Source organism: Streptococcus sp. SN3, from assembly GCF_030439905.1.
Genome location: NZ_JAQFJF010000001.1, coordinates 346,030 through 576,715, shown reverse-complemented (window position 1 = coordinate 576,715; position 230,686 = coordinate 346,030). Strand labels below are relative to the sequence as shown.

The window sequence follows — 230,686 nt, the reverse complement described above, 5'->3', positions numbered from 1 at the left end:
CCAGGGGGCGTTTTTTCAAAGCACTAGAAAGAAGAGGTGGAGATTATGTAACCAGCGGATTAACAAGTGATAAAGGATAGAAATGAAAAAACACTTGTTAAAGGAGAAAATATGTTTAAAAGAAGTTATCGGAAAAATATCGGCCTTATGGCCGGAGTTGAATTTTTTGCCTTTCTAGGCATTACTAGTTTTTGGATTTTATTTCTAAGTCAAAACGGCATGTCCCTTTGGCAGATTGGCCTTTTGGAAAGTATCTTTCATGCCACTAGCGTCATTTGTGAGATTCCTTCAGGGATGTTGGCGGATCGTTTTTCCTACAAGACCAATCTTTATCTGAGCCGGATAGCCGGGATTGTGTCTTCTGTTCTCATGTTGGCTGGGCAGGGGAACTTTTGGATCTATGCACTGGCTATGGTGATTAGTGCTTGGTCCTATAATTTTGATTCGGGGACAAGCGCAGCCATGGTCTATGATTCATCTGTGGAGGCCGGACTCAAGGAACGTTACTTATCCATCTCCAGTTTTATGTCTGGGGTGGCTGAAGCGACTCGGTCTTTGGGAACGGTCTGGGCCGGATTTTTTGTCCATGGACAATTGCATCTGACCTACTATATCATGATTGGTACCTCTATCATCGTTCTTTTCTTGACCTGGATGCTGAAAGAACCTAGTGTCAAAGCAGAGAATGCGGAACGTCTGACTATGAAAAAGATTATCTGGGCTGTCAAAGAGGAGTTGCAGAGAAATCCTAGTCTTTTCATCTGGATGATTCTTTCCCAAATCATCGGAACGCTGATGTGTATGTTTTATTTTTACTATCAAAATCAATTGCCTGACTTAAAAGATTGGCAGATTTCAGTAGTTATGCTAATTGGCAGTGCTTTGAATATCTTAGCGGTCTATCTGGCGAGTGTGATTGGAAAGAGATGTTCTGCCCTAAAACTTTTCCCTTCAGTGGTACTTTTAACTGGAGCAAGCTACCTGCTCTCCTATTTTGGCACGCCAATCATCTATATTGTGATTTATCTAATCAGCAACGCCTTGTATGCACTCTTTCAGCCGATTTTTGACAACGATTTGCAAAAGCAGCTGCCAAGTGAAGTACGGGCGACCATGCTCAGTGTTTATTCTATGATGTTCAGCTTGAGCATGATTGTCATTTTCCCTGTGACAGGCTGGTTGATTGATTACTTTGGCTTTGACTGGACTTTTATAGCTTTAGGCGGCTTCTTATTTGCTGTAACGCCATTTTTGTATATGAGTCTAAAGAAAATAAGCCAGAACTTACAAGAAGTCTAATATCAATGTTCTCTTTCTGCTGGTCAGAAGGAGAATATTTTTTACCCTTTGAAAATTATGGTAAAATAAATACAGTTTAATGGAGAAGTAGGCGGTATGAAAGATTTATTGAAATATTTCAAGGGCTATATCAGAGAGTCTTTGCTGGGGCCCTTGTTCAAGCTCTTGGAGGCCAGTTTTGAACTCTTGGTTCCGGTTTTGATTGCGGGGATTGTGGACGAGACCATTCCTAGACACGACAGCTCCCATCTCTACTGGATGGTTTTTCTTTTGATGGGCTTGGCTGCGCTGGGCGTGGTGGTAGCAGTGGTAGCCCAGTATTATTCGTCAAAGGCGGCAGTGGGCTTTACCCGCCAGATGACAAGTGATCTCTACCAGAAGATTCTGCGCTTGCCCAAGGCTAGTCGGGATGAGCTGACGACTTCTAGCTTGGTGACTCGACTGACGAGTGACACCTACCAGATCCAGACGGGAATCAATCAATTTCTTCGTCTCTTCCTGCGGGCGCCTATCATCGTTTTTGGCTCCATCATCATGGCCTTTACTATCAGTCCGGTCATTACCTTGTGGTTCTTGCTCATGGTAGCAATTTTAACGGCTATTATCGTTTTCATGTCTCGTCTGATGAATCCTCTCTATGCCAAAATTCGTCAGCTGACTGACCAGCTAGTCAATCTGACGCGTGAGCAGCTGCAGGGCATGCGGGTTATACGAGCTTTCGGTCAGACCCAGCGCGAGGTTCAGACCTTTCGCAATCGCAATGAGCTCTATAAAACCTGGCAAATCAGGACGGGAGCTCTGGCTAGTCTGATTAGTCCTCTGACCTTTCTTACGGTTAATGGTACTCTGATTGCTGTGATTTGGCAGGGCAATACCTTTATCGGCAAGGATTTGCTGACCCAGGGGATGCTAGTGGCCTTGGTCAATTATTTATTGCAAATTTTGGTAGAATTGCTCAAGCTAGCTATGCTCGTCAACTCACTCAATCAAAGCTATATCAGTGCAGGTCGTATCAGTCAGGTCTTCGATCAAGCAGAAGAAGATGTCCTGCAGGAATTAGTGCAGGAAACAGATCTGCCGAATCAAGCTATTAAAGTCCAGCAGGTTAGTTTTTCTTATCCAAATGCAGCTAGTCCTGCTTTGACTGGTCTGACTTTTGATTTGAAAAAAGGTCAGGCTTTGGGGGTTATTGGCGGGACAGGATCAGGTAAGTCTACTCTAGTTCAGCTGCTAGCTCATCTCTATCCAGTTGCTACTGGACAGTTGACCATTTTTTCACAAGGCCGAAGTCCCAAAAATCTGAGTGAATGGCGATCTTGGATTAGTCTGGTGCCTCAGAAGGCTGAGCTTTTTCAAGGAACTGTTCGCTCCAATCTGACCTTGGGTATGTCAAGCAAGCCAACAGATGCAGACTTGTGGCAGGCTTTAGAGATTGCTCAGGCAGCGGACTTTGTCTCTCAGAAGGAAGGGGGCTTGGATGCGACTGTAGAGGCCTTTGGTCGGAATTTTTCTGGAGGTCAGCGTCAACGTTTAACCATTGCCAGAGCTGTCTTGCGGAGGGCGCTTTTCTTGGTTTTAGATGATGCGACCTCAGCTCTGGACTATTTGACAGAGGCTAGACTCCTGCAGGCTATTAAGAATGAATTGACAGAGACCAGTCTGGTCTTGATCTCTCAGCGAACCAATAGCTTGCGCTCGGCGGATCAAATTTTAGTACTAGATAAGGGAGAACAGGTGGCCCTTGGTCGCCATGAGGAACTCCTAGTCAGCTCTGCCATTTACCGAGAAATCCATCACTCACAGCATAGCCAAGGAGAGGAGGACAAGCATGAAGCATAAGACATCACCTAGCAGCTTGAGGCGTTTGACTCGAGATTTGCTGCAGGCGCGCTGGCTCTTTTTCCTAGCTAGTCTGGGAACGGTGGCTCAAGTGGCTCTGACTGTTCTTCTACCAGTTTTAATCGGGAATGCGGTCGATAGCGTTCTTCTGCCTCAAGCGGACCAGCATTTGGTGCCGATTTTGGGCCAGATGTTGTTGGTCATCTTAGCCAATACGCTGATTCAGTGGCTCAATCCCTTGCTCTATAATCAGCTGGTTTATCGCTACAGTCAGCAGCTCCGTCAAGGTGTTATCAAGAAAGTACACTATCTGCCTTTGGCTTATCTGGACCGGCAGGGAACCGGAGACTTGGTTAGTCGGGTGACGACGGATTTGGAGCAGCTCAGCAATGGCCTACTTATGGTTTTTAATCAATTTTTTGTAGGTTTGCTGACCATCTTAGTGACTATCATTAGCATGGCCAGATTGGACTTTTTCCTCTTGCTTTTGGTTCTGCTTTTGACGCCCCTTTCTCTTTTCTTAGCGCGCTTTATTGCCAGAAAGAGTTTTAGCTTTTTCCAACGGCAGACGCAGGCAAGAGGAGAGCAGACCCAGCTGATTGAGGAAAGCCTGACCCAGGAAAGTTTGATTCAGGCTTTTAATGCTCAGGAGCAGTTTGATACAGCTTTTACTCGCAGTAATCAAACCTATGCAGACTATTCGCAGGCGGCTATTTTCTATTCTTCGACGGTCAATCCTTCGACTCGTTTTATCAATGCCCTGATTTATGCTTTGATTGTAGGCTTTGGGGCTGTCCGCATCATTCAGGGAACAGGCTTTACGGTTGGACAGCTGGTAACTTTTCTCAACTACGTCAACCAGTACACCAAGCCTTTCAACGATATATCGTCAGTCATGTCGGAATTGCAGAGCGCTTTAGCTTGTGCGGAGAGGATTTACAGCGTTTTGGACCAAGAAGAAATAGCAGAGTCTGGTCAGGAAATCCTCCAGTCGGAAGATGTCAGAGGACAGATTAGCTTTGAGCGTGTGGCTTTTGGCTATGAGCCTGGCAAAGAGCTGATTCAGGCTTTGAATATAAGGATTCCAGCAGCTAGTAAGGTTGCTATTGTCGGGCCGACCGGTGCTGGCAAGTCAACCCTGATTAATCTCCTCATGCGCTTTTACAATGTAGATAGTGGTCTTATTTCGCTAGACGATGTTCCCATCACGCATTACACCAGATCCTCTTATCGTCAGCAGTTCGGTATGGTACTGCAAGAGACTTGGCTCAAGACGGCGACTATTCACGACAACATAGCTTTTGGCCGGCCAAATGCCAGCCGAGAAGAGGTCATTGCAGCTGCCAAATCGGCCAATGCGCATTTCTTTATCCAGCAACTGCCTCAGGGGTATGACACCTATCTGGCGGATGCTGGGGACTCCCTGTCTCAAGGTCAGCGGCAGCTATTAACCATCGCGCGTGTCTTCCTTGCTGTTCCTAAAATCCTAATCTTGGATGAGGCGACTTCCTCCATTGATACCCGGACAGAAGTCTTGATTCAGGAGGCTTTCAGCAAGCTCATGGTGGGTCGTACTAGCTTCATCATTGCCCATCGCCTGTCTACTATTCAAAATGCTGACATCATCCTCGTTATGGTAGATGGTGATATCGTCGAACATGGAAATCATCAGGAGCTCATGGCAGCCAGAGGTGTTTATTACCAAATGCAGACGGCGCAGGAGTAGAAGGGGAGCTTTATTAAAGTTCACAGATTGATGCTAAACAAAACTAAAAGAGTTGGATTTCCAACTCTTTTTGCTTATAATTCAACTTCTTCAAACCCTGTCTCCGTCAGTTTATAAATCTTCTGGCAGACTTCTTTGAGAAAGATTCGGTCGTGGGAGACAGCTATGATGGCGCCAGGATAGGTCGCCAAAAGCTGGCGAACCTGAGGCTGAGAGGTGGGAGAGAAGTTGCGGGTTGGCTCGTCTAGAAGGAGGACATTGGGGCGGTCTAGGACTAGTTTGAGCAGGAGGAGCTTGGCTTTTTGGCCGCCGGAAAGCTGCCCAATCGGGTGGCGGGCCTCGTCGCGCGTGAACTGGAGACTGGCTAGATGCGTCAGGATTTTTTCCTCCTGGGACTTATCGCCAGAGGGAGCCAGAAAGTCCAAAGGGCTGCTCTCATCAGCCAGCAAGTCGCCATAATGCTGGGGCATATAGCCTACTAGCATGTCTGTCCGCTCACGTAGGATCTTCCATATTTCCTTAAGCAGAGTAGATTTGCCTACACCATTAGCACCAATCAGTCCGATTTTTTCCTGGCCGCAGACCTCCAGAGTCAGGTTCTCCGCCAGTTGTCGTTCGTCTGTTTTCAGTTTCATTCCTTCTAATTTGAGGATTCTTTTGGTCAATGGCAGAGCTTCTATGTCTGAGAAGTGAAGGCTGATGATATCTTCCTGTGTCGGGATTTCGGTCATTTCAGCGCCTGCCTTTTCAAATCGTTTGCCCTGCGAGAGGACGTTTTTCATCTTCTTAGCCACCAGTCGACCTGCAGTAGCATCATGGGTGTTTCGTAAAGTATGCTCCACACTCTGCTTAACCCGTCGGTGTTTTTCCATGGTCTTGGCGTGTTCTTCTCGCTCTTTCCGTGCTAGTTGTCCCTGTTTTTCAAAGGCATCCTGACGCTGATGGCGGTAATTTTCATAGTCCAGACTCTTGATGCTGGTTCTAGCCTCCTGCTTCTTTTTGATTCGTTCCAGATGAACAATCTTGGTCGCAACTTGAGCGAGAAAGTGCTCGTCATGAGAGACGAAAAGGACCGTTCTCTGGCTGTGGCTGATAAAGCTTTCCATCCAAGTCAGAGTTTCGAGATCAAGGTCATTGGAGGGCTCATCAAGAAAGAGAATGTCCCAATCACTGGCTAGTTTCTTGATGAGTTGGACCTTGAGTTTTTCTCCTCCAGATAGGCTAGAGAGCCGCTGCTGACTGGCAAAACGCTGGCTGTCAAAGTTGAGCTCTCCAGCATAGCGGTAGAGCTTGGCATAGTCCAGTTCGGTCTCAAAATCAGCAAAGAAATAGTCATTGAGCGTCAGTTGGACATCTTCTGAAGGCAACTGCTGGGGCAGGTAGACAGCAGCAGTATAGGACTTATCAATCTGTCCGCTGTAGCTGACATAGGAGCTGACCAGTCGCTCGTCTAGCAAGAGCTTGAGCAGGGTGGACTTGCCATTGCCCTCCTCACCGATAATAGCGACCTTGTCTCCTTGATTGACTGTCAGTGACAAATCTTTGACTAACTCCTTCAGGTCTTTTAGGTGGGTGATCGTTAGATTTCTTATTTGAAGCATAGATGTCTCCTTCGTTTTATAACACAAAATACAGCCCTGCTTTATTTAGCAGAGCTGTTTTTAGTTGCACAAAGCAGACACAGGAGTGTCTAAGTAGGATTATTCGTCTATTAGGCTTCCAGCTTACACTGTCATAGGAGCGACAGGATTAATCTAAAGATAAGCAAATAAAAGCTAGAAAGCACCAAAAACGAACATCCCGCGGATATGCAGAAACATGACAAAATCTACTAAATAAAGTTTCCTTTAAAAAATAGACTTAATTTTTCATGTCTCCGTGTACCTCCGAAATAGTTCTGCTTTAAGTCTAACAGAAGAAAGTAAATTCGTCAAGCGCTTTCAAATAAATAAAAATTTTTAAAAGATTTTTGGAGCCCATTTTTATAAACCTTCTAAAAATATTGATTTCAAGGCTTTTAAGCTGATTTTTATATATAATTTTTTAATTATATAAAAATTTGACATATACCAGAAAAATATATATAATCTTATTGTATATAAAATTTATATATATAAAATGATTATACAAATAGGCCTAAAATTTGTAAAAGATAAGAAGAGCTGGAATGTGATAGATTTCAGTCCTCATTTTAAATTGTATCTAAGGAGTAAGAAACCATGCCAAAAACCTTATTTCTCTGGCTTTTGACAATCCTAAGCTTAGGACTAGTAAAAACGCCTCAAGCTAAGACGATGGAGCAATCTTTGAAGTCTAACACGGCGGCCATTCAGATTAGCCAAAAAATTCAGGACTATGTCAAGAAAGATGATGCGACAAGAGTGGCTGTAGAAGCAGTGACTTTTGATTAGATGATGCAAATCATTGCTTAAGAAAGGAGAAAGATATGCTAAGAATTTTTATCCGAATGGTATACAGAAGTATCGCCTATGCGATTGTCGAAGCTAAATAGAAAGGAAATATCATGAAAAAATCATTTATTCTAATTCTTTTAACGATTATAACTCTAGGACTCTTCCGGCCGGTTACAGCCTTGGCCGAGGAGCAGAAGCTGCCGTCTGGCACGGAGCGCAGCCAAATTGGTCAGAAAATCCAAGACTTTGTCAAGGAACATGAAAAAACAACAGCTGGTTTGGCGACGACGGTCTTTGATAAGGATGGCACCATCTACAAAGGAAACTTTGGCTATATGAACAAGGAAAAGAAAGTCAAAACGGATGATAGCAGCGTTTTTGAATGGGGATCGGTTACCAAGCTGACGGTTTGGGTCTCCGTCATGCAGCTCTGGGAAGAGGGAAAGATTGACCTAGAGGAAGACATCCGCACCTATTTGCCAGAGGGATTTTTAAAAAACCTTCGCTATGACAAGCCGATCACTATGATTGATCTCATGAACCATCAGGCGGGATTTAGCGAGTCAATTCAGGGCTATAAGGAAGAGACAGGATTGACAATTGAGGAAAGCTTAGCCACTAATCAGCCAACCCAGTCCTACGAACCCGGCACCATGACCAGCTACTCAAACTTCTCTGCCGGTTTGGCGGGCTATATCGTCGAGCGAATCTCCGGACAGGACTTCTCTACCTATGTCCATGAGCATATCTTCCAGCCATTAGAGATGAATGATACAGCTATGTCTTCAGATTTGAAGGATAATCTTAAGGTTTATAAGAAGCGAATGGAGGCCATGTCCTATAGTGCAGATGGTCAGACTTCGAAGGGGACTGCCTATTTATACTCAGCGCTCTATCCAATGGGAAATGCTGCCTCTACCATGGCTGACTTTCAGAAGTTTGCCCAAGCGCTTTTGAAGAAAGAGAAGCTCTTCCAGCGAGCTGAGACTTGGGCGACCCTTTATACGGCAACTTCGAATTATCCGGGAACGGATATGCCGCTCAATATGCACGGTTTCTGGGATGCAGAGTTTGGCATGACTGTTGTCGGCCATAGCGGTAATACCTTGGGGTATTCCTCTTACATCCTGCTAGACTTGAAAAATGGCATCGGTATGACTGTCATGACGAATCAAGAACACGAAAGCGTCTACAACCATGAGATGCCGGCTTTGGTCTTTGGAGCTAAGAAAAAAACGAGCCAAGCAACCTTTGATACATTTCAATCTGGTTATTACCGATCTGCTCGCTACTTTGCCAGTGGTCCTATGTCTATCTCTAGAAGCTTATTCCTTTATACTCGTTTTGTCAAGAAATCCGAGGACAATCCACTTTTGAGTCAGGATTTTTCAGTAATCAGTGGCAGCGGAGATAAGGCCAAGGTGACAGCTGCCTATGGAGGTTATTTCAGAGTCAAGGATAGCGAAATTTTGGCAGACTGGGCCATGCTTATTTCAGCGGCAGTCGGAATTGTTTTCGGTATCATTCTCTTTTTGGTACGGGGTGGTTTAGATCTTTTCCGATTGGTATTCAAAAAAGGCCAGCCTAAAACACCTAAGAAACTTCGGATTTGGACTTATCTGACCTCTTTAGCAGCAGTAGGAGTGGTTTTAAATTTCTATGGCCTTGTTGCAGCTTTTCTAGCAAGTAATCGTAGTTACCCCTATAGCATATGGCCTTATATAGTCTTTGCAGTTCTAGGTTTAATCTTAGCAGGATGTGCCATCTATCCGTTCTTGAGTAAGGCTCGAAAGGGTCTCGGAAAAGGTCGGCTCTTATTGACAATCATGACGAGTCTATCTGCTCTCGCTATCGTAGCTAACATTCTTTATTGGTCGCTCTACCAGTGGTGGGCGATGTGATAAGTTGCCTGTCTTCCTTCGGGAAGATGGGCTTTGTCTGCATAATTCTGCAAAGGAGAATCGCATGAAAAAAATATTTATTTTTACACTGCTAACTATTTTAACATTGGGGCTTTTTCGCCCAGCCACTGCGCTAGCTGAAGAACAGAAGCTGCCGTCTGGTACGGACCGCGACAAAATCGGTCAGAAAATCCAAGACTTTGTCAAGGAACATGAAAAGACAACAGCCGGTATGGCAACAACCGTTTTTGACAAGGACGGGACTATTTACCAAGGCAGTTTTGGATATATGAACAAGGAAAAAGGCATTAAAGCCGATGACAACAGCGTCTTTGAATGGGGGTCAGTAGGGAAACTAGCTATCTGGGTCTCCGTCATGCAGCTCTGGGAAGAGGGCAAGATTGACCTTGACGAAGACATTCGCACCTATCTGCCAGAGGGATTTATGAAGACTTTGCGCTACGACAAGCCAGTCACTATGACAGACCTCATGAACCATCAGGCCGGCTTTGGCGAGTCTACCCACGCCTACAAGGAAGATAAGGGCTTGTCTATTGAGGAGATTCTGGCAGTTAATCAGCCAGAACAGTCTTACGAACCAGGCACCATGACAGCCTACTCGAACTTTTCAGCTAGTCTGGCAGCCTATATCGTTGAGAGAATCTCCGGTCAGGACTTCTCGGCCTATGTCCATGAGCATATCTTTCAACCACTAGGGATGAAAGACACTGCTCTATCAGCCGACTTTAAGGAAAATCCAAAGATTTACCAGAAGCGGATGGAGCAGATCTCTTATCGGGCGGACGGGACATCTATGGGAACTAGCTATTTTCATTTAGGACTTTACCCGGCAGGGAATGCCGTCTCTACTCTGGCTGACTTCCAGAAGTTTGCCCAAGCGCTTTTGAAGAAAGAAAAGCTCTTCAAGAACGCTGAGACTTGGACAACCCTTTACACAGCAACATCGAATTATCCGGGAACGGATATGTCGCTCAATATGCACGGTTTTTGGACACGGGAGTACGGCACGACGCTTGTTGGCCATGGAGGAAACTCAACTGGCTACTCATCTTATATTCTGCTGGACTTGAAAAATGGTATAGGTATGACCATTATGACGAATCAAGATCATGAGTTGGTTTATAACTATGAAATGCCAGCCTTGGTTTTTGGACCTAAGAAAAAGACGGGCTCAGCCACCTTTGACAAATTCCAGTCTGGTAATTACCGATCTGCTCGCTACTTTGCCAGTGGCCCTATGTCTATCTCCAGAACCTTGCTTTACACTCAGTTTGTCGAGAAATCTAAGGACAATCCGCTTTTGACCCAGAATTTTTCTGTAGTCAGCGGTAGTGGAGACGAGACTAAGGTAACAGCTTCCTATGGCGATAACTTCAGAGTCAAGGATAGCGAGTTCTTTACAGACTGGGCTCTGCTTATTTCAGCGGCAGTCGGAATTGTTTTCAGTATTATTCTCTTTTTGGCACGGGGCGGACTGGATCTCTTCCGCTTGGTCTTCAAAAAAGGCCAATCTAAAACACCAAAACCTCTTCGTATCTGGACTTACCTAACTTCTTTAGCTGGAGTAGGTGTGGCTATAAATTTCCTCCTCCTCTTCAACACATTTGCTACCAGCGATCTGACCTTTTTAGCTAGCTGGCGCTACATTGTCTTTGCCGGTCTGGGATTGATTCTGGCTGGCTGTGCAGTCTTCCCACTTCTGACCAAAGCAAGAAAAGGACTGAGCAAGAGCCGACTCTACCTGACGGTCATGACTAGTCTATCTGCGTTGGCAATCGTGGTTAATATCCTCTACTGGTCGCTCTATCAGTGGTGGGCATTGTGATTATTTTCCCGCTTTCTTTTTGGGAATGGACTAGCTCATGAGGTAAATCGTTTGATTAATTCTTTTTACAATTTTAAGGTTAGTGATTTTTCAACAGGAGCTGAAGTACAATAGCTGTCTTTTATACAGAGCGCGGCTAAATGAGGCAAAAAAATCAAGGACTTTATCAGACTACAAAAAGCAAGCAGATAAAACCAAACCATTTCATTTAAAGGAGAAAATCAGATGACCAATGAAACAAGAAGCAAACCACAACCAAAACTAGTCTGGCCTTTCCTAGCCTGGAACTTCGGATGGACTTGGGGATTTATGTTGCTAGCTATCATTCTCAAAAATCTCTGGCCGGAAAATCCACCTGTACTCTATCTGGCTCTGGAAGGCCTCCTAACGAGTCTCAGTATGTTCGGACCGGTGATAGCAAGCCTAATAGTGCTGAAAATAAAAGGCTTCAAAGCCATTTGTTCCTTTATCTTCTCAAGCAAGAAAGGGACTTGGCTCTATCTCCTACTCTTCTGTGGAAGTCTGGCTGTGACTTTTGCATTAGCTTCCGGAGGCAAGCTAGTAGATGGAGCTCTGCTTTCATTTATTGGATCCTTTATCTACCTTATGACCTTGGCTGGTGGCATGGAAGAGCCTGGTTGGCGAGGGTTTCTGCAGCCGGCTTTGGAAAAGAAGTTCTCTATGCTTATCGCCTCCTCGATAACTGGACTAGCTTGGGCTTGCTGGCATATTCCTCTCTGGTTTTATGACCGCTTTTATGATCGAAGTCAGAATCCCTTTCTAGTCTATACCATTGTAACTATAGTCCAGTCCATCTGGTTTGCTGCGCTGCATAAGAAGACGAAGTCTGTCCTTGCCTGTATGATTTTCCATGCCCTGCTAGATATTCTGATAGCAACGTTTGTCGGCATCAACCTAGCTGATAAGTTTGATTTCTCTCAGGTTAACTCCCTCATTTACCTTGGCGGCATGGGCATTATGACCCTTTACAGTATTTATCTCTGGTATCGGGCGGATAAAGAAGAGAAAAACGCATGACTAAAAAATAAGAATAAGCTGATTCTAAAATTAAAAGGAGACTGTACAAATTATCTGACCTTAGCTCATGTGAATCTTTGAGTCGAACAGAAAGGAAATGCTATGAAAAAATCATTTATTCTGACACTTTTAACGATTATAACTCTAGGAATCTTCCGGCCGACAGCTGCTTTAGCTGACTCGCAGAAGCTGCCGTCTGGCACGGACCGTAGCCAAATCGGTCAGAAAATCCAAGACTTTGTCAAGGAACATGAAAAGACAACGGCCGGTATGGCAACAGCAGTCTTTGATAAAAACGGAACCATCTACAAGGGAAATTTTGGCTATGTGGATAAGGAAAACAAAGTCAAAGTTGACGATGATAGTGTTTTTGAATGGGCTTCAATCACTAAACTGACGGTTTGGGTATCGGTCATGCAGCTCTGGGAAGAGGGCAAAATCGACCTAGAAGCAGACATCAAAACTTATCTGCCAGAAGGCTTTCTCCGCAATCTTCGCTATGATAAGCCTATCACCATGCTGGATCTGATGAACCATCAGGCTGGCTTTGATGAAATGCCACTCTACAAAAAGGGAGACAAGAGCGACTTGGAAGAGCAGTTCCGTGATTACCAGCCTATTCAGTCCTTTGAGCCGGGTACGACGACATCATACTCTAACTTCAGCACGGCTTTGGCCTCTTATATCGTGGAGCGGATATCTGGGCAGAAGTATGCAGACTATGTCCATGAGCATGTTTTTGAGCCGCTGGACATGGATCGGACTGCTATCTTGCCTGACTTATCGGACAACGCTTATGTACAGGAAAAGCGCAAGGAGGATAAGGGCTATGATGACCAAGGTAAGCTCTTGGGTGATACACCATTTAAGCTCTGGATGTACCCAGTCGGAGGGGCTGTGGGGACTCTAGGAGACCTGCAGAAATTCGCCCAGGCCTTGCTGGAACGTAAGACGCTCTTTCATCGTCCAGAAACTTGGACCGAGCTTTACTCAACAACCTCTACCCACCCTGGTACGGATATTGTTCGTAATGCTCATGGCTTTTGGGCCAGTCACTACGGTGTTACCTTGCTGGGACACAGTGGTAATGCTGATGGCTTTTCTAGCTATCTCTACTTGGATCTAAAAAATGGCATCGGTCAAGTCATCTTAACCAATCAACTGTATGAACAAGTTTACAATGTTCAAATGCCGGAGTTGATATTTGGCAAGATGCAGACTGTCAGCGAAGCTACTAAAAAGCAGTTCAAGCCTGGCTCTTACCACTATCTGAGAAGCTATAATAGGGGGCCACTGTCCTTCATGCTCATGATTCCCGGGGCCATCCAAAAGATCAACAAAGTCTCAGATCAGCCGGATCTGCTGAGCACTTTCTGGACTATTGACCGAAGCCAAGGTGCTGACCGCCTCGAATTTGGTGTCCTTAATGCAGAAAGGATTTCCGATTCAGTTCTCTTTAGGCATTATCTAGTCGTGTTTCTCGGAGGTCTGGCACTCGTGTTTGCTCTGGGAAATGTCTTGATTAGTTTTCTGATTGGCTGTTTCCGTTTCATCCTGCGTAAAGCTAAAAGTTCGACTCCGCGCTCTTGGAAGGTCTGGAATTACCTGACTTCTCTAGGAATGCTGCTGTTTGCTGGCAATCTCATTTTGCTTTTACTGTCTGCCATGAATCAGGATTACTCAATTGTTCAATCTTGGCGTTATATGGTCTTTGCAGGTCTGGGACTGTTCTTAGCAGGCTGTGCGGTTTATCCGCTCTTTAGCAAGGATCGCAAGAATCTCGGAAAAGGTCGCCTCTTCTTGACGGCTCTGACTAGTCTATCCGCCCTGGCCATAGTCGTTAATATCCTCTACTGGTCGCTTTATCAGTGGTGGGTGATGTGATATAAGTTGCTTGCCTTCCTTTGGGAAGGCGGGCTTTGCCTGCATAATTCTGCAAAGGAGTATTTCGTGAAAAATTCTATTCTAATGATTTTAACTATATTAACACTTGGTTTGTTCCAGCCAGCCACTGCATTGGCTGACTCTCAGAAGCTGCCTTCGGGCACAGAGCGCAGCCAAATTGGTCAGAAGATCCAAGACTATGTCAAAGAGCACGAAAAGACAACAGCCGGCATGGCAACAGCTGTCTTTGACAGAGATGGCACTATCTATCAAGGAAACTTCGGCTATATGGATAAGGAAAAGGGAATCAAAGCCGATGATAACAGCGTTTTTGAATGGGGTTCCGTGACTAAGCTGACCGTCTGGATCTCTGTCATGCAGCTCTGGGAGCAAGGTAAGATTAACCTAGAAGAAGATATTCGCACCTATCTGCCAGAGGGCTTTCTCAAAAATCTCCGCTATGACAAGCCTATTACTATGCTAAATCTGATGAACCATCAGTCTGGCTTTGACGAAGCCCCTCTCTATATGCAAGGGGGCAAGAGTTTAGAGGATTTGCTGCTTCAATATCAGCCGGCACAGTCCTTTGAGCCGGGCACAACGATAGCTTATTCCAACTACAGTACGGGGTTAGCAGCCTATATTGTGGAGCGAATTTCTGGGCAATCCTTTGTTGATTATACACATGAGCATATCTTCCAGCCTCTGGACATGGAGAGAACGGCCATAGCTCAAGACTTGTCTGACAATGCTTATGTCCAAGCCAAGCGCAAGGAAGTAAAAGGATATGCGACAGATGGCAGTCTGTTAGGCGATGCACTTTATGAAGTCGGCCTGTATCCAGTTGGTCGAGCCACAGGAACATTGAGTGATTTTCAAAAATTTGCTCAGGCTCTGCTGAGTCGCAAAACTCTCTTTACTCGGTCGGAGACTTGGACGACTCTCTATTCAACGACAGCAACCTATCCTAATACAGACATCGTTCGTAATGCTCATGGCTTCTGGGCCAGTAAATTTGGCGTTACAGTGCTAGGGCACGGAGGGAATACGAATGGTTTTTCCAGCTATCTCCTGCTGGATCTGAAGGATGGTATCGGTCAGGTAATCATGACCAATCAAGGTGTGGAAGAAATTTATAATGATGGCATGCCAGAATTGATTTTCGGAAAACGTCCGACAGCCAGTGCAGAGAGTCAGAAAAAGTTTGAACCTGGCTATTATCAAATTCTTCGGAATTTTAACCAAGGTCCGCTTTCTTTGTATCAGCTCTTTCCAGGTAATATGCTTCATATGAAGAATCCGTCCTCAGAGCGAATGGATCGTTCGTTTTGGACTATTTATAAAAGTGGAAATGGCAAAACGCGAATCGCTACTCCGGTCAGTGATTTTGAGAGAGTTCCTGACTGGGAAATCTGGACTAAGTTTGGGTTGGTTGCTTTAGCAGCTCTTAGTGTCGTTTACGCTTTGGGCAATCTACTTGTGCGGCTTGTGCTAGTCCTTTATCGACTGGTCTTTGGCAAAGAAAAAAGCAAGCAAAATCGAGCTTGGAAATGGTGGCACATCTTGACAGCTGCAGGAGTAGTGGCCGTGGCTTGCAATTTACTCTTGCTGCTACTTAGCTCAAGTGCAACGGATCTCAGTATCATCGCTCAGTGGCGTTATATGGTCTTTGCAGGTTTGGGATTGTTCTTAGCAGGATGTGCAGTTTTTCCGCTCTTTAGCAAGGCTCGAAAGGATCTCGGAAAAGGCCGCCTCTTCTTGACAGTTCTAACTAGTCTATCTGCACTCGCTATCGTAGCCAATATTCTCTACTGGTCGCTTTACCAATGGTGGGTAATGTAGTTTAAAAATTTTGAAACAAGAAAAGAGCCGGCTTATAGCTGGCTCTTCGTTTGGTTTTATACATTCAGTACCTTGTCCAAGAAGTCCTTGAGACGTGGGTGCTGCGGATTGTCAAAGATTTGGTCAGGCTTGCCATCTTCTAGGAATTCACCATCAGCGGTAAAGATAACGCGGTTAGCTACTTGACGGGCAAAGCCCATCTCATGGGTCACAATCAGCATGGTCATACCTTGCTGGGCCAGATCCTTCATAACGTTTAGAACGTCGCCGACCATTTCAGGGTCAAGGGCAGAAGTAGGCTCGTCAAAGAGCATGATGTCTGGATTCATGGCCAGACCTCGAGCAATTGCCACCCGCTGCTTTTGACCGCCGGACAGGCTGTCTGGACTAGCATCTGCCTTATCAGCTAAGCCGACCTTTTCCAAGAGCTCCATCCCCAGCTTATTTGCTTCGTCTTGGGTCAAGCGCTTGTGCTCAACAGGAGCAAAGGTGATATTTTCCAGAACAGTCATGTGAGGGAAGAGGTTGAAGTGCTGGAAGACCATACCGATATTTTCTCGAACCAGATCCACATCAGTTTTCTTGTCTGTCAGATCAAAGCCATCAACCGTGATGGTTCCGCTGGTCACTTCCTCTAGCAGGTTGAGACTGCGCAGGAAAGTTGACTTACCAGAACCAGAAGGGCCGATGATGCAGACTACATCGCCCTCGTAGAATTTAGCAGTAATCCCCTTTAGGACTTCGTTTTCCCCGTAGTATTTATGAAGATCGTTCACATCGATTTTTAATTTTGCCATTACTTAATCCTCTTTTCTAAGCGTTTTGCCAAGCGGGTCAAGAGCGTGATAATGATGAGATAGAGCACGGCTAGGATAGCATACATCCGGAAACTCTGATAGTTACGGGCGATGATGTCTTTACCTGTTTTGAAGAGCTCGGCCAGTCCAATAGCTGAGACAATCGTTGTATCCTTGAGTGCGATGACAAACTGATTGACAAAGTTTGGCAACATAATCTTGGTTGCCTGTGGCAGGATAATTTTGCGCATGGTCTTGGAGTAGGAAATCCCTAAGCTGCGGCTAGCTTCCATCTGTCCAACTGGTACGGCCTGGATACCTCCACGGACAATTTCAGCGATATAGGCGCCGGCATTGAGAGAGAGAGCAATGGTTCCTGCAACGAAAGCGTTGATTGGACTTTGTTGTCCAGTCATGGATTCGATTAGGTTAGGAATCCCCCAAAAGATAAAGGCTGCCACAATCATCAGCGGAATACCGCGAATGACATCAACAAAGATTTCTGCAATCCAGCGCAGCGGTTTATAAGGGCTGACGCTGAACATACCAAAGATAATCCCAATGACCATAGCAATCGCAAATGAAATCAGGGCCAAGGCAATCGTCACCCCCAGACCTTTAAGAAGTTCTTGGTAGTTGTTTTGCAGCAAGCCCCAAATAGTTGACTCATCTACTGTGGATTCCTTTTCCTCGCTAGCCAGATACTTGTCTAAAATCTCTTGGTACTTGCCGCTTTCTTTGAGGTTGGCCAGTCCATTGTTAAACATCTCAATCAACTCAGGATTGCTGCCTTTTTTAACTGCGAAAGCGACTTTTCCGCTTGGTGTACCTTCAATAGGTGTTTTAAGTTTCTTGCCTTGTTTGATGGCGTATTTGACAACGGGCTCATCATCCATCACAGCTGCGACAGAGCCAGTATTAAGGCTGTCATACATGGAAGCTGCATCTGAGAATGTTTTAATAGAGTAGCCGTACTTGCTCTTGTTTTCCTCAAGGAAAGTCTGAGAAGCGGTACCGGTTTTGACACCGACTGTCTTGCCCTTGAGTTCCTCGTAGGACTTGATATTGCTGCTGTCCTTAACTGCCAAGATAGAGTTGGCTGTATAGTAAGGGTCAGAATAGTCAAAAGTTTTCTTGCGGGCATCGGTGACAGACATGCCGGCGATAATTCCATCAGCCTGACCGGTCTGAACGCTATTAATAGCTGCATCAAAGCCAGGGTTAGTTACTTCCACAGTAAAGCCTTGGTCCTTGGCAATAGCCTTAATCAGCTCCATGTCAATCCCAGTGTATTGGTTGCTGTCATCTTGGAAGACAAAAGGAGCAAAAGATGAGTCGCTGGCAATGATGTATTTGTCTTTTGTCGGAGTAGCTTTTTGACCGGCAGGAGTAGAAGTCTCTGGAACGGCGGAGTCAGAGCTGCCTTTAGAAGCAGTCCATTTATTAATGATTTCATCCAGACTGCCGTCTTCCTTCATCTGCGCCAAAGCTTCGTTAAACTCAGTAACTAAGTGCTCGTGTTTGCTGCCTTTTTTGACACCGAAAGCAAAGCTTCCAACAGCCTCACCCTTCATAGAAATTTTCAGGTTTTGGCCTTGATTGATGGCGTACTCAATGACAGGCTGATCGTCCATCACTGCATCGATATCACCAGCAGAAAGGCTGTTATACATTAAGTCGCCCGTGTCAAAGGTTTTGAGAGTGTAGCCATACTTATCCTTGTTCTTCTCAAGGAAACGTTGGGCAGCGGTTCCTGTTTTGACACCGACTTTCTTCCCTTTCAGCTGTTCATATTTGCTGATGGTGTTTGCCTTGGTCGTCGCGATAACGACCTTGGTGTCATAGTAGGTATCAGACATGGTAAAGACTTTTTCGCGCTCGCTTGTCTTGGTCATACCAGCCATGATGGCGTCCGCTTGACCAGCTTGGACGGCATTGACAGCTGCATCAAAGCCCGGGAAGCTCATGTCAATGTCCCAGCCCTTGATTTCAGCGACCTTGTTGATGATATCAACGTCAATCCCCTTGTAATTCTGATCAGAATCTTTAAATTCAAATGGTGCGTAAGCAGTATCGGATACGATTTTGACCGTATCTGCCTGGGCTGTCGCCCCTAACGCAAAAAATGGAAATAATGTTAGCAAGACTGCTAAGAATTTTTTCTTCATTTTCTTCCTCCTTTTTAGCATTCTAGCATTATAGCAAAAAAACACTGATTAGGCAAATTTCTCCTGTTTACATGTTAGGTTTTCTAACATATAAAACTCTCTGTTTTTGTAAGTTGAGCCGCAACTTTTCTTTGTTCTTAGAGCAAAGTCTGCTATACTGGAAATGAATGAAAGCAAGGATAGAATGAGGTTCTTATGAAAAAATCACGTATCTTAGACGGAGTCAATCAAGCTCGCTTTGTCCCTCCTTATATTTTGTCTCTTTTGCTGGCAGTTGTTTTCGTGCAAGGAGGACAGCAGTTGGCCTATCTGGCTTTGGAGCCAATTTCTGCTATCCTCAGTCTTATGCTAGGTTTTTTAGGGCAAGGAGGATTCTTTGAAATCTTTTTCAATTTTGCGCTTCCTTTTCTCTTATTTGGCTTTGTATTTATGATACTGGCTCTCTTTCTTTGGGTGCGCGGGGCTGAAGGACGACCGCTCGCGACTCTGGGCTTTGTTAAAAAAGGAAGCTTGGTGGAGCTGGTCAAAGGATTGGCAGCAGGTTTTCTCCTCTTTAGTCTAGTCGCTCTGCTTATGCTGTTGAGCGGAGCTGGCTCTTTTGAATGGGGACAGCTGACACTGGAACCTTTTCTCTATATCTTGATTTTGCTTCCGCTTTGGATGATTCAGGGTGGAGCAGAAGAGCTAGTGACACGCGCTTGGCTGCTGCCAGTTGCTGTCAAAAAGACCAATCTGCCCATCGGTTTGCTGACTTCGAGCTTGCTCTTTGCCCTCTTGCACCTAGGCAATCCAGATGTTGGTATTCTTCCCATTCTTAACATTGCTTTATTTGGCCTCTTTGCAAGTCTCTATTTGCTCCGGACGGACAATGTCTGGGGGATAATAGGACTTCATGCTGCTTGGAACTTTAGCCAAGGCAATATTTACGGTTTCAGCGTTAGTGGTACTGGTGTTGATGCAGCAGTCCTGAACTTTATCCCTAAGTCGGAATGGAGCTGGCTGACTGGTGGAGCTTTCGGCGCTGAAGCTTCTATTTTCAGCTCGTTCATTCTCTTGCTAGCCGTGCTTTACTTGCTTATCAAGATGAAAAAAGACGGTAGTTTGACTGAGTTAGTGGAAAAGAAGTAGAAACAGTACGAACGGCTCTCTTTTGCTCATCCTAAAATAATATGCTATAATAAAGTAAAACGAGGAAAGGAATAATTATATGTTTAAATCTCGTATGTTGGATGATATCAAGCAATCGCGTTATATTCCGCCGATTTGGTTGGCTATCTTGATTGCTATTGGTTTTGTTTATGTAGGTCGTTTTGCTGGAATGTTCGGAATGTTTCCGATTGGGCTTGTTATTGGTATTTTGTTCCGTGCGACAAACCCCGCTGGCGGCCAAGCAGCACTTATGGAATTTCTCCGTCACTATAGTCTATTTTTTGAACTATTTACTTTCTTTTTTATCGCTCTTACTGTCTTTCTCTGGGTTCGATATCGTGAGAAGCGTTCTTTTTCTAGTCTAGGACTCTATAAACAAGACTGGTTCAAAAATCTCCTCAAAGGCTTCCTTATTGGAGCAGTTCAGTTTTCAATGGTTGTGGTCTTGCTCTTGGTTACGGGGACAGGCAGTCTGAAATTAGGTCAGGTTAGCTTGCAGTCTTTGATTTTTGTTGTAGCTATCATTCCTTTCTGGATTCTCCAAGGTGGGACAGAAGAGCTAGTGACGCGTGGTTGGCTCTTTCCAGCAGTTAGCACTAAGTCAAATATCTTCATTGGTATCTTGATTTCCAGTGCTCTATTCGGGGCTCTGCACCTCTTTAACCCTGGTGTGAGCATTCTTTCTATTGTCAATATCATACTAGACGGTATCTTTGCTTGTTTCCTTATGCTCAAGTATGACAATATGTGGGTACTGGCTGGTATGCACGGCGCTTGGAATTTTGTGCAAGGAAATATCTATGGTATTCAGGTCAGTGGCCAAGGAGCATCTATCTCAATCTTGAACTATAGCTCACAATCTTCTGTGGATTTGCTATCTGGTGGGGCTTTTGGTGCTGAAGGATCTATTTTTGCCAGTATCGTCCTGATTGGCTGCATTGCCTATCTTTACTGGTCACTCAAGAAAGAAAATCGCCTGCCTCAGGCACTGATATTTAAGAAATAACCATTTCGCCCAGTTGAGCTGGGCGTTTTTATGTCTTTTAACGAGAGGTGTGACAAGAGACAGACGATGGTAGAAGCGCGGCTATTCTACCTACACCCAAATCCAGAGAAAATAGGGCAAATATGGTAAAATGATAGAAGCACAAGTTGAGGAATAAAAGATGATTAACAGAATAACAGATAATAAATTTGAATTGGTTTCCAAGTACGAGCCTTCTGGTGACCAGCCTCAAGCTATTGAGCAGCTGGTGGATAATATTGAGGGGGGCGAGAAGGCCCAGATTCTCATGGGGGCGACGGGTACTGGTAAGACCTATACCATGAGTCAGGTGATTTCTCGAGTCAACAAGCCGACTCTGGTTATTGCCCATAATAAAACGCTGGCCGGCCAGCTTTATGGTGAGTTCAAGGAGTTCTTCCCTAATAACGCGGTGGAATATTTCGTTTCCTACTATGATTATTACCAGCCGGAGGCCTATGTGCCCTCCAGCGATACTTATATCGAAAAGGATAGCTCGGTCAATGACGAGATTGATAAGCTCCGTCACTCAGCGACATCAGCCCTCTTGGAGCGTAACGATGTGATTGTCGTGGCTTCGGTCTCTTGTATCTATGGTCTAGGTTCGCCTAAGGAATACTCTGATAGCGTGGTTAGCCTGCGTCCTGGACTAGAAATTTCCCGTGACAAGCTGCTTAATGATTTGGTAGATATCCAGTTTGAGCGCAATGACATTGACTTTCAGCGGGGGAAATTCCGGGTTCGAGGCGATGTGGTTGAGATTTTTCCAGCTTCTCGGGATGAGCATGCCTTTCGGGTGGAGTTTTTCGGAGATGAGATTGACCGGATTCGTGAGGTTGAAGCCTTGACAGGTCGAGTCTTGGGTGAAGTGGACCATTTGGCCATCTTCCCAGCCACTCACTTCGTGACCAATGAAGACCACATGGAGGTAGCCATTGCTAAGATTCAGGCCGAGCTGGAGGAGCAGCTGGCTATCTTTGAGAAGGAAGGCAAGCTTCTGGAAGCCCAGCGCTTGAAGCAGCGCACGGAGTACGATATCGAAATGCTGCGTGAAATGGGCTATACCAACGGCGTTGAGAACTATTCTCGCCACATGGATGGTCGAAGCGAAGGAGAGCCACCCTATACCCTTCTGGACTTTTTCCCTGATGATTTCTTAATCATGATCGACGAGAGTCACATGACCATGGGACAGATTCGGGGTATGTACAATGGTGACCGCTCTCGTAAGGAGATGCTAGTTAATTATGGTTTCCGCCTGCCATCTGCCTTGGACAATCGTCCGCTGCGCCGGGAGGAGTTCGAGAGCCATGTTCACCAGATTGTCTATGTATCGGCTACGCCGGGCGACTATGAAAATGAACAGACTGATACTGTTATTGAGCAGATTATACGGCCGACAGGGCTTCTGGATCCAGAAGTGGAAGTCCGTCCAACCATGGGACAGATTGATGACCTTTTGGGAGAAATTAATGCCCGTGTCGAAAAGAATGAGCGAACCTTTATCACAACCCTGACCAAGAAGATGGCGGAAGACTTGACGGACTATTTTAAAGAAATGGGTGTCAAGGTCAAGTACATGCACTCAGACATCAAGACTTTGGAGCGGACTGAGATTATCCGTGATTTGCGCTTGGGTGTCTTTGACGTTCTGGTTGGGATTAACCTGCTGCGCGAGGGAATTGATGTACCTGAGGTTAGCCTGGTGGCAATTCTTGATGCAGACAAGGAAGGCTTCCTCCGCAACGAGCGTGGCCTAATCCAGACCATCGGCCGGGCAGCCCGCAACAGTGAGGGGCATGTGATTATGTATGCGGACACCATGACCCAATCCATGCAGCGCGCTATTGATGAAACTGCCCGCCGTCGGGCAATCCAGATGGCATATAACGAAGAGCATGGCATTGTACCGCAGACCATCAAGAAAGAAATCCGCGACCTGATAAGCGTGACCAAGGCAGCCCTGCCAGACAAGGAAGAAACTGTCGAAATCGAAAGCCTCAACAAACAAGAGCGCAAGGACATGATTAAGAAACTGGAAGGTCAGATGCAAGAAGCTGCCGGACTTCTGGACTTCGAGCTGGCTGCGCAAATCCGCGATATGATATTAGAAATAAAGGCAATGGATTAGAAAATATAGTTAGCACCAAAGTTGCAAGCTAAGCTCTTAATTGCTTCTCTAGTCAATGAGTCACTATGTGAAAAAAAGTTAGAGAAGTTTAAGTGGGGGAATTGAAGTGAAAAAGGATTTAATTAAACTAATATTTATTTTCTTTATTTCAATTTTTGTCATAGGCATGTTACCTATAGTTCAATTTATTTGGGCATTTATGCCGACAAAACTTGTTACAAAAGAGGAAAAGCAGCATATTGAATATGTTGTGAACACAGCTTTTGAAGATAATTTAGGATTGAAGGTTAAGAACATAGAGATTCCAACTTGGGTTAGTCATGTTACTTATCAATATTATGTAAAAGTTCAATTGACAGAAGAGGCGGACAAAATTTTAACAGATAAGTTAGAAGAAAGAACTTATTCCTATTACTCTAATAGCGATGATGAACCATCTTCGATACTAACAAATCTTATCTTTTCTTATGTCTTAGATACAAATTCCCATCCTATGTTAAATACCTTATATTTTGACAAAGAGTCTGTTCTAAAGCCAGTGAAATTTAAGGAGCTGAGAACAGATTTAGATTACGATGTAACTGATGACCAAAAAGGATTTTATCGTGATTTAGTTCAAATTAAAAAAGAACTAAAGTATAACCCCAAGACAGAAAAGTATGACGCATCAGCAGAGGAAATAAAGAAATTGAGAAAAGATATGATTCAATTGTCAGAAAAGTATGGAGCTCAATTGAGTTTGTATCTCAATCTGGAAGGTCGAATTCCTGATGGTGCGACTCTAACTGATTATGTTGATTTTGCTACCTTACCTAAAAATGTTCATGTAGTTGTTTGGGGAGAAAATGGGAAATTAGATAGCAATGGTTTTCAGGCGGAATAATTTAGATAGCGATATAATTTTTTGCATAGAACTAAAAACCATATAAAAAAGATTTATTCCTTAAAAATTGATAATTCGAATAAAGTTTAAATATCTATCTAGAAATAAACGAGGAGCACTATATGCGTTATGCACTTTTACTCCGTGGCATCAATGTCGGCGGGAAAAACAAGGTCGTGATGGCTGATTTGAAGAAGGATTTGGCTGGGTTGGGTTTTGAAAATCCGGTTTCCTACATCAATAGCGGCAATCTTTTCTTTGATAGCGAGGAGCAGGAGGAGAGGATTCGGGAGAGCTTGACTGCTTATTTCAGTCGGTCTTACGATTTTCCGCTGCCTTTTGTCCTTGTCAGCTCTGCCATGCTTGAAAAAGAAATAGCCAATCTTCCTGCTTGGTGGCAGGATGAAACAGCCTTTCGGCGCGATGTTCTCTTTTATCTGCCAGAGGTAGACAGGGAAAGCGTTCAAGACCTAGCAGGCAGTTGGGCGAATGACAAGGAGCAACTGCATTTTGGACAGGCGGCATTCTTTTATAGCAATGCTGACCAAGCGGATTATCTCAAGTCCAACTACCATAAGAAACTGCTCAAGTCCAGTTTCTACAAGCAACTGACTATCCGGAACGGCAAGACTTTCCAGAAGATTGTGGAGTTGGTGAATGAAAAGTAAAACCAAAAAGAAAAATAAAAGAAAAGTAAAAGTTCAGGAGAACAAGTTTATTCTTTGGTTGGAAAAACATTGGCTAGTAGAAGCTCTTTTAGGTTATATATTCTTTATAATGGTTGCGATTGGAGTGGGATTTTTAACATTTGGAAATAAGTCTATTCCGGGTCCGCTTCGAGAGTTTAAATATGTTAGCCTTTTGTATATAAATTTGGTTTTCTTGATTGCTCTTCCATATTATTCCTGGTTTGGAAGTCTAAGAGAAGAAGGCTTCAACACGTTGAAAGGTTTTTCAGAAGTTTTTCTTTATCTTAATGGTCTACTTTTTCTTTTGCATTATTTTATAGGAATAGAATTAGAAGACGGAGAGGGATTTCTGCCACCATTGTGGAACTTGAATCCTCGCTATGTTTGGTTTCCGATTGCTACCTATCTAATCTTTTTCTTCATTCCAGCGTTAACGATGTTGATTTTGAAATATAATGAAAAAAAGAGGAAAAATCATGACAAAAGAAAATCTGTCTAAATTATTTTCATTTAAAACACTCTATCTGGCCTTGCTAACCTTTGTCATTCTTCATTTGATTTTGTTACCTTTTGGTCTATCCTTTACTCCAGTTTTGTGGAATAGTTGGTTTCTTATTCTTTGTTTGACCTTCTTTATCCATCCTTGGATAGTCTTTTTTAGGACAAGAGATTTTCACTGGTATCACCTTATTTTTCAATTATTCAGTGGATTGGTGGCGCTTTATCTTTGGTTTTCGGCATTCTTTACTTTGTCAATTATCTCGGATCCAGCCATTCCCATTAATATAGACTATCATATACAAGATAAAGAAATCATCATTGTCAGAGGTTTTGTGGTCCATAGTACCTATGAACATCATGAATTGATCAATCCCTTTATCATGAAGTTAGAAGTAAAATACAACGAAGATATGTTTTAATAACTTAGAAAGTGAGAAAATTTATGTCACGTTCCCAAAAAACAATCCTAACAAACATCTGCCTTGTCGAAGATAAGGCACGAGGTAAAGTCCTAATGCAGTATCGCTCTCCTGAGCGCTATCCTTGGTCTGGATATGCTTTTCCGGGTGGTCATATTGAAAAGGACGAATCTTTGCACGATGCGGTTGTGCGTGAGATTTTAGAGGAAACGGGGTTAAATATTTCTCATCCGAAATTGGTTGGGGTTAAGAACTGGCATACGGATGAGGGGATTCGCTACATTGTCTTTTGTTACAAAGCGACTGAATATTCTGGTCAGATTCATTCGACAGAAGAGGGCGAGATCTCTTGGGTAGACAAGGAAACCCTGCCACAGCTGGACTTGGCCTACGATATGTTAGAACTTCTGCGTATGATGGAAGATGAGGAACTGTCAGAATATTACTATCATGAGCGTATCGAAGGTGGTTGGCGTAAAAGTATGTACTAAAAAGACTGACTAGGTTGGGGCCTAATCAGTCTTTTTCTTGCTTGTTATTTATCCTGTAAAAATCCTAGGTCTCTCAAGGCAGATTCTACATAGTCCAAATCCTGCTGAGAGTCGGCTTGTACCAGGTGATAGTGAACTCCATCTGTCAGCTCAGATAAGGGGCGAAAGGCACAGGATGTGACCTGTTGGAGAAAATGCTGGACATCGCGGCGGCAGGTTAGCTTTAGGTAAGTCTGGATTTCGCCGTAAACTGGATGCTCAATCAAAATAGTCTGTACGCGGCCGCCATTATCCACGATAGCCAGCAACTCAGCCTCCATATCCTCAGTCCCATGCTGAACCTTGAAGAGTTGATGAACAGCAGTGCTTTCTTGGCGGTCTTTATAAAGATAGCCACGGTTGGTTGAGAGGATGGGGGCACCATCAGCCCGCAAGAGGGCAATATCTTGCACGATAATCTGCCTGGTCACATGGAAATGTTCAGCCAGTGACTGACCGTTGAGGGTAGCAGATGATGTTTTCAAAAGGTTTAATAGTTCTTCTCGTCTTTGCTTGGTCATAGCTTCATTGTAAACCAAAAGTCAGGAATCTTCAAGCTCTAGCGAATCTTTTTCAGCGCTTGATAGATGAACTTAGCAATGACAAAGTCGACCATGCTATGGATGACCGTACCAAGTCCAACCAGACCAAATAAGATATAGAAAGCATTAGCAGGATAGGCAGAAGTCGTGTAAAAGAGGATGCAGACGACCACTTCACCAAAGGCATGAATCAAGGCCAGTAGGAAATTGAATACCCACGTCTTCTTCTGGCTGTCCAGTGTGTCCGGGTGCTTTTGCAGATAAAGAGCGCCGATGCTAGCAAAGAGCAAGTGGGACAGGGCTCTAAGAGTTATGATAAAAGGAAGTCCGGACATTCCAAACCCAATAGTAGAACCAATCACGACAATCACCGTCATGAGAGGGGAGATAAACATAGCCAAAAAGATAGCGACATGGCTGGCTAAGGTGAAGGAAGCGGGCGGAATGACAATTTTAATCGGCATAACCAGCGGGATAACAATGGCTAGTGCAGTCAAAAAAGCGGTCAGTGTCATAAACTGATTTTTAGATTTTGGTTTCATAGCGACTCCTTTTTATCTGTATATACACTAGTATAGTACACTGTTTTTGCAGAAAGGTCAAGAACTGTAGGAAATCCTAAAAGAGATTTGTCAAAATCCTTAAAATAGCTTATACTAGAAAGGTGTGGAAATAGGAGTAAACTAGATTTTTAGAGTTTAATTGACCTTCACATCGATTAGTGTTCTGCTGGACTTGAAAAATGAAAGAAGAGCTTAATCATATATAGATGGCTGGTATGGGAATTTAGCAGCCTTGACTAGAAATGGAGAAAAAAATGAACAACTTACCAAACTGCCCTAAATGTAATTCAGAGTATGTCTACGAAGATGGAGCGCTCTTGGTCTGCCCAGAGTGCGCCTATGAATGGAATCCAGCTGAGGTTCAAGAAGCAGAAGAAGGACCAGTAGCGATCGATGCTAATGGCAATAAGCTGGCTGATGGCGATACAGTTACCTTGATTAAGGATCTGAAAGTCAAAGGAGCACCTAAGGATCTCAAGCAAGGAACGCGCGTGAAAAATATCCGCATCGTAGAAGGCGACCATAATATCGACTGTAAGATTGACGGCTTCGGTGCGATGAAGCTAAAGTCAGAGTTTGTTAAGAAAATTTGAGGTCTTTATGAATCGTCGTTTTATCTTAATTTATCGAATTATTCTTTTTACCCTAGCCTTTCTAGGAGTGTATCTGGAAATCACTAAGTATGGCGTGGGCATGCTCATGTACTATACGGTTCTGTCCAATCTCTTGGTCCTGCTTTTTACGGGCTATCTGGTCTATCTGATGACGAGACCTAGCGATGCTTGGAAGGCGCCGAAAATCTTGAGAATCAAGGGCGGGGTGACCATGTCCATCATGATTACATGTGTCGTTTATCACCTCTTGTTGGCCCCGATTGCGACAGATTTTTACCGTCTAGAGAATTTTTTGTGTCATTATATAGTACCCTTGGCTTTTCTCCTGGATACATTAATCTTTGACAAATCGCGCCAGTACCGTTGGTTTGATCCGATTTCTTGGACAAGTGTACCTTTGGTCTACATGGCCTTTGCTCTTTTTAATGGCTTTTTCTTGAAAATAGATATTCCAAGATCCAAGGACAATCCATTTCCTTACTTTTTCCTCAATGTCTTTAAGAAAGGCTGGCCCTATGTCATCAAGATGTCTCTGATTATCTTTGCGGCCTATTTGGTTTTTGGTTTTGTCTTTTACGGGATAAAGTCCATCTCTTTCTCAAAGAAAAAAGCTTCAGAGTGACATGTGAATTTTAGATGAAAAACAGATTTGCTCTGTTTTTTATTTTGTTTCGATTTTTTCTTGCCATTATCAGATTTGTATGATATAGTTAACTAGTTAACGATTAACCAGTTAAACAAAAAGGAGGAAAGAATGAAACAGAATAAAAAACTGTTAGGATTAGCAGGGATCATTCTAGCTTGTAATCTTTGCTTGGCTGCTTGTCAATCTCAGACATCTCAACAGGAAAGCGGTCAAGAGAAGGTGAAGACCAAGCAAGAAGTGAAGAAGAAAAGTAAGGCGACCAAAAAAGGACAAGTTCCTGGTGTTGATAAGCCGACGGATGATGGTTTTCTTTTCGAAAGTGAGTCCCAGATTAAACCCAGAACCAGTGAAGGCCTGATTTTAGAGCATGATGGTCATACGCACTTTATTTTTTATTCTGATCTAAAGAATAGTAAATGGGCCTATCTGATACCAAAAGATGGGCAAATGCCTGCAGGATCGCCTCAGCTGGCAAATCAAATAAGCACTGCTGATGATGGCTATGTTTTTAATCCTAGAGACATTGTGTCGGAAGACCAATACGGCTATGTTGTGCGTCACGGGGATCATTTTCATTATATTTTGAAGCAGTCTGTGGGGAATCTTGCTCAAGCACCGAGTTATCGTCCAACGCCGCCTAGCAATACTACTGGACCTGTTTATCAGCCAACGCTTAGACCTTCTGTTCCCCAGCAGCAAGGGACAACTAAACGCCAGTTTGCTGGGATTGATTATCCTACAAGTGATGGATTCTTATTTAGAGGTACCGGAGTAACCGGCAAGTTGGCTACTGGCTTGCTGGCAGATCATAACGGTCATACTCATTTTATCCCCTATGAGCAGCTGATTGCTTCGCCTTGGGAGTCATTGATTCCAGCGGAACATAAGAAAGCTGCTGAAGATGCCTACTATGGCCGGCAAGGGCAAGCACAGCCTTCACCAGAACCGTCGCCTGCTCCTACACCTGAGCCTGCGCCAAGTCCATCAGACGAGGAAGAAGAAATTGCCAAGAAAAAGGCCTATTTGGCTCAGCAATTAGGAATCGATGAAAGTCTGATTCAGGTGAGCGATACAGATAAAGGAAAGGTATTTATCTATCCGCATGACGACCATAGTCATTCAACCTTGATTAGCGAGATTGATACGACCAAGCCTTTTGACCCTCATGGAAATCCACATGCTCATGACGCAGTTGGTATGGCAACATTGAAAGCTCTAGGATTTGATGATGAAATCATTGAAGATATTTTACATGCTTCAGCTGACACCCCATTCCAATCAGATGAGACGGATACGGAAAAGATGAAAGCCTGGCTGGCAACTGTGAGTATCTAAATATCGGCCAGCGCAAAGACCCTTTGCAGCGAAAAGGCTTAGAACTGATGCCAAATATTGAAGTTCTGGGAATTGGCTTTACTCCGATAAAGGACATCAGACCAGTGCTGCAATTTAAACATTTAAAACAGCTGTGGATGACAAAGACAGGCGTTACCAACTATGATTTCTTAAAAGAAATTCCGACCTTGGAAGGCTTGGACATTTCCCAGAATGGCATCACTGATTTATCTTTCTTGAAGCGTTATCCGAACCTCAAAACAGTGGCAGCAGCGGGAAATGACCTTACCGATATCTCACCGCTTGCGAAGTTGAAAAATCTGGAGTCATTGAACCTTGACTACAATAATATCTCTGATATTTCTGCTTTGACCAAGCTTGCAAAATTAAAAGCGGTAAGTTTAGAGCACAATCAACTGCACGATATTTCTGCTCTGAGCCAAAAAGAAGATTTAACAAGGCTTTTTTTATCCAACAATCCAAACTTAAATCTCAATACCCTCAAAGCTTCCCATCTGGAAGAATTAACAGCTGACAATTCCAATGTTGAGAGCTTGAATTTCCTGAAGTCTAATCCAAATCTGACAACTCTAAGCCTAAATGGCAATCGGCTGACTTCGCTGGCAGGAGTTGAAGCTGCTAAGAACTTAGTTACCTTATCCGCAAGTCAAAACAAGATTACATCTTTGAACATTCCAGCCGCTCAGTCTTCCTTGAAGAATTTAAACTTGGCTGAGAATGAGCTGAAAAACTTGGAAGGAATTAATCAGTTTAGGTCTTTAGACAATCTGGCTGTCAACAAGAATAAAATCACAACCTTAGCGCTGCAGGAACCAAATAAGACGGTGACTTATATCAATGTCAGCGACAATCACATCCCTAAAGAAGAGCTTGAATTGAACGAAAATAAAATTCCGAAAGCTTTGGCGCAGCATTTTCCAGATGTTCAGGGTGGCAGCATTGATAATAATAAGCCGGCTGATGCAAAGGACGAAAAGAAGGAAGAGCCTAAGCAAAGTGAGCCTAATAAGGCAGATGTCCAAGGGAAGCCAGCATCCGATAAGCCAGCCTCAGTTGAAGCAAGCGGCCAAGGAGCTTCAAACGATAATGAGTATCCAGCTGGAACTCCTGAAGAGGACTTAAATGAGCGAACGGTGGATTCAGAAAACTCTTCTAAACCATCATCAGAAGAAGTGCCAACTGCTGAAAATCCTGAATTAAAAGATGCGACAGCTCAAGCAAAAAACAAAGAAAATCAAACGGATCCAAAAGATAAGGAAAAGGCGGAGAAAGAGGCTAGTCACTAATCCTTACCCAGTCAAGCAGAAAAAATACAATTTTTTTCTTGAAATAGTTTTGAAATTGTGATATAGTATAAAAAATTAAATAATCCTTTAATTCTATCCAGAGAGATAGACAAGGAGCAAGTAAAAAGATGGGTGGAGTGTAAGCAAGTGCGTCTTGTTTTAGCTTGCCTGACTAGATTTTTCTGAAGTCTCCTTGTATAAGGAGACTTTTTCTGTTGTTTGAGGAGGAAAGAATGAAAACAAAAGAAGTTGTCGATGACATCACCATGAACCGTGCGATTACGCGGATTACCTATGAAATCATCGAGCGCAACAAGGACTTAAACCAAGTGGTCTTGGCTGGGATTAAGACCCGCGGGGTTCACTTGGCTTACCGGATTCAGAAGCGGTTGGCTCAGTTGGAGAATATCGATATTCCAGTCGCAGAAATAGACACCAAGCCTTTCCGAGATGATATCAAGGTTGAGGAAGATACGACAGTGATTCCAGTGGATATTACCGACCGTCAAGTAATCCTGATTGATGATGTTCTTTACACAGGACGAACCATTCGAGCGGCTATCGACAATCTGGTCAGTCATGGGCGGCCGTCTCGTGTTGGTCTGGCTGTCTTGGTTGACCGTGGTCACCGCGAGCTGCCGATACGGGCAGACTATGTCGGCAAGAATATTCCGACTAGCCAAACTGAGGAGATTGTTGTTGAGGTGACTGAGACAGACGGTCAAGATCGCGTGTTGATTATGGGGGAGTAATAAGCTAAATGAGTCAAGATGTTAAGTATGATGTGCATGATATGCCAAAGCCAGGTTTGCTTTTAGGGCTATCCTTTCAGCACTTGTTCGCCATGTTTGGGGCGACAGTCTTGGTACCGATTCTGGTGGGAATTGACCCAGCGGTAGCCCTCTTTTCAAGCGGTCTGGGGACACTCGCCCATCTGACTGTTACCAAGTACAAGATTCCAGCCTATATGGGGTCCAGCTTTGCTTATATCGCAGCCATGCAGATGCTGATGAAGACTGATGGTATCGGAGCGGTTGCTCAGGGAGCTATCACCGGTGGTTTGGTCTACTTTATCGTGGCACTGATTGTCAAGTTTGCTGGCAATGCTTGGATTGACAAGGTGCTGCCGCCAGTAGTGGTAGGGCCTATCATCATGGTTATCGGTCTTAGCTTGGCTGGAACAGCTGTTAGCGATGTGATGAACAAGACTGCAGCTAATGGCGAAAAGGTTTATGATTTGACCTACTTCATTATCGGTATGGTTACTCTCTTGGCAGTTATCCTCTTTAATATCTATGGTAAGAAGATTGTGGGAATTATCCCAGTCTTGCTAGGTTTGATAGTCGGCTACATCTTTAGCTTGATTCTAGGGGCTGTGACTGGGCAGGAAATCGTCTCTTTTGCCAAGGTTGGGCAAGCTTCTTGGTTCCACCTTCCGCCTATGAGTCTGCCTTTCTTGGACTACGATGTGAAATTTTATCCTAGTGCGATTTTAACTATGGCGCCTATCGCCTTTGTAACCATGACAGAACATTTCGGACATGTCATGGTACTGAATAGCTTGACAGGCAAGGATTTCTTCAAGGATCCAGGACTGGACAAGACCTTGACTGGTGATGGTCTGGCTCAGATTATTGCGGGGCTTTTCGGAGCACCACCAGTGACTAGCTACGGAGAGAATATCGGAGTTATGGCGCTTAATAAAATCTACAGCGTCTATGTCATTGCAGGTGCAGCAGTCCTGGCTATTGTCATGAGCTTTGTGGGCAAGGTCTCCGCCCTGCTCCAATCCATCCCGAGTCCTGTGCTGGGTGGTATTTCCATCGCCCTCTTTGGAGTAATTGCTTCGAGCGGTCTTAAAATTCTGATCGAAGCACAAACCAACTTTGACAATAAAAAGAACCTCTTGATTGCCAGTGTCATCTTGGTATCTGGTATCGGTGGTCTGACCTTGCAGCTGTCTGGTCTGCAAATCTCAGGAGTTGCCTTGTCAACTATTCTGGGAATTGTCCTCTATCTTGTCCTGCCTGAGCCCAAGTATTGAGCAAGGCACTAAATCATTAACTTTCGTTCAAAAATAGCTTGCTCTCAGAGCGACTTTACTTGCAGCACTCTGGAAGCCCTCATTCTTTCATAAAGGAGAATTACATCATGTCATCCAATCAAATCGCTCTTAAGAACCTTGTTTCTATGGAAACTCTGTCAAATGAAGAAGTTATGGCCTTGATTAAACGCGGAATCGAATTTAAAAATGGCGCTAAAGTCCATTATGATGAGCAGCATATCGTGTCTAACCTTTTCTTTGAGTCATCTACACGGACCCACAAGGCCTTTGAAGTAGCAGAGTTGAAGTTAGGTTGCGATCTTCTGGACTTTGATGTCAAGACCAGCTCAGTCAACAAAGGAGAAACCTTGTATGATACTATCCTGACAATGTCTGCCCTAGGCGTTGATGTCTGTGTCATTCGCCACCCAGAAGTAGATTATTACAAAGAGCTAGTTGAAAGTCCAACTATTACGACTTCCATTGTTAACGGAGGAGACGGTTCTGGTCAGCATCCTAGCCAGAGCTTGCTGGACCTGATGACTATTTACCAAGAGTTTGGTCGCTTTGAAGGCCTCAAGGTTGCGATTGCTGGTGACTTGGACCATTCGCGCGTGGCTAAGTCAAATATGCAGATTCTCAAGCGCTTGGGTGCAGAGCTCTACTTTGCTGGTCCGGAAGAATGGCGGAGCCAAGAATTTGCGGACTATGGTAAGTTTGTCACTATTGATGAGGTGATTGATCAAGTGGATGTCATGATGTTCCTGCGCGTGCAGCATGAGCGCCATGACTACGAGTCCATCTTTTCTAAAGAAAATTACCACAGATTGCATGGGCTGACTCAAGAGCGTTATGACCGCATGAAAGATACGGCGATTCTGATGCATCCGGCTCCAGTTAACCGTGATGTAGAAATTGCGGATCATCTGGTCGAAGCACCAAAATCACGTATCGTTGAACAAATGACCAACGGCGTCTTTGTCAGAATGGCTATTATCGAAGCAGTTCTGAAAGGCCGTCAATAATCTCGGACAGTAGGCCGGGAGTGGGTGAAGCTGTGTGAAGCAATCCCACTCCCTATTATTATATGTTGATGTGGAGGGTCGACAGGCAGTCTGCATCTTGGACAGGAGGGAAGAATGACAAAGAGACTTTTAATATTAGAAAACGGCATGATTTTCGAAGGGGAAGCTTTTGGAGCGGATCTTTTTGTGACAGGTGAAATCGTCTTTAACACAGGCATGACTGGCTATCAGGAATCGATTACGGACCAGTCTTACAATGGCCAGATTTTGACCTTTACCTATCCTTTGGTTGGAAATTATGGTGTCAATCGGGACGACTATGAGTCCATTTTACCGACTTGTAAGGGAGTAGTGGTCTATGAGTATGCACGTCGTGCCAGCAACTGGCGCCAGCAATTGTCTTTGGATGAGTTCCTCAAAGTCAAGAAGATACCAGGAATTTCGGGAATTGATACAAGGGCACTAACCAAGATTATCCGCCAGCATGGAACCATGCGAGCGACCATTGCCAATGCAGAGGATAGCATCGAGCATCTGCAAGACCAGCTGCAGGCGACTGTTTTGCCGACTGATAACATCAAGCAGGTGTCTACCAAGCAGTCCTATCCAGCTCCGGGAACGGGTCGCAGCGTGGTATTGGTGGACTTTGGTTTGAAGCATTCTATCCTGCGGGAGTTATCCAAGCGCAACTGTAGCGTGACAGTGGTACCTTATGATACCAGCGCTGAGGAAATTCTCCAGCTCAATCCTGACGGAGTCATGCTGTCCAATGGACCGGGTAATCCGGAAGATGTGCCGGAGGCTCTGGATATGATTCGTGGTGTTCAGGGCAAAATTCCAATTTTCGGGATCTGTATGGGACATCAGCTCTTCTCCATGGCTAACGGTGCTAAGACGCATAAGATGAAGTTTGGCCACCGTGGTTTCAACCATGCGGTACGCGAGATTGCGACCGGCCGGGTTGACTTTACCAGTCAAAATCACGGCTATGCCGTCAGCCGTGAGGATTTGCCGGAATGCCTGATTGTGACCCATGAAGAAATCAATGATAAGTCTGTCGAAGGTGTGCGCCATCGGGATTATCCTGCCTTTTCTGTGCAGTTCCACCCAGATGCTGCGCCGGGACCGCATGATGCAGACTATCTCTTTGATGAGTTTATGGAAATGATGGATGCCCATCAGGCTTACTAGGAAGCAAGATTGAGAGGTGCACTATGCCAAAACGTAAAGATATTCAGAAAATTATGGTCATCGGTTCTGGTCCGATTGTTATTGGTCAGGCTGCGGAGTTTGACTATGCTGGGACTCAGGCTTGCCTGTCCTTGAAAGAAGAGGGCTACAGTGTCGTCTTGGTTAATTCTAATCCAGCGACCATCATGACGGACAAGGAAATTGCGGACCGAGTTTATATCGAGCCTATCACGCTGGAGTTTGTTGCGCGGATTTTGCGTAAGGAGCGGCCAGATGCTCTTCTGCCTACTCTGGGCGGCCAGACCGGACTCAATATGGCTATGGAATTATCCAAGTCAGGGCTTTTAGAAGAGCTGGGAGTGGAACTCTTGGGAACCAAGCTGTCGGCCATTGACCAAGCGGAAGACCGGGATCTCTTCAAGCAGCTGATGGAAGAGCTAGGCCAGCCCATCCCTGAGTCAGAAATTGTCAATACAGTTGATGAAGCGCTGGAATTTGCGGCTGGCATCGGCTATCCAGTCATTGTCCGTCCGGCATTTACACTGGGAGGAACTGGCGGTGGTATTTGTAGCAATGAGGAAGAGCTGCAGGAAATCGCAGAAAACGGCCTCAAACTCTCTCCGGTTACCCAGTGTCTGATCGAGCGATCTATAGCGGGCTTTAAGGAAATCGAATACGAAGTCATGCGCGATGGTGCCGACAATGCGCTGGTCGTATGTAATATGGAAAACTTTGATCCCGTCGGCATCCACACAGGAGATTCAATCGTCTTTGCACCTAGTCAGACTATCTCAGACTATGAATACCAGATGCTACGGGACGCCAGTCTCAAGATTATTCGTGCGCTGAAGATTGAGGGTGGCTGTAATGTGCAGCTGGCTCTGGATCCGCATAGTTTCAGATACTATGTCATCGAGGTCAATCCGCGGGTTTCCCGCTCATCAGCCCTTGCCTCTAAAGCGACTGGCTATCCGATTGCCAAGCTGGCGGCGAAAATCGCAGTCGGTCTTACATTGGATGAAATCATCAATCCGGTGACAGGCTCTACCTATGCTATGTTTGAGCCGGCTCTGGACTATGTGGTCGCTAAGATTCCACGCTTTCCATTTGATAAGTTCGAGCAGGGTGAACGCCGTCTGGGAACTCAGATGAAGGCGACAGGGGAGGTCATGGCTATCGGGCGCAATATTGAGGAGAGTCTGCTCAAGGCCTGCCGCTCTTTAGAAGTTGGTGTGGACCACAATGAGCTGCCAGCTCTCAGCCAAGTAAGCGATGACGAGCTGATGAAGAAGATTGTCAAGGCGCAAGACGACCGGATTTTCTACATCTCAGAGGCTATTCGCCGTGGTTACAGTCCGGATGAAATTGCGGAGCTGACCAAGATTGATGTCTTTTTCCTGGATAAGCTGCTCCATATTTACGAAATTGAGCAGGAACTGGCCAGTCATATCGGAGATAGCTATGTGCTTAAGAAGGCCAAGCAAAATGGCTTTGCGGATACTAAGATTGCTGCCTTGTGGGACATGACAACTGAGCAGGTGCGTCGCATCCGGCAGGAGCAGAAGATTGTTCCGGTTTACAAGATGGTGGATACCTGTGCTGCTGAGTTCGAGTCTGCGACGCCTTATTTCTACTCCACCTATGGTTTTGAAAATGAATCTGTCAAATCCAGCAAGGAATCAGTTCTGGTACTGGGCTCTGGTCCTATCCGAATCGGGCAGGGAGTCGAGTTTGACTATGCGACCGTTCATTCTGTAAAGGCTATTCAGGCAGCTGGTTATGAAGCGATTATCATGAACAGTAATCCAGAGACTGTATCGACTGACTTTTCTGTCTCTGACAAGCTATACTTTGAGCCGCTGACCTTTGAAGATGTCATGAATGTCATTGAGCTGGAGCAGCCTAAAGGCGTTATCGTTCAGTTTGGCGGGCAGACAGCCATTAATCTGGCAGAGCCTTTGTCCAAGGCTGGTGTTAAGATTTTAGGTACCCAAGTAGCGGACTTGGATCGGGCTGAGGATCGGGATCTCTTTGAGCAGGCGCTGAAGGAGCTGGATATTCCGCAACCGCCGGGTCAGACGGCAACTAATGAAGAGGAAGCAGTAGAGGCTGCTCGTAGAATTGCCTTCCCCGTTCTGGTGCGGCCTTCCTATGTCTTGGGTGGCCGTGCCATGGAAATCGTAGAAAACGAAGCGGATCTACGCTCTTATATGCGGACAGCGGTTAAGGCTAGTCCAGACCATCCAGTTTTGGTTGATTCTTACATTGTTGGGGATGAGTGCGAGGTGGATGCCATTTCAGATGGTCGTCATGTCTTGATTCCTGGGATTATGGAGCATATCGAGCGGGCGGGGGTTCACTCAGGAGATTCCATGGCAGCCTATCCGCCACAAACTCTATCGCAGAAAGTCAAGGATACTATTGCAGACTATACCAAGCGTTTGGCTCTGGGACTGAACTGTATCGGCATGATGAATATTCAGTTCGTCATCAAAGATGAGCAGGTCTATGTCATTGAAGTCAATCCACGGGCCAGCCGGACCGTTCCTTTCTTGTCCAAGGTGACCGATATTCCGATGGCGCAAGTAGCGACTCGTTTGATCCTTGGAGAATGTCTGGCAGAGCTGGGCTATGAAGATGGCCTCCATCCAGAAAGTTCCATGGTTCATATCAAGGCGCCAGTCTTCTCCTTTACCAAGCTAGCGAAGGTTGACAGTCTCTTGGGACCAGAGATGAAGTCTACCGGCGAAGTTATGGGCAGCGACCGCACTTTGGAAAAAGCGCTCTACAAGGCTTTTGAGGCTTCCTATCTCCATCTGCCAAACTTTGGAAATGTCGTGTTTACTATAGCAGACGACAGCAAGGAAGAAGCCCTGCAGCTGGCTCAGCGTTTTGCCAATATTGGCTATGGTATCTGGGCAACCAAGGGAACAGCCTCCTATTTTGAAAATCACGGCCTACACGTCCGTCTGGTGGAAAAAATCGGCAGTGATGATAACAAGGATATCCCAGCCTATATTCGCAAGGGCAAGGTTCAGGCTATTATCAACACGGTCGGAACCAAGCGGACAGCAGATAAGCATGGTCGAATTATCCGTAGCTCAGCTATTGAGCACGGAGTGCCCCTTTTCACAGCCTTGGACACAGCTGATGCCATGCTGAAAGTGCTGGAAAGCCGCAGTTTCACTACAGAGGCGATATAGAGATGGAGTTTTCAATTCCAGATTGTCATTTGACTGTCTGTACGTCGGAAAAGTAATCTCATACAGTTAAGCTTGAGAAATGCATTTGTCCAAGCTTATTCTGTCCTTAAATAGTCATAATAAATAACCTTTCAATATATTGGAATTAAAAGCAAAGAGGAAGTGGGAAAGAATTCTACTTCCTTTTTCTTTATTTTTTTAAAATAACTTGACAAATAAGTTGACAAGTTGTATGATATTAACCAGTTAATAAACCGGTTAATAATGAGTTAAGGAGATATTGTGAAACGAGTTTTAAAAATCTCAGCATGCCTTAGCCTGCTGGCCCTGGCCTTGTGTCTCTGGGGGTGTCAGTCTCAAAAAGAATCCAGTCCCTCGCAAGGATTGAAAATTGTAACTAGCTTTTATCCTATTTACTCCATGGTTAAGGCTATATCAGGCGATCTGAATGACGTGCGCATGATTCAGTCTAGTAGCGGTATTCATGATTTTGAGCCTTCGGCCAATGACGTGGCAGCCATCTATGATGCAGATGTCTTTGTCTATCACTCACGGACCTTGGAGTCCTGGGCTGGCGAGCTGAATCCTAGTCTCAAGAATTCCAAGGTTCAAGTCCTTGAGGTTTCCCAGGGCATGGAGCTGGATCGAGTCGCCGGCTTGGAAGATGTCCAAGCTGGAGAGGGAGTGGATGAGAAGACGCTTTATGATCCCCATACCTGGCTGGATCCTCAGAAAGCTGCAGAGGAAGCTCAGATTATCGCCGACAGGCTGTCGGATCTGGATAGCGACCATCGGTATACTTATCAGGCCAATGCTCGAAAATTTCAAGAAGAGGCCAAGGAGCTGACAGAACGCTATCAGGAGATTTTCGATAAAGTGCCCAACAAAACCTTTGTCACCCAACATACAGCCTTTTCTTATCTAGCCAAGCGCTTCGGGCTGACCCAGCTGGGCATTGCTGGTATTTCACCAGAGCAGGAGCCTAGTCCGCGTCAGCTCACAGAGATAGAAGACTTTGTCAAGGAGCACCAGGTGAAGACCATTTTTGTGGAAAGCAATGTTTCTTCCAAAGTGGCTCAAACCTTGGTCAAGGCGACCGGTGTACAAATCAAGGAGCTGAATCCTCTGGAAGCAGACCCAGACAACCAACTATCTTATTTAGAAAATTTAGAAAAAAGTCTAGCTGTTTTAGCTAAAGATTTGAAAGGATAAAAGACAACCATGAAAAAGAAATATTTCCTTGCTTCAGCTGCTGTATTAGCTCTCGGCCTCGGAACTTACGGTCTTATCCAATGGCAAGCTCAGCCTCGAACTCAGACCAAAGATAATAAAGTAGCCTATATTGAGGACAAGACTTCGGGCGACAAGACGGATAAAAATTTGGTATCCGACCAAATCAATGATGAGGAAGGTATTGAAGCAGAGCAAATCGTCGTGAAAATCACAGATCGGGGCTATGTCACTTCCCATGGAGACCATTATCATTACTTTGATGGAAAGGTGCCTTTTGATGCCATTATCAGCGAAGAGTTGATTATCCGAGATCCTAACTACACGCTGCAGGAAGCAGATATTGTCAATGAGGTCAAGGATGGTTATATCATTAAGGTGGAGGGGAAGTATTATCTCTACCTCAAGGATTCCAAGCATACCAGCAATGTCCGCTCGGTGGATGAGATTGCGAGGCAGAAGAAGCTGCATAAGACCAAGGAAGAAGGCGATAGCGGCAAATCTTCCGCAACAAAATCAAGCAAGACTCAGGATTTCAGCCAGCCCAGCAAGTCCCTAGCTGCAGGAAAGACAGCCGCAGACCTTGCAGGAGTTTCATACCAAGGCCAAGGGGGATATAGGACGGATGATGGCTATACGTTCAGTCCGTCTGACGTCATCGAGGATACTGGCGATGCTTTTATCGTGCCGCATGGCGGGCATTTTCACTACATTCCTAAGAGCGACCTGTCGCCAGCAGAATTGGCTGCTGCTCAGAGCTACTGGAATAGCAGGCAGACCGGCGGAAGTGTGAATACGCCTGGCTACGGCAGGGCAATAACTTCTTCCAACACATGGAATCAAAATAGTGCTGGCAATCAGGGTGGGCCAGTCTCAAATCCGACTCCACAGCTGCCAAATCCTGGCTTAGCGGTTACTCAGCCAAGTCCGTCTAATCCGCTTCAGCCGTCTCAACCATCTCAGCCATCCTTGCCAAGTCTGCTGCAGCAACTCTATGCCCTGCCTCAGTCTCAGCGCTACCATGAAGGGGACGGCGTGGTGTTTGATCCGCTGAAAATCAGTCGTCGGACAGAAAATGGGGTCGTTATACCTCATGGAGACCACCATCATTTCATTCCTTATGACAAGCTGTCAGACTTGGAAGCGAAGATTGCCCGCTTGATTCCTATTGGCTATACTTACGAGCCGCTGGGCGATCCACTGCAAGCTTTGAAGCCTCAGCTACCGTCACAGCCTGAGCACGACCATGGTTTTCATGCGGAGGCTGTTATTGGCAAGGACGACCAAGGCTACATGGTATCGCACGGAGACCATGCGCATTACTTTTACAGGAAAGACTTGACTTCTGAACAGATTCAAGCAGCGGAGCGGGTCTTGGCTAAGCAGCAACCAGTAAAACGATCTGCAGCAGTCATTGATGCTGAACGCTATTCACGCGATGCCAGCGATGAGGAAAAAATCGCTTATATCTGTCAAACATATGGCGTTCCCAAGGAGGCGGTTCGCATCTCAAATGGCTTCTTTGTTTTTAATAACCCTGACCAAGCCTACGATCCAACTCATATCCACCCCTATGCTGTCCGCAAGGAGCATGTCCGCATTCCTCTGGTAACGGGCAATGCAGAGCTGGACTTCATGAATGAACTCTACACAACAGCCTTGCGCTCAGGTCTTTCGCCTTACAGTCTGCAGGTGGAAGATGGTCAATTTGTGATTCCTCATGGTGATCACAATCACTATATCAAGATCCAGTCCAAGGGCGCTGCAGAAGCCTTGAAAAATCGCCTGCCTCAGATTCAATCTAAGTATGAGCAGGGCGATTATGATGAGGCAGCTATTTTGCGAAAAGTAGAAAGCCTGAAAGCGGATAGTCAGCGTCTTTATGCCGATGATCCCCTTATGCAGCGGCGGATTGAGCTAGCTTTGGGACAGTTTGTGGAAACCATGAAGAAGCTGCCTAGCAACTCAACAGCTGGTTATCTGAATAGTCTGGATAACTTTGATAAGCAGTTTATCCATGTGGATCAAACGGTCAAGCCAATCCAAGAGACCGAGCTGGACAAGACCTATCAAGGACTTTTGGAGAGAATGAACCGACTTGACACGGATAGTTATGGAATGAAGAAAGCTGACTTGCTACAGCGTCTGCAAAATGCTTATGCTGGCCAGAATCAAGCTGAAATGGTAGAGCTAGGACAATTACTATCTGCTTTAGAAGATTATCATGATCGGACAGGCGTCACAGCGGTTGAGTATATTCGTTATTTCTACCAAGCTTTGGAGGATGGACGTTTGAGCCCTGAGCTGCGCAGAAAAGCAGCCGAGCTGACCTTGACTCTCTATAAGTCTCAAGCCTTTATAGAAGCGACTAATCTCCAGCAGCTTTTTCCTGCCCTCTATCAGACTAAGAAAGAAATTGCAGCAGCCCTTGCTAGCGGTCAGCCTTCTCCGTCCTCTGAAAAGACAGAACTAGATCAGGGCGAGCCCGATCAGCCAACCTACAAAGCCATGATTTATGACTTTTTGAAAGGTATTTATGATGATTTTGGAACGACAGATGATAGCGAAAAGAGCGCTCAAGCACTTGTCTTCCTTGGAAAAGCGCAGGAACTGCTTGGAGAAATAAAGGACCAAAACAGCCGAGCAGACTATGCAGCTAGAATCTTAGAACTAGGCAAGGAATTAAAGAGCAGCAGCTCAGATAAGCAAGCTTTACTGACAGCAAGTCAGAAGCTTTTGGATCAGATGAGCCGAATCATTGCTGGACAAAAGGAAGAGCCAGCTAATACGGAAAATCAGGAAGTTTATCAGCAGCTCTATAATCTGCTCATGTCTATCCATCAGTATTTGGAAAAAAATCAAGGAAGTGAGCAGCAATACCAGCAGCTAGACCAGCTTTTTGATAAGCTTGGACAGAGAGCTACAGACAAGAAAGAGTTGCTCAAGGAAATCTTGGCCTTCCAGCAGTCACTCGTCCATCCTGAGGGGGCAAGCGACTCTGATTCTCAGCATAGGAACGATGACGGCTATCACTTTAATCTGCAGGATATGGTCGGAGCGGATGAGCAAGGCTATCGGGTAGCCCATCTGGACCACGAGCACTATATCTACAAGAAAGACTTGTCAGAAGCTGAGCGCCAAGCAGCAGATGCCTATGCGGTGCAAAAAGGCTTCCTGAAAGCATCAGCTGAACAACCTGCTTCTGGTCAGGCAGCAAGCAGCAGTGCTCCAGAAACTGGCCAAACTGGCAATCTACCTTCCGAATCTACCACTGGAGAAGCAGCTCAATACCAATCTGACAAACCAGCAGAAGCTTCGACAGCAGCAAACCCAACTGGTCAATCAAGCTTAGCAGCGAGTTTTGGCATGACAGAGGAAGCCTTCAACCAGAAATTGCAGGAGCTTTCTCAGCTCTACGGTGTCAGCCTAGAGACTTTCAGCTATAATCCAGCAAGCAGAAGCATCAGCTTTACAGGAGCTGACGGCCAGCTGAAAACTGTTCAGATTAGCTAAGCTTACATTTTGATGTGAAACAAGAATAAAACGAATGATGAAGATCAAGCCAAGTCTAAGACCATCATTCGTTTTTGATTTTCACAACCCTATACTTATTTGATTGATATTGTGTTAGAATAAACAGAGAACAGTAGTATGCTAAAGCATGTTCAGGAGGAATTTCTTGAGGAGCTTCATAAACAACGTGAGGAAGAAAATCAGAATAATCAATAAAACTGGTAATATGCTGAGAATTCATTAACATAAAAGAAGGCGCTTTATGGCTTTAGAAAGAGGATATAAATGGAATTAAGAGATACATTTTCAGATAGAAATAATATAGATGGACTTATAAATATTTTTCAAAAAGCTATTCAGGATTCTGAAGAAAGAATTCAAGGAATTGAACAAGATGAGAAAGAAGGGGTTCAAAAATTTTCGTTAGATAATATGGTAGTAATCTCTAATATAAGATCATCGATTTTTAGATATCAAAAAGAAATTATGATTGCTACTTATACAGCTGGTTATTCTCTTGAAAAATTTAAGAGCGAGTATATTAAATATATAAAAAATATGAAGCTATCATGGCATAGTAACTCTGGTTACGAACAAATGGTTTGGGCTCTTTCAATTGGAATTATGTTAGATATAGATGAAGCAATATTTGACCAGATAGTTGATTTGGTAAAAAAGGATGATCCAGAGGATTATTTGATTGATTACTTGATTCAATCACGTCAACCAGATTGGAAGATTCGGATAAACTATAATTTTCCAAGACCCTATGGCTTTACACGGAAAATTATTGAAGAAGAGAATACTGAGCAGGCTCTCAAACTGCTGAAAGAATATTTGACTAAGAAATGGTACCAAGGGAGCAAAGATACGGGATGGCATGATTTGCATAAAACAAACAATAAAAGTTATTATAGCTATTGGTCCTTTGAATCAGGAGCTATTTGCAAAATCAAGGGCTTGGATTACAAGGAATTGGAAGGTGTTCCGTATTTCCCTTATGATTTGGTTGCTGAAGGAGCGAAAGACTAGTGTGTGCTAAGAGATATTTAAGTGATAGAATTAGTGGCTTACAGAAGTAATGGCCGTACCCTTTATAAAACGAACAAACAAAATTAAAATCAACAGAGGAATGAGAAAGGTAATAAAAAATGAAAACGATTTATTTAAGTCAAAAAGACATGTTGGAAATCTGTCAAGATGGTGATAAGTATTTCTTGCGTTATCCAACTTTTAATATTACAATGCAAGAAGTAGTTCAAGAAATCCCCAAAGAAGCTGCAGATAGTTACATGTCGGGAGAACATACTGGGAAAGAGTTGATGAATTATGCGCAGTATGGTTTTTGGAAATCTAAAAAACAGTATACACAAGATGAATCCGATAAGCTCTTCATCGAAGATCATCCTTCCTTTATTTTGAAAAATCCTGAAAATAGCCGTCGCCTTTTCACAGCAGAAGAATTTAGACAAATCGCCACTCAAGCCATCTCTTCAGAACTAAAGCCAACTGAACTTGATGCTATTGGTACAGTTGATAATCATTTGGAGCTTCTCTTAGTGGATCCAGTTGATTGGCAAGAGGAGATAGAAGCAGTCCATCTGGAAATTCTGCAGGAAAAAATTAACAATTACATCTACTTCCTCGAAAGTAAGCAATATGTGGAGAGATATGGCGATAGCTTTAATAAAAAAATCATCCACATCACATTTCAGTATTCTCCATCTGACAACGGTTTGGCCTTTCTCGCTGCTGTACAGAAAGTGTTACAACCCACAGATATGAGCTTGAAGGTAGAATTGCCAGAGTGAGAAAAAACCACAGAAATTCCTCTTGAACTTCTGTGGTTTCTTTTTTACTCTTGATAGGAAACAATGCCGATGATGGTATCGACAGCGCGTTCCATGGTTTCTAGGCTGACATATTCGAAGCGGCCGTGCATGTTTTCGCCGCCTGCAAAGAGGTTGGGAGTCGGGATGCCCATAAAGGAAATTTTAGATCCATCAGTTCCTCCACGGATAGGCTCGATGACAGGCTGGATATCCAGACTTTCCATGACTGCCTTGGCGATATGTATAGGTGTCATGTCCTTTTCAATGACCTGCTTCATGTTGTAATACTGGTCTTTGAGGTTTAAGATAACACGCTCGCTGCCTAGCTCTTGGTTCATCTTATCAGCAATAGCCTGCATGGCAGTTTTGCGATTTTCAAAAGCCTCTGTCTCAAAGTCACGGACAATGTAGCTAGCATGAGCTTCTTCGACAGTCCCGGTCAGGTTCATCAGGTGGTAGAAGCCTTGGTAGCCCTCAGTCTTCTCTGGTCGGTCGGCTTCTGGCAGCTGGTTGTGGAAGTCAATAGCTAGCTGGAGAGCATTAACCATCTGGTCTTTAGCAGTTCCCGGATGGACATTGCGGCCTTGGAAGGTCAGTTCTGCTCCAGCAGCGCTAAAGGTTTCATATTGTAACTCGCCTAGCGGTCCGCCGTCTACTGTGTAGGCAAAGTCCACATCGAAGTCCTCAGCGTCAAACTTATCAGCACCGATACCGATTTCTTCATCTGGACCGAAGCCAACTCGGATTTCTCCATGCTTGATTTCTGGATGGGCAGACAGGTATTCGATAGCCGCCATGATTTCAGCAATACCGGACTTGTCGTCTGCTCCCAAAAGAGTGGTTCCATCAGTTGTAATCAGGGTTTGGCCCTTGTATTTATGGAGACTGGCGAAGACCGCAGGATCTAAGTTAAAGCCAGATTGCCCCAGCGGAATCACACCGCCGTCATAATTCTCAATGACCTGCGGCTGGATGTTTTCTGCGTTGAAATCCGCCGTATCCATGTGGGAAATAAAGCCAATTTTGCGAGTAAAGCTAGGGTCGTTGGCTGGTAGAGTCCCAATTGCAAATCCGTTGGGCAGGTAGTAGACATTTTCCAAGCCGACCCGCTTCATCTCAGGAATGAGGACATTGTTGGCAAAGTCCACCTGACTTTGGGTGCTGGGTGTAGTAGTAGATGTCTCGTCTGAGCGCGTGTTGACCTTGACATAAGTCAGGAAACGCTCTAAAAGATTAGGATATTTCATAAATGCTCCTTTTTCATTTCATTTAAGTCTATTTTAGCATATTCAGGAGAGAGTGAGAAATGTTTTTCGTTTCTTGGATATAAAGGCAAAATCTAGCAATTAGTTTTATATCTTGTCAAAATCTGGTAAACTATATCTATGCAAATGGAAAAAACAATCAGCAAAGTTGTGATTTTGGGGGCTTCGGGAGGTATAGGTCGTCAGCTAGCTAAAGAATTGGCTCAAAGGACAGACCAGCTAGTCTTGGTCGGCAGAGATGAAGCTAAACTCACTCAACTGCAAGAGGATCTATCTGGAGTCAAGGCCAAGCTTTCCTTCAGAGTTTTGGATTTGCTGGATGCGGCTGCTGTTGACGATTTTGCCCTGCAGCTAGAGGCGGATTTACTGATTAATTGCTGTGGTCTGGCGAATTTTGGTCCAGCGCTATCTCTTTCAGAAGCAGATGAAAATGCCCTCTGGCAGGTTAATTACCAAGCACCGATTCGACTGATCAAGCAAGTCGCAGAGCGCAATCGCAAGATAAGTCTTGTCCAGCTTTCTTCTTTAGCTGCCCTTTGTCCCCATCCTTATTTGGCAGCTTATAGCGCCAGCAAGGCCGCTTTGCAGACTTACTGTCTAGCCTTGCAAGAAGAGCTGCAACTTAAAGGCTCTGAGGTGACGGTTTGTCTTTATATACTGGGACCGGTTCGGACTTCTATCTTTCCTCCAGAGCTGCAGGATGCTTTGGGTGGAAGTCAGTTGCAAATGAGCCCGGAGATAGCAGCACGACGCATCATCAGACTCCTTCAGCAAGACCGTTCCTATGCTATAGTGGGCAAGAGATATCGACTATTGTCTTGGCTCATGAGACTACTTCCGCAAAGATGGATTATCCGTTTGATTGGCGCATATCTACGAAAGGGGCTTTGAACATGAAACTTATTTTTTTCCTGCTGACATCTGCTTATCTGCTTCTCTTTATCTTGCGTTGGCTCTTGTCTTTGGCTTATTTGAAAAAAGGGCAGAGCTCCTCATCAGACTTTCAAGAGGAGCTTTATACGGTGGTTCAGCCCATCCTATCTGGTGATCCTCGTTTGGAAAATGATTTATTAGCCAATCTCCAACAGACTGAAGCAGTTGAGTTTTACTGGCTGATTGATCAGTCTGACCCAGAGGCGCAGCGAGTGGCTGACAAGATTTGTCAAAATCCTTCTTATGCCCAGCGCGTTCGCATTTTTCTCATGGAGGATGTCCCCCAGGGGATTAATCCTAAGAGTTATAAGATTGAGCAGATTATAGATGAGCTGACTCGACCTTATTTGATTGTTCTCGACGACGACAGCGTCATTGATTTTTCAAAAATGGGAGAATTGACAGCTCATCTAGGTGAGAATGTTATTTTGACCGGTATTCCCTATAATCAGGAGCGAAGTAATTTCTGGTCCAAGCTAGTGGCAGCTTTTGTCAATGGAAATTCTTTCATTACCTATTTTACCATGGCTGAAGTCAAAGCCAACCACTCGATTAATGGAATGTTCTACATCCTGCCACTTGAACTGGCTAGAGAGCAGAAGCTCTTCAGTGCTATAAAAGATTATTTGTGTGATGATTTGGCTGTAGCGGATTTTTTACGCAGCAAGGGAGTTGAGATTATCCAGACGCGGGTGACTTGTAATGTCCGGACCACTATCAAGGATGCCAAGCGATATCTGTTGCAGATGAAGCGTTGGCTGCTTTTTAGCTCTATCTATCTGAAGGAGCACTTGGACTGGAAGGTTATTATTTTAATTGCTCTGCCTAGTTTTCTGCCGCTTCCTGCCTTGCTCATTAGTTTCTTTCTTGGCTGGCCTTTTGTGCTGCTGGCTTTGCTTTTACTCTTGGTCAAGGCGGTTTGGATGCTGGCTTATCGTCGTCACATTCTATCCGGTCGGCCGCATCCTGATGAGGTGTTCTACGAGGTGCTGAATGACCTAGTCTTGCCTTGGCTTTTCCTCTATGTCTTGCTCAGTCCGCGGGTGATTAACTGGCGGGGAAGGAAGATTCGAGTGACGGATGGGAAAATCCGCTATGAGTAAGATGAAGCAGTACTTGGATAAGTTGGATGCTCTGTCGCTAGACCAAACCTTGATAGAATCTAGTAAAGTCTTGCTTTTTCTCAGTGGCAGCAGTCATTTGAACTGCGCTAGTCTGACCGCAGGACAGCTTGAGTTTCTTGAGCAGATTTGTCTACCGGGTTTCTCAGTGGTGGCTAGTAATTTTCCCTTTAATCAGGGATTTGAGCATGAGCGACAAACCCAAGTTTCCTTGTTGACAGCTTCCATTTCCAATATCCGTTACTATTGGCATACTCTCTACAATTCTCGCTTTCAGGAGGCTTTGCAGCGGCATTTATCTCCTTTACTGGATGTTGAGGAGGCTGTCATTATCTGCAAAAGCTCTGGACTCAATATGCTGACTCAGTGGCTGGAGGACTTGGGTGAGGAAAAGCTGCCCTTCAGACTGAGAGTGATTGCGCTAGGGCCTGTTTCACGGAGACTCCTAAATCGCAAGGATATTGACTTGCTGGTCATTAAGGGAAAGAAGGATATTTACAGTAGATTTCTAGATGGCCATCCAGCTGATGTGGTGGTGGATAGCAACCATTTTGATTATGAATACAGGGAAGATGTGAAAGGATTAGTTCATGACTGGATTAGAAAAAGTGATAAAGATTGATGTGATTAGTGTGCCATTTAGTGGGCATTTGCTGCCTACTTTGACCTTAGTCAAGCCTCTGCTGACGGATCCGCGTTTTCGGATTCGGGTCATCACTGGCTGCCAAAAGAAAGAGCTAGTAGAGGAAATTGGTTTTGACTGTCTGGCTCTCTTTCCAGAAAGACCGACAGTGATGGAAGACATCGCCAATACTCCGCAGCAAAGCAATCTTTTGATTGCCTATCAGCAGTTTCGGGCCAATTCCAGACTAATTCCAGAAGTTATAGATGAGTTAAATCGAATTTGGCAAGAGGGTGGTAAACCGGATTTGGTCATAGCGGATTTTGTTGCTTCCCCAGCAGGCCTGATTTCTGATTGCTTTGGCATCCCTTGGATAACCACGATTCCGAGTCCGGTTGCGATTGAGTGCCGGACGACAACGCCGACCTATTTGGGAGGATGGAAACCTCATCAGGGTGCCTTATACAAGTTCAGAGATGCCTTGGGCAGGCAAGCTATTCGCTGTGGAAAGAAAATGGCCTTTGCCTTGGTCCGGAAGAGTTTGGGAGACTATCAAGATTTTAAACTCTATCGGGAAGACGGCACAGAAGCTATTTATTCGCCTTACTCTATCTTGGCTTTGGGCATGAAAGAGCTGGAGTTTCGAGATGATTTTCCTAAGCATCTTCGCTGGGTTGGCTACAAATGCCTGTCCTTTGATCGTCTGCCTGAAGCACATGAGTCTTATTTTGAGACCGATAAGAAGCGGGTTTTAGTGACTTGCGGTACGCATTTGAAATGGGAGAAGGAGCGCATGGTGGAGCGGGCGAAAAAACTGAGCCTACTCTACCCAGATTACCTCTTTTACGTCACCTTGGGAGAAGCTAGTGGCTTGGGAAATGTTCCTCGCAAACTGGCGGAAAACCTGCTGCTCTTTGACTATCTGCCTTATACAGATATTCTGGATAAGATAGATTTTGCCATTCACCATGCGGGGACGGGTATCATGATGGCCTGTATTGAGCATGAGATTCCCAGTCTCATTTTGCCGCAGGATTATGATCAGTTTGATAATGCCGTTCGTGCTGAGCTAGCCCAAGTAGGGCTGGTAGCTCGTAGAAAGACCGATGCTGAAGTGCTGCGCATTTTTAAGGAATTGACAAATCGCCCGGACTGGTCTCAGTTGAAAACTCTTGCCCAGCAAAGCAAAGAATATCAGCCTACAGAAATTCTCTATCAAGAGCTGGGGCGGCTGCTTAAGGTTGATTTATAACTGGAAAACTCAACAAATCATTAAAGCATACTTCCAATATTAAAGTGTCTGAATTATTAAATTTTCCTATTCTTTTCAAGGAATAGGTTTTTTGGTCTATTCAAGTCTTTTTTAAGATGTTAAAATGAAAGTGATTACAAGAAAGTCGTTGGAAAGCCAGCTTGGCTTTCTCGGAGTGACTGAAGAGGAAAGATAATGAAGAAAGCAATTCTAATGATGACTTTTGGCTCGCCAGAGGAGATTAGCTTTGAGGGAGTGGCTGAATTTTTTACCAATATTCGCCGCGGTGTCAGGCCACAAGACAATGAGATTCAGACCCTCTATGATAACTATGTCCTCATTGGCGGAACGCCTCTGCAGCGTATCAGTCTAGAAGAGGTAGAAAAGGTTCGTCAGCGTTTGGCTGGCGAGTATGCAGTTTATTTTGCCAATAAATTCTCACGTTCCTTTATCACAGATGTGATTGAGCAGATGGAAGAAGATGGTATTGAGGAATGTATCTGTTTGATCCTAGAGCCGCATTTTTCTTACTATTCTGTCATGGGTTATGAGAAGTTTATCCAGAGTGATCGTATCCGCTTTAATATCATTAAGGAATGGTATCAGGAAGAAGCTATTCTTGATTATTGGGCAGAGGAGCTGAGAAAGATTCTTACAGAAGATGTTGGAGAAGAGACCTTCAAGATTTTCTTTTCAGCCCACAGTGTGCCTATTTTGGCATTGGATTTCGGAGATCCTTACATTGATCAGATCTATGACAATGCCCGTTTGATTGCTGAAAGGTTAGGTCTGACAGAAGAGGATTATCTCAATGTTTGGCAAAGTGAGAGTGACATCGGACTCCCTTGGATCAAGCCTGACGTGCTGGACTACATGCGTCAGCAAGAAACACATCCGCAGCATTATATTTTTGTGCCGATTAGCTTTATCAGTGAGCATATAGAGGTTCTTTTTGACAATGACGTGGAGTGCAAGGAACTTTGCGAAGATTTGGGTATTGCCTATCATAGACCGCCTATGCCCAATGCAGATGCCCGTCTAATTGATGCCCTGATTCAAAGTATCCGCCGCCATGAGCATGAACCCTTCAAAGAATGTTTTCCAGAAGAAGAAACCTTCGATGAATTGCAGCCGTCGGAGGAGAGCAGCCAGATTCTTGCAGAGGCTGAAGAGCTGAAAATGCCAGATTTCGTCAAGAAACTGATTGAGAAAAAAGGGCGCGAGAATGTTAAGATGCCATATTTTGTCAAGAAAATGCTGGAGAAAGCAGGAAAGCTGCCCAAGAGCTGATTGTCCATATTCGTTGATGATTTTATAAGATTATTCTAGAAGGAGAAAACCGTGAGACTTTGGCACCAAGATTTGATTGAAAAACTTCCGCGGCAGCAGCTTTTAGGCCAGCACCGAGAGTGTGCAGCCTTACGTGGACGAGGTTGGGGCAAGCCGCATGCGACGGTCAACTATGTTTTTGAGCACAGCCCTTATTGCCTCTATGCTTATCACCTGCTGATTATGGAGGAGATGCAACGACGGGGCTATCAGCCGGATACCCTTTGGCTGGATAAAGACTATCGTGGCAAGACTTGTCCAGCTTACCAGCAGTTGCCAGCTGAGGAGCTCGAACATCCCATTTATCCGGAGCATGACGCAGCCTATCTGAAAGAATGCTTGGAAAATCTCAAGGAGAAAGGAATAGAAATCTTCTGATTCCCAAGTGACAAGACGGCATAGTATTAAGGTTATAGAACAAAAAAGGAAGAGACATTGCTCTTCTTTTTTGACTTTTATGAATTCAAAATAAACTTCTCAATAGCTGCAGCAACCCCATTTTCTTCACAGCTGTCTGTGACGGCATCCGCTAGGCTTTTGACATAGTCTGAAGCATTTCCCATGGCAACACCGAGACCTGCGTATTCCAGCATTTCGATGTCGTTGTTGGCATCACCGATTGCCATGATTTCCTGAGGATTGACGTCCAATTGTTTAGCCAATCGCTCTAGGGCAAAGGCTTTGGTCACACCAGATGGCATGGCCTCGTAAATGACTGGCTGAGAGCGAACACCACTGAAACGCTGGCAGATTTCTTGGCCAAAGTCGGCTTCAAAAGCATCTACTTGCTCTTGGCTGCCTAAAAACATAGCTTGAAACATTCTGTGTTTACCGCTGCAAGCCTCTTCCAGACTAATCTCGGTTGGAGTGGTGAATACTAGGCTAGCATCATTCACGACATAGGAACTGGCTTTTTCTCCGACGACGAAATAATGATCCTCATCAAAGAGAGTCAGCTGGACAGGGCTATTTTCAGACAGGCTGTAGAGATAGCGAATATCCTGACCGCTCAGCTCTTGCCAGTCCACCAAACTCCAGTCGCTGGTCTGATGTGTAGCGCAGCCATTGTCCACGATGACATATTCGTTTTCTTGTGCAAGGCCCAGCTTGTTGTAATAAGGCTTGACGCCGACCAAGGGGCGACCTGTACAAAGAACCAATTTGACTCCTTTTTCAATAGCTTGGTGCAGAGCTTCGATGTGAGCCTGGGGAATTTCTTTTTTGCTGTTGAGCAAGGTGCCGTCCATATCAAGTGCAAGAATTTTAATCATAAAGTGTCTCCAAAATTATTCTGTGATAAGTATAGCATAATTTACAGAGAAAGTCCGAGTCTATAGGAAAAATCACTGGTCTTGTGTTATAATAAATAGAATACCCTAAAAGGATGAGAAAAATGAATTTAGAAGATTTGAAAAAACGTCAGGAGAAGATCCGCAATTTCTCCATCATTGCCCACATTGACCACGGAAAATCAACCTTGGCCGACCGGATTTTGGAGGCGACGGAGACGGTTTCCAGCCGGGAAATGCAGGCCCAACTTTTAGACAGCATGGACTTGGAGCGGGAGCGCGGTATCACCATTAAGCTTAATGCCATCGAGCTCAATTATACTGCCAAGGACGGTGAAACCTATATCTTTCACTTGATTGACACGCCGGGACACGTGGACTTTACCTATGAAGTATCGCGGTCATTAGCGGCCTGCGAAGGGGCTATTTTGGTCGTGGATGCGGCTCAGGGGATTGAAGCTCAGACCTTGGCTAATGTCTATCTAGCGTTGGATAATGACTTGGAAATCTTGCCAGTCATCAATAAGATTGACCTGCCAGCTGCGGATCCAGAGCGGGTGCGGGCAGAGATTGAAGACGTGATTGGACTGGATGCTAGCGAAGCCGTATTGGCTTCTGCAAAGGCTGGCATCGGAATTGAGGAAATTTTAGAGCAGATTGTGGAAAAAGTTCCAGCTCCGACTGGAAATGTAGAAGCACCGCTCAAGGCCTTGATTTTTGACTCGGTCTATGACGCCTATCGTGGGGTAATTCTGCAAGTGCGGGTTATGGACGGTGTGGTTAAGCCGGGGGATACCATTCAGCTCATGAGCAATGGCAAGACCTTTGATGTAACAGAGGTCGGTATCTTTACGCCCAAGGCTATTGGACGTGATTTCTTAGCGACAGGGGATGTTGGCTATATCGCAGCCTCTATCAAGACGGTACAGGATACTCGGGTCGGAGATACAGTGACCTTGGCGGATAATCCAGCTGCAGAGCCACTAGCCGGCTACAAGCAGATGAACCCGATGGTCTTCGCCGGTCTCTATCCGATTGAGTCCAATAAATACAACGATCTGCGTGAGGCGCTTGAAAAGCTCCAGCTAAACGATGCCAGTCTGCAGTTTGAGCCAGAAACATCTCAGGCATTAGGATTTGGTTTCCGTTGTGGCTTCCTGGGCTTGCTGCACATGGACGTCATTCAGGAGCGTTTGGAGCGTGAGTTTAATATTGATTTGATCATGACGGCGCCATCCGTTATCTATAAGGTCAATATGACGGATGGTGCTTCAATTGATGTGTCCAATCCGAGCGAGTTTCCGGATCCGACCAAGATTGATTCCATTGAGGAGCCTTATGTCAAGGCGCAGATTATGGTACCGCAGGAATTTGTCGGAGCGGTGATGGAGTTGGCTCAGCGTAAGCGCGGTGACTTTGTGACCATGGATTACATCGATGATAATCGGGTCAATGTCATTTATCAAATCCCACTTGCTGAAATCGTCTTTGACTTCTTTGACAAGCTCAAGTCCTCTACTCGTGGCTATGCTAGCTTTGACTATGAAATTTCTGAGTATCGCTCGTCCAAGCTGGTGAAGATGGATATTCTCCTCAATGGCGACAAGGTTGATGCTCTCAGCTTCATTGTTCACAAGGAATTTGCCTATGAGCGTGGTAAGCTGATTGTAGACAAGCTTAAGAAAATCATTCCTCGTCAGCAGTTTGAAGTACCCATCCAGGCAGCCATCGGACAGAAAATCGTGGCTCGGACAGACATCAAGGCCCTGCGTAAAAATGTCTTGGCCAAGTGTTATGGTGGTGATGTTTCTCGGAAGCGCAAACTCCTAGAAAAACAAAAAGCCGGTAAAAAACGGATGAAAGCTATCGGTTCTGTCGAAGTCCCACAAGAAGCCTTCCTCAGTGTCCTGAGTATGGATGAGGAATAAAGTCTTATATCTCTAGGTAATATATCCCAAAAGGAGAAAATCATGAAACGATCGTATCTGCTTGGAGCAGTTCTGGTATTAACTTCACTTACTCTTGCATCGTGTGCCAATTCTGGACAAAAGCCTGATCAATCTAGTTCTTCGACTAGTTTCAGTGCACAAGTGAAAAAGAATTCTTCAAATTCTTCTTCTAAAAGAAGCAAGAACAAAACCAATCAAGAAACAAAACGTGTTGGTTCTCCAGAGTTTGGTTATATCGATATCCCAAGTAAATGGATTAAATTTTTTGATGCAGAAGTTGAAGGACTTATCCAATATACCGACGGTTCTGCTTATAATATCGTTACCATGAATGCTGTTTCTAAGGCAGAAGCTGAAGTAGCAGATGGTGAGACTTTCAATGCAGAAACAATTGCTCAACATGTAGCCTATAATTGGAGTCAAAAAGATAATATTGAGAAGATGTGGGGCTCTAAAAGTACTGTCTCAGGAATAGAAGCCTTTCAAATAAACATCATTCTGAAATCGGGACAACTTGCTAATACATTAGTTTTCCAAAAAGATGACAAAGTCTATATACTATCCTTTGAAGGCGACGAAGAAACTCTTGATGATTTCATTACAAACATGAAAGATACTTGGAGCCTTGATGGCAAGGGAGCAGTCAGCGAATAATAGTTTAAAAAACAAGAGGCCTATTTATTAAGTCTCTTGTTTTTTTCAGTGTAGAAGCCAATTATGTTTCACAAAAAGATAGTGATAAATCAGAAAAAACGTTCGACTACTATCAAATCCAAGCAAAAAGGCTTACAAAAATTTGTAGGCCTTTTCTTGAAATCCGAACGTTAGGAAATCTTTTTTAGATTTTACTTGACATTTTCTGAAATAGGAATATGATAAAATGTGAACACTGTATAAGACAGACCTTATGCGTGTTCGAAAATAATAGAGCGTTGCATCCGTAAGTCAATTTGACACGGCTCTTAAAAAACAAAAGGAGAAAGAATGAATACTTATATCCAAAAGAAAATCGCAAACATGAAGCTGACGCTTTCTGAAATGTCTGGTGGCTACAAACGAATGGTGACTAGCATGAAGAAGCTCGGCTTTTCTGGTACCTTGAAGCTTATCTGGGACGATTTGTTTGCTCATCGCAGTCTAGGTCAATGGTTTTATCTCTTGATTCTAGGGAGTTTTCCGCTCTGGCTGGAGCTGATATATGAACATCGCATCGTGGATTGGACGGGGATGATTTGCAGTCTAACCGGGATTATCTGTGTGATCTTCGTTTCTGAAGGACGGGCTAGCAATTACCTCTTTGGTTTGATCAATTCTGTGATTTACTTGATTTTGGCTTTGCAGAAAGGCTTCTATGGCGAGGTCCTGACGACTCTTTACTTTACCATCATGCAGCCAATTGGACTCTTGGTGTGGATTTACCAAGGTCAGTTCAAAAAAGAAAAGCAAGAGTTTGTTGCTCGTAAGCTAGATACCAAAGGATGGACAAAATATCTATCACTCAGTGTGCTTTGGTGGTTGGTCTTTGGCTTGATTTATCAGTCCGTGGGTGCCAATCGTCCTTATCGTGATTCAATCACAGATGCGACAAATGGTGTAGGGCAAATCTTGATGACGGCTGTTTATCGCGAACAGTGGATTTTCTGGGCAGCGACCAATATTTTTTCTATCTACCTCTGGTGGGGCGAAAGTCTTCAAATTCAAGGGAAGTATTTGATCTATTTAATCAACAGTTTGGTAGGATGGTACCAGTGGAATAAGGCTGCTAAAAAAGCATAGTCCTACAAACAGAAAAGCAATCGGATGTGACAATGTCTCTCTTTCCTTTCGTTCTAAAAATATGGTAAACTAGTATTAGTAAAATTTATTAGATTTAGGAAGGAATGACCATGAAAAAGAAGTACTTTTTGCTCTCCCTGACAATCTTAGCCGGTCTGTCTCTGTCTTCCTGTAGCCTTATTAAGAGCTATAGCAGTCGGAAACCATCTGATTCTTCCAGTCGGGTTTCTCTGAGAGATGACAGCGATACAAGTAGTAGCAGTCGTAGAGAAAAAGATTCGTCAAAGACTACTGGTACGCAGCGGGTTGGCTCTGATGATTATGGCTATATCAGTATTCCTGATAATTGGATTAAGTTTACAGACGTAGATGGTGGCGACAGCGTCCAGTATACGGATGGAAGTGGCTATAATATTGTCACGATGAACGCTTATACAAAAGAAAAAGCCAATATCGGAGAAGGTGAAGAATTCAACGCCGAAACCATTGCCCAACGTATTGCCTACCACTGGAAGGATAATAAGGAAGTCGATGATTTTTGGGGAGCAAAGAGTACCGTAGCTGGAAATGAAGCCTTTCAGATTAATGTTGTTTTAAAATCCACTCAAAACCTAACGGTTTGGGTCTTCAAACAAGGCGATAAGGTCTATATGATGTCCTTTGAAGGCGATGAAGACACTCTGTATGAATTTATCCCTTATATCGAAGATACATGGAGCGTCAGCAAGGACGGTGGAAAAAGCATTTAGCGACAGCATTTGATGATTGCTCTCTAAGTTCATAAAAAGCAAATCTGGGACTCGTTCTCAGATTTTTTTGTTAGATGGGATATCTAATATTCTTTGAGTTTGATAAGATTTAAGAGGGCTCATTTTATGATATAATAAAAGCAATTTGAATACAGAAAGAAAAATATATGACCCAAGAAATCGACCTTGAAAAGTACCATCAGCTAGCTTTGCAGAAGCAGAAAGAGCATCGAAAATTTTTAGCCAGTCTCAAGAAAAAGCCACCAAAAAACCTAGATAAGATTGCCCAGCAAATCCATGATGAGGTTTTTGAGGAGATTGACTGTACAGCCTGTGCCAATTGCTGTAAGACGCTGGGACCAGACTTTAAGGAAGCCGATATTGTCCGTATTGCCAAGTATTTCAAGATGAAGCTGCCGGCTTTTGAAGAGGAATTTCTGCAGGTAGACGAAGACGGTGACAAGGTTTTCAAGGCCATGCCTTGTCCTTTTTTAGGTGGAGACAATCTCTGCTCGATCTACGATGTCCGTCCCAAGGCCTGCCGAGAGTTTCCTCATACAGACCGTAAGAAGATTCATCAGATTAATCATCTGACAATTAAAAATACCCTGACCTGCCCAGCGGCTTATCTCTTTGTGGAGAAGCTGCGGGATAGGTTGTAAAATCCCCCCTCTAAATCTTGTACAAAAATTCTAGGGTGAAAGTTTCTTATATCTGTTAGACTATAGTTAGAATTGAACATGGCCTAGAAGCTGTGTGAAAAAGATGAAATTTTCTCGGAGCAGGAGCCCCTCCGTCAATTTTCCAATTTCCACTTTGCTTTTAACGGCCTTAGTATCTTTTGTGAGGTAAAAAAGAATATGATGCATCAATTCAATCAAACCATGGAATATCTGGAAAGTAAGTTGGACGCAGAAGTAGATTTGCAGAAATTTCAGCAGCTATCGGGCTATTCTTATGCTCTCTTCAGCAGGCTCTTTTCTATCCTGGCAGATATGACTTTAGCAGAATACTTGCGCAATCGCAGGCTATCAGAAGCTGTGACGGACTTGCGGGAAAGCTCTGATAAGGTTATTGACATAGCGATGAAATACGGCTATGAGTCTGCCGATGCCTTTAGCGCAGCCTTTAAGAAATTCCATGGTGCGACTCCCTCAGAAGTTCGAAATGGAAAACCTTATCGCGTCTTTCCTAGACTTCAATTATCCTTAAAGATTACAGGAGGAAAGAACATGGATATCAAGATTCAAAAGAAACCTGCTTTTACCGTGGCAGGCGTCCTATTGGAAGCTATTGACAATAGCCAGTGCCCGTCTGCATGGGAGCAGCTCTATGCAAATCACAGCTTTGAAAGCCTAGAAAGTCTGGGCAGTGGCCATTCCTTTGGTGTCTGCTCGGATGTCAAAGAAGGCGAAATCATCAACTATATGGCCGCTTATGATGTGACGGATAAAGCTAAAGCAGAAGCACTAGGTCTGTCAATTAAAGAAATCGCAGAAGCCGAGTATGCCATCGTACCGGTCAAAGGGGCTATACCAGCCAGTATCCACCATGCTTGGAAATATGTCTTGGAAGTCTTTTTTCCAGAAACTGGCTATCGCCACACAGGAGCACCAGACTTTGAAGTTTACACCGAGGGAGACATGTCCTCGCCAGACTATCAAATGGAACTCTGGATACCAGTGGTGAAATAAAATGGTGATTGCAAGTCATTTTTTAGGCGTTGATTACAGAGGAGGATGATGCTATGCAGATGTATTTTGGGGACGTTTCTCTTTGTTATACATATTCACTTGCGATGGCGCTGCATTCGTATGGTTATGATGTTCGCCCTGAGTTTTTGGAAGCCATTATGGTGATGGGAAATGGCGCTAGTATTGTAAAGGAAGATGAAAAACACCCGCTAGTCTTCTTTGATAATGGGATGCCAGATAGTTCTATCAGCCATTCTTTAAACATTTTGGGCTTTACATACGATGAATACTATATAAAGGATTCAAACGATTTGAATCTTCCCTCTATCAGAGAGATCTTAAGTAAGTTCTTGCTAAGCGGCCCTGTTGTTCTTGGCCCTTTGGACATGGGTTATCTGACTTATAATCCCAATCATATCCATTTGTATGGGGTGGACCATTTTGTTTCAGTTTATGATCTAGATGATGAGTTTATCTATTTCCATGATCCAGCAGGCTTTGCTTGTATGAAAATGAGTTTGTCAGAATTTGCGAATGCCTGGGAAGCTAAAAATATCGACTATAAAAGAGGTTCTTTCTCCATGTGGGGAAACTTCAAAAAAATCAAATCTCCAACGTCCAAGGAGATTTATCAAAAAACATCTATGTTGATGAAGCAACAATATGAATGTGGCGAGGAGAATGTGATAGCAAGATATGCTAAGTCGGTAGCGGTCAATGGCTTGAATGAAGAACAAAAACATCTTCATCAATACTTTAGTTTCAAATTAGCTTCTATCAGAAATCTATACATGAGCAACTTCTTAAAAGAATACGATGCTGTCAGATCAGAACTAAAAGAAAATTTAGCAAGATTGTTCGGCCAAGCTCATCTATTTTGTATCAAGGAAGATTATCAGAAATTGTCAGAAGTCTTGTTTGATATTGCAGCGCTAGATAATAAATTTAGAGATTTGTGTGTTCACTATAAAGTAGAGTAGAAGAAGTGGGAAAAGCGAAGATGCTGTTTGGAAATGCAGCAGAATCGAAAGAAAGGACTCCAAACTATCAAATGGCTCTCTGGATACCAGTAGTGAAATAGATTAGAAACCAGCCGTTCGTTTTTGAGCGGCTGATTTTTTGGTGGCTTGTGGTATAATGAAGCTACTACAGTTACAGAAAGGATTTCAACCTTGTCATACAAATTTCTACTATTCGACCTTGACCATACGTTGCTGGATTTTGATACGGCTGAAGATATTGCCTTGACTCATTTTTTGGAGGAGCAAGGCGTAACGGAGATTCAGACCTACAAAGACTATTATATTCCCATGAACAAGGGGCTTTGGCGGGAACTGGAGCAGGGGAAAATTACCAAGTCGGAGCTAGTCAATACTCGTTTTTCTCGTCTTTTTGCCCATTTTGGCATTGGGAAGGATGGAGCCGAGCTAGCTCTTCTCTATCAGCAGCATATCGCTCAGCAAGGACAAACCTACGCTGGTGCTAGCGAGTTGTTGGACAGTCTGACAGCAGCTGATTATGAGATTTACGGAGCCACCAACGGTATCATGGCTATTCAGACCGGCCGTATGGCCCATTCCGACATTTCTCCTTATTTTAACCATATTTTCATCTCGGAAAAGATGGGGACTCAGAAGCCCGAAGCTTTGTTTTATGAAAAAATAGCAGAGCAGATACCAGATTTTGACCTGTCTCAGACTTTGATGATTGGAGACTCCTTGACAGCTGATATTGCTGGCGCTAATAATGCCGGATTGGACTCTCTCTGGTACAATCCCAAGCAGCTAGGAAATAAAAGTCTTTTTCAGCCGACCTATACCGCCTATTCTTATGATGACATTATCAGACTCTTGGTCCCATAAGGAGACTGCAAATGAAAAAAATCCTTGCCTTGTTTTCTCTTAAATATATTTATATCGAGTAAGCTAGTAAAAACGCATTGCGTTTTTAAGGTGAAAAGACATAGCTAAAAAATTTTTAACTCTGTCAAGAAAAAAACTTGACAGCTATTTTTAATCTGCTATAATAGAACATGTGCTTAATAGCTTTGCTATTTCACCAAAAGAAAAAAATAAAGAAAAGAGACCTTAATAATGGCAGTAAAAATCCGTTTGACTCGTATGGGTTCTAAGAAAAAACCTTTCTACCGTATCAATGTTGCAGACTCACGTTCACCTCGTGACGGACGTTTCATCGAAACAGTTGGTACTTACAACCCACTTGTAGCTGAAAACCAAGTTACTTTGAAGGAAGACCGTATCCTTGAGTGGTTGGGTAATGGTGCACAACCTTCTGATACTGTACGCAATATCCTTTCAAAAGAAGGTGTATTGAAGAAATTCCACGATTCAAAATACTCTAAATAATAGAAGCGTAGGTTGACATATGGACACGATTGAAAATCTAATTATTGCGATAGTGAAACCTTTGATTTCACAGCCAGATGCCTTAACTATCAAGATTGAGGATACACCTGAATTTTTAGAATATCACCTGGATCTTGATCAGAGTGATGTTGGACGTGTAATCGGTCGTAAAGGTCGTACTATCTCCGCTATAAGGACGATTGTTTACTCTGTCCCAACCGAGTACAAAAAGGTTCGCATCGTCATTGATGAGAAATAAGAAGCAGCGGGGCTATGTGTCCCGCTTTTTCTATGGCCCTTAATGAAACAAGCCTTTAGGCGTAGTTGAATTTAGGGCCATTGATGCAGTTCGAGCTATGCGAGAACTACGTTCCTTAATTTCCTTGCAGAAACAAGTTATTAGGCTCAGTTGAATTTAGGACCATTGATGCAGTTCGAGCTTCGTGAGAACTAGTACTTCATTTAAGATAAAAACGAAATGCAGGGGCGAGTTTAGAGAAATTCGAAACTGGAGGACATATGAAGTCAGAAGATTATGCTTGGAACACTCATGAGCGTAAGTGTTATGAGAATGATCAAGTGATTTTACCGAGCCCTTATAAGCTAAAAATTCTGGATGATAGTGAGAAGAGATTGGAATTGGAGCTTGTTTTGGAGGAACTTCCTCAGGGGCAACTGGCTCGATGGGCTATGAAAATGGCGTCAAGCTTTATAGCTCTGATAGATGCGGAAGATGAGTCTGAAAAGCAGAAGATTTTGACTCAGGTAAGAGCGATTTTTCGGGCTCGACTTGATGATAGGGCATCTGCCTATGAACTAAGGCAGGCTGGTTTCTTGGCTCAGCAGCTGTCGCAGCAAGCCCAATCACAAATCGGTAAATATGCTGCGCGTGTCTTTGCCCAAGCAGTCGCAACAGGCCACATGCGGGGCCATGCTATTGTCGCAGCGGATTATGCCATCAAAGTCAGAAACTTGCAGAGTCCAGATGATTTGCAGCGGGCTGTCAAGGAAAGAGAAGAGCAGATAGAGCTAGCCTCTGCTTTTATTAGATCAGGAAAGGAAACTTTATGAAGCATTTATTTTCGCGCTTGTCACCAGCGCAAAAGATCATCTTGTCTTTTCTTCTGGTGATATTCTGTGGCTCCTTGCTACTCAGTCTCCCTTGGGTGCAGACGGCTAGTTCCCAAGCGGGCTATCTGGATCATCTTTTTACAGCTGTCTCGATGGTCTGTGTGACAGGGCTTTTTACTCGATCGGTTGTGGATACATACAATGTCTGGGGACAGCTCCTTTGTATGCTGCTGATTCAGATTGGTGGTTTGGGAATCCTGACTTTTATCGGATTTTTCACCATGGAAAGTCGGAAAAAGCTCAGCCTCAAGGATCGCCGTATTCTGCGGGATAGTTTTAGTTATGGTCACAATCGTACCTTAGGTCAATTTGTCCGTTCGATTTTTATCACGACTTTTACTATCGAAGGACTGGGTGCGCTCCTTCTCATGATTCGCTTCATTCCCAAGTTTGGTCTGAGAAAAGGGATTTTTAATTCTATCTTTTTAGCCGTTTCTGCATTTTGTAATGCGGGCTTTGATAATTTTGGCAATGATAGCCTACTAGGCTTGCAGACAGATGTTTTGGTCAATATCACCTTGGCTCTCCTCATCATTACTGGAGGACTGGGCTTTATGGTCTGGTTTGACTTGGCGACTAAATTGGGAGGAAAACAGAAGGGGCTGCACTTTCATACTAAGGTAGTCTTGCTGCTGACTGCTGGTCTCCTCGTTTTTGGGACGGTCACGAGTCTCTGGACGGAGTACAATAATCCTGGAACGATTGGCAATCTTTCCTTTGGCGATAAGCTACTGGTCAGCTTTTTTCAGACAGTCAGTATGAGGACAGCTGGCTTTGCTTCCATTGATTATACGGCTGCTCGTCCAGTAACTCTGTTTATCTATCTGATCCAGATGTTTTTAGGAGGAGCTCCGGGTGGTACAGCGGGCGGTCTGAAAATTACGACCTTCTTAGTTCTTTTGCTTTTTGCCCGAAAGGAAATCCTGGGCTTGCCTCATACCAATATGGGACGGAGAACGCTGTCTCCTCAGCTAGTGCAGAAGGCTTTTGGTGTGACAGTGATTTTTCAGCTGACATTTCTGCTTGGTCTTTTGGCTCTTGGGCTAGTGACCGATAGCAGTCATCGTTTTATTTACCTGATATTTGAGACTGTGTCGGCATTGGCTACAGTTGGTGTCACGGCCAATATCACTACCAGCCTCAATACAGCTGGTATGATTGTGATTATGTTGCTAATGTTTATTGGACGGGTGGGGCCGCTGACTCTTATGGTCAGTCTCAACCATTATCAACCGAAGAAGGCTGCAACCTTGCATTACAGCAAGGCGGACATTATGATTGGATAGGAGAAAAGAAATGGCAAATCAAACAGTTGGAATCCTCGGCTTGGGGATTTTTGGACAGAGTATCATTGAGGCCTTGATTTCTCAAGATGTAGAAATCATTGCGATTGATAATCACGAAGAGACAATCAATCAGTATGAAGACATGATTGCCGTTGGTGTGATCGGGGACATTACTGATATGGAGCTTTTAGAGGCGGCAGACGTTGGGTCCTGTGATACGGTCATAGTAGCGACGGGAGAAAGTCTGGAATCCAGCGTCCTAGCGGTCATGCACTGCAAGGCATTGGGCGTTAAAAATGTCATTGCCAAGGTCAAGGATGAAGTAACTCAGCAGGTGCTGGAAAAGGTGGGAGCTGATCTGGTTATTCTGCCTGAAGTGGAGGCTGGTATTTCATTGGCCAAGACTATTCTCTTGAACCATTCGATTGAGGTCTTCCAGTTGGATGATGATGTAGTGGTGGCTGAGTTTGAGTTGCCTGCTAGCTGGGTCGGGAAAACGGTCCGTGAAGTAGATGCTCGCAGGCTTTATCATCTTAATATTATCGGCTACCGTCTGAAAAAAAATCAGCCTTTGGAAAGCCAGTTTACCCCAGACTTTGTCTGGCCAGCAGGCGTCAGCATTATGGCTGTGACTGATAATCAGCATTTGGATAATTTACGTGAAATAGTGAAGTAGCAGCTAGGAGTCCAATCGGGACCAACTATCGGTAGTTCTTAGGAACTCGGCACCTTTCTATTATATGAAGAAAAAATCGATACATAGGAGCTCTTTCAGGGCTCTTTTTTGAAACCAGTTGTAAAATTTGTTATACTACCACTAGAAAAGGAGTGATTTTATGAGCTTAACCAGCCAGATCATTACAGCAGATTTTCCGGATTTGGATAAGGTAGAAGCCTTGAATAATGAAGCTTTCCCAGAAGAGGAAAGGATACCGCTCAGTGAATTTTTACGATATGAGGAACAGGAAGATGCTAATTTTTTCGCCTTTTATCATGAAAAGGAGTTTGTTGGTTTTGCCTTTGCCATTTCCAACGCGCGAGCCTTTTATGTTAGTTTCTTTGAGATTATGCCCCACCTGCGCAGCCATGGCTATGGCGGTGAAATCATCGAAAAGCTGGTTAATTTCTATCAGCGAACCATGATTTTAGAAATCGAGCGCCTAGATGAGCCATGTGACAATCTTGCGCAGCGTCAGGCTCGCTGGGATTTCTATCACAGCAAAGGCTTCCGCTCAGCTAATGCCTTTCTGGAATATGAGGATCTTAGCTTTGAAATCCTTTATCGAGGGAATTCTTTTGACGAAGAAGCCTACCGAGACATTTTCCGCCGAATTCAGGAGGAGAATTATTTCGACTTTGAAATCAAACATAGACGTTTCAGCGATTATTAAAAGGAAATTCTCTGGAGCTCAATTGCGATTTTGAGCAATAAAAGATTGCTTTGTTTTTACTAAACGGAGGATAAAATGAGACTCTGGCATCAAGCACTGATTCCCAAGCTTCCCCGTCCGCAACTACTTGGTCAGCATCGGGAATGCTACGCTCTTCGTGGCAATGGCTGGGGCAAGAAACATGCGACCGTTGACTATGTTTTTACGCACTCTCCTTACTTGCTTTATCGCTACCATGAGCTGATTATGGAGGAGATGAGCAAGCGAGGTTATCGTGTGTCTCCAGAATGGCTGGAGCGGGACTATCGTGGCAAGACTTGTCCAGCTTATGTGCATCTGGAAGAAATGGCTGTGGCGAGCCCTATTTACTCCGAGCATGACGCAGCTTACTATGAGGAATGCCTGCAAAATCTCAAAGAAAAAGGCATTGACTTATAAGCTTTTCCGCTGTCTGAGCCAGCTGCCTATCTTGAGAAAAAGCCAGCAAAATGATACAATAAAACGAATAGTAAAAAGATTAACTGGAGTAAAAATGAATTATTTTAATGTTGGTAAAATCGTCAATACCCAAGGTTTGCAAGGGGAGATGCGGGTTTTGTCGGTGACAGATTTTGCGGAAGAGCGTTTTAAAAAAGGCAATAAACTGGCCCTTTTCGATAAGAAAGACCAGTTTGTTATGGATGTGGAGATTGCCAGCCACCGCAAGGCCAAGAACTTTGATATTATCAAGTTCAAGGGCATGTACCATATCAATGACATCGAGAAATTTCGTGACTTTAGTCTGAAAGTAGCCGAAGAAGACTTGGCTGATTTGGAAGATGGCGAATTTTACTACCATGAAATCATTGGCCTTGAAGTCTATGAAAATGATGTTCTGCTAGGTACGATTAAGGAGATTCTCCAGCCAGGAGCCAATGATGTCTGGGTGGTCAAGCGTAAAGGTAAGCGTGATTTGCTGCTGCCTTACATTCCGCCAGTGGTGCTGGGAATCAACATCGAGCAAGGTCGGGTTGATGTAGAGATACCGGAAGGATTGGACGATGAAAATTGATATTTTGACTCTCTTTCCGGAGATGTTTGCGCCCTTGGAGCACTCTATCGTCGGTAAAGCGCGAGAAAAAGGCCTCTTAGAAATCAACTACCATAATTTCCGAGAAAAGGCTGAAAAATCCCGTCATGTAGACGACGAGCCTTATGGTGGCGGTCAGGGGATGCTGCTACGGGCTCAGCCAATTTTTGATGCCTATGATGCTATTGAAAAGAAGCGGCCTCGCGTGATTTTGCTGGATCCTGCCGGACGTACCTTCGACCAAGCCTATGCTGAGGAGCTGGCTCAGGAAGAGGAATTGATCTTCATCTGTGGTCACTATGAGGGTTATGATGAGCGGATCAAGACCTTGGTGACGGACGAGATTTCGTTGGGTGACTATGTGCTGACTGGAGGAGAACTGGCAGCTATGACCATGATTGATGCGACAGTTCGCCTGATTCCAGAGGTTATTGGCAAGGAAGTCAGTCACACGGATGACAGCTTTTCGTCTGGACTCTTGGAGTATCCTCAGTATACTCGGCCCTATGACTACCGAGGTATGGTCGTTCCGGAAGTCCTCATGAGTGGCCATCATGAAAACATCCGCAAGTGGCGTCTCTATGAAAGTTTGAAAAAGACCTATCTAAGACGACCTGATTTGCTGGAACACTATGAAATGACGGCTGAAGAAGAAGCGATGCTAGAAGAAATTCGACAAGCTCAATCGGACTGACAAGCAAGGTTAACTCTTAGAAAGGATCTAGGAGTTTTTGCTTTATTTGATAAAGAAATGCTCATTTTTGTTGGAAAAACCAGCTTATTTTTCTAATAAAACATTTTTGTAACTAAAATGTAATAAAAAAACTATTAAAACTATAAGTTTGCTACTAGTTAATACTAGCGTTTTGTGATAGTATATTACTATGCGGGCTGCTATACCCAGGTTAATTATAGTATGTGAGATTATAAAAAGGAGATTGATTATGGAAAAGAAAATAGGCAAGTCTGTTGTAGCGACTGGTATCGCGGCTACAACTATTATTTCTGGTGGACTGACCCATCAAGTGCACGCGGATGAGTTGGTTGAATCAACTGTAACAGCTCCAAAAGCGACTGAAGTAACTGAGAAACCAGTGACAGCAGCAGATGTAGCTGTTGCCCAAGAAAATGCTGAAGCGGCCAAAGCTAAACTTGATGAGCAAAGATCGATAGTAGATACTGCTAAAACAGAAGCTGAAGATGCAAAAACTAGCGTGAAAGTGGCTGAAGCCGCTGTTGAGACTGCTAAAGAAGTGCAGGCAGAAGCAACAGAAGAAAATGTTGCTAAAGCGGAGACGGAAGCAAAAACAGCAGAGCAAGAGGTTGGCGCAAAAGACACTGCTGTTCGAGAAGCAGAGGCTAAGGCTGCCAAGGCAGACCAAGCTGTTAAAGATCAAGCGAATACTATTAAGGCGAGCCAATCTCTGGTAGACATTGCCGAGACTGAATTGAAACAAGCTAAAACACCGCTTAACTCAGAAGAGCAAGCTGTAGCAACTGCTAAGAGCCAGCAAAGTCAAGCACAGACCGCTTTAGACAATGCAAAGACTGAGTTGACAAAGGCGGAACAAGCAGCGTCTTCTGCTCCACAAGTGCAGGCTGAAATCCAGAATAAAATCAATCAGACAAAGGCATCTTTGAGCCAAACCAATCAAGCTATCAGCTCTCTTGAAGCGCAAATTCCTGCTGCTGAGAAAGCAGCAGCAACAGCTCCTGTTGACCTTCGCAATACGACTTATTCTCAATTTTTAGAAAATGTTCGTAACAATGCGGCTAATCAAGAAATTCGTGATGCTGCTAACAATGCACTTGCTGTTTACCAACGCGGACAAAATGAATTTGGTATCTCAGTTAATTCTGACCCAACTAGTCCAGCTAATCTGGAAAATAACCTGCAAGCTTTAGAGTTGGTCAAGGCTATTAATGCTTACCGTCGTAATGCCGGCTTACAAGAGTTGTTGGTTGATCCATATGCGAATGTGGCTAGCCAGATTCAGACTATCTACTTTGAGCGCAATAACTGGCACATGGGCAAGCTGATTGGTAACGAAAATGTAGCGATTAGCTTTGACCCACAAGGAGCTGTCAATTTCTGGCATAGTGAAAAAGAACTCTATCAACGGATTGCGGCGCAATATGGACTGCCTACTGATGAAACTCAGATTGATGCTAATGCTATCTATATGAGAGTTGGTGCTGATGTATTTGCTAAAATTGGCCACTATGTGCAGATGATGGACAATAAAGCCAATGCTATCTCGGCGGCTTATGATAAACATCCAAACCAATGGGGCACTCCTCATGGTACATCCGAGGTTGGTTTCCATCACATTAGCAACTTTAACCAGCGTGTTAATAACGGTACTCTATTGACTGTTGCTGCTATGGAGCAGTTGTTGCGTGCTGGTGGTGGTCGTTCTGCAGGTTCTAACGCTAATGTTACAGCACTTAAGAATCAATTAGCTGAACTTAAGGCTCAAAAAGTTGGTCAGGAATCAGCTATCAATATCCTAAATGCTCAATTAGCTGATGCTCAAAAGACAGCGGCAGCTCAAATTGCAGCAGTTGAAGCAGCTCGTCAGAAGGTAGCAACTGCTGAAAATAATCTAGCTTTGACTAAGCAGAATGTTGCTCTCAAGCAAGAAGCTCTTGACAGAGCAACAGCTAAGATTGCAGCAAGCTTGGCTCCTTACCAAACTAACTTGAGCAATGCTCAGGCAGTTCTAGCGGCAGCTAAGGATAAGTTGGCAGAACTTCAGTCTGCTCAAGAAGCTGCGAAAGCTAATTTGACAACTGCTCAAGAGGACTTGCTGTCTGCTCAAAAAACATTAGCTGCAGCTAAAAAGAAAGTTATTGACCTTCAAAATGCTCCTCAGTTACTTGCAGAAGCAGAGCGGGAGTTGGCAGAAGCGCAGCTTGATTTTGAAGCTAAACAAGCAATCTTAAATCAAGAGACTGCAACTTTAGCTGTCCTTGAGGAATCCTACAACAGTCTTCAAGCGAATTATGAAACTCTCTTGAATATCTTGAATCAAGCAGCTCTCCTGTATGGAAATGCTCTGAATAGTAACTATCGCTCAGGTGAAGATAAACAGACTCTAACTGCTGTAAAAGGCGGAGCTGCTGGTCCAGGTGCAGAGGATGAATCTAAGAAAGATTCAGATGCTAAGACTGCAGAAGTTCATGCGAACACTCGTGAAGTCAAAGGAGCCACTACGGGTGCCGTTCAAGCGGCAGGTGGTGGTGCGTTTACTGATTTTGTTGTAAATCCTGCAGCTCAACTTGCTAGCGTGGCTACGACAGCTGATAAGGCTCCAACAGTTCCTGCTATTCTGCCAAATACTGGCTCAGAAGCAGAACGCCTTGCAATTTTTGGTATGGCACTTGGTGCAGCTGCCTTTTTGGGAACGAACAAGCGCCGTCGCAGAGACGAAGATTATAATTAATGAAATAAAAAATGAGATTGGAACGATTTCCAGACTCATTTTTTTTGTCCAAGTTAATAAGCAATCTCATATAAAAGGGATGAGGAGTTAAGTTCCACATTTTCTAAGAAAGATAAAAACTTCCGATATTAATTGTCGGAAGTTTTTGATATACATAATAGATTCTATTTGACTGCTCCGCCTGTTACACCTTCTACGTAGTATTTCTGCATGAAGATGAAGAGAAGAGTGATTGGGATAGCGATGATAATTGCTCCAGATGTGAAAGGCAAGAACCATTTATTGATGGCGTCCTTATTAAGCATTTGGAAAAGTCCCAAAGCCACTGTATATTTTTCCTTGACATCGCCTAGAATCACAGAGGCAAAGATGAAGTCAACCCAAGGTCCCATGAAAGCCATAAGCGCTGTATAAACGATAATCGGTTTTGACAGCGGTAATGTAATAGTCCGGAAGATTTGGAAGCGAGTTGCTCCGTCAATCATAGCGGATTCGTCCAAGGAATATGGGATTGTATCAAAGAAACCTTTAGCAATATAGAAGCCTAGAGCCGCTCCAGCTGAATAAACCAGAATCAGTGATGTAAGGGTTTGTGTCAAATTGAGTGCTTTCAAGATGTAGTAAACCGCAATCATAGACATGAAGCCTGGGAACATGTTAAGTACCAGAGCCAGCTTGAGGAAACGATTTTTATGCTTGAATTTGATACGGCTGAGTGAGTAAGCCATACCCACAGTAATCAAAGTAGACAGGATACAGGTCGCTGTTGCAACAATCAGGGTATTCATAAACCACTGAACAAAAGGATATGTGTTGTTATTAAACAGTCTGATATAGTTGTCAAGAGTATAAGTCTTAGGGAAGAAGTAAGGGACTGCATTAGAGCCTTCACCACGGAAGCTGGTCAGAAAAATCCAGATAATCGGCGTTAGCCAGATAAACGCTAGAACAGCCAGTAAGACATAAATCCCTAATAAACTGAGTTTTTTTCTATTTTTCATTATTTAGCAGTTCCTTCCTTGAATGATGCGGATCTAGTATAGGCTAAGAGACTGAAGGCTGCAGAGATTGCAAAGATCAGGATACCGATAACAGATGCCAGATTGTAGTCCTTGGCTGAAACGGTCAGTTTATAGAGCCAGGTAACCAAGAGGTCAGTTGAGCCTGCCTGATAGTAGGAAGAGTTAGTAGGTCCACCGCCTGTCAGGAAGTAGATAACGTTGAAGTTGTTGATGTTTCCGATAAACTGCTGGATGAGTGATGGCGCCATAATCAAGAGAATTTGAGGGAAAGTAATGCTCTTGAAGATTTGAAGCTTGCTAGCTCCATCAATCTCAGCAGCCTCGATTTGCTCGCTAGGGAGGTTCATGATAATTCCAGTCGCTACCAGCATGGTAAATGGAATACCAATCCACATATTGACAAGGATGATTGAGAACTTAGCCCAAACAGGGTCACTCAAGAATGGAATTGGATGCTGAATGAGATGGAGGCTTTGCAATAATCCGTTCAAAGGTCCATTGTCATTCAGGAAATTACGCATCAAGAGCAGGGATACGAATTGTGGCACAGCAATAGTGATAACGAAGAGTGTGCGCCAAACTTTCTTGTACTTGAGGCCTTTTGTATTGAGCAAGAGAGCTAAAACGATTCCGAAGAAGAAAGTAGTAGCTGTCGCAGCAACCGCCCAAATCAAGGTCCAGCCTAAAAGTGGGAAGAAGGTGCTAGCCATACGACCTGAGAAGACATCACCGAAGCTGGAGAAGCCAACCCAGTCAAAGAGTGACTTAGGAGCTGGATGCTTATGGTCAAAGTTAGTAAAGGCCAAGCAGATCATGTAGATCAGAGGTAGGATGGTAAAAAGCAGTACTCCGATAAGAGGAATGCTCATTAAGCCCATGTGAAAGCGGCCGTCAGCCAACGTCTTAAAGTCCTCAACGAAGTTAGGAATCTTCTGACCAGACTGCTTGAGGGCCATCAAGTGACGAGCACTTTTCAGATTACACCAGTAGATGTAGGCGAAGACTGCACAGAAGATGAGAGAAGCAAGTCCAAAAATCAGCATCAGCATAGAGTTGTCACCGGCTACTTGAACTGTGATTTCCAAGCCGTTAACTTTTTTGATAGCCTCTCCCTGCTCTTGAGTCCCCAATGTAATCATGCCGCCAATAGCTGGTATGATTTGGACTGCAAAAGCAATCAGGAAAGCAATTTCTGAGAAGAGGAAGAGCAGCCCCTTGATAAATTGTTTGTTTACAAGGTTGCTCAGTCCCATTACCAGAAAAGAGAGTTTGACATCCCAGGTTCCCTCTTTAAAGACCTGAACCATGGATGCATTGTCATAGGATGACTGAGTCATAGTATTCTCCTTATATTTACAAAGAAAGAAGTGAGGAGGCTGCCCCCCTCACTTCAATGCTTATTTAAATTTGCTTGAGTATTATTTAGCTGCTGCTAAATCTTTATCAAACTGTTGTAATTTTGCGAGGTATTGATCTTCACCAAATTTACCGTTGTAAGCATCGCTGAGGATTGCAGCACTTTCAGTCCAGAAGACAGACATTTGGCTAAGTTTAGGCATAACTGTTGTGTAGGTATCAGAAGATCCCATTGTGATAACAGCTTGTGCCAAGGCATCTTTCTTCACATCTTCAGACTCTTGTACTTCTTTGTTAGCTGGGATGATGTGACGTCCTTCAAACTTGAATTGGTTTTCTTGGCTTTCTTTGCTAGTAAGCACTTGAGCCAGTTTGTAGCTTGCTGCGATACGGTCAGTGTCGCCGTTTGAAGGTGTTTGGTTAACTGCGTAAAGTTTTACACCGAGGAAGGCTTTTTGTTGAACGTCTTGTCCACCGATGTTAACAGTTGGGTAAACAGAGATACCAAGGTTGTCTTTGCCGACAGCTTTTTCAGCAGCTGCGTAGTCCCATGGACCTGATTGGAAAGCGTCAACTGAACCATCTTCAAATTTAGCAAGAAGGTTAGAAGCATCTACGTTTACAAAACCGCTGTTATTCTTTTGAGCTGCGATGAACTTCAGAACGTTCACACCGGCTTCGTTACCCCAGTTTGTTCCGTCTACTTGCTCACCATCTTTACCAAAGAGAGTGTCGCCAACAGAAAGGAAGAGTGGAGCAGTGATGTATCCATTAGCCTCTTTCAAGTTTCCACCAAATTTAGCTTTAGAAGTGATGGTTTCATAAGACTTAACATCATCAGCGGAAAGTTTTGATTTGTTATAGTAGGTTACTTGTGATTCGATACCGTATGGGAAAGCATAAGTTTTGCCTTTGTATTGAGCACCAATTGCTGCTTGTTCAGTATCGTTTTTCTTGACTTCTTCTGCCATTTTAGAAGGAACTTCTTGAATAGCTCCAGCTTCAACTAATTTACCAAGTTGGTCGTGTGGCAGAGAGAAAACATCGGCAGCAGTACTAGCATCTTTTGTCAGATTTTCCTGAGCGTTTGGATCTTCCATTTCGACTACGTCAACCTTGTAGCCTGATTCTTTCTCGAACTTGCTAACTGTATCAGAGTAAGAATCTTTAGAACCAGTTGGCACCCAAAGTTTCAAGGTCTTGCTATCGGCTTTAGAAGAAGAGCTCTCCTTGCTACTATTCGAGCTACAAGCTGCTAACAGTGTTCCTGCAGCCAGCAAGCTGACACTGCCCAATACTACTTTTTTCCATGTTTTCATTCCTATTTCCTCCCGGAATTTTTATTTACAATCCTATTATGCAACCGTTTGCAATTTTTGTCAAGCCTTTTTTTGAAATTTTTTTAAAAATATATTAATTTTTCTAAAATTTTTCTATTTTATTTCTGTTTATTTAATCAAAGCCTATTAAAATGGCTGTGCAATCGCTTGCTTGATTTTTGCATAGAAAACGCTTTATTATGGAGAGGATTTTGTCTCATTCGCAATATATTTTTGGTACTTGTATGAAGAGATGAAGAGAAGTTGTTGTTCAGAATTATCTATGAAAGGAATTCAACTTATGATTTTCTAATAATCTAGTGTCTACCTGTTGAATACTCCCCTTTTCTGCTATAATAGACCTATGAACAAGCTAATCCAATCAAAGCTGGAACTGTTGCCGACCAGTCCCGGCTGTTACATTCACAAAGACAAAAACGGTGCCATTATCTATGTCGGAAAAGCCAAGAATCTTCGTAATCGGGTTCGTTCTTATTTCCGTGGCAGTCATGACACCAAGACGGAGGCTCTGGTTTCCGAGATTGAGGATTTTGAGTTTATTGTCACCGAGTCTAATATTGAGGCTTTGCTTCTGGAGATTAATCTAATCAAGGAAAACAAGCCTAAGTACAATATCATGCTCAAGGACGATAAGTCCTATCCTTTTATTAAGATTACCAATGAGACCTATCCGCGCCTGATTATCACGCGCCAAGTCAAAAAGGATGGCGGACTTTATTTTGGTCCATATCCGGATGTTGGTGCTGCCAATGAAATCAAGCGACTTTTAGATCGGCTCTTTCCTTTTCGTAAGTGTACCAATCCACCTGAGAAGGTTTGTTTTTACTACCATCTGGGGCAGTGCAAGGCCCACAGTATTTGCCAGGTAGACAGCCAGTATTTCAAAGAGCTGACTCAGGAGGTTGCGGCTTTTCTCAAGGGCCAGGATGACCAGATTATTGAGGATTTGCGGGGGAAAATGGCTGTCGCAGCGCAAGCTATGGAGTTTGAAAAGGCAGCAGAGTACCGCGACTTGATTCAGTCCATTGGTACGCTGCGAACCAAGCAGCGGGTCATGGCCAAGGATTTGCAAAATCGTGATGTCTTTGGCTACTATGTGGATAAGGGCTGGATGTGTGTACAGGTCTTCTTTGTCCGCCAGGGCAAGTTAATCGAGCGTGACGTCAATCTTTTTCCCTATTACAATGATCCGGACGAAGATTTTCTGACCTATATTGGCCAGTTTTACCAAGAAAAGTCCCATCTCAAGCCCAATGAAATTTTGATTCCGGCAGATATTGACGAAGAAGCTGTCCGAGTCCTGGTGGATACCAAGGTGCTTAAGCCCCAGCGAGGCGAAAAGAAACAGCTGGTTAATCTGGCTACCAAAAATGCCCGAGTTAGTCTCCAGCAGAAATTTGACCTCTTGGAGAAATCTATTGAAAAGACCCAAGGTGCTATTGAGAATCTAGGGCAGCTCCTTAACATTCCAACGCCTGTTCGTATTGAGTCTTTTGATAACTCCAATATCATGGGGACCAGTCCTGTATCAGCTATGGTAGTCTTTGTCAATGGTAAAACTAGCAAGAAGGATTATCGCAAATATAAGATCAAGACTGTCGTAGGACCTGATGACTACGCAAGTATGCGTGAGGTCATCAAGCGGCGCTATAGTCGGGTGATTCGAGATGGACTGACTCCGCCTGATTTGATTGTCATTGACGGTGGACAGGGTCAGGTTAATGTCGCTAAAGAAGTTATTCAGGACCAGTTGGGATTGGACATTCCCATCGCTGGACTGCAAAAAAATGACAAGCACCAGACTCATGAATTGCTTTTTGGTGACCCTCTGCAGGTTGTGGAATTATCCCGCAATTCGCAGGAATTTTTCCTGCTTCAACGCATTCAAGATGAGGTCCACCGTTTCGCTATTACCTTCCACCGCCAGCTCCGGTCTAAAAATTCCTTCTCATCACAACTAGATGGCATTGAAGGCTTGGGACCAAAACGCAAGCAAAATCTTATGAAACACTTCAAATCTCTAACCAAGATTAAAGAAGCCAGTGTCGACCAAATTGTCGAAGTCGGTGTACCGCGAGCAGTGGCAGAAGCAGTGCGGGAGAAGTTAAATCTAGCAGACCAGCAGAAAACTTCCTTGCCTGAAGTAGCAGAGCCACAGGTGGATTTAGAATAGACAAATCTCATATAAGGACAGTGTATGCAGAATTTTTTTAATAATTAGGAAAAAATTAACAGAAATGGAGGGACTATTATAATGCCTATAATGTTTGACAATAAAATAATTTTGTATTATAATATGTCTATTCTTTATTAATAGGAGACAGTAATGAGAAAAATTATTACAGCTAGTGTAGCGCTTTTATCTGTTATAACTTTAGCAGCATGTTCTGGAAAAACAACATCAGATTCTTCTGAAAAAGCTTCAAGTTCTGTAGAAAAAACATCTACTTCAAAGAGTAAATCAAGTAGCTCTGAAACTTCATCAAAAACAGCTAGTTCAGATGCAGAAATCCCAGAAATTGTTCTTTTGACAGATGAAGAAATCGACAATGCTAAAACAATTGGTGACATGAAAGCCCTCTTTAGTAAGTTGATTGATAATTATAAAAAGTACATAAATGAAATCGGGGCTAAAGTACCTGAGGCTGGGAAAGAAGCATACAATCAACAAGTAGAACCAGCAATTCAGTCTATGGAAACTTCAAGAGAGACATTTAATGAAACCCTTTCAAGTGTTGGTTCAGATGATACAGAAGTTCCAGAACAAAATCGTGCTTTATTTGCTCAGCAATTGAAAACAGGACGTGATACCATGAAGAAGGCGATTGAGGGCGCTTATAAAGCTCTTGCTCCACTTACGTCAGCTCAGTAATATCTACAAAGTAGGTGACTATCACCTGCTTTTTTTATTACTAAAATTTAAAATCAATCGAAGGACGAGTATTTGAGAGAAAGCCTAAAATGTTCATAACAGTTACGGTGTAAAGTTTCTCCCAGTGAAAAACTTCTGCAAACTTTTACAAAATATGATAAAATGAAGCTAGTATATTTAGAAAAGGATGCGACTTATGAAATTTCTAGAACTCAATAAAAAGCGTCATGCGACCAAGCATTTCAATGACAAACCTGTGGATCCAAAGGATGTTCGCACAGCGATTGAGATTGCAACTTTGGCACCTAGCGCTCACAATAGCCAGCCGTGGAAGTTCGTTGTGGTGCGGGAGCGTAATCAGGCTCTAGCAGAGACAGCTTTCGGTGGAAATGTGGACCAGATTAAGGAAGCTCCAGTGACCATTGCACTCTTTACTGATACTGATTTAACCAAGCGGGCTCGCAAGATTGCGCGTGTTGCTGGAGTGAGAAATTTCTCTGACGAGCAGCTCCAATTTTACATGCAGAATCTGCCAGCTGAGTTTGCTCGCTATAGTGAACAGCAAAAGAGCGATTATTTATCTCTCAATGCTGGTCTGGTGGCCATGAATCTTATTCTGGCTCTGACTGACCAAGGTATCGGTTCTAACATCATCTTAGGTTTTGATAAATCTAAGGTTAATGAGGTTTTGGAAATTGATGAGCGTTTCCGTCCGGAACTCTTGATTACTGTTGGTTATACTGATGAAAAACTAGAACCTAGTTATCGTTTGCCAGTTGATGAAATCATTGAGAAACGTTGATATAGATAGGTTTATGATTTAATTCGTATATACATCGATTTAAATCGAATTGGAAGTTGGGGTGAAATAATGACAATTGATTTTAAAGCAGAAGTTGAAAAACGAAGAGAAGATCTCTTAGCTGACCTGTTCAGTCTTTTGGAAATCAACTCAGAGCGGGACGATTCCAAGGCGGATAAGGAACGTCCTTTTGGACCTGGACCTGTTCAAGCTCTGCATAAGTTTTTAGAAATTGCTGAACGCGATGGTTATGAAACGAAGAATGTGGACAATTATGCTGGTCACTTTACTTTTGGTGAGGGTCCGGAAGAACTTGGGATTTTTGCCCACATGGATGTAGTCCCTGCTGGAAGTGGCTGGAATACAGATCCTTACAAACCTGAAATTATTGATGGTAAGCTTTATGCGCGTGGTTCATCTGATGATAAAGGTCCAACTATGGCTTGTTACTATGGTTTGAAAATCATCAAAGACTCGGGCTTACCAGTATCTAAGCGCGTGCGCTTTGTGGTGGGGACAGACGAGGAATCCGGTTGGCAAGACATGGACTATTATTTCAAGCATGTTGGTCTACCTGAGCCAGACTTTGGTTTCTCACCAGATGCTGAGTTCCCAATCATTAACGGTGAAAAAGGGAATATCACAGAATATCTCCACTTTGGTAACAGTAATGATGGCAGCTTTAAACTCAAGAGCTTCACTGGCGGACTTCGTGAGAATATGGTGCCAGAATCAGCGACAGCTATTTTTACAGCAGCAGTTGATGCAGCGGAATTGGATGTCAAATTGCAAGACTTTGCTTCTGCCCACAAGGTTTCAGCTAGTCTGAAAGTAAATGGCGACGCTCTTGAAGTGACAGTTATTGGGAAATCAGCTCATGGTTCTACACCAGAGGACGGTATCAACGGAGCAACCTATCTGGCTCTTTTCCTCAATCAATTTGACTTTGCTGGTGATGCCAAGGATTATTTGGAAGTCGCAGCTCAAGTTCTGCACGAGGACTTTGCTGGTGAGAAATTAGGAATTGCTTATACTGATGCTAAAATGGGCGCTCTCAGCATGAATGCCGGTGTCTTCCATTTTGACAGCGCCAAGGCTGACAATACTATTGCTCTGAACATCCGTTATCCTCAAGGTACTGATCCGAAAAAGATTCAGACTGGTCTTGAAAAAGTTGCTGGTGTTGTGTCAGTAAGTCTGTCTGAGCATGGGCACACTCCGCACTATGTTCCAGCAGATGATGAATTGGTAGCAACTCTTTTGAGTGTTTACGAAAAACAAACAGGTCTTAAAGGGCATGAGCAAGTCATCGGTGGTGGAACCTTTGGCCGTCTTTTGAAGCGCGGTGTGGCTTTTGGTGCTATGTTCCCTGACTATGTCAACACCATGCACCAAGCCAATGAATTTACAGATGTAGAAGACCTTTTCCGTGCTGCGGCCATTTACGCGGAAGCTATCTACGAATTAATCAAATAAAAAAGAAGAACTCGTTTGGTCTTGCCAAATGAGTTTCTTTGCAAGGAGCTGCTATGCATACATTAGATGATATTACTAAGGCCATCATGGCCGACCCAGAAAATGAGGAATTTACGGAGAAAGGAATCAAACCGCTTTTTGCGGCACCAAAGAATGCTCGGATTAACATTGTTGGTCAAGCGCCAGGGTTGAAAACTCAAGAGGCAGGGCTTTACTGGAAAGATAAGAGTGGTGATCGACTGAGGGAATGGCTGGGGGTTGATGAAGACACGTTTTATAATTCTGGCTACTTTGCGGTTTTACCCATGGATTTTTATTTTCCGGGACATGGGAAGTCTGGAGATTTACCACCTCGTAAGGACTTTGCGGACAAATGGCATCAGCCGATTTTAGAGCTTTTGCCAGATATTGAGCTGACCATTTTGATTGGTCAGTATGCACAGAAATACTATCTGCATCAAAAAGGAAATATCAAACTGACTGAGACGGTCCAGCATTATCAAGACTACCTGCCTGATTTTTTCCCTTTGGTACACCCATCGCCCCGCAACCAAATCTGGATGGCTAAAAACCCTTGGTTTGCAGAGCAGGTTATTCCAGACTTACAAGCATTGGTACAAAAGATTATTCATCAATAAAGGAAAAAACTATGGATTCTTATCAACAAGTAGCTAATAAGTTGCAAGAGTTGGGGATTGCCTTTGATGTGGTAGAGCACCCACCTGCATTTACGACAGAGCAGGCAGATAGCTATATTGAAGGAATGGAAGGTGTTCGGACTAAGTCCATGTTTTTGACCAACAGGAAGAAAACTCAGTATTATCTTCTGATTATGGATGACAAGAAACGATTGGATATGGATGACTTTAAAGTTAAAGTGGGAGCCGATCGGATTCGCATGGCCTCATTGGCCTCCTTGGCAGAGAAAATGAACCTACCAGCAGGAACTGTATCACCTTTTGGTCTGCTTAACAACGAGGAAAAGGACATTCAAGTTTATTTTGATAAGGACATTGTATCTGAGGATATCATGACTTTCCATCCTAATACCAATGAAAAGACTATCTTTATCTCTACAACAGATTTGTTTAAATTCTTGCAAGATTTAGGTTATTCTTACCAAGTTCTTGAGCTTTAACTAACTGTTTTGCTGTGATAGAGGAGCAATATCTAGCTGCTCTTTCGGGTGGTCGAACCTAGCGTCTTGTCCCTCTATCTTGATTTTGGATGAAGGACATATCCAGCAACGTGCTTCCCCTCAGGAGATTCTCCAACAGCCGGCTGATGGATTTTGTAAAAGCACTATTAGAACTTGCAGGAGCAGCTGCCTGACTTTTTGATAAGTCTAAGCTTAGAATGCTAAACTTTGTAGAAAGCGAGGTGATTCTATGGAAACGATGAAAGCTATAGTCATTTACGAAGCAGGTGGTCCAGAAAAGCTTCTGCTGGAAGAAAGACCGATTCCACAACTTCAAGAAGGCTGGACCTTGGTCAAGGTCAGAGGGTTTGGGATTAACCGATCGGAGATTTTTACTCGTGAGGGTTTATCGCCTAGTGTCGCCTTTCCTCGGATTTTAGGTATTGAGTGTGTTGGCCAAGTGGCCAAGACGACTCGAGAAGATTTAGAGGTCGATCAAAAAGTGGTTTCCATCATGGGAGAAATGGGGCGAGCTTTTGATGGTTCTTATGCTGAGTATGTCCTCCTGCCAAACAATCAAATTTATACAGTCGAGACCAACCTGACCTGGACAGAGCTGGCAGCAGTGCCAGAGACCTATTATACTGCCCTAGGTTCTATGAAAAATCTGCGCATTGAGCCTAATGACAAGATTTTGGTTCGGGCTGCCACTAGCGGTGTCGGTTTGGCCTTTGCTCGTCTGGTCAAGGCACAGTTTCCAGACACACATATCGTTGGTTCGGTCAATAGTGGTTCCAAACAGTTTCTACTCAAACACCAAGCTTACGACGATATCATCATAGATCAGGATGGACGGCTGGAAACAGAGGAGAAGTTTGACAAAATCCTAGAGTTGGTCGGTCCGGCAACTGTCAAGAATTCTTTTGACCATATCGCAGAGGGCGGGATTATCTGTGTGACCGGCCTCTTAGGAGGTCAGTGGGAGCTGGATGATTTCAACCCAATTGAAGAAATTAAAAATAACAGTTTTCTGACAAGTTTTCACTCTGCTCATGTGAGTCAAGACTTGATGAATGAATTATTTGACTATATTGACCGCTATCAGGTCAATGTTACACCAAGGCGTGTCTTTTCCCTAGAGCAGGTGCCCAAAGCTCATGCATTTGTCGAGGGGACGGCAGGTTTTGGAAAAATCGTGATTATGAATGAATAGGAGAAAAATGATGCAAAAAATTAGTGCGAAAGATTTATATGACAAATTACAGGCAGAAGAACTGCGGTTGATTGACGTTCGCGAGGTGGATGAATTTACTGCTGGACATATCTCTGGGGCTCAGAATCTGCCTCTCAGCACCTTGCCTGAAAATTATGGAAAACTAGATAAACAAATCCCCTACCATATCATCTGTCAAAAAGGCGGACGCTCAGCGCGTGCCTGCGAATTTTTGGAAGCTAAGGGTTACCAAGTGATCAATGTCGAAGGAGGAGTGGAAGCTTTTCCTGCTAAATTGACGATATGACAAGCGATTAAGAAGAGCAAATGCCGGAATAGATTGAATTTCCGGCCCTTTTTTTGTATACTATAGTAGTATAATAATTTATAGATAGGAGATGTTTTATGTCAAAAGAAGATTGGCTTGAATATTTTGAAGCCGTTAATGGACGCTCGGCTACAGAGGAAGAAATTGCTCAAGCTTTGGCTGCTGGAGAATTTGTTGAGGCTGAACAGGTAAGTGCGGAGCAAGCTCCTAGTGACGCTAGCCCAGCTTCATCAAGTTTTGAACAGCCTCAACAAGAAGCTCAAACAGTTGAAACACAAGGTCAACCACAAAACTTTGCTCAGCCGCAAAACTTCCAACAACCTTTTGCTCAACAGTACCAGGAAGCTCCACAGCAACAAGCGAATCAAGCATATCAGCAACCAGGATTTCAGCAAGCGAGCCCCTTTGCTGGCCAGCCTCAGTCTTCTGGTCCGCAAGCTTATCAGAACAACCCGCAGCAAGGACAGTTCAATTCACAAGTACCTCAACAAGGACCGCAGGCTTATTACAGTCAACAACCTCCTCAACCCAGCGAGTTTTCTAAAACAATGAAAGGTTTCTGGGCTTGGCTCGTTTCAGCTTGGAAATCACCGACATCTGAAGTTGAGAGCAGCAAGGTGAATGGTTACCTTTCTCTAGGTTTGACAGCGTTCTTTTTTGCTATTGTTGCAAACTACAATATTTTCAGTACCATTGGTATCATGAGTTTTGGTATGTATAATGGACCGACTTTTAATTTCAAAGTCTTCTTTGTTTCTCTGATAGCAGCGGCTCTCTTCCTTTTCTCTATTATATTAGGTGGTTTTGTTGTGAAGCGTTTGGTCTACCAAGATAGAAGTTTTACCTTTAATAAGGCTTTTGATTGGTATGGCCGACTGTATGCTATTGTTCTTCCATTTATTGCTGTTTCTGCTCTGTTTGCTCTGTTGGGTATTATTCATTTATCTCTGTTTTTCACATGGATTGGTCTTTTGTTAGTCGGAGTTGGAGCGACCTTTGCTTTGATTTATTCTAAGACAAACAACTCTATGGATCCTTTTTATAAATACCTATTGGCCATTATTGTCAATGGTGTGATTACACTTTTCTTCTCTTTCATCGCTTTTTCTCTACTAACTAGTATCGCAATGATGTAATCTTGGAGGAGATTTATGGCAACAAAAGAAAAATGGGTTGATCTCTTTGAAAAAGTAATTGGTCGAAAACCAACTGCAAGTGAGTTCCAAGCCGGCAAACAATCTAACTTTGATCCAAAAAAGATTAAGGAGATTGCAGGTGAAGCAGAGGAAGAAACCACAGATACTTCGTCAGTAGAAAATACTACTGATGAAGCTTCTGATAATCAAAATATTGTTCAGGAGACACCTTCTGAAGATTCTGTCACAGAAGAATCGGTTCAACCATCTTCCCAAGATGAGAAGCAAGGCGCATTTGAATCTAGCCAATATGAAGAACTTCGCAAGAATTGGCTGCAAGCTTTTGAAAATAATATTGGTCGAAAACCTACCAAAGAAGAATTTGCAGAAGCTAAGAGTCAAGGGTTCTCTAACTTGCCTATTCGGTCTGAACTGCTCGATTCGCAATTACCACAGAAACCAGTAAAAAAGGCTAAAAAGAGAATATCAAAGAAGCAAGCAATCATGATTGGGGCTCCAACCGTTTTAGTTGCCACTTTGATTGGAGCTTTCTTCTATCTAAACTCTATAACCGGAGTTAAAGTAGTTACAGACCATTTTGCAAAAGCCGTCTCTAGTAAAGACTTTGATGAAGTGGCAAGTCTTCTCTCTACTCAATCCGATAAGTGGACACGTGCTGAAGCAAGAGCTTTAGTTGAGCACCTAGAGAGCCAGGAGATTAATCTCGAAACTGAGCTAGATAACATTGTTGAGTCAAATGGCAAATCTGCTTATATCGATGACAACAATAATAAGATTTTAGGTGTTACTGAAAAGAGTAAGAAATTTGGTATTTTCCAGGAATATCAAATGGTTTCCTATCCAGTCAAAGTTAAAGTCAATACAAATTTAGATAATGCTACCATTAAACCTGGTGAGAAAAAAACTATTACTCTTAAGAAAAATACAGACACTGAATTGGGTGAATATCACTTTATCAAACAAGACTTTACACTCAAAGGTAAGACAGATGTTGGAGATGTAGAGAGTAAAGTTCAGCTTGATTTAGCTACAGCTAAGGATAATGAAATCAAACTGGATCTCAAGTCTGAAAAGAAACAGCTAAAAATTACGATGCCTTCTGAAACTTCAAAAGCAACAGATATTAAAATTGTTGTTAATGGTAAAGAAAGTGGTAGCAGTTTGACCCCTGAGTTGCAGCTTGTTCCTTATCAAGAACTTGAAATTTATGCTAAGTTTACTATCTCTGATACTACCTTTACTACCAATAAAGAGACAGTGATTGTGGAAGATGATACCACGAATGTGAAATTATCTCTTCCTAAGGAAGTAGTTTCTAAGATTAGAGAAAAGAACGAAGAAGCGAAAAAGGTTGAGGCTCAAAAAGCAAAAGTCTCTACTTTCCTTAATGACTACCGCAGTGCTGTTTTCAGCTCAGTTTCTAACAGAAGCAACAACTATTCTCAATACTACGATACCTCTAGTGCAGTATATCGAGAAATGGTTGAGTGGACCACTGGTGGTGGTGTTAAGAAAGCGAAAATTAACTATTATGAGCCAGGAGCTTTGGATATCCGTGAAATCAAGGAAGAAAATGGTTCCTATATCGTGACAACATATGAGGACTATACAGTCCACTATGTCGATAACACTCCAAATAGTGTAAATCGTAAAAATAAGACTTACTACTTGAAACCTAGCGGAGATTCTTTTGTAATCTATAATCTTGAAGTTTCAGAAGGTTGATATTATGACAATGAAATACAGAAAACTAATTCTTCTTGCAGCATTTGTTCTTGTTCTAGGCGCGTGTTCGTCTGGTAAAGACACTACTGGAGATAGCTCTGATAAACAAGCGGCTAGCTCAACTGGTACAGTTAAGAAACAAGATGCTGAAAAAGATAAAAACTCTAGTCAAGATACGACAACATCTTCAGACAGCACTGATACTAAAAAGGAGCAAAATCACGAGGCCAAAACTCTTGATCAAAATGTTTCTTATAACGGCAGCTACTACAGTATCAAAGGGAAATATGATGAGATTCTCGTTGTCAACAAACACTATCCTTTGTCAGCTTCCTATAACCCAGGTGAGAATGCGACTGCTAAAGAAGAATTGCTCAAACTGATTGCAGACATGCAGGCACAAGGCTATGCCATTAGCGACCAATACAGTGGTTTCCGCAGCTATGATACTCAGACCGAGCTCTATCAAAATTATGTCAATCAGGATGGTAAGGCAGCTGCAGACCGCTATTCGGCTCGGCCAGGCTACAGCGAGCACCAGACTGGTTTGGCATTTGACTTGATTGACAAGAATGGCAATCTCGTACAAGAAGCTGGAGCAAGTCAGTGGCTTCTAAATAATGCCTATAAATACGGTTTTATCGTTCGCTATCTAGAGGGTAAGGAAGGTTCAACTGGCTATATGCCTGAAAGCTGGCATCTGCGCTATATTGGTCAAGAAGCCAAGGAAATTGTTCAATCAGGCAAATCTTTAGAAGAATATTTCGGCATTACTGGTGGAGGCTATGAAGATCAGTAGTCACATCATCCATTAGAAGGAGGAAGAAAATGAAATTTTTTGTTACCAATCCCAATAATGATTTTGCAGAAACACCTGTGCAAGAAGAAGGCAGAATCATCCATCATCTGCATCTTGCTAAAGGAAAAGAAGTACCAGAGCAAAGTGCTGATGCACTAGTAACAGTTGTTTGTTTGTCGGGAGATGTAAGCTTTTCTGCTGGCGAACAAACCGTTCGGTTAGTGGCAGGTTCCTTTTTGACGATGGAGCCCAATGAGCCACACAGCTTGGTCGGGGAGGAAGATAGCCACCTCTTGGTTATCAAACAACTCAAATATTAATAAATTCAAAATACTAGAAGCTGGAATAAATGCTTCTAGTATTTTTTACTACTTTTTAACACTTATTCATTTCTGTAAATAAAAACCCATAAGAAAGGGATTCATAAACAGATTCTTTGATTCTTAAAACAAACTTAAGATAAGCTTAAAAAAGGCTTAAGATAAGCTTAAAATAAACTTAAATAAAAAATAGAAATGAGAGGGTGAGAAGTTTTTATAAATAAACAATAAAAATAATTTACACTGTGTAAACCAAATTATAAACATTCTTCTATTGTTTTAGTTCGTCAAAAATAAGATTTTATAGATATTTAAAGCTAAAAAATAGAAAAATAAACAAAAAGACGAACTATAAAAAATTACCCATAAAAATAATTTACACCCTGTTAACTAAAATGCTTGCATTCAAAAATTTCTTGTGCTATAATTCGTCTTGAGGGTGAGATATGCATAAAAAAGTATTTTCAAGCATATTGGCTTCTTTCTTTCTAAATCAAATGTTATAAAAACATTTATGTGCAACCTTTAATCAGGTGGATTCACTAACTAGTGATTCGTTTTTTTGCGTTTGATAATGATGGGGTAGTCAACTGTCAGCTGGCAGTATTTTCGTGAAATTCTTTTTTATGAAGTTGTGCACAAAAAAATAAATCCCCCCCCACAAAAAAATAAAGTGATGTTGGTCACTTTGGAGGTTTAATTAATATGAACAATCGTTTCAGACTCTTATCAAGATCTGTTGTAGCGGCTGCGGCTATTATTCCAGCATTCGCTCTTGCGAATAATGCTCAGGCTCAAGATTATGGTTATAACTACTATCAACCAGGCTATAATTACTGGAATGGTGGTTACAACAATTATAACTATGGTTATAACAACTATAATTACCGTAACAACCGCAACTACCGTTACAATAACTACAACTATGGTTACAATAACTACAATTATGGCTATAACAACTATAACTACGGATATAACTACGGTTACAATGGCTATAATTACAACTATGGTTATAATAACTATTATCCAGGATATAACAACTGGAATTATAACTATAGCAACAATTACGGATACAATGGTTGGAATAATTACAACAATCTTGCAAACGATGAAAACTACATTTACTGGAATGGTAACCATTACTACCGTATGACGGATGGTTCTTACCGCATCTATCGTGATGGTGAGTGGAAACCATTGACAAATACTAACAATAACAGCACATCCAATAACAACTTGGAAAACGATCCGCATTATCGTTATGAAAATGGTTATCATTATTATGTATTAGATAATGGCGACTATTACTACTATCAAAATGGTAAGTGGGTGTTTGTTAAGGATTCTGCTGATAACTCAACTAATCCAACAACTCCAAGCCAGCCGGAAGAACCAAAACCAGAAGTTCCGACTCCGACTCCAGCGGAACCAGAGCAACCAACTCCAGCTCCAAATGATAGACCGGAACAACCAACAACTCCAGCAGAACCAAAACCTGAGGTACCAAGTGTTGATTTGCCAGAAAATCCTCCAATTGGCGGTGCAGAAGGTGAGTTTGATCCATTTGCTCCGAAACCAGAGCAACCAGCAGAACCAAAACCAGAAACTCCAACAACACCTGCTGTGCCAGAGACTCCTGGTTTGGTAACAACTGATAAACCAAGTGAAGATCAAATTCCACCATATGTTGAAAAACCAGCAGAAGGTCTTGAGCACTTGGCATGGGCACCGAATGGACGAGTTCCAAAATTGATTTACCCGTCTGGAAAACCAGGTGACAAAGCTCTTGAGAAAGATCCAAACTACTACTATGACGGAAGCACTCATTACTACTACGTGCCTTCTGATTCAGAACGTACAGGATATTCAGCGTATTGGAAATGGTTTGGTGACAAATGGAAACTGCAAGGCATGACTGATCCAAACGATCCAGCTCTTGATCCTAAACTTCACGAAAACACTGCAGATGATGAATACATGTACAGTGATAAAGACTCTAGCGTGAAATTGTACTCAACTAACCTAGTGACAACGGCTAAAGCTGGTCAGCCGCTGCCATTCAAGAACGTTGAAGAGTTCAAGAACTACGTTATCGAAAAGATGAATCCTAAGTTCCTTGATAACGCAGGATGGGATGCCAAAGTTGAATGGGAAATCGAAGATCCAGAAATCTTTGAAAAAACCAAAGAAAACCCATATGCTAAGGATTATGTCTTGATTGCAAACCTTAAGAGTGGTGTTGAGGATAAGAAATACAGTGATGTAGAATTTGGTTATGTTAAGTTTGTTTACCGTGTTGAAGCAACAAACGATACAAACTATGACTATGTTTCAAAAGCTAAAGAAGCTTTCGCTAAAATCAATGAAGAGCGTAAAGCTCAAGGCTTGAAAGAGTTGACATGGTCAGAAGACATTTATCAAAATCAAGCACTTCCAAAAGTAAATGAAATCTCACGTCAATACGATAGCTCAGGCTTTGTTGGACGTCGTGATGAAGATGCCTCTGTTGTCGTTAAGAAATGGGCTAACAGCGGTCTGAGAGAATTGCTTCTTGATCCTAATGTAACTGAAGGTGCAGTAGCGACAGTTGTAGATGGAAATGGTGTTTATTACTGGGCTTACAGCTATAAATAATAAGGAATTGTATTCTTAAATATCTGTGCTTTTAATCTTTGATTGCATATAAACCACACTCCAAAAGTTAGATTTTAATTGTCTGACTTTTGGAGTTTTTTTGTTGAATTAACTAGGAAGCAAAAGTGGCGGTTGTGAACAGATTTTAAAGTTCAAAAAAGGCGAAAAGAAATTTTTGAGTACAAAAAAAGCACCGATTGGTGCTTATGATTATTTGAGACCGTATTTTTTGTTGAAACGATCCACACGTCCATCTGCTTGAGTGAACTTTTGACGTCCAGTGTAGAATGGGTGTGAGTCTGATGAAATTTCTACACGAATCAATGGGTAAGTTTCCCCTTCGAATTCAACTGTTTCGTTTGAACGCTTAGTTGAACCACTAAGGAACTGGTAGCCGGTAGAAGTGTCCATGAAGACAACTGGGCGGTATTCTGGATGAATATCTTTTCTCATTTTACAAAAATTTCCTTTCTGCCATGGTCTCTTTGCGAGCCATAGATTAGTTACTTTGATAGTTTATCAAATTCTGATTGATTTGACAAGACTTTTAGACTAATTTCTTACTTTTTTGCCAATTCTTTCATCTCGGTGTAGATTTGCTCTATTTCTGCCTTTGAAAATGCATTGGCTCCGCTGGCTAAGGGGTGTCCACCGCCGTGATGATTTTTAGCAATACCGTTGATAGGAATAACCTTGCTGCGCATGCGGACACGATAGTGCCCGTCTGGTTGCTCAACAAAGATAGCCCACAGACCGACTTCTTCAATTCGTCCAGGTGCCCCGACGATGGCTGCTGTGTCAGCATCGGTCAGTTGATAGGCTTGTAAAACTTCCTGAGGCAGAATGACCCGCGCAGTACCATTTTCATCTATTTCCAATTGCTCATAGACATAGCCCTGCAGTTTAGCGACTTGGCGGCTAATAGAGTCCATTTTGCGGGACAAGGTTGATAAGTCGAAATCATATTGACGCAATTTGCCAGCTACTTCGAATGTGCGGGCGCTAGTAGAAGGATAAAGGAAGCGGCCAGTGTCACCGATGATACCAGCATAGAGGAGTTCTGCAGCTTCCTTGCTCAAGTCTAAGTCATTTTCAAAGGCAAAGAGAGCGATCATCTCACTGGCACTGCTAGAGCTTGTATCTACCAGAGAAATATCTCCGTAAACCTCATCATCAGGATGATGATCGATTTTGATGAGGAAGTCGCCTATCGTGTAGCGTTGGTCGTCAATGCGGGCTGTATTAGCAGTGTCACAGACGATGACTAGGGCCTCTTGGTATTCTTCGTCTGCGACTTGGTCCATTTGTGCCAACCACATGAGATTGGGCTCATCGTAGCCTGTCGCTTTGATTGTCTTTTCTGGGAAGTGGTACTGAAGCAGCTTTTGCAGTCCGACCTGACTACCAAGAGCATCAGGATCTGGCCGCATATGGCGATGGATGATAATAGTATCGTATTCTTTGATCTTACTTAAAATATCATGATAAAGAGTCATAAATAACCTCGTCAACTTTCTTTACCCATTGTAGCATAAGAGTTTTTATTTTTAAAATAAAAAAGATATGATATAATGAGAGCAGATTAGAATTTGGAGGAAACTATGACCTTAGCGAAAATTGTATTTGCCAGCATGACTGGAAACACCGAGGAAATTGCTGATATTGTGGCGGATAAGCTAAGAGATTTGGATGTAGAAGTTGAAGTGGACGAGTGCACCACTGTCGATGCAGAAGATTTCTTGGAAGCAGATATTGCGATTGTAGCGACCTATACTTATGGTGATGGTGAGCTGCCGGATGAAATGATGGACTTCTACGAAGACTTGTCTGGTTTGAATTTGTCTGGCAAGGTCTACGGAGTGGTCGGTTCGGGCGATACTTTCTATGATGAATTCTGCAAGGCTGTTGATGACTTCGATGCTGCCTTTGCTGCTACAGGAGCGGTTAAGGGTGCAGAAAGTGTTAAAGTAGACCTATCTGCGGAAGATGATGATATTGCACGTTTGGAAGCTTTTGCAGAAGGCTTGGTTAATAAAGTTTAAAGTGATAAATTGAGGAAACGGCTGCAGCCGTTTTTTTGTGCGAAAGTGTTATTTTCTGACAATTCTCATGATTAGGAGTATAATGTAAGCAAGCGCTATCCATCAGATAAAGGAGGAGCACCTATGAAAGAACGCGACTATGCCTTTGGCTTTCATGATGACGTCAAGCCGCTCTTTTCGACTGGTAAAGGTTTGACCGAAGAAGTAGTTCGAGAAATCTCAGAAATCAAGAATGAGCCCCAGTGGATGTTGGACTATCGTCTGCGCTCCTTGGAACTCTTTCATAAGCTGCCTATGCCCGACTTTGGCCCTGATTTGTCAGGGATTCGCTTTGATGATGTTATCTATTATCAGAAGTTAAGCGGAGATCGGGCTCGCAGTTGGGATGAAGTTCCAGAAGAGATTAAGAAAACCTTTGACCGCTTGGGAATTCCAGAAGCTGAGAAGCAGTTCCTATCTGGAGCTGTGGCTCAGTATGAATCTGAAGTGGTTTACCACAATATGAAGGAAGAGTTTGCCAAGCTGGGGATTATTTTCACCGATACGGATACGGCAGTCCAGGAATATCCGGACTTGGTCAAGCAGTATTTTGGTACTGTGATTTCAAATGCTGAGCATAAATTTTCTGCGCTTAATAGTGCAGTTTGGTCCGGCGGCACCTTTATCTATGTGCCCAAGAACGTCCAGTGTCAAGTTCCTGTTCAGACCTATTTTCGAATCAATGGTGAAAATGCCGGCCAGTTTGAGCGCTCCTTGATGATTATCGAGGAGGGTGGCTCCATCCAGTATATCGAGGGCTGCACAGCACCGACCTATACAAGCAATAGTCTTCATGCGGCAAATGTCGAAATCATTGTCAAAAAGGATGCCTTTTTCCGCTACACAACCATTCAAAACTGGTCGGACAATGTCTATAACCTCGTAACGGAGCGGGGGATTGTTGATGAAGGGGGCACCTTAGAGTGGATTGATGGGAACTTAGGCAGTAAGGTCAATATGAAATATCCCTGTAGTATTCTTAATGGCCGCAATGCACGGACTTCTGTTCTCTCCATGTCTTTTGCCAACTATGGCCAGCACTTAGATGCGGGTTGTAAGGTTTTTCATAATGCGCCCAAGACATCTAGTACCTTGATTTCTAAATCAGTGGCCAAGGATGGCGGTAAGACAGACTATCGTGGTCAGGTTCGCTTTGGTAAGAATAGTGCAGGCTCCAAATCTCATATCGAGTGCGACACCATTCTGATGGATGGTGAGTCTAGTTCTGATACCATTCCTTTTAATGAAATTCATAATTCCAATGTCGCGCTAGAGCATGAAGCCAAAGTTTCCAAGGTTTCTGAGGACCAGCTTTACTATCTGATGAGCCGCGGCATCAGTGAAGAAGAAGCCACAGCTATGATTATCAACGGATTTATGGAACCCATTACCAAAGAACTACCAATGGAATACGCCGTCGAACTCAACCAACTCATCAACATGAGTATGGAAGGCTCAGTTGGTTAAAAAGGTTCGGGGAACCTTTTTAATCTGCGGATAAAAACTCGCTTTTGCGAGTTCTCCTTAATCCAAGGTTCGGTGGACTTTTTTAATCTGCGGATGAGAACCGACGGTAGTCGGTTTACCCTGAGACAAGCCTAACGGGTATTTTTAGGTTGTGGCTAAGCACTCGGTTAAGCGAGTGCTCTTTAATAAGGTTCGGGGAACCTTTTTAATCTGTAGATAGGGGCTCGCCTTTGCGAGTTCCCTTTAATCTGAGGTCCGAGGGACTGTTTTAGGTTGCGGATAAGAACCGACGGTAGTCGGTTTACCCTGAGACAAGCCTAACGGGTATTTTTAGGTTGTGGCTAAGCACTCGGTTAAGCGAGTGCTCTTTAATAAGGTTCGGGGAACCTTTTTAATCTATAGATAGGAGCTGTTTTAGGTTGCAGATAAAAACTCGCCCTTACGAGTCCCCTTTAATCATGGTCCATTGGACCTTTTTATTTAGAATTTAACTAGAAAATTTTACTATTTTTTGATATGATAGATAGAATATAAGGAGGAAGTAGATGACGTTAGAAGAAATCAGACAGGAAATTGATCAAGTGGATGATGCAATCGTTGCCTTGTTGGAGCAACGCATGAATCTGGTCGACCAAGTCGTGGCTTTAAAAAAATTAACGGGTACGGCTGTATTGGATAGTAAGAGAGAAGGTGTGATTTTCACCAGAGTTGCGGATAAGGTTGAAAACAAAGACTACAAGGAAACTGTTGTTGCGACCTTTTCTGACATTTTAAAACGTTCGCGTGAATTTCAGAATAAAAATATCTAATGAAAGAAGTACAGAACTCGATAGCTGTGGCTTTATCTGCGATGGTAGGCGGATGGCTGCGTTATCAGATAGCTCTTTTATTAGTTGTTGCTGATTCATTTCCGCTGCCTACCTTACTGGTCAATTATTTGGGAACTTTTTTGCTGGTCTATATTATCAAGGGCTATCTTAGCAGTAAAGTTAAGTCTCAGCGCCTAATTCTAGCGCTTTCGACCGGCTTTTGCGGAGGTTTGACGACTTTTTCTGGTCTTCTGCTAGACAGTATCAAACTAGCAGATTCAGGGCGCTATATGGAGCTTCTTATCTATCTAGTTTTAAGTGTAGGTGGTGGCCTTGCAATCGCCCTATGGGCTGGAAAGCAGGTGAAGTCATGATGTGGGCGATGTTAATCTGCTGTGGCACTGGTGCTCTCGTTCGTTATGTTTTCTCCAAGGTCAATAGCAGAGCATCTCTGCCGATTGGGACTTTATTGGCAAACCTGCTAGGTGCTTTTCTCATTGGTTATTTTTATAATCATATAGAAGACAAGCAGCTTTATGTGATTTTAGCAACAGGCTTCTGTGGTGGACTGACGACTTTTTCTACAATGAACGCTGAGCTAGCAGAGCTCTTTTCAGAGAGAAAGAAATTTGTTTTCTATTTGGCTTCGACATACATACTCGGGTTTTTAGCGATTCTTTTAGGAATTTTCATTTAAACATCTTTACATTTTTAGAAATTTTGATATAATATACTTTGTGCCTAATGGAAGCACAAAAAACGGCTAATCCGCTGCGGTCATGAACCTTAAGATTAGTAAGATAGGAGTAGAAAAAATGAATCCATTAATCCAAAGCTTGACTGAAGGTCAACTTCGTACTGACATCCCTGCATTCCGTCCTGGTGACACTGTCCGCGTTCACGCGAAAGTTGTCGAAGGAAGTCGCGAACGTATCCAGATCTTTGAAGGTGTGGTTATCGCTCGTAAAGGTGCTGGTATTTCAGAAACATACACCGTTCGTAAAATCTCTAACGGTATCGGTGTTGAACGTACTTTCCCAATCCACACTCCACGTGTTGACAAGATTGAAGTCGTTCGTTACGGTAAAGTCCGTCGTGCTAAATTGTACTACCTTCGCGCATTGCAAGGTAAGGCAGCGCGTATCAAAGAAATTCGCCGTTAATCTTAGAAAGACTCTGTCGTTGGGCAGAGTTTTTCTCTAAGTCCCCTTAGTTCAATGGATATAACAACTCCCTCCTAAGGAGTAGTTGCTGGTTCGATTCCGGCAGGGGACATTCTAAAAGTCTGTCTAAGGCTTTTTTCAATGCTCTCAGGAGGAAAAGAGATGGCTTATTACTTTATTGGCGGTCTGGGATGCAATGTTTATTACCCACAAGACTTTTTAACAGCTCTAGAGCTCCCTATTGTATATCTGGATTTATATTGTCGAGAAATTCGCCAAGAAGCAGATTTGGAAGAGTGGTTTGCTCTGCAAGTTGATTTGACTCAAGAAATGACTCTGATTGCACATTCTCTAGGTGCTGATTTCGCGGTCTATCTAGCTTCTGTCTTTCCTTCTGTTAAGAAATTAATTCTGCTGGATGGTGGTTTCTTAGATTTAGAAAAAATCTGCAGTTTAGAAGAGGAAATTACAGATGCAAAACTTTATTTAGAAAACACCAGCTACGTTAGCATAGATGAAGCTATTTCTTCAGAAAGAAAGGAAGCCAAGCATTGGTCACAAAACTATGCTAAGGCAGTCAAAGAAAATTTTATATTTGATGAAAAAGATCAGGTCTGGAAGTTGGGGGTGTCAGAGCAAGTAGTGACGAACTTGCTCAGGCTTCGGAGGTGTATTTACGGACATTTGACCAATCTCGGTGACCGCCAAATTAATTTATTTATTCCTAAAGCAACTGAAGTTGCTCCGAATTGGAAAGATCAGGCTTTGAAAGAATTACCTGATTATGTTCAGTTAATTGAAGTTGAAGATTGTGGCCACAATATTTATGTAGACAATCCTTTGGGGCTGGCTAAGATGGTAAGGTCTGTTTTAGATTGAGGGTTGGAATACTCTTCTTGATTTAAAGCCATAATTAATGACTTTGAAGAATTAAAATATTGCATTCGAAAAGAGACCTAAATTTTAGGTCTCTTGTTCTCTATTTCCCAAAGCAAAGTTGGTTAGGTATGCTTTATTTTTACTCTAGTTGTTTGATGATTTGGCTTTTTCTATAATCGCGTCAATATCAGCAGTTCCAGAAACTCCAAATTTTGCATAGACGTCATTAACTGGACCAGGATCAACATCAATGCTATTGATATTTCTACCTTCTGATGTGATAGACATATATTGTCCATCAGTTCTAATCATTACCCAAAGGCCTTGCGAAGCGAATAGATAGCCATCATCTTTCTTTACAACCTTTCCGATTTCAGGAAAAGTGATAAAAGCACCTTCGGAAGTAATAGAAACTTCCTTGCCATCTACTATAGTAGAGCTTGAGCTACTGTTAGTGCTTGGAATGCTGCTGGAGTCAGAAGATGAACTGGATGACGAAGAGCTATCAGATTTACTAGATGATTTAGAACTGACCTTACTGCTAGAGGATGATTTTTTGGAAGTTTTAGCCTTATCACTTGATTGAGGTGGCTTCTTTGATTGAGATTGGGCACAAGCGGCCAAACTTAATAGACTAGCTGCAAGTAAGAATACTTGATAGGTTTTTTTCATGGAGAATCTCCTTTTTGATATGATAGAATTATTTTATATGAATTTGAAGATTTTAGCAATAGTTTTAATTAGAGTGCAATGGAACTTGATGGAACTAGGGACAGTAGTTCAAGTGTAAGTTTGGAAATGACAGGTATTTATTGTTTCTCTATTTCCCCAAGCAAAATTGGCTGAAGAGTTGGGTGATAAGCTCGTCTGGTGCGGCGTCACCAGTGATTTCGCCGAGGATTTCCCAAGTGCGGGTCATATCGACTTGGAGAAGGTCTACAGGCATACCCATTTCCAAGCCTTGGTTGACGGCTTGCAAGCTTTCCAGAGCTTTTTCAATCAAGGAGATATGGCGGGCGTTTGACAGGTAGGTGGCGTCTTGCTCGACGATACCAGCATTTTCAAAGAAGAGCTGATTGATGCGTTCTTCAATTTTATCGATATTTTGGTTGTGAAGGACAGAAATCTTTATAGCATCTGCTGGCAGCTGGTCTAGCTCAATCTTCTCTTCAAGGTCAGTCTTGTTAAGCAGGACGATGCGATTGCTGCCTTTGCTGATTTCAAGCAATTGTCTGTCCTGGTCTGTCAGAGGCTCGCTGGCATTGAGAACTAAGAGGACCAAGTCGGCTTCCTGCAGGGCTTTTTTAGAGCGCTCAACTCCAATCTGCTCCACAAGGTCATCGGTTTCCCGAATCCCTGCGGTATCGATGAGTTTGAGCGGCACGCCCTTGATATTGACATACTCCTCAATCACATCCCGAGTCGTACCCTCGATATCAGTCACAATGGCCTTGTCCTCGCACAGGAGATTGTTGAGCAGGCTGGACTTGCCAACATTCGGCCGGCCGATGATAGCAGTGGAAATACCTTCGCGTAAAATCTTACCTCGTCGTGCAGTATTGAGTAGATTGCTCAGCAGAGCCTCAAACTCAGCTGTTTTTTCTCGCATAAGCTGGGTTGTCATTTCTTCCACATCGTCGTACTCTGGATAGTCAATATTGACCTCGACCTGAGCTAAAGTGTTGAGAATTTCCTGACGAGTATTGTTGATAAGGTTGAAGAGGGAGCCATCTAGCTGCTTGACAGCATTGTTCATGGCTTTATCAGTTTTGGCGCGGATGATGTCCATAACGGCTTCAGCCTGAGTCAAATCTACGCGCCCATTGAGAAAGGCCCGCTTGGTGAACTCGCCAGGCTCAGCCATTCTAGCGCCCTCGCGGATAGCCAGCTGCAGGATTTCATTTGTGACCGCAATTCCGCCGTGGGTATTAATCTCAATGATATCCTCGCGCGTGAAGGTCTTGGGAGAGCGCATAGCACCAACCATGACCTCGTCCAGGATTTCCTGATTTTGAGGGTCAACGATATGGCCATAGTTGAGTGTGTGACTTTCTACTTTGCTTAGATTTTTCCCTTTGAAGATTTTTTGGGCAATAGCAAAGCTGTCAGTCCCGCTTAGTCTAACGATGCCGATAGCCCCTTCGCCAAGAGGCGTAGAAATCGCAGCGATTGTATCAAATTCTCTGGTAATCATACTGTATTTTTCCTTGTGTTTAAAATCAATTAATCTAATTGTAACGCAAAAATCAAGGAGGAGCAAGGCTTTCGATTATCAAGCGGAAGGAATGAAGTTTAAGTCTGGTAAAGAAAACACTTTCATGTTAGTGAGAATCATGATATAATAAAAGTAGTGTGATTTGAGGAGGTGCTATGGAAAATCTAAAGAAACTGGCAGGAATCAAGGCTGCTGAATTTGTTCAAAGCGGGATGATTGTTGGTCTCGGGACGGGTTCGACCGCTTATTATTTTGTCGAAGAAATTGGTCGGCGGATTAAGGAAGAAGGATTGCAGATAACAGCTGTTACGACTTCCAGTGTCACTAGCAAACAGGCGGAAGGTTTAGGTATTCCGCTCAAATCTATCGACGATGTGGATCAGGTGGATGTCACTGTTGATGGTGCTGATGAGGTTGACGCAGCCTTTAACGGTATCAAGGGCGGTGGTGGCGCACTTCTCATGGAGAAAGTCGTAGCGGTGCCTACCAAGCACTATATCTGGGTAGTTGATGATAGCAAGATGGTAGAGAATCTTGGTGCCTTCAAGCTACCAGTAGAAGTTGTTCAGTACGGTGCTGAACAGCTCTTTCGTCGCTTTGAGCGTTCGGGCTATAAGCCTGCTTTTCGTGAGAAAGATGGCCAACGTTTTGTTACGGATATGCAGAATTTCATTATTGACTTAGATTTAGGTGTGATTGAAAATCCAGTTGAGTTTGCACAAGAACTTGATCATGTTGTGGGAGTAGTGGAGCATGGATTGTTTAATCAAATGGTAGACAAGGTCATTGTTGCTGGAAAATCGGGTCTCCAAGTTTTAGAGGCCAATAAATAGAAAGAGGTATTTTATGCCAAAATTTAATCGTATTCACTTGGTAGTCATGGACTCAGTTGGTATCGGTGCTGCACCAGATGCCAATAACTTTGTCAATGCAGGGGTACCAGATGGTGCTTCAGATACTCTGGGACATATTTCCAAAACGGTAGGACTGAATGTACCAAACATGGCTAAGATTGGTCTGGGAAATATTGAGCGTCCTGCTCCTTTGAAGACAGTTCCTCAAGAAGAAAATCCTAGCGGCTACTATACCAAGCTGGAGGAAGTATCGCTTGGAAAAGACACGATGACAGGCCACTGGGAAATCATGGGTCTCAATATTACTGAGCCTTTTGATACTTTTTGGAATGGCTTCCCAGAAGAAATCCTGACTCAGATTGAAGAATTTTCTGGTCGCAAGGTCATTCGTGAGGCTAACAAGCCATACTCTGGTACAGCAGTTATTGATGACTTTGGTCCTCGTCAGATGGAAACAGGCGAGCTGATTATCTATACCTCTGCTGACCCAGTATTGCAAATTGCAGCACACGAAGAAGTGATTCCTTTGGAAGAGCTCTATCGTATCTGTGAATTCGCCCGCTCTATTACCTTGGAACGCCCTGCGCTTCTAGGACGTATTATCGCTCGCCCTTATGTAGGTGAGCCAGGCAACTTCACTCGTACAGCCAACCGTCACGACTATGCAGTTTCTCCTTTTGAGCCAACTGTGCTTGATAAGCTCAATGAAGCTGGAATTGATACCTATTCAGTTGGGAAGATTAATGACATCTTCAATGGAGCTGGAATCAACCATGATATGGGACACAATAAGTCTAACAATCATGGTGTAGATACTTTGGTCAAGGCTCTCAAAGACGAAAACTTCAAAGAAGGTTTCTCATTCACTAACCTAGTAGACTTTGATGCTCTTTATGGTCACCGCCGTGATCCACATGGCTACCGTGACTGCTTGGAAGAGTTTGATGCTCGCATCCCAGAAATCATTGAAAATATGCGTGAAGATGATCTGCTCATGATTACTGCTGACCATGGTAATGACCCGACCTATGCCGGAACCGACCACACTCGTGAGTACATTCCGCTCTTGGTCTTCGGAAAATCGCTGAACGGTCAAGGTCATATTCCTGTTGGCCACTTTGCAGACATATCAGCTACCATTGCTGAAAACTTCGGAGTAGACAATGCTATGATTGGTGAAAGCTTCTTGGACAAATTGGTATAAGCATTATATGAGAGTGAGGGAAATATTTTATGACAAGCTTATCAGAAAAAATCAAAGCAACAGCAGCTTTCCTGAAAGAAAAAGGTATGACAGAACCTGAATTTGGTCTGATCTTGGGATCTGGTTTGGGAGAATTGGCTTCTGAAATCGAAAATGCCGTTAGTCTAGACTATGCGGATATTCCAAACTGGGGCCGCTCGACTGTTGTTGGCCACGCTGGGAAATTAGTCTATGGAGACTTGGCAGGGCGTAAAGTCTTGGCACTGCAAGGCCGTTTCCATTTCTATGAAGGAAATCCTTTAGACATCGTTACTTTCCCAGTGCGTGTGATGAAGGCTCTTGGTGCGACAGGTGTTATTGTGACCAATGCTGCCGGCGGTATCGGCTATGGTCCTGGTACGCTTATGGCGATCACTGACCACATCAATATGACTGGTCAAAATCCTTTGATCGGTGAAAACTTGGATGAATTTGGTCCACGTTTCCCTGATATGTCTAAATCTTACACTCCAGAATACCGTGCCATCGCTCACAAAGTTGCTGATAAGCTTGGTATCAAGCTGGATGAGGGTGTCTATATCGGTGTAACTGGACCAACTTATGAAACACCTGCAGAAATTCGTGCTTACAAGAGTTTGGGTGCAGATGCAGTCGGCATGTCTACTGTTCCTGAAGTGATTGTAGCAGCACATTCTGGTTTGAAAGTCCTTGGAATTTCATGCATTACAAACTTTGCTGCTGGGTTCCAAGAAGAGCTTAATCATGAGGAAGTAGTTGAAGTAACAGAACGTGTCAAGGGGGATTTCAAACGACTGCTTAAAGAAACACTTGCTGAATTGTAAAAAAATGTTGAAAGGCGTAGTGTCTGGGTTGGTAATTAAACCCGGAACAGCCTTTCTATCTAGCCGATAAAATCATTAAACTAAAGAAAGCTAGAGTGTGTTCAGATTTGAACACGAGCGAAAAACTATCTTTCAAATAAACACAGAAAGGAAGGGCATCTGAGTTTGAATTGAACTCGGGCTAGTCTTTCTATGAAATATTAAAAATAAGAAAGAAAGGAATTGAACCCACCCTAAAAGTGGTGGGAAAAAGATAGATGGTCTTGCGAGCATCGCTCACTGCGGCCATCTCCTATTTTCCCTTTGCTTTTGACGGGTTTGGTATCTTAACTATGTCTATTCATATTTCTGCTAAGGCAGGTGAAATTGCTGATAAAATTCTTCTTCCGGGAGATCCGCTTCGCGCAAAATTTATTGCGGAGAATTTCCTAGAAGATGCTGTTTGCTTCAATGAAGTCCGCAATATGTTCGGCTACACTGGAACTTATAAAGGCCAGCGTGTTTCTGTTATGGGGACAGGGATGGGAATGCCCTCAATCTCTATCTACGCGCGTGAGTTGATTGTTGACTACGGTGTGAAAAAGCTGATTCGTGTCGGAACAGCTGGCTCGCTTAATGCTGATGTCCATGTCCGTGAATTAGTACTGGCGCAGGCGGCTGCAACTAACTCCAACATTATCCGCAATGACTGGCCACAGTATGATTTTCCACAAATCGCTAGCTTTGATTTACTAGATAAGGCCTATCATATCGCCAAAGATCTCGGTATGACAACCCATGTTGGGAATGTTTTGTCGTCAGATGTCTTTTACTCAAATTACTTTGAAAAGAACATTGAGCTTGGTAAATGGGGAGTTAAAGCTGTTGAAATGGAAGCTGCGGCACTTTACTATCTGGCTGCTCAGCACCATGTAGATGCTCTTGCTATTATGACCATTTCTGATAGTTTGGTTAATCCTGAAGAGGATACGACAGCAGAAGAACGCCAAAATACCTTCACCGATATGATGAAGGTTGGTTTGGAAACCTTGATTGCAGAAGCATGAAAGTAGATGTCAAAGAAACTATTCTCTTTGCTATTTCCCGCTATGACTATGCTTATGCGTATAAGCTGGCTGAGCGAGCAGGAAGCAGTGTCCAGTCTGACTTGGTCCGTTTTCTTGAGGCTTTAGCAGAGCGAAGAGAGCTCAACATCCAATCTATGATGAATCTAAAGTTGGAAATCACTGGGTCTGACCTAGCTGATTTTCAGCTTTTTTACCATGAAAATGAAGCGGATGAACAGCTGGTCAATTACCTGTATGATCTGGAAGCCAAGCTTAGAAATGAGCAGCTGATTGACTTTATCCGAGCTGTAAGTCCAGCTATTTATCGGATTTTTATGCGGCTGATTCGCATGCAAATACCAGATATTGAGAGCTATATTCATAATTCGCGAGGGGCTAGTTACGACCGTTGGAAGTTTGAAAAGATGCGACATTCTGATAATCCTGACCTGCAAAATTTTCATGCAGAAAGCACGGTCAATTCTTCTAGTTTGACGGAGCTGATTTTGCAGTTGAATTTACCCGAATCTGTCAAAGAATCAGCACAGCAGCTAAGAGAGTTAGAAAAGTCAGTCCGCAATCCACTGGCTCATCTTATCAAGCCTTTCGATGAGGAAGAATTGCACAGGACAACAGGTTTCTCATCTCAGCATTTTATGGCGCTTCTGGTTGATTTGGCGCAGGAGACAGGCATTGTTTATCAGAGTGAACCTTTTTACTTCGACCGAGCGAATGCGGTCATAGAAAGTCTCTTATAAGGAGTAGCAGGATGGATAAGATTGCAAGGCTGCAAGAATTAATAGACCAAAGTCAGAATATCGTCTTTTTTGGTGGGGCGGGTGTTTCGACGGAGTCTAATATTCCGGACTTCCGCAGTTCAGATGGGATATACAGTGTCAAGCTGGGACGGCATTTTACAGCAGAGCAGCTGGTTTCTCATACTATGTTTGAGCGCTATCCGCAGGAGTTTTTTGACTTTTACAAGAAGTACCTGCTCTATCCGGATGCCAAGCCCAATGCTGCTCATGTCTACTTGGCAGATTTGGAGAAGACGGGCAAGCTCAAGGCTGTGGTGACTCAAAATATCGATAGCTTGCATGAAATGGCCGGTTCGAAAAAGGTTCTCAAACTTCATGGGAGTGCGGATAGAAATTACTGTTTGAATTGTCAACGGTTCTATGATTTAGACGACTTTCTGGCTCTGCACGGTACCATTCCTCGCTGCCTTGACTGTGGCGGTATTATAAAGCCAGATGTGACCCTCTATGAAGAACCGCTAGATATGGAAGTTTTCCAGCAGGCAGCTCAAGCTATCCATCAAGCAGACCTGCTGATAATCGGCGGGACTTCCTTAGTCGTCTATCCCGCAGCCAGCCTCATCCAGTATTTTGCAGGTAAGCATTTGGTTGTCATCAACAAGACCAGCATCCCTCAAGACAGCCAGGCTGATTTAGTGATTGAAGGTAAAATAGGGGAAGTGTTGGGGAAGTTGAGAAGAGATGGCTAGAATCTATTTCTAAAAATAAGAAAGAAAGGACTCTTGTAGATTTTGCAAGGGTTTTTATTGACAACTTAAAATGGCTATATTAAAAAAAGAAAGTGTTTTAATATGGCCGATTTGTATATTCAGAACTCTTCATACAGCTTATCAATTAGTGATCGTAAGTTAATGATAAAGAACCAAGAACGCACTATGCTCAAGGCTATTTCATTAGGTCTAATTGATAACATTCTTATATTTGGTAATTCTCAGTTATCAACACAATTGCTGAAATCTTTATCTCGCCATGGGATTCCAGTCTTCTATTTTTCTAGCAAGGGTGAGTTTTTATTTTCGATGGATTCTTTTAAGGAAGCGGACTATGAAAAGCAGAGAGAGCAGGCCCAAGCTTCTTTTGATAAAAGTTTCTGTCTGAAGATGTCGCAGAGGATTGCTTCGGCAAAAATCATGAATCAATTAAATCTGCTAAAAGCATACGATGAGCAAGGGCTATTTGACGAAGAGGATTTTAAACGTTTTAAATCTGCTTGTGAGAGCCTTAAATCTGCCAAAAGCATATCAGAAATTATGGGGATTGAAGGTAGGATTGCTAAATCTTATTTCTACTATCTTAATCTACTGGTAGAAGAAGATTTTCAGTTTTATTGTCGCAATAGGAGGCCGTCCTTAGATCGTTTTAATGCGCTGCTAAATTTTGGGTATTCGATTTTGTATTCCTGTTTTATTGGCTTGATTCGGAAAAATGGTCTTAGTGCAGGCTTTGGAGTTACCCATCAGCCACATACCCATCATGCAGTACTAGCCAGCGACCTAATGGAAGAGTGGCGGCCAGTCATCGTAGATGATACTGTGATGAGTCTGATTAAGCATGGTGATATTAGGGGGGAGCATTTTGAGAAGATGGGGGATGAAATGCATTTGACTTCGGAAGGGATTGAAGTATTTTCTCGAGCTATGAGGGAGCGCATCTTAGAAATCCATCATTATGTCGAATTGGATAAGAATCGCTACACTTTTTTGTACATGGCAGATCAGCAAGTCAAGTCTTTGATTCGATGTTTTAAGTCAAGGAATGCTGACGACTATATCAGCAGTTATACAGGAGAGTGAAGATGACTTTTTATAATCTTGATAGTGTCAGCAAGGAATTTGCCAGGAAGAAAACAAAGTTTTGTCTGGTTATTTATGATATCGTAAGTAATAAAAGGCGTTTAAAACTAGCCAAGCTTTTGGAAGGCTATGGTACAAGGGTTCAGCGTTCTTGCTTCGAAGTCGATATAGAAAAGCTGAATTTTGAACTTTTGATAAAAGATATAAGAGACTTTTATCAAGCCGATGAAGGAGACAATATCATCGTATATGTCGGGCATAAAGAAGAAACTGTAGTCTTTAATCCCTATGTTGGCGCTGAGTTGCTGGAAGAGATATTATTCTTTTAATCTTTAAATTTTGTTGGCTTCATGGTATAATAAGGATAAGTTCCAACTGGGATGTCAAACTAGATCTAGTGGTTCGACGCGAAGACCCTATACAAGATATGGGGTAAGACACCCCAGTCACCTCGAGAGGGGACGGAAACTCTGATAATATTCCATCCTTAGTGGCAAAAGGAAACAGTAAGAACCCCCAGTCACCTCGGGAGGGGACGGAAACTTTTTAAGACATCTTTGTTATATGTGTCTATATTGGGTAATAATCCCTAGTCACCTCGAGAGGGGACGGAAACGCAATGAAATGTTTGAATTTCATAATTTCCTTCTTGTTAGAAACCCCAGTCATCTCGGGAGGGGACGGAAACTTCTGCGGGCAGTTGTTTACACAACAAAATACACTCGTAAGACACCCCAGTCACCTCGGGAGGGTACGGAAACTAAACAATTGATAAAGTAAATATCTTTTTCTGTTGGTAAGAACCCCCATTCACCTCAAGAGGGTACGGAAACAACTCTCTATTTTCAATTTTCGTATAGTCAGGCTCTCTGGTCGAAACCCCAGTCACCTCGAGAGGGCACGGGAACTATTTAAATTTCGAACCCACCATACCCCAGACTTTTGACGTAAGCCCCCCAATCACCTCGCGAAGGGCGGAAACTTCAGGGATTCCTGTCAGCTTGCTAACATCCCTATCAGGTAAGACCCCCCAGCCACCTCGTGAGGGGGCGGAAACAGGCCTTTCATTTCGTTGATGACTGCGATTGTCTTATCAGTAAGAAACCCCAGTCACCTCGAGAGGGGACGGAAACTCTCTACGAAAATTAAATAGACTTTCAAATTCTAATGTAAGAACCCCCAGTTACCTCGGGAGGGGACGGAAACTGTCTTCAAAACAGTGCGTTTAACTTGATCGCTGCTGTTTGTAAGAACCCCCAGTCACCTCGAGAGGGGACGGAAACTTCTTCTCCCAAATAACTATCTTTTAGTTTCAAGCGATGAAAGAACCCCCAGTTACCTCGAAAGGGGACGGAAACGCAACATTGTATAAATGTTTTCCAATGTGATTTCAGTAAGCCCCCCATTCACCTCGGGAGGGTACGGAAACGAGAGTTTGAAAAACTCTTCATTTGATTTCAGCACACCGTAAGAACCCCCAGTGTCACCTCGCGAGGGGACGGAAACATGCGTTCGCCTTCTCGTTGATAAGTTCCAAGTTGGTAAGACACCCCAGTCACCTCTGGAGGGGACGGAGACTGAATGAGTTTGTCATTTGCATAGATTTCACCTTTGGCAAGACCCCCCAGTTACCTCGAAAGGGGACGGAAACTCAGCGGTAGCAACTCAGTCAAACGAGTTGTGACCTTGTAAGACACCCCAGTCACCTCGAGAGGGGACGGAAACTGTCGCATCGATTGTCCTTCATTTCCTTTCAATTCTGTAAGGCTCCTCATTCATCTCGCTAGGGTGCGGAAACAATTCAATTTGAAGCTCAAACTAATACTATTTTTTGTAAGAACCACCATTCACCTCGCGAGGGTACGGAAACTCTAACTTGTAGGTGAATGTGCCGTGACTGTTCTACGTTAGAACCCCAAGTTACCTCGGTAGGGTACGGAAATACTAATTTTGTTGTTAGTTTATGCAAATAATCTCTATGTAAGAAAGCCCATTCACCTCGGAAGGAGACGGAAACTGGAAGTGCGCATACTTACGCATTAAATTCTTCTTTGGTAAGACCCCCCAGTCACCTCGAGAGGGTACGGAAACTCAAACTCAGCAAGCATACCGGCGTCGTAGACTTTGTAAGAACCTCCAGCTACCTCGAGAGAGGACGAAAACCTAGGCTCTGCCGTGCTTTTAGTAACCGTACCTTTAGTAAGACCCCCCAGTCACCTTGATAGGGTACGGAAACGTAGGCAGATATAATTGTTTCCAATAGGTTAGAATCATAGGTAAGACCCCCCAGTCACCTCGAGAGGGTACGGAAACAAGCGCTCTAATGTTAGCAACTGCTCTTTTGTTAAGTAATAACCCCCATTCACCTCGCGAGGGGACGGAAACATGACTAAGGAATATACTTTGTGCAGTCTATTTGGTAATAACCCCAGTCACCTCGAGAGGGGACTGCAAACTGGGGGGGATTATGATGCGATTTTTAAAATAGGATTAGATATTTAAAATAAGAAAAAACTTGACATCGCTTTCAAAATTTGATATAATAACAATCGTAAAAACAGTACTGATAATAACTAAAAAAGGGCGCCCTAGATTCGGTGAAAAATACTTTCACCGTTTTTAGGCGCTTTTTCTTATTATAGAAAGGAATGGAAATGTGAAGAAAATACGATTGCATCTTTCAAAGGCTTCTTTGAAGGATGATGACTTAGTCTGTAAACTGCAGGGTTTTCTCATGGAGAAGCTGTCGGATGACTTTGCCTCCTTCCTCCATCAGCAAGAGACCAATCCCTACTCGATGAATCTTCGTTCGGAGCGGGAGGAGTCTATTTGGACGGTAAACTTACTTTCGGAAGAAGCGGAGCAGCAGATATTGCCCCAGCTATTGAGTCTTGAAACGATAAAATTAGAGACTTATTCTGAGGAGATTCTGGTGAAGAATATCGAGATCCAGTCCCTTTCTTCCCAGTCCTTGCTGGAGGTTTTTCAGGGAGATGAGGCTTCGCACTTGATAAGCCTGAACTTCTATACTCCGACGACCTTTAAACGTCAGGGACAGTTTGTACTTTTTCCAGATACACGTCTAATCTTTCAGAGCCTCATGCAGAAGTACAGCAGGCTGGTAGAAGGCAAAGCAGAGATAGAGGAGGAAACGCTGGAGTTTTTAGCAGAGCATAGCCAAATCACCAGTTATCGTCTGAAGAGTCATTATTTCCCGATTCATGGACGAAAATACCCCGCCTTTGAGGGCAGGGTAATTATTCGGATCCAGGGAGCATCTACCTTAAAGGCCTATGCCCAGATGCTTCTGAGATTCGGGGAATATTCTGGAGTCGGAGCTAAATGCAGCTTAGGAATGGGAGGGATGAGAATTGAAGAAAGAAAAACTTGATTTGATTTACCAGGCCTTGTTTTATAACTTTGGCAGCCTTATCGCAAGAGCGGAGAATAGGGATAATTATAGTGAGGAACTGGTTAAGAACTGGTTCGAGCAAAACGCTCCGCACTGGTCGGACATAGACAGTCAACAGAAAGAGCGCAGTGAAAAAATCATTCTCTTAGCCAATCAAATGGCTAGTGGCTTAGATCTAGATGCTCCTGAAGTTTTATCGGATCATTTTAAGCCACTTGCTGATATTTTTAATGTTTTCAAAGAGAAAAGGAGTTACCTTTATAAGCCTTTGACTTTGTTAGAGGATGAACAAAGGCTACCAGAGTCAGCTAATCTAGAGGGTCTTCTAATTACTCAGCAGGACTATAAAAGGATTCTTGATAAATTGGCAGCTATTCTGAAAGAGCATTCTTTCAGCGTAGAAAGTATACCGGATCTCCTTCACGCACTGGAAGCTCTCTGTTCATTTGTACCTATAAGTCCAGGTCTGGAAGATTTTGAAGATATTAATGTATCTCAGCATAGTCTCTTAACGGCAGGATTTGCAGCTGCTATCTGGGATTATCTAGAGGAGCATGGAGATGACTGTCTGGATGCCTTTAGCCAAGAAAATGTCTTTCTACTTGCGAGTTTTGATGTATCCGGTATTCAGGATTTTATTTATAATATCTCAAGTGGCGGAGCAGCTAAACAGCTGAAAGCCCGAAGTTTGTACCTTGATTTGATGAGTGAACATATCGTTGATAGCTTGCTGGAAAAACTAGAGCTTTCAAGAACAAATCTACTCTACGTTGGAGGAGGTCATGCTTACTTCATCTTGGCAAATACAGAGAAAACAACCGCTCTTTTAAAGGAGTTTGAAGCTTCTTTTAATCAGTTCTTACTAGAGAACTTCCAGACAGGACTCTATGTCGCTTTTGGATGGACAGCATTTGCGGCAGGGGAGATTACGAGACAAGTCCAGTCTTCATCAATAGCTTCGCTTGCTGCATATCGAGCTATCTATCAAAAGACTAGCCGGATGATTTCTGATAAGAAGCTTTCACGATATGATGCAGAGACCTTAAAATTCTTAAACAAAGGTGGAAATAATTCTGAAAGAGAGTGTGAAATCTGCCATTCTGTAGAGAAGCTTAGAAAACAAGTTTATGAGGATGAAGAGCATTCTCTCTGCCATATTTGTGATGAACTGAGAAAATTCTCAAAAAGGATTTCAGATGATACCTTCCGAGTTTGCAGAGGTGGAGCAGCAGGTTTGCCAATCGGTCCCGATGCTGTACTGGTAACAGCTGAAGGTGATCAAGCCTTGCAAACAGACCGTTTCTATGTCAAGAATAAGTGGTCACTTGATCAGTCAGGAACTCATATTTTTGCGGGTGACTATCGCTATGCAGAGATTCATGAGTATGCTGATATGGCTCAGGACAAAGATACTGGTTTAGGAATTCGTCGTTTGGCTGTTGTTCGTTTGGATGTGGATGATTTAGGTGCAGCCTTTATGGCAGGGTTTTCTTATCAAAAAGATGGAATCTACAGTAGTTTTTCAAGATCAGCGATTTTCTCTCGTAATATGAGTCTGTTTTTTAAGTTCTATATTCAGCAGTTTGCGGATGGGAAAAAGATGACGATTATCTATGCTGGTGGGGATGATGTCTTTGCTATTGGTGCTTGGAAAGATGTGATTAATTTTACAGTGGAATTGAGGCAAGCCTTCTTAAAATGGTCTGATGGGAAGTTGACACTTTCTGCTGGTATTGGCTTGTTTGCTGATAAAACCCCTATCAGTCTTATGGCGTCTTATACTGGAGACTTGGAAGAGGCTGCAAAAGAAAATGACAAAGATAGTCTTAGTTTATTTGAGGAGAAATTCACATTTAAATTTGATGATTTTATCACTGAAATCTATCAAGGTAAGTTGATTAACATTCGCTCCTTCTTTAAGAGTCAAGATGAGCGAGGAAAGGTATTTATCTACCGTTTGATTGAGCTTTTGAGAGACTATACGAAAATCAATGTAGCTCGTTTGGCCTATTATTTAGTACGTCTTGAGAATAGTTCCAAAGACAAAGAAGCTTTTAGAGAGTTTAAAAATCTCTTTTTCAGCTGGTACAATGCTGGAGCAAAAGAACGAAAAGAGGCTGAGGCAGCTCTCTTACTCTATCTTTATGAAACTAGAAAGGATTAGGAAATGGCAATTTTAACGGATGAAAATTATGTTGATAAGGCAGAAAAGGCAATATTACAATTAAGGAAGAAAAATGATGAATTTTTTTTGACTACAAGTCAAATTAGGAATATTTTATCACTTACAAGTAGCATTTCAGATAAAAGTAATGTTAGAAATTTTGAAGAGTTAAATTCTGATTTGTCGTATTTAAGAGTTAGACTAGTCTATCAATCACGCCGGAATGAGATAAGATTTAGAGGTGAGAAAATCTATCCAGTTGAAGATTTATTATTACAAAGTGATTTGCTAGAAGCTTTAAAGGAAGTTAAAGACAAAGTATCTCTGCAACGTTTTTGTCGCTATATGGAAGCCTTAGTTGCTTATTTCAAGTTTTATGGAGGTAAAGATTAATGACATACGCAAAAGTAAAAATTTCAGCTAATATTCACTTGAAGACTGGCTTACATATCGGCGCTAGCAATGCTTTTGCAGCCATTGGTGCAACTGATTCTCCTGTCATTAAAGATCCGATTACTAACTATCCAATTATTCCTGGGTCTAGCATTAAAGGAAAAATGAGAAGTCTGTTAGCTAAGGTTTACAATGAGACACTGGCTTCTTCACCTGAAGATGATGGAGACATTTTAAGTCGCCTCTTTGGTAATCATAGTTCAAAAAAATTTAGAATTGGTAGATTGATTTTTCGAGATGCATTTTTGATAAATGCTGACGAATTAGATAAAAAGGGTGCTAGAGGATATACTGAGGTTAAGTTTGAGAATACTATTGACCGCATTACAGCTGAGGCAAACCCGCGTCAAATTGAAAGAGCTATTCGAGAAAGTGTCTTTAATTTTGAACTGATTTATGAAATTACAGATGAGTCAGCCGAACAGGCAGAAGAAGATTTAAAAGTTATTGTTGATGGTCTAAAACTTTTAGAGTTGGACTATCTTGGAGGTTCTGGAAGCCGTGGGTATGGAAAAGTTTCTTTCGAAGATTTGCAACTTGAGACAGTCTTCGGAACTTATGATACTAGCAACTTGAATGAGTTATTGAAAACGGAGGTCTAAAATGGCCTATAAAATGTATCTCTTGAGCTTTCAGACTGCTCATTTCGGTACTGGTAAATTAGATAGTACTGCTTTTACTTTTACAGCTGATCGTTTATTTTCGGCGCTGTTTATTGAAGCTATTAAGATGGGCAAAGAAGAGGATTTTCTATCTTTAGTCCGACAGGATGATTTTGTGCTATCAGATGCATTCCCTTTTGTTGATATGCCATTTTTACCAAAACCAATCGGCTATCCTAAAATGGATAAATTACCTCAAATGAATGACCTTGTTGAGCTGAGAAAGCAAGCGAAAAAAACAAAAAAATTAAGTTACATCCGTTTAGATGATTTTGAAGCTTTTTTGAATGGAAAAGTATTAGATAATAAGGAATTTGGAAAACTGAATATCGTTACCAAAAATCAGCCTTTTATGGATGGACATTTATTCCAGGTTAGAACAATTACTTATCAAGAGAATGTTTCTCTATACCTTATTGCTAAACAAAGTCAGCTTTTTGATGAGCTTATGACTGCACTGCAATTTTCTGGACTGGGCGGAAAAAGAAGTTCTGGCTATGGAAGCTTTGATCTTGAAATAAAGGATGTACCAGAGAAACTGTCTAAACACTTAGCTTTTGAAGCTGTATCAAATGTTATGACACTAACAACAGCACTGCCAAATGATGATGATTTAGAAGAAGCTATTTGCAATGGACAGTACTTGTTGGCTAAATCAAGTGGCTTTGCCTTTAGCAACAGCTATCAAAGTAATTTTAGGAAGCAAGATTTCTACAAATTTAAAGCTGGCTCAACTTTTTCAAAATCATTTCGAGGGCAGATTGCTGATATAAGGCCGGTCAATTTCTCCCATCCTGTCTGGAATTTTGCCAAACCGCTTTTTTATAAATTGGAGGACTAGTATGAAACATGAATACAGAACATTTAAGCTGACTCTTCGTACTATTGCGCCACTACATATCGGAAGCGGAGAGAAGTATACTAGTCGCGAGTTTATTTATGAAAATGGAGCTTACTATTTTCCTGATATGGGAAAGTTTTACTCATCTATGGTTGAGAAAGGGTTATCAGATAAGTTTGAGTCTTTTCTGATGGAGCATGGTAAAGCATCTAGAAATAATCGATTAATTTCATTTGTAGAGGGAAATAGAATCAGGGAGCGAAATTTCGGTGGTTATAAAATCCAAGAGACAGGTTTTGAAAAAGATAAATCTACCAAGGGAACTATAAATGAAGTTTCTAAATATATCCGAGATGGATTTGGAAAGCCTTATATTCCAGGTAGTTCGTTAAAAGGCGCTATTCGAACTGTTTTGCTCAATGCGCATTCTCAGTGGGAAAAGACAAATTTTGTTTCAGAAAAAAAACGAGAAAATAAAAGAGTAGTTCCTTGGGGAGCAAAGAAGAATGAAAAGTTTGATGACATCTTTAATGAAATCAGGATTAGTGACAGTCTCTCGTTGAAAATCAAGAACAGAGAATTTCAAAGTCAAGATTTGATACTAGCGCAGAAATGGGATTATTCTGCTATCACAAAAAATGCTAAACCAATTCCTTTATATCGAGAATCTCTTCCCCCTCTTACGATTGCTGAATTTGTTATTACTACTACATCTGATAGAGCGGCGAAGATGATTGAACAGCTTGGTAATTTATCGTTTAAATTTTATAATAACTATAAAGCTTTTTTCTTGGAGGAGTTTGACGAAAAATACTATCAAAAAAATGTTCAATATCCTCTTTATCTAGGGTCTGGAAGTGGTGCTTGGACAAAAACAGTATTTAAGCAGGCTGACAGAATTCTACAAAAACGATATAGTAGAATGAAAACTAAAATGGTTCGTAAGGGCGTATTGAAATTAACCAAAGCTCCCAATCTAAAGTTCTGTGTCAATGGTGATACTAGAACTCTTGTTAGAAACACAGATAATTTTTACGAAATGGGAAAAGTAAATTTTATTATTCAGGAGGTTTCTAAATGAGAATTTTGATCTCTTCGGTTGGTGATACAGATCCTATTCGAGGTTTTCGCGATGGTGCTCTTCTTCATATAGCTAGGAAGTACAGACCAGACAAAATCATTATCATTTATTCAGAAAGAACTGTTCTACGACATGATAGGATAGTAGCAGCTCTTCACTCTATTGAAGAATCTTATAGTCCTGAAATAGAGCAATACCCAACAATCATTAAGAATTCCGAAGTTTTTATTTTTGATAAGATGTATGAACAAATTGAGAGGTTTCTAAATCCAGCATTCTTTAATAATACTGATGAATTTATTTTAAATTTATCTAGCGGGACGCCTCAGATTAAGTCTGCTCTATTTATTATTAATAGATTGAATGATATTAATGTAAAAGCTGTTCAAGTTCCTAGTCCGACTGGTTCTTCTAACGAGAGGTTAGAACATGATAATGAAGAAGATATTGATGAATTAATTGAGACAAACGAGGATAATAGTCCTAATTTTGAGGATAGGACGATAGAAGATAAATCAGAGAAGTTCAGACAAGCACTTTTAAAACGAACCGCTAAAAATTTGATTGAAAAATATGATTACAGAGCTGCCTTAGATGTTTTGAATAGCTTGATTTCTGATGATAATCTAAGAAAAGTTAAAGAAGAATTAAAGAATCTCGTGGATGCTCTGGATAGACAGGATATTCCCCAGAGACTAAAAAAGCGGAAGCTGGACGAAACTACTAAGCGAGTTTTAAATGCTTATCTGATTATTGATATTCAGAAAAAAAGAAGCAATGTTGGTGAAAGTTTTATCCGAATGAGATCGCTTTTAGAATTTATTGCTGAAGACTATATTAATAAAAATTATCCTCAAGAATTGAGGAATATTGAAAATGATTTTGATAGGAATTATATACTTTTTGGTGACTATATAACAATTTTAAAGAACAATCAAGAGTGGGAAATATTGAAGGAAATGAAACCGATTAGAGAGTTGACTTCCTCTAGAAATGCAATAGCGCATACTTTGGATCCCTTAAGTCCGGAAGATGTTAAGAAATTAAGCAGGGCACTGAAAGCTTTGAAGAAATTAATCTTAACCTACTATTCTTTTGATAAAAGTTTATTAGATTTCTATGAAAACACAAATGATAGATTGTTAGAAAGTTTGAATGCAAAATGAAAATTTTAATATCTGCAGTTGGGACGACAGATCCCATTATGAAGAATCACGATGGAGCTTTGCTGCATCTAACTCGAATATATCGTCCAGAAAAAATTGTTTTAATTTATAGCGAGGAGATGTTAGCTAAGAAGGAATGGATAGAAACGGCTCTTCAGTCTATTGAAGGCTATTCGCCAATCATTGTTGTCGATTCGACTATTTTAAAAAACGATGAAGTCTATATTTTTGATAAGATGTATGAAGAAATCACTCAGATTATTAAGCGTTATAAAAATGATGAAGATGAACTAATCTTAAATCTTTCTTCTGCGACTCCTCAAATTATTTCTGCGATGTTTGCGACTAATCGAATCTATGATTATAATACTAGAGCTGTGCAAGTTGCGACTCCAGATAAATCAGCTAATCGACGTTTTGATCCAGCTTCCGGCCCTGATATTGAAGAATTAATTGATACAAATATAGATAATAGTAGTAGCTTTGAGAATCGTAGCTTAGAAGATAAATCTGAAAAGTTTAATCAGTCTTTGGTGAAACGCTACCTGAGACAACTTATCAAGCAGTATGATTATGCAGCAGCGCTTGCAATTCTGACGAAAAAAGATAACAAAATTCTGTCTAAAACAAAGCAAAAGAAAGTATGTGCTATTCTGGAAAATTTTGTTAATGTGTTTAGAAAACAATCACTGTTAGCAGATATTTCAAATCAAGATTTTAGTGCTCAAGAGGCTAAAGCGATCAACTACTTTTTAATGATTGATATTTTAAATCGTCGAGGACATATTGCTGATGTTTTGATAAAATCAAAATCTCTTGCCGAATTTCTTTTAGAAGAGCTTCTTCGTAAAGAGCATCCTAACCTCATTATCAGAACTGACAATTTACCTAGATTAAATCCAGAACACTCAGACTCTGATGAAATTATTACTTATATTGATTCTATTCTAAAGAAGGAGAGAAGTATTGAAAAAGAAGAGAGAATTTTTCAATACAATTCTGTTTTGAATCTGCTGTCATTTTATAATATTTTAGAGTTTTATAAAGAAGATGAGGATTTGATGGACAGTATCAAGGTTGTAAAAAGTTTCAATGGAGAGCGAAATAACCTCGCTCACGGTTTGATGGAGATTGATAGTCAGACTGTAAATAATAAAAGGATGCTGAAATTAATCAGAGCTTTGCAAGTAATGCTTCAGTATAATTACTCCTTTGATGTAGAATGGTTTAGTTATTTTGATAAGAAAAATGAATTTTTACTTGATCAGTTAAAATAAGCCAACTTGTAATCAATTATGGTTCTTTAAACTGTAAAAAAGCCCGTATCGAGATAACCGATGCGGGTTTAATCTATTATTATTTATCAAACTTCACTTCCTCAATCAGATACTCAATAAAGCGTTCTCCCATTTTGGATAAGCTGGCTTTTTCATGCTGGATGTAGACTAGCTCAATCGGATCATCAATGTCCAGTGGGATTGACACGATATTATCTCCGTTGAGGTTGCTGTTGAGGATACCGGTTGCAATCGTGTAGCCATCCAGACCGATCAAAAGGTTAAAGAGGGTCGCACGGTCGCTGACCACTATAGATTTTTTATGGTGTTCCTGAGAGAGAATTTCCTCTGAAAAGTAGAAGGAGTTGTGGGTACCCTGGTCATAGCTGAGGTAGGGGAAGTTTTCTAAATCAGATAATTGAACCAGCTTTTTCTTGGCCAGCGGATTGGATTTGCTGACAAAGATATGGGGTTGAGCTGTGAAGAGATGAGTGGCAATCAGATGATTGTCATCCAGCATCTTGGATAGGACATCGCGGTTGTAGCTATTAAGAAAGAGGACGCCGATTTCGCTGCGGAAGTTTTTTACGTCGTCAATAATTTCCCAAGTCCGAGTTTCCCGCAGGAAGAGCTCGTATTTCTCCATATCGCTTTTTTTAAGCAAGGACACGAAGGCATTGACCACAAAGGCATAGTGCTGGGCAGACACACTGAAAAGCTCGCGGTGGGCGACAGGGTTTTTGTATCTCTCCTCTAGAAGCTGAGTCTGCTCAACTACCTGACGGGCATAAGAAAGAAACTCCATGCCGTCCTTGGTCAAGGTAATTCCTTTGGGATTGCGAATGAAAATCTCGATACCCATTTCATTTTCCAAATCCCGTACAGCGTTAGATAGGCTAGGCTGGGTAATGAAAAGCTGCTTGGCAGCTTCGTTCATGCTGCCAGTCTCGACGATTTTGATAATATAGTGTAACTGTTGAATTCTCATAGGACTATTTTATCACAAACTGGGGATTTTTTCCCAATAAATCAATGAAAGCTAGTAAGGTTTTATGATTGAATTTATTAAAATGGACAGATGGTAAAAGAAATTCTATTGGATATAGTGACATTTTTAAAGTTTATTCTTATCGGAATTATAGAGCGATTTTATCAAGTCTTTTATAATGAAACAGGTTTTGCAATTTCAAGTTATTCGTGATATGATGATTTTTAGAGTGTAAAAGGAGTAGTTATGAAGAGAAAAGAAGATTCTTTTGAAGATATTGCTCTTGAGTTAGAGAAGGAGACATCTAAGTCTAAGTTCTTACCATTCGTTCTATTAGCCATTATTGGCTTTTCTATCGTTGGAGCAGTTTTTTTGATGCTTTCTATATCGCAAAAGACTAAATCTAAGCAACCGGTGAGCCAGTCAAGTCAGATTATTTCACCATCAAAAAAATTAGAGGATAAGAAGACTGAAGTAAAAAAATTCGCTGAAAGTCTTACAGTTTCTCCAGAAAAAAGCGGTCCCTTTCTTTGGACGGTTGACAAGGCAGTTTCTCTACCCATGGACAAAGATAAAGGCGGAGCCGTCTTGGAAGATGTTTTAAAAGAATTTGGAAAACCTGTCGAAGCTGGTTCGTGGATTGACTTTTCATCAAATAATGAAATTCAAAAGCATATTCGTCTTTTTTGGAAAGAGAAGAATGGTGCTCTTGGTTATGTTTCTTTAACATTTGCTGAATTTGATGGTGTCTATAAGCTTATTTCCAAGTACCATTCTAACCTTGCAAGTGATGAGATTAAGGTGGATAAAAATCCTAATAGAGACTTTTTATGGACACAAGAATATATAGATAGTCTTGTTATTGGTGCTAGAGAAGGTACTGACAAAGGTACGGCTTATGATGAGATTGTTTCAAATGTTGGTTTGCCGCTATATCAGACGATTTTGGGAGAGGATAATCAACTTAAGATGCAGACTACTTATAACAATCCAAGGGGATGGAGATTTCCAGATGAATTGAAAACTGTTAATTTAGAATTTTATAAGCAAGAAGATGGATCGTGGCGTTTAGTTTCTAAACAAAGCCAGTAAACTAAATAAAAAGGAGAAGACTAACTTGAGAAAGAATAGCATGAAAAAACACGATGCCAATTCATTTAGAGATATAAAAAAAGAACTTTATAAACAACAAAAGATAAAAAGAGAAGAACTTACCATGATGGCCATACAGGAGGAGAAAAAATCGATTAATTCGACCTTTATTCTTCTTTGTTTGAGCGTGTTATTTGCTTTGTTCTTTGGGGTCTATTATTTTTCTCAAAAGATTCCTAAAGCTAACCTTAAGTACAAATATAATAAGACAGTTTCGTCAGTTAGTAAAGAAAGCTCTACTACTCAGCAAGATGATGAATCAGAAATGTACAGAAAACAGGATGAACTTAGGATGAAAATTGTTGAGATAGTACAAAAAAAGTTTTCTTTTAACTGGACATTAGATAATTTTGTAGAACTAAAAATGGGAAAACCTGGAGAGTTGAGTTCTAATCCAACTTTAGAAGAAGTTGTTGCGAAATATGGTAAGGGTTCAGGCGTAAGTTTTACCGACAACGGATTGATTCTGACTTATAAGACAAGAATTGTAGATGTTCCGAGATATGGTTCGTCGGGACATCCTCAGGAGATAAGTTTAAGTTTTACTTCTCTTGATTCTAATGGGGAGAAGTACTATTTGACAAATAAAATGGCAATGTTTTTAAATGACAGTAATTATCTTTCAGCTACCAAAGATGAATTTGTTTTTAATTGGAAGCCAGAAGATATGGATACATTGATAGTAGGTGATAGAAATCATGGCAAAGGAGGAATGACTTATCAAGAAATTGTTGATCGATTTGGCCTACCTTCATATACTAATATTTCCGGAAATGATACAGATTATAGTCCCTTATCACTGCAAGCGAATTATTTGATTGCTCGTCGTTCTGAATCTGAACGAAAATTGGATAGGGTGTCTTTGATTTTCAAGAGGCAGGAGGATGGCAGCTTTCGTCTTGCGGATGCAAAGAGTGAATTTGACAAGGACTGGTAAAGCTGTGGTAGGTCGGAGATCTTAAAATTCTAATATTTTTTATGGCTTGACAATCCTTATCGCTAACGATATAATGTTTACAATTTAACCTTTAATCAAGTCCAGTGAGGCTGCAAGGTGGGGAAACGGTATAAGAGGCAATTGGCTGCCTTGTTTTTTGCGAAACCTTGCTGCGGCAAGGTTTTTTCTTGTAGAAAGTGAGGTTGTCATGGTTAGTGACAGTTGTAAAAAGAGATTTGGAAAGATTATGCTGGAGCAGATGGAGCTACTGGAGCAAGTAGAAATTGCACCTAATATTTTTTCTATGCTCCTAAAGGGGCAAATGGTCAGCCAGATGCAAGCTGGGCAGTTTTTACATATTCGGGTACCAGATGACAGCAAGCTTTTGCGCCGGCCGATCTCAATTGCAGAAATTGACAAAGATAATCTGACTTGTCGTATCATTTATCGGATAGAAGGTGGCGGGACGGCTATTTTTTCTCAACTGCCAGTTGGCTCGTTTCTTGATGTTATGGGGCCTCAGGGCAATGGCTTTGATTTGACCCCTGTAAGGTCAGGTGATCAAGTTTTGATTATAGGTGGTGGGATTGGTGTCCCTCCCTTGCTTGAGGTTGCTAAAGAATTGCATGATAGGGGTGCTCAGGTGACAGCTGTACTGGGATTCTCTGATAAATCCGCTGTCATTCTGGAAGCAGAAATGAAAAAATACGCCGAAGTCATTGTCACCACGGATAATGGTTCTTATGATCGTCAGGGCTATGTATCAGCGGTGGTAGATGAGATGACCCAAGACTATGTGGCTGTCTATTCCTGTGGAGCGCCAGCCATGCTCCAGTATGTGGATCGTAAGTTTCAGGACCATCCACATGCTTATCTATCCATGGAGTCTCGTATGGCTTGTGGCATGGGCGCCTGCTATGCCTGTGTAGTTCATATTGCAGGTCAGGATGACTCAGTCAATAAGCGGGTTTGTGAAGATGGTCCGGTCTTTGAGACGGGCACGATTATTGTCTAGGAGGGGAAAGAATGAGTGACCAACGTTTAAGAGTTTCCTTCCCAGGCTTGGACCTGAAAAATCCAATTATTCCGGCATCTGGCTGCTTTGGCTTCGGTCAAGAATATGCCAAATACTATGACCTAGACTTGCTGGGCTCCATCATGATAAAGGCTACGACTTTGGAGCCCCGCTTTGGCAATCCCACTCCGCGCGTGGCAGAAACGCCAGCTGGTATGCTCAATGCCATTGGCCTGCAAAATCCAGGTGTTGAGGTTGTTCTAGCTGAAAAACTACCCTGGCTGGAAAAGCATTATCCCGACCTACCAATCATCGCCAATGTAGCGGGATTTTCCAATCAAGAATATGCCACAGTGGCTGGGAAAATTTCTCAAGCCTCTAATGTAAAGGCTATTGAGCTCAATATCTCCTGTCCTAATGTTGACCATGGAAATGCTGGGCTTTTGATTGGTCAAGTTCCAGAGTTGGCTTACGAAGCAACTAAGGCAGCAGTAGAGACTTCTGCTGTACCAGTCTATGTCAAATTAACTCCGAGCGTAGCAGACATTACTCAGGTAGCCAAGGCTGTTGAAGACGCTGGTGCTACTGGTTTTACCATGATTAACACCTTAGTAGGTATGCGATTTAACTTGAAGTCGCGCAAGCCTATTATCGCTAATGGCACTGGTGGTATGTCAGGTCCGGCTGTCTTTCCGGTAGCGCTCAAGCTGATCCGTCAAGTGGCGCAAGCAAGCAAACTTCCCATTATTGGTATGGGGGGAGTTGATTCGGCGGAGGCTGCTCTGGAGATGTTTATAGCTGGCGCTTCAGCTATTGGAGTGGGAACTGCTAATTTCACGGATCCATATGCCTGCCCGACCATCATTGAGAACCTACCCAAGGCTATGGATAAATACGGCATCGAAAGTCTTGAAAGTTTACGAAAAGAAGTTCGAGAGAATTTGCTTTAAAGTTACATTTTTGCTTGACAATCCTGCTGTGAAATTATAGAATGAACTAAATACAACCTTTAAAGAAGTCCAGAGAGGCTACTAAGGTACATACGTTTGAATGGCAGATACTGCCACATTTTCGTGTAACCTTGCTCTCGGGCAAGGTTTTTCTATGTCTCTGAACCTAGCGTGAAGGTCAATTTGAATATAGGAGTGCCTAGCAGAGTTCTTTAAAGTTAAAAATTAAAAGGAGATTTTTCCCTCATGCGTGAAGAACGGCCTATTATCGCCCTCGACTTTCCATCTTTTGACGATGTCAAAGATTTCTTGGAGCATTTTCCGGAAGATGAAAAACTCTATGTCAAAATCGGTATGGAATTCTTCTATGCCATCGGTCCAGAAATCGTTCATTATCTGAAAGGTCTTGGACACAGCATTTTTCTGGATCTGAAACTGCACGATATTCCCAATACGGTGCGCTCAGCCATGTCTGTCTTAGGAACTTTTGGTATCGACATGGTGACGGTCCATGCAGCAGGCGGTGTAGAGATGATGAGCGAAGCCAAGAAGGTCTTGGGGGATAAGGCTAAGTTGGTTGCGGTGACCCAGCTGACCTCGACCAGTGAGGAAGATATGCGTGATTGTCAAAACATCCAAACTACGGTTCAGGAGTCTGTTGTCAATTATGCTCGGAAGGCTAAAGAAGCTGGCTTGGATGGCGTAGTTTGTTCGGCTCAAGAAGTGGAACTGATTAAGGCAGCAACTGCGGATGATTTCCTCTGCGTGACGCCGGGTATTCGGCCAGCTGGATCAGAAATCGGCGATCAAAAACGGGTCATGACTCCGCAGGAAGCCCATCAAATAGGCAGTGATTATATTGTAGTTGGCCGTCCGATTATCCAAGCTGAAAATCCTTGGGATGCTTACCACGAGATTAAGAAGCAGTGGAATAGCTAAGTAAAACAATGTATTCGATTTAAATTGTCGTACGAAATTGACAGCATCAAAAACATTCAAATTTATAAGGAGCAAAAAATGACTTTAGCAAAAGAGATTGCGCGTGATTTATTGAAAATCAAAGCTGTGTATTTGAAGCCAGAAGAGCCTTTTACGTGGGCGTCGGGCATCAAGTCACCTATATATACGGACAACCGTGTGACCTTGGCTTATCCAGAGACTCGGACCTTGATTGAAGATGGTTTTGTCGAAAAGATTCAGGCGGAATTTCCTGATGTAGAAGTCATTGCTGGAACTGCGACAGCAGGTATTCCTCACGGAGCCATTATCGCTGATAAGATGAACCTTCCATTTGCCTATATCCGTAGCAAACCAAAAGATCACGGAGCAGGTAATCAAATCGAAGGTCGCGTAGCGCCTGGACAGAAGATGGTTGTCATTGAAGACTTAATCTCGACTGGCGGTTCGGTCTTGGATGCTATAGCTGCCGCTAAACGTGAAGGTGCGGATGTGATTGGCGCAGCAGCTATCTTTACCTATGAGCTACCAAAAGCAGAAAAGAACTTTAATGATGCGGGTGTGAAATTGGTGACTTTATCAAACTATACAGAGTTGATTCACTTAGCTGAGCAAGAAGGCTATATCAATGCTGAAGGATTAGCCTTGTTGAAACGATTTAAGGAAGACCAAGAAAATTGGCAGGCCTAGACCGAATACAAATAAAATGATCTGACCTTTATTCAGGTCATTTTTCAGTAAAACGTCCTTGTCTTGCCTTTAAAAATGGCTTAAAGTCTCTGTGTTTGGTATAATAGAGCTATGTCTAAGATTTATCATCTATCCTTTTCGATATTACAGAAAGTTATGCTGATTACGGCTGTTCATTGGTTTCTGATTGCCATCTGGCATGTTGCAGAGCTGAATAGTATAGCTATTATTGCTTTTACTGGCTTGGCTTATCTGGCCTATCGCTATCGGAATTTTCTAGAAAAAGCTTATCATTGGCTAATGCAGCATAAATTTCTTATTATGCTAGCTGCCTTTATTTTTCAGCTGATTATGCTCTTTTCAGCAGAACTTTTGATTAGGCGGGATGCAGCAGTTGTCTTTACAGGGGCTTTCAAAACTCTGAAAGAAAGCTCCATTTCCAGCTATCTGACTCGCAACCCTAACAATGTCTCACTTTTCCTCTACGAGCGTTTTTTCTTTAATATATTTGGGGAATCTGGTCTATGGGTCATGCAGGCCTTGAATATTGTTTATACTAACGTAACGGCGTTGATTCTCTATAAGGGCTGCCAAAAGTATTTTTCCAAAAAAACTGCAGATGCTGTCTTTAGTTTATATATGCTCTTACTGGGCTTTTCTCCTTATTTCTTTTCAATGTATACGGATATTCCGCCCCTGCCTTTCATCAGTTTGCAGATTTTCCTAGTTCTGGGATTGCTGAAGGGAGAGGAAACTAGTAGACAGCTGGTTTGGCGCAGTATTTTGCTTGGGCTAATGACTAGTCTGGCTTTCTTTTTTAGACCAACAGTAATGATTCTGCTGATAGCTGTCTTCGGAGTCCTCTTTTTCAAAAAGAATTGGAAGAAGTTCTTTTTGGCACTAGTCGTTTTTACTTGCAGTTTTGCGATGAGCTATGCACCGCTGCACTACTGGTCCAAGCACCAGACGGAAGTGCCGATTATGGAGGGAGAGGGATTGGCAAAAGGCCCCTTGCTCTTTATTAATCTAGGTCTGACCTTCAATGGCCACAATCAAGAAGATATGAAAGAAGGGCTCTTGCAGTATATTGAGCCTGATAAGCAATATGACTATAACAATGGCATGTTTGCCAAGGAATATGTTATCAAGGAAATCAAGCGTCGCTTAAGTGAATATAATCCTTTGACTTTAGCTCATCATCTCTTCCATAAGCAGTCTCTGACTGTGGCAGAGGGAGATTTGGGCTGGCTCTACCGCAGTGTTGAAAATGAAAAGACGCCTTATATATCGCCTTTTTACCAAGATACGAAGGATAATCCTTTAACTCAGTTTGTCCGTGACTTCTTCCTGAACACTGACAAGTCAGAATTTGTCTATTTCTCGCTGTCCAAGCAGGTGGTTTGGATTGTCATGGCAGCAGGACTTGTCTTTGCCCTTTGGGAATATCGCTCCAGTGATGAGCTGAATTTTCTAACCCTAGCTGTTTTTGGCGGCCTGCTCTTTTTGCAGATTTTCGAGGGAGGAAAGACGAGATACCTGATTCAGTTTTTGCCACAAATTTTGATTCTATCCACCCTAGGATTAGCCCAGTATCCTCAAGCTCTAGGGAAGTTTCGCTTTTGGACTAGAAAGCAGGAGTATTTAGAATGAAAAGACCTGTTCCTATCTATGAACCGCTTTATACCTTGAAACCTATTGCCGAGAATATCTGGATTGTCGACGGTGATTTGATTGAGATGGATGCGGTTCTGACACAGTTGCCCTTTTCCACCCGCATGACTGTCATCAAGTTAGCAAATGGCCACCTCTTGTGTCATTCACCAATCCAACCAAATCAAGCCTTGTTTGACCAGTTGGACGCTTTGGGACCAGTTGCGCATCTTGTTTCACCTAATAAGATTCACTATGCCTATATAGCTGACTGGAAGAAGCGTTATCCTGAGGCAATTGCTTGGTCTAGCCCAGGAGTGGAAGAGAGAGCAGCCAAGCAGAAAATACCAGTCTCTTTTGATGAAAAGCTGACAGATGAGGCTCCAGAAGCTTGGGCAGGTCAGATAGATCAGTTGATTTTCAAGGGAAGTACTCATATTGAGGAAGTTGTCTTTTTTCATAAGGACAGTCAGACCTTGATTTTGACAGATTTGATTGAGAATTTTGAAACAGAGCATTTTCCAAGTCAGATTCGCGGCAAGGCTTATAAATTAGTTCGTGTTGCAGCTCCGGATGGACAGACGTCTATTGACTACCGTATGACCTTTATCGGTCATCAAAAAGAAGCCAAAGAATGTCTAGAGCAGATGCTGGCTTGGCAACCGGAGAAAATCATACTAGCTCATGGTCGTTGTTTTCTGGAAAATGGCACAGCAGAACTCAGAAGAGCGCTTAGGTGGATAAGGTAAGAGAATTTTATCGTAGGAAATGAGAGGAGACATGTATGCAGCATTCAGCTTGGCATGCTTTGATTAAGGAGCAGCTGCCGGAAGGTTATTTTGCAAAAATCAATCATTTTTTAGACGAAGTGTATGCTTCAGGGACTATTTATCCACCTCGGGAAAAGGTGTTTAATGCGATTCAGACGACAGATTTAGCGGATGTTAAGGTAGTTATTTTAGGGCAGGATCCCTACCACGGACCGAGACAGGCACAGGGCTTGAGTTTTTCGGTACCTGATGATATTCCAGCTCCGCCTTCTTTGCAGAATATTCTCAAAGAACTGGCTGATGATATCGGAGTGAAAGAGTCGCATGATTTGACTTCTTGGGCTCAGCAGGGTGTTCTCTTGCTCAATGCTGGGCTGACAGTGCCTGCTGGTCAGGCCAATGCGCATGCCGGTTTAATCTGGGAGCCTTTTACGGATGCTATTATCAAGGTAGTCAATGAAAAGTCTGATCCAGTTGTCTTTATTCTCTGGGGTTCTTACGCCCGCAAGAAAAAAGCCTTGATAAGCAATCCTCAACATTTGATAATCGAGTCAGCTCACCCAAGTCCGCTGTCCGCTTATCGTGGTTTCTTTGGTAGCAAACCCTTTTCACGGACTAATGATTTCTTAGTAGCAAAGGGCTTGGAACCTATCAATTGGTTAGCATAGGAGGTAGTATGGTTCAGTTAGCAACGATTTGTTATATCGATAATGGTCGGGAGTTTCTCATGCTGCACCGCAACAAAAAGCCCAATGATGTTCATGCTGGGAAGTGGATTGGTGTCGGTGGCAAGCTAGAACGAGGAGAGACCCCGCAGGAATGCGCTGCACGTGAGATTCTAGAGGAAACAGGTCTAAAGGCCAAGCCTGTTCTTAAAGGCGTTATCACTTTTCCAGAGTTTACTCCCAACTTGGACTGGTACACCTACGTCTTCAAGGTGACGGAGTTTGAGGGGGAATTGATTGACTGCAACGAAGGGACTTTAGAATGGGTGCCCTATGACCAGGTTTTGTCTAAACCAACTTGGGAAGGCGATCATACTTTTGTTGAGTGGCTTCTAGAAGACAAGCCTTTCTTTTCAGCAAAGTTTGTTTATGACGGGGATAAGCTGCTGGATACGCAGGTGGACTTTTACGAATAAGGAGATAAGACGATGCTATTAATCAAAAACGGACGAGTTATGGATCCTAAGACTGGTTTTGACCAAATTGCCGACCTCTTGGTTGAGGGGAAGAAAATTATTAAAATTGGTCAAGATTTACAGGTGAAAGATGCAAAAGTTATTGATGCCAGTGGTTTGGTTGTGGCTCCTGGTTTGGTGGATATACATGTGCATTTCCGGGAGCCGGGCCAGACTCATAAGGAAGATATTCATACGGGGGCCTTGGCAGCAGCAGCGGGTGGCTTTACGACAGTTGTCATGATGGCCAATACCAATCCGACCATCTCTACGGTTGCAACCCTGAAAGAAGTGCTGGAGTCGGCTAGTCGCGAAAATATCCATATCAAGTCGGTTGCAACAATCACAGAGAATTTTGATGGGCGGCATCTGACAGATTTCCAAGGTCTCTTGGCAGCTGGTGCAGTAGGTTTTTCTGATGACGGTATTCCATTGACCAACGCTGGCATTGTCCGCCAAGCCCTCGTAGAAGCACGTAAAAATGACACCTTTATCAGCTTGCACGAGGAAGATCCCAATCTCAACGGCATACTCGGTTTCAATGAGCATATCGCTAAAGAGCATTTTGATATCTGTGGCGCGACAGGTGTGGCAGAATACAGTATGATTGCGCGCGATGTTATGATCGCTTATGATGCAAAGGCTCATGTACATATCCAGCATTTGTCCAAGGCTGAGAGTGTAAAGGTGGTTGAATTCGCTCAGAAGCTAGGCGCTCAAGTCACCGCTGAAGCAGCACCTCAGCACTTCTCTAAGACAGAAGCTCTGCTATTGACCAAGGGCAGCAATGCTAAGATGAATCCGCCTCTGCGCTTAGAATCGGACCGGCTAGCGGTTATTGAGGGACTTAAGTCTGGTGTCATTTCTGTCATTGCGACGGACCATGCTCCACATCATGCTGAAGAGAAAAATGTGGCCGATATCACTAAAGCGCCTTCTGGTATGACTGGGCTTGAGACTTCGCTTTCTCTTGGTCTGACCTACTTGGTAGAGGCTGGTCATCTGAGTTTGATGGAACTTTTGGAAAAAATGACAACCAATCCAGCTCAATTGTATGGTTTTGATGCTGGTTTCATTGCTCAGGATGGTCCTGCTGATTTGACAATATTTGACCCAGAAGCCGATAGACTTGTGACTGACCACTTTGCCTCCAAGGCTGCCAATTCGCCTTTCGTTGGTGAAAAGCTTAAAGGCCAAGTAAAGTTTACCATCTGTGATGGGGAAGTTGTCTTTAAAGGATAATGCAGATTAGACTCTGATGAATTTCAGGGTCTTTTTTAACACAGAAAATTTTCTAGTAATTTTCTGAAAAACCGAATGTTTGTTAAAATAGTAGTGGTTTAGTTCCTTTTTGAACCAAAAAGATGTATAATATAACAAAATACTAAAGAGGAGTGTTCGTTATATGAAGAAGAAATTTTTCATCTTACCTGTTCTATCGACAGTGCTTTTGGCACCTGCTTTTTTGGCCCATCAAGTCTCTGCAGAAGAGGCTCAGCCTAGTCCAGAGCCAGCAAAGGCTGAGTTGACCAATCAGCCAGCTGCTGAGACAGCTTCTGAAGTGCAACAAACTGCTCCAGCAGCTTCAGCAGAAGAAAAACCAGCAGCACATAGTCAGAATACAGCAGCTCCGGCTGGTCCAGCTGCGACAGAAGCCGCTGCAGCACCAGCCCAGTCTGAAAATCTGCCAGAGGCTACGATTCTCCATACCAACGATGTGCATGGCCGTATCGTAGAGGAAAAAGGCGTTATCGGTGATGCTAAGCTGGCAACTGTCATCAAGGAAGAGCGCGCTAAAAACCCTAAAGCGCTAGTTGTGGATGCGGGTGATGCCTTCCAAGGGTTGCCAATTTCCAATAGCTCAAAAGGGGAAGAACGAGCGAAAATCCTCAATGAAATTGGCTACGATGCTATGGCAGTCGGGAACCATGAGTTTGACTTTGGTCTAGACGAGGCGAAAAAATACAAGGAAATTCTTAAATTCCCACTCCTCAGTTCTAACACCTATGCCAACAATGCTCGAGTTTTCCAAGCATCTACCATTGTAGACAAGGATCCAGCGGTTGAGGGGGATGAGTTTGTGGTAATCGGTGTGACAACACCTGAAACTGCTACAAAAACTCACCCTAAAAACATTCAAGGTGTGACCTTCACTGATCCAATTACAGAAGTTAATCGGGTCATTGACGAAATCGAAGCACGCGCAGTGGCAGAAGGAAAGAACTACAAAAACTACGTTGTTCTAGCTCACTTGGGTGTTGACACGACCACACCGACTGAGTGGCGCGGTTCAACCTTGGCTGAAGCTCTTTCTAAAAATCCTAAGCTCAAAGGCAAGCGCGTAACTGTTATTGACGGCCACTCTCACACAGTAGAGTCTACGACTTATGGTGATAATGTAACTTACAACCAGACCGGTAGCTACTTACACAATATCGGAAAAGTAACTTTCAAGGCCAATCAACTTCTGGGAAATCCTCAGCAAATTCCTGCTGAAATAGCTAAAAAAGTCACTCCAGACCCAGTTGTTGCAGACATGGTCAGCAAGATTAAAGCTAGGTACGACGCTGATAATGCCAAGGTTATCGTAGCAAACAGCCCTGTAGAGCTTAATGGTGACCGTGAAAATGTCCGTGTTCGGGAAACCAATCTGGGTAATGTCGTAGCGGATGCTCTCTACGATTATGGTCAAACTGGCTTTGCCAATAAAACAGACTTAGCTGTTACTAACGGAGGCGGTCTGCGCGAAACTATTGCCAAAGACAAGCCAATCACCAAGGGAGATGTTATCGCCGTATTGCCTTTTGGGAATACTATTTCTCAAATCAAGGTTACTGGTCAAAATATTGCAGATATGTTTGCCAAATCTCTAGGCTCTATTCTCCAGGAGAAAGATGGTAAACCTGTGCTGGATGAGAACGGCCAACCCTTGCTAGAACCAAGCGGTGGTTACCTGCAAATCTCTGGAGCTAAAGTCTACTACGACACGACTCTGCCAGCTAATCAACGTGTCCTCCACATCGAGATTAAGAATAAAGAAACTGGTGTTTATGAGCCTCTTGATCCTAATAAGACCTACTATCTGACGACCAATGACTTCTTGGCTGCTGGTGGTGATGGCTATACCATGCTGGGTGGCCCTCGCGAGGAAGGACCATCGATGGATGTGGCTTTTGCAGACTATCTTGCAAAAGCTGATTTGACAGCCTATGCAGTTATCAATCCAAACTCACGCGCCATCTCTATTTCATCCACTAAGGATTCTGACGGTGATGGCTATACAGATATTGAAGAAATCAAGCAAGGAACGGATCCGGTTAATGCAGCTTCCTACCCAGCTGGTACCAAAGCAGCTGATCCTGCAAAACAGGCAGCTCCACTGGTTAATACTCCAAAACAAACCAAGCAAGTAGCAGTTCATGTTGCCAAGACCTTCACTAAGGACCCTGCAGCTAAAGAACTGCCACAGACAGGCAGCGAATCAGCAGTTGCCTTGAGCCTAGTTGGTATGGTTTTAGGATTCTTTGGATTGGCAGGAATCAAGAAAAGTCACAAAGAAGACTAGTTAGAAGACACAATAAAACGGAAGTTGTTCACTTCCGTTTTATTTCTTAGCCTCAGGATTTTGATGTGTGATATTCAAGCCCCAAGGAATTAAATTTTCTTTTTTCTGTTTGATACGTTGGATATTGTCCTTGTGCCGGAGGATAATAATCAAAGCCAGCGCAATGATAATCAGAGTAAAGAAGAGGTCATAGCTAGGCAGTATAAAGCCAACTAGAGGAAAGAGCAGCGCCGACAGGATAGCGATGACTGCTGAGAGCACACTTGCCAAAGAAATCATACTTCCCAGATAGAGGATGCTGGCAAAGATGACAATCAGATAAACAAAGAAGGCAGGTGAGAAGCCCAGAACAACCCCTGCACTGGTTGCCACAGCTTTGCCCCCATTAAAGCCAGCAAAGATAGGAAAGGTATGGCCAATCACAGCCAAGAGGCCAAAGACAAGCGGCGAAACTCCCTCAATATGCAAAAAGAAAGGCAGCAGGGTCGCTGCAGTTCCTTTGAGAAAGTCGATCGCAAAAGTAGCCGTCCCCGCGGTCTTTCCCAAAATGCGGAAAGTATTGGTCGTTCCGGTATTGCCGCTGCCGTATTCTCGCAGGTTCTTCTTAAAGAAAATTTGCCCAATCCAAAGTCCAGTCGGAATAGAGCCAAGTAAGTATGCTAGTATTAATCCAATTATCGTGTTCATCATGATTTTATTATACCATTATTTCGCTTTCTTACAATAGAAAAGGATAGAATTTATAGCAGGAAATGTCTACTCGGATATTGGATTCTTCTTCGTGTAAAATCAGTTCTTATCAGCAGTTTTTTCAAAAAAATCTTTGCAATATTTGCCAAAAACTTGTAAGATAGAAAAGATGAATCATTAGGAGGTTCTTGTGGCAAAAAAGGAAATCAATATTAACAATTATAATGACGATGCCATTCAGGTATTAGAAGGGTTGGATGCGGTCCGCAAACGTCCGGGGATGTATATCGGATCGACCGACGGAGCGGGACTCCACCATCTGGTCTGGGAAATTGTGGACAATGCTGTCGATGAAGCACTATCAGGCTTCGGTGATCGGATCGATGTGACTATCAACAAAGACGGCAGTCTGACTGTCGCAGACCACGGACGCGGGATGCCAGTCGGCAAGCACGCTATGGGCATTCCTACGGTCGAAGTCATCTTCACAGTTCTCCACGCCGGCGGTAAGTTCGGCCAAGGTGGCTATAAGACCTCAGGCGGTCTCCACGGTGTAGGGTCCTCCGTTGTCAATGCCCTGTCTAGCTGGCTGGAAGTGGAAATCACGCGGGATGGGACTGTTTACAAGCAGCGCTTTGAAAATGGCGGAAAACCAGTCACTACGCTCAAGAAAATCGGCACGGCACCTAAGTCCAAGTCTGGGACCAAAGTGACCTTCATGCCGGACGATACGATTTTTTCAACGACGGACTTCAAGTACAACACTATTGTGGAGCGGCTTAAGGAATCAGCCTTCCTGCTCAAGAATGTTCGCCTGTCGCTGACCGATGCGCGGACTGGCGAAGAAGTAGAGTTTCACTATGAGAACGGGGTTGAAGATTTTGTCAGCTATCTCAACGAAGACAAGGAAACCCTGACTCCTGTCCTCTATTTCGAGGGCGAGGAGAGCGGCTTCCAAGTTCAGGTGGCTCTCCAGTACAACGACGGCTACGCCGATAATATCCTGTCCTTTGTCAATAACGTCCGTACCAAGGACGGCGGTACCCACGAGACAGGACTCAAGACCGCTATTACCAAGGCCATGAACGACTATGCCAGAAAGACGGGGCTGCTCAAGGAAAAGGACAAGAATCTGGAAGGCTCGGACTACCGCGAGGGTCTGGCTGCTGTTCTGTCCATCCTAGTCCCTGAGGCGCACCTGCAGTTTGAAGGTCAGACCAAGGACAAGCTGGGCAGCCCTTTGGCTCGTCCTGCCGTGGATTCCATCGTCTCTGACAAGCTGACTTTCTTCCTCTTGGAAAATGGTGAGCTAGCTTCCAATCTCATCCGCAAGGCTATCAAGGCTAGAGATGCCAGGGAAGCAGCCCGTAAAGCACGTGACGAAAGCCGGAATGGCAAGAAGAATAAAAAAGACAAGGGCTTGCTCTCTGGTAAGCTGACTCCAGCCCAATCCAAGAATCCAGCCAAGAACGAACTCTATCTGGTCGAGGGAGACTCTGCCGGTGGTTCAGCTAAGCAAGGCCGTGACCGTAAGTTCCAAGCCATCCTGCCCCTGCGCGGTAAGGTTATCAATACCGCCAAGGCTAAGATGGCTGATATTCTTAAGAACGAAGAAATCAATACCATGATCTACACAATCGGAGCTGGTGTTGGGACAGACTTTACCCTTGAGGATGCCAACTATGACAAGATCATCATCATGACCGATGCGGACACCGACGGTGCTCATATCCAGACCTTGCTGCTGACCTTTTTCTATCGCTATATGCGTCCGCTAGTCGAGGCCGGCCGCGTCTATATCGCCTTGCCGCCTCTCTACAAGATGTCCAAGGGGAAGGGCAAGAGCGAAGTCGTCGAGTATGCCTGGACCGATGGCGAGCTGGACGACCTGCGCCGCAAGTTTGGCAAGGGTGCCATGCTTCAGCGCTACAAGGGGCTCGGTGAAATGAACGCCGACCAACTCTGGGAGACGACCATGAATCCTGACACCCGCACCCTCATCCGTGTCACCATCGAAGACCTAGCCCGCGCCGAACGCCGTGTCAACGTCCTCATGGGAGACAAGGTCGAACCACGCCGCAAGTGGATTGAGGACAATGTCAAGTTTACGCTAGAAGAAGCGACTGTGTTTTAAGGAATAAAGGATAAGAAATGACAAGGAAGAATTATTTTGAATTACTAAAAGAAAATGAAATGGATCCACATAATGAATATAAAAAAATAGTTCAACTATTAGAACATAAGGTTGTAATGTGCTTCCCGAAAATGAAACTTTCCCCCAATGGAACACCAGTGGTTGATGATTTTGTTGACGTTGATGGTTCGACTCATGAGGATTTCTTCACAGATGAATGGACATTAATGAATATGATTCACAATGATTTTTTTGGGTATGAAAAAAGAAGAACTACAACTTCGTTTACTCAGTTACTGGACGAATTAGAAATTAATCACTGTAATGATTTTGATACTCTATATACATTTTTTGAATGTTTGCTGGATGTGTTTGAGGGCTTGAATTTAGATATAAGAGTCCGGAATTATGAAGGATTTATTGATTTAATAAGTGAAATTAGAAAAAATATAAACATAATTTTAGATGAATCAAATCATGAACTGATTACTTTAGAAAATGGTGACAAGATCATTGTTGAAAAGAATGCCTATGCCTCGGAAGTTTCTCAGATTATATCTGAAACTAGTATTGAAGATGCGATAAAGGTTTTAGAATATAATCATTTTTCAAATAAGAGAAATATTCAGCGTAAGAAAGAGATACTTCTTTCTTTAGCAGGCTATTTGGAGCCATATCTCAAGGAGTTTGAACATCCTGATACACTACCTAAAGAATTAAAGGATATTTATAATGAATTAAAAATAGTGTTACAAACAAAAGGGGCTGACACGAATAAGAAAGGTGAAAAGATTTCTAAGAAAATTGCTGTTTTTGATAATCTTTCTGAGATGTATAACAAAGGAGGATTAAGGCATAACAACGATGAGCAATATCATCTAAATATGAATGATGAGGAATTGGAACAATGGTATGATAATATTTATTCTTCAACCTTGTTTGTGATTCTCAGTCTGGAAATGGGAAAAAATTTATCTAAGTTAAATGAATTGAAAAAGAAATGACTTCACCCCACACGAAGAATCATCTTCGTCACCTCTGAAACAGTAAATTACACATAAAGAATTTCTTATCTAGCAGTAAAAAACCAAATCGCACATGTGTGATTTGCATTTTTAGAGCAAAAGCCGAACGTTTACATGTGTTCCGAGCGGTTTTAGAGTAAAAGATTAAAAAACACATGAAGAAAGAGGAGTTTTATGAAAAAAGAATATGGAATCACTAGTTTAACTGTACGCAATTTAGAAAACAACGAATTTTTCCAGCTTATGTCCGAGAGTCGGAGCGAGGTTGCGGCATTTATCAAGGAAAATAAGGTGGATGGCATTTACACGACCAAGCTGGATGAAATGGACAAACTTCTGGAACAGCTGCAGGGCGGGCTTCATCAGACCAAGTCCAGCAAGCTGGTGGCTAGTTTGGATCAGGCTGACTGCGAGCGCGATGATGCCTTGGGCACGCTCCAGTCTTTAGTTCGGGCCTTTGCAAGGGTCAAGGATGCAGCGACCAAGGAAGCTTATGAGACCCTGTCTCAGCTTCTGAAAAACTACACCGGTCTAGCTGCGACTAGCTTGGAAAAGGAGACCGAGGGCATCAACCACCTGCTCCAAGAGCTGAAAAAGCCGGCCTGCCAGACAGCACTGGCTAAGCTTCATCTGGAAGCCCATGTCGACAGTCTGGCAGCTGCTCAGAAGGCCTTTGAAAAGGTCTACAAGGAGAGACTGACTGAGCTCAAGGGAAAGACACCGAGCCAGAATAAGAACGTCCGCCTCAAGCTGCAAGAAATCTATGATTTTCTAGTCGATTTCACTGCAATCATTGCCTACGCTTATCCTGAAAGAACGCACGTGGTCAATCTTCGCGACCACCTCAACACCATCCGCAGCCGCTACAAAAAACGCAAACCAGCTAAGAAGGCGAGGGAAGAAGCGACGGAGAGCAACTAGAATATAACTAAATTTGAGTTGAAAAATTGTTAGTGGTCGCATCGGATTTGAAAGGAGTAGAAAATGATAATCAGACCTGCAAGCACAAAAGATTGTCAAGCTATTTATGCCCTTTATCAAAATGAAAAATGGATTTCTTTTACAGAGGAAAAAGTGACATCATTATTTTCAACAAATCTGTCCCATTACTTGGTAGTTGAAGAGAACCAGAAAATCCTTGGTTTTGCCCGCTACTTGACAGATGAAGTCATGACGACCTTTTTAGCTGAGATTATCATTGATAAAGCCTATCGTGGAAAAGGATTGGGACGGCGATTAATCGCTGAAATTCATCAAAAACATCCTTTGACTCGCATTGAATTAATATCAGAAGCGGATGGATTTTATCAGACAGTAGGTTTTAAACCTGTGGGAACAGGGCTTAGAAAATCTATCTAAATGAAAGGAGCTGTATTTATGACGCTTGACAATAAACTGGGTCTGACGGATTCGCTTGAACTAGCCAAGATGGAAGAAAAAATCAGCAAAACCCGAGCTAAAGAGCTTTTTGAAGAGCAGCTTCTGGACGATAAAGCAGCTGGCAACTATGCCACTCTGGCCTTTATTCACGGGTTCTTGTTTGAAGAAATCTATGACTTCGCTGGCCAGATTCGGACAGTCAATCTCTCCAAAGGGAATTTTCGCTTTGCTCCTGTCATGTATCTGTCAGCTTCCTTGGAAAATGTTGATCGCATGCCTCAGCATACCTTTGATCAGATTGTCGAAAAGTATGTGGAGCTAAATATTGCCCATCCTTTCCGTGAGGGAAATGGCAGGAGCATGAGGCTTTGGCTGGACCACCTACTCAAGGCTGAGCTGGGGCAAGTCGTGGACTGGTCTCAAGTAGACAAGGAAGATTACCTCCTAGCTATGGAGCGCAGCCCCATTCGAGATACAGAAATCAAGCACGTTCTCAAGCAAGCCCTCACAAAGGACATTCATAACCGAAACCTCTACATGAAGGGCGTAGACCATAGTTACTACTATGAAGGCTATAGCCTATATAAAGCTGAGGAGTTGTGAGATAAGAAAGTTTGCAGAGGAGTGATTAGATGACAATGCTTGAAACAGACCGTCTCATTTTACGGGACTTGCAGGAATCTGATTTGCCGGCTTTGATTGCTATGAATCAAGATTCGGAGGTCATGCAGTATTTCCCGAAGCCATATAGTCAAGCGGAGTCCTTGCGCCTTTATCAGGGCATTCAAGATGAAGTTACGGCTTATGGCTACAGTCTTTGGGCTGTTGAAGAAAAGGACAGTCAGGAGTTTGTCGGCTTGGTAGGTCTGCACCATTCGGATTTACGGATTTTTGCTGGAAAAGAAACTGTAGAAATCGGCTGGCGTCTGCGAAAAGAGTTTTGGAATCGTGGTTATGCGACGGAGGCTGCCCAAGCCTGTCTAGACTTTGCTTTTCAGCAAGCTGGTTTGTCAGAAGTTTACTCTTTTACATCCTTGCTCAATTTCCCTTCTCAAAAAGTCATGCAAAAGCTAGGCATGGAATTTGTCAAAGAATTTGATAATGAAAAAGTTCCAGCAGACAGTCCGTTTTATAGACATGTCCTCTACAGAATCGAGAGTTTCCACTAAAAAGGCAGGTATTCCCATGAGAACTGAAACCGAGATGTTTGATGTGATTTTGCAAACCGCAAAAGTGCTACAAGTAGAAGCTGTCGCTATGTCCGGCTCGCGGACAAATCCAAAGGCTCCCAAGGACGAGTTCCAAGACTATGATGTAGTTTACATTGTGGAGGATTTGGATGGTCTGATGGCTGACCTTGTTTGGTTGGAAAGGTTTGGCAAGCGCATGATTGAGCAGCATGTCCTACTAGACCATCGCCGCCTCTATCTCATGCTCTTTGAAGATGGCAATCGGATAGATTTGACCCTTTGTCCTAAGGAACACATCAGAGAATGGGTGGATAGCGAAGCGGATTTCACGGTGCTGGATGACCCGCAGGGACTGTTTGCTCCTTATGCACCGACACCCAAGCGCTATTGGACGGCACCAGCCAGTGCGACTGACTTTGACAAATCCTGCAATGAGTTCTGGTGGGTGTCAGCCTATGTAGTCAAGGGCATTCATCGAAATCACCTGGTCTATGCGACGGATCATCTCTATGGCATCTGCCAACAAGAATTGCTCAAGCTTTTAGCTTGGCAAGTGGCAGCAGATAAGGGGACAATTGATGTTGGCAAGAACTACAAGTACCTCTTTCAGTATTTGCCTGCTGAGAAAGAGAAAGAATTTACAGCCTTGCTTGACTTTTCTGACCAGAAAAGCCTCACCAAGTCTCTCTTGGCTACCATGAACTTTTTCCACAAAGAAGCACAAGCTTTCTCTCTCAAAACCGGCTTCTGCTATGACAAAGCAACCGCAGAGAAGATGATTGAGTATGTTAAAGAGAGGCTTAGCTTCTAGTTATTATTAAAAAGAAAAATAAAAAGAGAATTATTATGTCCAACATTCAAAACATGTCCCTTGAGGACATCATGGGAGAGCGCTTTGGCCGCTACTCCAAATACATCATTCAGGAGCGGGCCTTGCCGGACATTCGCGATGGCTTGAAGCCTGTTCAGCGCCGTATTCTTTATTCCATGAACAAGGACGGCAACACCTTTGACAAGGGCTACCGCAAGTCAGCCAAGTCAGTCGGGAACATCATGGGGAATTTCCACCCCCACGGCGACAGCTCCATCTACTATGCCATGGTTCGCATGTCTCAGGATTGGAAAAACCGTGAGATTCTCGTTGAGATGCACGGAAATAATGGCTCCATGGACGGTGATCCACCGGCAGCTATGCGTTATACAGAGGCACGCTTATCTGAGATGGCTGGCTATCTTTTGCAGGATATTGAAAAAGATAGCGTTCCTTTTGCTTGGAACTTTGACGATACCGAGAAGGAGCCGACTGTTCTGCCAGCAGCCTTTCCTAACCTCTTGGCCAATGGAGCAACTGGGATTTCCGCTGGTTATGCGACTGATATTCCACCTCATAATCTAGCAGAAGTGATTGACGCGGTCATCTATATGATTGACCATCCGTCGGCCAAGGTGGACAAACTAATGGAGTTTCTGCCTGGTCCAGACTTTCCGACAGGAGCGATTGTCCAAGGTCGCGATGAGATTAAGAAAGCCTACGAGACTGGAAAAGGTCGCGTCGTGGTGCGTTCCAGAACTGAGATTGAAAAGCTGAAGGGCGGTAAAGAGCAAATCGTCATCACCGAGATTCCTTACGAGATTAATAAGGCGGTCTTGGTTAAAAAGATTGACGATGTACGGGTCAACAATAAGGTGGCCGGCATTGCCGAGGTGCGGGACGAATCCGACCGAGATGGTTTGCGTATTGCTATCGAGCTCAAGAAAGATGCAAATACTGAGCTGATTCTCAACTACCTCTTCAAGTACACTGATTTGCAAGTCAATTACAATTTCAACATGGTGGCAATCGACAACTTCACGCCTCGTTTGGTGGGGATTGTACCAATTTTGACCAGCTACATTGCTCACCGTAAGGAGATTATTCTGGCTCGCAGCCGCTTTGACAAGGTCAAGGCTGAGAAACGACTCCATATTGTGGAAGGATTGATTCGGGTGCTTTCCATCTTGGACGAGGTGATTGCCCTGATTCGTGCTTCAGAAAACAAAGCAGATGCCAAGGAAAATCTTAAAGTCAGCTATGATTTCACCGAGGAGCAGGCTGAGGCTATCGTCACTCTCCAACTCTACCGTTTGACCAATACAGACGTAGTGGTTCTGGAAGAGGAAGAAGCAGAGCTGCGCGAGAAGATTGCGATGTTAGCTGCTATTATCGGTGATGAGCGCACCATGTATAACCTCATGAAGCGAGAGCTCCGCGATGTCAAGAAGAAGTTTGGCAATCCGCGTCTCAGCGAGCTGCAGGATACAGCAAACGCCATTGAGATTGATACAGCTAGTCTGATTGTTGAAGAAGAGACCTATGTCAGCGTGACACGTTCTGGCTATATCAAGCGGACCAGTCCGCGTTCTTTCTCTGCTTCAACTCTAGAAGAGATGGGCAAGCGTGACGATGACCGACTGATTTTCGTCAGTCCAGCCAAGACGACTCAGCATTTATTGATTTTCACTAGCCTGGGAAATGTTATTTACCGGCCTGTTCATGAGCTGTCAGATATCCGCTGGAAAGAAATCGGAGAACACCTCAGCCAAACCATCAGCAACTTTGATACCAAAGAAGAAGTGATCTACACGGAATTGCTGGACAGTTTTGAGGAAGGCACATACTTTGCAGCGACCAAGTTAGGTCAAATCAAGCGTGTAGAGCGCAAGGAATTCAGTCCTTGGCGGACCTACAAGTCTAAGTCGCTTAAGTTTGCTAAGCTGAAAAATGAAGACGACCAGGTCATTGCTCTGGCGCCGATTAAGCTGGATGATGTTATGCTCGTGACCAAGAATGGCTATGCCCTTCGCTTCAATATTGAGGAAGTTCCTGTCATCGGAGCTAAGGCAGCTGGGGTTAAAGCCATCAATCTCAAGAAAGACGATGTACTAGCAGCAGCCTTTATCGCCAATACAGACTCACTTTACCTCTTGACTCAGCGTGGTTCGCTCAAGCGTATGGCAGTCGCAGATATTCCTGTTACCAGTCGGGCAAATCGCGGTCTTCAAGTTCTGAGAGAGCTTAAGACCAAGCCGCATCGTGTCTTTTCAGCCGGACCAGTCTTTGGTGAAGCAGTGGACTTTGACCTCTTCACAACAGAAGCAGAAGCTAGTGAGGATCAGATTTTGCAGGTGCTTTCCAATAAAGGAACTGCCTATGAGATTAATCTAGCTGATCTCAGTCTGTCTGAGAGAACTAGCAACGGCAGCTTCATTTCTGATACCATTTCAGACGAAGAAGTCTTCTCAGCTTACATCAAGTAATCATCAAACCAGTTCGCAGGAGCTGGTTTTTTCAATTTCTATAAGTTTGATAGCGGAACAAAAGACTGAATAACAAAATTTTCAGAAAATTGAAAATAATACTTGAAAATATCTTAAAAAGGTGTAAAATAGGGAGTATCTAAAAATGAAGTTTGGAAGAATAGGAGAAAGACCATGACTGTAAATCTTGACTGGGAAAATCTAGGATTCTCGTATATGAAATTGCCTTATCGCTACATAGCATACTATCGCAACGGCCAGTGGGAAGAAGGAACGTTAACAGAGGACGCTACGCTCCATATTTCTGAGTCGTCTCCTAGCCTTCACTATGGTCAGCAGGCTTTTGAGGGTTTAAAGGCCTATCGGACTAAGGATGACAGTATTCAGCTTTTCCGTCCGGATAAAAATGCGGAGCGTCTGCAACAAACAGCTGATCGCTTGCTCATGCCGCAAGTTCCAACAGAAATGTTTGTGGATGCAGTTAAGCAGGTTGTCCGAGCTAATGAAGAATATGTACCACCATACGGAACAGGCGGAACCCTTTATATTCGACCTCTCTTGATTGGAGTTGGAGATATTATTGGCGTGAAACCAGCTGAAGAATACATTTTCACTATCTTTGTAATGCCTGTCGGTAATTACTTCAAAGGCGGTCTGACTCCGACTAACTTCATTGTCTCAGATGACTATGATCGCGCGGCACCGCACGGAACTGGTGCGGCAAAAGTGGGTGGCAATTATGCTGCTAGCTTATTACCAGGAAAGATTGCCAAGGATAAGCATTTTTCAGATGTGATTTATCTGGATCCGGCAACCCATACCAAGATTGAAGAAGTGGGTTCTGCCAATTTCTTTGGTATCACCAAGGATAATGAGTTTATAACACCGCTCAGTCCGTCTATCTTGCCATCTATCACCAAGTATTCTTTGCTATACCTGGCCGAGCATAGACTAGGGCTCAAACCGATTGAAGGAGATGTTCCTCTGGCAGACTTGGGTAAATTCACTGAAGCTGGTGCTTGTGGAACAGCTGCAGTTATCTCTCCTATCGGTGGTATACAGCACGGTGACGATTTCCATGTCTTTTATAGCGAGACAGAAGTCGGGCCAGTCACTCGCAAGCTATATGACGAATTAACTGGTATTCAATTCGGCGATGTTGAAGCGCCAGAAGGTTGGATTGTAAAAGTATAATCTAAAAACTGTCCTTGATTGGGCAGTTTTCTGTGATTCTAGCCTAAGATAGCTTGCGTACTCAGCTATTTTCGTGTACAATAGAAATTTGAAAGAGGTAAGTTATGAGTAAAAAAGATAAAAAAATTGAAATTCAAATCACAGACAGCAAAGTGAAGGTCGGAGCAGACCAATTTGACGGTTATAGTCTTTCTATTGGCAAGAAGGTTATCGGAGAGATTGCCGAACTAGATGGCCAGTTTGCAATTATCAAAAATGGAAATGCTGAAAGTTTTTATAAAAAACTTGAAAGAGCTGTGGAAACTTTGATTGAAACCTATAATTTAAGCAAATAGGGCTTGCATTTTCATTGTATCAATGTTATAATAGATAGCGTTGATTGTCGGAGAGATAGCGAAGAGGCTAAACGCGGCGGACTGTAAATCCGCTCCTTCGGGTTCGGGGGTTCGAATCCCTCTCTCTCCATTCTTTATATTAATGGGGTATAGCCAAGCGGTAAGGCAAGGGACTTTGACTCCCTCATGCGTTGGTTCGAATCCAGCTACCCCAGTTCTTAGGTAATAGATCTGATAAAATAATAAAATGTCTTCTAGTATTTTATTTCTTTATAGGATGGAAATCGTTAACGATAGATCAATGTCATTTGCGGGTGCTTAGGAAAATAAATAAGTAGTATGTCAAGCGAAAGCTTGATTGTTGGAGGATTTTTTTAGATGAATGAATTTGAAGATTTGCTAAACAGTGTTAGCCAAGTTGAGCCAGGTGACGTCGTTACTGCTGAAGTATTGACTGTTGACGCTAACCAAGCTAATGTTGCAATCGCTGGAACTGGTGTTGAAGGTGTTTTGACTCTTCGTGAGTTGACAAACGACCGCGACGCTGATATCAACGACCTTGTAAAACCAGGTGAAACACTTGAATTGCTTGTTCTTCGTCAAGTAGTAGGTAAAGATACAGACACCGTAACTTACCTGGTATCTAAAAAACGTTTGGAAGCTCGCAAAGCTTGGGACAAATTGGTTGGTCGTGAAGAAGAAGTTGTCACTGTTAAGGGCACTCGTGCTGTTAAAGGTGGACTTTCAGTTGAGTTTGAAGGACTTCGTGGATTTATTCCTGCTTCAATGCTTGATACTCGTTTCGTTCGTAACACTGAGCGTTTTGTAGGTCAAGAGTTTGATGCTAAGATTAAAGAAGTAGATCCAAAAGAAAACCGCTTCATCCTTTCACGTCGTGAGGTTGTAGAAGCTGAAGCTGCAGCAGCACGTGCTGAAGTATTTGGTAAGTTGAATGTTGGTGATATTGTAACTGGTAAAGTTGCTCGCATCACTAGCTTCGGTGCTTTCATTGACCTTGGCGGAGTTGATGGATTGGTTCACTTGACTGAATTGTCACATGAGCGCAATGTATCACCTAAGTCTGTTGTATCAGTTGGTGATGAAATCGAAGTGAAAGTTCTTGATTTGAACGAAGAAGAAGGACGCGTATCCCTCTCTCTTAAAGCAACTACACCTGGACCATGGGATGGCGTTGAGCAAAAACTTGCTGCAGGCGATGTGATTGAAGGAACTGTAAAACGTTTGACTGATTTCGGTGCTTTCGTTGAAGTATTGCCAGGTATCGATGGATTGGTTCACATCTCACAAATTTCACACAAACGTGTTGAAAGCCCTAAGGATGCCCTTAAGGTTGGTCAAGAAGTAACTGTTAAGGTTCTTGAAGTGAATGCTGCTGATGAGCGTGTATCACTTTCTATCAAGGCTCTTGAAGAACGTCCAGCTCAAGAAGAAGGACAAAAAGATGAGAAACGCCAATCACGTCCTCGTCGTCCAAAACGTCAAGAAAAACGTGACTTTGAACTTCCAGAAACTCAAACTGGATTCTCAATGGCTGATTTGTTTGGCGATATTGAATTGTAATTAGTTAAAAGAAGTTGAGAAATCTCAACTTCTTTTTCTGATTTTCACTTGTATTTTCAGAGAAAATCAGTTATAATGAATTAGTTGCCACCCTTAGTGTAATGGATATCACGCAAGATTCCGGTTCTTGAGATGGGAGTTCGATTCTCTCAGGGTGGATGACTTAAAATTGGACTCTTCGGAGTCTTTTTTGCTCTTTCTTGGAGGAATATGCAATGACAGTAAAATTAATCGCTCATACCTTAATCGAGAAAGAGGGGAAGTATTTGCTTATCAAACGGTCTAAGATAAAGCGAGGCCTTTCTAATGTCTATCCATCTTATTGGGATATTCCAGGCGGAAGTGTAGAAGAGAATGAACTGCCTAGAGAGGCAGCTCTACGTGAGGCTATGGAGGAGGTTAATCAAAAGATTCGGATTGATAAGATTATCCATGAAGATAGTCAGTTTGATTCTAGCAAAGATACTGTTTTTACACTCTTAGTTTATGCAGGTAGGATTTTGGAAGAGCGTGATATTATATTAGATCCAGAAGAGCATTCAGACTTTGTCTGGATTACTTCTTTAAAAGACCTAGAGAAGAAGCTCATCGTACCTTATTTGATAGATATTTTTGCTGTTAAATCCATATAAAACAACTAAAAAACATCCCCTTTTACTAGGAGATGTTTTTTTATAATTAGTTTTTAGATGCTTCTTGGAATTCAGGATTCTTCCATGCTTCATCAATAATTGCTTGCAATTCTTTAGCAGAAGCTTGCATTTTTTGAGTCTCAGCATCGTTAAGTGGGATGTTTACTGGACGTACGATACCGTGAGCACCAACGATAGCTGGTTGACCAATGAAGACATTTTCAACGCCATATTGGCCTTCTTGGAAGACTGACAATGGCAATACTGCATTTTCATCGTCAAGGATAGCTTTTGTGATACGAGCCAAAGCAACCGCGATTCCGTAGTAAGTTGCGCCTTTTTTGTTAATGATTGAGTATGCTGCGTCACGAACGGAGATGAAAAGATCAACCAAGTCTTGTTCGTTCAAGTCGCGGTTAGCTTGCAACCATTGCTCCAATTTGACACCTGCAACGTTAGCATGTGACCAAACCGCAAATTCAGAGTCACCGTGCTCACCCATGATGTAGGCATGGACAGAACGAGCATCGATACCAATCTTTTCAGCAAGAGCTTGACGGAAGCGAGCTGAGTCAAGTGAAGTACCTGAACCGATAACACGCTCTTTAGGGAAACCAGAGAATTTCCAAGTTGAGTAAGTCAAAACGTCAACGGGGTTAGCAGCAACAAGGAAGATACCGTTAAAGCCTGATTCTACGACTTGAGTAACGATAGATTTGTTGATAGCCAAGTTTTTGCCAACAAGGTCAAGACGAGTTTCACCTGGTTTTTGAGGTGCACCTGCAGTGATAACAACGAGGTCAGCATCCGCACAGTCTGCATAAGTAGCTGCATAGATTTTTTTAGGTGATGTGAAAGCAAGGGCGTGGCTAAGGTCTTCAGCATCACCGACAGCCTTTTCAAATAATTGAGGGATTTCAATGATACCAAGTTCTTGAGCAATACCTTGGTTTACAAGAGCAAATGCGTAAGATGAACCTACAGCACCGTCACCAACAAGGATGACTTTTTTATGTTGTTTAGTAGCAGTCATTTCTAAACATCTCCTTATTTTTTTAGGGAATATTTCCCGTACACATTCATTCTACCACTTTTGGCATATTTTGTCACGGTCAACTTGTATATCTAGCGATGTAAACGTTTTTACAAACGGTTCAAAATACTGAAAAATTAAAGAAAATGTGATATAATATAGGATAGTTTAATATGAAAGAAAGGCATTTTTTAATGCAAGACAGAAACTTAGTAAATGTTAATCTGACTAGTGAAATGAAGACTAGTTTCATTGATTACGCGATGAGCGTTATCGTGGCTCGGGCACTTCCTGATGTTCGTGATGGTCTCAAGCCTGTTCACCGTCGGATTCTCTATGGTATGAATGAGTTGGGTGTGACGCCTGAGAAGCCTCACAAGAAATCAGCTCGTATCACAGGGGATGTCATGGGTAAGTATCACCCGCATGGTGACTCCTCTATTTATGAAGCGATGGTGCGGATGGCTCAATGGTGGAGCTATCGTTATATGCTGGTAGATGGCCATGGAAACTTCGGTTCTATGGACGGAGATGGGGCCGCTGCTCAGCGTTATACAGAAGCACGTATGAGCAAGATTGCTCTGGAGATGCTTCGTGATATTAATAAAAACACTGTTGATTATATTGACAACTATGATGCCAGCGAGAGAGAGCCTGTAGTTCTTCCTGCTCGCTTCCCTAACTTGCTTGTAAACGGTGCGACAGGGATTGCAGTTGGGATGGCGACCAATATCCCACCGCATAATCTTGGTGAGTCTATTGATGCGGTTAAGCTTGTCATGGATAATCCAGAGGCAACAACTCGCGATATCATGGAAGTTCTGCCTGGACCAGATTTTCCGACAGGAGCACTGGTTATGGGCAAGTCCGGTATTCACCGGGCTTATGAAACAGGGAAGGGTTCGATTGTCCTTCGTTCTCGCACTGAAATCGAAGAGATGAAAAATGGCCGTGAGCGAATTGTCGTAACCGAGTTTCCATACATGGTTAATAAGACCAAGGTCCATGAGCATATTGTTCGTCTGGTGCAGGAAAAACGCATTGACGGTATCACTGCTGTTCGTGATGAGTCCAACCGTGAAGGGGTCCGTTTTGTCATTGAGGTTCGCCGTGATGCCTCTGCTCATGTCATTTTAAATAACCTTTTCAAGCTGACTCAGATGCAGACCAATTTCAGCTTCAATATGCTGGCTATTCAAAATGGTGTGCCGAAGATTCTATCTCTGCGTGAGATTTTGTTAGCCTACATTGAGCATCAGAAAGAAGTGGTGACTCGACGGACGGTCTTCGATAAAGAAAAGGCAGAAGCTCGAGCTCATATCTTGGCTGGTTTGCTAATTGCATTGGATCATATTGATGAAGTGATTCGGATTATCCGTAATAGCGAAACGGACGCAGAAGCACAGGCTGAATTGATGGCTAAGTTTGAGCTATCTGAGCGCCAGAGTCAGGCTATCCTCGATATGCGTCTGCGCCGTCTGACTGGCTTGGAACGTGATAAGATTCAGTCAGAATACGATGAGCTGATTGCCTTGATTGCAGACCTGGCTGATATTTTGGCTAAGCCAGAGCGCGTTATCGCTATTATCAAGGAAGAGTTAGATGAGGTCAAGCGTAAATTTGCGGATGACCGCCGTACTGAGCTGATGGTGGGAGAAGTTCTTTCTCTTGAAGATGAAGATTTGATTGAGGAAGCGGATGTTTTGATTACCCTGTCCAATAAAGGCTATATCAAGCGTCTGAATCAGGCTGAATTTACCGCTCAGAAACGTGGTGGTCGAGGTGTTCAAGGAACTGGTGTCAAAGATGATGACTTCGTCAAAGAGCTGGTTTCAACAAGTACCCACGATAGACTGCTCTTCTTTACAAATAAAGGCCGTGTTTATCGTCTCAAAGGATATGAAATCCCTGAGTATGGTCGGACAGCTAAGGGCTTGCCAGTGGTCAATCTCTTGAAGCTTGATGAAGGAGAGACTATTCAGACTATTATTAATGTCCAGCAAGACCGCAGTGATGATTCCTACCTCTTCTTTACTACTCGTCATGGGGTGGTCAAACGGACCAGTGTAACAGAATTTGCTAATATTCGTCAGAACGGTCTCAAGGCTTTGAATTTGAAGGATGAAGACGAGTTAATCAATGTCTTTCTGACAGACGGTGCTGCAGACGTTATCATTGGTACTAAGTTTGGTTATTCTGTCCGCTTTAATGAGACAGCTGTCCGGAGCATGAGTCGTATAGCGACTGGTGTTCGCGGGGTCAATCTTCGGGATGGCGACCAGGTTGTTGGGGCTGGAGTGATTGCTGAGGGAGACGAAGTGCTTGTCATTACCGAAAAAGGCTATGGTAAGCGAACTCTTGCTAGTGAGTATCCAACCAAGGGCCGTGGTGGTAAAGGGATTAAAACAGCCAATATCACTGATAAGAACGGGCCTCTTGCTGGTCTGATGACAGTTACTGGCGAAGAAGATTTGATGATTATCACTAATACTGGTGTCATCATTCGGACCAGTGTAGCGAATATTTCTCAGACAGGTCGCTCGACCATGGGAGTTAAGGTCATGCGACTGGACCAAAATGCACAGATTGTAACCTTTACAAGCGTCGAAGCAGATGATAAAGAAGATGTAGCAGAGGAAGAAAACGAATCGTAAAAGAGGACCTCTATATGGTACAAGGAAAAAGAAGTCGAAAAAGAAAACAAAAAAGCAAAAGAAATATTTTTATCAATATTGTTGCGACATTATTAATTATTGTAGCTCTTGGCTTAATCTTTAATGCGCAAATCCGAAACATGATTATGGTTTGGCATACCAACCAATATCAGGTCAGCAAGGTTTCCAAAGATTCTATTAGTAAAAATAAAAACGCTGAGACTAGTTTTGATTTTAATAAGGTAGAGTCACTTTCTACAGAAGCAGTTATCAATGCTCAGTGGAAAGCGCAGCAACTGCCTGTTATCGGAGGCATCTCTATTCCGGAAGTTTCCATGAATTTGCCGATCTTCAAAGGACTGGATAATGCCGGATTGTATTATGGTGCTGGTACGATGAAAGAGACCCAGCAGATGGGGCAGGGAAATTATGCCTTGGCTAGCCACCATGTCTTTGGCATCACAGGGGCTAGTAACATGCTCTTTTCCCCACTGGACCGTGCTAAGGCTGGTATGAAGATTTATATCACCGATAAAGAGCAAGTCTATACTTATGTAATCACCAGTGTTGAAACGGTAACTCCGGATCGAACGGATCTGATTGAGGATACAGAAGGTGTTACAGAGATTACTTTGGTTACCTGTGAGGATGCCGCGGCAACCAACCGGACTATTGTCAAGGGAACATTAGAAGGTTCTGTCGAGTATGATAAGGCTCCTAAGGAAGTTCTTGAATCTTTCAGTAAGTCCTATAATCAAATGCAGATCTAAAGTTAAAAAAATTTCACTCTAAAGGTTAGGAAAAACTCTAACTTTTGGAGTTTTTTTATCTAAAATTTGTTCTGGACGAAAGATTTTCAATCTTTATTTTCTGTATCTTTTCTTGTTGATTTTGACTCTTTTTCCGAATTATAAGATAAGGAGGTTTCTATGTATAGCATTTCATTTCAAGATGATATTAGCATGATGCCGCGTGAGCGCTTGATGAGAGAAGGGGCTGAAAAACTCAGTAACCAGGAGCTCCTATCAATCTTTCTCAGAACAGGCAACAAAAAAGAAACTGTTTTTCAAGTTTCTCAAAGAATTTTATCATCTATTTCCAGTTTGAACGATCTCAAGTATTTAACTTTGCAGGAATTGCAGACTATTTCTGGAATCGGTCCGATTAAGGCTGTGGAGCTGCAGGCCATTATCGAATTGGGGCGTCGAATTAACCGAGCAGAAGTTCTGCAGAAAGAGCAGATTATGGGCAGTCAAAAATTAGCACAGAAGATGCAGCAGGAATTGGGAGATATGAGGCAGGAGTGCTTGGTTGCTATTTATCTTAATAGTCAAAATCAAATTTTGCACCAGCAAACCATTTTCATGGGGACGGTCAGCAGAAGCATTGCTGAGCCGAGAGAAATTCTCCACTACGCTCTCAAGCACCTGGCGACATCTATCATACTGGTACACAATCATCCATCTGGCTCAGTTGTTCCTAGCAGAAACGATGATGAAGTGACGCAGCATATGAAAGAAGCGTGTGAGATGATGGGCTTGGTTCTTTTAGATCATTTAATTGTGTCCAAGTCCAACTACTATAGCTACCGAGAAGAGACAGATATGATATAATTTGATTTACGTGAATATAAAAACTTCTATTCGTGTAGAACAGAAGTTTATCTAGGAATAGAGGCTTTTAAAGCATATTGACAACATAATCAAAGAGGGCTAAGTCTCCTTCTCTGGAGCCAAACAAGAACTCTGGGTGCCATTGGACACCAAGAAAAGGACTGCCGTCAGTAGAAGTGATGGCTTCAATAATCTTATCGCGAGGATCATAGGCGATGACTTCTAGGCCAGCCGCTAAATCCTTGATACTTTGGTGGTGGAAGGAGTTGATTTCAGATGCAGGGCCATAGATTTCGTGCAGAATAGAGCCATTTTTGGTCACCATGCTTTGAGTCGTGTACTCAGCAGAGCTATCTTGCCAATGATCTTCAATGTCTTGATGAAGAGTACCGCCCAGTGCGACATTATAAAGTTGGGTTCCGCGGCAGACGGTGAAGATTGGTTTATTTTGACGGCGGGCTTCCTTAATTAAAGCTAATTCAAAAATGTCTCGTTTGAGTAGATAATCATCGCTGTCAATGGCTTTTTCTTCTCCATAGAACTGGGGACATACATTCTGACCGCCTGTGATGATTAATTTGTCAACAATGGAAACATATTGTTTTGCCATTTCTTCATCACCGATTGGCAAAATCATTGGAATTCCGCCAACTTCTTTAACTCCCTCAACGAATCCAGTCGCTGTATAGCTCATATGTATGAAGTGATCGTCTGGGATTTCTCTTTCATTTCCGGTTATTCCAATAATTAGTTTACTCATCGAGTATTCAATACCTCTTTCAAATTAATGTTCATTTTTTCTCATGAAGTAGAGCAGAGTCTGCAGTTCGCTAGTCAGGTCAACATACTGAACGACCACGTCCTTAGGTAGGGATAGATTTACTGGCGAGAAGCAGAGAATACCTTTAACACCTGCTTGAACTAAGATAGATGCAACTTCTTGGGCTTTTACGCTAGGTACAGTTAGGATGGCAGTTTGCACATTTCCTGACTGTATTTTTTCTTTGATTTGGGAAATTCCATAGATAGGAATCCCATCGCTGGTTGTGCTGCCAACTTCTGGATGGTCATCTATGTCAAAAGCCATTACAACCTTCATTTTATTGCGCTCATGAAAACGATAGTGCAGCAGAGCTCGCCCCATGTTACCGACACCAACAATCATGACATTGGTGATAGCATTGTCATTCAAGAGGTCAGCAAAAAAGTTCATCAATTTCTTGACATCATAGCCAAATCCTCTGCGGCCAAGTTCACCGAAATAAGAAAAATCTCGTCTGACGGTAGCAGAGTCAATGCCAATAGCTTCAGCGATTTGCTTAGAGTTGGCTTTCTCAATCTTCTCAGCATTAAACCGTTTAAAAATACGATAGTAGAGCGACAGTCTCTTAGCAGTTGCTCGAGGAATTGTAGTATTTTTTTCAGTTTTCACAAAATCACAACCTTTCTAATTCTATTTTATAGGAAGTTTGTGAAAAAATCAACTAATTAAAGATGTTTAATGCACTAAAAAAGAAAAGAGTGAAAGTTTAAGTTATGTTGCAGTTGCGAAGAGATTAGTCCTGATAGGGAGTTAAGTCTAACTGGTACATCTGGCGGTACAAGTCTCCAATTAGCCCTGCAAAAGGCAGCTGGTGTCCCTTATACGTAACAGAAAGCACCTTGAGCGAGTCAGGAACTGTGACGCAGCCAGAGAAGGCTAGAAGAAATTCATCGAAGTCTTCATAGGTAAGTGACCGTTTCACCTTATATGAGTCCAAATAGGTCAGTTCAACCATCGTTAATCCTTTCCTTTGGTTCGATTAGTCATTGATATTTTCAAGAGTTCTAAGCAGAAGTCAAGCTTGTTTGGTCTTTTAAAGAGTCAAAACCAAAAAAGCAAAATTACGAGAATCTTGCTTATTGTGGTGTCTTTTCAAAAATGTTTCTTTCAACCAAGCTATCCATCAAGAAATAAAATTTTTGCTGGATAATGTGATGATCTTCTGATTTGAAAATATTGACCAAGCGCAGGCCTGATTTGTCAGTGATGTTGATTTTGAAACCATTCAAATCTTTATTGACGATGATTTTCAGCAGAAAACCATTTCCGCTGTTGGGAACAGATTCCAGCAGACGAGAGAGTTCATAGTTGCCAACCTTGCTTTCCGCGAAAGTATTGTCGCGTAAGGTAAATTTCTTGACATTTGGGTGAAGTGAATAGGTAAATTCACAGTTTGCTAAGCTAACAGATGTTTGAAAGGCCATCTTATCCTCCTAAAATTTCTTTTAATTTCTTTGTAAATAATTGAATATCTTGCAGAGTCGTCTGGTCCGAAGTACTGATTCGAATAGACTCATGCAAGCGGTTGGAATCCTTGCCATACATAGCCTGCAAGACATGACTGGGTTGTATAGCTCCGGCTGTGCAGGCTGAGCCTGTTGAAATGGAAAAGCCATTTAAATCCATTTGAAGCAGAAGCAAGTCATTTTTTTGATTGGGAAATCCCAAATTGATGACATATGGCAAGCTTGGCTGACTTTCATTTAAGTAAAAGTCGATATCCGATAAGTCAGTAAGTAAGCTGTTTTTTAAGTCTTGCGCATGCTCTATATTTTCCTCTAGGTATTCCATGCTCTCTGACAGAGCCGCCGCCATGGCTGTGATAGAGATTAGATTTTCAGTTCCGGCCCGGTGTTTTTCTTCCTGATCACCACCGTGCATGAAATTGTCAAAATCCATCTTCTTAGCATAAAGGAAACCAACGCCTTTGGGACCATGAAACTTATGAGCTGAAGCAGATAGAAAGTCAATTCCTAGCTCGTCAGGGTAGATGGGAAGTTTACCAATTGCTTGGACAGCATCAACGTGAAAAGCAGCAGGATGTTCTTGCAGTAATTTACCAATTTCCTTAATGGGAAGCATGGCACCTGTCTCGTTATTAACCGCCATGACGGACACAAGAATAGTGTCAGGTTTAAGAGCCTTCTCAATGTCTTCCGCTCGAATCTGACCATCCACTGGCTGAACAAAAGTAGCTTCGAAGCCGAATTTGTCTACTAAGTACTCCACCACTTCTAAGACAGCATGGTGCTCAATAGCACTGGTGACAATATGCTTCCCTCTGTTCTGGTGACGAAGGGCATAGCCTTTGATAGCAGTATTATTACTTTCAGTGCCGCCTGAAGTAAAAAGAATCTTATTGCTTTGAGTATGCAGAGCTTGAGCAATATCCTCACGCGCCTGTCTGAGCAGTTTACTAGCTTCTCGTCCATGGCTGTGCGTACTGGAAGGATTTCCAAAGACAGTCATAGTCTTGGTCATTGCTTGGATTGCAGCGGGCGACAAAGCAGTTGTAGCAGCATTATCTAAATAAATCACTCCGGTTACCTTATTTCTTTTGATAGGCAAAGAGTGGGCTGACTGGTCTTCTTTCTTGGATACGGACAATGGCATCACCAATCAGTTCACTAGCTGTAATGTAGTGGAGATTCTTAGGTGTTTTTTCTTTGGTATCAACAGAGTCGGTCACAAGTATTTCTCTGATAGGAGAATCATCCAGCAATTCCGCAGCTTTATCCGCAAAGAGACCATGACTGGATACAGCATAGATTTCGACTGCGCCTTCGCGACAGACAATTTTAGCTGCTTCAGAGAAAGTCCGACCGGTATTTAAAATGTCGTCAATCAGAATAGCTTTCTTGCCCTCGACATCTCCGATAATATATCCCTCAGAGCGACCCGCCTCATCTTCGCCATAATCAATGATAGCGATAGGGGCATCCAGATATTCAGCCAAATTGCGGGCGCGTTTTACACCAGAGTTTTTAGGGCTGACGACAACGACATCATCGCCAGTAAGGCCCATGTTGCAGTAGTGTTTGGCAAAGAGTGGGATAGTGAAGAGGTTATCAACTGGGATATCAAAGAAACCTTGGACCTGCACGGCATGAAGATCCAGAGAAATCACACGATCTACTCCAGCTCCGACGAGCATGTTGGCAACCAGTTTAGCTGTGATTGGCTCGCGAGGAGCAGCAGTCCGATCCTGACGGGCATAACCAAAATAAGGCATCACAACATTAATCGTATTAGCACTGGCACGCTTGCAGGCATCCACCATAATTAAGAGTTCCATCAAGTGATTATTGACAGGGAAGCTAGTAGACTGAATGATGTAAATATCATAGCCACGGACACTTTCTTCGATGTTAATTTGAATCTCGCCGTCCGAGAATTGGCGGGAGGAAAGTTTCCCCAATGGAACCCCAGCCGCCTCAGCGATTTTTTCAGCTATGGAATGATTGGAGTTGAGGGAAAAAAGCTTCATATTTTTTTTATCTGACATGAGTTGGACCGTCCTCTTTTTGTCTCTTTTTATATTTAATGCTCTATGAAATTTATTTTTCAATAGGCTTTAAATTGCTACCTTTTATTTTACCAAAAAAAATAGATTATTTCAGCTATTTTGTGGTCGTTGATTTACAAGTTTTCAGAAAATCTTGCTATCTTGCTCTTACCGGGTTTGTAGTCAATCTTGTGCTGTTTTAGGAAGTTGAAGAAATTTTCTTTTCCTTTTTCGAAATCTTCAACTTCGACTTCGAGTTCGAAGTCAGTTTTGCTCAAGTAGTGACTCTCATCCAGAGCAAGCAGGCCAATTTCATCTTCCTTTTCATAGCGAATAGTCTCTAGAGAGCCAAGAATCTTCAAGTCTTGGATGGGTATTTCTTTCTGAAGCAGCGTCTCTAAAATCTCTCCCGTAGGAAATTTATTGTTCTGTAAAATGTTTTCAGTTTCTTCTGGTGTCAAGTTCTGATTAAGTTCCAAGGCTCCGACTTCTTGAGGAATCTTGAGCGTCAGCTCTGCTTCGTGATGGTTAAAAGTTCGTACTCGAAAAGCCATGTGGGCGTGTCGGATACTCTGTTGATCTGACTCGATGTAGTAGTTGGTCTGGCTAATAGGGGAAATATCAGCAAATAACTGGAGCAGACGATCGTGCTCTTCTTTGGTCAGCATGGTTTTGAATTCAATTTCTAAGTGATTCATTTTCATATCCTTTTCTTTTTTTTGAAAGCGATTTATGTTATAATAACAGTTGTGTTTATTTTATACAAAAAATAATGATATGACAAGGTAAGTGTATGACAATAGAATGGGAAGAGTTTCTAGACCCCTATATTCAAGCGGTTGGAGAGCTGAAAATTAAGTTGCGTGGAGTGCGAAAGCAATACCGCAAGCAGCAGCGTCATTCCCCGATTGAGTTTGTGACCGGACGAGTCAAGCCGATTGAGAGCATTAAAGAAAAGATGATTCTGCGAGGCATTCGCGAGGAAAATATCGAGCAGGAGATGCAGGATATTGCAGGCTTACGAGTCATGGTTCAGTTTGTCGATGATGTGGATGAAGTTTTAGAAGTCCTGCGAAACCGGACTGATATGCGCATTGTTCAGGAGCGGGATTATATTAAAAACAAAAAAGCCAGTGGCTATCGGAGCTACCATGTGATTGTAGAATATCCAGTTGATACGATTAATGGCCATAGGCTTATTCTGGCTGAGATTCAGATTCGCACCCTTTCGATGAATTTTTGGGCTACGATTGAGCATTCTTTGAATTACAAGTATAAAGGAGAATTTCCCGAGGAAATCAAATGCCGCTTGGAAACCACAGCTAACCTAGCCTATCAGCTGGATGAGGAGATGGGTGCTATCCGTGACGCTATCCAGGAGGCTCAGGCCCTCTTTGACCCTCTTCACCGCAAGTTAAATGACGGTGTGGGAAATAGTGATGATACAGATGAAGAATACAGATAAAAAAATAGCGATTATCCGCAATCGGAAAAGACAGAGTGAACAAGTTTATCAGGATTTGAAGCAGAAGCTGAAACAGAGCGGCTTTATTTTAACTCCTAAGAATCCCGACATCGTGATTTCGGTAGGTGGTGACGGCATGTTGCTGTCAGCTTTTCATATGTATGAAGAACAGCTGGATCGGGTCCGCTTTGTCGGTGTGCATACAGGACATCTTGGATTCTATACGGACTACCGTGATTTTGAACTAGATAAGCTGGTAGAAAATCTCAAATTAGACTCCGGTGCTCAGGTTTCTTATCCAATTTTAAATGTCAAAATTACTTTTGAAAATGGTGATACACGCATCATTCGTGCTTTGAACGAAGCAACAATCAAGCGCTCGGATCGGACTATGGTAGCCGATGTCATTATCAATCGGGTTCATTTCGAGCGTTTCCGAGGAGATGGGATTTCCGTTTCGACTCCGACGGGCAGCACAGCCTATAACAAATCTCTGGGTGGAGCGGTTTTGCATCCGACCATTGAAGCCTTGCAAGTAACAGAAATTGCCAGTCTCAACAATCGGGTTTATCGGACGTTGGGCTCATCGGTCATTGTTCCCAAAAAAGATAAGATTGAGTTAGTGCCGACCCGCAGTGACTATCACACTATCGCGGTTGATAATCAGACTTTCTCTTTCAAAAATATTGTCCGCATTGAGTATCAGATTGACAATCATAAGATACATTTTGTGGCTTCACCTAGCCATACCAGCTTTTGGAACCGTGTCAGAGACTCCTTTATTGGAGAGTGCAAGGAATGAGGTTTGAGTTTATTGCTGATGAGCATGTCAAGGTGAAGACTTTTTTGAAGCGGCATGAAATTTCCAAAGGCCTCTTGGCAAAGATAAAATTTTCCGGCGGAAACATTCTTGTCAACCATCAGTCTCAGAACGCTATTTATCTCTTGGATATTGGCGATAAAGTGACGATTGATATCCCTTCAGAAAAAGGATTTGAGAGTCTGAAAGCTGTTGATAAGGACTTGTCTGTCATCTACGAAGATGAGCATTTCTTGGTTTTGGATAAGCCGGCAGGAGTAGCCAGTATTCCCAGTGTTAATCATTCCAACACTATGGCTAATTTCGTCAAGGCTTACTATATCCGTCAGGGCTATGAAAACCAACAGGTGCATATCGTGACGCGTCTGGATAAGGACACAAGCGGGCTCATGCTCTTTGCCAAGCATGGCTATGCTCATGCCAGATTGGACAAGCAGCTGCAGAAGAAGCTGATAGAAAAGCGCTATTACGCTCTAGTTCGGGGGACTGGTGACTTAGAAGAGCAAGGTGAGATTATTGCTCCGATTGGACGCAACCCTGAGAGTATCATTACGAGGCGTGTGACAGAGGATGGCAAGTACGCCCATACCAGTTACAAGGTCATAGAGCGATTTGGAGATGTCTATCTGGTGGATATTCATCTGCATACTGGGCGGACTCATCAAATCCGCGTTCATTTTTCACACATTGGCTTTCCGCTTTTGGGTGACGACCTTTATGAAGGAAGTTTGGAACACGGAATAGAGCGTCAGGCTTTACATTGTCATTCTTTGAAATTTTATAATCCTTTTAGTGGTCAGGAAGTTGAGCGTGCCAGTCCTTTGCCAGAAGATTTTAAACAAGTTATTGAGAAATTAAAAGAATAAGAGATAAAGGAGTTTTACGAAACATGAAAATTTTTGACTCAATTCGCGAAGCCTTGAAAGATAAGGAAGTAAAAATTGTCTTGCCAGAGGGTGAAGAGCCACGGATTTTGCAAGCAACTAAACGTTTGGTGAAAGAAACCGATATTACACCAGTTCTTTTGGGGAATCCTGATAAAATCCGTATCTATCTAGAAATTGAGGGAGTAAAAGAAGGATATCAAGTTATTGATCCTTCAAACTGTTCCTGCTTTGAGGAGTTGGTAGAAGCATTCGTTGAGCGCCGTAAAGGGAAAATCACTGCAGATGAAGCACGTCAGTTGCTCAAGGAAGATGTCAACTACTTTGGGGTCATGTTGGTTTATCTTGGTAAGGTTCAAGGGATGGTGTCTGGCGCGATTCACTCCACAGCAGCGACTGTTCGGCCGGCTCTTCAAATCATCAAGACCCTGCCTTGGGTTTCTCGTACATCAGGAGCCTTCCTCATGGTGCGTGATGACGAACGCTACATTTTCAGTGACTGTGCCATTAATATCGATCCAGACGCCAATATTTTGGCGGAGATTGCTGTTAACTCAGCTTTAACAGCACAAATTTTCGGTATCGATCCAAAAGTTGCCATGCTTAGCTATTCGACCAAGGGCTCTGGATTCGGTGAAAAGGTTGATAAGGTAGTGGAAGCGACTAAGCTGGCTCGGGAAATGCGTCCAGACTTGGTTATCGATGGTGAATTGCAGTTTGATGCAGCTTTCGTCCCTGCAACAGCAGAGCTGAAAGCACCTGGCAGCCCTGTGGCCGGTCAAGCAACTGTCTTTGTCTTCCCAAGTATCGAAGCTGGGAATATCAGTTACAAAATGGCAGAGCGTTTAGGTGGCTTTTCAGCGGTAGGACCTATCCTGCAGGGACTTAACCACCCAGTTAATGACCTTTCTCGAGGCTGTAATGCGGATGATGTTTATAAGCTGACTTTGATTACAGCTAGTCAGGCAGTAGGTCATTATTAAACGATAGGAAATGATTGGAGGGCATAAGCTCTCCTATTTTTCTTGCCTTATGCTATACTAGATTTATGTTAGATTTGAAAGAATACGGAATTGAGATGTGGGAGGCAAATAAAATCGCCTCTTTTCGCGAGAAATTATTAACTTGGTATGATGAAAACAAACGTGACCTGCCTTGGCGCAGAACAAATAATCCTTATCATATCTGGGTTTCTGAGATTATGCTGCAGCAGACTCGGGTGGATACGGTGATTCCTTACTATGAGCGCTTTCTTGACTGGTTTCCGACTGTAGCTGATTTAGCTCAGGCGCCAGAGGATAGACTGCTCAAGGCTTGGGAAGGGTTGGGCTATTATTCGCGGGTGCGAAATATGCAAAAAGCGGCCCAGCAGATAATGACGGATTTCGCTGGAAAATTTCCTGATAGCTATGAAGGAATTGCTAGCCTCAAAGGGATTGGACCTTATACAGCTGGTGCCATTGCTAGTATTGCCTTTGGCCTAGCTGAGCCTGCGGTAGATGGCAATGTCATGCGGGTGCTGAGTCGATTGTTTGAAGTTGATTTAGATATTGGTCAACCTAGCAATCGTAAGGTCTTTCAGGCTATGATGGAGATTTTGATTGATCCAGACAGACCTGGAGATTTCAATCAAGCGCTGATGGATTTGGGGTCAGATATCGAAGCTCCTGTTAATCCTCATCCGGAAGACAATCCTGTAAAAGAGTTCAGCGCAGCCTATTTACACGGAACAATGGATAAATATCCAATCAAAGCACCTAAAAAGAAGCCAGTTCCGGTCTATCTGCAAGGCTTGATTATTGAAAACGAACAGGGACAGTTCTTACTTGAAAAGAATGAGGCTGATGGCTTGTTATCAGGTTTTTGGCATTTTCCCTTGATTGAAATCGAGGAATTTCAAACTGAAAATCAGATGTCCCTCTTTGAGGTGGCAGAAAATCAGTCAAGTCTGGATCTGTCTCCTCAAGAAAGCTTTGAGCAGGATTATGATTTGATTGTTGATTGGCAGCAGGAGTCCTTTTCAAAAGTGCAGCATATCTTCAGCCATCGTAAGTGGCATATTCAGCTGGTTTATGGTCGAGTTAAAGATAGCCAGCACGCAGCTGACGGAGAGGTCTTGTGGCTTCATCCAGAAGACTTTGGCAATTACCCCTTTGCCAAACCCCAGCAGAAGATGTGGGAGGCTTTTCAAGATGTTAGAAATAAATAAAAAATCTGAGACTCTATTTGTCTCAGATTTTTGAATTGAATCAATTTTACAAGTTTGCAAAAGCTTTAATCTCATCTGCAGTCATAGAAGAATCACAACGAACAGATACTTGGCCGTCTTGAACATGAACAAAACCAGGAACCGTCGGAATGCTGTATTCAGAGCGGAAGGCTTGCAGTTTCTCTAATTCGCTGGCTTCTTCGCTATTGATAAAGAAAATATGCGCCTTGGTAGCAGCGACCACGCCAGCAAGAGTATCAGCGAATTTACGGCAGTAAGGGCAAGTTTTGCGACCTACGAAGAAAGTTGCTGTCTCTTTATCAGCAATAGCTTGACGAGCTCGGTCAACAGTTGTGACTTCAAGGTCTTTAATATTTTGAGCAAATTGTTCCATAAATAATCCTCATTTCTTTTGATAAAACTAGTATGCCATAAAAAGCAGAAAAATGCTTGATTTGGAAACGAAAAACCAGAGAATGTGAATTTCATTCTCTGGTTGATTGGTTGATAGTGTTATTTTACTTGATAAAGTCATTAATCTCTGCTTCAATAGCAGCAATTTTTGCTTGAGCATCCTCATTGCTATCACCGACAACAGCAATGTAGAACTTGATTTTTGGTTCTGTTCCGGATGGACGGACTGCAATCCATGAACCATCGGCCAAGGTGTATTTCAGCACATCGCTTGGAGGAGTCGTCAGAGCTGTAACAGTACCGTCTGCGGCGGTAGAAGTCTGCGCCTTAAAGTCTTCTGTAACAGAAATAGCAGTAGCGTTGAAATCTTTTGGTCCATTGTCACGGAACTTAGCCATGATAGCCTTGATTTGCTCAGCTCCATCAACACCAGACAAGGTCACAGAGATAGTCTTTTCAGCAAAGTAACCATACTCTTTGTAGATTTCTTCAATACCGTCAGCCAGAGTCAAGCCACGTGAACGGTAGTAGGCAGCAAGCTCAGCAACAACCAAAACAGCTTGGATAGCGTCTTTATCACGTACAAAAGGTTTAATCAGATAGCCGAAGCTTTCTTCAAATCCCATCATGTAGGTGTGGTTGTGCTTTTCTTCGAATTCTTGAATCTTTTCAGCGATAAATTTGAAACCAGTCAAGACATTGAACATGGTTGCGCCATAACTTTCAGCAATCTTAGTCACCAAGTCAGTAGAAACGATAGACTTGCAGAGAGCTGCGTTAGCTGGCAGAGTTCCAGCACTCTTATGAGCTTCTAAGATGTACTTAGCCATGATAGCCCCGATTTGGTTACCTGAAAGGTTGAGGTAGCTTCCGTCTTTTTGCAGAACTTCTACACCGACACGGTCAGCATCTGGGTCAGTTGCGACCAAGACATCTGCACCAACCTTACGACCTAATTCCTCCGCTAAAGCAAAGGCTGCTTGGCTTTCAGGGTTTGGAGACTTAACAGTAGAGAAGTCTGGATCAGCTACAGCTTGAGCTTCAACAACTTCAACAGAATCAAATCCAGCTTGAGCCAAAGCGCGACGAGCCAACATTTCACCAGTACCGTGCAGTGGAGTATAGACAATCTTCATGTCCTTGCCGTATTCATCAATCAGTTTTTGGTTGATATTGACATCTTTAACTTCCTTGAGGTATTCAGCATCAATAGCATCGCCAATCACTTCAATCAAGCCAGAAGCTTTTTCAGCTTCAACATCAGCTACCTCAATAGCAAAAGGATTTTCAATCGCACGGATGTAGTCAGTCAATGCATCTGCATCATGCGGAGGCATTTGTCCGCCGTCTTCACCATATACCTTGTAGCCGTTAAATGGAGCAGGGTTGTGGCTGGCTGTAATCATAATACCAGCAAAAGTTCCCAGATGACGCACTGCAAATGAAAGTTCTGGAGTTGGGCGCAGACTTTCAAAGACATAAGACTTGATGCCGTGCTTAGCTAAAACAGCAGCAGATTCAAAAGCAAATTCTGGTGAGAAATGACGGGAGTCGTAAGCAATCGCAACACCGCGTTTTTTGAACTCATCGCCTTTTTCTTCAATCAAGCGAGCCAAACCTTCGGTTGCCTGACGGACAACATAAATATTAATACGGTTAGTACCAGCGCCAATTAAACCACGCATACCAGCAGTACCAAACTCAAGATTGGTGTAAAAGGCATCTTCCTTAGTTTTTTCGTCCATACTGTTCAAGTCTTCTCGAAGATAGTCAGGAAGTTCAGCATAATCAAGCCATTTTTTGAAGTTATCTTGATAAGTCATAGGTGGAGTCTCCTTTATTTTTGAAATGAAGAGATGGAAATTTTAGTAAAAAATCCTGCTCTTAAATTTTCTTAATCGCTTTCATTGTAGCATATTTTCATTAATTTTGAAAGAGGCTACCTAGAAAACGATGAAATACTTTTCAAGGTATTGTTTTAAGGATTTCAGAATGGTATAGCGAAATTGTGGGATTAAAAAAAGACCAAAGCATTGCTTGGTCTGGAAAGCTAATTTATCATCATTTTTTGGCTTTTTCAAGCGCTGGAATGATAGTTGCTGTCAAAATCGCAGAAATGATTAACTCGGCAATGGAATTTGCTGATAAAATCACAGCCAGAAGTGCTTTGATATCTCCTTGATATACATTTGCAAAGAGAAAGAAGATACCGCCCAAGACGAAGATGGTGTTAGTGGCAGAACCAACGGAACCTGCTAGAATCAAGCCAGCCTTATTTTTCATTGCTTTATATACGAAATAAGGAGTAATACCGATGAGAATGCGAGGCACCATGGCAACAAGAAGCGAAGAGAGGCTTCCATTTGGCACAAAAGGGCTAAAGAGATAGCTAGTTGGTAATAGAACTAAGGTATTAGTGATAACACTGATACATCCCATGAGCCCACCTAGAACAGCTCCTACCTTGGGTCCGTAGAGTATACTAGCAATAATAACCGGTATGTGAATAATGGTTGGTTTAATCGGTACTGGAAGTAAGTTAAAAATGACTGAGCTGAGCAGGTGCAGTACCAACATAATGGCAAAGAAAATAGCAATTTGAGCAATTTTAGACTGTTTTTTCATAAATAAGTTCCTTTACTGTATCAATAATTGTATCAACTTCAGCTAGAGCACCTGTCCCCTGATCACCACAGGCTAAAACAGCTTCGCGCGGCTGGATAATTTTCCATCCAAAACGCTGCAGGCGCTCCAAATTCTGCTGGGTTAGTGGATTTTCAAACATCTTAGTGTTCATAGCTGGAGCTAAAACTTTTTTCGTATGAGGCTGCAGAGCCAGGGCAGTAGCTGTCACCATATTATCAGCTAAACCGTTGGCTAATTTAGCGATGGTATTGGCTGTTGCAGGCGCAAGTAGAAAGAGGTCAGATTCTTTAGCGATGTCAATGTGATTGACCTTGCTAGGGTTAGGTTCTTGCATAATATCAATTGCAACTGGTCTTTGTGACAAGACTTGCAGGGTCAGCGGTGTGATAAATTCTGTTGCTGCATTTGTCATGAGGACACCAACTTCAAAGTTTTCTTTCTTTAGACGGCTAGTGATGTCAGCAGCCTTGTAAGCTGATATGCTGCCGCTGACGGCTAAGGTAATCTGAGTCATCTTAATCCTCCTTATGGACTATGGATATGCAGGTAGAGGAGCTGAGCAATTTCTTCTTTGGATTGAGCTTGAGTTACAGTCTCTTTTCTGACAAGGTAAGCTATATGCTCTTGGTTAGAAATCTCTGTCAAATCATTGGCAACAATGATTTCTGCCTGATTTTTTATGAGACTAGCTCGTGCGGTCTTGAGTAACTCTTCCTTAGTAACATTGACCAAGAGTTTGAATCCAATCAAGCGAATGGCTGGATTCCATTTTTTTATCAAACTGATGATTTTTGGTGTCTTTTTGAGAAAAAGAACTTGAATATCATCCTGAGAAGAAATCTTGCTTTCTGAGTTAGTTTTATTCAGAAATTCAGTCATATCAGGGCTAGCAGCTACAGCTTCCAAACCAGTCATATAGACGGGGGTGTAGTCTGAGACAGCCATTGCATGAATCAGTACATCATGTGTGTGAACGAGCGGCTCCAAGATTTCAAGCAGTTCTGCAACGTTTTCAATCTGGACAATGGTAAGATTGGGATGAGCTGCCGGGCGGACGGCTTTAGGAGTCGTTACCAGAGTCACCTGATCGCCCTTGTCTAGGAAAGTTTCAGCTATGATTTTCCCAAGTCGGCCCGTCGAATGATTGGTAATAGAGCGGACACGGTCGATTTTCTCGCTGGTTCCGCCAGAAGTAATCAATATGTTCATAGCACTATTTTACAAGAAAAAAGAAATTTAGTAAAATAATTCTAATTGCAGAGTGTCACAGCGGAAAATAATTCTCTAAAATCTTATATTTCAGAGGAAAGGAATTTTCTAACTTTCCTTTTTCCCGAACATTAAAAACTATTTAAAGCTTAATCATGTAGATTTTGCTCTTTTTTGTTATAATCTTTATATTAATTGATAGAGGAGTTCTTGATGAAAACAGATATTGAAATTGCTCAAAGTGTTGAATTGCAGCCTATTGTTGATGTGGTGAAAAAAGTCGGTATCGACTATGACGACTTGGAACTATATGGTAAGTATAAGGCCAAGCTCAGCTTTGATAAGATTCGTGAGGTTGAAAAAAATCCTGTTGGAAAACTGATTTTGGTAACAGCAATCAATCCCACACCTGCCGGAGAAGGTAAGTCTACCATTACCATTGGACTAGCTGACGCGCTCAACAAAATTGGCAAGAAAACTATGATTGCCATTCGCGAACCATCTCTGGGTCCTGTGATGGGGATTAAAGGAGGAGCAGCTGGCGGCGGTCACGCGCAGGTCCTACCAATGGAAGATATCAACTTGCATTTTACTGGAGACATGCACGCAATTACGACAGCTAACAACGCCCTGTCAGCTCTTATTGATAATCATTTACATCAAGGAAATGCCCTGGGAATCGATCAGCGCCGCATTATCTGGAAGCGGGTTGTTGACCTGAATGACCGAGCTCTGCGCCATGTGACTGTTGGCTTAGGAAGTCCAGTTAACGGTATTCCACGCGAAGATGGTTTTGATATTACGGTTGCTTCTGAAATTATGGCGATTCTTTGCCTAGCCACTGATATTGAAGATTTGAAAAAGCGCTTGGCTAACATTGTCATCGGTTATCGCTATGACCGTACACCAGTCTATGTCCGTGATCTTGAAGTCGAAGGTGCCTTGGCTTTGGTATTGAAAGATGCGATTAAGCCAAATCTAGTTCAGACTATTTACGGGACACCAGCTTTTGTTCATGGCGGACCGTTTGCCAATATCGCTCATGGCTGTAACTCGGTTTTGGCGACTAGCACTGCGCTGCGCTTGGCTGATTATACAGTGACTGAGGCAGGGTTTGGTGCGGACCTTGGAGCTGAAAAATTCTTGGACATTAAAACTCCAAACTTACCAACTTCTCCAGATGCAGTAGTGATTGTCGCAACCTTACGCGCCCTCAAGATGAATGGTGGTGTGGCCAAGGATGCACTTACAGAAGAGAATGTTGAAGCGGTCAGAGCTGGCTTTGCTAATCTCAAACGTCACGTTGAAAATATCCGCAAGTTCGGTATTCCAGTGGTAGTAGCCATCAATGAATTTGTCTCTGACACGGCTGCTGAAATCGCAGCCTTGAAGGAACTTTGTGCAGAAATCGGGGTACCGGTTGAGCTTGCTAGTGTTTGGGCTGATGGCGCCGAAGGTGGTGTGTCTCTGGCTGAGACTGTAGTCAAAACCATTGACGAAGAGCCTGCTCATTACACTCGCCTCTATGACAATGACCTCTCTATTGAAGAAAAAATAGAGAAAATTGTCACAGAAATCTATCGTGGTTCAAAGGTGAACTTTGAGAAAAAAGCGCAGACTCAGATTCGAGAAATTGTCAAAAACGGCTGGGATAAGCTGCCAATCTGTATGGCCAAAACACAGTATAGCTTCTCTGACAATCCTGCAGCTCTAGGTGCGCCAGAAAACTTTGAAATTACCATTCGTGAATTGGTACCAAAACTTGGAGCAGGCTTTATCGTGGCTTTGACAGGAGATGTCATGACCATGCCAGGATTGCCAAAACGTCCTGCAGCACTTAATATGGATGTTGCAGCAGACGGCACAGCGATTGGTCTATTTTGATCTTGGTTTAAAAGGCTCTTTACGAGTCTTTTTTTGGTATAATAGTGAAAATAATGAGAATAGAATATGGAGTCAATATGAACATTAGATTAGCAAGACCATCAGACGCTGCAACCTTGCTTGCTATTTATGCGCCTTATGTGGAAAATACAGCCATTACTTTTGAATATGAAGTCCCGACCATTGAGGATTTTGCAACTAGGATTGAGAAAACGTTGGAAAGATATCCTTATCTGGTAGCGGAAGAAGATGGTTTAATTTTAGGCTATGCCTATGCTTCGACTTATTATGCGCGTGCAGCCTATGATTGGGCGGTAGAATTGTCCGTCTATGTCAGTCAAGATGCTAGAGGAAAAGGAGTCGGCAGCAAGCTTTATGATGAGCTTGAAGACCTGTTAGATCAAATGGGATATATGCATTTTCTAGCCTGTATTTCTCTGCCAAATGAAGCCAGCCTGGCTTTGCATCAAAAAAGAGGCTACCAGCAAGTAGCGCATTTCCCTAAAATCGGCTATAAATTCGAGCGTTGGCATGACATTGTTTGGCTGCAGAAATCCTTGGACAAGCAAGCTGGACCAATTAAACTTTTAAAAGAAATGGAGTGGAAATGATGAAAAAGAAACATTTATTAATAACTCTTCTAAGCATTACCCTTTTGGCCTTGACGGGTTGTCAGTCCGTTGAAAATTGGTTTAAAAATGCCAAGGAGGAATGGTTGGGGTTGGAGATGACGGTTCGCACCTATGATGAGAATTCCCAACTCATAGACCAGATGTCGGGCAAGTCACTATCCATCTCGCGTAACGAGGAGTTTGATTCAGTTGATGCGGAAGGAATTTCCAAGGAAGATTCATCTGTGCTAAAAATCACCTTGGGTAAGTATGAGCTTGACCATGTGGGCTCTTCCTTGATTGCAGAAGAAAAAGGCTTGAAAGATGTGTTTACCCAGTATCAAAAGACTGCAGATGTTGAGGAGAACAGTCATTCTGTCCCTGTTTTAAATCGCATGATTTCAGCCTTTAAAAACGACTTTACTGGAAAGAAAAAGGTCATTTTGATTCGCTCTCAAAACGGCACTCCGTTGGCTGCCTATGCTGGCGATCGTGTCTCTCTTGATAAATCTGATGCTCCCAAAACTTCTGAGTTGCTGATTGACGGCAAGCGCCTCGTGATTTACCGCTGCGACTACACTATTTATGACCGTGAATTGCTGGAGTAAGTTATGGATGTAGAAGAATTACTTGAAAATCTGAAAGCAGTAGCTAACCCTGACGATGCGGGAGCTATGAAAGCCTATATGAAAAATAAATTTGAGTTTCTAGGAGTCAAGACTCCAGCCAGACGGAAGCTCGCAAAGGCTTTTTTCAAACAGCAGACTGACTCCGTCGTTGACTGGAATTTTATAAATGAAGCTTGGAATAATCTTTATCGAGAACTACAGTATGCCGCGCTAGATTATCTGGAAAGTCGCAAGAAACTATTGACTCCATCTGACTTGCCACGTTTGAAAAAGCTGGCTCAAACAAAATCTTGGTGGGATACCATTGACTTTTTGGACCGCTTGGTTGGATCAATCATTGCTCGATTTCCAGAAACCAAAGAGATTATTTTAGCTTGGAGTTGTGATGAGGATATCTGGCTGAGGCGCTTGGCTATCAATCATCAGCTGCTGCGAAAAGAGGAAACAGACACAGAGTTGCTAGAGAACATTTTAGTCAATAATCTAGGCCAAACAGAATTCTTTATTAACAAGGCCATCGGCTGGGCGCTGAGAGATTATTCCAAAACCAATCCAGATTGGGTCAAGGATTTTATAGAACGGTATCGGGTCGGAATGGCTGCCCTTAGTATTCGAGAGGGAAGTAAGTATTTATGAAACATATTTATTTAAAATATCTGGAAGAGAAGGATTTCTCAGTTTGGCTGGAAGGATTTTCCAATAGACTACCTTCCCAATCGCCATTTGATGATGGGCTTTTAGATATGACAATTTGTACAGAAAGTTGGTTTGCGGATTTGGTGGCTAAGCACCGTGATTTTCGAGAGAAAGACCAACAGTATATTTGGGGAATTTATGACGCAAAAAGCGGAAAACATGTTGGTATGGTTAATTTATTTGTGCTAGCTAGAGACAATTTCCAATGGGCGGAAATAGGTTATACGATACATAATCAATTTTGGCGTCAGGGCTACGCCAGAGCTATGTTAGAAGAACTCAAGAAAGTCAGTCGCGAACTAGGATTTCATCGTTTAGAAGCACATGTTGATCTACAGAATATCCCTTCACAAAAATTACTGGAGCAAGCTGATTTCTATCTTGAAGGAGTGCGGAAACAATTCCAAAAAGAAGGTCAGGAGTGGAAGGATAGACAAGTTTTTGTTTATATTTTAGATTAAATACCTTGACAAAACGGAAAAAGATAAGGTAAACTATGTTTCGTGCGATGAGTCGATATGCAGATTTTCTGCAAATTGAAGCATGGGAGGTCATAACGCAGGAGCGGACCTTGATCAGTTGTGTGAACCTGCTGATCACATGAAAGTGCCCTTATCCCCAGTCTACGGATTGGGGATTTTTCTATGTCACTTATAGAGGCAAGACCGTTAGTCGAAGCCGAGTATAGAGACATTGATACTGAGACGGTCGACGTCGTGAGTGCTATTGCTCTTGATGAAACAACTTCGCAGAAGGCAGTTGAGTCGTAGAGCAATGGATGCAGTTTTGTTCGTGAGAACAAAATCTGTAAACCTTGAAACTTCTCTTAGAGAGGAAAGAAGGTTAGTTGAAGCCGAGCTTAGAGACATTGATACTGAGACGGTCGAAGTCGTGAGTGCTATTGCTCTTGATGAAATGAGTCCGCAGGAGGAAGTTGAGTCATAGAGCAGTGGATACAGTTTTGTTCGTGAGAACAAAAACTGTAAACCTTGAAAGTTCTCATAGAGAGGCATGAGTGTTAGTGTGTTTTATCAAAATATCGCACTTATATTCTTCAGAAATATTTGCATTTTTCCCTAAAAATAGTATAATACTAACAATAAAAATTTTTTGAAAATTCAGAGAGGTTATCGCATGGGATATACAGTTGCTGTAGTAGGTGCCACTGGTGCCGTTGGATCTCAAATGATTAAAATGCTGGAAGAATCTAGCCTTCCAATTGATAAAATACGCTATCTGGCGTCTGCTCGTTCAGCTGGTAAAGTTCTCCAGTTCAAGGGACAAGATATTACTATCGAAGAGACGACTGAGACGGCTTTTGAAGGTGTAGATATTGCTCTCTTCTCAGCTGGTGGTTCTACCTCAGCAAAATTTGCTCCTTACGCAGTCAAAGCTGGAGCAGTAGTGGTCGATAACACCTCTTATTTCCGTCAAAATCCTGATGTTCCTCTAGTTGTTCCAGAAGTCAACGCCCATGCCTTAGATCAGCACAAGGGAATTATCGCCTGCCCTAACTGCTCGACAATTCAGATGATGGTGGCTTTAGAGCCTGTTCGTCAAAAATGGGGTCTGGAGCGCATCATTGTGTCTACCTATCAAGCAGTTTCTGGTGCAGGTATGGGAGCCATTCTTGAAACCCAAGCTCAATTACGTTCTGTTCTCAATGATGGTGTAAATCCTAAGGACGCGGAAGCCAATATCCTGCCATGTGGTGGTGATAAGAAGCATTATCCTATTGCCTTTAATGCCTTACCTCAGATTGATGTCTTTACAGATAACGACTACACTTATGAAGAGATGAAGATGACTAAGGAAACTAAGAAAATCATGGAAGATGATTCTATTGCTGTTTCTGCGACTTGTGTCCGTCTTCCTATCTTGTCTGCTCACTCAGAGTCTGTCTACATCGAGACTAAGGAAGTTGCACCTATTGTTCAGGTAAAATCAGCAATCGCAGCTTTCCCAGGTGCTGTTCTGGAAGATGATGTAGCTCATCAGGTTTATCCACAAGCAATCAATGCGGTTGGTAAGAAAGAAACCTTTGTTGGCCGGATTCGTAAAGATCTTGATGCAGAAAAAGGAATCCATATGTGGGTTGTTTCAGACAATCTTCTTAAAGGCGCAGCTTGGAATTCTGTCCAAATTGCAGAGACACTGCATGAGCGTGGTTTAGTTCGTCCGACAGCAGAAATTGTTTTTGAATTAAAATAAAGTGACCAAGGAAACTTGACAGCACAGGGTTGAATAATCGTTCTTTCAACCCTCTTTTCGTATAAAGAGAGGTAAGTTTATGGCATATGCGGATCTGAAAAACTGTAAAATCATCACAGCTTTTATTACTCCTTTTCATGAAGATGGTTCCATCAATTTTGAAGCTATCCCAGACTTGATTGAGCACCTTTTGGCGCATCATACAGATGGGATTTTGTTAGCTGGAACAACTGCTGAAAGTCCAACCCTGACTCACGATGAAGAGTTGGAGCTGTTTGCGGCAGTTCAAAAGGTTGTCAAGGGGCGTGTTCCTTTGATTGCGGGTGTCGGTACCAACGAAACGCGCGATTCTATCGAATTCGTCAAAGAAGTAAATGAATTTGGTGGCTTTGCAGCTGGTCTGGCAATTGTTCCCTATTACAATAAACCTTCTCAGGAAGGGATGTATCAGCACTTTAAAGCCATTGCGGATGCTTCAAACCTGCCTATCATTATCTACAATATACCTGGCCGGGTTGTTGTTGAGATGACACCTGAGACTATGCTGAGGTTGGCTGAACATCCAAATATTATCGGTGTTAAAGAATGTACCAGTCTGGCGAATATGGCCTATCTGATTGAGCATCGTCCAGAGGAGTTTCTGATTTATACTGGTGAGGATGGCGATGCCTTTCATGCTATGAATCTGGGAGCTGATGGAGTTATTTCAGTTGCTTCTCACACAAATGGTGATGAAATGTTTGAAATGCTGGATGCTATTGAACACAATGATATCAAAAAAGCAGCAGCTATCCAACGGAAATTCATTCCTAAAGTCAATGCCCTTTTCTCTTACCCAAGCCCTGCCCCTGTCAAGGCAGTCCTTAATTACTTAGGTTTTGCAGCCGGCCCAACCCGCTTACCACTTGTGCCTGCACCTGAAGAAGATGCCAAACGTATTATTAAGGTCGTGGTTGATGGTGACTATCAAGCGACCAAAGAGACGGTTAAAGGTGTCCTGAGACCGGATTATTGATTGATAGCAGCAGTTTTAGGATTGACATAGATAAAAATAATAAAGAAAGAATTGAAAATTGTGACAGAAAAACATAGTGAACGAATTGAGGAGTATAAGGATAAGCATAGACTGGAAAAACTTGAGGGCAAAAAAGTTTATGATAAGCCAGTTATCCGAACTGGTGATAAGGCAGGTTGCTATGGTTCAGGATTGATTTTACTTGGATCTGTTTTAGGAATTATTTATTTACTTCTTATACTGATAACGGATTGGGATTTGAAACTTTTCTCTTTCATCTGGGAAACACTTGCTGCGTTAGGGATAGTTTTCAGTCTTTTTGGAGCTTTTAAAATCGGTCAGTTGGAGCTGCATAGTTTATCAATGGTAGCTGACAAAGAGAAAAATTTTGAAATTGATAAAGCTTTCAATCTCTATAACATCATTCACAAACCAACAAAGAAAATTTTACTTCAATATGATAGTGAGGATGATAGTTTAATTTCTCTGAATGCTGGGGGAGAGTTATTAGTTGAGCTATTAAAGAGAGTTGAAGAAGAAAAATTGTCCTTTAAGGCTATTAACAAAACATTGAGTTTAGAAGAAGTGTCTGAAAATCACTGGAAAATGCACTATCGTTATAAAAGACAGGACATAACATTAGAGAAATCTGATACATAATGTTTGGCTTGCTAAGTTAGTCGTATTGACTTAAACTGAAAAGTGAATTCGGAATCTGATAGTTGTATGAAGAACATTGGAAAAGGATTGTCCAGAGCGGTCCTTTTTTATATGGTCTTTTAAGGATAAAAAAATGGAAGCATCCTTTGAAAAATATTGGAAAAAATTATATAATGTTAAGGTATGGTCTGACTTTGTGATTTCTTTTTGAGCAGACTATAGACAACTGGACTGGCAGCAGTCATGTTAGAGACTTACATTAGATTAGAAATATATAATATAAAAGGAGTTTTTTATGCAAGTTATTAAACGGAGTGGTGAGGTTGTAGAATTTGACCCAGATAAAATTTATCAAGCAGTTTTAAAGGCAGCTCAGACTGTCTATGTGTTGACAGATGATTTGCGTCAGAATTTAGCGCAGGTTACAAAGAAAGTGGTTCTGGATTTGGAAGAAGCTAAGGTTGAACGTGCGACAATCAGCATGATTCAGTCCATGGTTGAAAGCCGCCTCTTGGGTGCAGGTTATATTACTATTGCAGAGCATTATATTTCTTATCGCTTGCAGCGCGATTTAGAGCGAAACGGCTATGGAGATCATATAGCTGTGCATCTGCATTTTGAGCAAGTGAGATAAAATCAGAAAGCCCGTTAGGGCTTTTTTTTGCTCTTGAGGTAGAGAGTATCACTTTAGGATTCATCCGCTTAAATCCCAGAAATATGTTAAAATAGTTAAAGAAATAAAATTTTATCAATGATATTCGTTGAAAGGATAAATTATGGCAACGATTCAATGGTTTCCGGGGCATATGTCCAAGGCACGGAGACAGGTACAGGAAAACATTAAGTTTGTTGATTTTGTGACGATATTGGTTGATGCGAGACTTCCTTTATCCAGTCAAAATCCTATGCTGACTAAGATTGTGGGGGATAAGCCCAAGCTTTTGATTTTAAACAAGGCTGATTTAGCTGACCCAGTTCGTATTAAGGAATGGCAGAGTTATTTTGAAAGTCAGGGGATTCCGACTTTATCTATTAATTCCAAAGAGCAATCTGCTGTTAAAAAAGTTACAGACGCAGCTAAGAAGCTTATGGCTGATAAATTGGCGCGTCAGAAAGAAAGAGGAATTCGCATCGAAACCCTGCGTACCATGATAATCGGTATTCCCAATGCTGGCAAATCAACCCTCATGAATCGATTGGCTGGTAAGAAAATTGCCGTTGTAGGGAATAAGCCAGGTGTGACCAAGGGGCAGCAATGGCTCAAGTCAAATAAAGACTTGGAAATCTTGGATACACCAGGGATTCTCTGGCCTAAGTTTGAAGATGAGATGGTTGCTCTCAAGCTTGCCCTGACTGGTGCTATTAAGGATAATCTGCTGCCTATGGATGAGGTGACGATTTTCGGCCTTAATTATTTTAAGGAGCATTATCCTGAGGAGCTGACAGCACGCTTCAAGCAGCTGGATCTAAGCCAGGAAGCGCCTGACATGATTATGGATATGACCCAAAAACTCGGCTTCCGCGATGACTACGATCGTTTTTACAGCCTTTTCGTCAAAGATGTTCGCGATGGCAAGTTAGGCCGTTATTGTCTGGATATGGTTGGTGAACTAGATGGCAACGATTAAAGAAATCCAGCAACGTTTAGAGTTAGTGACTGATTTGGCTGATCCTTTTCTGGCAGAAGCGGCGAATGATTTGCGCAGCGGAGTTCAAAAGGCGATTGAAAAGCGTAAAAGAGCCATTCAGGCGGAGTTGGACGAGGATTTGCGTCTGGAGCAGATGCTACGGTATGAAAAAGAACTTTATCAAGCCGGCTATCAGACGATTGCTGGGATTGATGAAGTCGGCCGCGGTCCTCTAGCTGGACCAGTTGTCGCTGCAGCAGTTATCTTACCTCCAGGATGTAAGATTAATGGCCTTAACGACAGCAAGAAGATACCCAAGAAAAAGCATCAAGATATCTATCAAGCAGTCATGGATAAAGCCTTGGCAGTCGGTATTGGCCTGATGAACAGCGAGATTATTGATCAAGTCAATATCTACGAAGCGACTAAGCTGGCTATGAAAGAGGCTTTGTCTAAGCTTCGTCTCAAGTCAGATTATCTGCTGATTGATGCCATGAAACTGGATGTTGATATTCCGCAAGAGTCCATCATCAAAGGTGATGCTAATTCTCTGTCTATCGCAGCGGCCAGTATTGTTGCTAAGGTCACTCGGGATAAGCTGATGACAGACTATGACAAGGAATTTCCTGGCTATGATTTTGCGCAAAATGCGGGTTATGGCACTAAGAGCCATTTGCAGGGCTTGGAGCGACACGGCGTAACCCCTATTCATCGCAAGACATTTGAACCCGTAAAATCCATGTGTGAATAGGCACGAAGAGGTGAGGGATGCTTATCAGTAAAATCTTAAACAATGATGTGGTGATTTCTGAAGAAAACCAAGAAGAAGTTATTCTCATGGGGCGAGGACTAGCCTTTGGTAGAAAAGTTGGCCAGGAGATTCCAGATGAGCTGATTGAGAAAAAGTATGTCTTGTCAGAAAATAGACGCCAGCTTCTGATGGAGTTGCCAGCAGAGGTCATGGAAATGTCGGATAAGATTATTTCTTTCGCAAGGGAGAAACTGCAGAAGAAGCTCAAAGACACTGCTTTTCTGACGATGGCAGATCATATCCACGGAGTCTTGCTGCGCTTGGAAGATGATATTTATCTCAAGAATTTCCTCATGTGGGATATTAAACGCTTTTTTCCTATCGAGTTTGAGGTTGGTCAGTATGCAAAACAGCTTTTGAGCGCTTATGTCAGTAAGGAACTTCCAGATGATGAAGCAGCATTTATGGCGCTGACCTTGGTCAATGCAGAGTTGGAAAATGGCGATGGAACTGCGCGTGATTTGACTATGATGATGGAGGAAATCATGACCATTGTCAAGTACAGTTTGGAAATTTCTTTAGATGAAGAAGATATCTACCTAGAGCGCTTTATGACCCATCTAAAATTTTTCTGTGAGAGAGTTCTGACTGATAATGGACACCGTGACTTGGAGGACAATAAGATGTTTAACTTACTTAAATGTAAGTACCCTTGGCTTATGAGACAACTAGGAAGATTGCTGAATTTTTAAAGCAAACCAGAAATTACCAAACATCAGAGGATGAACAACTTTACCTGACTATTCATTTGTCACGCATGAAAAGGAGGATGCTATGCGAAGCGAATACGAAAAAATGATTGCTGGAGAGATTTACCGACCACAAGACGAAGATTTAAGAAAAATTAGAGCCCGATCCAAAGAATTTCAATATCGTTTTAACCAAGAGCAAGACAGCGACAAGAGAAGTGCTATTATCAAAGAATGGTTTGGCAGCACAGGGGAGAATCTTGCTATGAAGCCAGATTTGGTTTGCGACTACGGAATTAACATTCATTTAGGAGAAAATTTTTTTTCTAACTGGAACCTGACTATGCTGGACGTTTGCCCGATTCGCATCGGAGACAATGCTATGCTAGGTCCTAATTGCCAGTTTCTGACACCTCTTCATCCGCTTGATCCAGTGGAAAGAAATTCCGGTATTGAGTACGGAGCACCAATCACTATTGGTGATAATTTCTGGGCTGGCGGAGGTGTGACGATTCTGCCAGGCGTGACACTAGGGGATAATGTCGTGGTTGGTGCCGGAGCGGTTGTGACCAAGTCTTTTGGTGACAATGTAGTCTTGGCTGGTAATCCAGCACGAATTATTAAGGAAATCCCTGTTCATAAAGAATAAAAGATGGGTTAAAGGCAATAGTCAAGAAAACCAGCTATTGACAACATCAAATTCAATAAAATCGTAAAGAAGGAACTGTATCGCAGTTCTTTTTTTGAATTTTTTTACGAATAAGAAAGTGAGGTGAAAAAATGAATAATTTTGAGATTTATAAAATGAAAAAAGCTGGCTTGACCAATCATCAGGTTTTAAATGTTTTGAGATACGCTGAGAGTAGAGATGGCAAGCTTTCTCTCCGAGATAAGGCTGTCGTATCTGAGTGCCGTAATCCTGCTCTCTTTATAGAGAAATACAAGAGGCTTGATTTACCAGCTTTGAAGGAAGAGTTTGAACTTTTCCCGTCCTTTTCTATCTTAGATGATATTTACCCTTGGGATTTATGCGAGATTTACGATGCACCGACCTTGTTATTTTATCAGGGAAATCTAAATCTACTAGAATTGCCCAAGGCTGCGGTCGTTGGCAGTCGAGACAGCAGCAAGCAAGGAAATGCCTCCGTACAAAAGATTGTCAAGGAGCTAAATAATGAATTGGTTATCGTCAGCGGCCTCGCTCGTGGAATAGATACAGCGGCTCATATGGCTGCCCTGCAAAACGGGGGGCAGACCATTGCTGTCATCGGAACAGGATTAGATGTCTTTTATCCCAAGGCCAACAAAAAACTACAAGCTTACATTGGCAAAAACCATTTATTGCTGACAGAGTATGGTCCAGGTGAACAGCCCTTGAAATTTCATTTTCCAGAGCGGAATCGGATCATAGCTGGTCTCTGTCGAGGCGTCATTGTAGCAGAAGCCAAGATGCGCTCAGGCAGTCTGATTACCTGTGAGCGAGCAATGGAAGAAGGGCGGGATGTCTTTGCTATTCCGGGGTCAATTTTAGATGGAAAATCTGACGGCTGCCATCATTTGATTCAAGAGGGCGCAAAGTGCATCACATCAGGCTCTGACGTTCTTTCTGAATTTGATTTTTAAAACAAGTTTTCCTATAAGAAAAGTTAGCAGTTGACATCTATCAAAAAATAGTTTAAACTCTATGAGATTTATTTCTTATAGAAGGTGTCTAAATTGGTTACAAAAACAAAGAAGAAGTCTACGACCAAGAAAAATCTTGTCATCGTAGAGTCGCCTGCTAAGGCAAAAACAATAGAAAAATATCTGGGACGAAACTACAAGGTTCTGGCCAGTGTCGGGCATATTCGTGATCTGAAAAAGTCTACTATGTCCATTGATTTTGAGAACAACTATGAGCCACAATACATCAATATTCGTGGTAAAGGTCCGTTGATTAATGACTTGAAAAAAGAAGCCAAGAAAGCTAAGCAAGTTTTTCTGGCAAGTGACCCGGACCGCGAAGGAGAAGCTATTTCTTGGCATCTGGCTCACATTCTGAATCTGGATGAGAAAGAAAAAAACCGCGTCGTCTTTAATGAAATCACCAAAGATGCAGTCAAGAATGCATTTAAAGAGCCCCGCCAGATTGATATGGATCTGGTCGATGCCCAGCAGGCTCGTCGAGTTTTGGACCGCTTGGTTGGTTATTCCATTTCTCCTATTCTTTGGAAGAAAGTCAAAAAGGGCTTATCAGCTGGTCGGGTGCAGTCTGTCGCGCTCAAGCTGATTATCGACCGGGAAAATGAAATCAACGCCTTCAAACCAGAAGAATATTGGACAATTGACGGAACCTTCAAGAAAGGAACCCGTCAGTTCCAGGCCAGCTTTTACGGCATGAATGGTAAAAAGATGAAGCTGACCAACAACGACGAGGTCAAAGAAGTCCTGTCTTACCTCAAGGGTGATGACTTTACAGTCGACAGTGTCGAAAAGAAAGAGCGTCGACGCAATGCTCCGCTGCCCTACACGACTTCCTCTATGCAGCAAGATGCAGCTAATAAGATTAATTTTCGTACTCGCAAGACCATGATGGTGGCTCAGCAGCTCTATGAGGGGATTAATATCGGTTCTGGCGTACAAGGTCTGATTACGTATATGCGTACCGACTCGACTCGTATCAGTCCAGTAGCGCAGAATGAAGCAGCAAGCTTTATCACGGATAAATTTGGCGCCAAATATTCCAAACATGGCAGCAAGGCTAAGAACGCTTCTGGCGCTCAAGATGCCCACGAGGCCATTCGTCCTTCCAGCGTTTTCAACACACCAGAAAGCATCGCAAAGTATCTGGATAAGGATCAACTTAAGCTCTATACGCTAATCTGGAACCGCTTTGTAGCTAGTCAAATGACAGCAGCAGTCTTCGATACTATGAATGTCAAGCTGGGGCAAAATGGTGTCCAATTTGCTGCCAATGGCAGTCAGGTCAAGTTTGATGGCTATCTGGCTATTTACAACGACTCTGACAAGAATAAAATGCTGCCGGACATGGAAAAGGGTGATACCGTCAAATGTGTTAATACCAATCCAGAACAGCACTTTACCCAGCCACCTGCACGTTATTCTGAAGCGACTCTCATCAAGACTTTAGAAGAAAATGGTGTTGGTCGGCCATCTACCTATGCTCCGACCATTGAGACTATTCAGAAACGTTATTACGTTAAGCTGGTTTCCAAGCGCTTTGAGCCCACGGAACTAGGGGAGATTGTTAATGCTCTGATTGTCGAATTCTTCCCAGGCATCGTAAATGTGAAATTTACAGCAGAAATGGAAGCAAAACTGGATGATGTAGAAGTCGGAAAAGAACAGTGGCAGAAGGTCATTGACGAATTTTATCGACCTTTTGAAAAGGAAGTCGCTAAAGCCGAGACCGAAATGGAGAAAATCAAAATCAAGGATGAACCGGCTGGTTTTGATTGTGAGGTCTGTGGCAGTCCCATGGTCATCAAGTTGGGGAGATTTGGCAAGTTCTATGCCTGCAGCAATTTCCCAGATTGTCGTCACACTCAGGCTATTGTCAAGGAAATCGGCGTGACCTGTCCACAGTGCCAAAAAGGTCAAGTTATCGAGCGTAAAACTAAGCGAAATCGCATTTTTTATGGATGTGATCGTTATCCAGACTGTGATTTCACATCTTGGGACAAGCCGGTTGGACGTAACTGTCCAAAATGTGACCATTATCTGATTGAAAAGAAAGTTCGTGGTGGCGGCAAGCAAGTGGTCTGCAGCAATGGCGATTATGAAGAAGAAAAAGTGAAGTAGATAATTTTACATAATTTATATTACGTAAAATATTTTCTCCTGAAGAAGAGGTGCAGTTTTATGACAGATAAATTTGCAGAATTCCTAAAAATCGCGTCCCAACTGAATAAGATAGGAATTGTTCCACTGCTGATGGGCTCCTTGGGGCTGGAGCAGGTTACTGGTCAGGACTGGCAGGCGCGGGATATTGATATTCATGTTCATGGTGATGAACGTGGCTGGGAAGCAACAGATGAAGAGCGCATTTATGATATGGATAAGATTGAACCAATGATGGAGCGCTTGGGCTATCGCTTACTCGATTTGCACGAGCATGAATTTCAAAAAGAAGATCTATCTATTGAGTTTGGAGTCATGGAAACCTTGGAGGCATTTTCAGGTGTACCAATAGCGGAGCTTTCTCGAAAAGAAGTTGAAGTTGTCCAGTTTCTACTGCCAACTGCAGAGCAATTTTTAGCTATCTACCGTGCTTCTTCCCAAGATTCTTATCGAAATGAAAATAACAATCATAAGGATTTTGCTAAGATTGCTTATTTGGAAAAAATGACAAATGATGGATAGACGGGAATCCTCCTGTCTGTCTTTTTTACTATCTTTTTGTTATAATGGTCAGAGTGAAAATCTAGAAATATCCAAGGGAGAGTATCATGTCATCATCCTATATCAATGTTATCGGTGCTGGTCTGGCTGGTAGTGAAGCAGCTTACCAGATTGCTAAGCGAGGAATCCCAGTCAAACTCTATGAAATGCGGGGTGTCAAATCAACTCCGCAACACAAAACATCGGACTTTGCAGAACTGGTCTGCTCCAACTCTCTGCGAGGCGATGCGCTGACCAATGCAGTCGGTCTGCTCAAGGAAGAAATGCGACGGTTGGACTCGGTCATCTTAAAGTCAGCAGAGGCAACTCGGGTGCCAGCAGGTGGTGCTCTAGCGGTTGATAGAGAAGGCTTTTCGCAGCTGGTGACGGATCTAGTGACTAACCATCCATTGATTGAGGTCATTCGCGAAGAAATCACTGAAATTCCTGAAGATGCCATCACAGTCATTGCGACAGGGCCCTTGACCAGCGATACTTTGGCTGAAAAAATCCACGCGCTCAATGGAGGCGACGGTTTTTATTTCTACGACGCAGCAGCGCCAATTATTGATGTCAATACCATTGATATGACTAAGGTCTATCTCAAATCCCGCTATGATAAGGGGGAAGCAGCTTACCTTAATGCTCCCATGACCAAGCAAGAATTTATGGATTTCCATGATGCTTTGGTCAATGCCGAAGAAGCACCGCTTAATTCCTTTGAAAAAGAAAAATACTTTGAAGGCTGCATGCCTATTGAAGTTATGGCCAAGCGAGGCATTAAAACCATGCTTTATGGTCCGATGAAGCCGGTTGGGTTAGAATATCCAGATGACTATCAAGGTCCTCGCGACGGAGACTTTAAGACGCCATATGCTGTGGTGCAACTCCGGCAGGATAATGCAGCAGGTAGTCTTTACAATATCGTTGGCTTCCAAACTCATCTCAAGTGGGGCGAGCAAAAGCGGGTCTTTCAAATGATTCCTGGCCTTGAGAATGCAGAATTTGTCCGCTACGGAGTCATGCACCGAAACTCTTATATGGACTCTCCAAATCTGCTTGAACAGACTTTCCGCTCTAAGAAACAGCCAAATCTTTTCTTTGCGGGTCAAATGACTGGAGTTGAAGGCTATGTTGAGTCAGCGGCTTCTGGTCTGGTTGCTGGTATCAACGCTGCTCGACTCTTCAAAGGAGAAGAAGCACTTGTTTTTCCAGAAACAACAGCTATCGGAAGCCTGCCACATTATGTTACCCATGCTGACAGCAAGCATTTCCAACCCATGAATGTCAATTTTGGCATTATCAAAGAACTGGACGGCCCTCGGATTCGTGATAAGAAGGAGCGCTATGAGAAAATTGCTGAGCGCGCCCTTCAGGATTTACAGCCTTATTTGGATAAATAATCTATTTTCTATCATTATCTAATAAAAATCATTAAAAAGTTAGGAATTTCCTAACTTTTTTGCTTAATTTGTGATATAATAAATAAAAATTTTGAAAATAGAAAGTTTTCTGAAAATGAATAAATCCTATTTTTACCTTGAAATGAAGACACATGAGTTGGTCGTTCCTTATACTAAGCAAAAACGCCGTGTCCGCGTCTTGCTTCCAAAGAACTATAGCCAGGATACAAACAAGACCTATCCAGTCGTTTATTTTCACGACGGCCAAAATGTTCTCTATAGCAAGGAGTCTTTCAGCGGCCATTCGTGGAAAGTCATTCCGACAATCAAGCGTAATCCTGATATTGAGAAAATGATTGTTGTGGCTATTGACAACGATGGCCAACGGCGGATGAATGAATACTCAGCTTGGAAGTTCCAAGAGTCTAATATTCCTGGCATTCAGTTTGGCGGCAAGGGAACGGAGTATGCGGAGTTTGTCATGGAAGTCGTCAAGCCTTTTATCGACCAGCATTATCGGACCAAGTCAGATCGACTGCATACGGCCATGATTGGCTCTTCTCTTGGGGGAAATATCAGCCAGTTTATCGGCGTTGAATACCAAGATCAGATTGGTTGTCTGGGCATCTTTTCATCAGCAAATTGGCTGCATCAGGAAGCCTTTGACCGTTATATTGAGAGAAAAAAACTTCAGGCTGACCAGCGAGTTTTCATTTATGTTGGGACGGAAGAGGCTGATGATACAGATAAGACATTGATGGCTGGCAACATCAAGCAGGCCTATATTGATTCATCGCTCAGCTATTTCCGACAGTTACTTGTATCTGGGGTCGATTTGGCAAATATTCAGATTAAGATCCAGTCTGGAGCTATTCACAACGAAATCGCTTGGGCAGAGCACTTGCCGGACTGTTTCCGTTTTATCAGCGAGAAATGGTAATCTAGTCAAACAGTGAGAAAGAGGTAGAAACTATGCATGTAGAATTTTTAAGTCATTGGAGCGGCAATCTAGGTCGTGAAATGTATGTCAATCGCTATGGTCATGCCGGGCTCCCAATTATAGTCTTCGCATCATCAGGTGGCAGCCACAATGAGTATGCTGACTTCGGTATGATTGAGGCATGCGCTGGCTTTATCGAGGCCGGCAAGATCCAATTTTTCACTCTCAGCAGCGTTGATAGCGAGAGTTGGCTGGCTGACTGGAAGCATCCTCACGACCGAGCGGAAATGCATCGTGCCTATGAGCGTTATGTCATCGAGGAAGCTATTCCTTTCGTCAAGCATAAGACAGGCTGGTTTGACCCTATGATGACGACAGGCTGCTCTATGGGCGCTTATCATGCCCTTAATTTCTTCCTGCAGCATCCAGATGTTTTTAATAAAGTGATTGCCCTTAGTGGTGTCTATGATGCGCGTTTCTTTGTTGGTGACAATTTGAACGACGAAGTCATTTATCAAAACTCTCCAGCTGACTATATCTGGAATCAAAATGATGGCTGGTTTATTGACCGCTATCGACAGGCTGATATTATCGTTTGTACTGGCTTGGGCGATTGGGAGCAGGACGGTCTGCCTTCCTTCTACACGCTGAAAGAAGCTTTTGAGCATAAGAATATTCCAGCTTGGTTTGCTGAATGGGGCCATGATGTTTCCCATGACTGGATTTGGTGGCGTAAGCAAATGCCATATTTCCTCAATGAACTCAATCTTTAAAGGAGGTTTCCTATGAATTATATTGTTATTTCTCCCTACTATCCGCAAAATTTTCAGCAGTTTACCGTGGAACTGGCTAACAAAGGAATCACTGTTCTGGGAATCGGTCAGGAGCCTTATGACCAGCTAGACCAGCCTTTAAAGGATTCATTGACTGAATATTTCAGAGTAGAAAATCTTGAAAATCTTGACGAAGTAAAAAGAGCAGTTGCCTTTCTCTTCTACAAGCATGGACCTATTGATCGGATTGAGTCTCATAACGAATACTGGCTTGAACTGGACGCTGAGTTGCGTGAGCAATTTAATGTCTTTGGAGCAAAACCAAAAGATTTGAAAAAGACCAAGTTCAAATCAGAGATGAAGAAACTCTTTAAAAAAGCAGGTGTTCCAGTCGTTCCAGGTCAGATTGTCAACACAGAAGCTGGGGCAGATTTAGCTGTCAAGAAACTTGGTCTGCCTTTGATTGCCAAGCCTGATAATGGAGTAGGAGCAGCTGCGACCTTTAAATTGGAAACAGCAGAAGATGTTGAACGATTCAAGCAAGAATGGGATCACCAGACAGCTTATTTCTTTGAAAAGTTTGTCCAGTCTGGCGAAATCTGTACTTTTGACGGTTTGGTAGATAAGGACGGTCAGATCGTCTTTTCGACCACCTTTGACTATGCTCATACACCGCTGGATTTGATGATCTATAAGATGGATAATTCCTACTACGTCCTCAAGGATATGGATCCAAAACTGCGTGCTTATGGAGAAGCGATTGTCAAAACCTTCGGCATGAAAGAACGCTTTTTCCATATTGAGTTCTTCCGCGAAGGTGATGATTATGTAGCCATTGAGTACAATAACCGTCCAGCTGGCGGCTTTACCATTGATGTCTATAATTTCGCCCACTCAATCGATCTTTACAGAGGCTATGCAGCGATTGTAGCAGGAGAGCCTTTCCCAGCAGCACACATGGAGCCACTGTATTGTCTGGCAACCTCACGCCGTGCATCAACGAACTATGCTTACCCTGAGGCTGACTTGCTGGAGAAATACAGAGATAATTTCAAGGTTAAAAAAGACATGCCAGCCGCTTTTGCAGAGCTGCAAGGTGATTACCTCTATATGCTGACAACACCAAGTCGTGAGCAAATGGAGCAGATGATTGCAGATTTTGCTAAACAGGCGGATTAATCAGAAGCATGCTCTGCTATTATTTTCATATAACAGTTTCAAAATAGTGAAAACTACTCTAGCACAAAAAGTTTGTGAAATTTCTATTTTGGTATCGAAAACCAGTTTATCCAATGGATTGACTGGTTTTTCTTTGTGAAATGCAAGTGAGCAAAAGTTTTGACAGTGCTTACAGCTTTAGATAGAATTAAATAGAAGAATTATGCTTAGAAAGGCAAAAAAATGGCAACTTTAGATAAAAATCTTTTGTTAGAGATGTTCCGTAAGATGGAAGAAATCCGTCGCATGGACTTAAAAATTGCTCAACTTGTAAAAAAAGGAAAGGTTCCTGGGATGACTCACTTCTCGGTAGGTGAGGAAGCAGCCAATGTCGGTGCTATGCTGGCCTTAAATGAGGATGATTTGCTGACTTCTAATCACCGGGGACACGGTCAAGCTATCGCCAAAGGAATCAACCTCAACGAAATGATGGCTGAAATCCTTGGTAAATACACTGGAACCTGTAAAGGAAAAGGCGGCTCTATGCACATTGCGGATCTAGATGCTGGAAATCTTGGTGCTAATGGTATCGTAGGTGGTGGCATGGGAATTGCTGTCGGAGCAGCTCTGACCCAGCAAATGCAGAAGACAGGTAAGATTGTTGTCTGTTTCTTTGGTGACGGTGCTACCAACGAAGGCGTCTTCCACGAAGCTGTCAACATGGCTTCCATCTGGAATCTACCCGTAATTTTCTATTGTATCAATAACGGCTATGGTATTTCTGCTGACATCAAGAAAATGACCAATGTAGAGCACATCCACGAGCGCAGCGCAGCTTATGGCATTCCAGGTATGTTCATCGAAGATGGTAATAATGTTCTGGATGTCTATGAAGGCTTCCAAAAGGCTGTAGAGCATGTTCGCAGTGGTAAAGGACCTGTCTTGATTGAGAGTGTGACTTATCGTTGGTTGGGACACTCTTCTTCCGACCCAGGTAAATACCGTACTCGTGAAGAAGTGGAAGAATGGAAGAAAAAAGATCCAATCGAAAATCTTCGTAAATACTTGCTGGAAAACAAGATTGCAAGCGAGGAAGAGCTGGAAGCTATCCAAGCTGGAGTCAAAGAAGCAGTAGAAGCATCTGTGAAGTTTGCAGAAGAAAGCCCATTCCCACCGCTTGAATCTGCCTTTGAAGATATTTACGCAGACTAAAGAGAGGAGAAAAAGAAAATGGAAACTAAAACTATGTCTTTTCGTGATACCATCATCCTCGCTATGTCTGAGGAAATGCGTCGCGATGAAAATGTACTCTTGATGGGAGAAGATGTCGGAGTCTTTGGTGGAGATTTCGGAACATCTGTTGGTATGCTTGAAGAATTTGGTCCAGAGCGTGTACGTGACTGTCCGATTTCAGAAGCAGCTATTTCTGGAGCAGCAGCTGGAGCAGCTATGACAGGGCTGCGTCCAATCGTAGACATGACCTTTATGGACTTCTCTGTAATCGCCATGGATGCTATTGTTAACCAAGCCGCTAAAACGCGCTATATGTTTGGCGGAAAAGGACAAGTCCCAATGACTGTCCGCTGTGCAGCAGGTAATGGAGTTGGCTCTGCCGCTCAGCACTCGCAGTCTTTGGAATCTTGGTTTACCCACATTCCAGGACTTAAGGTAGTCGCTCCAGGAACTCCTGCTGATATGAAGGGGCTCCTTAAGGCTTCTATCCGAGACAACAACCCAGTCATTATCCTGGAATATAAGTCTGAATTTAACCAAAAAGGCGAAGTGCCACTAGATCCTGAGTATGTGATCCCACTCGGTGTTGGCGAAATCAAAAAAGAAGGTACCGATGTAACAGTTGTTACCTACGGAAAAATGCTTCGCCGTGTCATGCAGGCGGCTGAAGAATTAGCAGAAGAGGGTATCTCTGTAGAAGTGGTTGACCCACGTACATTGGTGCCACTTGATAAGGATATTATCATCAATTCTGTTAAGAAGACTGGAAAGGTCGTTTTGGTTAATGATGCTCACAAAACTAGCGGTTTCATTGGTGAAATTTCGGCGATTATTTCTGAGTCTGAAGCATTTGACTATCTAGATGCGCCAATCCGCCGTTGTGCAGGTGAAGATGTGCCAATGCCTTATGCACAAAACTTGGAAAATGCGATGATTCCGACCGTTGAAAGCATCAAAGACGCTATTCGGAAGACATATCACAAAGAATAAGGTATAATAAAGAAAAGGCTTTCTCATGAATTAGATTACATAAATTATTTTATGTAATCTAATCTTGTGTAGAGGGTCAAAGTAGCTAAAATTTTACTAATTGCAGACAATCGTTATAGCGACTTAATAAGTCTACAAGGTTGATCGCCGATAGCGGCAACCCTAGCAACTTGAGATAGGTTTGTATCCAAGTTACTTGTAGAGTTTAACATGGGCTAAAAGCTCGAAAAAAAGATAAATCTCCTTGGCTTCATCGAAGCCTGCGTCGATTTCCTATTTTTCAGTCGCTTTTAATGCCCTTAGTATCATAATTAGAATTGGAGAGGTCATGGCTGATGATAAGCTAAGAGCGACTCCTGCAGCTAGAAAGTTAGCGGATGATTTGGGAATCAACCTCTATGATGTTTCTGGCTCAGGCGCAAACGGTCGTGTCCACAAAGAAGACGTGGAAACTTATAAAGATACAAATGTGGTGCGCATTTCACCACTGGCAAAACGAATTGCCCAAGAACACAATATTGCTTGGCAAGAGATTCAAGGAACTGGCCATCGTGGCAAGATTATGAAGAAAGATGTTCTTGCCTTCTTGCCTGAGAATGTTGAGAGCGATACAATCAAATCTCCTGCTCAAATTGAAAAAGTGGAAGAAGTGCCTGATAATGTCACTCCTTACGGTGAAATTGAGCGTATTCCAATGACGCCAATGCGGAAGGTTATCGCTCAGCGGATGGTAGAATCTTACCTGACGGCGCCAACATTCACCCTTAACTATGATGTTGATATGACAGAAATGCTGGCCTTGCGTAAAAAAGTATTAGATCCAATCATGGAAGCCACTGGCAAGAAAGTAACTGTCACAGACCTGCTTTCGCTGGCTGTTGTGAAGACACTGATGAAGCATCCGTACCTCAACTCGACCTTGACAGAGGATGGCAAGACCATTATCACACACAACTATGTCAACCTTTCAATGGCAGTCGGTATGGATAATGGCCTGATGACACCAGTTGTCTACAATGCAGAAAAAATGAGCCTATCAGAGCTTGTGGTAGTCTTTAAAGATGTAATCGGACGTACCTTGGAAGGTAAGTTAGCTCCGAGCGAGCTGCAAAACTCAACCTTCACAATCAGTAACTTGGGTATGTTTGGTGTTCAGTCCTTCGGTCCTATCATCAACCAGCCAAATTCTGCTATCTTGGGTGTAAGCTCAACAGTAGAAAAACCTGTCGTTGTTAATGGTGAAATTGTTATTCGTCCAATTATGAGTCTAGGCTTGACCATTGACCACCGTGTAGTTGACGGAATGGCTGGAGCTAAGTTTATGAAGGATTTGAAGGCTTTGATTGAAGATCCAATTTCAATGTTGGTTTAAGATTTTCTTTGCTAGTTTAAAAAGTAAAGAAACGAAACACTCAGCAAATGAAAAATTAAATTAGAAAAGGAAAGAAAAATGGCTTTAGAAGTAATTATGCCAAAAGCCGGCGTGGATATGACCGAAGGGCAAATTGTCCAATGGAATAAGAAAGTCGGCGAATTTGTCAAAGAAGGGGAAATCCTTCTGGAAATCATGACTGACAAGGTTAGCATGGAATTGGAAGCTGAAGAAGATGGCTACCTGATTGCCATTCTCAAAGGTGACGGAGAAACTGTTCCAGTAACGGAAGTCATCGGTTACTTGGGAGAAGAAGGGGAAAATATCCCAACTGCTGGCGGATCTGCACCTGCGGAAGCACCAGCTCCTGCAACAGCGGCAGCCAGCACAGATGAAGATAAGAGTGATGATGCTTACGATATCGTTGTTATCGGTGGCGGACCTGCTGGTTATGTAGCGGCTATCAAAGCAGCCCAGCTGGGTGGCAAGATTGCCTTGGTTGAGAAGTCTGAGCTCGGCGGAACCTGCCTGAACCGTGGCTGTATCCCTACTAAGACTTACCTGCACAATGCTGAAATCATTGAAAGCCTTGGCCACGCTGCTAACCGCGGTATCATCATCGAAAATCCAAGCTTCTCAGTGGACATGGACAAGGTTTTGGAAACCAAAAACAAGGTTGTCAATACACTCGTTGGCGGTGTTGCTGGCCTTCTTCGCAGCTATGGCGTAGATGTTCATAAGGGAATTGGCACCATTACTAAAGACAAGAATGTTCTTGTAAACGGCAGCGAGCTGTTAGAAACAAAGAAGATTATTTTGGCTGGTGGTTCCAAAGTCAGCAAGATCAATGTTCCGGGCATGGAATCATCTCTCGTTATGACCAGCGATGATATTCTGGAAATGAACAAAGTGCCTGAAAACCTGGTAATTATCGGCGGTGGTGTTGTCGGTATTGAGCTTGGACAAGCCTTCATGACATTTGGCTCAAAAGTCACTGTTATCGAAATGATGGACCGCATCGTACCAGCTATGGATGCGGAAGTTTCTAAAAACCTTCGCCTCATTCTGGAGCGTAAGGGCATGACAATCCTGACTGAAACTAAGCTGGAAGAAATTATCGAAGAAAATGGCAAATTACGTATCAAGGTTGAAGGAAAAGAAGATGTCCTCGCAGATAAGGCCCTTCTTTCTATCGGACGCGTGCCAGACCTAGAAGGTATCGGTGAGGTTGAATTCGAACTTGATCGTGGCAGCATTAAGGTCAATGAGTATATGGAAACTTCTGTTCCAGGTATTTACGCACCAGGTGATATCAATGGTACTAAGATGCTGGCTCATGCAGCCTTCCGTATGGGTGAAGTTGCTGCTGAAAATGCTCTGAAAGGTAACCACCATGTTGCTAAGTTCAATCTGACGCCTGCTGCTATCTACACTCTTCCTGAAGTAGCAGCAGTTGGTTTGACAGAAGAGCAAGCTCGTGAGAAATACGATGTAGCGATTGGTAAGTTCAACTTCGCTGCTAACGGCCGTGCTATCGCTTCAGACGCGGCTCAAGGTTTCGTTAAAGTCATTGCCGACAAGAAGTATGGTGAAGTGCTTGGTGTCCATATCATTGGTCCTGCAGCAGCAGAATTGATCAATGAAGCATCAACCATCATCGAAATGGAAATCACTGTAGAAGAAATGCTTAAGACCATTCACGGTCACCCAACCTTCTCAGAAGTTATGTACGAAGCTTTTGCAGACGTACTGGGGTTGGCAGTTCACTCACCTAAGAAAAAATAATTTAAAAGATAGATTAGACTGGACATAAATCATTGTTCCAGTCTCTATCGTATAAAGAGGTAGCTTATGAAATACATTGTTAACTACTCAAATGATACAGCTTTTAATATTGCTCTGGAAGAATATGCTTTCAAACACCTCTTAGATGAGGATGAGATTTTCCTGCTCTGGATTAACAAACCTTCTATCATCGTGGGACGTCACCAAAATACCATCGAAGAAATCAACCGTGACTACGTTCGTGAGCATGGCATTGAAGTTGTGCGTCGTATCAGCGGCGGAGGAGCTGTCTATCATGATCTGAACAACCTCAACTACACCATTATCTCCAAGGAAAACGAAGATCGTGCCTTTGACTTCAAGAGTTTTTCTACGCCGGTTATTAATACCTTGGCAGAGCTTGGGGTAAAGGCTGAATTTACTGGACGTAATGACCTGGAAATTGACGGTAAGAAGTTCTGTGGCAATGCTCAGGCCTATATTAACGGCCGTATCATGCACCATGGTTGCTTACTCTTTGATGTTGATTTGTCTGTCTTGGCCAATGCGCTTAAGGTTTCTAAAGACAAGTTCGAATCAAAAGGGGTTAAATCTGTCCGTGCACGCGTGACAAATATTGTCAACGAATTGCCAGAAAAGATTACTGTCGAAGAATTCCGTGACCTGCTTCTGGACTATATGAAGAAAGAGTATCCAGAAATGACAGAATATGTCTTCTCTGAGAAAGAACTAGAAGAAATCAAGCAAATCAGAGATAGCAAGTTTGGAACTTGGGACTGGAACTACGGTAAATCACCTGAATACAATGTCCGCCGTGGCACCAAGTTTACCAGCGGTAAGGTAGAAATCTTTGCCAATGTTGTTGAATCTAAGATTCAGGATATTAAAATCTATGGAGACTTCTTTGGTATTGAAGACGTAGCAGCAGTAGAGGATGTGCTGCGCGGTGTTAAATACGAGCGTGAAGATGTACTTAAAGCTCTTGAAAGGATTGATATTAGCCGTTACTTTGCTGGGATAAGCAGAGAAGAGATTGCCGAAGCTATCGTCGGTTAAAATATGACATAAAGAAAACCAAGCTCTCGAAGAGTTTGGTTTTTCATGTAAACAGTATATTTCAAATCAACAACATTCTTACGTTTCCTTAACCAGCTAGTTTTCTCTAGGCTTTATCTACCAGATATGATAAAATGATAGGGAATTAGAGAAAGGGGTGCCTTGATGCAGAAAGTCCCAGTAGAAAGCCTTGGTCTGTTTGAGCAGTTGGACCGCACAGTTGTAGCTTTTCTGAAGAAAAAACCATCTCCTAATCCAGACAATTTTTATGTTAGCATATCTCCAGAAGATTATGAGAAAAAGAAAGAAGAATTTGAAAAATCAGGCTATCAAGCTGTGAAATTACCGCTTGGCATGGCGTTGGATAATGTTATTCAGCAACCTTCTTTCCAAAACCTAGTCATTGGCGGGCTCTACATGGTAGATGTTTTCGTTCCCAAGGAAGACCTGATGCCCTTGAAGGATCTTGTAGACAGCTTTTGTATCATGTTTGCAGCAGCTAATAATCGAATAGAGAATATCAAGGCTTACGATCTGATGAAGAGTAAAACGGTCTATTTTATCGGAAAACTCTTCACGGATAATCCTCAGCCAGGCGATGAAGTTAGCTTCGAAGGGCTGAATAGAGAGACAGCAGAAGGCTCCTACGAAGCAGTCAAATGTTTCCTAACTAGAGAAAGCGCTGAAAAGTACAACTCCAAGAATCGACCTGTCACAGCAGCAAATCTGGAGCATCTCAAGCACTTCTGGGGCAGACCGCTTATTATTGAACCTCATCGGAACTATTGGATTGAATTTTTATAAAAGAAAGAGCGAAGCATCTAAACTAGATTTTCGCTCTTTTGTTGTTATTGCTGTCTCTGTTGTTACATATTTTAAATTATGTAATATTATAATTTATCCAAAGCATTCTTTTGCTCATCATTGACAATATGGGTGTAGAGGTCCGTTACCTGAGTGCTAGCATGCCCTAGCTGATGACTTACGAGAACTTGAGATTTGGTTGCATCATATAAGCGTGTAGCAAGCGTATGGCGGAGTTTGTGAGGAGTCACTCGCACTTTGAAGTCCTCAGAATACTTGGCCACCATTTTTTCAACACTAGAAGCATCAATTCTATTAGGAGTGCCACGGTATTCAGTCAAAAAGAAGGCTGTATCAGTCTTTTCGGCCTTATATCGCTTGCTCCGAATATTCAGATACTCTTCTAAATAAGGCTTTGCAAAAGCAGCGACATTGACAGAGTCTCTTTTCCCGCCTTTTCTTGTCACTTCAATGACCATCATTTTGAGATTGATGTCTTTTAGGTCCAGATTGACAGCTTCAGATAGACGAACACCAGAGGCTAGCAACAAGGCAATGATGGCTAAGTCTCGTTCTTTATTCTTGTTAAAAGAAGACAGAGCGCGGTTAGAGAGCTTCTTAGGGTACTCCGTATCAATATACTGAAGAAATTCTTCTGTCTCATCCCCTAAAAAGAGCTTCTGCTTAATATTCTCTGCACGAGCAGCCAGAGTTTCCTTTTTCTTCTTAGTAGCAACCTTTTTCATCACATTTCGATAGAAGTAGGGCTCGCCTTGCTCGTTTTCAACTTCCTCAGTCAAATATTTGTAGAGGCTGGACAAAGCTGACAGAGTTCGGTTGATAGTTGTCTGAGAAACACCGTTTTGTGTCGTGTTGGCATTGAGAAGCGGCCGCTCTCGCAGATACAGAATGAAGGCTTCCATGTCTTTCTTGGTCATGTTTTCCAAGACCGAGAGAGGAATCTCAGCAATATGCGAAGCGTCTGTGATGCCAGATTCCAGCACCCAGTTAAAAAAGCGATCATATTCTTTGAGATATTCGTATAAGGTTGTAAAACTATAAGGTACTGCCAGCTTAGACTGGTAATATTCCAAAATGTACCAGGGCATGGTAGCCTTGAGTTTATCAATTCTTTCTAATAACAGTTCACGTCTCATTAAAATTCTCCGTTTTTTCTATAACAGTAGTATAGCATATCTAGATATATTTTTCAAGAAAATTATAGTTTTTCGGAAAGATGATAGAGGGAGGTAAGTAATCTAACTTTACTACAAAACAGATAAAAGATAATAAAAACAAGACAGAATTGAGAAACTAAACTCTGTCTTGTTTTACCTGAAACTTATTCATCTGATTCGATTTTTTGAAAATAATCCAGTTGCCATTTTTGTGTTGCCTGAGCTGTTTTATTTAAATTTGTGCACCAGGACGGATAAAACCGCATTGCCATCTTTCCTTTACAATCCTTTGTAGAAAGAATTTTTTTACTGATAGCCACCTCTTTGGGAATGATAAATATACCGCAATGACGGTCTTCGATGACGACAATAACCAGTTTATTACCCAAGTCTTTATCAGTATAAGGGATATTCTTGTTGTCTTGGTCTTTTTTCCAAAAGACTGTAAAGTAGCCTTCTTTTTTGGGCGTTTTCTTTGCCAAACGGCATCTTTTATATTCTTGATCATCCTTTGGCTTAATCAAAATGCTTTCATAGTCTTCATTCCATTTTTCATTTATCAGATCAAAGTCACCATAATACCTATGAAGAATTTCTGTTATTTTCATTGTTTTGTCGCCTTTCTAATTTTTTACCAAAATTAAATTATGTAAAGATTTATCGGTTTAAGTTTATTTTTATTATAACAAAAAATCCCTAATCAAATCAATTACCTGTTCATTTTGGGGCAGAGAGGAATGATGGGCATCCTTACCTACGATGACAACCTCTCTGTGTGAAGCTATTTTTCCTTTGTAAATCAAGCTCCCAGCCTCTACACTGCTTTTATGGACAATTCCGTCACCATCTCGGAAAAAAATTCCCAAAATTGACAAATGCTGCAGCTTCTTAGGAAGTTTTCCCTGATTGGCTACAAAGTCATCTAGCATCGCGACTCGATGATTGAGATTTTTCTTGTTCAGATTATAAGGACTGCCAATAGTCAGGAGCTTTTCCACCTCCAAATCAGAATGGTTTGTCAGGTATTGCTGCAGGAATACTGTATAAACTAGTCCTCCATTAGAATGCCCCAGCGCCTTAAAGTTGTTAAAAGAGTACTTGTTTCGCAAAACAGTCAAGGCAGCGTCAAACATTGCCGCCTGCTGCTTGATGTTTTCATATCCATCGCGATTATTTTGAAAGCCAACTACAAAAATGGGATTTCTATCCTTGCGCTTCAAATGCCCTCGGTAAGTCATGTGCCCGTCATTCCAGACTTTAATACGGACTAGGCTATGACTTGGATGCTGATTTCGGTTGAGTTTTTTAACCATTCGATTAAAACGATTCTCTGTCGCCGAACTACCTGGAATCATGATAATAGGATGTATTTCGACCTTGCTGGCAGGTAGATGGGAAATAGGGTGAGAAGGCAGCTTATTTAATAATTTTTGAAAGGTTTTAGCAAATCGATGAATCAATTGAGTCAAAAAAGGCTTCATTCTAGTCTCCGTATCTGAATCTGATATTTTCAAAAACAAGCCACATAACGGATTTATGTAGCTTGTTATTTTCTCTTTGAAAGAAATATGCTAAATTACTTTATTTCTTAATTACATTATTTAACTTAAATCGCCTTCTATCTGAAACATTTTTTCTTTAGGCTTATCTTCCCCTAATAATTGATTATTAAAAAAATTAGCCATTGGAAGAAAAAAGTCCAAATCTAAATGCTTTCCATTAACGACTGGTATTTTTAACTCAATATTTCCAATTTTAATAGAAGAGTTTTTTCCTTGAAGGGCTTTTATAGTTACTATTTCATCTAAATTAATTTCTGGTATATTCTTAATAGTTGAAAATACCATTGATTGACGAACTATGTCGTAAACATTTACTTTACGCATACTCTTTAGAAGATGAGTTCGAGCATTATAAGCGTATCCTGAAACAAGTAAAGCAGTAAAAAATTCAAATGGATTCTCTTGGTAACCTTTTTCTAATACATCAATTGCTGCTTCAACAGCTAATTTTGAATGATAAAGTTGCCATCCTAACGCATCTGAATAACCTGCGTTCCCTGCAAATTCGTTTTTTATTTGAGCTATTTCCTTTTTTACTCGTTGAATATAGTCTTCGCTATTTTTCATATAAGCAGAAATAGCTCGTTTGTTACCAAAGTTTCCTGCTCTTCTAAATCCGTAGCGTCTAACTTTTAGAGAAGTTTCTGCATTATCATTATTTTCTTGATATATCACTGAAAAATCTGTAAAAACACTTAACGAACTATTTATATCAATTAAACTATAAAGCTTTTCAGTAGGGACTAATAATCCAAAAGAAGCTAAAGTAAGGTCTTGAAACCATTTCTCATTTTGGTAACCAGCTTGTACAGCAATTGAATTCCAGTAATGAACATCACGATGCGTATGTCCACTAATTAACCAATATCTGTTATCTGGCTCAGGCTTATAAATACTAGGATAAGGTGTTTCTTCTTTTGGGAATAAAGCAAGAGTCTGCCACCAAGAATCTATTGCGTTTTCAGCGAGTGAATCCATCGGCCAGTGTGTTACTATGAATAGTGATTCATTTTTATTTAATCTAGTAATTCTCTTATTTGCAAAATCACACCACTCTTTATTAAGTTTTTTAAGCGTTTCTATATCGAAATTTTTAACTTGAGTGCAATCTGGTACGCGGTTTTCTATGTCTTTGATTGTTGCAGTTAATAACCAATTTGAATCATTTTCGTCAATGTATTCAAATAAGTCATAAACATTTGCTATGCGATTAAGGTCTAGGACTGTATAATTTAAATTAGTGAAGCCAGTATCTCCGATAAAAACCAAATTACCTATTTTGTACTCTCTACCAGTAAGGAGAAGGCGACAGAATTTATTTCTCTCTGTTGCCATTGAAGCTTGCTCAATACATTCAATCCACGTTCTTTTTTTATCTGAATAAGTCCAATAATCGTGATTTCCTAAAACTACAAAAGATGTAATCTGAGCTTTTTCGAGAATTTGTATAAAATCAAGCGTCTCAAAGAAATCGTCAAAAAAATCTCCAGCTAAAACAAAAATATTTCCTTCTCTATTTGAATATAGTAAATCAATAAAAAATTTTATATTTTGTTTAATTTTATTTTTAGAATATTGATAATCTCCACTTTTCAATACTTCTTCCATATATTTGAAATGAGCAATAGGATCATTCTCTAATTTTATTAATTTCTGTTTTACATACCCTGGAAGTGCTTTTTTATCAAAATGTAAATCACTCAATACATAAATATTAGGTTTTTCGTTCATAATAATCTCCTAAATTTATAAAACTAAATCCTAACTAAGTTAATAAAGAAATTCTTATCCTACTTCCGCTTCTTCTTGTTTTTCTTCATTTGCTTGGCCATTTTGTTCATGCTGCGGCGCATCAGGAACTCTCCAGCCTTGCCCTTGAGACCACCACCAAACATTTGGCTCATATCCGGCATGCCGGCTCCTCCTAAGCCTGACATATCTGGCATACCGCCTTGGCCCATCATGCCTTCTAGAGCTGACATGTCGGGCATTCCTCCGCCACCAGGCATATTCTTAGGCATATTGTTTGGATTGAGCCCCATTTGCTTCATCATCTTGCTCATATCGCCTGACAGAACGCCCTGCATCATCTGTTTAGCTTGATTGAAGTCTTTGATAAATTTATTGACATCAACGAAGCTGTTACCCGAACCATTGGCAATACGACGGCGACGGCTAGGACTCAACAAGTCTGGATTTTCACGCTCAGCCGGTGTCATAGAGGATACAATGGCACGCTTGCGGGCAATTTCTTTCTCATCCACTTTGATATTTTTGAGGGCAGGATTATTAGCCATACCTGGGATCAGCTTGAGCAAATCTTCCATAGGCCCCATGCCTTGTACCTGATCCAGCTGATCAATGAAGTCATTGAAATCAAAGGTGTTTTCCCGCATCTTTTCAGCCATTTCAAGCGATTTTTTCTCATCGTATTCCTGAGAGGCTTTTTCGATCAGAGTCAGCATGTCCCCCATGCCCAGAATCCGGCTGGACATGCGGTCTGGGTGGAAGGTTTCGATATCAGTGATTTTTTCACCGGTACCAGTAAATTTAATAGGCTTACCAGTAATCTGACGGACAGATAAGGCTGCACCACCACGGGTATCGCCATCAATCTTGGTCAGGATAATCCCAGTCACTTCCAATTGGCTGTTAAATTCTCGAGCGACATTAGCCGCTTCCTGACCAATCATAGCATCGACAACCAAGAGGATTTCATTCGGATTAGCCAGCGCTTTGACATCTGACAGCTCCTGCATGAGCTTTTCGTCAATCTGAAGGCGACCAGCCGTATCAATCAGGACATAGTCATTGTGGTTGGCTTTCGCTTGCTCCAAACCTTGACGGACAATCTCAACAGCTGGAACTTCCGTACCTAAAGCAAAAACAGGTACATCAATTTGCTGTCCAAGTGTTTTCAGTTGATCAATAGCCGCAGGACGGTAAATATCCGCCGCAATCATGAGCGGACGAGCATTTTCTTCCTTCTTGAGCTTATTAGCAAGCTTTCCAGCGAAGGTGGTTTTACCAGCCCCTTGCAGACCAACCATCATGATAATAGTCGGAATCTTTGGTGACTTGATAATCTCAGCAGTATCAGATCCCAGGATAGTTGTCAGCTCTTCGTCAACAATCTTGATAATCTGTTGCGCTGGATTGAGGGTATCGATAACCTCATGACCGACAGCGCGCTCACGGACTTTCTTGATAAAGTCTTTGACAACTGGCAGGGCAACGTCGGCTTCTAAAAGGGCCAGACGAATCTCTTTGGTTGCTTCCTGAACATCGTTCTCTGAGATTTTTCCTTTTCTGCGCAGATTTTTAAAGACGTTCTGCAAACGTTCCGTTAAACTTTCAAATGCCATTTTTATTCTCCTAGTTTCTATTTCAATCAATTCAGTGGAAATTTTCCAAAACGTGTTAAACAAGCGTATTCTTCAGCAGAGACTTCTTTCATAATCTCATTTGGATAGCCCCAGCAACCGAAGCCTTCTTGCATTGCCTTAGAAAGATCGTCAGGGGAGATGATTTGTACCCTGGCAGGAAAAGATTCTTCCAACTCTAACAACCAGCAAGACATTCCCTTGTAGATAACTTGTTTAGCCATGTTCACTCTCGGTTGTCAATACCAGACAGAATCCCAATCTGCTCCTGCAGATAGCTGTCGTCAGGGTATTTCTCCGTAATCTGGTCAAATATCTGACTTCTGACAATGTAGTCCGAGTACATGTGCAGCTTTTTCTCATAGTCTTCCAGAATCTTCTCCGTCCGCTTGATATTATCATAAACGGCCTGACGGCTGACACCAAACTCCTCAGCAATCTCAGCCAGACTGTAGTCGTCCGCATAATAGAGCTCAATATAGTTCATCTGCTTGTCAGTCAAAAGCGCCGCATAAAACTCAAAGAGAGCATTCATTCGGTTTGTTTTTTCAATTTCCATAAGAAACATTATACCAGAAAAGCATGATAAACTCTAGTCTGACAAGGGAAATAAACACTCGAAATATGAGATTGCAAAAGGTCAATCAGCATTTTCTGTCGAGTGAAATACAAGATAAAAACCCTTGGTGATAACCAAGAGTTTTGCAATAATTAATTGTTTTCTAAATAAAATTCAAAACGATCGCCGACATACTGGCTTTTTACATATTCAAAAGCTGTACCGTCATCAAAGTAAGAAATCTGAGTCAGTCCTAATATAGCATGGCCGCGGGGAATATCGAGGTAATTGGCGATTTTTTCCTTAGCCAGCCGAGCATAAATCGTCTGCTGGGACTTGCCAATCTTATAGCCATGTTCCTGCAAGGTCTGGAAGAAATGACTGGTCACCTCTTCTTTTTTGAAATTCTTAATGAACTTCTCTGGAATTGAAGCCACTTCGTAGACCACCGGCAAATCATCAGCGTAGCGAACCCGCTCCATCCGAATGACATTTTCCGTCTTGTGGATACCTAGTTTCTCCACTTCCTGCTCACTCGGCAGGGTACGCCGATAAGAAATAAGCTGGCTGGATGGCGTTTTGCCTTGCGCCTTCATGATTTCCGTGAAGCTGGTGGTGCCGCGCATTTTCTCCTGAACACGTGTGCTGGCTACGAAGGTACCACTGCCGACCCGACGCTCCAGCACCCCCTCATCAACCAAGAGCGTAATGGCCTGACGCAGGGTCATACGGCTGACCTTAAAGGTTTCGGCTAGATCTCGCTCACTGGGCAGGCGCTCTCCAATCTCCCAAACGGCATCGTCGATGTCTTTCTTAATCTGATCATGAATTTTGATATATGCGGGCAACATGTTGACTCTTCTTTCTTATTTGGTACCTTCCTTTATTTTAGTACCAAATACTTCAAATGTCAAACTAAATGATAAGTATTAGCTCTCAAATGCTTGCTTTTCTCACGATTCTAGCTGTTTAGCCAAATAAAGACTCATATTCTTTTTTTCAGCACTCTTGCTCCTTATTGCCTTGGAAAAATTCCTTTTTTGTGATAAAATGAGGGGAAAAGATTACTTCTTTTAAGAAAGGGAACAGATGACAACTAGAACTGAATTGCAAGATGTCGAAAAGATCATCGTGCTTGATTACGGCAGCCAGTACAACCAGCTGATTTCACGCCGCATTCGTGAAATCGGTGTTTTTTCTGAGCTCAAGAGCCACAAGATTACTGCAGACGAGGTCCGTGCTATCCAGCCTGTCGGGATTATCCTTTCCGGTGGTCCGAATTCTGTATATGAAGACGGCTCCTTTGATATTGATCCGGAAATTTTTGAGTTGGGAATCCCGATTTTGGGAATCTGCTATGGTATGCAGCTGTTGACTCACAAGCTGGGCGGCAAGGTTGTCCCTGCTGGTCATGCTGGAAATCGTGAATATGGTCAGTCGACTCTGTCACATACTGCTAACTCCAGCCTTTTCAACGGAACACCTGAAAGCCAGCTAGTTCTTATGAGCCATGGAGATGCAGTAACAGAAATTCCTGCTGACTTTGTCCGTACTGGTACTTCTGCTGACTGTCCTTTTGCAGCAATTGAAAATCCTGCTAAGAAAATCTACGGCATTCAGTTCCACCCTGAGGTTCGTCACTCAGAGTTCGGTTATGATATTCTTCGTAACTTTGCTCTTAATATTTGTGGAGCTAAAGGCGACTGGTCTATGGATAACTTCATTGACATGGAAATTCAAAAAATCCGCCAAACCGTTGGTGACAAGAAGGTGCTGTTGGGACTTTCTGGTGGTGTAGACTCTTCTGTCGTCGGTGTTCTCTTACAGAAAGCAATCGGTGATCAACTAATCTGTATCTTTGTGGATCATGGTCTTTTACGTAAAGGCGAAGCTGATCAGGTCATGGATATGCTGGGCGGCAAATTTGGTTTGAATATCATTAAGGCAGATGCTGCTAAACGATTCCTTGATAAACTAGCCGGTGTCTCAGATCCAGAGCAAAAACGTAAAATCATTGGAAACGAGTTTGTCTATGTCTTTGACGACGAAGCCAGCAAACTAAAAGATGTAAAATTCTTGGCTCAAGGAACTCTCTATACAGACGTTATCGAATCTGGTACCGACACTGCTCAGACTATCAAGTCTCACCATAACGTTGGTGGTCTGCCAGAAGACATGCAGTTTGAGCTGATTGAGCCACTGAACACGCTCTATAAGGATGAAGTGCGTGCTTTGGGTACCGAGCTTGGTATGCCTGATGAAATTGTCTGGCGCCAGCCATTCCCAGGACCAGGACTTGCTATTCGCGTTATGGGAGAAATCACTGAGGAAAAATTGGAAACTGTCCGCGAATCTGATGCTATTCTCCGCGAAGAAATCGCCAAAGCTGGTCTTGACCGCGACATCTGGCAATACTTTACTGTTAATACTGGAGTCCGTTCTGTTGGTGTCATGGGTGACGGCCGGACTTACGACTACACAATTGCGATTCGCGCTATCACTTCTATTGATGGCATGACAGCTGACTTTGCCAAGATTCCTTGGGATGTTCTGCAAAAAATCTCTGTTCGTATCGTCAACGAGGTGGATCACGTCAACCGCATCGTCTACGATATCACTAGCAAACCACCTGCAACTGTTGAGTGGGAGTAACAAGTAAATCATATTTAAAAAATCCTCCACCGGAAGACTTCTGATGGAGGATTTAACGCATAAAAAAACAAACAAGGCTGGGACATTTTAGTCCCAGCCTTGTTTTATATAGTCTTGAAATTAACCGCCAAATAATCCTTTAAAGAAGTTGACAATGGCATTCCAGATATTAGAAAAGAAATTACCGCCTTCTTGAAGGAGGCCGTTTGCATCAAAGTTGAGGTTAATATTGTTAAAAGTATCCCCTGCCTTTGAAACAATGCTGTCTTTCAAGTCACTAAGTGTCTTTGTAAAGTCAGAATCTGTAATGACTCCACTGTTTGAAAGATTGATAGCGAAATTCACGATGAGGTTGATTTGGTCACTGGTCACTGACTGAGTTAGACCGTAGTTTTTCAAGGTTTCTTCAACAATCTTACGAACATCATCTGCTGTCAGATTGCTGTTGTTCTTCTTAGCATTGGCAATAGCCGCTTTGATATCAGCCAAGGCTACGTTGAGCTTGTCTGCGTCATAGCCTTCCTTACCTGTATTTTCAGCATTGATGCCAGAAAGGGCAGCCAGTTCTTCCTGTGCTAGATTTTTATTTTCCTGAGGAATGGTCGCGCCATTATCCTCTAGAGAGTAGTAAATCCCTGCCAAGGCGCTCTCACCTGTTACCGGAATTGGTGCTGCAACGGTAATCTGCGCGTGCTGAACACCCAGAGTAACAGCTGCATTGCGATACATATCTTCTGTAACCTTAGTGATGTTTTGCGGAGTGACAATTTTGACCTCTAATGGCTTGTTGCCGCCTAACTTCTGGATTTTTACAGAAGAATAAAGCTGCAGACTAGGGTCGTTGGCAACATCCATGATTTTAGAGTAGACTTCCGGTGTCATGGTCTTAAGTGGCTTGCTGTCACTAGATGAATTGTAGCCTAGCATTTGCAAGGTCTGCTGTTTTTGGCTTTCATCCAAGGAATAACCCAGCACATACTCTGGCTGCACGTAAGTCTCATCAATGACTTTCTGAACATTTGAATTGGCAGCTGCGGTCGATACAGTAAACAGAGTAGCCAGCAAGGCTCCTGCTGTCATTAAAGTTTTTTTGAATTTCATATTTTTTCCTCTTTTCCCCTCGCTATAGTTTCCCAAATTCTATAGCTGTTTTATACAGTAAACTTTCTATCTGACTGCCTCTAATTTCTGTTTCTTGAGCTTGTGATTTTCGCTCCTTTTGATGTTTAGAGTGCTTCAGTTAAGTTGCTGCAATGATGGAGTTATTATTATCTCATCCATTGAGGGCTTGAGATAATAGATACATTTTACAACATTTCTCAAAGAAGTTCAAAGAAAAAACAGTCACTGGATTTGCTTGCCAGTAACTGCTCTTTTCTACTTTTTCCAAAGGAAGTCAATCAGCAATTCGTCTACTTCTGGATTCTCATGCAATTGGCTGTGCTGAGCCAACTGACCTGTGATTTTCTTTTCCTGGTAAGATTTGGCATTTTCAACCATGAGATATTTGAGGCTGCGAGAAGAAATATTGAGGACAGAACCGTCGGATTCGTTTTTAAAATCACCGTAAATGTTCAGAACATCTACTTGTTCTTGCGGGTAAACTTCTCGTAATCCCAGTAGTTTTTGATAAGTCTGGCTCATAGCACTAGGCTGGCCAGTTTGGTCGTCTAGAATTGTCAAATCTTCAGGCAAGTCCCTTCCTTCCAGACCATTAACATGGTTGGCAATATTGACCTGCTTTTGCAACTGAGGAAGATTTTCATCCTGACCGTTCTCTAGCATATAAAAGAGGATGGACATATTCCCCATCGAATGGCCTACCAGATTCATCTTATTAAAGCCATAAGTCTCTTGTAGCTTACGAATCACAGCAGCTGCATACTTACCATCTTGAGCATAGTCGGCATTGCGGTTATCTTCGTAGTTTACCTTAATAATGGGATTGATAGCACCTTTCGGTATCTCGCCTAATAAGCTTACTTGACCGTTTTTACTGACATTTGCTGTGATAATTGTCTGAGTGACTCCAGCTTTTTTGGCTGCCTCTGTCATATGATTTTCAGCATTAGAGCTGGATCCAAAACCGTGGAAAAACAAGGTCGGCGTTGTTGACTGCACAAATTGTTTTGTATTGAGGCTAGTGGCTTCTTTATGGTTGTAAAAAGCTGTTAGACCGGCAATTGTCACCAAAACCAGAATGAGGAGCTTAAAAGCAAGTTTCTTGTTCATTTTTCATTCCTTTTTATGATAGATGTACAAAATTATATCATGTATCTATCATGGTTACAAATATCTGGATTATTACTTCACCATCAAAAAAGAAAGAAGCTAAACTACTTCTTTCTAAAACCATTTTAAGAGGCGCATGATATGCATGTTCATCTTGACCTGACGGGAATAATAATAATTACCGCCGTTGATATAGAGTTCTGGCCCGTGAAAAATAGAAATCAGATTATAATAGCCGTAGGTCTTGCCAGTCACATTTCCTAAGCTTGGCGCTACTATATCTTTGGAATATTTCTTAGCCAGCTCCAACGTATTTTCGCCACCGTTTTTAGCGACATAGTCAATATAGGCCTGACCGAAATTATAGGCTTGTACTGCTGTCCAAACATCCACCTTTTTTTCACTGGCTAACTCTAGGTTATCAGACAAGGTCTGAACTCCCTGGCGAATACTTTCTTTGTTGTCCGTGATAGCATTGGTCTGACCAGTCGCGCTTTCACTGGACTGCATGACATCGGTGTCTTTTCCCTTGGTCTCTGTATAAATCATGGCCAGTACCAATTCTTCATTGGCCGCTGTGTCCTGCTCGTCCAGCACTTCTCTGACCAAAGTCTGATACTTCATGACCTGCTTAACATCATGATGAACCTGATAAATCTTGTAGCCGGCAAAGAGCACGAAAAGGACTAAAATCAGTCTTCTTAGAAATTTAAACATTATTTATTTTGGATATCCTCGATGTTCTTAATCAAAATAGAATAGGTCCCGTTGTCGTTCTGGATAAATTCTACCGACTCTGCATCCTGATAGATATTATTGGGAACGATGAGCTCAATTCCATTTGAAAGGGAGAGTTTCTGATTTTCGAACTTTTTCTTCTGGCGGCTGCTGTCAATCTCGTCAAACTTGACTGGCTCAGGAATAGCTTCCTTGACTTGGTCAATAAAGGTAAGTCGGGCAGTCAGATTGCTGTCAAAAAGATCATCGGCCAACTTTTCAGGCGACAGTTCGTCATTTTCTTCCAAATTTTTGAAAATACTGGATTTGACCTTGGACTGGAACTGAAAATCGTCTTTGTTAAAACTTTCGGCAACTTTTTGAGCAGTCTTCTCAAGCGCTTTGATTGATTTCTTAGCTGAGATTGTCGGATTGACCTGCAAGAGATTGTCCGAGAGATAATTGAGAAAGGCACCGTTATGCTTGATGCGCTTTTCAATCAGATGGTACTTGCGAGATTTGAGATTGATGACCAAAGCCTCGTCTGCACCCGTACCAAAGCCAGGCAAATTGTTCTGCGTCAGCTTGATAGGATTGTCCACCTCGCCACCTAAGTGAGTAAGAGTTTCCCGCAGAGCAATCCGCAGAAAAGCGAAATGCTCAACACCCTCTTTGTCAAACTGGACAAAAATCAGATCGTTGGTTTTCTGGTTTTCACTGACAGAAAACTCCTCCTGCCAGAGCTTAGCCACTGTCACTGATGTTTCCAGTAAGTCGTCTGAAAGCTGGGCTAAAAAGACGTTTTCGGGATCGAAAACACCTGTTTTAGCATCGTCAGAATAGACCCGTTCAATCTTCTTGCGCAGGTATTCTTCAATCTTGGGAGTAATGTTGAGAAACTTATCTGCAAGCAGTAGTTCGGTATCAGCTGGGCTGAATTGATGAATAATCGCTTTTTTTACGTAAATATCCATCTTAGTTCAAGCCTTCATAGAGTGGAAAAGCGTCCGTTAATTCGCGAACTTCTGCCCGCACCTGATTTAGCACCGCTTCGTTTTCAGCGTTTTCCAGAGCCTTGATAATAAGCTCGGCTACCTTGATACTTTCTGTTACACCAAAGCCTCGAGCTGCAATGGCTGCTGTACCGATACGAATCCCGCTAGTCTTAAATGGTGACAAAGTCTCGTAAGGGATGGAGTTTTTATTAAGCGTGATATTAACCTCATCCAAGAGATTTTGCGCTACTTTCCCATTTTCTACAACTTTAGTGACATCAACCAAGAAAAGATGATTTTCAGTACCGTCAGAAATCACACGGAACTTATCATGCTGACGGAAGACTTGGGCCATAGCTTGGGCATTATCCAAAATCTGCTGGGCATAAACCTTGAAAGCTGGGTCAAGCACTTCTTTAAATGCAACTGCTTTGGCTGCAATGACATGCTCCAATGGTCCGCCTTGAATTCCTGGGAAGATAGCTGAGTTGATCTTCTTAGCCAATTCTTCATCATTTGTCAAAATCAATCCACCGCGAGGTCCGCGCAAGGTCTTGTGGGTCGTTGTCGTTGTGATGTCTGCATAAGGTACAGGGCTTGGGTGGAGACCTGCAGCAACCAAACCAGCGATGTGAGCCATATCAACCATGAGCTTAGCGCCTACCGCATCAGCGATTTCGCGGAATCTTGAAAAGTCGATGATGTGAGAATAGGCTGAAGCTCCCGCCACAATCAGCTTAGGCTGAACCACTTTGGCTTGCTGGAGGATGGCATCAAAGTCCAGTAATTCTGTTTCGGGATCTACGCTATAAGATACAAAATTGTAGGTTTGCCCAGAGAAGCTGACTGATGCACCGTGTGTCAAGTGACCACCTGCAGACAAATCCATACCCATAACTGTATCACCTGGCTCAATCAAAGCCATATAAGCTGCACAATTAGCCTGGCTGCCTGAGTGAGGCTGAACATTAGCAAACTTGGCACCAAAGATTTCCTTGGCGCGTTCAATTGCCAGACCCTCAATCACATCCACTACATCTGTCCCACCATAGTAACGGCGACCTGGGTAACCTTCAGCATACTTATTGGTCAAAATAGAACCTTGAGCAGCCATGACAGCTTTAGAAACGACATTTTCTGAAGCAATCAGCTCAATATTATGCTGCTGACGTTCTTCTTCTTTAGCAACTGCTTCCCAAATCTCTGGGTCAAATGCTTTGTAGTCTTCTTGGTCAAAAATCATAAGGTGTCTCCCTTCTTTTGCGAAAATAGGACCTTAAGTCCTAAAGTTAAAATTTTATATCATTTACTTTGGCGAGAATATCCTCGCGAGTGATTGTCCCTTGGCGTAAAATAAGAGCCTTTTCTCCAGACAAGTCTAGAATAGTTGAATCCTGACCTGTCAAAGCAGCATCATCTTCTACTCCCGAGACCTCCTCTTGAAAATCCATCATAATCCGCTGAAAAGAAGTTCCACTGGCTTTTCCAGAAAGATTGGCGGATGGACCAATCAAAGGACCATACTTTCGAATCAAGTCCAGGGTGGCCGGATGTTTAGGAATTCGAAAGCCCACAGTTTCCATACCTGAGTTTATCCAAGCTGGCACTCGGTCATTGGCTTGGAGGATAATAGTCAGCGGCCCAGGTAGAAAAGTTTGATAGATTTGCTCCAGATAACTGGGCTGGTTCTTGGAAAAAGCATAAATCTCTTCCAAGCTAGCCACATTGAGATTAAGAGCCTTGTCACGGGGTCTTCGTTTTAATTCATATACTCGTTCAACAGCCTCTTCATTCAAAGCCTGAGCAAAGAGGCCATAAACAGTTTCGGTGGGCAGGACAACTGCTCCGCCTGCCGTTAGAATCTTTTCTATCTTATCCATTGTCCATCGCCACCATTCTATCTTTGCCAAATTGATCTTTCAGGACTCGGATTCGTTTTTGCGGGAAGAATTGTCTAAATAAATCCGCGACACCGTCACCCTGCTTGTAACCAATTTCCAGATAGATCTTTCCCTTTTCTGTCAGATAGTCTCCTGCCTGCTCGGCTATTTTCCGATAGACGGCATAGCCATCCTCCTCAGCAAAGAGGGCCATGTGAGGCTCTGAGGTCAGAACATTGAGTCCAACTTCGTCTTTATCTGCTTCTGAAATATAGGGCGGGTTGGAAACGATGATATCAAATTTTCCTTGAATTGCATCCAAGCAATCGGATTGGACAAAAGTAAGGCTAAGATTACAGGACTGAGCGTTTTCTGCTGCCAAGGCAAGAGCATCATCCGAGAGATCAGAAGCAGTAATCTGCCAGTTTGGACGGCTGTTTGCCAGTGCCAGAGCAATGGCTCCGCTACCCGTTCCGATATCCAAGACAGACAGAGAACTTTCGGGATTTTCTGACAAAATCAGCTCCACCAGCTCCTCCGTCTCAGGCCTCGGAATCAACACCCGCTCATCCACCTTGAGAGTCAGGCCGTGAAAATCACTGCTGCCAATGATATACTGAGCTGGCTTGTGAGCAAGCAGGTGCTCTTGAATTGCTTTTAGCTGTTTATGGTCTTCCTGGTTGACTTCTGCCCGAAGTTTGAGAACAAAGTCGGTAAAGGAGAGCCTATTAAGAGCCCTATAAACGAAAGACAGGCTTTCTGCTTCTTCTCCCGCTACTAGCAGCTCTTGCTCTAGCTCAGCCAAATATTGAGCCAATGTCATTACTTATTCAACTCTTCTAGTTTTTGCGTTTGGTCATAGAGAACCAAGGCATCAACGACTTCATCCAGTTTGCCAGCTAAAATCGTGTCCAGTTTTTGCAAGGTCAGTCCGATACGGTGGTCTGTTACTCGGTTTTGCGGGAAATTATAGGTGCGAATCCGCTCTGAGCGATCGCCTGTACCAATCGTGGATTTGCGCTCTGCATCTTGCTCATCTTGAGCGATTTGAGCAAAGTGGTCTGCTACACGAGCTCGGATGATTTTCATAGCCTTATCCCGGTTCTTCTGCTGGGTCCGCTCTTCCTGCATTTCGACCTTGATATTGGTTGGCAGATGGACAATACGAACGGCAGTCGCAACCTTATTGACGTTCTGTCCGCCGGCACCTGATGCGTGGTAGATGTCAACTCGCAGATCTTTAGGATCAATGTCGTATTCTACTTCTTCGATTTCTGGCATAACCAAGACAGTTGCCGTGGAAGTGTGAACACGGCCTTGGCTTTCGGTTACTGGAACCCGCTGTACGCGGTGAGCGCCAGATTCATACTTGAGTTTCGAGTAGACTGACTGGCCTGAGACCATAGCGACCACTTCCTTGATTCCACCTACACCATTGTAAGAAGCTTCCATAACTTCGAAGCGCCAACCTTGGCTTTCAGCATATTTTTGATACATCTGCAAGAGGTCTCCTGCGAACAACTGAGCCTCATCTCCTCCTGCAGCACCGCGGATTTCCAAAATGATGTTCTTATCATCGTTTGGATCTTTAGGTAAAAGAAGGATTTTTAGCTTTTCTTCGTATCCTTCTTTTTCAGCCTTGGCATCCTTGAGTTCCTGCTTAGCCATTTCTTCCAGGTCAGCATCACCAGATGCGTCTTTAATCATTTCTTCAGCGTCTGTGATATTTTGCAGGACTTTTTTATACTCGCGGTAAGCCGTCACTGTATCGCGAGTGCTGGCTTCTTCCTTAGAAAGCTCCATAAAACGCTTGGTATCACTGACCACATCAGGGTCGCTTAAGAGTTCACCAAGTTCTTCGTAGCGATCTTCAACCGCTTGTAACTGTTCATAGATGTTCATAGATTTTTCATCATCTCCTTTATTTCTATCATTGGATTACTTAATATCGGGGTTAAAATAGTGCTTGCGGCAGACTGAGATATAGGTCTCGTGGCCGCCAATTTTAATCTGCTCTCCGTCGTAAACCGGCTTTCCGTTATCAGTCCGTAAAACCATGGTGGCTTTACGAGAACAATATTGGCAAATGGTTTTAATCTCCTCAATCTTGTCAGCCAAGAGCAAGAGGTGCTTGGAGCCTTCGAAGAGTTCATTGCGAAAATCGTTCTTCAGACCAAAAGCCATAACTGGAACATCTAGCTCATCCACCACTCTAGCCAAATCATAGACATGATGGCGTTTCAAGAACTGAGCCTCATCAATCAAAACGCAATAAGGCTTCTCAGTCAGCTGTTGGATATAGCCAAAAATATCCGTCTGATCTTCAATAGCCATAGCATTCCGCTTCATACCGATACGACTAGAAACGACACCAAAGCCGTCGCGGGTATCAACAGCCGAGGTCATGATAACCACGCTCTTGCCTTGTTCTTCATAATTGTGAGCCACTTTCAAAATTTCAATGGTCTTGCCCGAATTCATCGTGCCATATTTATAGTATAACTGAGCCATAATTTAAATCTTTGCTAATTCACTATCTCCATTTTTACTTCACATTATTTTACCATAATTCACTACTCTTTAAAACCTCATTTATGATAAAATAATGATAAAGAAATAAAGGAGGCAGAAAATATGCCATTTGTTAGAATTGATTTGTTTGAAGGACGCACTCTAGAGCAGAAAAAAGCTCTTGCCAAGGAAGTAACTGAAGCCGTTGTCAGAAATACTGGCGCACCTCAGTCTGCTGTCCATGTCATTATTAACGATATGCCAGAAGGAACCTACTTCCCACAAGGTCAAATGCGGGAAAAATAAAAAAGACAAGCCAGCAGTTTGTGAAGATATAAACTGCTGGCTTTTTTCTATGAATGACTCCTACTGTTATCTCTTTTATTCTCAAATTCTTTAATTAATTTTTGATACCAATAAAAACTATCTTTTCGAATCCGCTCTAGACTACCACCTTCTTCCTCATCACGGTCTACATAAACAAATCCATAGCGCTTGCCATAACCGTTTAGCCATGAAAGTAGATCTGTGAAAGACCATGTACAATAGCCGATGACTTGGCAACCATCTTCGATGGCATTTTGTACAGCTGTAATATGATTATCAAGGTATTCAATCCGATATGGGTCGTGGATCTTTCTATCTTCTGTTAAGGTGTCATACTCTCCTAACCCGTTTTCAGTTATCATAATTGGAATATCATATCTGCTGGTAATCCGTCGCAAAGCTATCCGCAAACCAATTGGATCTATTTCCCATCCCCAGCTGGTACGCTCTAAGTGTTCATTTGGCACATGCTTAAACTGGTCCGGCTCTCCAGCCTCAGCATTCGGTACATTAGCAGCAAAAGTATGGGATTGGTAATAGTTGACGCCTATGAAATCTGGACGGCCTGCTTTTAAAATATCTAAATCTCCTTCTCGGATATCTAATTCTATACCGAATTGATTTTTCAAATAAGCTAGAGCTGTCCTTGGATAACGTCCCAATAAATAAGCATCCATCCAATACCAAACATTGACATCCAAAGATTTCTCCATGGCTAGAACATTCTCTGGCTGATTATCCAGAGCATAGAGGACAGGAAAAGCAAAGCTTGGACCGATTTGACCTTTTATTTTCAAATCATGGAATCGTTTGATAATCGTTGCATTAGCCAAGTTGACAATGTGATTTACCTGATGCATTAACTGAATATTTTTGATTCCTGGTGGAAAATGACCATCCCGATAACCTAGTCCAACAAAGACATTTTGTTCATTGAGTCCAATCCAATATTTCACTCGATCTCCAAAGTTTTCAAAGAGAACCTCTGCATAATACAGGAAATCGTCGATTATCTTTCTGGATTCCCAACCGCCGTACTCATCTTGCAGTACTTGAGGCAAATCCCAGTGATAGATTGTAATAATGGGTTCAATATTATATTTGAGAAGTTCATCAATCAGATTTGAATAAAATTCAATCCCTTTTTGATTGACCTCTCCTCGTCCCTCAGGCAAAATACGGGTCCAAGCAATTGAAAAACGATAAGCTTTCAGACCCATTTCTGCCATCAGTTTAACATCTTCTTTATAGTGATGATAATGATCCACTGCCACGTCGCCAGTCGTGTTTTTAAAAGTCCTATTGGGCTGGCGAACAAAGACGTCCCAAATAGACAGACTCTTACCATCTTCATCCCAAGCTCCTTCAACTTGATAGGCAGCTGAAGCCGATCCCCAGAGAAAGTCTCTGGAAAATTTTGTCACATCAATCAAGCTGCTGCACCTCCTTTGGCTTCTATTGCTTCCGCTTCAGCTTCTTGCTTAACCAATTGCTCTTCGTATTTCTTGAAGAATGGATAGTAGATTAACATAGCTGGCAAAATCAAGATATAGTCCCAAACGAAGTTTTGCCAACGAAGGGTTGTCAAGTAGTTGCTGAATCCCATTGGCAACTGTGCACTAACCACTATCCAAGCAGGAATAATAAAGCCTGTTTGGTAAGCAAAATAAGTCAAGATCATCATAATTGGCACATTGAGTACATAAGGGATGCAAAGAATTGGGTTGAACATAATTGGCATACCAAATGTTACCGGCTCATTGATACCAAACCACCCAGGAATGAGCGAAATCTTAGAAACGGCACTAATTTGTTTGGATTTTGAGCGCAAGCCCATCAGGACCAGGGCCCAGGTATTTCCTGTACCACCAACTAAAGCCATGGAAGTGTAGAGTAAGACTGGGAAGAATTGCATTGGCTGACCGTTCGCATGAAGAGCAGCATTGGTCGTTGCCGCTTGAATCCCAAGTGGAGAAATGATTGGAATAATGATGAGGGTACCATGAATACCGAAGCACCAAAGAACCAGCGCTAACATACAAAGCATCACAATCCCTGGTACAGATGATACAGCGCCAAGCGGTGCACGCAAGAGAGCCATAAAACCAGACGGAACGTTGTAAGCTCCTGCTGTCAAAGCACCAATACCAACATTCAGTAAGAGAAAGAGAGTAATGGAGAAAAATACTGGCAAAATAGAACCAAAACTATCTTGAAGAAATTGTGGCACTACATCTGGCATCTTAATTTTAATATCTTTTTCATAGCAGAATTTTTCAATCTGTACGACTACAAAGACAATGAAGAAGCTGATGAACATACCTTGTGACCCAAGATAGTCTAACTGTAGTCCGGAGAATTTTTCAGTATCAACAAAAGCTCCTGCTACCAGCATGAAAGTAACTGCTGTATCAACCGCAGCCATAATAGGAGATTTCAATTTCAAATTCTTAGCATAATGATAAGCAAAGAAGATAGCAACCCAGATAGAGATAAAATCCATTGAATAACGGAAAGGCAAGGTCAATGTATTATACACTGCATCCCCTGTTTTGAACCAACCTAGAGCTGTTTCATTTCCAATTGCAGCTAAGACTTGAAATAAGGAACCCACGGTAATCAATCCCAAGAGAGATCCTAATCCAGCTTGTAAAGACTGTATAAACACATTGTTGGCCAGTTTATAACCAATTTCCTGAAGTTTGGTCATAAATTTACTGTTAAAGAATTTTTCCATTAGAAAAACCTCCTTAAGATATTGCTTTAATTAATTGAAAGATATTCTTACAATCTCCCATTGCATAATCCATGGCTGGAATGGTGGCAACAGGTTTTGATACTGTCTCTTTGACCGAATCAAGTTTATAAGAGACCTGAGGGCCTAATAAAATCACATCATAATCCTGAGCATAATCTTGATAGTCCATCAATCCGACAGCTTTGATATTGAGGTCAATACCTTGGTCATTTGCATATTGCTCCATTTTTTTCATCAGGATGCTCGTGGACATACCAGCCGCACATATTAATAAGATTTTCATTGTCTTTCTCCTTCTCGATTGGAATACAGCTCAATCATCTCAGTGATAAGGTCAATGGCCAAGAGACTCGTCATAAAATGGTCTTGTGCATGAACAAGCAGTATACTCAACTGATGACCGTTTCCTTGTGCTTCTTCCTGCAATAAATCTGTTTGGGAATGATGGGCTTTTAAAATAACACTATTTGCCTCATCCATTAATTCCTTAGCTGCATCAAATTCTGCTAGTTTTGCTTTTTTAAGTGCTTCAAAAGCTAAGGATCGGGCTGCACCAGAATTGGCAATTAAGGACATGGCAATAATCTCCGCTGAACTATTCCATTCTTCCATACAAACTCCTCCTTTCAATTTGACTTCTTACCCAAAGTTTACTATAGCTCTATTCTACTGTCAAAAGCGTTTATATTTTCTTAATATACAGTTTTCTAGCTTAGTGTATCCATTTTCAAATGCCATTCATACTCAATTTATTATAAAAAATTTAAAGCAATAGTTTCTTACGTGCTTTAACTCTAGTACTCTGCTATTTTTAAATAGTTCCTTTAATATATTTTAGAACCTATCGTAAAATTAGTGTATAAAAATTAATCGTTTTTTATGATAATGTATAACACAAAGCTAAAGAGTATAAAAATTCATTAAAATCCGTCTCTTTTTCCTCAGGGGGTTACTTTCCACAAGGGCTTATTATATACTTAATTTATGAAGATTATTAGAGAACTCCAAGTCACTTCAGATGAATTTTATGACTTCTTGGAAAGCGAGTTTCTGAATCAAATCAATCAAACTGACAATCAAACAAAAAAGATAGATAGGTTAAAGAAAGGACTTCGTTACTCAAAATTGTCAGACAATGTCTATACCAAGACTGATTATGAGATTCTGGACTATCGTCGCCATGAAACCTACGTCATTCAAATCTCGTCCCACAGTGAAAAAACGATTACTTCCTACAAGACCAAGCCTTGCTCAAAAGGGCTTGAGGTTAAGCTAGAACAAGAACAAAATAAATTGACAAAAAATTCAAAAAGCAAGCTCATCAAGTGGATGGGAGAGCTTCTCTACTTTGGTCGCCTTTCGGAAAATCTTTATAAGATTCAAGGGGAAATTGAGAAGGCTAGAAAAGTGAAAACTCAGTAACAAGCAAATCCGATCCATACCTTCTTTTCTGCGCCCAGATTTTTTATGACTCGCAGATATTCAGATAGTTCAAGGAGTAGATTATGAAACAAGGCATCACACCTCAATATTGGAAACAAGAAAACAACGGTCGCTATTTCACTAAAGAAACTCAAATATTCAGCCCTCTGCCTATTTTGACCGACACTTTACTGGCTCATCCAAGAGAAAGAAATCATAAACAGCTGGCTTTCCCTGCCATTCATTTCATAGAAGGGATTTCCCGAGAAGTCGGGCAAGAGGTCATGCAGTCCTTTTCACTTCCCTATCCATCCAATACTGAAGCGCACATCGTAAAGATTACTGAAGACGGTATTTTCGTTTATGCCTTGTCCCAACGCGGCTTATTTTATGGGGCAATTTCGATTATCCAAATGTTGCAGGATGGCTACTTGCCTTATGGCTTGGCCTACGACGAACCTGTCTGTTCCGAGCGTGGCCTCAAAGTCTTTTTACCGTCTCGTAAGAATATGGATTTCTTCAAGCAATTTGTGGATATGCTTGCTTTCTTCAAGTACAATACCCTCATGATTGAAATCGGCGGTGCTATGGAATATAAAAAACACCCTGAAATTAATCAGGAGTGGATTAAATATTGTGCTGATATGGCTGAATATTCTGGAAAGACCAAAGAAATCCAAGACTATACCTTCCCTTGGTACAAGAATGCCATTCACATGGAAAATGGTGACGGGGATTTTCTAAGTCAAAATGATGTGAAAGATCTGGTCCTCTACTGTAAGGAACGATTTTTTGAAGTGATTCCTGAAGTTCCCTCTCTTGGCCACTGTGACTACCTGATGCTTGGCCACCCAGAAATTGCAGAAATCCCTGAAGATCCTTATCCAGACACTTACTGCCCATCAAATCCTGCCTCTTATGAACTCCTCTTTGATGTTCTGGATGAAATCATTGAGGTCTTTGAACCTGAAGTTATCAATATCGGGCATGATGAATACTATTCAATTGCAATGTGTGAGCGTTGCAAAGGGAAAGCTGGAGCTGATATCTTTGCAGAGGACATTATCAAGATTTATGACCACCTCAAGCAGAAAAATGTCCGAACCATGATTTGGGGAGACAAGTTACTGAAAAACGCTATCGTTCCTGATGCAGGGCCTTTTGGTGGAGCAGAAATCATCATGTATACCCCCCAGTTCAAAAAAGATACAGGCAAAAAAGTTGGCATCATGCCGGCAACCTGGCAGTCCATTCACCAGATTCCCAAAGATGTCGAAATTCTCCATTGGCTCTGGAGTTTGGATGAAAAACTGGAAGATGAAGTCTTGGAAGAAGGTTTTAACATCCGTTATGGTAATTTTGAAGGCTATCTCTTTCCACATTGGGCTGAGCATTTGAAAAAGCGAAGCAAGGGAGCTATCATCTCCAACTGGAGCACCTTAAATGAAGTAATTCTGCAGAGAAATGTCATTTTCTTCGGCTTAGCCTATGCTTACGAGATGTTTTGGAATCATGACTATCGTGATGAAGACTATGCGACAATCCGTGATAAAACCTTATCATATCTCTTCCATTACCACTATCCTGATCTTCAAAACCACTCGCGCAGCCTTGAAGCACTGGCGCATCCCAGCTGGATTGAAATTGGCTATGCTACTGACTATTTTGTGGAATACCAATGGTTTGTGGACGGTGTCTTCCCCGAAATGGAAACCTATCAAATCGGCAATATCCTTCTAACCTATACCGATCAGACAGAGGTTGCTGTCCCCATTATCTTTGGAGAAAACATTGGCAAAACAAGTGTTGACTGGGATCGGACTACCAATACCAACCCTTTACCTGGTGAACCTATCTATAAAGTAGATGAGCAATTATTTGAAGTCTCGCTTAGCACCAAACCTTATCAAAAAGAGCAGCAAACTTTCTTCGCATTTCCTATTCAAAACCCTTATCCTGAAAAGGAATTGAAGAATGTAGAGGTTCAAACAGAAGCTGACAAAGATTGTCAAATTTTTGTTGATCAAATTGCCTATTATCACTAAACTTGAGGCTTATTTCAAGCTATCAGGTAGAAATAGCGAAATTTATGAGGAATCAGAATCATCCAATTCAAAAAAAGCAGAAACTTTCTAGATATCAGGTTACTAGACATACTGATTGCTTATCCTATTTGAAACGAAAGGAGGTGGGAGAGTGAGTGAAAAGAAAACATTTCTGAAACAATTCTTACGTCTCAGTCTACCGTTTTCTCTTCAATTTCTACTGGCTAGCGCTGTCAATCTAGCTGATGTTGTCATGATTGGACAGCTAGGGGAAAAACAAATCGCAGCTGCTGGTGCTGCCAACCAGATTTTCTTTCTCTTGACTATTGTACAGTTTGGTATCGGTAGCGGAGCTTCTGTCTTCATGGCTCAATACTGGGGAGCCCAGCGAATTGCTGATATGAGAAAAACCTTGGGATTAGTCTATATGCTGAGCGGACTCATCTCCGTTTCCTTTACCTTAGTCGCTTTACTCTTTCCCAAGCAACTGATTGGCTTTTATATCCATGATACCGAAGCTATTCAGTTGGGCGCCCAGTACCTATCTATCGTCTCCTGGACCTACCTGATGACAGCTATCACAACCTCATTAGCCACCATGTGTCGCTGTAGTAACGAAGTTTTCTTACCAACTCTTGCAAGTCTCCTATCCATGGCGACCAATATCATTGGCAATGCCGTCCTTATTTTTGGACTGATTGGATTTCCTAAACTTGGACTGGTTGGGGCTGCTATTGCTACCTTTATTGCTCGATTGCTGGAGCTTTGCTGGTTAGTCTTTGGTGTCTATCGAACAAGGATGGCTGGAGCCGCTAGCATAGCTGAACTCTTTGCCTTCCACAAAGACTTTGTTTATCAATTTTTGAAAAAAACCTTACCAGTCGTCTTCAATGAAGGCGCTTGGTCGCTCGGAACATCGATTGGCTTGGCCATTATCGGATTATTAGGTACTGAAGTGGTGGCCTCCACTCAGATTGCTAGCGCCATTGCCCAAATTGGATTTGTCTTTGTACGCGGTGCGGGAAATGCCGTAGCTGTTATGCTAGGCAATACTATCGGAGAGAATCAAATAGAAAAAGCCTTACAAGATGCCAAGCGCTTCTTACTTCTATTACCTCTCATCGGACTCATCGTCAGCGTCCTACTCATCTGGGCCATGCCTTTAGCCCTGAAACTCTACAACTTAAGCAATCAGACAGAGCAGCTAACCATCTTGATGGTTCAGTTAAATGCCCTGTTGTTTATCCCAAAAGCTTTTAGTGTTGTTTTAATCGTTGGGATTTTACGTAGCGGAGGCGATACCAACTATGCTTGCCTGCTAGATATTTTACCTGTTTGGCTCTTCAGCATTCCACTTGGCTATGTCCTAGTTAGCCTGCAGGCTCCCATTTGGCTAATCTTTCTTGTGATAAATGGCGAAGATATTCTCAAACCAATCTGGGGCATCCCTCGTGTCTTCTCAGGAAAATGGCTGCATAATCTTGTGCAAGAGCACATGTAAAAAAGCATCTAAATCACAACATTACCACAGAAATCGGAAATGTAAATTCCGACTAAAAAGGTAATGAGAGTTAGGTGCTTTTTTATTGGTTTGCGACTCCAACTTACAATTTTATAATTTGCGCAACATCTGAATTAAAACACTGACCTCTGCGTCATCTATAAGAATCTTAAAGTTTCGCTCCACTGTTCGGATGATTTTCCTAACATGCTTATAGTCGTCAGGGAATTTCTCGATAACACCAGCAATTTCTTTACTGCTCTTCTTCAAGCATTCTCCTGAAAGGGTTCGCTCCACTAGACACGAAATATGAACAAACAAACCTATTGTTTGCTCCTCTGTAAGCTGATAATAAAAATCAAATTCATCTAAAATAGCAGGAAGAATCTTTTTAATCTTAGCTAAGGAAGTATAGACAAATTGCTCTTCTAAAAATTGGTAAACTTTCTCATAATCGTAGCTATTGACAGAGGTCGGTAAAAACATCAATAATTTATCTAGGTGCTCCTTGGGCTGCTCAAAAACATCTTTAATAGAAATAAAAGGGATGCCCATAATTTGAGGGTCGAAAGTTCCAACAAAAGCATGGACTTGATAGGTCTTTCTTAAAGCCATCACTTCCTCAATCAACATCTCCTTATTGGCAACTGACAAAGCAATGACACGGTAACCAAGCTTTGAATACTGATCAAGATAGTGCTTGAGCTGAAGAGAACCGCCCTCGCTAGTATAACAGAGTGTAATGATGATTTTTTCCTGGTCCCTATTTTTATACAGCTGATTCATTTCCATATGAAAAGCATGAAAGACACTGTCAATATCATTTTCTATCAAACAGCGCCGTGCAATCCCCATGCCAATCATAGTAATGGGAATTTCAAATTCTCTGATCTTAATCAGAGTTTCTTCTCGAATTTTATCCAGCATTTCTTTAATTGATCCCATATCATAGATGACGATGACACCTAAACCTTGGTCTAGCCCCTCAATTCTCTCTTTTAATTTTCGATAGCTTTCCTCTAGAGATTCTTCTAATAGAATATCAAAGCCATACACTTGGTTATTTTTAGTCAGCATTTTGGTTGACTCAGCCAAGGACTTGGCAACCCCTTTACCATGCAGGACGTAGAGCAAGATAGGTCGTAGACTATCTTGTTTCTTTTCGGATTCAATAATAAACATGGTTAGGATGACGATTTCATCTATTGGAACAGCTAGTTGAAATCTTGTTTCTAGTTGTCTGGCAAATTTAGAACATTGTGCATACTCAATTGGATAATCCCGAATCACTTTCACAATAGCATCATTATCCAACTGCCGATTCAACGAGCCTTTCTGCTTAATCATCGCATTGACATGAAGGCTGATGCCATAATATGCCGTCGAATTAAGCTCTAGATTGAGTTCTTTTTGAACAGATAGAACAAAGGCTTGTACCAACTGAATCACTTCAGCAGAAACAATCGTCTCAAGCTGATTAAGATTTTCCAACTCATCTTCTTTCTCGACAAAAGGTTTGTATTCAATATAGCTTTGAATATAGTTTCTCACTGCCTCAAAAACATCATCCTGCTCAATGCCTCTTTCTGATAACTGAGTATATTCTGATTTAATTTTGTTATATAAATCATCCGACTCTTGCTCTGAAAAATCCAGCAATCCCAACTCCTTATCATAAATTAGCACCTTACGTTTTCCAATCAATTCATCGATTTTAACTACATTATGACTTCCTAAATGACGAATCCCTTGATAAGGAATGGGTAAATCGTCATTACTGAGTGTTAAATCTTTTAGCTCTGACCTCAGGCTTCTTACAAAAGCATTGGCACAAGCTGTTCGAACTGCATATTCTAATTCTTTTATATTGCTAATATTCGCTGATAGGATGAAGGAATGAATGACATCACGCGGCACTTGAATATCATGCGCAGAATTCTTTGATTCGATAGCTAAAAAGTAATTTAGTAACTCTAGCTTTTCACTAATCGGTCTATTCGGATAAGAAGGCAGCTGGATTACAACAGGAAGTTTATTGGATAAATGTTCAGATAGCTTAGCATTACTTCCGATAATTACCAAACCTTTCTTCTGACGTCTCTTTTGTTCTCCTTCTCTGTGATTCAGCCAGGAAATCAATCTATTTTGATCCGCCGAAGATAGAACTTGTATGTTATCTATAAATAAAATTCCTTCTGCCACTTTCTCAAATACAGACTTCGTCGCTTCTGAGCCAAATAACAACTTCAGCAAATCATCCAGAACATCAATATAGTCTAAGCAGTTAATTTTTTCAAACAACTGAGGCTTACTAATCGCTTGATTTTGAATGGCAAACTCCATCATTTTATTCACGAAGTGAGTTCTACCAGCACCGACCTCGGATAAAATAAGTACAGGAAGGGCATAATTGGGGTATAAAATAGCTGCCTGTGCTAACTGGATGGCTGTTCGCAAGCTGCCATTTTCACCTATAATGCTTGGAAAATCCAAAGGATTTTCTACAAATACCTCTTTTAATTGGTATTGAACTGGCCGTGTATTTCCTTTAACGAGTATCCCTTCTTTTACCAATTGATTCAAAATAGTGCTCACATTTGAGCGTTGCATTCCTAAAGCAGCTGCAATCACTTTTGTTTCAAGACCTTGCTTATTATTCTTTAGAAATTCTTGCTCTAGATATTCTAAGACTAGTGTTTTGGCAACCTTCATATTCTACCTCACTGATATTTTTCTCCCATTATCGTCATTCAATTTATCTTATACTGCAGCTTGATTCACCTACTTAGAGCCTTAGAACTTACTCCCTATCATCCTATCATTTCCTTATCTAAACATTATAAATTGAAGCAAGAGAATGATAGAATACATAAAAGCCAACTGTTAATGAGTGATATAAACAGCTGGCCTTTTTGTTTATCATTCAGGAATGAAATTCTTTATTCATTCTTTTATCAGAAAACCAAGTCGTAAGGAGATTCCAACTTGTCCGCTAGACTAGCCAAGAATTCCGCTGCAGGCTGACCATCTACGACTTGATGGTCGAAAGTCAAGCTGAGCGGCAGGAATTTCTGCTCGTAGACCTGTCCTTGGCTGTCAAGAGCCAGCGCCGTTTGCAGGGCACCAACTCCTAAAATGGCCACTTCTGGAGTATTTAGGATAGGAGTGAAATATTCAACCCCTGCTGCCCCGAGATTGGTAATACTGAAGGTTGAACCTGAGTAAAGAGCAGGATCTAAAGTTCCTTTACGAGCTTGATTGGCTTCCGTTTTGATAGCTAAGCCCAAGTCAGCCAGCGTTAGCTTATCCACGTGACGAATGACCGGAACCACCAAACCATCACTTAGTGCCGTCGCGATACCAATATGAATATCTTCTACTTCCTGATATTGACCATTGAAATACCAGGCGTTGAGCTGAGGGTGATCTTTCAACGCCTTGGCAACAGCCTTTGTAAGCAGGGTCGTGATGCTGATTTCGCCATTTTCTAGTGGAGAAGCGACCTTATCCTTCATATCCTGTCTAAAGGCTATCAGCCGACTGATATCCACCTTACGATGCAAGGTGACCTGAGCAGATGCTTGCAGACTGGTCATCATCCGCTCTGCAATAGTCTTACGCATACCTGTCAATCCTGCACCGTAGTCAGCCTGACTAGCCGGCTGAAGGATCGCAGAGCTATTTTCAGGTGTTTGGTTTGGAAGCGCCTCTGGTTTATAGTTTTCCACATCCCGTCGGGTAATGCGGCCCTTGCCTCCCGTTCCTGAAATCATGGAAATATCATATCCTTTTTCCTTAGCAATCTTGCGGGCCAGCGGTGTGATGAAAATACGTCCCTGTTCACTTTTTCCAACAGGGCTGGAACTTGCTGCCACAGTTTTTTCAGCTAGCTCTGGCTCTGAATCAACTGCTCCCTTATCACTTTCTGATTTATTCGCAGAGACTTCTTCCGTCTCCATACCTGGAATAGATTCTCCTGCTTCACCAATCCATGCAATTACTTTCTTGCACGGGACAGTATCGCCTGCCTGACTGATAATTTTTAAAATCACTCCTGCACTTGGCGCCTCTACATCGCTGGTCAATTTTTCAGAACTGATTTCCAAGACAGGCTGACCAGCAGCTACGGTGTCGCCTTCCTTGACCAGCCAGTTATTTATCAGACCTTCGGTCATTGTTAAGCCTAGCTTAGGCATTACAATTTCTGTAGCCATACTTGCCTCCCTTCTATTTCTTCAGATCGTCAATCAATTCTGCAGCAACAGTCAGAACCTTATCAGCATTAGGGATATAGAGCTGTTCCAAATTCACCGCAAATGGTACTGGCACATTTGGCGCGCAGACGCATTTCACTGGACCGTCCAGATAGTCAAAGCATTTGTCTGTCACTGATGTTGCGATATCCGTCGCTGTGTTATTGTGAGGGTTTGATTCATCAACGATAATCAGCCGTCCAGTTTTCTTAACTGATTCAAAGACAGTCTCCTCATCCCAAGGAGCTACCGTTCTCAAGTCAATGACTTCAACCGAAATACCATCTTTTTCCAAGCGATCCGCTACTTCATAAGCTACATAAAGCATTTTACCGATAGTAACGATAGTGAGGTCTGTTCCTTCACGGCGGACAGCAGCCTTTCCAATTGGAACTGTATAATATTCTTCTGGTACCTCTCCCTTGATACCATAGAGAGTCTTATCTTCTGAATAAATCACGATATTGTCGTCTTCAATGGAAGCTAACAGTAACCCTTTAGCATCATACGGAGTTGCTGGAACAACTACCTTTATGCCAGGTATAGATCCAAAGAGACCGTAATATGAACCCGAGTGCTGAGCTGCAGCCGAAGCTCCTGCCCCATGCATGGTCCGCATTGTCATCGGAACCTTGGCCTTACCGCCAAACATATAGCGCATTTTTGAGCCTTGCCCCAGAATGGCGTCAAAGCAGAAACCGATAAAGTCATTGAACATCAGCTCCGGTACTGGACGCAAGCCAGTCAGAGCCATTCCAACAGAAGCTGACACGTATCCGTGCTCTGAAATCGGAGTATCAATCACCCGCTCTCGGCCATATTTTGGCATGAGTCCCTTGGTCACACCCATTACACCGCCCCAAGCATCTTCGTTTTCTTCTTCCAAGTGCTTGATTGTTACACCGCCAGCAATATCTTCTCCCAGAAGGATTACGGTGTCATCTTTTGCCATTGCCTGATCCAGCGCTTCATTGATTGCTTTCATAAATAACAGTTGTCTAGCCATTTGATCAACCTCCTTCTATCAATCAGCAAATACATCTTCCAGCAGAGAGTCGGGACGAGGAATAGGACTGTCTTGAGCAAATTTGATAGCTTCTTCCACATCCTTTCGAGACTCTTCTAAGATGGCATCAAGTTCATCTTCAGTCAAGAGGCCATGCTCGATAGCGTAGTCACGGAAGACGTCCAGAGCATCCACATCAGCCCAGTCTTTTTCTTCACCTTCCAAAGCCTTATACTTCTGCTCATCCCCTTCAAAGTGACCATGATCGCGATATGTTACAGCTTCAATTAAGGTAGGTCCTTCACCTCTACGAGCCCGCTCTACAGCTTCCTTGGCTACTTGGTAGACAGCGAATAAATCCTTACCATTAACCCGAACGCCGGGCATATTATAAGCAGCCGCTCTCTCAGCAATGGTGCCAGACGCTGAAGAATACCATTGCGGTGTCGATTCTGCAAAGAAGTTGTTTTCATTGACAAAGATAACCGGCAGTTTCCAAATTGCTGCCATGTTGAGACATTCGTGGAAATTTCCTTCATTGGCTGCACCATCACCGAAGAAGCAGACAGCTACACTGTCTGTTTTCAAGTACTTGTTACGCATAGCAGCACCAGTTGCTAGACCAAAGCCTCCACCAACCATACCATTGGCACCGAGGATTCCCTTGTCCAAGTCAGCGATGTGCATAGATCCGCCTTTTCCTTTTCCAAGTCCAGTCTCCTTGCCAAAAATTTCTGCCATCATTCCCTTTAAATCACCGCCCTTAGCAACACAGTGACCGTGTCCTCGGTGAGTACTGGTAATATAGTCCTGGTCTGTCAGATTGGCACAGACACCCGTAGCGATCGCTTCCTCTCCAGCATAAAGGTGAACAAAGCCAGGAATCTGTCCTGCAGCAAAGAAACGCCGTGTATTTTCCTCAAAATTTCGGATATCCCACATGGTTTTATACATGGTTTTGGCTTTTTCTTTGGAAATCTGCTCCACCTCAACTTCGGTAGCATCATGGACTTTTAAATCGACTAGCTCTGATACAGCCCCTTGGCTTCTTGTTTTGGTCAATCGTTGTGGTAAATCTTTATAATTTGACATATTTTTACCTCCTCATTAATCGTCCTGAACGAGTCTTTTAGCGACTTCTTGTATTAGTTCTGATGTAGTCGGATGAGCAAAAACTGTTTCAAGAACTTGATCCAGCGTTGCTTCGGCCTGCCTCAGCAAAATCAAATTCTGCAGAAGATCTGTACCGTTCGGACCGACGATGACTGCACCTAGCAGAAGATGGTATTGCTTTTCTGAGATTAGCTTGACATAGCCCTCCGTCTCACCTATTGCGATAGCCCGCCCATTATAAGAGAAAGGCAGCTTCTCGACCAGAACATCATAGCCGGCCTGCTCAGCCTCTTCCTTGCTGAGACCAAAAGAAGCTACTTCAGGATTGGTGTAGAGTGAACGGGGAACACCCAGCGGATCAACTGCTTCTTCAGCTCTCCGGCAGATAGCTCTTACAGCCTTTATTCCTTCTGCACTAGCTACGTGAGCCAGCATATAAGATTCCAAGAGATCACCGATAGCATAAACATGCTCTTTGGATGTTTCGTAGTATTGATCTACCTTGACAAAATTCCGATCTGTCAAGGCTAATCCCATATCCTTTGCTAGCTCTAGATTTGGTTTGCGGCCAGTAGCGACCAAAAGATGGTCGAAAGCAACCTGCTCGTTCTCAAGTAAGACAGAATTAGAAGTTACTTCCTTTATCTGCGCTCCCTGATAAATCATCACCCCCATTTTCTTTAATTTCTTTTGAATCACATGTCGCGCTTCTGCTTCTTCAGTCAAAAGGATTTCCGGCGCAACCTCAATAACAGTGACAGCAACACCCAGAGGAGCCATAGCAAAAGCTAGCTCAATTGCGATAACGCCACCTCCGATAATGACCAACTTCTCAGGAAGCTCCCTCAAGTCAAAAAACGTATCCGTCGTTAGATAGTCAACCTGTTCCAATCCCTTGATAGGAGGCACAAAAGGATAACTGCCAGTAGCCAAAATCACATCTTTGCCACTAATTTCTTTACCATTGACGGAGAAAGTTCGGTCTTTGACAAACTTGGCCTGCCCTTGGATATATTCAATACCTAAAGACTTAAAGCTAGCATGAATTCCAGATTGCAAACTGGCAACAACCTGATTCTTTCGGTCTACCAATTTCTCAAAATCAATCCTTTCAAGCTTGCTCTCAATGCCATAACGCCTAGCCTCCTCCATTGTCAGCAACCAATGACCGTGCTGGAGATAAGCCTTAGACGGTATACATCCCACATTCAGGCAGGTTCCGCCGATAGACTTCTTTTCTACCACGGCCACATTTTTTCCCAAACGAGCTGCTTCTTCAGCAGCCACATAACCGCCCGGTCCAGCACCGATAATCAAAACATCATAAACAGACAAAACAGGCCTCCTTTCATAAAATGCAAAGGGTGCTCCAACAATCAAAATGATTGCTGTCGGCTATAGATACAAAAAGTATCTCATTATTTTACGTATTTCTAAGACTCATTTCAAAATCTCAGGATAGAGTCTGCTCAGAAGCCATGAACCTCCTTTCATCATTTTCTTTGCCTACAAATAGTAAGCGCTTACTTTTTGAAAGAATCTTATACCAAATAATTAAAATCCAGTTGCCTATCCTTCAAACTGACTTGAACTGTCATTTCAGTTGTTTCCTTATTTTCGACCAAATAACGAGCCAAAGGCGTTTCTAGATAGCGCATAATGCTTCTTTGAATAGGACGAGCACCAAACTCTGGTTGGTAGCCTTTCTGGGCTAAAAAAGCATAAACTCCTTCGCTCAGATGAAGCTGAATCTTCTGATGTTTCAACCTTTCCTGAAGTTGCTGGACCATAATTTTTACGATATTGATCATATCTTCTGCCCTTAGAGGGTTGAAAATAACCGTGTCGTCAATCCGATTTAAAAACTCTGGCCTAAAGCTATGTTGCAGCAAGGACAGAACTTCTTCCTGCGTTTCAGCAGTCAGTCCCTGTTCATTTTTGAGACTTTCCAAAATCTGCTGGGAGCCAATATTGCTTGTCATAATCAAAATAGTATTTTTAAAGTCAATAGTACGGCCTTTTGAGTCTGTCAAGCGTCCTTCGTCCAAGACTTGCAGCAGAGTATTGAATACATCCGGATGGGCTTTCTCAATCTCATCCAGCAAGACAATCGAATAAAGCCTCCTACGAACAGCTTCTGTCAGCTGTCCTCCCTCTTCAAATCCGACGTAACCTGGCGGCGGACCAACTAAACGAGCTACGGCATGTTTTTCCATGTACTCAGACATATCCAGCCGGACCATTTCCAGCTCATTACCAAACAGCCGCTCAGCAAGGGATTTTGCCAGAGCAGTCTTCCCGACTCCAGTCGGCCCCAGAAAGAGAAAGGACCCAATAGGACGCTTTGGATTTTGAATTCCTGCTCTCGAGCGCAAAATCGCCTCCGAAACCTTTTGAACAGCTTGGTCTTGCCCTACAATTCTCTGGCGCAGGAGCTTGTCTAGATTTAGAAGGTGTTCGCGCTCATTGTCCATGATTCCCTGCACTTTGATTCCCGTTATACGCTCTACGATACTAGCTATATCTTCACGACTGACGTCTGGTCGTTCAGTTTGCGCTTGACCTAGGTGGATTTTCTTAACAGCACACGCCTCATCAATCAAGTCCAGTGCCTTATCAGGCAAATAACGATCTGACAGATAACGAATTGAAAGACTGATTGCTGCCTGCAAGGCTTCGTCCGTTAGCCTAACTCCGTGAAAGTCCTGATAATGCTCCCGCAGTCCTTGCAGAATTGTCAATGCCTCATCTTGATCGGACTCCTCAATGCGAATCCGCTGGAAACGCCCTTCCAAAGCTTGATCCAGCTCGAAACTTTCTCGATAAGCAACAAAAGTCGTTGTGCCAATGATATTAATCTGTCCCTGAGCCAAGAGTGGCTTTAAAAGATTGCCTGCATCAAGAGAACCCTCTGTCCGTCCTGCCGTCACGATTTGGTGGATATCCTCAATATAAAGAATAATCTTCCCCTTAGCAGCCAGCACCTCATCCAAAACAGCCTTGAAGCGCTCTTCAAACTCTCCTCTATATTTAGTTCCAGCAATCAATCCGCCTAGATTTAACTTAAAAACTTCCTTGCCCAATAAATGTTCTGGAACATCATCTGCAAGTAATCTTCTAACAAACCCCTCTATCACTTTGGATTTTCCAACACCTGGAAAGCCTAGGAGAATGGCATTGCTTTTCTCTTTCCTACACAGCACACGGATAATATCGTCAATTTCGTCATTTCGACCAATTACCTGTCTATCGGTCTGGTCAGCCAGCCATTGATTAAAGTTAGTCGCATATTTGCTCAGGGCTTGATAGCGACTCTCCTGACTTGGAGAGATTGCTCGTTTGCCTTGGCGAACCTTATTCAACTTTTTCGCAACTAGCTCCTTATCAATTCCTGCCTGCTTCAAAAAGACAGTTATCGGATTTCTCTGCTGATGAAATAGACTGAGAATCAGGTGCTCTACTGTTACCACCTCGTCCCTCAGTTCCGCCCTTTCAGCCTCTGTATCATCCAAAAGATTCTTGAGACGTTGACTATACTGACGTCCGTAGCGGTTCGTATCCGTATGTGAAAATACAGGAATCTTGGCTAGTTCCTGATTGATGACACTGATAAATTCATTAATATCAAGGTCCAGACCAGCATAGAATTCCAAAGCAAAAGCCTGAGGCTGGGTCAGCACTGTCCAGACATGCGGAATGTCGACTTGATAATTGTGTTTTTGAATAGCTAATTCCTTTGCAGCATTTAATACTTCTTGCAAAAGATTGGTATAGTGTTCGGTCATATAGTTTCCTCGCTTTTCTACTGAAAACCAAAGTCAACTGCAAACAATATTTTAAAAATTAACCTATTTTAACAAAAACTTAACTTGATAATCTTATGTTTATTATATCATTTTCACAATCAATATACTAGAAAAAATGTAAGCGTTTTTCATGTTTTAATCTAATTTTAACAAAAGATTGTGAAAAAAAGAGCACTAATTTATCCTAAAGGGACAAACCAACACTCTTTAATTTGTAATATTTTTAGCCAAACGATTAAGCCGCCACTGAAAGAGAATGCCGCTCGTCACCAAGCTGGCAATGAGACCAATCCAATATCCATAAGGGCCTAAACTAGTATAGTAATCTAAGAAGAGTCCCAGGGGCAGCGAAACTCCCCAATAAGCAATCAAGCCCAAGAAAAATGGCACCTGAGTATCCTTGTAGCCCCGAAGAATGCCCTGCAAAGGAGCCGCAAAAGTATCTGCTAATTGGAAAAAGAGGCTGTAGGTCAGAAAAACAGATGTCATACGGATAAACTCGGTATCCGACCCATAGAGAGCAGCCACACGGTCGCGTAAGATATAGAGAAAGAGAAAGGTAAATCCAGCAATTCCCAAGGCCGTCAGCCGCCCGAGTTTACAGAATTTCTTAACATCGTCAGGACGATTAGCTCCAATTTCATAAGAAACAATGATGGACATTGAGGTTGAAATACTCATAGGAAAGGCATACATTAAGTTTGAAAAATTCATGGCCGCCTGATGGCTGGCAATGATTAGTGACGAAAACTTAGCCATGACCAGGCCAACAACTGAGAAAATTATGACTTCAGCAAAAAAAGTTCCGCCGATAGGCAGTCCAAGTCGAATGCCTTCGATTAAGCCTTTTTTGTCTAGCGGTCGAATCTTCCATAGCTCATAGGCTCGAACTTTTGGATGTTTGACTGCTACTAACAAGGATATGAGGAGCAAAACCCAATAAGCCAAAGAAGTCCCAAGTCCGGCTCCGGCTCCGCCCATTTCCGGAAAACCAAATGCACCGTAGATTAGGGCATAATTAAAAGAACCGTTCAAGGGCAAGAGTAAGAGCATGAGATACATGGAAAGCTTGGTCAACCCTAGAGCATCAAACAGAGAACGGATAGTGCTAAAGAGCAAAAGAGGGATAATACCAAGCGCCAGATACCAAAGATAGTTTTTTGCCACTTCTTCTACCAAAGGCTCTAGGCCAAGGTGAGACAAAACTAGAGGAGCGCCCACAAATACCAAGGCAAATAAAATTAGCGATAGCCCCAAAGAAAGATAAATAAACTGATAAAAATCAGAAGCAATCTTTTCTTTTTTCCCTTGTCCTAAATGATGCCCGATTATGGGTACCAAGGCCGAAACAATCCCTATCAGCAGGTCGAAAAATGGAATCCAAAGACTAGTTGCCATAGAAACACCAGCTAGATGCAGAGTGTCATACTGACCTGTCATGGTCGTATCGACAAATGAGGCTGAAAAATTGGCCAGTTGGTAGATCAAAATTGGCAAAAAAATAGAAATAAAGAGCCGCATCCGCTGCTGTAAATTATGAGTTTGGTGCATAGAAATCCCTCAAAAACTTTTTCTACCCAAGTAAAATCAATGAGCTTAGATTTTAGAATATCAACTATCTTTACTATACTATAAGCCAGACAGATAGTCAAAAGGAAAAGGAAATCATATATCTGCCTCAGCAAAGACAATCTGCCCCTTCTCAAATCCTGCGATACGCGCCAAAGAAAGGACACGATAGCCATCAGTTTCCAAAAATTGACGGCCATCCTGAAATGATTTTTCAATGACAATGCCAACCGCTTCAACCTGGGCTCCTACTTGCTCGATAATGGTAATCAAGCCCTTGGCTGCCTGACCATTAGCCAAAAAATCGTCGATAATCAGCACCTTATCATCAGAGTTGAGAAATTTCCCAGCAATCGAAACGGTCGAAGTCACTTGCTTGGTAAAAGAATAAACTTCGGCCGTCAATATCCCTTCTGTCATTGTGATGTTTTTGGCCTTCTTAGCGAAAATCATTGGTAGACCCAGTGCCTCTGCTACGTAAACAGCCGGAGCAATACCAGAAGCCTCAATAGTTACTACCTTGGTAATTCCTGCATCCTTTACTGCCTCCGCAAAGACCTGGCCAATCTCTTTCATCAATGAAAAATCAACCTGATGGGTCAGGAAAGAGTCAACTTTCAAGATATTTTCACCTAAGACTTGTCCATCTCTGAGAATTCGTTCTTCTAATGTTTTCATTTGTACTCCATTTCATAAGCTATCTTGACTCTAGTAAAAAAAGCACAGATATCCGTGCTTTTCCTTTACTCTTTTTCGTTTTTATTCTCGGTCTTTTCTTCTTCTCCAGCATGATTGACTGCTTTTTTGAATTCTGAAAACATTTTACCGATAGATTGCCCCAGTTCGGGCAGGCGTTTTGGTCCGAAAATAAGCAGGGCGCCCAGAACAATAATGATTACCCCAGGTACTCCGATGTCTTTTAAAAGTCCCATTAATTTCTCCTCGTTGATTTTCTTTGATAAATGATGCGACTGAGCAAGATGCTGACTTCATAGAGCAAAATCAGAGGCACTGTCATAGACAAGTCGCTGATAAAGTCAGCCGGTGTCAGGATAACAGCTAAAACCAGCAAAATGAAGTAAGCGTATCGTCTATATTTTACCAAAAATTTCGGATTGAGCAAACCGATAGAAGTCAGAAAGGACACCAGAACCGGTAACTCAAAAAGGCAAGCAATCGGAATAGTGGTGTGAAAGACGAAACTAAGATAATTCTGCGCTGTCAGTCGTGTCTCAAAGAGGCCCTCACCCAACGACAGCAAAACCTGCAAAATAGCTGGAGTCACAAAGTAAAAGCCGAAAGCCAGTCCCAGAACAAAACAGAGAAAGGTAGCTGGGATATAGGCAAAAACAGCCCGAGCTTCATTGGCTAGCAAAGCTGGTCGGACAAACTCCCAGACCTGATAAACCAAAAATGGCAAGATCAGGGAAAAAGCGACCAGGCTAGCCAAACTGATATAAATCCAAAGGATATCATCCGGCCCCAGCACCAGCAGCTTCTGCTCAAAATTACTGGTCAGCCATCGATAAATATCGGCTGAAAAGAGCAAGCTAACCAGAAATACCACGAAGAAGCAAGCTAATACCGCTAGAAAACGCCGTCTGAACTCTGTCAAATGCTCAATGATAGTCTGCTCTTTTTTATCCATGCTGCTGCTCACTTCTCTGATTTTTAATGCTAACATAGACCACTAGCAAGATAAAGAAGACCTGACTGACAACTACTTCTATGCTTGGATAAATCCCCATCCAGTCTACAGTCACAAAACCATTGATTAAGTGCGTTGGTAAGATATTGGTCAGCTGAAGGGCATGGATGCTGACTCCCAGCATTTTAAAGGCCAAGGCATAGATGAGCCAAGTCAGCCAGAAGAAAATGCTGTGTGGCTTGAGAAGACCAGACGCCTTGCTCATGATAAAGGCCAGCAAGACCAAGACCAGAACAGCCAAGCCGATTCCCAAAAGGAAATCAATCATAGTGATGCGCGGCAGAATTCCTGCATAAAAGAGGATAGTCTCAGCCCCTTCACGGAAAACTGCCAGAAAGCTAAGAGCAAATATGGAAAGAAAACTTCCTGTGGCTGTTACAGCCTTCATTTGGCTTTCCATGAAGTCATTCCATTTCTCAATAGATGCCTTGCTGTGCAGCCAGATACCAACCAATATCATCATGGCGACAGCGAAAATTCCCACTGCACCCTCGATAATTTCACGATTGGATCCGGAAGCCACTGCAGGGAAAAGAAACTGCAGCAAAGCTGCAATCACAGCGCTGGCTAGAACTCCACTCGCTGCCCCGGCATAAACCCATTTGAGTCCTTTTTTCATCTTGGAGGCTTTCAGAGTCGTTATCAAAGCCATGACGATCAAGAGCGCTTCTACACCCTCACGCAGCAAAATCAGCATAGCATCAAAGAAATGATAGGAAGCTGTCGTGTCAATCTGGGACAGCTCACTAATCAAGGATTCTAGCTGCTTTTGATACTTCTCTTCGCTCCCCTTGACCATAATAACAGGCGTCTGACTCTCTACCTTGGTATAAAGCGAAGGGTTATTGACACTGACATCTCCTTCTATCGTTGGCCAAATGGTGATGAACTCTTTCATCTTGGCAGCAGCCTTTTTATCATCTCCGTTTTGAAAGAGACTCAAGGCTTCCTCTAGGAGCTTAATTCCATCTTTCAGCGTCAGATTGCCAGCAGCTTCTTGGACTTTCTCGCCTTTGACAAAATTATCAATGGCGGCCTTCAAATCATCAAAAGAAGACTGAATCATGTCAAAGTCAGTAGGCTCCGTCTCAATGGCGCTGCGCAGAAATGAAATGGCTGTTTCTACCTTGCCGTAATGGGCTGTGCTGTTGTCTCGCACCACGCTTTCATTGGTGGTCCAGGTGCTATTCATCTTCTTGTATGCTTCTCTTGTCGCTTCTAAATCCTTAGCGCTAATAGCTTTTCGTAGATTTTCAAATTTTGGGTCTAGCTTACTGAGAAGCTTCTTTTTCTCAGCCTCTAAGTCGACTGGATTCTGCTCTTTCTCAAATTTCAAAAGGGCAGAAGAAATCTGTGTCAACTTCTCCTCAGTCACCTGACCCGATAAGTCTAGTGCCTTACTTACCTCTTGTCCCGCTGCTGAGTCATGATTAGCCACCTTTTCAAAGTCAGTCTTGATCTCTCCGACTAGCTGCTTGGCTTTTTCCTGATCCTTCTGCTTGACGGCAGTGCTGGCATCAGTAATTTTGACGAATAAGCTGCTATAGCTCTCGTCCGCTAAAACCGGCTTAGCCAAAAAGATTAGCAAGAACCCCAAGACAAGTAAGCTTTTATTCAAATAATTTTTGACCAAGGTATTCTCCTTTTTTCACTCCGCCAAAGCAAGCAAACAAACCACTGCCGATATGCGTGACGTATTCATTCATCTTATCTTGAGCGCCTAGATTAGTCAGAACTTTGACAAAGCTATCTGGATCTTTCTGGAAGGAAAGAAAGAGTAAGCCTGTGTCGAACTGACCAGTAGTTTCATCAATCCCATCCGAGTACGAATAAGACCGGCGATATATAGGCTTATCAACCTCCTTGGCCAGACGGACGTGTGAATCCTCTGGCAGCAATTCCAAGTCAACCTCGTCAAACTCGTCTTTCTTGCCAAAAGGCGCTCCGCTATCTTTATAGCGGCCAAAAGTGTTTTCCTGCTCCTGCAGATTGGTCCGGTCCCAGGTCTCAAGGAACATCTGGATCCGGCGGACAGCCATGTAAGAGCCGCCCTGCATCCAGTCCTTGCTATCGCACCAAATGACCTTGTCAAAGTCTTTTTCCTTGGTCACATTGGCTGTGCCGTCCTTAAATCCAAAGAGATTACGAGGCGTTGACATCCGGTCTCCGATAGAAGCAAAGCCTGACTGACTCCACTTCATAGTGATGGCATTTCTGCCCTTGCGGACCAGATTGCGGATCGCATGAAAGGCTACCTGCTCATCATCCGCGCAGGCCTGGATAACAATATCGCCACCCGTATATTTTTCTTTAAGCTGCTCCTTTGGAAATGGCGGCAAATCCCGAAATGCCTTAGGTCGTTTGTCTGACAAGCCCATTTTTTTCAGAAAAGAGGCTGAGACACCGAAGGTCAAGGTCAGTCGATAAGGGTTGAGACCAACAGTTTCTCCAGTATCCGTTGGCGGCAAAAGAGCATTGGAATTATCTTTTTTGACCAATTCTCCGTCTACCAACTTCTCGCTATAGGCTGTCCAGTCCTTGAAAAGCTGAATAATGGTCTCCCTATCTGTCGTATGCAAATCCAACACAACAAAGTAGATATTCTTCTGCATTGGTGTTGTGATACCCGCCTGATGTTCTCCATAGAAGCTGATTTCTTCCTCACCGTCAGCGAATTTCTTATCTTCTTTCGCCTGATTAGCGAAAAAAGCAGATGCACCAGAGACACCCAGTGCAAGACCAGCGCCTCCAATCCCTGCTTTTTTAAGAAATTCACGACGATCCATCTTTTTATTAAACCATTTTTCGTCGTTTGTCATATGATTACTCCCCGTTTAGAATGACTCCCATTTGTGAAAGAGGCTCACCCAGTTTGGTCACAGCTTCTGCTAGCTCCTTGGTGTCTTCTTTTGTCAATTCTGTATAGAGTTTGTAGTTTTCCGAGTCAGTCATGTGCTTGTCTAAGAGACCGTTGACGTTTTTAAACTCAAGTTCCAAGGTCTTGACGAGTTTCTCGTCCTTATCCTTAATCAATGGCTTAAAGAGCTCAAAAATCTTTTCTGCTCCTTCAATATTCGCACGGAAATCATAGAGATCTGTATGAGAGAATACTTCTTCCTCACCTGTAATCTTGCTGGTCGCTACTTCATTGAGCAAGTCAACAGCGCCCGTCAACATCATATCCGGAGTCACTTCAACTGTTGCGATTTTAGCTTTTAGCTCCTTGATATCGTTGACCAGCTGATCGGCATAGCTTTCAGTCCCTTTGGTTGTATTTTGCTCCCACATGATTTTTTCAATGCGGTGGAAACCAGACCAGCCTTCTTCGGTCTTGTTTTCATCCACATAGTCGACTAAGCGGAAGTCAATTTTAACATCTGATTCACCAAAGCTCTCAGCAATCGGCTCCGAGCGCTCGTAGGCCATCCGGATAAGCGGATATTGCTTTTTAGCCTCATCAAGCTTGCCTTCTTTAAGGGTATCACGAAACTTCTCCGTTTCTGTCAGGAGCTGATCGATTTGTCCTTGAACAAACGTTTTGTAATCCGCTGTCGCCTTGTCCAATTCTTTCTGATTAACAGCCATTTGGCTGCTGGACGCTTGACTGCTTGAGCCAGTCTTGTTTAAAGAGTTGTTGGCTGCACAGCCAGTCAGTAAAATTGCCGTTGAAAATAGGACGATGCCAAGTTTTTTCATGGTGACTCCTTTGTCTTCTCTCCTAGATAGAGTTTATTTCCTGTAAATTATACCAGTTTTTTTCTCATATTTCAAGAAATTGTCTGACAATTTAATCAAAAACTGTCTATTTAGACCGCTAAAGCAGCTCTTCTTTAACTTTCCCGATTTCCGTCTTTTTCAGCACTAAGTAAATCGTATCCCCCAGATAGAGGCGCGTGCTGCCATTGACCGTTTGAGTCTTGCCCTTGTGGACATTCATGGTAATCAAGACCCCATCAGGCAAGTTTAGCTCATGAACCTGCCGACCAGCAATC

215 protein-coding genes, 4 tRNA genes and 3 pseudogenes (1 of these 222 cut by a window edge) are annotated in these 230,686 nt (G+C 42.6%); 158 read left to right on the top strand and 64 right to left on the bottom strand.

What is annotated here, in order from left to right:
• Positions 1–111 precede the first annotated feature (111 nt).
• The 3 genes from PCY71_RS02535 to PCY71_RS02525 all read left to right on the top strand — a co-directional run bounded on the left by PCY71_RS02535 (position 112) and on the right by PCY71_RS02525 (position 4,864).
• The gene (locus tag PCY71_RS02535) at positions 112–1,299 is read left to right on the top strand and encodes an MFS transporter (protein ID WP_301412413.1); all 1,188 of its coding nucleotides are present in this window, start codon (positions 112–114) and stop codon (positions 1,297–1,299) included.
• 96 nt (positions 1,300–1,395) lie between these two features.
• Positions 1,396–3,138 carry an ABC transporter ATP-binding protein gene (locus PCY71_RS02530; protein ID WP_301412412.1) on the top strand — a complete coding sequence of 581 codons (1,743 nt, stop codon included), beginning with the start codon at positions 1,396–1,398 and terminating at the stop codon, positions 3,136–3,138.
• Entirely contained in the window at positions 3,128–4,864 is a 1,737-nt protein-coding gene (locus tag PCY71_RS02525) for an ABC transporter ATP-binding protein (protein WP_009659368.1), read from the top strand. Before PCY71_RS02530 ends, PCY71_RS02525 begins: the two co-directional genes overlap by 11 nt.
• A 74-nt stretch (positions 4,865–4,938) precedes the next feature.
• Here the strand turns inward: PCY71_RS02525 and PCY71_RS02520 are convergent, their stop codons facing one another.
• Complete coding sequence (locus tag PCY71_RS02520) at positions 4,939–6,465, bottom strand: ATP-binding cassette domain-containing protein (RefSeq protein WP_301412411.1); 1,527 nt, start codon at positions 6,463–6,465, stop codon at positions 4,939–4,941.
• A gap of 618 nt (positions 6,466–7,083) precedes the next feature.
• Between PCY71_RS02520 and PCY71_RS02515 the strand changes: the two genes are divergently transcribed.
• From PCY71_RS02515 to PCY71_RS02490, 6 genes are all read left to right on the top strand, one after another.
• Positions 7,084–7,275, top strand: a complete 192-nt coding sequence (locus PCY71_RS02515) for a hypothetical protein (protein ID WP_048772726.1) — start codon at positions 7,084–7,086, stop codon at positions 7,273–7,275.
• A gap of 113 nt (positions 7,276–7,388) precedes the next feature.
• Complete coding sequence (locus PCY71_RS02510) at positions 7,389–9,179, top strand: serine hydrolase (RefSeq protein WP_048772729.1); 1,791 nt, start codon at positions 7,389–7,391, stop codon at positions 9,177–9,179.
• Between the two features lie 64 nt (positions 9,180–9,243).
• A complete protein-coding gene (locus PCY71_RS02505) occupies positions 9,244–11,025 on the top strand; it encodes a serine hydrolase (protein WP_048772733.1) in 1,782 nt (593 codons plus the stop codon).
• Positions 11,026–11,250: 225 nt separating this feature from the next.
• Positions 11,251–12,063 carry a CPBP family intramembrane glutamic endopeptidase gene (locus PCY71_RS02500; protein ID WP_048772736.1) on the top strand — a complete coding sequence of 271 codons (813 nt, stop codon included), beginning with the start codon at positions 11,251–11,253 and terminating at the stop codon, positions 12,061–12,063.
• A 102-nt stretch (positions 12,064–12,165) separates the two neighbouring features.
• Positions 12,166–13,947, top strand: coding sequence for a serine hydrolase domain-containing protein (locus PCY71_RS02495; protein ID WP_048772738.1), 1,782 nt, complete (start codon positions 12,166–12,168; stop codon positions 13,945–13,947).
• Positions 13,948–14,031: 84 nt separating this feature from the next.
• Complete coding sequence (locus PCY71_RS02490) at positions 14,032–15,789, top strand: serine hydrolase (protein ID WP_048772865.1); 1,758 nt, start codon at positions 14,032–14,034, stop codon at positions 15,787–15,789.
• A gap of 56 nt (positions 15,790–15,845) precedes the next feature.
• Here the strand turns inward: PCY71_RS02490 and PCY71_RS02485 are convergent, their stop codons facing one another.
• The gene (locus tag PCY71_RS02485) at positions 15,846–16,586 is read right to left on the bottom strand and encodes an amino acid ABC transporter ATP-binding protein (protein WP_002895249.1); all 741 of its coding nucleotides are present in this window, start codon (positions 16,584–16,586) and stop codon (positions 15,846–15,848) included.
• On the bottom strand, positions 16,586–18,754 hold the full coding sequence (locus PCY71_RS02480) for an ABC transporter substrate-binding protein/permease (protein WP_048772740.1): 2,169 nt from the start codon (positions 18,752–18,754) through the stop codon (positions 16,586–16,588). Before PCY71_RS02480 ends, PCY71_RS02485 begins: the two co-directional genes overlap by 1 nt.
• A gap of 195 nt (positions 18,755–18,949) precedes the next feature.
• On the opposite strand from PCY71_RS02480, the gene PCY71_RS02475 reads away from it, so the two are divergent.
• From PCY71_RS02475 to PCY71_RS02440, 8 genes are all read left to right on the top strand, one after another.
• Positions 18,950–19,882, top strand: coding sequence for a CPBP family intramembrane glutamic endopeptidase (locus tag PCY71_RS02475; RefSeq protein ID WP_048772742.1), 933 nt, complete (start codon positions 18,950–18,952; stop codon positions 19,880–19,882).
• A gap of 79 nt (positions 19,883–19,961) precedes the next feature.
• Positions 19,962–20,909, top strand: coding sequence for a CPBP family intramembrane glutamic endopeptidase (locus PCY71_RS02470; RefSeq protein ID WP_048772745.1), 948 nt, complete (start codon positions 19,962–19,964; stop codon positions 20,907–20,909).
• Positions 20,910–21,069: 160 nt separating this feature from the next.
• Positions 21,070–23,058 (top strand): excinuclease ABC subunit UvrB, encoded by a 1,989-nt coding sequence (gene uvrB, locus PCY71_RS02465; protein WP_048772749.1) that lies wholly within the window; start codon positions 21,070–21,072, stop codon positions 23,056–23,058.
• 106 nt (positions 23,059–23,164) lie between these two features.
• A complete protein-coding gene (locus PCY71_RS02460; protein WP_002909559.1) occupies positions 23,165–23,941 on the top strand; it encodes a hypothetical protein in 777 nt (258 codons plus the stop codon).
• A gap of 122 nt (positions 23,942–24,063) precedes the next feature.
• On the top strand, positions 24,064–24,609 hold the full coding sequence (locus PCY71_RS02455) for a DUF1697 domain-containing protein (protein WP_060975966.1): 546 nt from the start codon (positions 24,064–24,066) through the stop codon (positions 24,607–24,609).
• Positions 24,599–25,129 (top strand): hypothetical protein, encoded by a 531-nt coding sequence (locus PCY71_RS02450; RefSeq protein WP_002909562.1) that lies wholly within the window; start codon positions 24,599–24,601, stop codon positions 25,127–25,129. Before PCY71_RS02455 ends, PCY71_RS02450 begins: the two co-directional genes overlap by 11 nt.
• Positions 25,107–25,550, top strand: coding sequence for a hypothetical protein (locus PCY71_RS02445; RefSeq protein ID WP_125342482.1), 444 nt, complete (start codon positions 25,107–25,109; stop codon positions 25,548–25,550). Before PCY71_RS02450 ends, PCY71_RS02445 begins: the two co-directional genes overlap by 23 nt.
• Positions 25,551–25,573: 23 nt before the next feature.
• Positions 25,574–26,041: an 8-oxo-dGTP diphosphatase gene (locus tag PCY71_RS02440; RefSeq protein WP_125342481.1), complete on the top strand. Its 468-nt coding sequence runs from the start codon at positions 25,574–25,576 to the stop codon at positions 26,039–26,041.
• A 44-nt stretch (positions 26,042–26,085) separates the two neighbouring features.
• On the opposite strand, the gene PCY71_RS02435 is transcribed toward PCY71_RS02440, so the two are convergent.
• Positions 26,086–26,619: a transcription repressor NadR gene (locus PCY71_RS02435; protein WP_185774645.1), complete on the bottom strand. Its 534-nt coding sequence runs from the start codon at positions 26,617–26,619 to the stop codon at positions 26,086–26,088.
• 20 nt (positions 26,620–26,639) lie between these two features.
• On the bottom strand, positions 26,640–27,164 hold the full coding sequence (locus tag PCY71_RS02430; protein WP_125342480.1) for a hypothetical protein: 525 nt from the start codon (positions 27,162–27,164) through the stop codon (positions 26,640–26,642).
• Positions 27,165–27,439: 275 nt separating this feature from the next.
• Here PCY71_RS02430 and PCY71_RS02425 point away from each other — a divergent pair, with 275 nt between their 5' ends.
• The 12 genes and pseudogenes from PCY71_RS02425 (at position 27,440) to PCY71_RS02365 (ending at position 45,104) form a co-directional block, all read left to right on the top strand.
• The gene (locus PCY71_RS02425) at positions 27,440–27,778 is read left to right on the top strand and encodes a zinc ribbon domain-containing protein YjdM (protein WP_125342479.1); all 339 of its coding nucleotides are present in this window, start codon (positions 27,440–27,442) and stop codon (positions 27,776–27,778) included.
• 7 nt (positions 27,779–27,785) lie between these two features.
• Positions 27,786–28,421: a Pr6Pr family membrane protein gene (locus PCY71_RS02420; protein WP_125342478.1), complete on the top strand. Its 636-nt coding sequence runs from the start codon at positions 27,786–27,788 to the stop codon at positions 28,419–28,421.
• A 132-nt stretch (positions 28,422–28,553) separates the two neighbouring features.
• Positions 28,554–31,087 (top strand): annotated as a pseudogene (locus PCY71_RS14945) (pneumococcal-type histidine triad protein).
• A 233-nt stretch (positions 31,088–31,320) separates the two neighbouring features.
• On the top strand, positions 31,321–31,839 hold the full coding sequence (gene pyrR / locus PCY71_RS02405; protein ID WP_048772781.1) for a bifunctional pyr operon transcriptional regulator/uracil phosphoribosyltransferase PyrR: 519 nt from the start codon (positions 31,321–31,323) through the stop codon (positions 31,837–31,839).
• 8 nt (positions 31,840–31,847) lie between these two features.
• Complete coding sequence (locus PCY71_RS02400; RefSeq protein ID WP_125342477.1) at positions 31,848–33,131, top strand: solute carrier family 23 protein; 1,284 nt, start codon at positions 31,848–31,850, stop codon at positions 33,129–33,131.
• 107 nt (positions 33,132–33,238) lie between these two features.
• Complete coding sequence (locus PCY71_RS02395; RefSeq protein WP_048772785.1) at positions 33,239–34,156, top strand: aspartate carbamoyltransferase catalytic subunit; 918 nt, start codon at positions 33,239–33,241, stop codon at positions 34,154–34,156.
• A 114-nt stretch (positions 34,157–34,270) separates the two neighbouring features.
• Positions 34,271–35,347, top strand: a complete 1,077-nt coding sequence (locus tag PCY71_RS02390; RefSeq protein ID WP_048772788.1) for a carbamoyl phosphate synthase small subunit — start codon at positions 34,271–34,273, stop codon at positions 35,345–35,347.
• A 23-nt stretch (positions 35,348–35,370) separates the two neighbouring features.
• The gene (gene carB, locus PCY71_RS02385) at positions 35,371–38,550 is read left to right on the top strand and encodes a carbamoyl-phosphate synthase large subunit (protein ID WP_048772791.1); all 3,180 of its coding nucleotides are present in this window, start codon (positions 35,371–35,373) and stop codon (positions 38,548–38,550) included.
• A 282-nt stretch (positions 38,551–38,832) separates the two neighbouring features.
• The gene (locus PCY71_RS02380; protein ID WP_048772793.1) at positions 38,833–39,762 is read left to right on the top strand and encodes a zinc ABC transporter substrate-binding protein; all 930 of its coding nucleotides are present in this window, start codon (positions 38,833–38,835) and stop codon (positions 39,760–39,762) included.
• 9 nt (positions 39,763–39,771) lie between these two features.
• The gene (locus PCY71_RS02375) at positions 39,772–43,293 is read left to right on the top strand and encodes a pneumococcal-type histidine triad protein (RefSeq protein ID WP_301412408.1); all 3,522 of its coding nucleotides are present in this window, start codon (positions 39,772–39,774) and stop codon (positions 43,291–43,293) included.
• A gap of 285 nt (positions 43,294–43,578) precedes the next feature.
• Positions 43,579–44,325: a PoNe immunity protein domain-containing protein gene (locus PCY71_RS02370; RefSeq protein ID WP_048772797.1), complete on the top strand. Its 747-nt coding sequence runs from the start codon at positions 43,579–43,581 to the stop codon at positions 44,323–44,325.
• 119 nt (positions 44,326–44,444) lie between these two features.
• Positions 44,445–45,104, top strand: a complete 660-nt coding sequence (locus PCY71_RS02365; protein ID WP_048772800.1) for a DUF6572 domain-containing protein — start codon at positions 44,445–44,447, stop codon at positions 45,102–45,104.
• Between the two features lie 44 nt (positions 45,105–45,148).
• On the opposite strand, the gene pepT is transcribed toward PCY71_RS02365, so the two are convergent.
• The gene (gene pepT / locus PCY71_RS02360; protein WP_125342473.1) at positions 45,149–46,372 is read right to left on the bottom strand and encodes a peptidase T; all 1,224 of its coding nucleotides are present in this window, start codon (positions 46,370–46,372) and stop codon (positions 45,149–45,151) included.
• A gap of 138 nt (positions 46,373–46,510) precedes the next feature.
• Here pepT and PCY71_RS02355 point away from each other — a divergent pair, with 138 nt between their 5' ends.
• From PCY71_RS02355 to PCY71_RS02330, 6 genes are all read left to right on the top strand, one after another.
• Positions 46,511–47,281 carry an SDR family oxidoreductase gene (locus tag PCY71_RS02355; protein ID WP_125342472.1) on the top strand — a complete coding sequence of 257 codons (771 nt, stop codon included), beginning with the start codon at positions 46,511–46,513 and terminating at the stop codon, positions 47,279–47,281.
• Positions 47,282–47,283: 2 nt separating this feature from the next.
• Positions 47,284–48,426 carry a glycosyltransferase gene (locus tag PCY71_RS02350; RefSeq protein ID WP_185774644.1) on the top strand — a complete coding sequence of 381 codons (1,143 nt, stop codon included), beginning with the start codon at positions 47,284–47,286 and terminating at the stop codon, positions 48,424–48,426.
• On the top strand, positions 48,419–49,066 hold the full coding sequence (locus PCY71_RS02345; RefSeq protein WP_185774643.1) for a hypothetical protein: 648 nt from the start codon (positions 48,419–48,421) through the stop codon (positions 49,064–49,066). The genes PCY71_RS02350 and PCY71_RS02345 overlap by 8 nt, the downstream gene beginning before the upstream one ends.
• On the top strand, positions 49,035–50,318 hold the full coding sequence (locus PCY71_RS02340; RefSeq protein WP_125342469.1) for a glycosyltransferase: 1,284 nt from the start codon (positions 49,035–49,037) through the stop codon (positions 50,316–50,318). The genes PCY71_RS02345 and PCY71_RS02340 overlap by 32 nt, the downstream gene beginning before the upstream one ends.
• Before the next feature lie 195 nt (positions 50,319–50,513).
• On the top strand, positions 50,514–51,608 hold the full coding sequence (hemH, locus tag PCY71_RS02335; protein ID WP_185774642.1) for a ferrochelatase: 1,095 nt from the start codon (positions 50,514–50,516) through the stop codon (positions 51,606–51,608).
• A gap of 51 nt (positions 51,609–51,659) precedes the next feature.
• Positions 51,660–52,025 carry a TIGR02328 family protein gene (locus PCY71_RS02330; protein ID WP_048772812.1) on the top strand — a complete coding sequence of 122 codons (366 nt, stop codon included), beginning with the start codon at positions 51,660–51,662 and terminating at the stop codon, positions 52,023–52,025.
• Between the two features lie 77 nt (positions 52,026–52,102).
• Here PCY71_RS02330 and PCY71_RS02325 read toward each other — a convergent pair whose 3' ends face one another.
• The gene (locus PCY71_RS02325; RefSeq protein WP_048772815.1) at positions 52,103–52,918 is read right to left on the bottom strand and encodes a Cof-type HAD-IIB family hydrolase; all 816 of its coding nucleotides are present in this window, start codon (positions 52,916–52,918) and stop codon (positions 52,103–52,105) included.
• Positions 52,919–53,040: 122 nt separating this feature from the next.
• On the opposite strand from PCY71_RS02325, the gene lepA reads away from it, so the two are divergent.
• From lepA to PCY71_RS02235, 18 genes are all read left to right on the top strand, one after another.
• Positions 53,041–54,864 (top strand): translation elongation factor 4, encoded by a 1,824-nt coding sequence (gene lepA, locus PCY71_RS02320; protein ID WP_032908149.1) that lies wholly within the window; start codon positions 53,041–53,043, stop codon positions 54,862–54,864.
• Positions 54,865–54,906: 42 nt separating this feature from the next.
• Positions 54,907–55,539 (top strand): hypothetical protein, encoded by a 633-nt coding sequence (locus PCY71_RS02315; RefSeq protein WP_002903031.1) that lies wholly within the window; start codon positions 54,907–54,909, stop codon positions 55,537–55,539.
• Between the two features lie 330 nt (positions 55,540–55,869).
• Positions 55,870–56,661: a nicotinamide riboside transporter PnuC gene (pnuC, locus tag PCY71_RS02310; RefSeq protein WP_002924477.1), complete on the top strand. Its 792-nt coding sequence runs from the start codon at positions 55,870–55,872 to the stop codon at positions 56,659–56,661.
• A 104-nt stretch (positions 56,662–56,765) separates the two neighbouring features.
• Entirely contained in the window at positions 56,766–57,410 is a 645-nt protein-coding gene (locus tag PCY71_RS02305; RefSeq protein WP_075202667.1) for a hypothetical protein, read from the top strand.
• Positions 57,411–57,577: 167 nt separating this feature from the next.
• On the top strand, positions 57,578–58,072 hold the full coding sequence (locus tag PCY71_RS02300) for a YkgJ family cysteine cluster protein (protein ID WP_002904626.1): 495 nt from the start codon (positions 57,578–57,580) through the stop codon (positions 58,070–58,072).
• A gap of 198 nt (positions 58,073–58,270) precedes the next feature.
• A complete protein-coding gene (locus PCY71_RS02295; protein ID WP_048772821.1) occupies positions 58,271–59,104 on the top strand; it encodes an AraC family transcriptional regulator in 834 nt (277 codons plus the stop codon).
• A 53-nt stretch (positions 59,105–59,157) separates the two neighbouring features.
• On the top strand, positions 59,158–60,084 hold the full coding sequence (locus PCY71_RS02290; RefSeq protein ID WP_048772824.1) for an RADC: 927 nt from the start codon (positions 59,158–59,160) through the stop codon (positions 60,082–60,084).
• 192 nt (positions 60,085–60,276) lie between these two features.
• Positions 60,277–60,966, top strand: a complete 690-nt coding sequence (locus tag PCY71_RS02285) for a YjjG family noncanonical pyrimidine nucleotidase (RefSeq protein WP_033179163.1) — start codon at positions 60,277–60,279, stop codon at positions 60,964–60,966.
• 231 nt (positions 60,967–61,197) lie between these two features.
• Positions 61,198–61,470 (top strand): 30S ribosomal protein S16, encoded by a 273-nt coding sequence (gene rpsP, locus PCY71_RS02280; protein ID WP_002895310.1) that lies wholly within the window; start codon positions 61,198–61,200, stop codon positions 61,468–61,470.
• Between the two features lie 19 nt (positions 61,471–61,489).
• Positions 61,490–61,729 (top strand): RNA-binding protein KphA, encoded by a 240-nt coding sequence (gene kphA, locus PCY71_RS02275; protein ID WP_002895313.1) that lies wholly within the window; start codon positions 61,490–61,492, stop codon positions 61,727–61,729.
• A gap of 260 nt (positions 61,730–61,989) precedes the next feature.
• Positions 61,990–62,541 (top strand): putative immunity protein, encoded by a 552-nt coding sequence (locus tag PCY71_RS02270; RefSeq protein ID WP_048772829.1) that lies wholly within the window; start codon positions 61,990–61,992, stop codon positions 62,539–62,541.
• Complete coding sequence (locus PCY71_RS02265; protein WP_048772831.1) at positions 62,538–63,887, top strand: TrkH family potassium uptake protein; 1,350 nt, start codon at positions 62,538–62,540, stop codon at positions 63,885–63,887. The genes PCY71_RS02270 and PCY71_RS02265 overlap by 4 nt, the downstream gene beginning before the upstream one ends.
• Before the next feature lie 10 nt (positions 63,888–63,897).
• The gene (locus tag PCY71_RS02260; protein ID WP_048772834.1) at positions 63,898–64,563 is read left to right on the top strand and encodes a TrkA family potassium uptake protein; all 666 of its coding nucleotides are present in this window, start codon (positions 63,898–63,900) and stop codon (positions 64,561–64,563) included.
• A gap of 160 nt (positions 64,564–64,723) precedes the next feature.
• Positions 64,724–65,278, top strand: a complete 555-nt coding sequence (locus PCY71_RS02255) for a GNAT family N-acetyltransferase (RefSeq protein WP_048772837.1) — start codon at positions 64,724–64,726, stop codon at positions 65,276–65,278.
• Positions 65,279–65,353: 75 nt separating this feature from the next.
• The gene (locus PCY71_RS02250; RefSeq protein WP_002909609.1) at positions 65,354–65,716 is read left to right on the top strand and encodes a TIGR02328 family protein; all 363 of its coding nucleotides are present in this window, start codon (positions 65,354–65,356) and stop codon (positions 65,714–65,716) included.
• Between the two features lie 94 nt (positions 65,717–65,810).
• Positions 65,811–66,329 (top strand): ribosome maturation factor RimM, encoded by a 519-nt coding sequence (gene rimM / locus PCY71_RS02245; RefSeq protein WP_011837039.1) that lies wholly within the window; start codon positions 65,811–65,813, stop codon positions 66,327–66,329.
• Positions 66,319–67,041 carry a tRNA (guanosine(37)-N1)-methyltransferase TrmD gene (trmD, locus tag PCY71_RS02240; protein ID WP_002909612.1) on the top strand — a complete coding sequence of 241 codons (723 nt, stop codon included), beginning with the start codon at positions 66,319–66,321 and terminating at the stop codon, positions 67,039–67,041. The genes rimM and trmD overlap by 11 nt, the downstream gene beginning before the upstream one ends.
• A 190-nt stretch (positions 67,042–67,231) precedes the next feature.
• The gene (locus tag PCY71_RS02235; protein WP_002909613.1) at positions 67,232–69,793 is read left to right on the top strand and encodes a CAP domain-containing protein; all 2,562 of its coding nucleotides are present in this window, start codon (positions 67,232–67,234) and stop codon (positions 69,791–69,793) included.
• 164 nt (positions 69,794–69,957) lie between these two features.
• On the opposite strand, the gene PCY71_RS02230 is transcribed toward PCY71_RS02235, so the two are convergent.
• From PCY71_RS02230 to PCY71_RS02220, 3 genes are all read right to left on the bottom strand, one after another.
• The gene (locus PCY71_RS02230) at positions 69,958–70,794 is read right to left on the bottom strand and encodes a sugar ABC transporter permease (RefSeq protein WP_002895328.1); all 837 of its coding nucleotides are present in this window, start codon (positions 70,792–70,794) and stop codon (positions 69,958–69,960) included.
• Positions 70,794–72,152 (bottom strand): carbohydrate ABC transporter permease, encoded by a 1,359-nt coding sequence (locus PCY71_RS02225; protein ID WP_002904606.1) that lies wholly within the window; start codon positions 72,150–72,152, stop codon positions 70,794–70,796. Before PCY71_RS02225 ends, PCY71_RS02230 begins: the two co-directional genes overlap by 1 nt.
• Positions 72,153–72,233: 81 nt before the next feature.
• Positions 72,234–73,490 (bottom strand): extracellular solute-binding protein, encoded by a 1,257-nt coding sequence (locus tag PCY71_RS02220; protein WP_002900230.1) that lies wholly within the window; start codon positions 73,488–73,490, stop codon positions 72,234–72,236.
• A gap of 364 nt (positions 73,491–73,854) precedes the next feature.
• On the opposite strand from PCY71_RS02220, the gene uvrC reads away from it, so the two are divergent.
• The 13 genes from uvrC to PCY71_RS02155 all read left to right on the top strand — a co-directional run bounded on the left by uvrC (position 73,855) and on the right by PCY71_RS02155 (position 87,975).
• The gene (uvrC, locus tag PCY71_RS02215) at positions 73,855–75,684 is read left to right on the top strand and encodes an excinuclease ABC subunit UvrC (protein WP_048772841.1); all 1,830 of its coding nucleotides are present in this window, start codon (positions 73,855–73,857) and stop codon (positions 75,682–75,684) included.
• 153 nt (positions 75,685–75,837) lie between these two features.
• Positions 75,838–76,383 (top strand): hypothetical protein, encoded by a 546-nt coding sequence (locus tag PCY71_RS02210; protein ID WP_002909615.1) that lies wholly within the window; start codon positions 75,838–75,840, stop codon positions 76,381–76,383.
• Between the two features lie 196 nt (positions 76,384–76,579).
• Positions 76,580–77,185, top strand: coding sequence for a nitroreductase family protein (locus PCY71_RS02205; RefSeq protein ID WP_032912447.1), 606 nt, complete (start codon positions 76,580–76,582; stop codon positions 77,183–77,185).
• Between the two features lie 69 nt (positions 77,186–77,254).
• Positions 77,255–78,661, top strand: coding sequence for a dipeptidase PepV (gene pepV / locus PCY71_RS02200; protein ID WP_002909617.1), 1,407 nt, complete (start codon positions 77,255–77,257; stop codon positions 78,659–78,661).
• Positions 78,662–78,714: 53 nt separating this feature from the next.
• Positions 78,715–79,299, top strand: a complete 585-nt coding sequence (locus PCY71_RS02195) for a uracil-DNA glycosylase family protein (protein ID WP_048772847.1) — start codon at positions 78,715–78,717, stop codon at positions 79,297–79,299.
• A gap of 11 nt (positions 79,300–79,310) precedes the next feature.
• Positions 79,311–79,799 carry a prolyl-tRNA synthetase associated domain-containing protein gene (locus PCY71_RS02190; RefSeq protein ID WP_048772850.1) on the top strand — a complete coding sequence of 163 codons (489 nt, stop codon included), beginning with the start codon at positions 79,311–79,313 and terminating at the stop codon, positions 79,797–79,799.
• 250 nt (positions 79,800–80,049) lie between these two features.
• A complete protein-coding gene (locus tag PCY71_RS02185) occupies positions 80,050–81,012 on the top strand; it encodes a zinc-binding alcohol dehydrogenase family protein (protein ID WP_048772854.1) in 963 nt (320 codons plus the stop codon).
• A complete protein-coding gene (locus PCY71_RS02180; protein WP_048772857.1) occupies positions 81,005–81,319 on the top strand; it encodes a rhodanese-like domain-containing protein in 315 nt (104 codons plus the stop codon). Before PCY71_RS02185 ends, PCY71_RS02180 begins: the two co-directional genes overlap by 8 nt.
• Positions 81,320–81,417: 98 nt before the next feature.
• The gene (locus PCY71_RS02175; RefSeq protein WP_002918907.1) at positions 81,418–82,476 is read left to right on the top strand and encodes a DUF6574 domain-containing protein; all 1,059 of its coding nucleotides are present in this window, start codon (positions 81,418–81,420) and stop codon (positions 82,474–82,476) included.
• A gap of 15 nt (positions 82,477–82,491) precedes the next feature.
• Positions 82,492–84,222 (top strand): hypothetical protein, encoded by a 1,731-nt coding sequence (locus tag PCY71_RS02170; RefSeq protein ID WP_002918908.1) that lies wholly within the window; start codon positions 82,492–82,494, stop codon positions 84,220–84,222.
• Between the two features lie 10 nt (positions 84,223–84,232).
• Complete coding sequence (ldcB, locus tag PCY71_RS02165; protein WP_032913093.1) at positions 84,233–85,021, top strand: LD-carboxypeptidase LdcB/DacB; 789 nt, start codon at positions 84,233–84,235, stop codon at positions 85,019–85,021.
• Between the two features lie 29 nt (positions 85,022–85,050).
• On the top strand, positions 85,051–85,341 hold the full coding sequence (locus PCY71_RS02160) for an AraC family ligand binding domain-containing protein (RefSeq protein WP_002918910.1): 291 nt from the start codon (positions 85,051–85,053) through the stop codon (positions 85,339–85,341).
• A 705-nt stretch (positions 85,342–86,046) separates the two neighbouring features.
• Positions 86,047–87,975, top strand: a complete 1,929-nt coding sequence (locus tag PCY71_RS02155) for a cell wall protein (protein WP_032912448.1) — start codon at positions 86,047–86,049, stop codon at positions 87,973–87,975.
• 210 nt (positions 87,976–88,185) lie between these two features.
• Here PCY71_RS02155 and PCY71_RS02150 read toward each other — a convergent pair whose 3' ends face one another.
• Positions 88,186–88,428 (bottom strand): type B 50S ribosomal protein L31, encoded by a 243-nt coding sequence (locus PCY71_RS02150; protein ID WP_002895374.1) that lies wholly within the window; start codon positions 88,426–88,428, stop codon positions 88,186–88,188.
• 107 nt (positions 88,429–88,535) lie between these two features.
• The gene (locus PCY71_RS02145; RefSeq protein WP_048772862.1) at positions 88,536–89,471 is read right to left on the bottom strand and encodes a bifunctional oligoribonuclease/PAP phosphatase NrnA; all 936 of its coding nucleotides are present in this window, start codon (positions 89,469–89,471) and stop codon (positions 88,536–88,538) included.
• A 105-nt stretch (positions 89,472–89,576) separates the two neighbouring features.
• Here PCY71_RS02145 and PCY71_RS02140 point away from each other — a divergent pair, with 105 nt between their 5' ends.
• The 8 genes from PCY71_RS02140 to PCY71_RS02105 all read left to right on the top strand — a co-directional run bounded on the left by PCY71_RS02140 (position 89,577) and on the right by PCY71_RS02105 (position 94,374).
• Positions 89,577–90,017, top strand: a complete 441-nt coding sequence (locus PCY71_RS02140; protein WP_002909636.1) for a flavodoxin — start codon at positions 89,577–89,579, stop codon at positions 90,015–90,017.
• Between the two features lie 123 nt (positions 90,018–90,140).
• Positions 90,141–91,523 carry a Fe-S cluster assembly protein SufB gene (gene sufB, locus PCY71_RS02135; protein WP_002902982.1) on the top strand — a complete coding sequence of 461 codons (1,383 nt, stop codon included), beginning with the start codon at positions 90,141–90,143 and terminating at the stop codon, positions 91,521–91,523.
• 545 nt (positions 91,524–92,068) lie between these two features.
• Positions 92,069–92,332 carry a chorismate mutase gene (locus PCY71_RS02130; RefSeq protein WP_002909637.1) on the top strand — a complete coding sequence of 88 codons (264 nt, stop codon included), beginning with the start codon at positions 92,069–92,071 and terminating at the stop codon, positions 92,330–92,332.
• A complete protein-coding gene (crcB, locus tag PCY71_RS02125) occupies positions 92,332–92,706 on the top strand; it encodes a fluoride efflux transporter CrcB (protein ID WP_002909638.1) in 375 nt (124 codons plus the stop codon). Before PCY71_RS02130 ends, crcB (PCY71_RS02125) begins: the two co-directional genes overlap by 1 nt.
• Positions 92,703–93,029: a fluoride efflux transporter CrcB gene (gene crcB, locus PCY71_RS02120; RefSeq protein WP_002909639.1), complete on the top strand. Its 327-nt coding sequence runs from the start codon at positions 92,703–92,705 to the stop codon at positions 93,027–93,029. The genes crcB (PCY71_RS02125) and crcB (PCY71_RS02120) overlap by 4 nt, the downstream gene beginning before the upstream one ends.
• 118 nt (positions 93,030–93,147) lie before the next feature.
• Complete coding sequence (gene rplS / locus PCY71_RS02115; RefSeq protein ID WP_002900259.1) at positions 93,148–93,495, top strand: 50S ribosomal protein L19; 348 nt, start codon at positions 93,148–93,150, stop codon at positions 93,493–93,495.
• 40 nt (positions 93,496–93,535) lie between these two features.
• Positions 93,536–93,607, top strand: a tRNA-Arg gene (locus tag PCY71_RS02110).
• A 29-nt stretch (positions 93,608–93,636) separates the two neighbouring features.
• Complete coding sequence (locus PCY71_RS02105) at positions 93,637–94,374, top strand: alpha/beta hydrolase (protein WP_002900260.1); 738 nt, start codon at positions 93,637–93,639, stop codon at positions 94,372–94,374.
• Between the two features lie 144 nt (positions 94,375–94,518).
• Here PCY71_RS02105 and PCY71_RS02100 read toward each other — a convergent pair whose 3' ends face one another.
• Entirely contained in the window at positions 94,519–95,046 is a 528-nt protein-coding gene (locus PCY71_RS02100; protein WP_002900261.1) for a hypothetical protein, read from the bottom strand.
• Positions 95,047–95,194: 148 nt separating this feature from the next.
• On the bottom strand, positions 95,195–96,568 hold the full coding sequence (gene mnmE, locus PCY71_RS02095) for a tRNA uridine-5-carboxymethylaminomethyl(34) synthesis GTPase MnmE (RefSeq protein ID WP_002909640.1): 1,374 nt from the start codon (positions 96,566–96,568) through the stop codon (positions 95,195–95,197).
• Between the two features lie 176 nt (positions 96,569–96,744).
• On the opposite strand from mnmE, the gene rpiA reads away from it, so the two are divergent.
• The 16 genes from rpiA to csm6 all read left to right on the top strand — a co-directional run bounded on the left by rpiA (position 96,745) and on the right by csm6 (position 114,202).
• Positions 96,745–97,422, top strand: a complete 678-nt coding sequence (gene rpiA / locus PCY71_RS02090) for a ribose-5-phosphate isomerase RpiA (RefSeq protein WP_002909641.1) — start codon at positions 96,745–96,747, stop codon at positions 97,420–97,422.
• Between the two features lie 13 nt (positions 97,423–97,435).
• Complete coding sequence (locus tag PCY71_RS02085; protein WP_048771719.1) at positions 97,436–98,647, top strand: phosphopentomutase; 1,212 nt, start codon at positions 97,436–97,438, stop codon at positions 98,645–98,647.
• Positions 98,648–98,676: 29 nt separating this feature from the next.
• Positions 98,677–99,489, top strand: a complete 813-nt coding sequence (locus PCY71_RS02080) for a purine-nucleoside phosphorylase (protein ID WP_048771722.1) — start codon at positions 98,677–98,679, stop codon at positions 99,487–99,489.
• 332 nt (positions 99,490–99,821) lie between these two features.
• A complete protein-coding gene (gene deoD / locus PCY71_RS02075) occupies positions 99,822–100,535 on the top strand; it encodes a purine-nucleoside phosphorylase (RefSeq protein ID WP_048771810.1) in 714 nt (237 codons plus the stop codon).
• On the top strand, positions 100,532–101,293 hold the full coding sequence (locus PCY71_RS02070; RefSeq protein WP_048771723.1) for a hypothetical protein: 762 nt from the start codon (positions 100,532–100,534) through the stop codon (positions 101,291–101,293). Before deoD ends, PCY71_RS02070 begins: the two co-directional genes overlap by 4 nt.
• Before the next feature lie 11 nt (positions 101,294–101,304).
• Positions 101,305–102,042 (top strand): NAD-dependent protein deacylase, encoded by a 738-nt coding sequence (locus tag PCY71_RS02065; protein WP_301412407.1) that lies wholly within the window; start codon positions 101,305–101,307, stop codon positions 102,040–102,042.
• A gap of 102 nt (positions 102,043–102,144) precedes the next feature.
• Complete coding sequence (gene cas1, locus PCY71_RS02060) at positions 102,145–103,146, top strand: CRISPR-associated endonuclease Cas1 (RefSeq protein WP_111675757.1); 1,002 nt, start codon at positions 102,145–102,147, stop codon at positions 103,144–103,146.
• A gap of 2 nt (positions 103,147–103,148) precedes the next feature.
• Complete coding sequence (gene cas2, locus PCY71_RS02055; RefSeq protein ID WP_172454733.1) at positions 103,149–103,475, top strand: CRISPR-associated endonuclease Cas2; 327 nt, start codon at positions 103,149–103,151, stop codon at positions 103,473–103,475.
• 2,327 nt (positions 103,476–105,802) lie between these two features.
• Positions 105,803–106,537 (top strand): CRISPR-associated endoribonuclease Cas6, encoded by a 735-nt coding sequence (cas6, locus tag PCY71_RS02050; protein WP_301412406.1) that lies wholly within the window; start codon positions 105,803–105,805, stop codon positions 106,535–106,537.
• Complete coding sequence (gene cas10 / locus PCY71_RS02045) at positions 106,518–108,722, top strand: type III-A CRISPR-associated protein Cas10/Csm1 (protein WP_301412405.1); 2,205 nt, start codon at positions 106,518–106,520, stop codon at positions 108,720–108,722. Before cas6 ends, cas10 begins: the two co-directional genes overlap by 20 nt.
• A 3-nt stretch (positions 108,723–108,725) precedes the next feature.
• Positions 108,726–109,115: a type III-A CRISPR-associated protein Csm2 gene (csm2, locus tag PCY71_RS02040; protein ID WP_048771740.1), complete on the top strand. Its 390-nt coding sequence runs from the start codon at positions 108,726–108,728 to the stop codon at positions 109,113–109,115.
• A complete protein-coding gene (gene csm3, locus PCY71_RS02035; RefSeq protein ID WP_111675763.1) occupies positions 109,115–109,777 on the top strand; it encodes a type III-A CRISPR-associated RAMP protein Csm3 in 663 nt (220 codons plus the stop codon). Before csm2 ends, csm3 begins: the two co-directional genes overlap by 1 nt.
• A gap of 1 nt (position 109,778) precedes the next feature.
• Complete coding sequence (csm4, locus tag PCY71_RS02030; protein ID WP_301412404.1) at positions 109,779–110,678, top strand: type III-A CRISPR-associated RAMP protein Csm4; 900 nt, start codon at positions 109,779–109,781, stop codon at positions 110,676–110,678.
• A gap of 1 nt (position 110,679) precedes the next feature.
• On the top strand, positions 110,680–111,759 hold the full coding sequence (gene csm5 / locus PCY71_RS02025; RefSeq protein WP_048771749.1) for a type III-A CRISPR-associated RAMP protein Csm5: 1,080 nt from the start codon (positions 110,680–110,682) through the stop codon (positions 111,757–111,759).
• On the top strand, positions 111,756–112,925 hold the full coding sequence (locus tag PCY71_RS02020) for a CRISPR-associated protein Csm6 (RefSeq protein ID WP_048771752.1): 1,170 nt from the start codon (positions 111,756–111,758) through the stop codon (positions 112,923–112,925). Before csm5 ends, PCY71_RS02020 begins: the two co-directional genes overlap by 4 nt.
• Complete coding sequence (gene csm6, locus PCY71_RS02015; RefSeq protein ID WP_048771754.1) at positions 112,922–114,202, top strand: type III-A CRISPR-associated CARF protein Csm6; 1,281 nt, start codon at positions 112,922–112,924, stop codon at positions 114,200–114,202. The genes PCY71_RS02020 and csm6 overlap by 4 nt, the downstream gene beginning before the upstream one ends.
• 79 nt (positions 114,203–114,281) lie before the next feature.
• Here the strand turns inward: csm6 and PCY71_RS02010 are convergent, their stop codons facing one another.
• Positions 114,282–115,190: a LysR family transcriptional regulator gene (locus PCY71_RS02010; RefSeq protein ID WP_002897493.1), complete on the bottom strand. Its 909-nt coding sequence runs from the start codon at positions 115,188–115,190 to the stop codon at positions 114,282–114,284.
• Positions 115,191–115,436: 246 nt separating this feature from the next.
• On the opposite strand from PCY71_RS02010, the gene PCY71_RS02005 reads away from it, so the two are divergent.
• The 12 genes from PCY71_RS02005 to nt5e all read left to right on the top strand — a co-directional run bounded on the left by PCY71_RS02005 (position 115,437) and on the right by nt5e (position 128,056).
• Entirely contained in the window at positions 115,437–116,282 is an 846-nt protein-coding gene (locus PCY71_RS02005) for a hypothetical protein (protein ID WP_002909658.1), read from the top strand.
• A 40-nt stretch (positions 116,283–116,322) separates the two neighbouring features.
• Positions 116,323–117,279 (top strand): hypothetical protein, encoded by a 957-nt coding sequence (locus PCY71_RS02000; RefSeq protein ID WP_002909659.1) that lies wholly within the window; start codon positions 116,323–116,325, stop codon positions 117,277–117,279.
• 208 nt (positions 117,280–117,487) lie between these two features.
• A complete protein-coding gene (locus PCY71_RS01995; protein ID WP_011837014.1) occupies positions 117,488–118,294 on the top strand; it encodes a dihydroorotate dehydrogenase electron transfer subunit in 807 nt (268 codons plus the stop codon).
• An 11-nt stretch (positions 118,295–118,305) separates the two neighbouring features.
• Positions 118,306–119,244 (top strand): dihydroorotate dehydrogenase, encoded by a 939-nt coding sequence (locus PCY71_RS01990; protein WP_002909666.1) that lies wholly within the window; start codon positions 118,306–118,308, stop codon positions 119,242–119,244.
• Positions 119,245–119,490: 246 nt separating this feature from the next.
• Positions 119,491–120,183 (top strand): orotidine-5'-phosphate decarboxylase, encoded by a 693-nt coding sequence (gene pyrF / locus PCY71_RS01985; protein WP_002904555.1) that lies wholly within the window; start codon positions 119,491–119,493, stop codon positions 120,181–120,183.
• Positions 120,184–120,261: 78 nt separating this feature from the next.
• Positions 120,262–120,891: an orotate phosphoribosyltransferase gene (pyrE, locus tag PCY71_RS01980; RefSeq protein ID WP_301412403.1), complete on the top strand. Its 630-nt coding sequence runs from the start codon at positions 120,262–120,264 to the stop codon at positions 120,889–120,891.
• Positions 120,892–121,002: 111 nt separating this feature from the next.
• Complete coding sequence (locus tag PCY71_RS01975) at positions 121,003–122,541, top strand: glycosyltransferase family 39 protein (protein ID WP_301412402.1); 1,539 nt, start codon at positions 121,003–121,005, stop codon at positions 122,539–122,541.
• On the top strand, positions 122,538–123,290 hold the full coding sequence (locus tag PCY71_RS01970) for a DUF4336 domain-containing protein (protein ID WP_301412401.1): 753 nt from the start codon (positions 122,538–122,540) through the stop codon (positions 123,288–123,290). The genes PCY71_RS01975 and PCY71_RS01970 overlap by 4 nt, the downstream gene beginning before the upstream one ends.
• Before the next feature lie 35 nt (positions 123,291–123,325).
• Entirely contained in the window at positions 123,326–123,979 is a 654-nt protein-coding gene (locus PCY71_RS01965; protein ID WP_002933643.1) for a uracil-DNA glycosylase, read from the top strand.
• An 8-nt stretch (positions 123,980–123,987) separates the two neighbouring features.
• Positions 123,988–124,452, top strand: coding sequence for an 8-oxo-dGTP diphosphatase (locus PCY71_RS01960; RefSeq protein WP_002895418.1), 465 nt, complete (start codon positions 123,988–123,990; stop codon positions 124,450–124,452).
• 12 nt (positions 124,453–124,464) lie between these two features.
• Entirely contained in the window at positions 124,465–125,733 is a 1,269-nt protein-coding gene (locus PCY71_RS01955; RefSeq protein WP_301412400.1) for a dihydroorotase, read from the top strand.
• Between the two features lie 163 nt (positions 125,734–125,896).
• A complete protein-coding gene (nt5e, locus tag PCY71_RS01950; protein ID WP_301412399.1) occupies positions 125,897–128,056 on the top strand; it encodes a cell surface ecto-5'-nucleotidase Nt5e in 2,160 nt (719 codons plus the stop codon).
• 39 nt (positions 128,057–128,095) lie between these two features.
• Here nt5e and plsY read toward each other — a convergent pair whose 3' ends face one another.
• A complete protein-coding gene (plsY, locus tag PCY71_RS01945; protein ID WP_002933649.1) occupies positions 128,096–128,746 on the bottom strand; it encodes a glycerol-3-phosphate 1-O-acyltransferase PlsY in 651 nt (216 codons plus the stop codon).
• A 190-nt stretch (positions 128,747–128,936) separates the two neighbouring features.
• On the opposite strand from plsY, the gene parE reads away from it, so the two are divergent.
• The 15 genes and pseudogenes from parE to PCY71_RS01870 all read left to right on the top strand — a co-directional run bounded on the left by parE (position 128,937) and on the right by PCY71_RS01870 (position 141,514).
• Positions 128,937–130,880 carry a DNA topoisomerase IV subunit B gene (parE, locus tag PCY71_RS01940; protein ID WP_301412398.1) on the top strand — a complete coding sequence of 648 codons (1,944 nt, stop codon included), beginning with the start codon at positions 128,937–128,939 and terminating at the stop codon, positions 130,878–130,880.
• A gap of 17 nt (positions 130,881–130,897) precedes the next feature.
• Entirely contained in the window at positions 130,898–131,884 is a 987-nt protein-coding gene (locus tag PCY71_RS01935; protein WP_301412397.1) for a hypothetical protein, read from the top strand.
• A 195-nt stretch (positions 131,885–132,079) separates the two neighbouring features.
• A complete protein-coding gene (locus PCY71_RS01930; RefSeq protein ID WP_301412396.1) occupies positions 132,080–132,826 on the top strand; it encodes a DUF6261 family protein in 747 nt (248 codons plus the stop codon).
• 63 nt (positions 132,827–132,889) lie between these two features.
• Positions 132,890–133,264, top strand: a complete 375-nt coding sequence (locus tag PCY71_RS01925) for a GNAT family N-acetyltransferase (protein ID WP_125352671.1) — start codon at positions 132,890–132,892, stop codon at positions 133,262–133,264.
• An 18-nt stretch (positions 133,265–133,282) separates the two neighbouring features.
• Entirely contained in the window at positions 133,283–133,888 is a 606-nt protein-coding gene (gene fic / locus PCY71_RS01920; protein ID WP_125352673.1) for a protein adenylyltransferase Fic, read from the top strand.
• Positions 133,889–133,917: 29 nt separating this feature from the next.
• Positions 133,918–134,454 (top strand): GNAT family N-acetyltransferase, encoded by a 537-nt coding sequence (locus PCY71_RS01915; protein WP_125341542.1) that lies wholly within the window; start codon positions 133,918–133,920, stop codon positions 134,452–134,454.
• Between the two features lie 16 nt (positions 134,455–134,470).
• Complete coding sequence (locus PCY71_RS01910; RefSeq protein ID WP_125341541.1) at positions 134,471–135,286, top strand: aminoglycoside 6-adenylyltransferase; 816 nt, start codon at positions 134,471–134,473, stop codon at positions 135,284–135,286.
• Between the two features lie 35 nt (positions 135,287–135,321).
• On the top strand, positions 135,322–137,772 hold the full coding sequence (parC, locus tag PCY71_RS01905) for a DNA topoisomerase IV subunit A (protein WP_301412395.1): 2,451 nt from the start codon (positions 135,322–135,324) through the stop codon (positions 137,770–137,772).
• 165 nt (positions 137,773–137,937) lie between these two features.
• Positions 137,938–138,966 (top strand): annotated as a pseudogene (locus PCY71_RS01900) (branched-chain amino acid aminotransferase); the annotation flags it as partial.
• Positions 138,967–139,070: 104 nt separating this feature from the next.
• The gene (locus PCY71_RS01895; protein ID WP_301412394.1) at positions 139,071–139,301 is read left to right on the top strand and encodes a DUF2969 domain-containing protein; all 231 of its coding nucleotides are present in this window, start codon (positions 139,071–139,073) and stop codon (positions 139,299–139,301) included.
• Positions 139,302–139,350: 49 nt separating this feature from the next.
• Positions 139,351–139,431, top strand: a tRNA-Tyr gene (locus PCY71_RS01890).
• 13 nt (positions 139,432–139,444) lie between these two features.
• A tRNA-Gln gene (locus PCY71_RS01885) sits at positions 139,445–139,516 on the top strand.
• A 163-nt stretch (positions 139,517–139,679) separates the two neighbouring features.
• On the top strand, positions 139,680–140,882 hold the full coding sequence (gene rpsA, locus PCY71_RS01880) for a 30S ribosomal protein S1 (protein WP_002897515.1): 1,203 nt from the start codon (positions 139,680–139,682) through the stop codon (positions 140,880–140,882).
• Positions 140,883–140,969: 87 nt separating this feature from the next.
• A tRNA-Arg gene (locus PCY71_RS01875) sits at positions 140,970–141,041 on the top strand.
• A 56-nt stretch (positions 141,042–141,097) separates the two neighbouring features.
• Positions 141,098–141,514, top strand: coding sequence for an NUDIX hydrolase (locus PCY71_RS01870; RefSeq protein WP_301412393.1), 417 nt, complete (start codon positions 141,098–141,100; stop codon positions 141,512–141,514).
• Positions 141,515–141,560: 46 nt separating this feature from the next.
• Here the strand turns inward: PCY71_RS01870 and PCY71_RS01865 are convergent, their stop codons facing one another.
• Positions 141,561–142,547 (bottom strand): L-lactate dehydrogenase, encoded by a 987-nt coding sequence (locus PCY71_RS01865; protein ID WP_002895436.1) that lies wholly within the window; start codon positions 142,545–142,547, stop codon positions 141,561–141,563.
• 194 nt (positions 142,548–142,741) lie between these two features.
• Between PCY71_RS01865 and gyrA the strand changes: the two genes are divergently transcribed.
• From gyrA to radC, 3 genes are all read left to right on the top strand, one after another.
• Complete coding sequence (gene gyrA, locus PCY71_RS01860) at positions 142,742–145,201, top strand: DNA gyrase subunit A (protein WP_032908163.1); 2,460 nt, start codon at positions 142,742–142,744, stop codon at positions 145,199–145,201.
• A 14-nt stretch (positions 145,202–145,215) separates the two neighbouring features.
• On the top strand, positions 145,216–145,971 hold the full coding sequence (locus PCY71_RS01855; protein WP_048773476.1) for a class A sortase: 756 nt from the start codon (positions 145,216–145,218) through the stop codon (positions 145,969–145,971).
• A 159-nt stretch (positions 145,972–146,130) separates the two neighbouring features.
• Positions 146,131–146,814 carry a DNA repair protein RadC gene (gene radC / locus PCY71_RS01850; protein WP_002900302.1) on the top strand — a complete coding sequence of 228 codons (684 nt, stop codon included), beginning with the start codon at positions 146,131–146,133 and terminating at the stop codon, positions 146,812–146,814.
• Between the two features lie 67 nt (positions 146,815–146,881).
• Here the strand turns inward: radC and PCY71_RS01845 are convergent, their stop codons facing one another.
• The 7 genes from PCY71_RS01845 to PCY71_RS01815 form a co-directional block, all read right to left on the bottom strand.
• On the bottom strand, positions 146,882–147,574 hold the full coding sequence (locus PCY71_RS01845) for a gamma-glutamyl-gamma-aminobutyrate hydrolase family protein (RefSeq protein ID WP_048773475.1): 693 nt from the start codon (positions 147,572–147,574) through the stop codon (positions 146,882–146,884).
• A gap of 24 nt (positions 147,575–147,598) precedes the next feature.
• Positions 147,599–148,246 carry a redox-sensing transcriptional repressor Rex gene (locus tag PCY71_RS01840; protein ID WP_002906518.1) on the bottom strand — a complete coding sequence of 216 codons (648 nt, stop codon included), beginning with the start codon at positions 148,244–148,246 and terminating at the stop codon, positions 147,599–147,601.
• A gap of 124 nt (positions 148,247–148,370) precedes the next feature.
• Positions 148,371–148,592 (bottom strand): DUF4649 family protein, encoded by a 222-nt coding sequence (locus tag PCY71_RS01835; protein ID WP_048773472.1) that lies wholly within the window; start codon positions 148,590–148,592, stop codon positions 148,371–148,373.
• Between the two features lie 121 nt (positions 148,593–148,713).
• Complete coding sequence (locus PCY71_RS01830; protein ID WP_048773470.1) at positions 148,714–149,061, bottom strand: DUF1831 domain-containing protein; 348 nt, start codon at positions 149,059–149,061, stop codon at positions 148,714–148,716.
• 1 nt (position 149,062) lies between these two features.
• Complete coding sequence (locus tag PCY71_RS01825; protein WP_048773484.1) at positions 149,063–150,175, bottom strand: cysteine desulfurase family protein; 1,113 nt, start codon at positions 150,173–150,175, stop codon at positions 149,063–149,065.
• A 10-nt stretch (positions 150,176–150,185) separates the two neighbouring features.
• Positions 150,186–151,142 carry a ribose-phosphate diphosphokinase gene (locus PCY71_RS01820; RefSeq protein ID WP_048773468.1) on the bottom strand — a complete coding sequence of 319 codons (957 nt, stop codon included), beginning with the start codon at positions 151,140–151,142 and terminating at the stop codon, positions 150,186–150,188.
• Positions 151,143–151,276: 134 nt separating this feature from the next.
• Entirely contained in the window at positions 151,277–151,840 is a 564-nt protein-coding gene (locus tag PCY71_RS01815; protein WP_032913393.1) for a CYTH domain-containing protein, read from the bottom strand.
• 95 nt (positions 151,841–151,935) lie between these two features.
• Here PCY71_RS01815 and PCY71_RS01810 point away from each other — a divergent pair, with 95 nt between their 5' ends.
• The 5 genes from PCY71_RS01810 to mutY all read left to right on the top strand — a co-directional run bounded on the left by PCY71_RS01810 (position 151,936) and on the right by mutY (position 156,520).
• Complete coding sequence (locus PCY71_RS01810; protein WP_002900311.1) at positions 151,936–152,607, top strand: GTP pyrophosphokinase family protein; 672 nt, start codon at positions 151,936–151,938, stop codon at positions 152,605–152,607.
• Complete coding sequence (locus tag PCY71_RS01805; RefSeq protein WP_048773466.1) at positions 152,582–153,409, top strand: NAD kinase; 828 nt, start codon at positions 152,582–152,584, stop codon at positions 153,407–153,409. The genes PCY71_RS01810 and PCY71_RS01805 overlap by 26 nt, the downstream gene beginning before the upstream one ends.
• Positions 153,406–154,293, top strand: a complete 888-nt coding sequence (locus PCY71_RS01800; protein ID WP_048773464.1) for an RluA family pseudouridine synthase — start codon at positions 153,406–153,408, stop codon at positions 154,291–154,293. Before PCY71_RS01805 ends, PCY71_RS01800 begins: the two co-directional genes overlap by 4 nt.
• A gap of 23 nt (positions 154,294–154,316) precedes the next feature.
• On the top strand, positions 154,317–155,294 hold the full coding sequence (pta, locus tag PCY71_RS01795; protein ID WP_002909705.1) for a phosphate acetyltransferase: 978 nt from the start codon (positions 154,317–154,319) through the stop codon (positions 155,292–155,294).
• Between the two features lie 65 nt (positions 155,295–155,359).
• The gene (gene mutY, locus PCY71_RS01790; RefSeq protein WP_002909706.1) at positions 155,360–156,520 is read left to right on the top strand and encodes an A/G-specific adenine glycosylase; all 1,161 of its coding nucleotides are present in this window, start codon (positions 155,360–155,362) and stop codon (positions 156,518–156,520) included.
• Positions 156,521–156,566: 46 nt separating this feature from the next.
• Here the strand turns inward: mutY and PCY71_RS01785 are convergent, their stop codons facing one another.
• The 5 genes from PCY71_RS01785 to PCY71_RS01765 all read right to left on the bottom strand — a co-directional run bounded on the left by PCY71_RS01785 (position 156,567) and on the right by PCY71_RS01765 (position 160,789).
• Positions 156,567–156,914, bottom strand: coding sequence for a thiol reductase thioredoxin (locus PCY71_RS01785; protein ID WP_002909707.1), 348 nt, complete (start codon positions 156,912–156,914; stop codon positions 156,567–156,569).
• A 124-nt stretch (positions 156,915–157,038) separates the two neighbouring features.
• Complete coding sequence (locus PCY71_RS01780) at positions 157,039–158,757, bottom strand: phospho-sugar mutase (RefSeq protein ID WP_002909708.1); 1,719 nt, start codon at positions 158,755–158,757, stop codon at positions 157,039–157,041.
• Positions 158,758–158,995: 238 nt separating this feature from the next.
• On the bottom strand, positions 158,996–159,559 hold the full coding sequence (locus tag PCY71_RS01775) for an ECF transporter S component (RefSeq protein ID WP_048773461.1): 564 nt from the start codon (positions 159,557–159,559) through the stop codon (positions 158,996–158,998).
• A complete protein-coding gene (coaC, locus tag PCY71_RS01770) occupies positions 159,543–160,094 on the bottom strand; it encodes a phosphopantothenoylcysteine decarboxylase (protein WP_048773458.1) in 552 nt (183 codons plus the stop codon). The genes PCY71_RS01775 and coaC overlap by 17 nt, the downstream gene beginning before the upstream one ends.
• Positions 160,095–160,105: 11 nt before the next feature.
• Positions 160,106–160,789 (bottom strand): phosphopantothenate--cysteine ligase, encoded by a 684-nt coding sequence (locus PCY71_RS01765; RefSeq protein ID WP_002909712.1) that lies wholly within the window; start codon positions 160,787–160,789, stop codon positions 160,106–160,108.
• A gap of 213 nt (positions 160,790–161,002) precedes the next feature.
• Here PCY71_RS01765 and PCY71_RS01760 point away from each other — a divergent pair, with 213 nt between their 5' ends.
• The 28 genes and pseudogenes from PCY71_RS01760 to PCY71_RS01625 all read left to right on the top strand — a co-directional run bounded on the left by PCY71_RS01760 (position 161,003) and on the right by PCY71_RS01625 (position 187,517).
• Positions 161,003–162,673: a formate--tetrahydrofolate ligase gene (locus tag PCY71_RS01760; RefSeq protein WP_002909714.1), complete on the top strand. Its 1,671-nt coding sequence runs from the start codon at positions 161,003–161,005 to the stop codon at positions 162,671–162,673.
• A 77-nt stretch (positions 162,674–162,750) separates the two neighbouring features.
• Entirely contained in the window at positions 162,751–163,284 is a 534-nt protein-coding gene (locus PCY71_RS01755; protein WP_221761828.1) for a GNAT family N-acetyltransferase, read from the top strand.
• Entirely contained in the window at positions 163,281–163,892 is a 612-nt protein-coding gene (locus PCY71_RS01750) for a DUF5052 family protein (protein WP_002909718.1), read from the top strand. Before PCY71_RS01755 ends, PCY71_RS01750 begins: the two co-directional genes overlap by 4 nt.
• A 3-nt stretch (positions 163,893–163,895) precedes the next feature.
• The gene (locus tag PCY71_RS01745) at positions 163,896–164,549 is read left to right on the top strand and encodes a DNA alkylation repair protein (RefSeq protein WP_048773456.1); all 654 of its coding nucleotides are present in this window, start codon (positions 163,896–163,898) and stop codon (positions 164,547–164,549) included.
• Entirely contained in the window at positions 164,546–165,070 is a 525-nt protein-coding gene (locus PCY71_RS01740) for a GNAT family protein (RefSeq protein ID WP_048773454.1), read from the top strand. Before PCY71_RS01745 ends, PCY71_RS01740 begins: the two co-directional genes overlap by 4 nt.
• A 183-nt stretch (positions 165,071–165,253) precedes the next feature.
• Positions 165,254–165,379, top strand: coding sequence for a hypothetical protein (locus tag PCY71_RS01735; protein ID WP_275043516.1), 126 nt, complete (start codon positions 165,254–165,256; stop codon positions 165,377–165,379).
• Complete coding sequence (locus PCY71_RS01730; RefSeq protein ID WP_301412392.1) at positions 165,369–165,554, top strand: hypothetical protein; 186 nt, start codon at positions 165,369–165,371, stop codon at positions 165,552–165,554. Before PCY71_RS01735 ends, PCY71_RS01730 begins: the two co-directional genes overlap by 11 nt.
• Positions 165,555–165,743: 189 nt before the next feature.
• Positions 165,744–166,820 (top strand): aspartate-semialdehyde dehydrogenase, encoded by a 1,077-nt coding sequence (locus PCY71_RS01725; protein ID WP_301412391.1) that lies wholly within the window; start codon positions 165,744–165,746, stop codon positions 166,818–166,820.
• Between the two features lie 79 nt (positions 166,821–166,899).
• Positions 166,900–167,835: a 4-hydroxy-tetrahydrodipicolinate synthase gene (dapA, locus tag PCY71_RS01720; protein WP_002900331.1), complete on the top strand. Its 936-nt coding sequence runs from the start codon at positions 166,900–166,902 to the stop codon at positions 167,833–167,835.
• 60 nt (positions 167,836–167,895) lie between these two features.
• Positions 167,896–168,495, top strand: coding sequence for a hypothetical protein (locus PCY71_RS01715; protein WP_002900332.1), 600 nt, complete (start codon positions 167,896–167,898; stop codon positions 168,493–168,495).
• A gap of 295 nt (positions 168,496–168,790) precedes the next feature.
• Positions 168,791–169,129: an ATP cone domain-containing protein gene (locus PCY71_RS01710; protein WP_002895476.1), complete on the top strand. Its 339-nt coding sequence runs from the start codon at positions 168,791–168,793 to the stop codon at positions 169,127–169,129.
• A gap of 142 nt (positions 169,130–169,271) precedes the next feature.
• On the top strand, positions 169,272–170,123 hold the full coding sequence (ylqF, locus tag PCY71_RS01705) for a ribosome biogenesis GTPase YlqF (RefSeq protein ID WP_002919000.1): 852 nt from the start codon (positions 169,272–169,274) through the stop codon (positions 170,121–170,123).
• Complete coding sequence (locus PCY71_RS01700) at positions 170,110–170,874, top strand: ribonuclease HII (RefSeq protein WP_002919001.1); 765 nt, start codon at positions 170,110–170,112, stop codon at positions 170,872–170,874. Before ylqF ends, PCY71_RS01700 begins: the two co-directional genes overlap by 14 nt.
• Positions 170,875–170,891: 17 nt before the next feature.
• Positions 170,892–171,733, top strand: a pseudogene (locus PCY71_RS01695) (PRD domain-containing protein).
• A complete protein-coding gene (locus PCY71_RS01690; RefSeq protein ID WP_002919003.1) occupies positions 171,709–172,272 on the top strand; it encodes a sugar O-acetyltransferase in 564 nt (187 codons plus the stop codon). The pseudogene PCY71_RS01695 and the gene PCY71_RS01690 overlap by 25 nt, the downstream one beginning before the upstream one ends.
• Positions 172,273–172,403: 131 nt before the next feature.
• On the top strand, positions 172,404–173,246 hold the full coding sequence (gene dprA / locus PCY71_RS01685) for a DNA-processing protein DprA (protein ID WP_002919004.1): 843 nt from the start codon (positions 172,404–172,406) through the stop codon (positions 173,244–173,246).
• Positions 173,247–173,330: 84 nt separating this feature from the next.
• Positions 173,331–175,424: a type I DNA topoisomerase gene (gene topA / locus PCY71_RS01680; RefSeq protein ID WP_075202693.1), complete on the top strand. Its 2,094-nt coding sequence runs from the start codon at positions 173,331–173,333 to the stop codon at positions 175,422–175,424.
• Positions 175,425–175,484: 60 nt separating this feature from the next.
• Positions 175,485–175,985, top strand: a complete 501-nt coding sequence (locus PCY71_RS01675; protein WP_002909730.1) for a hypothetical protein — start codon at positions 175,485–175,487, stop codon at positions 175,983–175,985.
• Between the two features lie 86 nt (positions 175,986–176,071).
• Positions 176,072–177,406 (top strand): methylenetetrahydrofolate--tRNA-(uracil(54)-C(5))-methyltransferase (FADH(2)-oxidizing) TrmFO, encoded by a 1,335-nt coding sequence (gene trmFO, locus PCY71_RS01670; protein WP_002909731.1) that lies wholly within the window; start codon positions 176,072–176,074, stop codon positions 177,404–177,406.
• 115 nt (positions 177,407–177,521) lie between these two features.
• The gene (locus PCY71_RS01665; RefSeq protein ID WP_002906563.1) at positions 177,522–178,346 is read left to right on the top strand and encodes an alpha/beta hydrolase; all 825 of its coding nucleotides are present in this window, start codon (positions 177,522–177,524) and stop codon (positions 178,344–178,346) included.
• Between the two features lie 32 nt (positions 178,347–178,378).
• A complete protein-coding gene (locus tag PCY71_RS01660; RefSeq protein ID WP_002909732.1) occupies positions 178,379–179,119 on the top strand; it encodes an alpha/beta hydrolase-fold protein in 741 nt (246 codons plus the stop codon).
• Positions 179,120–179,131: 12 nt separating this feature from the next.
• Positions 179,132–180,298: an acetyl-CoA carboxylase biotin carboxylase subunit family protein gene (locus PCY71_RS01655; protein ID WP_002909733.1), complete on the top strand. Its 1,167-nt coding sequence runs from the start codon at positions 179,132–179,134 to the stop codon at positions 180,296–180,298.
• 222 nt (positions 180,299–180,520) lie between these two features.
• Positions 180,521–181,489: a thiamine pyrophosphate-dependent dehydrogenase E1 component subunit alpha gene (locus PCY71_RS01650; protein WP_002897566.1), complete on the top strand. Its 969-nt coding sequence runs from the start codon at positions 180,521–180,523 to the stop codon at positions 181,487–181,489.
• 18 nt (positions 181,490–181,507) lie between these two features.
• Positions 181,508–182,500: an alpha-ketoacid dehydrogenase subunit beta gene (locus PCY71_RS01645; protein WP_002900354.1), complete on the top strand. Its 993-nt coding sequence runs from the start codon at positions 181,508–181,510 to the stop codon at positions 182,498–182,500.
• Between the two features lie 328 nt (positions 182,501–182,828).
• A complete protein-coding gene (locus tag PCY71_RS01640; protein WP_002909734.1) occupies positions 182,829–183,872 on the top strand; it encodes a dihydrolipoamide acetyltransferase in 1,044 nt (347 codons plus the stop codon).
• 78 nt (positions 183,873–183,950) lie between these two features.
• A complete protein-coding gene (gene lpdA / locus PCY71_RS01635) occupies positions 183,951–185,657 on the top strand; it encodes a dihydrolipoyl dehydrogenase (RefSeq protein ID WP_048773447.1) in 1,707 nt (568 codons plus the stop codon).
• A gap of 66 nt (positions 185,658–185,723) precedes the next feature.
• A complete protein-coding gene (locus PCY71_RS01630) occupies positions 185,724–186,713 on the top strand; it encodes a lipoate--protein ligase (RefSeq protein ID WP_009660420.1) in 990 nt (329 codons plus the stop codon).
• Between the two features lie 165 nt (positions 186,714–186,878).
• Complete coding sequence (locus tag PCY71_RS01625) at positions 186,879–187,517, top strand: hypothetical protein (protein WP_002921210.1); 639 nt, start codon at positions 186,879–186,881, stop codon at positions 187,515–187,517.
• Between the two features lie 86 nt (positions 187,518–187,603).
• On the opposite strand, the gene xerS is transcribed toward PCY71_RS01625, so the two are convergent.
• From xerS to PCY71_RS01585, 8 genes are all read right to left on the bottom strand, one after another.
• Positions 187,604–188,674 (bottom strand): tyrosine recombinase XerS, encoded by a 1,071-nt coding sequence (gene xerS, locus PCY71_RS01620; RefSeq protein WP_002921212.1) that lies wholly within the window; start codon positions 188,672–188,674, stop codon positions 187,604–187,606.
• A 185-nt stretch (positions 188,675–188,859) separates the two neighbouring features.
• Positions 188,860–189,303 carry a MepB family protein gene (locus PCY71_RS01615; RefSeq protein ID WP_002895501.1) on the bottom strand — a complete coding sequence of 148 codons (444 nt, stop codon included), beginning with the start codon at positions 189,301–189,303 and terminating at the stop codon, positions 188,860–188,862.
• A gap of 72 nt (positions 189,304–189,375) precedes the next feature.
• A complete protein-coding gene (locus PCY71_RS01610) occupies positions 189,376–190,176 on the bottom strand; it encodes an alpha/beta hydrolase (RefSeq protein ID WP_048773445.1) in 801 nt (266 codons plus the stop codon).
• Positions 190,177–190,296: 120 nt separating this feature from the next.
• A complete protein-coding gene (locus PCY71_RS01605) occupies positions 190,297–191,988 on the bottom strand; it encodes a metallophosphoesterase (RefSeq protein WP_048773444.1) in 1,692 nt (563 codons plus the stop codon).
• Positions 191,989–192,047: 59 nt separating this feature from the next.
• Entirely contained in the window at positions 192,048–193,622 is a 1,575-nt protein-coding gene (gene ffh, locus PCY71_RS01600) for a signal recognition particle protein (protein ID WP_032908171.1), read from the bottom strand.
• A 26-nt stretch (positions 193,623–193,648) separates the two neighbouring features.
• The gene (locus PCY71_RS01595) at positions 193,649–193,864 is read right to left on the bottom strand and encodes a hypothetical protein (RefSeq protein ID WP_002924705.1); all 216 of its coding nucleotides are present in this window, start codon (positions 193,862–193,864) and stop codon (positions 193,649–193,651) included.
• 2 nt (positions 193,865–193,866) lie between these two features.
• On the bottom strand, positions 193,867–194,199 hold the full coding sequence (locus tag PCY71_RS01590) for a putative DNA-binding protein (protein WP_032907526.1): 333 nt from the start codon (positions 194,197–194,199) through the stop codon (positions 193,867–193,869).
• A gap of 152 nt (positions 194,200–194,351) precedes the next feature.
• Positions 194,352–195,050 carry a GntR family transcriptional regulator gene (locus PCY71_RS01585; protein ID WP_002895508.1) on the bottom strand — a complete coding sequence of 233 codons (699 nt, stop codon included), beginning with the start codon at positions 195,048–195,050 and terminating at the stop codon, positions 194,352–194,354.
• A gap of 238 nt (positions 195,051–195,288) precedes the next feature.
• Between PCY71_RS01585 and guaA the strand changes: the two genes are divergently transcribed.
• On the top strand, positions 195,289–196,851 hold the full coding sequence (guaA, locus tag PCY71_RS01580) for a glutamine-hydrolyzing GMP synthase (protein WP_048773442.1): 1,563 nt from the start codon (positions 195,289–195,291) through the stop codon (positions 196,849–196,851).
• Positions 196,852–196,971: 120 nt separating this feature from the next.
• Here the strand turns inward: guaA and PCY71_RS01575 are convergent, their stop codons facing one another.
• From PCY71_RS01575 to PCY71_RS01535, 9 genes are all read right to left on the bottom strand, one after another.
• On the bottom strand, positions 196,972–197,952 hold the full coding sequence (locus PCY71_RS01575) for a DUF1002 domain-containing protein (RefSeq protein WP_002904478.1): 981 nt from the start codon (positions 197,950–197,952) through the stop codon (positions 196,972–196,974).
• 276 nt (positions 197,953–198,228) lie between these two features.
• Positions 198,229–199,083 (bottom strand): alpha/beta hydrolase, encoded by an 855-nt coding sequence (locus PCY71_RS01570; RefSeq protein WP_048773440.1) that lies wholly within the window; start codon positions 199,081–199,083, stop codon positions 198,229–198,231.
• 114 nt (positions 199,084–199,197) lie between these two features.
• A complete protein-coding gene (locus PCY71_RS01565) occupies positions 199,198–199,800 on the bottom strand; it encodes a lysozyme family protein (protein ID WP_048773437.1) in 603 nt (200 codons plus the stop codon).
• Entirely contained in the window at positions 199,800–200,774 is a 975-nt protein-coding gene (locus tag PCY71_RS01560) for a nucleoid-associated protein (protein WP_048773435.1), read from the bottom strand. Before PCY71_RS01560 ends, PCY71_RS01565 begins: the two co-directional genes overlap by 1 nt.
• 1 nt (position 200,775) lies before the next feature.
• Complete coding sequence (gene glyA / locus PCY71_RS01555) at positions 200,776–202,038, bottom strand: serine hydroxymethyltransferase (protein WP_048773432.1); 1,263 nt, start codon at positions 202,036–202,038, stop codon at positions 200,776–200,778.
• Between the two features lie 46 nt (positions 202,039–202,084).
• Entirely contained in the window at positions 202,085–202,675 is a 591-nt protein-coding gene (locus PCY71_RS01550) for an L-threonylcarbamoyladenylate synthase (protein WP_048773430.1), read from the bottom strand.
• Positions 202,668–203,498 (bottom strand): peptide chain release factor N(5)-glutamine methyltransferase, encoded by an 831-nt coding sequence (gene prmC, locus PCY71_RS01545; RefSeq protein WP_048773428.1) that lies wholly within the window; start codon positions 203,496–203,498, stop codon positions 202,668–202,670. Before prmC ends, PCY71_RS01550 begins: the two co-directional genes overlap by 8 nt.
• Positions 203,498–204,577, bottom strand: coding sequence for a peptide chain release factor 1 (gene prfA / locus PCY71_RS01540; protein WP_048773426.1), 1,080 nt, complete (start codon positions 204,575–204,577; stop codon positions 203,498–203,500). The genes prmC and prfA overlap by 1 nt, the downstream gene beginning before the upstream one ends.
• A gap of 36 nt (positions 204,578–204,613) precedes the next feature.
• Complete coding sequence (locus PCY71_RS01535; RefSeq protein WP_048773425.1) at positions 204,614–205,186, bottom strand: thymidine kinase; 573 nt, start codon at positions 205,184–205,186, stop codon at positions 204,614–204,616.
• A 105-nt stretch (positions 205,187–205,291) separates the two neighbouring features.
• Between PCY71_RS01535 and PCY71_RS01530 the strand changes: the two genes are divergently transcribed.
• A complete protein-coding gene (locus PCY71_RS01530) occupies positions 205,292–205,492 on the top strand; it encodes a 4-oxalocrotonate tautomerase (RefSeq protein WP_223310287.1) in 201 nt (66 codons plus the stop codon).
• A 47-nt stretch (positions 205,493–205,539) separates the two neighbouring features.
• On the opposite strand, the gene PCY71_RS01525 is transcribed toward PCY71_RS01530, so the two are convergent.
• The 4 genes from PCY71_RS01525 to PCY71_RS01510 are packed head-to-tail and all read right to left on the bottom strand — an operon-like array spanning position 205,540 to position 208,883.
• Positions 205,540–206,946, bottom strand: coding sequence for a glycoside hydrolase family 1 protein (locus PCY71_RS01525; protein WP_048773422.1), 1,407 nt, complete (start codon positions 206,944–206,946; stop codon positions 205,540–205,542).
• Positions 206,943–208,250 (bottom strand): PTS transporter subunit EIIC, encoded by a 1,308-nt coding sequence (locus PCY71_RS01520; RefSeq protein WP_002924728.1) that lies wholly within the window; start codon positions 208,248–208,250, stop codon positions 206,943–206,945. The genes PCY71_RS01525 and PCY71_RS01520 overlap by 4 nt, the downstream gene beginning before the upstream one ends.
• 13 nt (positions 208,251–208,263) lie before the next feature.
• Positions 208,264–208,554: a PTS sugar transporter subunit IIB gene (locus PCY71_RS01515; RefSeq protein WP_048773419.1), complete on the bottom strand. Its 291-nt coding sequence runs from the start codon at positions 208,552–208,554 to the stop codon at positions 208,264–208,266.
• Positions 208,551–208,883 (bottom strand): PTS lactose/cellobiose transporter subunit IIA, encoded by a 333-nt coding sequence (locus PCY71_RS01510; RefSeq protein ID WP_002895529.1) that lies wholly within the window; start codon positions 208,881–208,883, stop codon positions 208,551–208,553. Before PCY71_RS01510 ends, PCY71_RS01515 begins: the two co-directional genes overlap by 4 nt.
• A gap of 372 nt (positions 208,884–209,255) precedes the next feature.
• Between PCY71_RS01510 and PCY71_RS01505 the strand changes: the two genes are divergently transcribed.
• The 3 genes from PCY71_RS01505 to PCY71_RS01495 all read left to right on the top strand — a co-directional run bounded on the left by PCY71_RS01505 (position 209,256) and on the right by PCY71_RS01495 (position 213,239).
• Complete coding sequence (locus PCY71_RS01505; protein ID WP_002909759.1) at positions 209,256–209,693, top strand: DUF3284 domain-containing protein; 438 nt, start codon at positions 209,256–209,258, stop codon at positions 209,691–209,693.
• 83 nt (positions 209,694–209,776) lie between these two features.
• Positions 209,777–211,738, top strand: a complete 1,962-nt coding sequence (locus tag PCY71_RS01500) for a family 20 glycosylhydrolase (protein WP_002909760.1) — start codon at positions 209,777–209,779, stop codon at positions 211,736–211,738.
• A gap of 115 nt (positions 211,739–211,853) precedes the next feature.
• A complete protein-coding gene (locus PCY71_RS01495; RefSeq protein ID WP_002909761.1) occupies positions 211,854–213,239 on the top strand; it encodes an MATE family efflux transporter in 1,386 nt (461 codons plus the stop codon).
• A 111-nt stretch (positions 213,240–213,350) separates the two neighbouring features.
• On the opposite strand, the gene PCY71_RS01490 is transcribed toward PCY71_RS01495, so the two are convergent.
• The 14 genes from PCY71_RS01490 to PCY71_RS01425 form a co-directional block, all read right to left on the bottom strand.
• On the bottom strand, positions 213,351–215,951 hold the full coding sequence (locus tag PCY71_RS01490; protein WP_301412390.1) for a PRD domain-containing protein: 2,601 nt from the start codon (positions 215,949–215,951) through the stop codon (positions 213,351–213,353).
• A gap of 242 nt (positions 215,952–216,193) precedes the next feature.
• Positions 216,194–217,453 carry a dihydrolipoamide acetyltransferase family protein gene (locus PCY71_RS01485; RefSeq protein ID WP_002909764.1) on the bottom strand — a complete coding sequence of 420 codons (1,260 nt, stop codon included), beginning with the start codon at positions 217,451–217,453 and terminating at the stop codon, positions 216,194–216,196.
• A gap of 13 nt (positions 217,454–217,466) precedes the next feature.
• On the bottom strand, positions 217,467–218,498 hold the full coding sequence (locus PCY71_RS01480) for an alpha-ketoacid dehydrogenase subunit beta (RefSeq protein WP_048773417.1): 1,032 nt from the start codon (positions 218,496–218,498) through the stop codon (positions 217,467–217,469).
• A gap of 18 nt (positions 218,499–218,516) precedes the next feature.
• Positions 218,517–219,590, bottom strand: coding sequence for a thiamine pyrophosphate-dependent dehydrogenase E1 component subunit alpha (locus PCY71_RS01475; RefSeq protein ID WP_048773414.1), 1,074 nt, complete (start codon positions 219,588–219,590; stop codon positions 218,517–218,519).
• 15 nt (positions 219,591–219,605) lie between these two features.
• Positions 219,606–220,946, bottom strand: coding sequence for a dihydrolipoyl dehydrogenase (gene lpdA, locus PCY71_RS01470; protein ID WP_048773413.1), 1,341 nt, complete (start codon positions 220,944–220,946; stop codon positions 219,606–219,608).
• Positions 220,947–221,152: 206 nt separating this feature from the next.
• A complete protein-coding gene (locus PCY71_RS01465) occupies positions 221,153–223,396 on the bottom strand; it encodes an ATP-dependent Clp protease ATP-binding subunit (protein WP_048773412.1) in 2,244 nt (747 codons plus the stop codon).
• Positions 223,397–223,624: 228 nt separating this feature from the next.
• Complete coding sequence (locus tag PCY71_RS01460; RefSeq protein ID WP_048773410.1) at positions 223,625–224,968, bottom strand: MATE family efflux transporter; 1,344 nt, start codon at positions 224,966–224,968, stop codon at positions 223,625–223,627.
• A 114-nt stretch (positions 224,969–225,082) separates the two neighbouring features.
• Positions 225,083–225,664, bottom strand: a complete 582-nt coding sequence (locus PCY71_RS01455; protein WP_048773408.1) for a xanthine phosphoribosyltransferase — start codon at positions 225,662–225,664, stop codon at positions 225,083–225,085.
• Between the two features lie 65 nt (positions 225,665–225,729).
• Positions 225,730–225,918 (bottom strand): twin-arginine translocase TatA/TatE family subunit, encoded by a 189-nt coding sequence (locus PCY71_RS01450; protein ID WP_002906601.1) that lies wholly within the window; start codon positions 225,916–225,918, stop codon positions 225,730–225,732.
• Positions 225,918–226,634, bottom strand: a complete 717-nt coding sequence (gene tatC, locus PCY71_RS01445; RefSeq protein ID WP_048773406.1) for a twin-arginine translocase subunit TatC — start codon at positions 226,632–226,634, stop codon at positions 225,918–225,920. The genes PCY71_RS01450 and tatC overlap by 1 nt, the downstream gene beginning before the upstream one ends.
• A complete protein-coding gene (locus PCY71_RS01440) occupies positions 226,627–228,327 on the bottom strand; it encodes an FTR1 family protein (RefSeq protein WP_048773404.1) in 1,701 nt (566 codons plus the stop codon). Before PCY71_RS01440 ends, tatC begins: the two co-directional genes overlap by 8 nt.
• The gene (gene efeB, locus PCY71_RS01435; RefSeq protein WP_002909774.1) at positions 228,305–229,513 is read right to left on the bottom strand and encodes an iron uptake transporter deferrochelatase/peroxidase subunit; all 1,209 of its coding nucleotides are present in this window, start codon (positions 229,511–229,513) and stop codon (positions 228,305–228,307) included. The genes PCY71_RS01440 and efeB overlap by 23 nt, the downstream gene beginning before the upstream one ends.
• Before the next feature lie 4 nt (positions 229,514–229,517).
• Positions 229,518–230,390: an iron uptake system protein EfeO gene (gene efeO, locus PCY71_RS01430; RefSeq protein ID WP_048773402.1), complete on the bottom strand. Its 873-nt coding sequence runs from the start codon at positions 230,388–230,390 to the stop codon at positions 229,518–229,520.
• A 118-nt stretch (positions 230,391–230,508) separates the two neighbouring features.
• On the bottom strand, positions 230,509–230,686 hold the 3' portion of the coding sequence (locus PCY71_RS01425) for a ClC family H(+)/Cl(-) exchange transporter (protein ID WP_048773400.1). 1,379 nt of this gene lie beyond the right edge of the window; 178 of the gene's 1,557 nt are visible here — the last part of the coding sequence; the start codon falls outside the window, past its right edge; the stop codon is at positions 230,509–230,511.

Coding starts and splice junctions, on each gene's coding strand:
- PCY71_RS02535 (WP_301412413.1), top strand. CDS start 112: ATGTTTAAAAGAAGTTATCGGAAAAATATCGGCCTTATGGCCGGAGTT.
- PCY71_RS02530 (WP_301412412.1), top strand. CDS start 1,396: ATGAAAGATTTATTGAAATATTTCAAGGGCTATATCAGAGAGTCTTTG.
- PCY71_RS02525 (WP_009659368.1), top strand. CDS start 3,128: ATGAAGCATAAGACATCACCTAGCAGCTTGAGGCGTTTGACTCGAGAT.
- PCY71_RS02520 (WP_301412411.1), bottom strand. CDS start 6,465: ATGCTTCAAATAAGAAATCTAACGATCACCCACCTAAAAGACCTGAAG.
- PCY71_RS02515 (WP_048772726.1), top strand. CDS start 7,084: ATGCCAAAAACCTTATTTCTCTGGCTTTTGACAATCCTAAGCTTAGGA.
- PCY71_RS02510 (WP_048772729.1), top strand. CDS start 7,389: ATGAAAAAATCATTTATTCTAATTCTTTTAACGATTATAACTCTAGGA.
- PCY71_RS02505 (WP_048772733.1), top strand. CDS start 9,244: ATGAAAAAAATATTTATTTTTACACTGCTAACTATTTTAACATTGGGG.
- PCY71_RS02500 (WP_048772736.1), top strand. CDS start 11,251: ATGACCAATGAAACAAGAAGCAAACCACAACCAAAACTAGTCTGGCCT.
- PCY71_RS02495 (WP_048772738.1), top strand. CDS start 12,166: ATGAAAAAATCATTTATTCTGACACTTTTAACGATTATAACTCTAGGA.
- PCY71_RS02490 (WP_048772865.1), top strand. CDS start 14,032: ATGATTTTAACTATATTAACACTTGGTTTGTTCCAGCCAGCCACTGCA.
- PCY71_RS02485 (WP_002895249.1), bottom strand. CDS start 16,586: ATGGCAAAATTAAAAATCGATGTGAACGATCTTCATAAATACTACGGG.
- PCY71_RS02480 (WP_048772740.1), bottom strand. CDS start 18,754: ATGAAGAAAAAATTCTTAGCAGTCTTGCTAACATTATTTCCATTTTTT.
- PCY71_RS02475 (WP_048772742.1), top strand. CDS start 18,950: ATGAAAAAATCACGTATCTTAGACGGAGTCAATCAAGCTCGCTTTGTC.
- PCY71_RS02470 (WP_048772745.1), top strand. CDS start 19,962: ATGTTTAAATCTCGTATGTTGGATGATATCAAGCAATCGCGTTATATT.
- uvrB (WP_048772749.1), top strand. CDS start 21,070: ATGATTAACAGAATAACAGATAATAAATTTGAATTGGTTTCCAAGTAC.
- PCY71_RS02455 (WP_060975966.1), top strand. CDS start 24,064: ATGCGTTATGCACTTTTACTCCGTGGCATCAATGTCGGCGGGAAAAAC.
- PCY71_RS02450 (WP_002909562.1), top strand. CDS start 24,599: ATGAAAAGTAAAACCAAAAAGAAAAATAAAAGAAAAGTAAAAGTTCAG.
- PCY71_RS02445 (WP_125342482.1), top strand. CDS start 25,107: ATGACAAAAGAAAATCTGTCTAAATTATTTTCATTTAAAACACTCTAT.
- PCY71_RS02440 (WP_125342481.1), top strand. CDS start 25,574: ATGTCACGTTCCCAAAAAACAATCCTAACAAACATCTGCCTTGTCGAA.
- PCY71_RS02430 (WP_125342480.1), bottom strand. CDS start 27,164: ATGAAACCAAAATCTAAAAATCAGTTTATGACACTGACCGCTTTTTTG.
- PCY71_RS02425 (WP_125342479.1), top strand. CDS start 27,440: ATGAACAACTTACCAAACTGCCCTAAATGTAATTCAGAGTATGTCTAC.
- PCY71_RS02420 (WP_125342478.1), top strand. CDS start 27,786: ATGAATCGTCGTTTTATCTTAATTTATCGAATTATTCTTTTTACCCTA.
- pyrR (WP_048772781.1), top strand. CDS start 31,321: ATGAAAACAAAAGAAGTTGTCGATGACATCACCATGAACCGTGCGATT.
- PCY71_RS02400 (WP_125342477.1), top strand. CDS start 31,848: ATGAGTCAAGATGTTAAGTATGATGTGCATGATATGCCAAAGCCAGGT.
- PCY71_RS02395 (WP_048772785.1), top strand. CDS start 33,239: ATGTCATCCAATCAAATCGCTCTTAAGAACCTTGTTTCTATGGAAACT.
- PCY71_RS02390 (WP_048772788.1), top strand. CDS start 34,271: ATGACAAAGAGACTTTTAATATTAGAAAACGGCATGATTTTCGAAGGG.
- carB (WP_048772791.1), top strand. CDS start 35,371: ATGCCAAAACGTAAAGATATTCAGAAAATTATGGTCATCGGTTCTGGT.
- PCY71_RS02375 (WP_301412408.1), top strand. CDS start 39,772: ATGAAAAAGAAATATTTCCTTGCTTCAGCTGCTGTATTAGCTCTCGGC.
- PCY71_RS02370 (WP_048772797.1), top strand. CDS start 43,579: ATGGAATTAAGAGATACATTTTCAGATAGAAATAATATAGATGGACTT.
- PCY71_RS02365 (WP_048772800.1), top strand. CDS start 44,445: ATGAAAACGATTTATTTAAGTCAAAAAGACATGTTGGAAATCTGTCAA.
- pepT (WP_125342473.1), bottom strand. CDS start 46,372: ATGAAATATCCTAATCTTTTAGAGCGTTTCCTGACTTATGTCAAGGTC.
- PCY71_RS02355 (WP_125342472.1), top strand. CDS start 46,511: ATGCAAATGGAAAAAACAATCAGCAAAGTTGTGATTTTGGGGGCTTCG.
- PCY71_RS02350 (WP_185774644.1), top strand. CDS start 47,284: ATGAAACTTATTTTTTTCCTGCTGACATCTGCTTATCTGCTTCTCTTT.
- PCY71_RS02345 (WP_185774643.1), top strand. CDS start 48,419: ATGAGTAAGATGAAGCAGTACTTGGATAAGTTGGATGCTCTGTCGCTA.
- PCY71_RS02340 (WP_125342469.1), top strand. CDS start 49,035: ATGACTGGATTAGAAAAAGTGATAAAGATTGATGTGATTAGTGTGCCA.
- hemH (WP_185774642.1), top strand. CDS start 50,514: ATGAAGAAAGCAATTCTAATGATGACTTTTGGCTCGCCAGAGGAGATT.
- PCY71_RS02325 (WP_048772815.1), bottom strand. CDS start 52,918: ATGATTAAAATTCTTGCACTTGATATGGACGGCACCTTGCTCAACAGC.
- lepA (WP_032908149.1), top strand. CDS start 53,041: ATGAATTTAGAAGATTTGAAAAAACGTCAGGAGAAGATCCGCAATTTC.
- PCY71_RS02315 (WP_002903031.1), top strand. CDS start 54,907: ATGAAACGATCGTATCTGCTTGGAGCAGTTCTGGTATTAACTTCACTT.
- pnuC (WP_002924477.1), top strand. CDS start 55,870: ATGAATACTTATATCCAAAAGAAAATCGCAAACATGAAGCTGACGCTT.
- PCY71_RS02305 (WP_075202667.1), top strand. CDS start 56,766: ATGACCATGAAAAAGAAGTACTTTTTGCTCTCCCTGACAATCTTAGCC.
- PCY71_RS02300 (WP_002904626.1), top strand. CDS start 57,578: ATGACCCAAGAAATCGACCTTGAAAAGTACCATCAGCTAGCTTTGCAG.
- PCY71_RS02295 (WP_048772821.1), top strand. CDS start 58,271: ATGATGCATCAATTCAATCAAACCATGGAATATCTGGAAAGTAAGTTG.
- PCY71_RS02290 (WP_048772824.1), top strand. CDS start 59,158: ATGCAGATGTATTTTGGGGACGTTTCTCTTTGTTATACATATTCACTT.
- rpsP (WP_002895310.1), top strand. CDS start 61,198: ATGGCAGTAAAAATCCGTTTGACTCGTATGGGTTCTAAGAAAAAACCT.
- kphA (WP_002895313.1), top strand. CDS start 61,490: ATGGACACGATTGAAAATCTAATTATTGCGATAGTGAAACCTTTGATT.
- PCY71_RS02270 (WP_048772829.1), top strand. CDS start 61,990: ATGAAGTCAGAAGATTATGCTTGGAACACTCATGAGCGTAAGTGTTAT.
- PCY71_RS02265 (WP_048772831.1), top strand. CDS start 62,538: ATGAAGCATTTATTTTCGCGCTTGTCACCAGCGCAAAAGATCATCTTG.
- PCY71_RS02260 (WP_048772834.1), top strand. CDS start 63,898: ATGGCAAATCAAACAGTTGGAATCCTCGGCTTGGGGATTTTTGGACAG.
- PCY71_RS02255 (WP_048772837.1), top strand. CDS start 64,724: ATGAGCTTAACCAGCCAGATCATTACAGCAGATTTTCCGGATTTGGAT.
- PCY71_RS02250 (WP_002909609.1), top strand. CDS start 65,354: ATGAGACTCTGGCATCAAGCACTGATTCCCAAGCTTCCCCGTCCGCAA.
- rimM (WP_011837039.1), top strand. CDS start 65,811: ATGAATTATTTTAATGTTGGTAAAATCGTCAATACCCAAGGTTTGCAA.
- trmD (WP_002909612.1), top strand. CDS start 66,319: ATGAAAATTGATATTTTGACTCTCTTTCCGGAGATGTTTGCGCCCTTG.
- PCY71_RS02235 (WP_002909613.1), top strand. CDS start 67,232: ATGCGGGCTGCTATACCCAGGTTAATTATAGTATGTGAGATTATAAAA.
- PCY71_RS02230 (WP_002895328.1), bottom strand. CDS start 70,794: ATGAAAAATAGAAAAAAACTCAGTTTATTAGGGATTTATGTCTTACTG.
- PCY71_RS02225 (WP_002904606.1), bottom strand. CDS start 72,152: ATGACTCAGTCATCCTATGACAATGCATCCATGGTTCAGGTCTTTAAA.
- PCY71_RS02220 (WP_002900230.1), bottom strand. CDS start 73,490: ATGAAAACATGGAAAAAAGTAGTATTGGGCAGTGTCAGCTTGCTGGCT.
- uvrC (WP_048772841.1), top strand. CDS start 73,855: ATGAACAAGCTAATCCAATCAAAGCTGGAACTGTTGCCGACCAGTCCC.
- PCY71_RS02210 (WP_002909615.1), top strand. CDS start 75,838: ATGAGAAAAATTATTACAGCTAGTGTAGCGCTTTTATCTGTTATAACT.
- PCY71_RS02205 (WP_032912447.1), top strand. CDS start 76,580: ATGAAATTTCTAGAACTCAATAAAAAGCGTCATGCGACCAAGCATTTC.
- pepV (WP_002909617.1), top strand. CDS start 77,255: ATGACAATTGATTTTAAAGCAGAAGTTGAAAAACGAAGAGAAGATCTC.
- PCY71_RS02195 (WP_048772847.1), top strand. CDS start 78,715: ATGCATACATTAGATGATATTACTAAGGCCATCATGGCCGACCCAGAA.
- PCY71_RS02190 (WP_048772850.1), top strand. CDS start 79,311: ATGGATTCTTATCAACAAGTAGCTAATAAGTTGCAAGAGTTGGGGATT.
- PCY71_RS02185 (WP_048772854.1), top strand. CDS start 80,050: ATGGAAACGATGAAAGCTATAGTCATTTACGAAGCAGGTGGTCCAGAA.
- PCY71_RS02180 (WP_048772857.1), top strand. CDS start 81,005: ATGAATAGGAGAAAAATGATGCAAAAAATTAGTGCGAAAGATTTATAT.
- PCY71_RS02175 (WP_002918907.1), top strand. CDS start 81,418: ATGTCAAAAGAAGATTGGCTTGAATATTTTGAAGCCGTTAATGGACGC.
- PCY71_RS02170 (WP_002918908.1), top strand. CDS start 82,492: ATGGCAACAAAAGAAAAATGGGTTGATCTCTTTGAAAAAGTAATTGGT.
- ldcB (WP_032913093.1), top strand. CDS start 84,233: ATGAAATACAGAAAACTAATTCTTCTTGCAGCATTTGTTCTTGTTCTA.
- PCY71_RS02160 (WP_002918910.1), top strand. CDS start 85,051: ATGAAATTTTTTGTTACCAATCCCAATAATGATTTTGCAGAAACACCT.
- PCY71_RS02155 (WP_032912448.1), top strand. CDS start 86,047: ATGAACAATCGTTTCAGACTCTTATCAAGATCTGTTGTAGCGGCTGCG.
- PCY71_RS02150 (WP_002895374.1), bottom strand. CDS start 88,428: ATGAGAAAAGATATTCATCCAGAATACCGCCCAGTTGTCTTCATGGAC.
- PCY71_RS02145 (WP_048772862.1), bottom strand. CDS start 89,471: ATGACTCTTTATCATGATATTTTAAGTAAGATCAAAGAATACGATACT.
- PCY71_RS02140 (WP_002909636.1), top strand. CDS start 89,577: ATGACCTTAGCGAAAATTGTATTTGCCAGCATGACTGGAAACACCGAG.
- sufB (WP_002902982.1), top strand. CDS start 90,141: ATGAAAGAACGCGACTATGCCTTTGGCTTTCATGATGACGTCAAGCCG.
- PCY71_RS02130 (WP_002909637.1), top strand. CDS start 92,069: ATGACGTTAGAAGAAATCAGACAGGAAATTGATCAAGTGGATGATGCA.
- crcB (WP_002909638.1), top strand. CDS start 92,332: ATGAAAGAAGTACAGAACTCGATAGCTGTGGCTTTATCTGCGATGGTA.
- crcB (WP_002909639.1), top strand. CDS start 92,703: ATGATGTGGGCGATGTTAATCTGCTGTGGCACTGGTGCTCTCGTTCGT.
- rplS (WP_002900259.1), top strand. CDS start 93,148: ATGAATCCATTAATCCAAAGCTTGACTGAAGGTCAACTTCGTACTGAC.
- PCY71_RS02105 (WP_002900260.1), top strand. CDS start 93,637: ATGCTCTCAGGAGGAAAAGAGATGGCTTATTACTTTATTGGCGGTCTG.
- PCY71_RS02100 (WP_002900261.1), bottom strand. CDS start 95,046: ATGAAAAAAACCTATCAAGTATTCTTACTTGCAGCTAGTCTATTAAGT.
- mnmE (WP_002909640.1), bottom strand. CDS start 96,568: ATGATTACCAGAGAATTTGATACAATCGCTGCGATTTCTACGCCTCTT.
- rpiA (WP_002909641.1), top strand. CDS start 96,745: ATGGAAAATCTAAAGAAACTGGCAGGAATCAAGGCTGCTGAATTTGTT.
- PCY71_RS02085 (WP_048771719.1), top strand. CDS start 97,436: ATGCCAAAATTTAATCGTATTCACTTGGTAGTCATGGACTCAGTTGGT.
- PCY71_RS02080 (WP_048771722.1), top strand. CDS start 98,677: ATGACAAGCTTATCAGAAAAAATCAAAGCAACAGCAGCTTTCCTGAAA.
- deoD (WP_048771810.1), top strand. CDS start 99,822: ATGTCTATTCATATTTCTGCTAAGGCAGGTGAAATTGCTGATAAAATT.
- PCY71_RS02070 (WP_048771723.1), top strand. CDS start 100,532: ATGAAAGTAGATGTCAAAGAAACTATTCTCTTTGCTATTTCCCGCTAT.
- PCY71_RS02065 (WP_301412407.1), top strand. CDS start 101,305: ATGGATAAGATTGCAAGGCTGCAAGAATTAATAGACCAAAGTCAGAAT.
- cas1 (WP_111675757.1), top strand. CDS start 102,145: ATGGCCGATTTGTATATTCAGAACTCTTCATACAGCTTATCAATTAGT.
- cas2 (WP_172454733.1), top strand. CDS start 103,149: ATGACTTTTTATAATCTTGATAGTGTCAGCAAGGAATTTGCCAGGAAG.
- csm2 (WP_048771740.1), top strand. CDS start 108,726: ATGGCAATTTTAACGGATGAAAATTATGTTGATAAGGCAGAAAAGGCA.
- csm3 (WP_111675763.1), top strand. CDS start 109,115: ATGACATACGCAAAAGTAAAAATTTCAGCTAATATTCACTTGAAGACT.
- csm4 (WP_301412404.1), top strand. CDS start 109,779: ATGGCCTATAAAATGTATCTCTTGAGCTTTCAGACTGCTCATTTCGGT.
- csm5 (WP_048771749.1), top strand. CDS start 110,680: ATGAAACATGAATACAGAACATTTAAGCTGACTCTTCGTACTATTGCG.
- PCY71_RS02020 (WP_048771752.1), top strand. CDS start 111,756: ATGAGAATTTTGATCTCTTCGGTTGGTGATACAGATCCTATTCGAGGT.
- csm6 (WP_048771754.1), top strand. CDS start 112,922: ATGAAAATTTTAATATCTGCAGTTGGGACGACAGATCCCATTATGAAG.
- PCY71_RS02010 (WP_002897493.1), bottom strand. CDS start 115,190: ATGAGAATTCAACAGTTACACTATATTATCAAAATCGTCGAGACTGGC.
- PCY71_RS02005 (WP_002909658.1), top strand. CDS start 115,437: ATGAAGAGAAAAGAAGATTCTTTTGAAGATATTGCTCTTGAGTTAGAG.
- PCY71_RS02000 (WP_002909659.1), top strand. CDS start 116,323: ATGAAAAAACACGATGCCAATTCATTTAGAGATATAAAAAAAGAACTT.
- PCY71_RS01995 (WP_011837014.1), top strand. CDS start 117,488: ATGGTTAGTGACAGTTGTAAAAAGAGATTTGGAAAGATTATGCTGGAG.
- PCY71_RS01990 (WP_002909666.1), top strand. CDS start 118,306: ATGAGTGACCAACGTTTAAGAGTTTCCTTCCCAGGCTTGGACCTGAAA.
- pyrF (WP_002904555.1), top strand. CDS start 119,491: ATGCGTGAAGAACGGCCTATTATCGCCCTCGACTTTCCATCTTTTGAC.
- pyrE (WP_301412403.1), top strand. CDS start 120,262: ATGACTTTAGCAAAAGAGATTGCGCGTGATTTATTGAAAATCAAAGCT.
- PCY71_RS01975 (WP_301412402.1), top strand. CDS start 121,003: ATGTCTAAGATTTATCATCTATCCTTTTCGATATTACAGAAAGTTATG.
- PCY71_RS01970 (WP_301412401.1), top strand. CDS start 122,538: ATGAAAAGACCTGTTCCTATCTATGAACCGCTTTATACCTTGAAACCT.
- PCY71_RS01965 (WP_002933643.1), top strand. CDS start 123,326: ATGCAGCATTCAGCTTGGCATGCTTTGATTAAGGAGCAGCTGCCGGAA.
- PCY71_RS01960 (WP_002895418.1), top strand. CDS start 123,988: ATGGTTCAGTTAGCAACGATTTGTTATATCGATAATGGTCGGGAGTTT.
- PCY71_RS01955 (WP_301412400.1), top strand. CDS start 124,465: ATGCTATTAATCAAAAACGGACGAGTTATGGATCCTAAGACTGGTTTT.
- nt5e (WP_301412399.1), top strand. CDS start 125,897: ATGAAGAAGAAATTTTTCATCTTACCTGTTCTATCGACAGTGCTTTTG.
- plsY (WP_002933649.1), bottom strand. CDS start 128,746: ATGATGAACACGATAATTGGATTAATACTAGCATACTTACTTGGCTCT.
- PCY71_RS01935 (WP_301412397.1), top strand. CDS start 130,898: ATGACAAGGAAGAATTATTTTGAATTACTAAAAGAAAATGAAATGGAT.
- PCY71_RS01930 (WP_301412396.1), top strand. CDS start 132,080: ATGAAAAAAGAATATGGAATCACTAGTTTAACTGTACGCAATTTAGAA.
- PCY71_RS01925 (WP_125352671.1), top strand. CDS start 132,890: ATGATAATCAGACCTGCAAGCACAAAAGATTGTCAAGCTATTTATGCC.
- fic (WP_125352673.1), top strand. CDS start 133,283: ATGACGCTTGACAATAAACTGGGTCTGACGGATTCGCTTGAACTAGCC.
- PCY71_RS01915 (WP_125341542.1), top strand. CDS start 133,918: ATGACAATGCTTGAAACAGACCGTCTCATTTTACGGGACTTGCAGGAA.
- PCY71_RS01910 (WP_125341541.1), top strand. CDS start 134,471: ATGAGAACTGAAACCGAGATGTTTGATGTGATTTTGCAAACCGCAAAA.
- parC (WP_301412395.1), top strand. CDS start 135,322: ATGTCCAACATTCAAAACATGTCCCTTGAGGACATCATGGGAGAGCGC.
- PCY71_RS01895 (WP_301412394.1), top strand. CDS start 139,071: ATGAGTAAAAAAGATAAAAAAATTGAAATTCAAATCACAGACAGCAAA.
- rpsA (WP_002897515.1), top strand. CDS start 139,680: ATGAATGAATTTGAAGATTTGCTAAACAGTGTTAGCCAAGTTGAGCCA.
- PCY71_RS01870 (WP_301412393.1), top strand. CDS start 141,098: ATGACAGTAAAATTAATCGCTCATACCTTAATCGAGAAAGAGGGGAAG.
- PCY71_RS01865 (WP_002895436.1), bottom strand. CDS start 142,547: ATGACTGCTACTAAACAACATAAAAAAGTCATCCTTGTTGGTGACGGT.
- gyrA (WP_032908163.1), top strand. CDS start 142,742: ATGCAAGACAGAAACTTAGTAAATGTTAATCTGACTAGTGAAATGAAG.
- PCY71_RS01855 (WP_048773476.1), top strand. CDS start 145,216: ATGGTACAAGGAAAAAGAAGTCGAAAAAGAAAACAAAAAAGCAAAAGA.
- radC (WP_002900302.1), top strand. CDS start 146,131: ATGTATAGCATTTCATTTCAAGATGATATTAGCATGATGCCGCGTGAG.
- PCY71_RS01845 (WP_048773475.1), bottom strand. CDS start 147,574: ATGAGTAAACTAATTATTGGAATAACCGGAAATGAAAGAGAAATCCCA.
- PCY71_RS01835 (WP_048773472.1), bottom strand. CDS start 148,592: ATGGTTGAACTGACCTATTTGGACTCATATAAGGTGAAACGGTCACTT.
- PCY71_RS01830 (WP_048773470.1), bottom strand. CDS start 149,061: ATGGCCTTTCAAACATCTGTTAGCTTAGCAAACTGTGAATTTACCTAT.
- PCY71_RS01820 (WP_048773468.1), bottom strand. CDS start 151,142: ATGTCAGATAAAAAAAATATGAAGCTTTTTTCCCTCAACTCCAATCAT.
- PCY71_RS01815 (WP_032913393.1), bottom strand. CDS start 151,840: ATGAATCACTTAGAAATTGAATTCAAAACCATGCTGACCAAAGAAGAG.
- PCY71_RS01810 (WP_002900311.1), top strand. CDS start 151,936: ATGACAATAGAATGGGAAGAGTTTCTAGACCCCTATATTCAAGCGGTT.
- PCY71_RS01805 (WP_048773466.1), top strand. CDS start 152,582: ATGATACAGATGAAGAATACAGATAAAAAAATAGCGATTATCCGCAAT.
- PCY71_RS01800 (WP_048773464.1), top strand. CDS start 153,406: ATGAGGTTTGAGTTTATTGCTGATGAGCATGTCAAGGTGAAGACTTTT.
- pta (WP_002909705.1), top strand. CDS start 154,317: ATGAAAATTTTTGACTCAATTCGCGAAGCCTTGAAAGATAAGGAAGTA.
- mutY (WP_002909706.1), top strand. CDS start 155,360: ATGTTAGATTTGAAAGAATACGGAATTGAGATGTGGGAGGCAAATAAA.
- PCY71_RS01785 (WP_002909707.1), bottom strand. CDS start 156,914: ATGGAACAATTTGCTCAAAATATTAAAGACCTTGAAGTCACAACTGTT.
- PCY71_RS01780 (WP_002909708.1), bottom strand. CDS start 158,757: ATGACTTATCAAGATAACTTCAAAAAATGGCTTGATTATGCTGAACTT.
- PCY71_RS01775 (WP_048773461.1), bottom strand. CDS start 159,559: ATGAAAAAACAGTCTAAAATTGCTCAAATTGCTATTTTCTTTGCCATT.
- coaC (WP_048773458.1), bottom strand. CDS start 160,094: ATGACTCAGATTACCTTAGCCGTCAGCGGCAGCATATCAGCTTACAAG.
- PCY71_RS01765 (WP_002909712.1), bottom strand. CDS start 160,789: ATGAACATATTGATTACTTCTGGCGGAACCAGCGAGAAAATCGACCGT.
- PCY71_RS01760 (WP_002909714.1), top strand. CDS start 161,003: ATGAAAACAGATATTGAAATTGCTCAAAGTGTTGAATTGCAGCCTATT.
- PCY71_RS01755 (WP_221761828.1), top strand. CDS start 162,751: ATGAACATTAGATTAGCAAGACCATCAGACGCTGCAACCTTGCTTGCT.
- PCY71_RS01750 (WP_002909718.1), top strand. CDS start 163,281: ATGATGAAAAAGAAACATTTATTAATAACTCTTCTAAGCATTACCCTT.
- PCY71_RS01745 (WP_048773456.1), top strand. CDS start 163,896: ATGGATGTAGAAGAATTACTTGAAAATCTGAAAGCAGTAGCTAACCCT.
- PCY71_RS01740 (WP_048773454.1), top strand. CDS start 164,546: ATGAAACATATTTATTTAAAATATCTGGAAGAGAAGGATTTCTCAGTT.
- PCY71_RS01735 (WP_275043516.1), top strand. CDS start 165,254: ATGTCACTTATAGAGGCAAGACCGTTAGTCGAAGCCGAGTATAGAGAC.
- PCY71_RS01725 (WP_301412391.1), top strand. CDS start 165,744: ATGGGATATACAGTTGCTGTAGTAGGTGCCACTGGTGCCGTTGGATCT.
- dapA (WP_002900331.1), top strand. CDS start 166,900: ATGGCATATGCGGATCTGAAAAACTGTAAAATCATCACAGCTTTTATT.
- PCY71_RS01710 (WP_002895476.1), top strand. CDS start 168,791: ATGCAAGTTATTAAACGGAGTGGTGAGGTTGTAGAATTTGACCCAGAT.
- ylqF (WP_002919000.1), top strand. CDS start 169,272: ATGGCAACGATTCAATGGTTTCCGGGGCATATGTCCAAGGCACGGAGA.
- PCY71_RS01700 (WP_002919001.1), top strand. CDS start 170,110: ATGGCAACGATTAAAGAAATCCAGCAACGTTTAGAGTTAGTGACTGAT.
- PCY71_RS01690 (WP_002919003.1), top strand. CDS start 171,709: ATGCGAAGCGAATACGAAAAAATGATTGCTGGAGAGATTTACCGACCA.
- dprA (WP_002919004.1), top strand. CDS start 172,404: ATGAATAATTTTGAGATTTATAAAATGAAAAAAGCTGGCTTGACCAAT.
- PCY71_RS01675 (WP_002909730.1), top strand. CDS start 175,485: ATGACAGATAAATTTGCAGAATTCCTAAAAATCGCGTCCCAACTGAAT.
- trmFO (WP_002909731.1), top strand. CDS start 176,072: ATGTCATCATCCTATATCAATGTTATCGGTGCTGGTCTGGCTGGTAGT.
- PCY71_RS01665 (WP_002906563.1), top strand. CDS start 177,522: ATGAATAAATCCTATTTTTACCTTGAAATGAAGACACATGAGTTGGTC.
- PCY71_RS01660 (WP_002909732.1), top strand. CDS start 178,379: ATGCATGTAGAATTTTTAAGTCATTGGAGCGGCAATCTAGGTCGTGAA.
- PCY71_RS01655 (WP_002909733.1), top strand. CDS start 179,132: ATGAATTATATTGTTATTTCTCCCTACTATCCGCAAAATTTTCAGCAG.
- PCY71_RS01650 (WP_002897566.1), top strand. CDS start 180,521: ATGGCAACTTTAGATAAAAATCTTTTGTTAGAGATGTTCCGTAAGATG.
- PCY71_RS01645 (WP_002900354.1), top strand. CDS start 181,508: ATGGAAACTAAAACTATGTCTTTTCGTGATACCATCATCCTCGCTATG.
- PCY71_RS01640 (WP_002909734.1), top strand. CDS start 182,829: ATGGCTGATGATAAGCTAAGAGCGACTCCTGCAGCTAGAAAGTTAGCG.
- lpdA (WP_048773447.1), top strand. CDS start 183,951: ATGGCTTTAGAAGTAATTATGCCAAAAGCCGGCGTGGATATGACCGAA.
- PCY71_RS01630 (WP_009660420.1), top strand. CDS start 185,724: ATGAAATACATTGTTAACTACTCAAATGATACAGCTTTTAATATTGCT.
- PCY71_RS01625 (WP_002921210.1), top strand. CDS start 186,879: ATGCAGAAAGTCCCAGTAGAAAGCCTTGGTCTGTTTGAGCAGTTGGAC.
- xerS (WP_002921212.1), bottom strand. CDS start 188,674: ATGAGACGTGAACTGTTATTAGAAAGAATTGATAAACTCAAGGCTACC.
- PCY71_RS01615 (WP_002895501.1), bottom strand. CDS start 189,303: ATGAAAATAACAGAAATTCTTCATAGGTATTATGGTGACTTTGATCTG.
- PCY71_RS01610 (WP_048773445.1), bottom strand. CDS start 190,176: ATGAAGCCTTTTTTGACTCAATTGATTCATCGATTTGCTAAAACCTTT.
- PCY71_RS01605 (WP_048773444.1), bottom strand. CDS start 191,988: ATGAACGAAAAACCTAATATTTATGTATTGAGTGATTTACATTTTGAT.
- ffh (WP_032908171.1), bottom strand. CDS start 193,622: ATGGCATTTGAAAGTTTAACGGAACGTTTGCAGAACGTCTTTAAAAAT.
- PCY71_RS01595 (WP_002924705.1), bottom strand. CDS start 193,864: ATGGCTAAACAAGTTATCTACAAGGGAATGTCTTGCTGGTTGTTAGAG.
- PCY71_RS01590 (WP_032907526.1), bottom strand. CDS start 194,199: ATGGAAATTGAAAAAACAAACCGAATGAATGCTCTCTTTGAGTTTTAT.
- PCY71_RS01585 (WP_002895508.1), bottom strand. CDS start 195,050: ATGTTGCCCGCATATATCAAAATTCATGATCAGATTAAGAAAGACATC.
- guaA (WP_048773442.1), top strand. CDS start 195,289: ATGACAACTAGAACTGAATTGCAAGATGTCGAAAAGATCATCGTGCTT.
- PCY71_RS01575 (WP_002904478.1), bottom strand. CDS start 197,952: ATGAAATTCAAAAAAACTTTAATGACAGCAGGAGCCTTGCTGGCTACT.
- PCY71_RS01570 (WP_048773440.1), bottom strand. CDS start 199,083: ATGAACAAGAAACTTGCTTTTAAGCTCCTCATTCTGGTTTTGGTGACA.
- PCY71_RS01565 (WP_048773437.1), bottom strand. CDS start 199,800: ATGTTTAAATTTCTAAGAAGACTGATTTTAGTCCTTTTCGTGCTCTTT.
- PCY71_RS01560 (WP_048773435.1), bottom strand. CDS start 200,774: ATGGATATTTACGTAAAAAAAGCGATTATTCATCAATTCAGCCCAGCT.
- glyA (WP_048773432.1), bottom strand. CDS start 202,038: ATGATTTTTGACCAAGAAGACTACAAAGCATTTGACCCAGAGATTTGG.
- PCY71_RS01550 (WP_048773430.1), bottom strand. CDS start 202,675: ATGGATAAGATAGAAAAGATTCTAACGGCAGGCGGAGCAGTTGTCCTG.
- prmC (WP_048773428.1), bottom strand. CDS start 203,498: ATGACATTGGCTCAATATTTGGCTGAGCTAGAGCAAGAGCTGCTAGTA.
- prfA (WP_048773426.1), bottom strand. CDS start 204,577: ATGAACATCTATGAACAGTTACAAGCGGTTGAAGATCGCTACGAAGAA.
- PCY71_RS01535 (WP_048773425.1), bottom strand. CDS start 205,186: ATGGCTCAGTTATACTATAAATATGGCACGATGAATTCGGGCAAGACC.
- PCY71_RS01520 (WP_002924728.1), bottom strand. CDS start 208,250: ATGGAAAAATTCTTTAACAGTAAATTTATGACCAAACTTCAGGAAATT.
- PCY71_RS01515 (WP_048773419.1), bottom strand. CDS start 208,554: ATGAAAATCTTATTAATATGTGCGGCTGGTATGTCCACGAGCATCCTG.
- PCY71_RS01510 (WP_002895529.1), bottom strand. CDS start 208,883: ATGGAAGAATGGAATAGTTCAGCGGAGATTATTGCCATGTCCTTAATT.
- PCY71_RS01505 (WP_002909759.1), top strand. CDS start 209,256: ATGAAGATTATTAGAGAACTCCAAGTCACTTCAGATGAATTTTATGAC.
- PCY71_RS01500 (WP_002909760.1), top strand. CDS start 209,777: ATGAAACAAGGCATCACACCTCAATATTGGAAACAAGAAAACAACGGT.
- PCY71_RS01490 (WP_301412390.1), bottom strand. CDS start 215,951: ATGAAGGTTGCCAAAACACTAGTCTTAGAATATCTAGAGCAAGAATTT.
- PCY71_RS01485 (WP_002909764.1), bottom strand. CDS start 217,453: ATGGCTACAGAAATTGTAATGCCTAAGCTAGGCTTAACAATGACCGAA.
- PCY71_RS01480 (WP_048773417.1), bottom strand. CDS start 218,498: ATGGCTAGACAACTGTTATTTATGAAAGCAATCAATGAAGCGCTGGAT.
- PCY71_RS01475 (WP_048773414.1), bottom strand. CDS start 219,590: ATGTCAAATTATAAAGATTTACCACAACGATTGACCAAAACAAGAAGC.
- PCY71_RS01465 (WP_048773412.1), bottom strand. CDS start 223,396: ATGACCGAACACTATACCAATCTTTTGCAAGAAGTATTAAATGCTGCA.
- PCY71_RS01460 (WP_048773410.1), bottom strand. CDS start 224,968: ATGCACCAAACTCATAATTTACAGCAGCGGATGCGGCTCTTTATTTCT.
- PCY71_RS01455 (WP_048773408.1), bottom strand. CDS start 225,664: ATGAAAACATTAGAAGAACGAATTCTCAGAGATGGACAAGTCTTAGGT.
- PCY71_RS01450 (WP_002906601.1), bottom strand. CDS start 225,918: ATGGGACTTTTAAAAGACATCGGAGTACCTGGGGTAATCATTATTGTT.
- tatC (WP_048773406.1), bottom strand. CDS start 226,634: ATGGATAAAAAAGAGCAGACTATCATTGAGCATTTGACAGAGTTCAGA.
- efeB (WP_002909774.1), bottom strand. CDS start 229,513: ATGACAAACGACGAAAAATGGTTTAATAAAAAGATGGATCGTCGTGAA.
- efeO (WP_048773402.1), bottom strand. CDS start 230,390: ATGAAAAAACTTGGCATCGTCCTATTTTCAACGGCAATTTTACTGACT.